Source organism: Niabella soli DSM 19437 (assembly GCF_000243115.2).
Taxonomy (GTDB): domain Bacteria; phylum Bacteroidota; class Bacteroidia; order Chitinophagales; family Chitinophagaceae; genus Niabella; species Niabella soli.
In genome coordinates, this window is the sequence record NZ_CP007035.1 from 288,358 (window position 1) to 519,043 (window position 230,686).

Annotated in this window: 175 protein-coding genes, 1 tRNA gene, 1 CRISPR repeat array and 2 riboswitches (1 of these 179 cut by a window edge); of the genes, 101 read left to right on the plus strand and 75 right to left on the minus strand. The window is 45.0% G+C overall.

The genetic code is table 11. The features are described 5' to 3' along the window. On the plus strand, positions 1-184 hold the 3' portion of the coding sequence (locus tag NIASO_RS01140; protein ID WP_025298595.1) for a hypothetical protein. 107 nt of this gene lie to the left of the window's left edge; only the last 184 of its 291 coding nucleotides appear in the window; the start codon falls outside the window, past its left edge; the stop codon is at positions 182-184. On the opposite strand, the gene NIASO_RS01145 is transcribed toward NIASO_RS01140, so the two are convergent. Continuing rightward, on the minus strand, positions 185-2,062 hold the full coding sequence (locus NIASO_RS01145) for an ABC-F family ATP-binding cassette domain-containing protein (RefSeq protein ID WP_008582123.1): 1,878 nt from the start codon (positions 2,060-2,062) through the stop codon (positions 185-187). Positions 2,063-2,781: 719 nt separating this feature from the next. On the opposite strand from NIASO_RS01145, the gene NIASO_RS01155 reads away from it, so the two are divergent. Continuing rightward, on the plus strand, positions 2,782-4,878 hold the full coding sequence (locus NIASO_RS01155; RefSeq protein WP_008582119.1) for an arylsulfatase: 2,097 nt from the start codon (positions 2,782-2,784) through the stop codon (positions 4,876-4,878). Between the two features lie 206 nt (positions 4,879-5,084). On the opposite strand, the gene NIASO_RS01160 is transcribed toward NIASO_RS01155, so the two are convergent. The 3 genes from NIASO_RS01160 to NIASO_RS20115 all read right to left on the minus strand — a co-directional run bounded on the left by NIASO_RS01160 (position 5,085) and on the right by NIASO_RS20115 (position 7,645). Beyond that, entirely contained in the window at positions 5,085-5,750 is a 666-nt protein-coding gene (locus NIASO_RS01160; protein WP_008582117.1) for a response regulator, read from the minus strand. Between the two features lie 6 nt (positions 5,751-5,756). After that, positions 5,757-7,271, minus strand: coding sequence for a tetratricopeptide repeat-containing sensor histidine kinase (locus tag NIASO_RS01165; RefSeq protein ID WP_245605210.1), 1,515 nt, complete (start codon positions 7,269-7,271; stop codon positions 5,757-5,759). 206 nt (positions 7,272-7,477) lie between these two features. Next, positions 7,478-7,645: a hypothetical protein gene (locus tag NIASO_RS20115; RefSeq protein ID WP_008582113.1), complete on the minus strand. Its 168-nt coding sequence runs from the start codon at positions 7,643-7,645 to the stop codon at positions 7,478-7,480. Between the two features lie 362 nt (positions 7,646-8,007). Here NIASO_RS20115 and NIASO_RS01175 point away from each other — a divergent pair, with 362 nt between their 5' ends. From NIASO_RS01175 to NIASO_RS19540, 10 genes are all read left to right on the plus strand, one after another. Further along, complete coding sequence (locus NIASO_RS01175; protein WP_008582111.1) at positions 8,008-8,955, plus strand: hypothetical protein; 948 nt, start codon at positions 8,008-8,010, stop codon at positions 8,953-8,955. Between the two features lie 284 nt (positions 8,956-9,239). Continuing rightward, complete coding sequence (locus tag NIASO_RS01180; RefSeq protein WP_008582108.1) at positions 9,240-9,770, plus strand: thermonuclease family protein; 531 nt, start codon at positions 9,240-9,242, stop codon at positions 9,768-9,770. 146 nt (positions 9,771-9,916) lie between these two features. Further along, positions 9,917-11,029, plus strand: a complete 1,113-nt coding sequence (locus NIASO_RS01185; protein WP_008582106.1) for a type I restriction endonuclease — start codon at positions 9,917-9,919, stop codon at positions 11,027-11,029. A 290-nt stretch (positions 11,030-11,319) separates the two neighbouring features. Beyond that, complete coding sequence (locus tag NIASO_RS01195; RefSeq protein WP_008582104.1) at positions 11,320-11,895, plus strand: hypothetical protein; 576 nt, start codon at positions 11,320-11,322, stop codon at positions 11,893-11,895. Further along, positions 11,892-12,854, plus strand: a complete 963-nt coding sequence (locus NIASO_RS01200) for a DUF4407 domain-containing protein (protein WP_008582102.1) — start codon at positions 11,892-11,894, stop codon at positions 12,852-12,854. The genes NIASO_RS01195 and NIASO_RS01200 overlap by 4 nt, the downstream gene beginning before the upstream one ends. Positions 12,855-13,593: 739 nt before the next feature. Beyond that, a complete protein-coding gene (cas9, locus tag NIASO_RS01210) occupies positions 13,594-17,874 on the plus strand; it encodes a type II CRISPR RNA-guided endonuclease Cas9 (protein WP_008582100.1) in 4,281 nt (1,426 codons plus the stop codon). Positions 17,875-17,883: 9 nt separating this feature from the next. After that, positions 17,884-18,489 carry a transposase gene (locus NIASO_RS01215; protein WP_008582098.1) on the plus strand — a complete coding sequence of 202 codons (606 nt, stop codon included), beginning with the start codon at positions 17,884-17,886 and terminating at the stop codon, positions 18,487-18,489. Further along, positions 18,486-19,391 carry a type II CRISPR-associated endonuclease Cas1 gene (gene cas1 / locus NIASO_RS01220; RefSeq protein ID WP_008582096.1) on the plus strand — a complete coding sequence of 302 codons (906 nt, stop codon included), beginning with the start codon at positions 18,486-18,488 and terminating at the stop codon, positions 19,389-19,391. The genes NIASO_RS01215 and cas1 overlap by 4 nt, the downstream gene beginning before the upstream one ends. 37 nt (positions 19,392-19,428) lie before the next feature. After that, positions 19,429-19,734: a CRISPR-associated endonuclease Cas2 gene (gene cas2, locus NIASO_RS01225; protein ID WP_008582093.1), complete on the plus strand. Its 306-nt coding sequence runs from the start codon at positions 19,429-19,431 to the stop codon at positions 19,732-19,734. A gap of 1 nt (position 19,735) precedes the next feature. Then, a complete protein-coding gene (locus NIASO_RS19540; protein ID WP_008582092.1) occupies positions 19,736-20,590 on the plus strand; it encodes an HIRAN domain-containing protein in 855 nt (284 codons plus the stop codon). Positions 20,591-20,689: 99 nt separating this feature from the next. Beyond that, positions 20,690-23,577: direct repeats of the CRISPR family, unit length 47 nt; unit sequence GTTGTCAAAGACCAAAGTTAATTCGAAAATTGAAAGCAATTCACAAC. A 606-nt stretch (positions 23,578-24,183) separates the two neighbouring features. Here the strand turns inward: NIASO_RS19540 and NIASO_RS01235 are convergent. From NIASO_RS01235 to NIASO_RS01250, 4 genes are all read right to left on the minus strand, one after another. Beyond that, positions 24,184-24,969 carry an SDR family oxidoreductase gene (locus tag NIASO_RS01235; protein WP_008582090.1) on the minus strand — a complete coding sequence of 262 codons (786 nt, stop codon included), beginning with the start codon at positions 24,967-24,969 and terminating at the stop codon, positions 24,184-24,186. Positions 24,970-24,977: 8 nt separating this feature from the next. Then, positions 24,978-26,543: a M1 family metallopeptidase gene (locus NIASO_RS01240; RefSeq protein WP_008582089.1), complete on the minus strand. Its 1,566-nt coding sequence runs from the start codon at positions 26,541-26,543 to the stop codon at positions 24,978-24,980. 171 nt (positions 26,544-26,714) lie between these two features. Next, a complete protein-coding gene (locus NIASO_RS01245) occupies positions 26,715-27,407 on the minus strand; it encodes a rhomboid family intramembrane serine protease (RefSeq protein ID WP_008582087.1) in 693 nt (230 codons plus the stop codon). A gap of 15 nt (positions 27,408-27,422) precedes the next feature. After that, entirely contained in the window at positions 27,423-28,061 is a 639-nt protein-coding gene (locus NIASO_RS01250; protein ID WP_008582085.1) for a J domain-containing protein, read from the minus strand. A 243-nt stretch (positions 28,062-28,304) separates the two neighbouring features. Here NIASO_RS01250 and NIASO_RS20470 point away from each other — a divergent pair, with 243 nt between their 5' ends. Next, entirely contained in the window at positions 28,305-29,900 is a 1,596-nt protein-coding gene (locus NIASO_RS20470; protein ID WP_008582083.1) for a DUF6600 domain-containing protein, read from the plus strand. Between the two features lie 409 nt (positions 29,901-30,309). On the opposite strand, the gene NIASO_RS01260 is transcribed toward NIASO_RS20470, so the two are convergent. Continuing rightward, positions 30,310-32,703, minus strand: coding sequence for a hypothetical protein (locus tag NIASO_RS01260; RefSeq protein ID WP_008582081.1), 2,394 nt, complete (start codon positions 32,701-32,703; stop codon positions 30,310-30,312). 250 nt (positions 32,704-32,953) lie between these two features. Between NIASO_RS01260 and rpmI the strand changes: the two genes are divergently transcribed. Both rpmI and rplT read left to right on the plus strand, forming a co-directional pair. Then, on the plus strand, positions 32,954-33,151 hold the full coding sequence (gene rpmI, locus NIASO_RS01265; protein ID WP_008582079.1) for a 50S ribosomal protein L35: 198 nt from the start codon (positions 32,954-32,956) through the stop codon (positions 33,149-33,151). 43 nt (positions 33,152-33,194) lie between these two features. Further along, positions 33,195-33,539 (plus strand): 50S ribosomal protein L20, encoded by a 345-nt coding sequence (gene rplT, locus NIASO_RS01270; RefSeq protein ID WP_008582077.1) that lies wholly within the window; start codon positions 33,195-33,197, stop codon positions 33,537-33,539. Between the two features lie 71 nt (positions 33,540-33,610). On the opposite strand, the gene NIASO_RS01275 is transcribed toward rplT, so the two are convergent. Next, a complete protein-coding gene (locus NIASO_RS01275) occupies positions 33,611-34,465 on the minus strand; it encodes a hypothetical protein (protein WP_008582076.1) in 855 nt (284 codons plus the stop codon). A gap of 231 nt (positions 34,466-34,696) precedes the next feature. On the opposite strand from NIASO_RS01275, the gene NIASO_RS01280 reads away from it, so the two are divergent. The 6 genes from NIASO_RS01280 to NIASO_RS01305 all read left to right on the plus strand — a co-directional run bounded on the left by NIASO_RS01280 (position 34,697) and on the right by NIASO_RS01305 (position 41,189). Then, on the plus strand, positions 34,697-36,169 hold the full coding sequence (locus tag NIASO_RS01280; protein ID WP_008582074.1) for a type III PLP-dependent enzyme domain-containing protein: 1,473 nt from the start codon (positions 34,697-34,699) through the stop codon (positions 36,167-36,169). A 282-nt stretch (positions 36,170-36,451) separates the two neighbouring features. Then, positions 36,452-36,877 carry an META domain-containing protein gene (locus NIASO_RS01285; protein ID WP_008582073.1) on the plus strand — a complete coding sequence of 142 codons (426 nt, stop codon included), beginning with the start codon at positions 36,452-36,454 and terminating at the stop codon, positions 36,875-36,877. Between the two features lie 253 nt (positions 36,878-37,130). Then, positions 37,131-39,278: an elongation factor G gene (gene fusA / locus NIASO_RS01290; protein ID WP_025298603.1), complete on the plus strand. Its 2,148-nt coding sequence runs from the start codon at positions 37,131-37,133 to the stop codon at positions 39,276-39,278. Positions 39,279-39,778: 500 nt separating this feature from the next. After that, entirely contained in the window at positions 39,779-40,006 is a 228-nt protein-coding gene (locus NIASO_RS01295) for a (4Fe-4S)-binding protein (protein ID WP_008582068.1), read from the plus strand. Between the two features lie 15 nt (positions 40,007-40,021). Further along, positions 40,022-40,303, plus strand: coding sequence for a GNAT family N-acetyltransferase (locus NIASO_RS01300; RefSeq protein ID WP_008582066.1), 282 nt, complete (start codon positions 40,022-40,024; stop codon positions 40,301-40,303). 133 nt (positions 40,304-40,436) lie between these two features. Beyond that, on the plus strand, positions 40,437-41,189 hold the full coding sequence (locus NIASO_RS01305) for a lysophospholipid acyltransferase family protein (RefSeq protein ID WP_008582064.1): 753 nt from the start codon (positions 40,437-40,439) through the stop codon (positions 41,187-41,189). A gap of 394 nt (positions 41,190-41,583) precedes the next feature. Here the strand turns inward: NIASO_RS01305 and NIASO_RS01315 are convergent, their stop codons facing one another. Next, on the minus strand, positions 41,584-41,946 hold the full coding sequence (locus NIASO_RS01315; protein WP_044046252.1) for a DUF2200 domain-containing protein: 363 nt from the start codon (positions 41,944-41,946) through the stop codon (positions 41,584-41,586). Positions 41,947-42,083: 137 nt separating this feature from the next. Between NIASO_RS01315 and NIASO_RS20130 the strand changes: the two genes are divergently transcribed. Next, the gene (locus NIASO_RS20130; RefSeq protein ID WP_008582061.1) at positions 42,084-42,359 is read left to right on the plus strand and encodes a hypothetical protein; all 276 of its coding nucleotides are present in this window, start codon (positions 42,084-42,086) and stop codon (positions 42,357-42,359) included. A 618-nt stretch (positions 42,360-42,977) separates the two neighbouring features. Here NIASO_RS20130 and NIASO_RS20135 read toward each other — a convergent pair. The 19 genes from NIASO_RS20135 to NIASO_RS01410 form a co-directional block, all read right to left on the minus strand. After that, positions 42,978-43,154, minus strand: a complete 177-nt coding sequence (locus NIASO_RS20135) for a hypothetical protein (RefSeq protein ID WP_157547164.1) — start codon at positions 43,152-43,154, stop codon at positions 42,978-42,980. Positions 43,155-43,460: 306 nt separating this feature from the next. After that, positions 43,461-45,434, minus strand: a complete 1,974-nt coding sequence (locus tag NIASO_RS01325) for a right-handed parallel beta-helix repeat-containing protein (protein ID WP_008582058.1) — start codon at positions 45,432-45,434, stop codon at positions 43,461-43,463. Beyond that, entirely contained in the window at positions 45,406-46,530 is a 1,125-nt protein-coding gene (locus NIASO_RS01330) for a DUF1972 domain-containing protein (protein WP_008582056.1), read from the minus strand. Before NIASO_RS01330 ends, NIASO_RS01325 begins: the two co-directional genes overlap by 29 nt. Further along, on the minus strand, positions 46,527-47,630 hold the full coding sequence (locus NIASO_RS01335; protein ID WP_008582055.1) for a glycosyltransferase family 4 protein: 1,104 nt from the start codon (positions 47,628-47,630) through the stop codon (positions 46,527-46,529). Before NIASO_RS01335 ends, NIASO_RS01330 begins: the two co-directional genes overlap by 4 nt. Further along, positions 47,627-48,859, minus strand: a complete 1,233-nt coding sequence (locus NIASO_RS01340) for an O-antigen ligase family protein (protein WP_008582053.1) — start codon at positions 48,857-48,859, stop codon at positions 47,627-47,629. The genes NIASO_RS01335 and NIASO_RS01340 overlap by 4 nt, the downstream gene beginning before the upstream one ends. 9 nt (positions 48,860-48,868) lie before the next feature. Continuing rightward, the gene (locus NIASO_RS01345) at positions 48,869-50,068 is read right to left on the minus strand and encodes a glycosyltransferase (RefSeq protein WP_157547168.1); all 1,200 of its coding nucleotides are present in this window, start codon (positions 50,066-50,068) and stop codon (positions 48,869-48,871) included. Positions 50,069-50,262: 194 nt separating this feature from the next. Then, complete coding sequence (locus NIASO_RS01350; RefSeq protein ID WP_008582050.1) at positions 50,263-51,375, minus strand: N-acetyl sugar amidotransferase; 1,113 nt, start codon at positions 51,373-51,375, stop codon at positions 50,263-50,265. An 8-nt stretch (positions 51,376-51,383) separates the two neighbouring features. Next, the gene (locus NIASO_RS01355) at positions 51,384-52,139 is read right to left on the minus strand and encodes an AglZ/HisF2 family acetamidino modification protein (RefSeq protein WP_008582048.1); all 756 of its coding nucleotides are present in this window, start codon (positions 52,137-52,139) and stop codon (positions 51,384-51,386) included. Between the two features lie 5 nt (positions 52,140-52,144). Then, on the minus strand, positions 52,145-52,759 hold the full coding sequence (hisH, locus tag NIASO_RS01360) for an imidazole glycerol phosphate synthase subunit HisH (protein WP_008582047.1): 615 nt from the start codon (positions 52,757-52,759) through the stop codon (positions 52,145-52,147). 7 nt (positions 52,760-52,766) lie between these two features. After that, a complete protein-coding gene (locus NIASO_RS01365; RefSeq protein ID WP_008582045.1) occupies positions 52,767-54,155 on the minus strand; it encodes a lipopolysaccharide biosynthesis protein in 1,389 nt (462 codons plus the stop codon). Beyond that, positions 54,152-55,303 carry a glycosyltransferase family 4 protein gene (locus tag NIASO_RS01370; RefSeq protein ID WP_008582043.1) on the minus strand — a complete coding sequence of 384 codons (1,152 nt, stop codon included), beginning with the start codon at positions 55,301-55,303 and terminating at the stop codon, positions 54,152-54,154. The genes NIASO_RS01365 and NIASO_RS01370 overlap by 4 nt, the downstream gene beginning before the upstream one ends. Beyond that, entirely contained in the window at positions 55,293-56,432 is a 1,140-nt protein-coding gene (gene wecB / locus NIASO_RS01375; protein ID WP_008582041.1) for a non-hydrolyzing UDP-N-acetylglucosamine 2-epimerase, read from the minus strand. Before wecB ends, NIASO_RS01370 begins: the two co-directional genes overlap by 11 nt. An 8-nt stretch (positions 56,433-56,440) precedes the next feature. After that, the gene (locus tag NIASO_RS01380) at positions 56,441-57,094 is read right to left on the minus strand and encodes a methyltransferase domain-containing protein (RefSeq protein WP_084568261.1); all 654 of its coding nucleotides are present in this window, start codon (positions 57,092-57,094) and stop codon (positions 56,441-56,443) included. Between the two features lie 32 nt (positions 57,095-57,126). Beyond that, a complete protein-coding gene (locus NIASO_RS01385) occupies positions 57,127-58,164 on the minus strand; it encodes a Gfo/Idh/MocA family protein (protein WP_008582038.1) in 1,038 nt (345 codons plus the stop codon). After that, on the minus strand, positions 58,164-58,733 hold the full coding sequence (locus NIASO_RS01390) for an acyltransferase (protein WP_008582037.1): 570 nt from the start codon (positions 58,731-58,733) through the stop codon (positions 58,164-58,166). Before NIASO_RS01390 ends, NIASO_RS01385 begins: the two co-directional genes overlap by 1 nt. Then, on the minus strand, positions 58,730-59,857 hold the full coding sequence (locus tag NIASO_RS01395; protein WP_008582036.1) for a DegT/DnrJ/EryC1/StrS family aminotransferase: 1,128 nt from the start codon (positions 59,855-59,857) through the stop codon (positions 58,730-58,732). The genes NIASO_RS01390 and NIASO_RS01395 overlap by 4 nt, the downstream gene beginning before the upstream one ends. A gap of 10 nt (positions 59,858-59,867) precedes the next feature. Then, the gene (locus NIASO_RS01400; protein ID WP_008582035.1) at positions 59,868-61,154 is read right to left on the minus strand and encodes a nucleotide sugar dehydrogenase; all 1,287 of its coding nucleotides are present in this window, start codon (positions 61,152-61,154) and stop codon (positions 59,868-59,870) included. Positions 61,155-61,266: 112 nt separating this feature from the next. After that, entirely contained in the window at positions 61,267-62,355 is a 1,089-nt protein-coding gene (locus NIASO_RS01405) for a Wzz/FepE/Etk N-terminal domain-containing protein (protein ID WP_008582034.1), read from the minus strand. Positions 62,356-62,369: 14 nt separating this feature from the next. After that, a complete protein-coding gene (locus NIASO_RS01410; protein WP_008582033.1) occupies positions 62,370-64,856 on the minus strand; it encodes an SLBB domain-containing protein in 2,487 nt (828 codons plus the stop codon). A 421-nt stretch (positions 64,857-65,277) separates the two neighbouring features. Between NIASO_RS01410 and NIASO_RS01415 the strand changes: the two genes are divergently transcribed. Further along, the gene (locus tag NIASO_RS01415; RefSeq protein ID WP_008582032.1) at positions 65,278-66,252 is read left to right on the plus strand and encodes an acetyl-CoA carboxylase carboxyltransferase subunit alpha; all 975 of its coding nucleotides are present in this window, start codon (positions 65,278-65,280) and stop codon (positions 66,250-66,252) included. Positions 66,253-66,364: 112 nt separating this feature from the next. After that, positions 66,365-67,258 (plus strand): 4-hydroxy-tetrahydrodipicolinate synthase, encoded by an 894-nt coding sequence (gene dapA / locus NIASO_RS01420; protein WP_008582031.1) that lies wholly within the window; start codon positions 66,365-66,367, stop codon positions 67,256-67,258. A 168-nt stretch (positions 67,259-67,426) separates the two neighbouring features. Here dapA and NIASO_RS19550 read toward each other — a convergent pair whose 3' ends face one another. After that, positions 67,427-68,233, minus strand: a complete 807-nt coding sequence (locus NIASO_RS19550) for a hypothetical protein (protein WP_008582030.1) — start codon at positions 68,231-68,233, stop codon at positions 67,427-67,429. A 217-nt stretch (positions 68,234-68,450) separates the two neighbouring features. Here NIASO_RS19550 and NIASO_RS01430 point away from each other — a divergent pair, with 217 nt between their 5' ends. Beyond that, complete coding sequence (locus NIASO_RS01430) at positions 68,451-68,705, plus strand: GIY-YIG nuclease family protein (protein WP_008582029.1); 255 nt, start codon at positions 68,451-68,453, stop codon at positions 68,703-68,705. A gap of 138 nt (positions 68,706-68,843) precedes the next feature. On the opposite strand, the gene argS is transcribed toward NIASO_RS01430, so the two are convergent. Then, positions 68,844-70,619: an arginine--tRNA ligase gene (gene argS, locus NIASO_RS01435; RefSeq protein ID WP_008582028.1), complete on the minus strand. Its 1,776-nt coding sequence runs from the start codon at positions 70,617-70,619 to the stop codon at positions 68,844-68,846. A gap of 74 nt (positions 70,620-70,693) precedes the next feature. On the opposite strand from argS, the gene NIASO_RS01440 reads away from it, so the two are divergent. Beyond that, positions 70,694-71,212 (plus strand): GtrA family protein, encoded by a 519-nt coding sequence (locus tag NIASO_RS01440; protein WP_008582027.1) that lies wholly within the window; start codon positions 70,694-70,696, stop codon positions 71,210-71,212. Between the two features lie 88 nt (positions 71,213-71,300). On the opposite strand, the gene NIASO_RS01445 is transcribed toward NIASO_RS01440, so the two are convergent. Further along, positions 71,301-72,659 (minus strand): Gfo/Idh/MocA family protein, encoded by a 1,359-nt coding sequence (locus tag NIASO_RS01445; RefSeq protein WP_025298606.1) that lies wholly within the window; start codon positions 72,657-72,659, stop codon positions 71,301-71,303. A 305-nt stretch (positions 72,660-72,964) separates the two neighbouring features. On the opposite strand from NIASO_RS01445, the gene dnaK reads away from it, so the two are divergent. Beyond that, entirely contained in the window at positions 72,965-74,884 is a 1,920-nt protein-coding gene (dnaK, locus tag NIASO_RS01450; RefSeq protein WP_008582025.1) for a molecular chaperone DnaK, read from the plus strand. Positions 74,885-75,603: 719 nt separating this feature from the next. On the opposite strand, the gene nagB is transcribed toward dnaK, so the two are convergent. Together nagB and NIASO_RS01460 are read right to left on the minus strand one after the other, a co-directional pair. Further along, entirely contained in the window at positions 75,604-77,535 is a 1,932-nt protein-coding gene (gene nagB, locus NIASO_RS01455; RefSeq protein ID WP_008582024.1) for a glucosamine-6-phosphate deaminase, read from the minus strand. Between the two features lie 24 nt (positions 77,536-77,559). Then, complete coding sequence (locus tag NIASO_RS01460) at positions 77,560-79,200, minus strand: beta-N-acetylhexosaminidase (RefSeq protein WP_008582023.1); 1,641 nt, start codon at positions 79,198-79,200, stop codon at positions 77,560-77,562. A gap of 136 nt (positions 79,201-79,336) precedes the next feature. Here NIASO_RS01460 and NIASO_RS01465 point away from each other — a divergent pair, with 136 nt between their 5' ends. The 5 genes from NIASO_RS01465 (at position 79,337) to NIASO_RS01485 (ending at position 83,439) form a co-directional block, all read left to right on the plus strand. Then, a complete protein-coding gene (locus tag NIASO_RS01465) occupies positions 79,337-79,858 on the plus strand; it encodes a nuclear transport factor 2 family protein (RefSeq protein WP_008582022.1) in 522 nt (173 codons plus the stop codon). A 284-nt stretch (positions 79,859-80,142) separates the two neighbouring features. After that, positions 80,143-81,162: an isoaspartyl peptidase/L-asparaginase family protein gene (locus tag NIASO_RS01470; protein ID WP_008582021.1), complete on the plus strand. Its 1,020-nt coding sequence runs from the start codon at positions 80,143-80,145 to the stop codon at positions 81,160-81,162. 31 nt (positions 81,163-81,193) lie between these two features. Further along, positions 81,194-81,934: a copper homeostasis protein CutC gene (locus tag NIASO_RS01475; RefSeq protein WP_008582020.1), complete on the plus strand. Its 741-nt coding sequence runs from the start codon at positions 81,194-81,196 to the stop codon at positions 81,932-81,934. Between the two features lie 17 nt (positions 81,935-81,951). After that, entirely contained in the window at positions 81,952-82,293 is a 342-nt protein-coding gene (locus NIASO_RS01480) for a DMT family protein (RefSeq protein WP_008582019.1), read from the plus strand. 147 nt (positions 82,294-82,440) lie between these two features. Then, positions 82,441-83,439, plus strand: coding sequence for a beta-propeller fold lactonase family protein (locus NIASO_RS01485; protein WP_008582018.1), 999 nt, complete (start codon positions 82,441-82,443; stop codon positions 83,437-83,439). Between the two features lie 60 nt (positions 83,440-83,499). On the opposite strand, the gene NIASO_RS01490 is transcribed toward NIASO_RS01485, so the two are convergent. After that, the gene (locus tag NIASO_RS01490) at positions 83,500-85,128 is read right to left on the minus strand and encodes a sodium/sugar symporter (protein ID WP_008582016.1); all 1,629 of its coding nucleotides are present in this window, start codon (positions 85,126-85,128) and stop codon (positions 83,500-83,502) included. A 135-nt stretch (positions 85,129-85,263) separates the two neighbouring features. Next, positions 85,264-86,139: an inositol oxygenase family protein gene (locus NIASO_RS01495; RefSeq protein ID WP_008582013.1), complete on the minus strand. Its 876-nt coding sequence runs from the start codon at positions 86,137-86,139 to the stop codon at positions 85,264-85,266. Between the two features lie 328 nt (positions 86,140-86,467). Between NIASO_RS01495 and lepA the strand changes: the two genes are divergently transcribed. From lepA to NIASO_RS01510, 3 genes are all read left to right on the plus strand, one after another. Beyond that, entirely contained in the window at positions 86,468-88,261 is a 1,794-nt protein-coding gene (gene lepA / locus NIASO_RS01500) for a translation elongation factor 4 (RefSeq protein WP_008582010.1), read from the plus strand. 103 nt (positions 88,262-88,364) lie between these two features. Then, entirely contained in the window at positions 88,365-89,033 is a 669-nt protein-coding gene (locus NIASO_RS01505; RefSeq protein WP_025298607.1) for a 2-C-methyl-D-erythritol 4-phosphate cytidylyltransferase, read from the plus strand. Positions 89,034-89,221: 188 nt separating this feature from the next. Then, complete coding sequence (locus tag NIASO_RS01510; protein ID WP_008582003.1) at positions 89,222-90,226, plus strand: phosphotransferase enzyme family protein; 1,005 nt, start codon at positions 89,222-89,224, stop codon at positions 90,224-90,226. A gap of 7 nt (positions 90,227-90,233) precedes the next feature. Here NIASO_RS01510 and NIASO_RS01515 read toward each other — a convergent pair whose 3' ends face one another. The 10 genes from NIASO_RS01515 to NIASO_RS01565 form a co-directional block, all read right to left on the minus strand. After that, positions 90,234-90,665, minus strand: coding sequence for an EthD family reductase (locus NIASO_RS01515; protein WP_008582001.1), 432 nt, complete (start codon positions 90,663-90,665; stop codon positions 90,234-90,236). Positions 90,666-90,905: 240 nt separating this feature from the next. Next, positions 90,906-91,763, minus strand: a complete 858-nt coding sequence (rfbA, locus tag NIASO_RS01520; RefSeq protein WP_008582000.1) for a glucose-1-phosphate thymidylyltransferase RfbA — start codon at positions 91,761-91,763, stop codon at positions 90,906-90,908. Between the two features lie 6 nt (positions 91,764-91,769). Continuing rightward, on the minus strand, positions 91,770-92,315 hold the full coding sequence (gene rfbC / locus NIASO_RS01525) for a dTDP-4-dehydrorhamnose 3,5-epimerase (protein WP_008581998.1): 546 nt from the start codon (positions 92,313-92,315) through the stop codon (positions 91,770-91,772). Continuing rightward, entirely contained in the window at positions 92,316-93,377 is a 1,062-nt protein-coding gene (gene rfbB / locus NIASO_RS01530; RefSeq protein WP_008581997.1) for a dTDP-glucose 4,6-dehydratase, read from the minus strand. Positions 93,378-93,636: 259 nt separating this feature from the next. Next, the gene (gene dnaG / locus NIASO_RS01535; RefSeq protein ID WP_008581995.1) at positions 93,637-95,661 is read right to left on the minus strand and encodes a DNA primase; all 2,025 of its coding nucleotides are present in this window, start codon (positions 95,659-95,661) and stop codon (positions 93,637-93,639) included. 129 nt (positions 95,662-95,790) lie between these two features. Beyond that, a complete protein-coding gene (gene arr / locus NIASO_RS01540; RefSeq protein WP_008581993.1) occupies positions 95,791-96,189 on the minus strand; it encodes an NAD(+)--rifampin ADP-ribosyltransferase in 399 nt (132 codons plus the stop codon). A gap of 100 nt (positions 96,190-96,289) precedes the next feature. Beyond that, positions 96,290-96,436 carry a hypothetical protein gene (locus NIASO_RS01545; protein ID WP_157547172.1) on the minus strand — a complete coding sequence of 49 codons (147 nt, stop codon included), beginning with the start codon at positions 96,434-96,436 and terminating at the stop codon, positions 96,290-96,292. 455 nt (positions 96,437-96,891) lie between these two features. Next, on the minus strand, positions 96,892-98,058 hold the full coding sequence (locus NIASO_RS01555) for a toxin-antitoxin system YwqK family antitoxin (RefSeq protein WP_084568262.1): 1,167 nt from the start codon (positions 98,056-98,058) through the stop codon (positions 96,892-96,894). A gap of 126 nt (positions 98,059-98,184) precedes the next feature. Then, a complete protein-coding gene (locus NIASO_RS01560) occupies positions 98,185-98,856 on the minus strand; it encodes a gluconate 2-dehydrogenase subunit 3 family protein (protein ID WP_008581989.1) in 672 nt (223 codons plus the stop codon). Between the two features lie 79 nt (positions 98,857-98,935). After that, the gene (locus tag NIASO_RS01565) at positions 98,936-100,678 is read right to left on the minus strand and encodes a GMC oxidoreductase (RefSeq protein WP_008581987.1); all 1,743 of its coding nucleotides are present in this window, start codon (positions 100,676-100,678) and stop codon (positions 98,936-98,938) included. A gap of 158 nt (positions 100,679-100,836) precedes the next feature. Between NIASO_RS01565 and NIASO_RS01570 the strand changes: the two genes are divergently transcribed. The 3 genes from NIASO_RS01570 to NIASO_RS01580 all read left to right on the plus strand — a co-directional run bounded on the left by NIASO_RS01570 (position 100,837) and on the right by NIASO_RS01580 (position 104,526). Continuing rightward, positions 100,837-101,466 (plus strand): DUF4230 domain-containing protein, encoded by a 630-nt coding sequence (locus tag NIASO_RS01570; RefSeq protein ID WP_008581986.1) that lies wholly within the window; start codon positions 100,837-100,839, stop codon positions 101,464-101,466. A gap of 111 nt (positions 101,467-101,577) precedes the next feature. After that, a complete protein-coding gene (locus NIASO_RS01575) occupies positions 101,578-103,023 on the plus strand; it encodes a Gfo/Idh/MocA family protein (RefSeq protein ID WP_008581984.1) in 1,446 nt (481 codons plus the stop codon). Between the two features lie 57 nt (positions 103,024-103,080). After that, positions 103,081-104,526: a Gfo/Idh/MocA family protein gene (locus NIASO_RS01580; RefSeq protein WP_008581982.1), complete on the plus strand. Its 1,446-nt coding sequence runs from the start codon at positions 103,081-103,083 to the stop codon at positions 104,524-104,526. Between the two features lie 186 nt (positions 104,527-104,712). Here the strand turns inward: NIASO_RS01580 and NIASO_RS01585 are convergent, their stop codons facing one another. Then, positions 104,713-106,953: a TonB-dependent receptor gene (locus NIASO_RS01585; RefSeq protein WP_008581980.1), complete on the minus strand. Its 2,241-nt coding sequence runs from the start codon at positions 106,951-106,953 to the stop codon at positions 104,713-104,715. Between the two features lie 73 nt (positions 106,954-107,026). Beyond that, positions 107,027-107,134: riboswitch (TPP riboswitch) on the minus strand. Between the two features lie 333 nt (positions 107,135-107,467). Here NIASO_RS01585 and NIASO_RS01595 point away from each other — a divergent pair. Further along, positions 107,468-107,539, plus strand: a tRNA-Met gene (locus NIASO_RS01595). Between the two features lie 100 nt (positions 107,540-107,639). Here the strand turns inward: NIASO_RS01595 and NIASO_RS20140 are convergent. The 9 genes from NIASO_RS20140 to NIASO_RS01635 form a co-directional block, all read right to left on the minus strand. Beyond that, positions 107,640-107,828, minus strand: a complete 189-nt coding sequence (locus tag NIASO_RS20140) for a hypothetical protein (RefSeq protein WP_157547174.1) — start codon at positions 107,826-107,828, stop codon at positions 107,640-107,642. An 83-nt stretch (positions 107,829-107,911) separates the two neighbouring features. Continuing rightward, entirely contained in the window at positions 107,912-108,919 is a 1,008-nt protein-coding gene (locus NIASO_RS01600; protein ID WP_008581978.1) for a YncE family protein, read from the minus strand. Between the two features lie 313 nt (positions 108,920-109,232). Beyond that, positions 109,233-110,630 (minus strand): signal peptidase I, encoded by a 1,398-nt coding sequence (gene lepB / locus NIASO_RS01605; RefSeq protein WP_245605211.1) that lies wholly within the window; start codon positions 110,628-110,630, stop codon positions 109,233-109,235. A gap of 206 nt (positions 110,631-110,836) precedes the next feature. Then, positions 110,837-112,516 carry a S8 family serine peptidase gene (locus NIASO_RS01610; RefSeq protein WP_008581974.1) on the minus strand — a complete coding sequence of 560 codons (1,680 nt, stop codon included), beginning with the start codon at positions 112,514-112,516 and terminating at the stop codon, positions 110,837-110,839. A 143-nt stretch (positions 112,517-112,659) separates the two neighbouring features. Next, entirely contained in the window at positions 112,660-114,183 is a 1,524-nt protein-coding gene (gene amaB, locus NIASO_RS01615) for an L-piperidine-6-carboxylate dehydrogenase (RefSeq protein ID WP_008581973.1), read from the minus strand. 382 nt (positions 114,184-114,565) lie between these two features. Then, positions 114,566-115,399, minus strand: coding sequence for a hypothetical protein (locus tag NIASO_RS01620; protein WP_008581971.1), 834 nt, complete (start codon positions 115,397-115,399; stop codon positions 114,566-114,568). A 3-nt stretch (positions 115,400-115,402) separates the two neighbouring features. Next, on the minus strand, positions 115,403-115,777 hold the full coding sequence (locus tag NIASO_RS01625; RefSeq protein WP_008581969.1) for a GntR family transcriptional regulator: 375 nt from the start codon (positions 115,775-115,777) through the stop codon (positions 115,403-115,405). Positions 115,778-115,786: 9 nt separating this feature from the next. Continuing rightward, entirely contained in the window at positions 115,787-116,581 is a 795-nt protein-coding gene (locus NIASO_RS01630) for a hypothetical protein (protein ID WP_008581966.1), read from the minus strand. Between the two features lie 6 nt (positions 116,582-116,587). Next, complete coding sequence (locus NIASO_RS01635) at positions 116,588-117,427, minus strand: ABC transporter ATP-binding protein (protein ID WP_008581964.1); 840 nt, start codon at positions 117,425-117,427, stop codon at positions 116,588-116,590. Positions 117,428-117,701: 274 nt separating this feature from the next. Between NIASO_RS01635 and xylA the strand changes: the two genes are divergently transcribed. The 4 genes from xylA (at position 117,702) to NIASO_RS01655 (ending at position 124,064) form a co-directional block, all read left to right on the plus strand. After that, the gene (gene xylA, locus NIASO_RS01640) at positions 117,702-119,030 is read left to right on the plus strand and encodes a xylose isomerase (protein ID WP_008581962.1); all 1,329 of its coding nucleotides are present in this window, start codon (positions 117,702-117,704) and stop codon (positions 119,028-119,030) included. A 112-nt stretch (positions 119,031-119,142) separates the two neighbouring features. Then, a complete protein-coding gene (locus NIASO_RS01645; RefSeq protein ID WP_008581961.1) occupies positions 119,143-120,636 on the plus strand; it encodes a xylulokinase in 1,494 nt (497 codons plus the stop codon). Positions 120,637-120,648: 12 nt separating this feature from the next. Beyond that, the gene (locus NIASO_RS01650; protein ID WP_008581959.1) at positions 120,649-121,683 is read left to right on the plus strand and encodes a LacI family DNA-binding transcriptional regulator; all 1,035 of its coding nucleotides are present in this window, start codon (positions 120,649-120,651) and stop codon (positions 121,681-121,683) included. A 176-nt stretch (positions 121,684-121,859) separates the two neighbouring features. Continuing rightward, positions 121,860-124,064, plus strand: a complete 2,205-nt coding sequence (locus tag NIASO_RS01655; protein WP_008581958.1) for a glycoside hydrolase family 3 C-terminal domain-containing protein — start codon at positions 121,860-121,862, stop codon at positions 124,062-124,064. Positions 124,065-124,127: 63 nt separating this feature from the next. Here the strand turns inward: NIASO_RS01655 and galB are convergent, their stop codons facing one another. From galB to NIASO_RS01670, 3 genes are read right to left on the minus strand one after another with little or no spacing between them, the layout of a single operon-like run. Beyond that, the gene (gene galB, locus NIASO_RS01660; RefSeq protein ID WP_157547176.1) at positions 124,128-126,866 is read right to left on the minus strand and encodes a beta-galactosidase GalB; all 2,739 of its coding nucleotides are present in this window, start codon (positions 126,864-126,866) and stop codon (positions 124,128-124,130) included. Between the two features lie 51 nt (positions 126,867-126,917). Next, entirely contained in the window at positions 126,918-128,912 is a 1,995-nt protein-coding gene (locus NIASO_RS01665; RefSeq protein ID WP_008581953.1) for a RagB/SusD family nutrient uptake outer membrane protein, read from the minus strand. An 11-nt stretch (positions 128,913-128,923) separates the two neighbouring features. Next, positions 128,924-132,055, minus strand: coding sequence for a SusC/RagA family TonB-linked outer membrane protein (locus tag NIASO_RS01670; RefSeq protein ID WP_008581951.1), 3,132 nt, complete (start codon positions 132,053-132,055; stop codon positions 128,924-128,926). Between the two features lie 320 nt (positions 132,056-132,375). Here NIASO_RS01670 and NIASO_RS01675 point away from each other — a divergent pair, with 320 nt between their 5' ends. The 5 genes from NIASO_RS01675 to NIASO_RS01695 are packed head-to-tail and all read left to right on the plus strand — an operon-like array spanning position 132,376 to position 140,255. After that, positions 132,376-134,640: an alpha-glucuronidase family glycosyl hydrolase gene (locus NIASO_RS01675; protein ID WP_008581949.1), complete on the plus strand. Its 2,265-nt coding sequence runs from the start codon at positions 132,376-132,378 to the stop codon at positions 134,638-134,640. 25 nt (positions 134,641-134,665) lie between these two features. Continuing rightward, positions 134,666-135,781, plus strand: coding sequence for an endo-1,4-beta-xylanase (locus NIASO_RS01680; protein ID WP_008581948.1), 1,116 nt, complete (start codon positions 134,666-134,668; stop codon positions 135,779-135,781). Positions 135,782-135,818: 37 nt separating this feature from the next. Next, positions 135,819-137,270 (plus strand): MFS transporter, encoded by a 1,452-nt coding sequence (locus NIASO_RS01685; protein WP_008581946.1) that lies wholly within the window; start codon positions 135,819-135,821, stop codon positions 137,268-137,270. Positions 137,271-137,289: 19 nt separating this feature from the next. Beyond that, entirely contained in the window at positions 137,290-138,345 is a 1,056-nt protein-coding gene (locus NIASO_RS01690) for a glycoside hydrolase family 43 protein (protein WP_008581944.1), read from the plus strand. Continuing rightward, on the plus strand, positions 138,342-140,255 hold the full coding sequence (locus NIASO_RS01695) for a sialate O-acetylesterase (RefSeq protein ID WP_008581942.1): 1,914 nt from the start codon (positions 138,342-138,344) through the stop codon (positions 140,253-140,255). The genes NIASO_RS01690 and NIASO_RS01695 overlap by 4 nt, the downstream gene beginning before the upstream one ends. Before the next feature lie 62 nt (positions 140,256-140,317). On the opposite strand, the gene NIASO_RS01700 is transcribed toward NIASO_RS01695, so the two are convergent. The 5 genes from NIASO_RS01700 to NIASO_RS01720 form a co-directional block, all read right to left on the minus strand. Then, a complete protein-coding gene (locus NIASO_RS01700; RefSeq protein WP_008581940.1) occupies positions 140,318-140,671 on the minus strand; it encodes a nuclear transport factor 2 family protein in 354 nt (117 codons plus the stop codon). A gap of 114 nt (positions 140,672-140,785) precedes the next feature. Next, positions 140,786-142,876 (minus strand): alpha-galactosidase, encoded by a 2,091-nt coding sequence (locus NIASO_RS01705; RefSeq protein ID WP_211139876.1) that lies wholly within the window; start codon positions 142,874-142,876, stop codon positions 140,786-140,788. 318 nt (positions 142,877-143,194) lie between these two features. Then, complete coding sequence (locus NIASO_RS01710; protein ID WP_008581936.1) at positions 143,195-143,632, minus strand: cold-shock protein; 438 nt, start codon at positions 143,630-143,632, stop codon at positions 143,195-143,197. A gap of 59 nt (positions 143,633-143,691) precedes the next feature. Then, positions 143,692-143,949 (minus strand): hypothetical protein, encoded by a 258-nt coding sequence (locus NIASO_RS01715; RefSeq protein WP_008581934.1) that lies wholly within the window; start codon positions 143,947-143,949, stop codon positions 143,692-143,694. 49 nt (positions 143,950-143,998) lie between these two features. Further along, the gene (locus NIASO_RS01720) at positions 143,999-144,271 is read right to left on the minus strand and encodes an RNA recognition motif domain-containing protein (RefSeq protein WP_008581932.1); all 273 of its coding nucleotides are present in this window, start codon (positions 144,269-144,271) and stop codon (positions 143,999-144,001) included. 254 nt (positions 144,272-144,525) lie between these two features. On the opposite strand from NIASO_RS01720, the gene NIASO_RS01730 reads away from it, so the two are divergent. Further along, positions 144,526-146,202: a Na+/H+ antiporter gene (locus NIASO_RS01730; protein WP_008581931.1), complete on the plus strand. Its 1,677-nt coding sequence runs from the start codon at positions 144,526-144,528 to the stop codon at positions 146,200-146,202. 225 nt (positions 146,203-146,427) lie between these two features. Here the strand turns inward: NIASO_RS01730 and NIASO_RS01735 are convergent, their stop codons facing one another. Beyond that, positions 146,428-147,465 carry an Atu2307/SP_0267 family LLM class monooxygenase gene (locus NIASO_RS01735; protein ID WP_008581928.1) on the minus strand — a complete coding sequence of 346 codons (1,038 nt, stop codon included), beginning with the start codon at positions 147,463-147,465 and terminating at the stop codon, positions 146,428-146,430. 227 nt (positions 147,466-147,692) lie between these two features. Here NIASO_RS01735 and NIASO_RS01740 point away from each other — a divergent pair, with 227 nt between their 5' ends. Further along, complete coding sequence (locus NIASO_RS01740; protein ID WP_008581926.1) at positions 147,693-148,316, plus strand: dihydrofolate reductase family protein; 624 nt, start codon at positions 147,693-147,695, stop codon at positions 148,314-148,316. A 27-nt stretch (positions 148,317-148,343) separates the two neighbouring features. After that, a complete protein-coding gene (locus NIASO_RS01745) occupies positions 148,344-148,859 on the plus strand; it encodes a GNAT family N-acetyltransferase (protein WP_008581924.1) in 516 nt (171 codons plus the stop codon). On the opposite strand, the gene NIASO_RS01750 is transcribed toward NIASO_RS01745, so the two are convergent. After that, complete coding sequence (locus tag NIASO_RS01750; protein WP_008581923.1) at positions 148,846-149,184, minus strand: winged helix-turn-helix transcriptional regulator; 339 nt, start codon at positions 149,182-149,184, stop codon at positions 148,846-148,848. The two genes, NIASO_RS01745 and NIASO_RS01750, sit on opposite strands and share 14 nt — an antisense overlap. 97 nt (positions 149,185-149,281) lie before the next feature. Here NIASO_RS01750 and NIASO_RS01755 point away from each other — a divergent pair, with 97 nt between their 5' ends. From NIASO_RS01755 to NIASO_RS01900, 29 genes are all read left to right on the plus strand, one after another. Beyond that, positions 149,282-149,656, plus strand: a complete 375-nt coding sequence (locus NIASO_RS01755; protein WP_008581921.1) for a DoxX family protein — start codon at positions 149,282-149,284, stop codon at positions 149,654-149,656. A gap of 1,550 nt (positions 149,657-151,206) precedes the next feature. Further along, positions 151,207-152,226 carry a LacI family DNA-binding transcriptional regulator gene (locus NIASO_RS01765; protein WP_025298620.1) on the plus strand — a complete coding sequence of 340 codons (1,020 nt, stop codon included), beginning with the start codon at positions 151,207-151,209 and terminating at the stop codon, positions 152,224-152,226. Positions 152,227-152,241: 15 nt separating this feature from the next. Next, positions 152,242-153,681, plus strand: a complete 1,440-nt coding sequence (locus tag NIASO_RS01770) for a sialate O-acetylesterase (protein WP_008581916.1) — start codon at positions 152,242-152,244, stop codon at positions 153,679-153,681. A gap of 4 nt (positions 153,682-153,685) precedes the next feature. Continuing rightward, on the plus strand, positions 153,686-154,702 hold the full coding sequence (locus NIASO_RS01775; protein WP_008581914.1) for a substrate-binding domain-containing protein: 1,017 nt from the start codon (positions 153,686-153,688) through the stop codon (positions 154,700-154,702). 3 nt (positions 154,703-154,705) lie between these two features. Then, positions 154,706-156,196 carry a sugar ABC transporter ATP-binding protein gene (locus NIASO_RS01780; RefSeq protein WP_008581913.1) on the plus strand — a complete coding sequence of 497 codons (1,491 nt, stop codon included), beginning with the start codon at positions 154,706-154,708 and terminating at the stop codon, positions 156,194-156,196. A 17-nt stretch (positions 156,197-156,213) separates the two neighbouring features. Next, entirely contained in the window at positions 156,214-157,137 is a 924-nt protein-coding gene (locus NIASO_RS01785; RefSeq protein WP_044046393.1) for an ABC transporter permease, read from the plus strand. A gap of 7 nt (positions 157,138-157,144) precedes the next feature. Next, the gene (locus NIASO_RS01790; protein ID WP_008581908.1) at positions 157,145-158,620 is read left to right on the plus strand and encodes a mannitol dehydrogenase family protein; all 1,476 of its coding nucleotides are present in this window, start codon (positions 157,145-157,147) and stop codon (positions 158,618-158,620) included. Next, positions 158,620-159,525, plus strand: coding sequence for a PfkB family carbohydrate kinase (locus NIASO_RS01795; protein ID WP_008581907.1), 906 nt, complete (start codon positions 158,620-158,622; stop codon positions 159,523-159,525). The genes NIASO_RS01790 and NIASO_RS01795 overlap by 1 nt, the downstream gene beginning before the upstream one ends. Further along, positions 159,509-160,396: a glycerophosphodiester phosphodiesterase family protein gene (locus NIASO_RS01800; RefSeq protein ID WP_008581904.1), complete on the plus strand. Its 888-nt coding sequence runs from the start codon at positions 159,509-159,511 to the stop codon at positions 160,394-160,396. Before NIASO_RS01795 ends, NIASO_RS01800 begins: the two co-directional genes overlap by 17 nt. A 390-nt stretch (positions 160,397-160,786) precedes the next feature. Beyond that, a complete protein-coding gene (locus tag NIASO_RS01805; RefSeq protein ID WP_008584010.1) occupies positions 160,787-163,906 on the plus strand; it encodes a SusC/RagA family TonB-linked outer membrane protein in 3,120 nt (1,039 codons plus the stop codon). A 17-nt stretch (positions 163,907-163,923) separates the two neighbouring features. Further along, the gene (locus tag NIASO_RS01810; protein ID WP_008584008.1) at positions 163,924-165,456 is read left to right on the plus strand and encodes a RagB/SusD family nutrient uptake outer membrane protein; all 1,533 of its coding nucleotides are present in this window, start codon (positions 163,924-163,926) and stop codon (positions 165,454-165,456) included. Between the two features lie 88 nt (positions 165,457-165,544). Continuing rightward, entirely contained in the window at positions 165,545-168,562 is a 3,018-nt protein-coding gene (locus NIASO_RS01815) for a glycosyl hydrolase (RefSeq protein WP_008584006.1), read from the plus strand. A 234-nt stretch (positions 168,563-168,796) separates the two neighbouring features. Then, the gene (locus NIASO_RS01820; RefSeq protein WP_008584003.1) at positions 168,797-170,680 is read left to right on the plus strand and encodes an FG-GAP-like repeat-containing protein; all 1,884 of its coding nucleotides are present in this window, start codon (positions 168,797-168,799) and stop codon (positions 170,678-170,680) included. Between the two features lie 28 nt (positions 170,681-170,708). Beyond that, positions 170,709-173,543, plus strand: coding sequence for a glycosyl hydrolase (locus NIASO_RS01825; RefSeq protein WP_008584002.1), 2,835 nt, complete (start codon positions 170,709-170,711; stop codon positions 173,541-173,543). Between the two features lie 137 nt (positions 173,544-173,680). Next, positions 173,681-174,313: a TetR/AcrR family transcriptional regulator gene (locus NIASO_RS01830; protein ID WP_025298624.1), complete on the plus strand. Its 633-nt coding sequence runs from the start codon at positions 173,681-173,683 to the stop codon at positions 174,311-174,313. Between the two features lie 34 nt (positions 174,314-174,347). Then, a complete protein-coding gene (locus tag NIASO_RS01835; RefSeq protein ID WP_245605212.1) occupies positions 174,348-175,646 on the plus strand; it encodes a TolC family protein in 1,299 nt (432 codons plus the stop codon). A 22-nt stretch (positions 175,647-175,668) separates the two neighbouring features. Beyond that, positions 175,669-176,571: an HlyD family secretion protein gene (locus NIASO_RS01840; RefSeq protein ID WP_008583996.1), complete on the plus strand. Its 903-nt coding sequence runs from the start codon at positions 175,669-175,671 to the stop codon at positions 176,569-176,571. Positions 176,572-176,573: 2 nt separating this feature from the next. Beyond that, positions 176,574-177,554, plus strand: a complete 981-nt coding sequence (locus NIASO_RS01845; RefSeq protein ID WP_008583995.1) for an ABC transporter ATP-binding protein — start codon at positions 176,574-176,576, stop codon at positions 177,552-177,554. 1 nt (position 177,555) lies between these two features. Beyond that, the gene (locus NIASO_RS01850) at positions 177,556-178,302 is read left to right on the plus strand and encodes an ABC transporter ATP-binding protein (protein WP_008583992.1); all 747 of its coding nucleotides are present in this window, start codon (positions 177,556-177,558) and stop codon (positions 178,300-178,302) included. Between the two features lie 2 nt (positions 178,303-178,304). Then, a complete protein-coding gene (locus tag NIASO_RS01855; protein ID WP_008583990.1) occupies positions 178,305-179,411 on the plus strand; it encodes an ABC transporter permease in 1,107 nt (368 codons plus the stop codon). Next, the gene (locus tag NIASO_RS01860; protein ID WP_008583987.1) at positions 179,408-180,529 is read left to right on the plus strand and encodes an ABC transporter permease; all 1,122 of its coding nucleotides are present in this window, start codon (positions 179,408-179,410) and stop codon (positions 180,527-180,529) included. The genes NIASO_RS01855 and NIASO_RS01860 overlap by 4 nt, the downstream gene beginning before the upstream one ends. 308 nt (positions 180,530-180,837) lie before the next feature. After that, positions 180,838-181,422 (plus strand): RNA polymerase sigma factor, encoded by a 585-nt coding sequence (locus NIASO_RS01865; RefSeq protein ID WP_008583985.1) that lies wholly within the window; start codon positions 180,838-180,840, stop codon positions 181,420-181,422. 177 nt (positions 181,423-181,599) lie between these two features. After that, positions 181,600-182,643: a FecR family protein gene (locus tag NIASO_RS01870; protein ID WP_008583983.1), complete on the plus strand. Its 1,044-nt coding sequence runs from the start codon at positions 181,600-181,602 to the stop codon at positions 182,641-182,643. Positions 182,644-182,776: 133 nt separating this feature from the next. After that, on the plus strand, positions 182,777-186,094 hold the full coding sequence (locus tag NIASO_RS01875; RefSeq protein WP_008583981.1) for a SusC/RagA family TonB-linked outer membrane protein: 3,318 nt from the start codon (positions 182,777-182,779) through the stop codon (positions 186,092-186,094). 78 nt (positions 186,095-186,172) lie between these two features. Beyond that, positions 186,173-187,618 carry a RagB/SusD family nutrient uptake outer membrane protein gene (locus NIASO_RS01880; RefSeq protein ID WP_008583980.1) on the plus strand — a complete coding sequence of 482 codons (1,446 nt, stop codon included), beginning with the start codon at positions 186,173-186,175 and terminating at the stop codon, positions 187,616-187,618. Positions 187,619-187,677: 59 nt separating this feature from the next. After that, complete coding sequence (locus tag NIASO_RS01885; RefSeq protein WP_008583978.1) at positions 187,678-189,300, plus strand: FAD-dependent oxidoreductase; 1,623 nt, start codon at positions 187,678-187,680, stop codon at positions 189,298-189,300. Positions 189,301-189,381: 81 nt separating this feature from the next. After that, positions 189,382-191,052 carry an FAD-dependent oxidoreductase gene (locus NIASO_RS01890; RefSeq protein WP_008583977.1) on the plus strand — a complete coding sequence of 557 codons (1,671 nt, stop codon included), beginning with the start codon at positions 189,382-189,384 and terminating at the stop codon, positions 191,050-191,052. A 22-nt stretch (positions 191,053-191,074) separates the two neighbouring features. After that, positions 191,075-192,799 (plus strand): FAD-dependent oxidoreductase, encoded by a 1,725-nt coding sequence (locus NIASO_RS01895; protein ID WP_008583975.1) that lies wholly within the window; start codon positions 191,075-191,077, stop codon positions 192,797-192,799. A 56-nt stretch (positions 192,800-192,855) separates the two neighbouring features. Continuing rightward, positions 192,856-194,697 (plus strand): carbon starvation CstA family protein, encoded by a 1,842-nt coding sequence (locus NIASO_RS01900; protein ID WP_008583974.1) that lies wholly within the window; start codon positions 192,856-192,858, stop codon positions 194,695-194,697. Here the strand turns inward: NIASO_RS01900 and NIASO_RS01905 are convergent. Then, positions 194,661-196,649 (minus strand): cytochrome-c peroxidase, encoded by a 1,989-nt coding sequence (locus tag NIASO_RS01905; RefSeq protein WP_008583971.1) that lies wholly within the window; start codon positions 196,647-196,649, stop codon positions 194,661-194,663. The two genes, NIASO_RS01900 and NIASO_RS01905, sit on opposite strands and share 37 nt — an antisense overlap. Positions 196,650-196,674: 25 nt before the next feature. Beyond that, complete coding sequence (locus NIASO_RS01910) at positions 196,675-198,021, minus strand: alkaline phosphatase family protein (protein WP_008583969.1); 1,347 nt, start codon at positions 198,019-198,021, stop codon at positions 196,675-196,677. A gap of 621 nt (positions 198,022-198,642) precedes the next feature. Here NIASO_RS01910 and NIASO_RS01915 point away from each other — a divergent pair. The 5 genes from NIASO_RS01915 to NIASO_RS01935 all read left to right on the plus strand — a co-directional run bounded on the left by NIASO_RS01915 (position 198,643) and on the right by NIASO_RS01935 (position 205,741). After that, positions 198,643-201,477: a glycosyl hydrolase gene (locus NIASO_RS01915; RefSeq protein WP_008583967.1), complete on the plus strand. Its 2,835-nt coding sequence runs from the start codon at positions 198,643-198,645 to the stop codon at positions 201,475-201,477. A 451-nt stretch (positions 201,478-201,928) separates the two neighbouring features. Continuing rightward, a complete protein-coding gene (locus NIASO_RS01920; protein WP_008583965.1) occupies positions 201,929-202,828 on the plus strand; it encodes an alpha/beta fold hydrolase in 900 nt (299 codons plus the stop codon). A 39-nt stretch (positions 202,829-202,867) separates the two neighbouring features. Continuing rightward, positions 202,868-203,980 (plus strand): class I SAM-dependent methyltransferase, encoded by a 1,113-nt coding sequence (locus NIASO_RS01925; protein ID WP_008583963.1) that lies wholly within the window; start codon positions 202,868-202,870, stop codon positions 203,978-203,980. 150 nt (positions 203,981-204,130) lie between these two features. Then, positions 204,131-204,235: riboswitch (TPP riboswitch) on the plus strand. Between the two features lie 43 nt (positions 204,236-204,278). After that, positions 204,279-204,626, plus strand: coding sequence for a hypothetical protein (locus NIASO_RS01930; RefSeq protein ID WP_008583962.1), 348 nt, complete (start codon positions 204,279-204,281; stop codon positions 204,624-204,626). A gap of 341 nt (positions 204,627-204,967) precedes the next feature. Beyond that, positions 204,968-205,741 carry a mechanosensitive ion channel family protein gene (locus NIASO_RS01935; RefSeq protein ID WP_008583961.1) on the plus strand — a complete coding sequence of 258 codons (774 nt, stop codon included), beginning with the start codon at positions 204,968-204,970 and terminating at the stop codon, positions 205,739-205,741. A gap of 24 nt (positions 205,742-205,765) precedes the next feature. Here NIASO_RS01935 and NIASO_RS01940 read toward each other — a convergent pair whose 3' ends face one another. Beyond that, the gene (locus NIASO_RS01940; protein ID WP_008583960.1) at positions 205,766-207,640 is read right to left on the minus strand and encodes a chloride channel protein; all 1,875 of its coding nucleotides are present in this window, start codon (positions 207,638-207,640) and stop codon (positions 205,766-205,768) included. Between the two features lie 623 nt (positions 207,641-208,263). On the opposite strand from NIASO_RS01940, the gene NIASO_RS01945 reads away from it, so the two are divergent. Then, positions 208,264-208,500 (plus strand): hypothetical protein, encoded by a 237-nt coding sequence (locus tag NIASO_RS01945; protein ID WP_008583959.1) that lies wholly within the window; start codon positions 208,264-208,266, stop codon positions 208,498-208,500. 104 nt (positions 208,501-208,604) lie between these two features. On the opposite strand, the gene NIASO_RS01950 is transcribed toward NIASO_RS01945, so the two are convergent. Then, positions 208,605-209,171 carry a DapH/DapD/GlmU-related protein gene (locus NIASO_RS01950; RefSeq protein WP_008583958.1) on the minus strand — a complete coding sequence of 189 codons (567 nt, stop codon included), beginning with the start codon at positions 209,169-209,171 and terminating at the stop codon, positions 208,605-208,607. Between the two features lie 55 nt (positions 209,172-209,226). Then, positions 209,227-209,970, minus strand: a complete 744-nt coding sequence (locus tag NIASO_RS01955) for an SDR family NAD(P)-dependent oxidoreductase (RefSeq protein ID WP_211139878.1) — start codon at positions 209,968-209,970, stop codon at positions 209,227-209,229. A gap of 215 nt (positions 209,971-210,185) precedes the next feature. On the opposite strand from NIASO_RS01955, the gene NIASO_RS01960 reads away from it, so the two are divergent. The 4 genes from NIASO_RS01960 (at position 210,186) to infC (ending at position 214,326) form a co-directional block, all read left to right on the plus strand. Then, the gene (locus NIASO_RS01960; RefSeq protein WP_008583956.1) at positions 210,186-211,082 is read left to right on the plus strand and encodes a helix-turn-helix domain-containing protein; all 897 of its coding nucleotides are present in this window, start codon (positions 210,186-210,188) and stop codon (positions 211,080-211,082) included. Between the two features lie 715 nt (positions 211,083-211,797). Next, positions 211,798-212,214 (plus strand): DoxX family protein, encoded by a 417-nt coding sequence (locus NIASO_RS01965; protein WP_008583955.1) that lies wholly within the window; start codon positions 211,798-211,800, stop codon positions 212,212-212,214. Positions 212,215-212,561: 347 nt separating this feature from the next. Further along, on the plus strand, positions 212,562-213,434 hold the full coding sequence (gene era / locus NIASO_RS01970) for a GTPase Era (RefSeq protein WP_008583954.1): 873 nt from the start codon (positions 212,562-212,564) through the stop codon (positions 213,432-213,434). Between the two features lie 274 nt (positions 213,435-213,708). Beyond that, positions 213,709-214,326 (plus strand): translation initiation factor IF-3, encoded by a 618-nt coding sequence (infC, locus tag NIASO_RS01975; RefSeq protein ID WP_008583953.1) that lies wholly within the window; start codon positions 213,709-213,711, stop codon positions 214,324-214,326. Between the two features lie 133 nt (positions 214,327-214,459). Here the strand turns inward: infC and NIASO_RS01980 are convergent, their stop codons facing one another. Both NIASO_RS01980 and gcvP read right to left on the minus strand, forming a co-directional pair. Further along, a complete protein-coding gene (locus tag NIASO_RS01980; protein ID WP_008583952.1) occupies positions 214,460-215,293 on the minus strand; it encodes a DUF4382 domain-containing protein in 834 nt (277 codons plus the stop codon). 486 nt (positions 215,294-215,779) lie between these two features. Beyond that, the gene (gene gcvP / locus NIASO_RS01985) at positions 215,780-218,692 is read right to left on the minus strand and encodes an aminomethyl-transferring glycine dehydrogenase (RefSeq protein ID WP_008583951.1); all 2,913 of its coding nucleotides are present in this window, start codon (positions 218,690-218,692) and stop codon (positions 215,780-215,782) included. A 212-nt stretch (positions 218,693-218,904) separates the two neighbouring features. Between gcvP and NIASO_RS01990 the strand changes: the two genes are divergently transcribed. The 3 genes from NIASO_RS01990 to NIASO_RS02000 all read left to right on the plus strand — a co-directional run bounded on the left by NIASO_RS01990 (position 218,905) and on the right by NIASO_RS02000 (position 221,970). Continuing rightward, the gene (locus NIASO_RS01990) at positions 218,905-219,393 is read left to right on the plus strand and encodes a YkgJ family cysteine cluster protein (RefSeq protein ID WP_008583950.1); all 489 of its coding nucleotides are present in this window, start codon (positions 218,905-218,907) and stop codon (positions 219,391-219,393) included. 729 nt (positions 219,394-220,122) lie between these two features. Further along, a complete protein-coding gene (locus NIASO_RS19555; RefSeq protein ID WP_025298626.1) occupies positions 220,123-220,710 on the plus strand; it encodes a TetR/AcrR family transcriptional regulator in 588 nt (195 codons plus the stop codon). Positions 220,711-220,737: 27 nt separating this feature from the next. After that, complete coding sequence (locus NIASO_RS02000; protein WP_008583948.1) at positions 220,738-221,970, plus strand: MFS transporter; 1,233 nt, start codon at positions 220,738-220,740, stop codon at positions 221,968-221,970. Positions 221,971-222,179: 209 nt separating this feature from the next. Here NIASO_RS02000 and NIASO_RS02005 read toward each other — a convergent pair whose 3' ends face one another. After that, on the minus strand, positions 222,180-222,761 hold the full coding sequence (locus NIASO_RS02005) for a UbiX family flavin prenyltransferase (RefSeq protein WP_008583947.1): 582 nt from the start codon (positions 222,759-222,761) through the stop codon (positions 222,180-222,182). Positions 222,762-223,061: 300 nt separating this feature from the next. Here NIASO_RS02005 and NIASO_RS02010 point away from each other — a divergent pair, with 300 nt between their 5' ends. From NIASO_RS02010 to NIASO_RS02045, 8 genes are all read left to right on the plus strand, one after another. Continuing rightward, complete coding sequence (locus NIASO_RS02010; RefSeq protein ID WP_008583946.1) at positions 223,062-223,697, plus strand: DUF488 domain-containing protein; 636 nt, start codon at positions 223,062-223,064, stop codon at positions 223,695-223,697. A gap of 11 nt (positions 223,698-223,708) precedes the next feature. Next, positions 223,709-223,927, plus strand: coding sequence for a hypervirulence associated TUDOR domain-containing protein (locus tag NIASO_RS02015; protein ID WP_008583945.1), 219 nt, complete (start codon positions 223,709-223,711; stop codon positions 223,925-223,927). Positions 223,928-224,106: 179 nt separating this feature from the next. Continuing rightward, positions 224,107-225,264 (plus strand): iron-containing alcohol dehydrogenase, encoded by a 1,158-nt coding sequence (locus NIASO_RS02020; RefSeq protein WP_008583944.1) that lies wholly within the window; start codon positions 224,107-224,109, stop codon positions 225,262-225,264. A gap of 29 nt (positions 225,265-225,293) precedes the next feature. Next, positions 225,294-226,202, plus strand: a complete 909-nt coding sequence (locus NIASO_RS02025; protein WP_008583943.1) for a dihydrodipicolinate synthase family protein — start codon at positions 225,294-225,296, stop codon at positions 226,200-226,202. Continuing rightward, complete coding sequence (gene pdxA / locus NIASO_RS02030) at positions 226,199-227,233, plus strand: 4-hydroxythreonine-4-phosphate dehydrogenase PdxA (RefSeq protein WP_008583941.1); 1,035 nt, start codon at positions 226,199-226,201, stop codon at positions 227,231-227,233. The genes NIASO_RS02025 and pdxA overlap by 4 nt, the downstream gene beginning before the upstream one ends. Then, positions 227,233-228,354, plus strand: a complete 1,122-nt coding sequence (locus NIASO_RS02035; RefSeq protein WP_008583938.1) for a four-carbon acid sugar kinase family protein — start codon at positions 227,233-227,235, stop codon at positions 228,352-228,354. The genes pdxA and NIASO_RS02035 overlap by 1 nt, the downstream gene beginning before the upstream one ends. 45 nt (positions 228,355-228,399) lie before the next feature. Continuing rightward, positions 228,400-229,953, plus strand: a complete 1,554-nt coding sequence (locus NIASO_RS02040) for a sodium:solute symporter (protein WP_008583937.1) — start codon at positions 228,400-228,402, stop codon at positions 229,951-229,953. A gap of 62 nt (positions 229,954-230,015) precedes the next feature. Further along, entirely contained in the window at positions 230,016-230,624 is a 609-nt protein-coding gene (locus NIASO_RS02045; protein ID WP_008583935.1) for a Pr6Pr family membrane protein, read from the plus strand. Positions 230,625-230,686: the final 62 nt, after the last annotated feature.

A 230,686-nucleotide genomic window follows, 5' to 3' on the forward strand; every position in this document is an offset into this window, starting at 1 on the left:
GTATGCTGTGCTGAAAACAGCAGCCGAAAAAGGTGTAGAAAAGGGCGCGGAGCAGAAAAGTCATGAGGTAGTTAAGAATCTCATCAGCAAGCATGATTTTACTGACGAGCAAGCTGCGAGTGCCGCCGGGGTTTCTGTTGATTTTGTAAAAAGAATCCGGATTTCCTTAAAGAAGAAAAAATAATTATTCCATCATTTCGCTTAGCTCCAGCCAGCGCATTTCTTTTTCGTCCAACAGTGCCGTTATTTCACCGATGCGGCGCGATAGTTGTTCCAGCTCTTCAAAACCCAGCGTTCCCTCCCCCAGTTGCAGGGTGACCGCCTCCTTTTCTTTGGTGAGCGCCTCAATTTCTTTTTCTAATAATTCATATTCCCTTTTCTCTTTAAAAGATACTTTTTTAGAAATGGCTTTGGGAGCCGGAGTAGCTGCCCCGGCGCTTATATTTTCTTTTGGAGCAGCAGCGGTGTTACTCGTTTTTTCCTGCAGGCGATACTGGGTATAGTTCCCGGGAAAATCTTTTATAACACCATCGCCTTCAAAAACAAATAAGTGATCCACGAGGCGGTCCATAAAATAGCGATCGTGCGATACAATTAGTAAACAGCCGGGGTATTCGCTTAAGAAGTTTTCCAGCACAGAAAGCGTAGGCAGATCCAGGTCGTTGGTGGGCTCATCCAGGATCAGGAAATTGGGGTTGCGGAATAATATGGAAAGCAAATGGAGCCGCCTTTTTTCACCGCCGCTCAGTTTGCTGATGTAGGTATATTGTTTATCGGGATCAAAAAGGAATAGCTGTAAAAATTGTGCGGCGCTTAGCGTACCGCCCTTTGCCAGCGGAAAATTTTCGGCAATATTTTTTACAAATTCGATCACGCGCATGTCTTCTTTTACCACCAGCCCCTGCTGGGAGTAATTGCCAAATACGATGGTGTCGCCCACATTGATCTTGCCGCTATCGGCCTGTTCCATGCCCTGTAAAATATTGATAAAGGTCGATTTGCCCGCGCCGTTCTTGCCAATAACGCCTACACGTTCTCCTTTCTTAAACGTATAGTCGAATCCGTCCAGTATTTTTTTTGCCCCAAATGATTTGTATACCTTTTTTAGCTCCACCACCTTGCCGCCCAGCCGGTTCATCTTCATTTGCAACTGCACCTGGTCGTCCGTCACCTGTTGCTTGGCCACTTTTTCAATATTGTAAAAATTATCTTCCCGGCTTTTGGACTTGGTGGTGCGTGCCTTGGGTTGTTTGCGCATCCACTCCAGCTCCCTGCGGTAAAGATTCCGCGCCTTGTCAATAGTGGCATTCATGTTTTCCATGCGCTGCGCTTTTTGCTCCAGGTAGTTTTCATAATCACCTTTATGCACATACAGTTCGCCGCCTTCTATTTCCCAAATTTCATCGCATACGGCGTCTAAAAAATACCGGTCGTGCGTAACCAGCACCAGCGTTACATTTTCTTTTCCCAAAAAATGTTCCAGCCATTCCACCATACCCACGTCCAGGTGGTTGGTGGGCTCATCCATGATCAGTAGCACGTGTTTGTGCTCAAAGCCAATATCGATCAACGTGCGGGCCAGCGCCACCCGTTTTTTCTGGCCGCCGCTAAGGGTGTTTACTTTTTGATCCAGGTGGTGAATATTCAGTTTGCCAAAGATCTGTTTTACCTTGGCATCAAAATCCCAGGCATTCAGCTCGTCCAGTTTTACCAGCGCCGCACTGATGCGATCGGCATTTTCGCTTTCGCTTGCCAGTTCGTATTCCCGGATCGCCTGCACGGTTGGGTTATTATGAAAGAAAATGTTTTCAGAAACGGAAAGGGCTTCATTAAGATCCGGTTCCTGTTCAAAAAGAATGGTTTCCACATCTTTATGGATCCAGAGTTTGCCCTCGTCGGGCGTTTCCTTTCCTGCAAGGATCTTTAGCAGCGTGGATTTTCCCGTACCGTTGCGCGCCACAATGGCTACTTTATCGCCTTCCTCAATATGAAACGAAATGCCCGAAAACAAGGGTTGTATCCCGTAACTCTTTCCTAATCCTTCTGCTGAAACGTAATGCATTTAATAAATGTGAAAATGTGCAAATATGAAAATGTGATAATGTTTGTCCGGCTGAACGCCTTTCGGACGGGTGCAAAGGTAGGCAGAATGGAGAAATGTGGTAATTTGAAAATTGGGGAATGTGGAAATGCAGAATAGGCAGTGAGAAGAGGGAGGTGCCCCTGGCCATGGTAAAGTTAAAAACCACATTAAATAATAAATGTAGGGGGGCGTTTGAAAAGAGCCGGCAAGTCTTTTACATTTACGTATTGTTTTATGAAAAGATTTCTTATAGTAACTATTTTAGTTCCCGTGATTTTAAAAACATTCGGACAAGAACCGGACACTGCACAATACAGTTCAGCAAAAGAGGTTTTTGGGTTTTACACTAAACTGGTATCGCTTAAATTCAGGAAAGCCAAAATAGTTTGTAACCTGCCATATTTAATTGCTCTTATTGCATTCGCAGTGATTTTTATTTGTATGATCTGATCTCTTTACTAAGCCAAATAAGGGGATATTTTTGCATATGCACCTTCTCCACGACAACATATCGGGGTTGGTATGCTTTGGATTTAAAGGAACGGCTACAATTTTAAAATTACGGTCAGATGCTATGCAGTATAACGCACAAAAAAGTAAATTCGAAAAATTTTAAGCGGCGCTGACATTGCCCGAATTACTCTATATTCGCCTATTGTTTTAGTAGACAAATATTTTGTTATTATAGTATCAAAAACATGAGGTCTGTTAACACGCGTAAAAATAGCTCCTTAATAAAAAGTGTGCCGCTTGCCATTTTTTTTATGTTGAGCCTTGTGCTGCCCTGTATGGCGGATAAAAAACCCAATATTATTTTAATAGTAGCCGATGATATGGGGTATTCGGATCTTGGAAGTTATGGCGGTGAAATAAAAACACCCCATATTGACCGGCTGGCAAAGGAGGGCATCCGCTACCAGCAATTTTACAATGCTTCCCGTTGTTGCCCTTCCCGGGCAGCGCTAATGACCGGCCTGTACCCGCATGAAACCGGTATGGGATGGATGGCGGCTGCCGACCTGGGTACCTATGCTTACCATGGTAATCTTAATAATGATTGCGTTACTATAGCCGAAGTATTAAAAAACGGCGGTTATCATACGTATATGAGTGGGAAGTGGCATTTAACAAACGAACGAAAAATTGATGGCGCCGTAACAGATAACTGGCCACACCAGCGGGGTTTTGACCGGTATTTTGGCATTATACCCGGCGGGGCTAATTATTATACCCCGTTTGTTTATAGCAATAACACCCGCTATAAGGCGCCCAAAGGTTTTTATTTAACTAATGCCATCAGCGATACATCCGTTAAGTTTCTGAAGGAGCATTTTACAAAAGCAAAGGGCGAGCCTTTTTTTATGTATGTGGCCTATACGGCGCCCCATTGGCCCCTGCATGCACCGGATAGTGTAATCAACAGATACAAAAATGCCTATAAGGCCGGGTGGGACAGTATCCGCGCCAGGAGGTTTGCAAAGCAGGTAGCATTGGGGCTAATTCCTGCAAACACGGTGTTGTCTCCACGCGATAGTACTGTTCCTGCCTGGAATACGCTGTCCGCCGGCGAGCAGCAGGAGATGGCAATGCGTATGGCAATCTATGCCGCCCAGGTTGATATTATGGACCAGGGCATCGGACGCATTGTACAAACACTAAAGGCTAATAATGAACTGGACAATACGCTTATCATGTTTTTAAGCGATAATGGCGCCTGCGCAGAATTTATCAGCAGCGGTAAAAGCAAAGAAGTAAACGGGCAGGAAAACACATTTGAAAGCTACCGGATCAACTGGGCCAATGTGAGCAGCACCCCTTTCAGGGAATACAAACATTTTACCCATGAAGGAGGAATTGCTACACCGCTGATTGTGCATTGGCCAAAGGGAATAGCCCCTAACCTTAACAATACTTTTATAAGAGACTATGGGCATATTACCGATATTATGGCCACCTGTACTGATGTTACCGGGGCAATATACCCCACAATATATAAGGGCCATAAAATACACCCGCTGGAGGGAAAAAGCCTGGTGCCTAATTTCAAAGGCAAACCCAATCATCGTGGCCTTGTTTTCTGGGAGCACGAAGCCAATATAGCAGTGAGGGACGGAAAGTGGAAGCTGGTGGCAAAAACGGAGCAGGATCATATATTTGATCCGGCTGCGCTGGAGTTATATAACCTGCAGGAAGACCCTTCAGAAATGTATGACCTTAGTAAAAAAGACCCCGGCCGGCTTCAAAAGATGTATGCCCTCTGGAAAGCCTGGGCGAACAGGGTAGGTGTATTCCCCTTTGATACCAGGGAGTATGGCGCCCGGATGCAGGCCTACCGCAAACAGGTTAACGGCGAGTTTGAGGATAATCTGGGGGGATGGAATGTAAAAATAACAGCGCCGGTAACCGGTTCGATCGATATTGATACGACGGGCCGGCTGTCGGGCAAAAAATCAGCCCGTATCGCTGTTGAAAAACCGGGAAGCCGTCCTGCTGATATGGCACTCTTCTGGCCCTTTCGGGCCCTCCCCGGCGAGCAATATAAAATTACAGTGACCGCCGCGGCGAACCATCCTGTTTCGTTTTATGCAAGGCTGGAAAACGTGAAGGAGCCGGGAAAGAAATTGATGGACGAGGTGGTGCGGGCAAATAAAGCCAAACAAACAATTGAATGGGTTGCGCAACCGGTATTGTCCGAAGGTACCTACAGGGTAGCATTTTATTTTGGTACGGTGGCACCGGGCACCAAGCTATGGCTGGATGGCATTCGGCTGAGCCCTGTAGCCCAGGCACATTAATCGCAGCAGGGGCTTCTTATGAATTCATGAACGGCGTTTAGTGGGAACACCCGGTTTGGGAGGGCTTCCTGATCCTTCTGCTGAAACGTAATGCATTTAGTAAATGTGAAAATGTGCAAATGTGATAATGTGATAATGTTCGTCCGGCTGAACGCCCTTCAGGCGGGTATGGTAATTTGAAAATTTGAGAATGTGGAAAAAGGAAATTACACAATACCCATTTTTACACAATGGGCGATCAGTTGTTCGTTGGTGGAAAAATTGAGAGCTTCTTTTATGTAGTTAAGGCGTTTTTCAATGCTGCTTAAGCCGGCTGGCTGAATATTATTTTTTCTTAGGTGATCCGATATTTCCTGTTGCCGTTTCCCTTCAATCATTAAAGACAGAATCGTTAGATCAAATTCAGAAAACTCATGGGCATTTTTTTGTTTGGTTTGCTGAACAAATGCTCTGGGAAAATAACGCTGATTGCCGATGATATAATTAATAGCCGTTTTAAGCTCTTTTGCGTCACCCCGGGCTTTGCGTACATAGCCGTCAATATGTAGCTTATGAAACAAGTCGTCAATAATCGCTGGTTTGCTTTCGGCAGAAAACACAAGTATTTTTAGTTCCGGCTGCACAACCCGTGCTGCTGCAATAAGCGCTTTCCCATTAAGAAGGTGTTGCTCCCGGTGATCTTTTTCAAAATAAAGGTCGGTAATAAGCAGGTCATAAGAAGCTGCTGCCTGTTTGGCTTTTTGTATCTTAAGCAGTGCGTCATCACAATAGTATACATAATCAGGGGGCGCGATTCGGAGCTCTTCCAACGTTTTTTGTACAGAAATATTGGCACTTTCGTGGTCTTCGGCTATGAGTACTTTGTTGATCATTTTGATTTAAACGATTGGAATATATAATTGAATTTTCAATCCTTCTGTCGTTGTCTTGTCAAAAATAATCCTGCCTTTGATCACTTTCATACGGTTTTCCGTACTGTTGAGACCATTTCCATAATGGAAATCAGGAGGAAGGCCTGCACCGTCATCGGAGTAGTTGATCTTTATCAGATTGGTTGACCGCTCAAATTTTACTACTACATTTTCGGCAGCACTATGTCTTTTCATATTGATCATTAATTCCTGAAAAATATGTTCTAATTCTGTTTTTGTTTTTGGTGGCAAGCCGTTCCATATTTCTTTAGCGTTACCTACTATCAGGACGCGGGTGGTTTCACTGGCGAATGATTCCAGCAATTCGGTAATGGATTGCTGAAAATCCGGGTGAATGTTTTCAGAAGGCTCATAAGATATATTACGTGAGCGCTCATATACAACGTCCAGCTTATCAAGCAACGGCTCTTTTTGTAAAAATTCAGTGTGCTCTATTTCCGACATGATCCGGTAAATACCATTAGCTACTTCATCGTGCACTTTCTGGGATGTTTTTAATTGTTGATTGCGGATCATGCGTTGTTTCCGTCTCCTGTACCAAAAGAAAATAAGAATAGTAAAGACGATAGTGCCCGAAAGCACCCCTCTTTGAACCAGGATCTGGATCTTTTTTTCGGTATTGTCTTTTTGCAGGGCAAGGTTATCCGCTTTGGTTTTAGCAGCTTCATAACGAATAAGCGCAAATTGATTTTTGGCATTATTCCGGCTGGTTTGTAAGCTGTCGTTTAAATGCCAATAACGGATAAAGTATTTTTTTATGGCTTCTGGAGGACTTAAGGTAATCAGTTTTTGCAACGCTTCCAATTCGTCATCCGGGCTGCTACGCTGTTGGGCCAGCGCATACATCTTACCTGCGTAGATCAGTGCTGAATCACTGTGGGTGTGGGTATAATAATTGGACAGGTGTGCATAGCTTGCATTTAGACCCCGGCCGTCTTTTTCATTTTCTCGAATCTGCAAAGCCATTAATAACTCGGCAGTTGCATTGTAATTAGTGTCTTTCAGCCATTTAGTATTAGCGATATTTGATAAGATTCGCGCATATTCTTTTTTATAGTGTGTGCTTTTATCAATAGCGGAACGAAAGATCATTAGTGCCTGATCATATTGTTTTTTTTTCTGGTAGGCCAGTGCTTTATTATTTAAGATAACTACTTTAAAACTATCGTCCCTGGCAAACTTTAAAGCCAGGTCATAATAACCAATTGCGGCGCTCTGGTTATTCAGATCAGCGCTGGTATATCCTAATTCATTGTAATTGGATACAAGAAGTCCTTGATCCCTTTCTCTTTTTTCATTCAGGAGCTTCAATGACTGCAACAGGCTTTCCTGGCTGCCAAAATGATCTCCTGCATCCGATTGGATAATTGCCATATAAGTATAAGCCTTTGCTACCTGCAGACTGTCTCTGGATCCGGCAAGAACCTTGTTAAAATAATAAAATGCAGAATCGTTATTCACATTAAATAAAGAAACGCCTTTTATATAATCTGGTGATGTTACAGCCGGAGCAACTTTGCGCGGCTGTTTACATCCGAAAAAGCATCCTATACTAAAGAGCAGTAAAAAGGAGTAGTGAAATTGTGTCAAAACAGTTATTTCACCTAAAATTAAAAAAAATAAGGCAAGTAGAATGCTTGCCTTATCTGTTTTGCCAACATCAGTTATCAGGGCAGGGGTGGTGGAGGAATATGTCCTTTTTCTCCACCCGTATCAGTTGTATCGCTCAGGACGCCCTGTGTGCTTATATATATACCACTGTTTGCAGTTGTCCGTACCGGGTTCGGTTGATGCGATAATAATGACAACAGGAATGCTAATATGAACTCCGTCATAATTTTAATTTTTAAAATTTTAGAAATGCTGCAGCCGGTTGAAAACCTTCCGGCGCAGGGATTTAAGTGCGGTAAGAAGCGCTTCTTACGCGTTTGGGAAAGGGTTGGGTATTGGTTGTGAAAGCCGGTAAACGTTTCCCAAAACCGGTTAACAGTAAACACTTTCAATACCCCGAGCAATCAGTTCTGTACGGTAGGGCTCTTAGCAAGGGAGCACTTCAACCGATTGCGAAAACGAAAATAGCTCATGATAAGCCGCTGGTTAACAATCGATTCCGGTAATTCCGGTCTTTCCTTTTTAATTCCGGTAATGCTTACGGGATTCCGTAAATTCCGTAGCTTTATTGCACAAACTTTGTAATATGTTTGATGATTATACAAAGCTGGTACTGCAAGATTATGAGACAAAAAAGGCCGCGGGTCTGCTGCCATTAAATCTTAGTAAGCCCACTCCTGCACGGCTAAGGGATGAATGTTTAATTGCATATAAAGGAAGACCTCAACGCAAAGACGAAAATATGTTGAGAGACTTTTTTGGGAAGGCAGACAATGATATCGGTTATTGGCGCATTGTAAAGAAATGTGCTATCGACCGTTTTAGGCCCCTGATCAATTTTCTAAAAAAGCCAACCATTAGAACTGATGAAAAAAATGTGGAGCTCCTGGCCTGGTTGATCGATTTTGAGCCAAGACCTTTTCAACTTTCGAGTAGATATGATCTTAATGATGAGGAGAAAGACATGATTGATGAAAAAACCGGGCAACCGGAAAACGACCGGATAGCCGAAGCGCAAAAAGGAGTGCTATCACCTGATGAACCGATAGATGAAAAAGATGAAGAAGGCGAAATGCCGGTATTTTTAAATCCACAGCCCGTTTTAAATGAACATAAGTATCCTTTTAAACTTTCAACGGCATTGATAATTATTGTAGTGCTGGCCTTGTCCGGACTATTTATTTATCAGAATATCAGGAAAGGAGAACTCCTTAATGCAATGGGTACCACTTTAAATAGGAGGGATGCCTGCATGTATTGGACGGGTGACCATTACCAGCAAATACCCTGCGGCCAAAAAGTATACGGTACTATGGTGATTGCGCTGGATTCGGAAAAGCTGGTCCATTTTAAGAAAATAACTAAACCAGATACCCTAAGCGAAGCGGATATTCGCCGGGTGTTTTATATAAAGTATGGCGGGAAAATTGAATTTTACACAGGAGGGGGACCCCATCCGGTTTACACAGACCGTAGCCTGAAACCCCTTACAGCATATATTTATGAAAAATATATTCTTCCCTTAAAACACTAATACGGTTTTCCGTAAGGTTTCAATTGCATGTGAAAATACATTCGCGGAAATAATAAAAAATGAAGTGGATTCATTCCTTTAAATATTGGAGCTGTGCCTTTTTAGTGCTGACTTCCTGCAGTGCGGCTCGTAACGAGAGCCCGTATTTTTTAAAAGCTGATTACGCAAATGAAAGGGCTACCTGTACAGGCAGCAAGTCTTGTAGCGCATGTAAAAACTGCAAGTACTGCAAGCACTGCGCAAAGAATGGCGGCACCTGTGGCGTATGCAAATAAATATGAAGAATGCCCCTGCTAATTAATTATTTATTGGTATTTACCCTTCTTACTATCGGCCGTTGCAACCCTGTACCTAATGAAATTTTCCGAAATAGCGTTAAACCAATGGCCGTCAGCTATAAGGTAATTGGCATTAAAGATGGAGACACTTTTGTATTGTTGATGGGTGGTAAAGAACAGGTAGTGCGACTGGCGCATATCGACTGCCCCGAAAAGAAACAGCCTTTTGGCAATAACGCAAAGCAATTTGCTTCTGGCGTATGTTTTGGGAAAAAAGTGATGCTCCTGCATCATAATAAATATGACCGAAATAAACGGTTGATAGCGGAAGTGCTTTTGGAAGATGGACAAAATATCAACAAGGAGCTGGTGCGGAACGGCCTGGCCTGGTATTTTAAAAAGTATTCTGACAGCCGGGAATATGCAGCGCTGGAAGCGGAAGCAAGGCTCCGGAAAAAAGGCCTTTGGGCAGATAAAGCGCCGATAGCACCCTGGAACTGGCGGCATCGGAAAAAAACCGGTATAAAAAATGTATAACCCCGGGCAGCCAAAATGTATATAAACCATTAGCCTTTTCGAAAAAACACTTTTTTTTAATTCGCACAATTTTGTTGTTTTACGGGTTTCCGTATTTTATTAGCCCGGCCGTCTGTTATTTTAGCGATAGAAATAACTGTAGCAACATGGAGAATGACTTAAAACTAAAGCTGGAGCAACTGCATCAAAGAGTAGCTGCGTTGAAGGACCAGATCCATACAGAAGAAGCCACTAAAAATGCTTTTGTGATGCCCTTTATCCAGATCCTCGGGTACGATATTTTTAATCCTACCGAAGTGATCCCGGAATATATTTGCGATATCGGAACGAAAAAAGGGGAGAAGATCGATTACGTGATTAAAAAGGAGGGAGAGCCCATCCTGATCATTGAATGTAAACACTGGAAGGAAAATGCAGATGCACATAACTCCCAATTGCACCGGTATTATCACGTTTCCAAATCCCGTTTTGGAGTACTGACAAATGGCATGGTGTACAATTTTTATGCAGATCTGGAGCGCCCGAACATCATGGATGATAAACCCTTTTTTACTTTGGAGCTTTCCAATCTCAAAGACGCAGGTGTTAAGATCCTCGAAAAGTTTACCCGGAATGGCTATAATCTCGAAGGTATCCTGGATTCGGCGGAGGACTTAAAATATATAAAAGCCATTCGCAACGAGTTTGAAAAAGAGCTGAAAGACCCGTCAGATGAGCTGGTGAAACTTTTGGTAAACCGTTTTTTCGAAAAACCGTTAACGGCATCACGGCTCACCAGTTTTAAGGAATATGCTAGAAGGGCTATCTCCAATTCTATTAATGAGTCTATCAATTTCCGGTTAAAGAATGCATTAAACATCAATGAAAAAACACCTTCCAAACAGGAGCAGCGGGAAGTAGTTCCGGTTGATGAAAACCCCGATGGCACCAGGGTGGTTACTACGGAGGAGGAAATAGAAGGTTCGCAGATCATCAAGGCCATTCTTAGAGAAGTCATTCCGGCAGCGCGGATCGCTTTCCGGGACACGCAATCCTATTTCGGCATTTTACTGGACGATAATAACCGGAAGCCACTGGCAAGACTGCATTTCAACTTTTCAAAAAAATACCTGGAATTATTTCATAAGGGGAAAGATAATGGCGAGAGAAAGCTGTTAGCGTCGCTGGATGATATTTACCAGTATAAGAAAGAGCTTTTGGGTACGGTTGATAATTATCTGGGAAAAAATGATACAGAGGGGGCTTCAAATGAAAGATAAAGTGTATTATGGAGAAAAGCTGTTTGATCCCCGATGGATAGAAAAGCGAAAACGAATTTTGCGCCGAGACAATAATAAATGCGCCATTTGTGGTAAAGCAGAAGGAAGGCTGCATGTCCATCATAAACAATACCACTTTATTAAACGCTTACAAAAGCATGTTGACCCCTGGGAGTATCAGGATAGTTTATTAACCACTTTGTGTGAAAGTTGTCATTGCCGTGGGCACTATCGATATGAAATACCGATAAAATACATTTAATAATAGTACACCTAAACTAATTTAAGAAATGGGATTTTTTGACTTGTTTAAAAAGAAAGAACCCGCTCCGGTCGAAATACCTGTAGAAGTTAAGAGTAGTTCACTTCCTGAGATCAGGGAGGAAGACTTCATTGATAATACAAATCCAACAGAAGAAAATACGACAACCTATTCTGTGGAATTTGGTTCAAAATTGCCAATAGACATTATTTATAGTTTTTTAAAAGAAGACTATGAGCATAAAGCGTACAATGATGCTTTGACAAACCCTGATAAGTCATATAAAGACGCAAATCTGGCGATTATTCACAGTAATCTGGAAATAAAGTTTAAACAGGTTTTTTTGAAATATGAAGATATGTTAAGAGAGATCCATTTTCATATACATTCCCGGGGGCAGGCTGGCTTAACGGATATTGTTGAACTGCTTAAATCGAGGCAGAGTACATATGAAAAACATTTGGAAGAGTTAAAAAAGATGAAAGAAGATCTTGATAAGGAAGAGTTGTATATGGTGGGAATCTTCAAGTCTTATGAGGTGGGATTTACGCGGGGGCTGGCATCCCTTTCTTTACATAACTTAAAAATAGACAGTGTGCTATGATGAAAGATTGGTGGGCGAAATTCGGGTGTTTTCTTACAGGCTGGAACTACCAGATATTGGGTGGCTGTACCGAAGCCAGCAGGAAACAGTTAAAAAAATATTCTTCTGCAATTTTAATACTGGTCATACTTTGGTCATTCATAGGGTACTCTTTTGCTGAACGGTACGTAGGAGCACCCATCTGGGGCCGTATCCTAACCGCCTTTATTTTTGTGGTGATCATTGTTCAGATTGAGCGCCAGATCATTCTTACCGTAGGTCGTAGTAAATGGCTTAGCTGGTTTCGTGTAGCCATTGCTTTTATTATGGCTATTCTCGGATCCTCTATTCTGGACCAGATTATTTTCAAAGATGATATTCAAAAAAAGATGATCCAGATCGTAGACCGGCAGGTAAATGAACAATTGTCTGGCCGGTTAACGATTATTGATAAAAAGCTTGGGGAACTGCAGGTTGAAATAGATTCACTGGATAAGAAAAATCTGATTTTATACGAAGAAATATCAAAGCAACCAACCATAAAAACGGTTTCTCAAACAATAACCAAGATACAATTCAGGCAAGGCGATGGCAGCTTTACTACTAGGCCTCAGACAACCATATCAACCACGCCGATTCCCAATCCCAAAGTGAAGGAAACCGAAATAAACGAACAAAACCTGGAGGTATTCCGGAAGCAAAAAGAAGATTACACGCAAAAGAAAATAAAAGCCGAAGCATCATTGAGGCAGGAATTAAAATCAAAACAAGGCTTCCTGGAAGAATTAAATGCAATTATCGAAATATTAAGAGAGCGGTCTGTGGCCTTATTCTTTTATTCAATTCTTTTTTTCTTTTTAATGTTCCTTGAATTATTTGTTGTGGCCAGCAAAACTAAGGACACAAAATCTGATTATGATCTTGTTGTGGAACATCAATTAAGCCAGAAGGTAAAAACATTGAATCAATTGGTAAAATAGCTGGTGCTTATTTCTGATCAATATTCTGTCAATTCCAAACAGTTTAAAAATCGGCTACTCAGCGCGACTGATGAGCATGCGATAATCACCGATCTTTTAATTGAGCAACAGAGGGAGTAAAAAAATGCTACAGTATATTGAGGGTCTTAAGGCCTCCAGGGATATGATGGACCGTTTGGCGCAGAAATAGTGTGACCTTTTATGTTAGAATGATTCCTGGTGCTATTTCACAATTGACGCTTCATTTCCTTGGTGATTCGCTTTTTATTGAGGATGAAAATAACCACTTGGAAGCGCTTTCTGTTTTGTTCATTTTGTTACTAAAACAAAAATGCCCCGCAGATAGGCGAGGCGCTAAATGTTTTCACAACGGAATAATCCTTATTGTGAATTGCTTTCAGGGCAAATATAGCATAATTCGTATTTGATCAAATACGGGAAACCGTAAACATTGAAATATATAATATATTATTTTAGAAAATGAATTAAAGAAATTTAGGAAACGAGTTCAGCAAATTGGAAAGTTATAAACTTGCTGCAGGGGAGTTGTAGTATTTTTTAATTTTCCAATTCGCTAAAAACGGGGTTGGTAATGAAGCAATTCACAACACACCACTCACAAAATGACGAAGGAATGGTATCTACCAACCCCAAAGCAAAGATAAGTTTTTTACAAAGATTGAGTGGTGTGAGTTCTTATAAATAATTTTTCGTATATTTATTTGAAAAATAACGAATTATGCCGCGAAAAAATATACTAGGCCTAGATCTTGGCACCACTTCCATCGGCTTTGCCAAAATAATTGAGGATGATGATTATCAGTGCTCTTCTGTTGAGTTGATCGGTGTACGTGTAAATCCCTTGACCACGGATGAACAAACTAATTTTGAGAAAGGGAAACCGGTATCTGTAAATGCTGATAGAACACTCAAAAGAGGAATGCGCCGCAATCTGGACCGTTACCAGCTGCGGAGGGATTATTTAATTGAGATACTGAGAACGCACCATATTATTACTGCGGATACAAAACTTGCTGAGGACGGCAAAAATACCACACATACTACTTATGCTTTAAGAGCATTGGCTGCTACCGCGGAAATTCCATTGGAGGCTTTTGTCCGGGTCCTTTTGGCTATTAATAAAAAACGAGGCTACAAAAGCAGCCGGAAAGCTAAGAATGAAGATGAGGGTCAACTGATTGACGGGATGGCGATAGCCAGAAGGCTGTATGAAGAAAGCCTGACTCCTGGACAATTTTCTTATCAGTTATTGAAAGAGGGCAAAAAATACCTGCCCGATTTTTACCGGTCCGATTTAAATACAGAATTGAATAAGGTATGGAATTTTCAAAAACAATTTTACCCGGAGATATTGACCGATGAATTTAAAAGGCACCTGGAGGGAAAAGGCCAGCGGGCTACAGCAGTGGCATTTTGGGGGCAACATGGATTTAGCATGGCGGAAAATAAAGGGAGCAGGGAGGAGAAGAAACTGCATGCCTATAAATGGCGCAGCGAAGCGGCACATAAACAACTAACAAAAGAGGAAGTGGCGTTTGTGATTACTGAGATCAATAACGATCTTAATAAATCCAGCGGCTACTTAGGTGCCATTTCTGACAGAAGCAAGGAATTGTTTTTTAATAAGCAAACGGTTGGCCAGTATTTACACCAACAGCTGAAAGAAAACCCGCACACACGTTTGAAAGGACAGGTTTTTTACCGTCAGGATTACCTGGATGAGTTTGAAACAATTTGGGAAATGCAGGCAAAATTCTATTCGGCGTTAACCCTTGAACTGAAAGAAGAAGTTCGAGATGTCGTTATTTTTTATCAGCGAAAACTGAAATCACAAATGGGATTGATCAGCCTCTGTGAATTTGAGAGTAAGGAAATTGAGATTGAAAAGAACGGGGAAAAGGCAAAGAAGCGGATAGGCTTACGGGTTGCTCCTAAATCATCGCCGTTGTTCCAGGAGTTTAAAATATGGCAGGTATTGAATAATCTGGAGTTTCGTAATAAAAAGACCAAAGAAGTGTTTGTTCCGGAGATGGCCGCTAAACAGCAATTGTTTGATGAGCTTAATATTAAAGGGAATCTGTTGGCGAGTGAAGCTATAAAAATTCTGGGTTATAAAACAAAGGATTGGGAAGCTAATTATCATACATTGGAAGGGAATCGAACCAATAAATCTTTATATGATGCCTGGCTTAAAATTTTAGAGTTAGAGGGTTATGATGAAAATTTGTTGAAGCTAAGCGGTAGCGATGATATTGATGTCTCCAAAATTGAGAAGCCCGCGTTGGAAATCAGACAAATGGTGCTTGCTGTTTTTGAGGTTTTGGGTATTAGTGGCGCAATTTTGGATTTTGATGCAGAAGCAGATGGAAAAGCATTTGAACAACAGCCTGCATATCAGTTGTGGCATTTGCTGTATTCTGCGGAAGATGATGGTAAAAAATATTCACAGGAAGATATATTTACATATGGGCACGACAATATTGGATTAAAGAAGAAGCTGTGTGAAAAATTTGGTTTCAGGCCGGAGCATACGAAGATTTTAGTGAATGTTGTTTTCAGCGATGATTATGGTAACCTGAGCAGCAAAGCTATGCGAAGAATTTATCCGTTTATCAAAGAGCTTACTTATGACAAAGCCTGTGCAGAAGCAGGGTACAGGCATTCGGCGGCTTCGCTCACGAAAGAAGAGATAGCGGCCCGGCCTTTACAAAATCGGTTGGATTTGTTAAAGAAGAATGAATTGCGCAGCCCTGTGGTAGAAAAAATCCTTAACCAAATGGTTAATGTTGTCAATACCCTGGTTGACGATGAAAACCAAAATCGAAAAGCCCGGGGATTATCTGAAGATTTTCATTTTGATGAAATAAGGATTGAACTGGCTCGTGAATTGAAAAAAAATGCTAAGGAACGTGCGGAGATGACAACAAATATCAACACTGCAAAACAATCACATGAAAAAATAATCAGAATCCTGCAAACGGAATTTGGTGTGCCCAATCCTTCCCGGAACGATATTGTCCGCTACAAACTATATGAAGAGCTGAAGAATAACGGCTACAAAGATTTATATACCAATACCTATATTTCTCGTGACATCTTGTTCAGCAAGCAGATAGATGTTGATCATATTATTCCACAAATGAGCTTGTTTGATGATAGTTTCTCTAATAAAACGGTGGTGTTCAGGAAAGATAACCAGGATAAGGGAAATAAAACCGCCTATGATTATATTCTTGGTAAATATGGAGAACAAGCATTGGAAGAATATATTTCCCGGATAACCAGCCTTTTTGAATTGGGAAAGAAAAATAAGGAAGAGGGCATTGGTAAGGCAAAGTTCCAAAAATTGCAGAAGCGCCTTGTTGATATTGGTGACGGCTTTATAGAAAGAGATCTTCGGGAGAGCCAATACATAGCAAAAAAAGCAAATAATATGCTTTATGCTATATGTCGCAGTGTGGTTTCCACCAGCGGCGAAATTACGGCAAGGTTGCGGGAGGACTGGGATTTGGTAAACGTAATGCAGGAAATTAACCTGCCAAAATTCAGGGCATTGGGTCTCACGGAAATGGTTGAGAAAAAAGATGGCGCTCAAAAAGAGCGTATCACTGACTGGACCAAGCGTAATGATCATCGTCATCACGCGATGGATGCTTTGGCCATAGCGTTTACTCGCCATAGCCACATTCAATATCTGAATCACCTGAACGCTCGTAAAGATGAGGCAAACAAGTGGCACCCTGTCGTTAGCAAGATTGAGGAAAAAGAAACGGTTCTTATTTATGATGATCTCGGCAATCGGAAAAGGAAATTCAAAGCTCCTATGCCCAACTTTCGCGAAGTGGTAAAAGAGCACCTGGAAAATGTGCTGATTTCTCATAAAGCCAAGAATAAGGTCGTTACAAAGAATAAAAATAAAATAAAGACAGTCAGAGGTGAAAAGGTAAAAACAGAGCTTACGCCGCGCGGACAACTGCATAAAGAAACGATTTATGGTAGGTATCGTTATTATGAAAGCAAAGAGGAAAAAATAGGGCCGAAATTTGATGCGGAAATGATAGGAATGGTTACGAATCCCCAATATAAAAAACTTCTGTTGGAGCGACTTGCAGCAAATGGAAACGATCCTAAAAAGGCTTTCTGGGGTAAAAATGCGTTGAACAAGAATCCTCTTTACGTTGATGAGGCCAGGCAAGAGCTTTTGCCTGAAAAAATTTTATTGCGCTGGCTAAACGATGATTATTCCATTCGCAAAGACGTAACGCCTGAAAATCTGAAAGATATAAAAACCATTGAAAAAATTTTAGATAAGGGAGTAAAGAAAATATTGTTGAAGCGCCTCGCCGACTTTGGCAATGACCCCAAGAAAGCTTTTTCCGATTTGGATAAAAATCCTATCTGGCAGAATGAGGCTAAACGAATTGCAATAAAACGGGTTACTATCAGTGGTATTAAAAATGCGGCGCCATTACATCATAAGAAAGATCATCTTGGTAATGATATTTTAGACGAAAAAGGAAAGCAGATACCGAGCTCTTTTGTAAGTACCGGTAATAATCATCATGTAGCTATTTACCGTGATGCAGAAGGAAATCTACAGGAAAGAGTCGTTTCCTTGTTTGATGCCGTGCAATTAGTAAATGGTGGTGAACCGGTAATTGATAAGGAGTATAACAAAGGAATAGGTTGGCAGTTTCTGTTCACAATGAAGCAGAATGAGATGTTCGTTTTTCCTGATGAAAAAACAGGATTTAATCCCCGGGAGGTTGATTTGTTAAGTTCTGGGAATAGAAAGTTGATTAGTCCTAACTTATTCAGAGTACAGAAGTTGGCTAGTAAAAATTATTTTTTTCGGCATCATTTGGAAACTAGTGTTGAAGAAAAGAAAGAGCTAAAGAATATCGCATATAAACCTCAATTGGGGCTTAATGCTCTAAGTAATATTGTTAAAGTTCGAATTAATCATATAGGTGAAATAGTAAGCGTAGGTGAATATTAAAAGCAAAAGGTGCTCAATTTTAAAACATATTATCATATTTATAACCACGCCAATGGCGATGATAACCTGTTTCGGGAGAAGGAGAATTATAATTTCTTTTTAAAGAAATATCATCAGCATATCGATCCCATCGCCGAAACCATCGCCTGGTGCCTGCTGCCGAACCATTTTCATTTGCTTGTAAAGATAAAAAGCGAGGAAGCGATAGCCGAAACTCATCCAAAGTTTCAAACTTTGGATGAGTTTGAAGCCCGGACCGCTTTTTTAAGTAAACAATTCGCTAATTTCTTCAGTAGCTATACGCAGGCGTTTAATAAAGTTTACAAACGACGGGGTTCTTTATTTATAAAGAATTTTAAAAGAAAAGAGGTGTTGGATGACGATTATTTACGTAATCTGATATTATATATCCATCTCAATCCTGCTAAGCATGGATTTAAAAAAGAGATTGACGAATGGCCCTGGACATCCTGGAACATGTTTCCAAACGAATACTCTCAATTGGCAAAAGAGCTGTTTGGTGACCTGGAACAATATAACCGGGCACATAAAAATAAACAAACAGATTTTGAAGAATATGTGAAATTGGAGAATGATTTAATACAGAGTACATGATCAAACGCACTCTATATTTCGGTAACCCCGCCTATCTTAAAACCAAAAATGAACAATTGCTGGTGGAGTTGGCGGATACTGGCGAGGTCAAAACCGCCGCTATTGAAGATATAGGCGTGCTGATCCTCGATCATCAGCAGATCACCATAACGCATTCGGTTATTGCCAAACTGCTGGCCAACAACGTGGCGCTGATCACCTGCGATGATATTCACCTGCCCACCGGCCTCATGCTGAACCTGGACGGGCATACGCTACAAAGTCAGCGCTTTCAGAGCCAGTTGGATGCGTCGATCCCTTTAAAAAAGCAGCTCTGGCAGCAGACGGTAATTGCCAAGATAACTAACCAGGCTAATTTGCTGCAGTTGTACCGCATACCCAATAAACTATTGCTCAACCTGGCTACTAAAGTAAAAAGCGGGGATAGCGATAACTGCGAAGCGCAGGCCGCCAGCCATTACTGGAAAAATATATTTCCTTTGTTTCCTGGTTTTAAAAGATTCAGAGAAGGGGAGCCTCCCAATAACCTGCTTAATTACGGGTACGCTATTCTGCGGGCGATCGTAGCCCGCAACCTGGTGGGTAGCGGGTTGTTGCCCACGTTGGGAATTTTTCACCGTAATCAATACAATGCTTATTGTTTGGCAGACGATATTATGGAGCCCTACCGGCCTTATGTGGATCGGATTGTGCATGAAATTGTCCGCATGAATGGGAAATTCCTGGATATGACTCCTTCCATGAAGCAACAACTGCTCGGGATTCCGGCAATGGACGTGATTATTGATGATGAAAAGAGTCCTTTGATGAACGCGGTACAGCGTACTACGGCTAGTTTGGCCAAATGTTTTGAAGGCGCGAGTCGTAAGCTGCTCTATCCTGTTTTGTCGCCTTCATTCTGAAACGATGAATTTTGAACGGTTAAATGCTTACCGGATTATGTGGGTGATTGTTATGTTCGACATGCCTACGGAAACCAGGGTTGACCGGAAGCGCTATGCGAAATTCCGGAAGCAGATCCTGGACGATGGGTTTAATATGTTCCAGTTCAGCATGTACATTCGTCATTGCATGAGCCGGGAGAACGCGGAGGTGCATGTGCAACGGGTAAAAAAGATCCTGCCGCAAAAAGGACATATCGGCATTATGTGCATTACGGACAAACAATTTGGCCAGATGGAGATATTTAACGGGAAGGATGCTGCCGAATCGCCGGTGCCAGCGCAGCAATTAGAATTATTTTAAAATGAAAAGATCCGATTTTATCAGAGGAGTGGTTGGCTTTTTAGGCATTTCAGTATTGCCACCGGGTGTAGTAAAACAATACCACCGGATCTATTTACTGCAGACTTTTGTGCGGGGTTTCAGGTTTTATAAAGGGGTGGAGTTATTGGATCAGATGAATGAAGGGGATCTGTTGGAGCTGGTAAGAGAGCCGGATAATCAACACGATGAACGGGCGATTGCATTGCATTTTAACAAGCATAAGATCGGCTATGTTCCGCGGGAGGATAATGATATACTCAGTAAATTGATGGATGCTGAAATTATACCGTTACAGGCGGAGGTGACACACCTGAATAAAGAAGCCAGGGCCTGGGAAAATGTATATATTGCCGTATACGTGTTAAAAGAAACAGAGGGAAGTCTTCCGGGATCAGCAATGTATTTAACGCAACTGGAAACGCCGTATTATCGTAGTTTGAAATTGTCGGCAGATAAAGTGGCCAATGTTTATTTTAGAGAAGACGAGGATGTTATGGATGCCGATGCGTTTTATGATGCTATGGTTACTAATTCGAAGGACGATAGTGTTTATACAATCCTTCATGATGATTTTGAGTCCGGACAAAACTTGCAGGAGATAATCAGTCAGGGGCGGATTTTGGTAAATATCAACAGGCTTCCTGAGGATTTGAAGAGGGATGCCGTAATCCGGGCATTAAAAGATGGAGTAATAGCCCTGGATGATGTTTTTGACGACGGCGGTTATCTGGTGGCTAATATTAACCGGGTGGCGGGTCTTTCCGGCCGGATCGAAAGGGTAGTAGGCGCATTTGATAAGTCGGGAAGGCTGTTTTATGAGGTTCTGTTTGTGTAAAAATGGAAGAATTAGGATAAAAAAACGGGCAATATCGCCCGTTTTTTTATCCTGTTGACAACTTGAAATCCTTTGCTGTTGTGGGTTTTGACAAAACGTGTTGTCAAAGACCAAAGTTAATTCGAAAATTGAAAGCAATTCACAACATCAAATACCTGGTCAACTACTTTTCTTAGTTGTCAAAGACCAAAGTTAATTCGAAAATTGAAAGCAATTCACAACAAAGCCTAAAGGCATAAAAATCCAGCGGAAGTTGTCAAAGACCAAAGTTAATTCGAAAATTGAAAGCAATTCACAACAATAAGACATAGCGGCCAAAAAGCGCCATGAGTTGTCAAAGACCAAAGTTAATTCGAAAATTGAAAGCAATTCACAACGCACCTGTTGCACCCGATGCGTTGTACCGCGTTGTCAAAGACCAAAGTTAATTCGAAAATTGAAAGCAATTCACAACGGTAGGATTCTCTTTGCCCCATGTTCTTAGTTGTCAAAGACCAAAGTTAATTCGAAAATTGAAAGCAATTCACAACTATTTTTGATGTAAATATTTACAGAAACAAGTTGTCAAAGACCAAAGTTAATTCGAAAATTGAAAGCAATTCACAACTTCCACCATCGATTAATCCCACCTGCCTATGTTGTCAAAGACCAAAGTTAATTCGAAAATTGAAAGCAATTCACAACAGCCAGTAGTGTTTTGCCACTCGGTATAGTGTTGTCAAAGACCAAAGTTAATTCGAAAATTGAAAGCAATTCACAACTCAGGACCCGGCGGTCAGCCCGCGATGGCAGTTGTCAAAGACCAAAGTTAATTCGAAAATTGAAAGCAATTCACAACGCCCCGAATGCGGGTCCATTGAGGAGGCTGGTTGTCAAAGACCAAAGTTAATTCGAAAATTGAAAGCAATTCACAACCCCAACAGCATGGAACCGATGGATTAAACGTTGTCAAAGACCAAAGTTAATTCGAAAATTGAAAGCAATTCACAACCCGGAGACCGAAGGTATGGCCTTTCCTTGGTTGTCAAAGACCAAAGTTAATTCGAAAATTGAAAGCAATTCACAACCGGTGGTGCCGGTCTTATTGGTGGTACCATGTTGTCAAAGACCAAAGTTAATTCGAAAATTGAAAGCAATTCACAACTTCTCAGCCTTGGCTTCCCGGATTTCCTTTGTTGTCAAAGACCAAAGTTAATTCGAAAATTGAAAGCAATTCACAACGGTTGACATGGCTAAGTGTTTGACTCCTTTGTTGTCAAAGACCAAAGTTAATTCGAAAATTGAAAGCAATTCACAACCACAGAGTATAAATCTGTTCCTTCGAGTACGTTGTCAAAGACCAAAGTTAATTCGAAAATTGAAAGCAATTCACAACTTTATTAGTTCGTTATCGTCAATTTTGTTGTTGTCAAAGACCAAAGTTAATTCGAAAATTGAAAGCAATTCACAACTACTGAGTATAAGTCTGTTCCTTCAAGTACGTTGTCAAAGACCAAAGTTAATTCGAAAATTGAAAGCAATTCACAACGTGCTGCATAGCTGGCCGGGTTACCCATCGTTGTCAAAGACCAAAGTTAATTCGAAAATTGAAAGCAATTCACAACGCAGCCTTCGGAATCATGAACGGGTTAACGTTGTCAAAGACCAAAGTTAATTCGAAAATTGAAAGCAATTCACAACGCCGCCGCCCGCCGGACCACTTCATTCGGTGTTGTCAAAGACCAAAGTTAATTCGAAAATTGAAAGCAATTCACAACAGAGTCAACGAAGGTGCCGTCATCGATGTAGTTGTCAAAGACCAAAGTTAATTCGAAAATTGAAAGCAATTCACAACAAGCGGCTTTAAATTTTGCAAGAGATTTTTGTTGTCAAAGACCAAAGTTAATTCGAAAATTGAAAGCAATTCACAACTGTCTGTATGTAATGCAACCACTTTTTCTGTTGTCAAAGACCAAAGTTAATTCGAAAATTGAAAGCAATTCACAACTGAAGGCTCTTTATGTTCAGCACGGCAGCGGTTGTCAAAGACCAAAGTTAATTCGAAAATTGAAAGCAATTCACAACAAAGTTGATGCGGCTCCTGTGGCTCACTCTGTTGTCAAAGACCAAAGTTAATTCGAAAATTGAAAGCAATTCACAACAGGCAGACAAAAGGGATAATATACGGCAACGTTGTCAAAGACCAAAGTTAATTCGAAAATTGAAAGCAATTCACAACAGAGAAGGATAAGGTTACTCGTGCCACGGTTGTCAAAGACCAAAGTTAATTCGAAAATTGAAAGCAATTCACAACCGCCCCGGCCGATATGGCATCAAAGGTTGTGTTGTCAAAGACCAAAGTTAATTCGAAAATTGAAAGCAATTCACAACTCTTATGTTAACATCTATTCTATTCCTCCAGTTGTCAAAGACCAAAGTTAATTCGAAAATTGAAAGCAATTCACAACTGAAATGATTCAATAGCATCCGCTTCGGCTGTTGTCAAAGACCAAAGTTAATTCGAAAATTGAAAGCAATTCACAACGGATACGAGTAATATAGTTCCTGGTACGCTGTTGTCAAAGACCAAAGTTAATTCGAAAATTGAAAGCAATTCACAACTGAATTGCAGGAGTTGTTGGACAAGCGTGCGTTGTCAAAGACCAAAGTTAATTCGAAAATTGAAAGCAATTCACAACATACCGTTTTACTTCCTTGTTTTCGGTAAGGTTGTCAAAGACCAAAGTTAATTCGAAAATTGAAAGCAATTCACAACCTAAATGATCCAGACACTACATAAGAACTAGTTGTCAAAGACCAAAGTTAATTCGAAAATTGAAAGCAATTCACAACCTAAATGATCCAGACACTACATAAGAACTAGTTGTCAAAGACCAAAGTTAATTCGAAAATTGAAAGCAATTCACAACTAGCTGTCGTGAGCATGGTGTTATTATGGGTGTTGTCAAAGACCAAAGTTAATTCGAAAATTGAAAGCAATTCAGATGCCCGATTCGTATTTCTCAGGGAAAGTAAAAAATTCGATGTTGTAGTTTTTACGGAACGTAACGCCTATTACCAGACCGAACGTTGGTCTATGGAACTAAACAGACTTCTGTCGTAGTGGCTGATTTTGAAAACGGGATTCCATTTGGTACAATTTCCGACACCCTCAATATGTTTTCGCGAGTCGCTGACTTATACCACATAAATGGTATCCATAAAAAAACGAAAACGTACGGATAGAATGCTTTAGTCTCTTGTCGATTCGTTACTACGATTTCATAAAATAAGGGTGCAGACCCAGCCACACCCTTTAAGCCTTTGGGATTGGGGAGGCCTAACCTCGCCGCTCCTGCCGCAAAGATAATGGATTTTAAAAAGTGAAGGCGCAAACTATGTTGCGCCCTCTAAACATTTGCGATCGGGGAGGATAATTCTCGCCTGTCGTAACGCAAAGCTGCTTTTTTTTATTTTTAGAAATATCTATTAAATGCATCGGATGATCCCGGAGGTAGACATATCCCATATTTGCCGCATTGCTGATGTTTTGATTAGGAAATCATAAATCTACTATAAGTATCCCGGAAATTGAAATTTATAATTTTGATCCGTTATACCGCTTTTATCAGCCCGCCGTCTATCGCCATATTGGTTCCCGTAATATACGATGCCTTATCAGAAGCCAGGAAGGTTATCAGGTCTGCCATCTCTTTTGGCCGGCCCAGGCGTCTCATAGGGATGGTGTCCAGCGCCAGCTTTTTATATTCCTCAAAAGGGATGTTTTTTGCGGCGGCTTCCCGTTCGTATAGTTCAAGGATACGGTCGGTTTCAAAATTGCCGGTAAGGATATTGTTTACCGTAATATTATTTTTTGCTACCTGCGTGGCTAATGTTTTACCCCAGGTCATCACTGCGGCACGAATGGTATTGGATAGGGCCAACGCCTCAATGGGCTCTTTTACCGAGCGGGAAGTGAGGTTGATAATGCGACCGGAATTATTGGCCAACATACCGGGAAGCGCTTTTTCAGTGGTGTATTGCACGGTACGGAAAAGAAGATTGAACGCCGCAACATAATCGGCATCTTTCTTATCCAGCGCCGTGCCGGGGGCTGGCCCGCTTGTATTGTTTACCAGTATATCGACCGTATTTGTTAAAAAATAAGCGTCAATGTTTTTCTTATAAGTATCGATGTCTGAAAAATCAGCTAAAATATATTGATGCTGCTGCTGACCAGCCGCCGGCAATTCCGCCAGCACCTGTTTTAACGCTGCTTCATTGCGCGCCAGCAAGGTAACGCTGGCGCCGCTGGCCGCCAACTGCAGGGCTATTGCTTTGCCCAGCCCGTTGCTGCTGGCGCCTACTAATGCTTTTTGGTTGTTTAAAGAGATATGCATTACAAAGTTTATTGAGTGATTGCGCCCGGTTTATTTAAAAGATTAAAGAAACGGTCCAGGTTGGTGCCCAAGCTTTTTTCAAAACTGGCTTTCATATCGGCCGGTTGCGGATGTTTGTTTTTCCAGGTGGCAAAATAATCCTGGAAGGCTTTGTCCACTTTTGCCTGGCCTACCTGGCGTTCCAGTAAATACATCCATAGCGCCGGTTTTATATAGGAGCTCAGCGCATAGTCTTCAGAAGTTTTAAAGTCCGCGGAGGGTGTTTCCATTGGGGTGGGCATGGGTATCTGGGTCATGGCGCCGTAAATGCGTTCCTGGAACTGATCCGCAGGCAACTTTTTAACGGTCTCTGGAATATCGCCCAGCATCGAATTGGAGCGGTATTTTTCCGCTTCGTACCGGAACTGGAAATAAGAGTTCATCCCTTCATCCTGCCAGGTATGCATACGCTCATTGCTACCCAGCATGCTCATAAACCAGTTGTGCCCCACCTCGTGCGTAATAACCCCGTCCAGCGTTTCTTTTTTTGCATCGGGGCTGGTGATAAGCGTAATGGTTGGATATTCCATGCCTCCGCTGGCATTATTTTTTGGACCTTCAAAGGCCTGCACTACCGGGTATTCATATTCGCCAATCCAGTTGCTGTAATGATGCACCGCATCCTTTATATAATCAATACTGTTGTTCCATAGAGTGCCTTTGGTATTATGATAATAGGAGAAAGCATCCACTGTTTTTCCTTTCAATTGAATGGTGTCGTATTCAATGATCAATCCTTTTTCTGCAAACCAGGCAAAGTCCGGAACATCTTTTGCAATATACTGGAGTGTTTTTACGCCTCCTTTGCCCGGTTGATAGATGACCTGTTGTTGCCGGTTAGCTGTGTTTTTTTTGCCGATTGATTTATACAATTCCAATTCCTCCTTGTTCTGTAACACCCCCGTGGCGCCTACAACATATTGTGCCGGCAGGGTTAGTTTTACATTATAATCGGCATACTCGCTGTAAAATTCCCCCATATCCAAATAAGGAAATTCATGCCAGCCTTTTTTATCATAAACCGCCGGCTTGGGGTACCACTGGCAGATCATAAATTCGCCGTCTGCAAAACCGGAACGGGAAAAATAGGAAGGCAGCTTTACTTTAAAATCAGTTGCAACAGTGGCGGTGGCGCCGGGCTTCAATGGCTCGGGCAACAATACCTTTATAATATCTATGTATTTGGGGTGTGCTTCAGTTTTGGCCGTTTTGCCATCTACTTTAAAGTCCAGCCCGTCAATAAAGCCGTAGGTGACCTTGCCTAATTTTTCTTTGCGCGAGGCATCGCTCCTTATTTGTTTAAAAAGCGCTGTAGAATCATTTTTATAACCATTCGGCCATAGATGAAACCATATAAAGTTCAATGTTTCGGGCGAATTATTTTTGTAAGAGATCGTTTCTTTGGCCGTAACGGTGTTGTCTTTGTCGTTAAGCGTTGCCTCCATATTGTATTGCAGTTGTTGTTGCCAGTAACCCTCCTGGGCAAATCCTGCAAGGGCAGAGAAAACGAAAAGGGTAAGAAAGAATTTTTTCATGTATTTTTTTTATCGCCGGGGGCGGATTTATAATGCACCCTTCAGGGCAGGTTTTTAAAGATAGGGTAAAAAATGAAACCGGGTAGTATTTCCGGCAAACCGCATTGGTTGTAAAAGGGTGCTTATTTACGAATGTAGCGACTGATTTTTACGGTGTTGAAGGGAATGGTCTTACACTGCCGGAACGGTCTTTCTTACAAAAGATTTAACAAGAAGCATACCCGCTACGAAGCCGCCGATATGTGCGGCATAGGCCACCCCGGCTTCCGCCTGCGCGTGCAGGGAATTATACTGGCTTACCACCTGCATCAGGATCCAGATGCCCAGGGTTATTATGGCCGGTACGCGGAAGGTGAAAGCAATAAGCAGTATCCGTATCCTGTTTCTGGGGAATAAAATAATGTAGCCCCCGAGCACGCCGGATATAGCCCCCGATGCACCCAGGCTGGGAACATACAACCCATCATTTAATAAAGCAGACATAAACACATGACTGAGCGAAGCCAGCATCCCGCAGATCAAATAGAAGGCAAGATAGCGGGCGTGCCCCATTACATTCTCCAGGTTGTCTCCAAAAATGGAGAGGTAAAGCATATTGCCAAGGATATGCGCAATGCTGCCATGCATAAACATGGAGCTGAGTATTGTTGCATAAACCGGTATCGGCGTAGGGGCAAGGCCATTTCCCGCAATATCATGCCCGCTTAAAATTTCCGCCGGAACGGTGGAGAGGCTCGCTATCATGTATTGGTTGGTGCCCAGGGCCTGGTAATAAACAAAAACGAAAATGTTTAGTGCAATGAGCAGATAATTGATATAGGGAGTAAGGGTGCGTCCGGTATTATCGTCTCCGATCGGGAACATAGTTCAATAGTTTTATTACATGGAATAGGCGATTACCACACAAAGTAGGATAATTATTAACACCATCAAAACGGGTTGAAAGCGGGCCCACAAAATGGCCGCGCGCACTTCTTTTTCTTTTTGTTGAATCAATATTTCAGCCTTTGAGCCGGCGTGGATCTTTTTTAATTGTGCCAGCAGCACCTGGCGGTCTGCATAAGTAATAAGGTGCATACTATCGATGATCCATCGCACCACCTCATAATTAATATCTTGCTGATCCGCATCGTTAAGGAGCATTATTTTTTCATCATCGATCAGCGCGCCCAGTTCCCGGAACAATCCTTTTTTATCAACCCGGTAGGCATCTGCTGCAGCCAATGCCTGGTTGGCTTTTAATACGGCATTGAGCAGTTGTGCGGGTGTGATTTTCGTTGATTCCGCCGGGGTGCCCATGGCTTGGTGCAACCATCGCTTTTGTAAATAGGCTTCTTTAAGTTGCGGAGTGGTAAGGGTTTGGTAGGCTTCTGTTATTAACTGAAACCGGGAGGCTGCCACACTGTTCAGCGGGTTTTTGTCGGGGTGATACTGCAGCGCTAAAGTGCGGTAAGCACTTTTGAGCTCCCTTAAGGTGGCCGATGGTTTCACGCCCAGTATTGCATAGTAGTCTTTCAAAATAATCGGCGATGAAGTTAGGGATAAAAGGTTTGATTATGCTACGTGGAAAGCAGGGTTTCTTCAGTGTCATATAAATGTTAAAAATTTTTACTTAATTTTTTCATAACTATTGTTAGTTTGCGAAAAGGTTGACAACCCGGAAAACAATTCTCCGTCTAATAAGCAAGAGGCGCAAAAAATGTAATTAATTTGCCTGCCTGGAAAACAATTTTAACTCAAATAAAATAAAAGTATTAAAACATGAAACGACTTATTACCACAATCAGCTTTGGCTTATTCCTGGCGCTGGCTTTGTCAGTTTCTCCAAAAACGAATGCACAGCCGGGCATTGGGGTAAGCATTAACTTTCAGACCTTTTATGATCAATTGAGCCCTTATGGCGATTGGGTCGATTACCCGGACTACGGGTATGCCTGGCGCCCGCGGGTGGGGGGAGATTTTCGACCCTATGCCACTAACGGCCGCTGGGTGTATTCTGATGAATACGACTGGATGTGGGCTTCTGATTACAATTGGGGCTGGGCTCCTTTCCACTATGGTCGTTGGTTCTATGATCCCTATTACGGGTGGATGTGGGTTCCCGGTTATGACTGGTCTCCCGCCTGGGTAGCCTGGCGCGGCGGCGGCGATTATTATGGATGGGCTCCCTTACGCCCGGGCATCAGCATCAGTATTGGCATCGGGAATTATAACCCTCCCTATGACTACTGGACCTTTGCCCCCGGCAGGTATATGAACTCTCCTTATATAAGCCGCTATTATTATCCTTACCGCAACAACACCACTATTATTAATCGCACTACCATTATTAATAATTATTATGGTGGCAGGGGCGGTAGAGGCGGCCGTGACGGATATTATACCAATGGCCCGCGCCGGGGCGATGTGGAACGGTATACCGGCCGTATCCAAAGCGTGCAGGTACGCAATGTGAATACTCCGGGACGTGCAACGGTGGGCCGCAATAGTGTTTCGATGTACCGGCCGGCAGTGCAACGCGGGGGCGACAATACCCGGTTCTCCCCAAGATCGGTGCAGCAATATGATCGTTCCAATGCAGGAGTGGGACGGGGTAATAGCGGCAGGGGCGCCGGCAACCCGGCAACAAGTAATAACGGGTTTGGCAGAGGCAACGTGAACAACGGAAGAGACCAGCGGAACCAGCAAATGCAATCACAGCGCCAGCAACAAATGGATACGCGCAACCAGCAAATGCAACGGAACCAGCAGGCGCAACGCGGTCAGCAAATGCAATCACAACGCCAGCAACAAATGGATATGCGCAACCAGCAAATGCAGCGGAACCAACAGGCGCAACGCGATCAGCAAATGCAATCGCAACGGCAGCAACAGATGGAGATGCGCAACCAGCAAATGCAGCGGAACCAACAGGCGCAACGCGATCAGCAAATGCAATCGCAACGGCAGCAACAGATGGAGATGCGCAACCAGCAAATGCAGCGGAACCAACAGGCGCAACGTGATCAGCAAATGCAATCACAACGCCAGCAACAGATGGACGTGCGCAACCAGCAAATGCAGCGGAACCAACAGGTACAACGCGACCAGCAAATGCAGGCACAGCGGCAACAACAGATGGAGATGCGCAACCAGCAAATGCAGCGGAACCAACAAGCGCAACGCGATCAGCAAATGCAGGCCCAACGGCAGCAGCAAATGCAACAACGCCAGCAACAGGCACAACAACGCCAGGAGGTGCAGCGTCAGCAACCACAGGTAGAAAGAAGTGCACCAGCGAGGTCAGACGCAGGCAGATCCGGTGGCAATGGCGGCCGGGGTGATGGACGCGGGGGCCGGAACGACGGAGGAAGATAAAAGGCAGTAGTTTTTCATAATTTAAAGTGTGAGCAACCGGTTCCGTTTTCGGAGCCGGTTCTTTTTTGAGCCGTGGGTAAAGTAGTTTTTGGGCCGGTAAGGCAGGTTGGCGACAAGTAAGCGATTTTACCCCAGTAAACAGTTGTGATCGTTTTCTGAAAATGCACCAGTGCCAGTATCAAAGGATACGATTATCAAATGATAAGTTACTAACAATAGCTTTTTGAACCGTTAAGGATTAAGAGTATTAAGGGATTTCTTAATAAACTCAACTTCTTAATGTTTTGTCATTGGCCACTTTGCGGAATAAAAAATACTTTTTGGTCTGCTCCCTGCATTGCAAACGGATCTTTGTTTTGCGCCCTTTTACATTCAATATTTCTTATTCCTTATTTTACATTTTCCTCAATTATTCCATATTTTCCTCATGATGGATCAATTTTCCATCCACCGTCATCCCTTCAATTACGACATGAAAAGCATCCGTAACATCATTGTTATAAAAAGAGAGGGTGATTTGTTTTTTCTTGGGGTCAATGGTTACGTTGGGGTTCCAGTAAATAGTTGTTCTGAGGTCCTTATCTGCATCGGGTGCGGTAAACTGGCTGTAATACTTGGGCATATAAAATTCCTTAATGGAAGTGTAGCCCTCGATCCGGCTTGCATCCAGGCCTTTGCCGGGCTCCTGTTTAATATCGCCTCCTTTCCGGGTATAAATGGCTACAGCGCCGTTGGCGCCACCCCCGGCGCCACCCATAAAGGGGGGAGGAAATGCCTTAATATAGGCAACATCATTCATATTGAGGCTGGAGGCAAAGCTTACATCTGCCGGCATTTCGTCAATATAGATTTGCGGCGCGCCCCCCCGCCAGCTTAAAGAAGCATTGGAACCGGAGCCTGAAACCTGTAAGCCCGCAAATTTTCCCTGCAGGTAGGTAAATACATCAATGGCACTTTTGGCAAAAGGGTCGTTCATTACATCCAGTTCCCGGGCGTTCATATCGCCCTTGAACAATCCGGATGCATATTTTTCATCCAACAATTCGGTGGGCGATTTTGTCTTGGCCTTTACAACCACCGTTTCCAGTTCCTTATACCTGTTTTTTTCGAGAATAGCGTTAGCCGCTGCCGCCATCTTCATATGATAGGCATTCCCGGCTGTATCAGCCTTAAAGGGGGAGGCCCAGTAATTGCCCGGCGGCGGCGTGCGAAGCCGGTCCGACATAAATTGTACCATCGATCCGTCCAGCGATTTATCCTGTATTTTGTAAAATACGCGCGCCGTGTCAAACAGTATTGAGGACGCATCGCTGAAGCGTCCGTCTTTGTTGATCGGCATCATTAGCACTTTTCCTTCGGCCCCGTCTTTCGGTTTCATCATTACTACAATAGTAGAAAGAGGGGTGATCTGCGAAGGCATAATACCCGCCAGCTTACCCGAAACGGTAATATAGGAGGTATCCCTGGGGTACTTGATCTGCGGTATATCGCCGGCAATGAGTTTATTCCAGTTAAAGCGCCGCCAGCCATTGGTAAGCATTACCAGGTCCAGTTGCTGCTGCACTTTTAATGAACTGTCCTTAAAATAATAGGCCGGGTTATATACTTTCCCTTTTAATTCTCCGGTGAGCATCAGGCTGGAAAGGATGTTTTCACTACTGTCCGCCCCGATGGCCAGATCGGTTACGGCTACGGAAAGAGAGGAGGGCGTTGCTTCGGGCAGCGAAAGCACCAGTTCATTTCTTGCCCGGTGGCTCAGTCCCCAATGCTCCACATCCATTGCTGCGTTTAAAATATAGGAGTTGTTATTTACATAGGTGATCCGCTCTGCCAGGGGCTTCCAGCCTTTATCAAAAACCGTAATGGTAAGCACGCCGTAAGGCAGATTTTGCAGCGGTATGGAACCTGTTATCGGCGCTCCCTGCACCGGCCGGGAGAAATTAAAGACCACATGCTGATACATGGTACCCACAATATGCAGGCTATCGCCATTGGCTGCACTGCCGGGGGAGGTAATGATCTCGAAAGTTCTTTTGTCCGGCAAAACGGTAACATGCATGGCTACTCCTTCGCTTTTGATGGCGGGCAGGGGCGTGGTATACTCTGTTTTTTTATCATCTTTCCATTTAGCGGTGTATTTCCCATTTGCCTTTGGCTTTATGAGCAGGAAGCCCATACCATCGTGCATGTTTCTTAAACTATCCACAAACTTGCCGCTTTCATCCACCACTGTACCGGATATTTTAACCGGGTCGCCAAAAGCATTTACTGCTTTAAAAGCGATCTTATTAGAAATACCGGCTATGGCATCGCCCCCTTCCGGGAAGAAGGTCAGGGAAGGCGGAGCCGGGGGAGCCGCTTTACCAGCCGCGCCGGGGTTAATAACGGGTATCTTTTTATTATAAAGAAAGGAGGAATCAAAATTGAGCATCCAACTGGTATAGGCTTTTACGGTAATGGACCGGCCGCTATAGGTTGCCGGGAGCTCAAACTGGCCGTTGGTCATGCCGGTTACCAGCGGGCTGATGGTATGCTGCAGGAGCTTGCCTTTATCATCGATCCAGTCCACATATAAATTTTTACTGGCCTCGGCAGGAGCAATTTCCGATAAGGCATAGGCTTTGAACCAGATCGTTTCGCCGGGGGAATAGCTGCTTTTATCATAGTGCAGATAGGTTCGTTCCACCGGCAGCCGGGTGGCAAATTTTTCAATTTTAGCGGTAATGTCCTGGCTCTGCGCCAGGGTGGCTATATTTAGAAGCGCCATGAATAAAACGGGCGACTTAAATTTCTGCTTGCTCATATAATAAAAGCGAAAATTAACATTTGTACTGCAAATGCAGCGATCCGGTGGGGCAATTTTTACTTTTTTTTAGCGGTTAACCGCTTGCTAATCATCAGAATGGTGGTTTTTTAACCCAAAGAGCACATTAAACCTGATTTTTTCGTACTTTTGCAATCCGTTTTAAAGCGGAACAGTACTGAAGAGGTTCAATAAGGGGGGCGCCCGGGCGGCCACACCTCAAAGGTGAAACATAAAATTAATAGGTACCATGCCTAAAGTAAAAACAAATTCGAGTGCGAAAAAGCGCTTTAAAGTAACTGCGACTGGCAAGATCACGCACCAAAAGAGTTTCAAACGTCACATTCTGACAAAAAAATCAAAAAAACGTAAACGTGCAATGCGCATTGATGGAACGGTTGATAAAACCAATGTGTTCTTTGTAAAACGTTTATTGCGTTTAAAGTAATTCTTTACTTGATTTTATTTATTACTCTTAAAATTATTCAGATATGCCACGTTCAGTAAATTCCGCCGCTTCAAAAGCACGCAGAAAAAAAATATTAAAACAAGCCAAAGGCTTTTATGGCAAACGTAAAAATGTATTTACCGTTGCCAAAAACGTTGTTGAAAAAGGGATGACCTACATGTATGTGGGCCGTAAATTAAAGAAAAGAGATTATCGTTCTTTGTGGATTGCCCGTATTAACGCGGCCGTTCGGGAAGAAGGATTGACCTATTCTGTTTTCATGAACAAATTAAAAGCAAAGCAAATTGAGCTGGACCGTAAGGTGCTGGCCGATTTAGCGATGAACAACCCCGAAGCGTTCAAAGCGCTGGTTGCTTCAGTTAAATAAGTTTGTTTTTACAATATTGCGAAGGCTGTTTTCAAATTTTGAAAACAGCCTTTTTTATTTGGCTGGTCTGCTTAGTTAACGTAGTAAGTCAGCCCCAGTGAAACGTATTGCATTTTGGGTTTTCTGCCGGGTACATCATTAGGCTGCTCTTTATAAATATTTGAAAAATGATGAGTAAAGGATGCCTGTAGGGCAAACCGGGCATTTAATGTTTGTTCCACCTTCGCCTGCCCGGCCAGCCCAATTGTTTGATAATCATCTTTGGCGCTGCTTTTTGTTTGTAGTAGCAGGATGGTGCCTCCCGGTTGCGCTGCACCCTCTTTATAGGTGTGGGTGGTGCTTTTTGCTAAGAGATAAGGTACCGCGCTCAGACCGATTGCTGTTTTCCTTAGCAGGTTGTATTTAGCTCCCAGGTTTAACTGTGCGTACACATGGTTTACTTTTCCTTGTTTAAAATTCTTTTCTGTGGTTTCCGCGGAAATGGGATGCGAGTTGCCCGGATCAGGGACTCTGTCGGTGAAACCACCTGCATAACCATAGAACTCGAGGTATGTACTTCCGGAGATGGGCCATCCACCCAACGTGGGCATCCCACCACCATTGTATATTGAACTGAGGGCAGTATGCGCCCGGTAGCCGGTTAATACCATACCCGCAGTTACCTCCAGTGAAAGCTTTTTAACAGCAAGCGGAAGCGTAAAACCTCCGGAAAGCCCTGCACCGGATTGATGGTCGAAATGCGATCGTGCAGTAATAGTGGCCAGGGTTGTCATATCGTTGATCGTTATTGGGTAAGATCCGGTATTGTTGGTTTTTCGCACCAGTGAAAAATTTCCTTCAGGCCGGATGAACCAACGCACCTGACCATAGCTGTTCAGCACAAACAAAAGAGATAAAAGGGAAAGCAATGTTTTGGGGTAACTCATAGACAATTTTGATATTAAATAGTTTTGATAGCTGCAAAGATAAGGAGCTATGCTATTTTCATAATGCTGCATCCCGGCGCTCTGGCGGTTAAACCAGGGCCCTATGATAGGCGCTGGCTGAACCGGGCCAATCTGAATTTGATTTTTGCAGAAGTATTTAGGGAATTTCCTAATTTAGCGGGCAATTTTTAAAACTTAAAGCTGCCGGCATTCACCGGAAATTTTTGAGTAATGAATAATTCATACTTAGGCCTGGTTGATCAAACGTTTAACTTTCCGCAGGAAGGAATTGAAGTGGAAGACAGCTATCTCAAATTTAATGGTATTGATCTGAAAGCCCTGATCAAAAAACATGGTACGCCTTTAAAAATAAGTTACCTGCCCAAGATCGGGATCAACATCAATAAGGCAAAACAATATTTTGCTACCGCCATGAAGCGGCATAAATATGAGGGCAAATATTTTTATTGTTATTGCACTAAAAGCTCTCATTTTTCTTTTGTAGTGGAAGAGGCGCTGAAGCATGATATTCACCTGGAAACATCCTTCGCTTATGATATTGATATCATCAATCAATTATATAAACGAAGAAAGATAACAAAGGATATCAATATTGTTTGTAACGGCTTTAAACAAAAAGCGTACACGTCACGTATTGCCAAACTCATCAACAGCGGATTTAAAAATGTGATCCCGGTACTGGATAACAAAGAAGAACTGCAACTCTATAAAAGAAGCATAAAAAGCAAAGAGCCGTTTAAACTGGGCATACGCATTGCCGCTGAGGAAGAGCCTACTTTCCCCTTTTACACGTCGCGCCTGGGCATCCGCGCAAAGGATGTACTGGAGTTTTACGTGGATGAGATTGAAGGCTACGAGGATAAGTTCCAGTTGAAAATGCTCCATATCTTTTTGAATAAGGGGATAAAAGATGATATTTATTACTGGAGTGAACTGCGCAAAAGCATTAACCTGTATTGCCAGTTGAAAAAGATCTGTCCCGAACTGGATTCGTTAAACATCGGCGGCGGATTCCCTATTAAGCACAGCCTGGCTTTTGAGTATGATTACCAGTTTATGATCAACGAGATCATCAGCAATATCAAATCGGCCTGTAAAAAAGCCAAGGTGCCGGTGCCCAATATATACACCGAATTCGGAAGTTATACCGTGGGAGAAAGCATGGCGCATATTTACAGCGTGATTGGTGAGAAGACACAAAACGACCGCGAGACCTGGTATATGATCGATTCTTCCTTTATTACCACCCTGCCCGATACCTGGGGTATTGGTGAAAAATTCCTGATGCTGCCGGTAAACAAATGGAACAACGAATACCAGCGCGTGGTGCTGGGAGGCATTACCTGCGACGGGCATGATTATTATGATTCGGAAGAGCATATCAATGAAGTGTTCCTGCCCAAACTAAAAAATGATAACGGGGTGGGGGGGCTCGGTGTTCCGGCCATTGAGCACACGCCTAAAAACGCAGAAAGTGATGCCGAACCTTTATATGTAGGCTTTTTTCATACCGGGGCCTACCAGGACCAGATCAGCGGGTATGGTGGAATCAAGCACTGCCTCATCCCATCGCCCAAGCATATTATCCTGGAGTATGATAAAAACGGCAAACTGATTGAATGGGTATATGCCAAACAACAGACCGCACAAAGTATGCTGAAGATACTGGGCTATTTGAGGTAGAGGGGAAAGATTCTATGGCTCACGGATGACACGGATTGGCACAGATTTGTTCTGTTCTGCCATGATCAGCGTGGAAATTTACGGGATATTTATTATTGACACACGGTGTTATGATACAGATATTTCTGCGTAAATCTGTGGCCTTTGTTGGTGTTGCGCCCGGCGGCTGGGGCCGGTAATTCACCAACAAATCAATCATCCTTCTGATCCTGCCGTTGGTGTTTTCCCCCTGCACCAGCTTTGCTCAACACCAACAGCGGCATAACACATAAAAATTATCAAATGAAAACCCTGTTTATTTATCTCTCCTTGTGGCTATTAGCTTCCTGCGCGCCCAAAGCTCAGCAAGGCCCCTTTAACCCCCGGGCATTAAGCCGCCAATGGATGCTTACAAAAATGGAAGGCTTTACAAAAGAGGAGCTGGCCAAAGCCGGCGCCTTTATTGACCTGACAGATTTGAAAAAAACAAATGGGAAAGCAGGCTGTAACCGCATCGGGTTTAGCACTAAGGCGGAGGCTAACGGTCATATTCAATTTTCCGGCGTATTATCTACCCGCATGTATTGCGCACCGTTTATGAAGCTGGAAGGCGCTTTTATAGAGCTGCTGAAACATATTTCAATTTATAAAGTGGAAGGCCATCGCATCCGGTTCTATAATGCAAAAAATAAACTGCTGGCGGAAGCCGTCGCGGCGGACTGGGATTGAGATGTCAGAAATCAGTATTCAGTATTCAGACATCTGAGAACTAACCACTGAGAACTGAAGACTGAGCACTGACAACTATCTCCAAACATTTAATACACATTTAAACGGTTTCTGGGCTTATTTTGCCAGAATTACCTACCTTTGCAGCCTTAAATTCCATTCATTGCGGTTATTCAGCAGCTTATTTTTACAAAATGTTGATAATGAATAGGATGGGGTTTTGAAAACTAATCAATCAACTTTAGAAAAAATCATGGCAGATTTAAAATTTCAACGAAACTTTGGTATTGCCGCTCACATTGATGCTGGTAAAACCACTACAACGGAGCGTATTTTACGTTACACCGGTATGATTCACAGAATTGGTGAAGTGCACGAAGGTGCGGCTACCACCGACTGGATGGAACAGGAAAAAGAACGCGGTATCACTATTACTTCTGCTGCTGTAAGCTGTCAGTGGAACTTCCCCACAGATAAAGGAAAAGTTTCTCCTGATACAAAAAAATATTCTTTTAACATTATCGATACTCCGGGCCACGTGGACTTTACCGTTGAGGTAGAGCGTTCCATGCGCGTACTGGATGGTCTGATCGCCCTGTTTTCAGCGGTTGATGGTGTGGAGCCTCAGTCTGAAACCGTATGGCGCCAGGCAAACCGTTACCGCGTACCGCGTATCGGTTTTGTAAATAAAATGGACCGCCAGGGTGCCGACTTCCTGAACGTGGTAAAACAGGTTAAGGAAATGCTGGGCGCGAAAGCGGTTCCCCTGCAATTACCTATCGGCGCTGAAGATAATTTCAAGGGCGTGGTAGACCTGATCAAGAACACCGGTATTATCTGGGATGACGCTACTGAAGGTATGACGTATACTGAAGTGCCGATCCCTGAGGATATGAAAGCGGAAGTAGAAGAATGGAGAGCGCACCTGATCGAGGCCGTAGCTGAATACGACGATCAGTTAATGGAGAAATTCTTTGACGATCCGAATACTATTTCTGAAGACGAAATTCATGAAGCGATCCGTAAAGCGGCGATCGACCTGAGCATTGTGCCGATGATGTGCGGTTCTTCTTTCAAAAATAAAGGGGTACAAACAGCATTGGATGCGGTTTGTCGCTACCTGCCTTCTCCGGTAGATGTGGAAGCCATCGAAGGGCACGATCCTAATGATCCTGAAAAAGTATTAACCAGAAAACCTGATGCAAAAGAACCTTTTGCGGCATTGGCGTTCAAGATCATGACCGATCCTTTCGTAGGTCGTTTGGCGTTCTTCCGTTGTTACAGCGGTCACCTGGATGCAGGTTCTTATGTATTGAATGTAAGAAGCGGTAAAAAAGAGCGGATCAGCCGTATCATGAAGATGTTTGCCAACAAACAAAACCCGATCGATTTTATCGAGGCAGGCGATATTGGCGCGGCAGTTGGTTTTAAAGAAATTAAAACAGGGGATACCCTTTGCGATGAAGATCATCCGATCGTTCTGGAAAACATGTTCATCCCTGAGCCGGTGATCTCTGTTGCGGTAGAACCTAAAACCCAGGCCGACGTTGATAAAATGGGTATGGCCATCGCGAAGCTGGTAGAGGAAGATCCGACACTGCGTGTAAAGACAGACGAAGATACGGGTCAGACGATCCTGAGCGGGATGGGTGAACTGCACCTGGAGATCATCGTGGACCGTATGCGTCGCGAATTTAAAGTAGAAGTAAACCAGGGTGCGCCCCAGGTTGCCTATAAAGAAGCATTCAATGCTACTATTGAGCACAGGGAAACATTAAAGAAACAAACCGGTGGTCGTGGTAAATTTGCCGACATCCAGTTTAGCCTGGGCCCTGTTGATGAAGAGTGGAAAAAAGAAAACCCTGATAAGAACTACCAGTTCGTTAACGACATTTTCGGAGGTTCTATTCCAAGGGAATTTGTTCCGGCTATTCAGAAAGGTTTTGAAACCTCTATGACCAGCGGTGTGCTGGCCAACTATCCGGTAGACAATATGAAGATCCGTGTATTTGACGGAAGCTTCCACGCGGTGGATTCTGATTCTATGTCTTTTGAATTGTGTGCGAAACAAGGCTTCCGTGAAGCAGCCCGCAAAGCGAAGCCCATCCTGCTGGAGCCGATCATGAAAGTAGAAGTGATCACTCCCGAGCAATACATGGGTGATGTAACGGGTGACCTGAACCGTCGCCGCGGTATGATGGAAGGTATGGATACCCGTGCAGGGGCGCAGGTGATCAAAGCCCAGGTGCCTTTGAGCGAAATGTTTGGTTATGTAACCCAACTGCGTTCGTTGAGCTCCGGCCGTGCTTCCAGCACTATGGAATTCTCGCATTATGCTCCGGCGCCTAATAACATCGCCGAAGAGGTGATCGCAAAAGTAAAAGGAAAAGTTACTGCATAATTTAAGGTAACCTTCGATAAAACTAAGCCCTGGCCAAAAGCCGGGGCTTTTTGTGTGTATTGATTAGGCAAATAATTCGATTGTGTTGATTGTTTCAGTTGCTTTAAACCATAATTGCCAATACCCAACAGATCGACAAAAAAGTCTTTGGGGCTGGCAAAGCGTGGCCCGCAGAATGCGCATCCCGATAAATCGGGAGCCGTTGGCGAGGCGCAGATGAACTCAGCTCTTATTCTGCGATAGTCTGCGAGATCCGCGGGAAACCTATTGAAAATGGAAGTAGAAGCAGAAGATTCCTCCATGCCGGATTTCCTGTTGCTGGCTTTTGGGTTAACCCCGCAGACGAGTTTTATTCATCTGCGAAAGTCTGCTCAGTCAGCGGGAAACAAGGCCCGGCGGCTGGGATTTTATAGATTAATAATTGAGTGAACATCGATAGTTTGAGCGGTTGTTGAATGAAATACAGCCGTTTTTTGGTATATTGAGGATAAATCATTCCGATGGCAATAAAAGAATATTCGAACGGTGAGATCGTGATCATATGGAAATCGGATCTCTGTATCCATTCCGGCATTTGTGTAAAAACCCTGCCGGATGTTTATCATCCTAAAGATTCTCCCTGGATCACGCCCCAAAATGCGACCACCGAAGCGTTAAAAGCGCAGATTGCCCAATGTCCTTCCGGCGCCCTCTCCTGGCGTGAAGCAACTCCCAAAGACGATCAATAAATTAAAAAAACAAGCGTGGAGATCATTCAGGAAGACGATGGACGAAAGGGCGCTTTTAAGGCGATAACAGATGGGATACCTGCAGGAGAGATGACTTATGTGTGGGCTGGCGACACCCGGTTTATCATCGATCATACGGAAGTGGATGCCCGCTTTAATGGAAGAGGAGTAGGAAAACAATTGCTAATGAAAGCCGTTGCATTTGCCAGGGACAGGCAACTTAAAATATTGCCGCTCTGTCCGTTTGCAAAAGCAATGTTTGCGAAGATCAAAGAGATTGGCGATGTGCTGTCTTGAACCGGCATGAGTTTTCGTTTATCATTTCACTTCTCCCGATGTACTGCTTTAGGATTAATCTGACGACAGTAGTTTTTAAGAGTTGCTTTGCTGAAAATTTTAATTTGTTTATTTTGACCACCAAAAATATAATATGAGCAAACGGAAGGGGCGCCTGCGGAATGTCAATATTGTAAGGAAGTTTGTTCATTTTACAGTGGGGATGTTTACCTATCCCGGTATTGCCCTGTTCAATAAATTAAGAATACAGGGCATAGAAAATCTGAAAGACCTTCCTTCACACAACGTTTTATTTGTAAGCAATCATCAGACTTACTTCGTGGATGTGATCACTTTTTTTCACATCCTTTCCGCCCGTAAATGGGGGAAGAAGGAACGGTTGGGTCTGCCGTATTACCTGTTAAACCCTTATACCCGCGTGAACTATGTAGCAGCCGAACAAACGATGAAAAGCAGTTGGCTGAGCCGCCTGTTTTTATTGGCGGGCGGGCTAACGGTGAAACGCACCTGGAATGAAAACAGCAGTGAAAAGCGGACCGGGCTGGATCCTTCTGATACCCGTAAAATACAACGCGCTTTAGACAGCAATTGGGTGATCACTTTTCCCCAGGGAACCACAACGCCCTATGCGCCCGCGCGGAAGGGAACTGCTTTAATCGTAAAACATCACAAGCCCATTGTTATACCTGTGATCATTAACGGGTTTTCCAGGGCATTCAATAAAACGGGGGTGGGAATGAAACGCAGGGGGAGCCTGCTAACCGTTACCTTTAAAGCACCTTTGAAAATTGACTACGAGGCATCCACCAACGACATCACGGATCAGTTGATGAATGCTATTGAGCAAAGCAAAAAGTTTATGCCGGAAGTGTTGAAAGGTGAATAGTCAATAGTCAATAGTCAATGGTGCATCAACGTCATTTCCCTAAGCGGGGATTCCCGGGAAGGTAGAATAAGGAATATTGAATTAGAAATGCAAAAGGGTGTAATTTCAATAACATTCAATGTTCGTTCCTTTTGATGCTTGTATTAACTTCCCCGCAAAACGAAAAATCAGAGACAAGAAATAAAGAGCAGGAAAAGGGAGCGTGGTCGCGGCAAATTTTCTCATCGTCCAGATAGATTATCCCGTCGCCCTGACCGGAGCGGAAGGGAACTCCCTCGTCAAACAAAGGTCTGAAAATTTCGTTGTGAGAGCGGATCTTCGTAGAGATGTCTCCCTCCCGGTCGACATGACGAAAGTCGTTCCCCGGGATCGACGCAACGGAGCTTTCTAAATGCTAGCTTCTTAAAATTTTATCCATTTTTCGTCCTTTGGCTAATTCGTCCACCAGCTTATCTAAGTATCTTACTTTTTGCGTCAATGGATCTTCGATTGCTTCGACCCGGTAGCCGCAGATAACGCCGGTGATCAAATGCGCATTGGGGTTCAGTGTCGCTTTCTCGAAAAAGGTTTCAAAAGACGCCTTTTCGTCAATCAGTTCCTGCAATTTCTTTTCATCAAAACCCGTCAGCCATTCTATAACCTGGTGCAGCTCTTGTTTGGTCCGGGCCTTTCCTTCCACCTTTTTTACATAATGGGGATATACTGATGCGAAGCTCATCTTAGCGATTCGTTCATTGTGCTCATTAGTTATTTTCATGCGTTTATTTTTTAGCATTGCCAACCGATTGTTGTCAGCCTGTAAAGATGTGATCCATTGCCACAAATTTAGTGAATTGAAGGGTGTCTTTGTACCCTACAATGTTTTGTATAAGTAGGGCTAAGCCTGCAATACTAATGTTTTCAGAAATCGATATCCTGAAGTGTCCGTTTGGGGAGGTTTTTAAAAACCTTATGCGGAAGTTTGGTTTGAGGGTTGATAATAGACCAGATGGTCAAAAAAACAATCCAAAAATCGACCTTGTTGTGCATGTTATATACCTGTTGCAGGGAGCCCTTAATAATCAAGGCAAATCCGGCAAAGAGCAGCAGGAGCATTACTACTATTATGGCTGCGATAGTAAGAAGGGGGCTTGGGCGGTATCCATACAACAGCAATTAAATGAATTATGATCACAATAAAATTAATAACCGAGAAAAAAAGCTCTAAGAAACGAAGTGCTGGTAGCTGCAGCCAGCAACTCTGTAATGCCGTTGTATAGGAACAAGATCAGCCAGCCCGAACAAATGAGCACGAGAGCATCTTTGTGCACGCCAAGGGTTAGATAAGGGATTCGGTAGCAAAGCAGGTAAAAACAACACACAGAAAGGAGTGTGTCTCATATGATAAGGAAAACGGTGAACTCATCATCAGCATATCCCTGCAGATTCCAAGCAAATAACCATAATCCGGTCAGCAAGAAAAGGATGAGATACAATAACCGCGTAAACCGCTTATTGGGCGACCGGCGGACAGGCTGCTAGATGATGAGCAGTAAGTAAAGAAAAGCATAAATAGTATACCACGCAGCATTAAAACCACTGGGACTCACCGACAGAAAACTAACCAACTCTGCAATAAAGTTGGTCGATAAAATAATGATGAACGGGTGAAACAAGGAACGGGTCTTCCGCCATCGACTCCATCCAGCAAGGGCGGGGATCAAACTGGAAAACCCGCTGAAAACCGTTATTGCATACCAAATGTTCAAACCAATTTGTTTCTTGATCCCTGGTTTATTTTAATTGCAGTTACGGCTGGTTTAGAGGGCTGGGCTGCGGAGAGGTCGGTGAACAGCGGATCGATTGCTCTTCGATATCACCATCATCCTCGGGCAATCCGGAACCAGCAGCGGCCGAAGGTAAAATATCGTTGTTGCCGGCATCGGAACATACAAATACCGCATGCACGTAAAGTTCAATATCCATGCTATAGTAAATCCGCAGCGCCGCACAGCCAGGCTTTGCAAGCAGGTTTTCAATGGCGGCCCCTATCGAAGGTTTCGCTTAATGACAATAGGTTTTTGTTTCGAAAGGCAGGCGCCAGAATTAACTCTTTGTCCTGACAGTAACGCAGCGTCATCTCCGCCGCAGTGGCTAGAGGGATGTTGTATATATAGTGATCGTTTTCGATTACTATCTTTGGTATTAGTTAGCCTTTTGCCACCGAATGCCGTACATCTGAATTTATATGAATACTCCCTCCGGAAACCGGCTTAGCCTGAATTTTAGCTACTAATTGGTTAAAAGATCGAAGGTTTTTTCAGTGAGAAATGTTTTTCTAACATCCCCGGCCAGAACTACTTTTATTCTTGAGTTTAGTTTTTCGAAAGGATAGGTGATTTGTAATATCTCAACTATTTGTGAATTACTGGTTCGTATGAATTTTGCCCTGGACAAATCAACAGGTTGAGAAATCTCTCCGACCAGAAAAGTATTGGTTGCCTGGAGTCCCAGTCTTATAAAACGAACCGAAGTTATTTTTCGATATTGCGTGTTATTCACATTGTTTGTTGATAGGAGGCTGGAATTCGACAGAATACTTTTCGATGTAACAAACTTTTCGGGGATTCCTTTTAAATCTGCAGCAGTGTTTGGCATCCCTTTTAGCTTGTTGTCCGTGATTTTTAGCTGCACTTCGGACGAGTAGCTTCTTTCATCGTTATAATGCCTCACTTTAATTGGTGTGCGGCCTTCAATGACATTATTTTGAATAGCAATATTGCCGCCCCCATAAAAATTCATGGTGGAGTCTGACGCGCCGGAAAATCTTGATTGATTTATAGCGATATTACTTCTGCCTGCTGCATATATATATTGATTTCCTCCTGTAAATTCGCAGTTGTCGAATTTTAGTTGTTGGGATTTCATATAGCCCGCGCTGATGATCGCTGAAGCTTTATTATACAGTGGCTGCGAAGTAGATGATGCCCACACACTGGTTCGGTTTTGACCAAATTTAGAATTATTAATAGTAATCAAACCACCCCCGGAGGATGCCGAGGCTATATACAGTCCACAGAATTTATTGCTTTGAAACGAACAATTGGTAATGGTTACATTCACTTTGTTCTTTACTTCAGTTCTGGTGAACAATCTAAGCCCGACAAAATTGTTTATACCTTTGACCCCTTTTGCGTAAAGATTCGTGTTCTCAGCTGAAATAGCAGCCCCGAGACTTTTGTTGTTTTCTCCTGTATAACAATTTTCAAACACTCCACCATCTATTGTACAGTTTAGAATGCGGTCAGGATCTCCTTCCATAACAATGCCTCCTTTTGCTGCGTACTGGCCAAACTTAGATTGTTCCGAACTTACTTTACAGTTAACAAATGAGTATCTTCTTTTGGGAAGAAAAGTAGCGTTTGTGTTCGCAAAATTATCTATAGCAAACCCCGCGTATCCTAATGATGCAGCATTTGCAAAACAATTTGTGAAACGTACCAGGTCACAAGAGCTGGCATAAAATACACCAGTGGATCCACAGAAACGGCCAATTACAGCATTGACAGATATATTTGTGCTGCGTGTTATTAACAGGGCATGGCCTCCTTTGTTGATGAGCCATGCCGTTTTTTGATCAGGAAGAGAAAATTTTGAAGCGGCATCGGCGTCACCCCAGTTTTCGCCCTTACTTTCAATACAAAGGTTTTCAATAGTGAGTTTATTACACTCATCAATACTAAGCGTTGAAAAAAAAGTGGTTTTTGAAGTTCCCGTCAATTGGCCTTTGACAAACAACCTGCTTGTTGCTCCATCACCTTTTATGATCAGGTTATTTTTATTTTTAATGATAACCGGTCCATCGATCAGATAGTTTCCTTTAGGAAAATACACTGTTTGCCCGGGTTGCAGATTGTTGAAAATTTTATTCAGTACTTTCTGGTTATCCGTATTGCCATCTCCCTTTGCGCCAAGCAGCGCAACGTTTATCACAGCCTGTGAAATCGGATTGACTTCTGGACTATTTAAAGGAGCGGGGATCTCCATTGCACATCCTGGATATCCGGTTCCGCTGCAGATGAAAGAATGAAAATGACCTGTCATGCTATTCTCCGGTTTCGGAGTATCCCTATTATGCGCAAAGGCTTCAAAAGTGCCGGCGCTTAAAAGATGAACAAAGGCCGAAACAATAAAAAATCTCTGGCAGGCAGTTGATATTACCGACCAGGTAGAGAGTTTATTTCTGATTTTGACGACTATTTGCATAATATATTTTATTAAACAGATCGATGTATTGCTGGATGATATGCTCCCACGAATATTTGTTACTGATGATATCAAGGTTTGACCTGCTGAATGAAGCAAAACTTTCATTCCTGAGACGCTCCACCTCGTTAATAATGGTGGTTACCTGATCGCTATCACTAAAATATAACGCATTGGCCTCCAACACCCCTCTATTGAAGTCATTGTTGTGCGCGGCAATAAAGGAACCTGCAGCCATGGCTTCGAGCAGGGAAGGGTTGGTTCCCCCCACTGAATGACCATGAAAATATGCCAGCGCGTTCTTTCTAAGAGCGTCGAGCACCTCTTTTTTATAGATCCCTCCAACGAAATGCACCATTTTCTCATTCCCAATTTTCTGATTAAGATACTTAAAGTGTTTCGTCTGCATTCCTCCTACACAAATAAGGGGCCATTTTTTATCCGACCTGAGGTAGCCGTCAATAATCATTTCAACATTATTTTCGGGTTCGAGCCGTGCGATGAGCAAAAAATAGCCGGCTGGCTGGAGCGAATACTGGTTGATCAGTGAGTCGTCTACCTTTTCCGGTATTTCAGCACCATAAGGAATCATATGCGAGTTGGCCTGATACTGTTCAAACAGGTATTTCTGAATACCAGTGTTATCTGCTATCAGGTTGTGTGAGGTTTTTACCGCCAGTTTTTCAAAATACTTAGTAAGCCAACGGGTCATTGGGCCCCATTTTGCGCGCTTCCATTCCAAGCCGTCCATATTAGTGACTATAGCCGAACTGCCAAAATTCAGAAAGAGATGACTAATGCTGTTAGTGCCGTAACCGGCTTCATAAATGATATCAAACTTCTTCCGAATAGCGTCTTTAAGACAGAGATAATCGTAAATAAAGTTAGCGCTTGCTCCGATTTGTTTTTCAGGGCTCCATTTGCGAACAATTTTTACACCTTCGAAAAAGTGCTCTCGAAACGAATGGAATTCGGGATTATATACCGTTACCTCGAATCCTTTTTGCTGGAGGCCTGTTGCCAGGTATTCAGCGAATTGTTCAAAACCTCCGTATTGATTAGGGATCCCTCGGGTTCCTATAATTGCTATTCTCATTTAATAATTTGTTTGTAGGCCGCAAGTGTTGTCAATGCAGTTTTTTCCCAGGTAAAATGAGTCCGGATGTGGGACTGTAAACTTGAGGAGCGTGGAGCACTATATGCCATATCGATGGCGTTTCTCACGGAAGCAATATTCCCGGGTTTGCAATAAAAGGCATGATCACCAAAATAGTCGTATGTGTCCCCGTTGGGGGTAATAACCAGATTGGCTCCCATAATTCCAGCTTCGAGCGAAGAAAGACCTGGTGTTTCCATCCAGCTCACCAAAGCGTGCACCCGGGCCAATTTGTAAAATTGAGGTAATTTATCGTGCTCCAGATGGTTGATGAACGTTACATTGCTGCCAGCAGCATTCTTTACGGCCTCGTAGTAGCCCAGGGCATTTTTCCCAGGTTTGCCCACAAGTACAAGGTGATACGGGGAATTTCGGACCGCCTCTACCAGATCTGCCTGGCATTTTCTTCCTTCGATCCTAGCTACACAAAGTATGCAGCCTTCATATTTTTTGTATTGCTCTTCCACCACAGTCTTTTCAGGATCAAATAGTGACGTGTCAACAGCATTGGGGATCACTTCGAATTTTGGATCCTTAAGTTTAAAATCACGAATGACGCGTTCCATTTCCGATAGAGAATTAGGGAGGAAAACGTCCGTGTTGTCAACAATTTTCTTCAGTGTGCTGTAATAGCCGGTAACCAAAATTTTCAGACTACCAACATGAAACTCTCCACCCAGAAGTGCCCGCGCTGCAATTTTACAGTACTCGATTTGAAAAGGAGATAACAACCTGAATAGGAACCGGGCTTTACTTTTCCTACCCTTACGCTCAAAATCAGTATAGAGGCCATAGATAGTTGAAAGGGCTACCGGCTTATTTTGTTTTTTAGCGTTCATTATTTGCATCAATGACTCCTGCCCCCGCATCAGGTTAAATACATGTACCATATCATAACCTGTCAGGTCGGGTTGCAGTTCAGTGGATACGTCGATTTTTACATCAAGGCGTTCAAGGTATTCCTTGGTTTTAAGTAACTGTATTGTATCACCGCCGGGTGCATCAAATAAAGTTTTTCGGGATTGAAACAGAACTTTCATAAATATGTTGTTTGAGAAGTCTTTTGAGTAGGAGCTCCTCCTTGTTTAATCAGTAGAAGAATAAAAACCAGTGCTGTGGCAGACAGACCATTGAACAGTGTGTGCCCCGCAAACATCGAGTGGGCGAAGAGGGTCACCGTACACCAGCCCAATATTCGACTTTTTTTAAAGGATTTGCGTATACAGTAGATCATAAATGTAAAATACAGACATACGCCAATGATACCATAGATAAAAAAAGTATCAAATATGTCCATCTCAAGCATTTTATAGTTGAGTGTATACTGCGTAGGCAATTCATAGGAAAGAAAAGAGCCTGCGCCAAATAATATCCGGAGCGGCAGAAAGGGTGATTGCTTAAAAGCAGTGAACGCCGTATCCAGATAGGATTCACGTCCACTCATTAAAAAGCCCAGCCAGGAAGTCTTGTTCTCAAACCGGAATATGAGCAGTTCAAATGCAATGTTTAGCGAAGCAAGGATTTTGTCGGCATAAATAAAGATCAGGACAAGGAAAGCAATGATTAAAAAGGAACGGTACAATGAAGGGATGCTCCATAGCATAAAAATAAAATTTAGTACCAGAAATATTACAGATGCTTTTGTAGCAATGAGCATCAGACAGACCAGGGTCAGACTATACAGGGCTTTTGGACCAATTCCTTTGAGATAACGTTGCTTAAAACCAAAACGAAGAATAAAAGATAACGCCCCCAGCAACAATCCCAGTCCGTTCCCCGATGAGAATAGTCCCTGCGACCTGAAGAATGAGTTTGAGATGCCTAGCCTGATCGCCAAAACATCTCCTATGATAAACGTGAAGCACAAAATGGCTGTGAATTTATACATCAGGCGAACCAATGCTTTTTCGTCAAAATGTTCTTTTTGGATGATCTTTTCAAGCGCGAAGTATATAAAGGCTGCGTAGATAAATTTGTAGGAAAATACCAATCCGATTGCGAGTCCCTGAAAGCTCTGATGGGCAACGAAAGCGACGGCCTCAATCAATAACATGTAAAGGCACATAATCGCTAATATCCGGTATCGTTGTTTTGACTGAATGATTAATAGCGATAGGCCAATAAGGAGAAAACGGATTATCTGAGACGGCGTACCAAGGCCTCCGGCAGAGAGGGTATCTCCCCTCACCAATAATCCCGTCATGCTATCGAATAGTGGAACCAGCAGCAGGATAAAAATAAATGTTCTGTTGAGTGAGTGATTTTCCATAACAATTTTTTAGTTGGTATCTTCTGCAAGATACTGGTGAAGCAAGGCGACATGTTCGTTAATGGAAAAACTCATGGCATAGGATCTGGCATTATCTGCCATTGGATAATATTGCTGAAAGTTATCAACAATCTGTGAAAAATATCTCGCCAGCTCATTGTCGTCGTTTTCTTTGACATAGATCATGAAGTCCTGACGTGGAAACTGGCGAAAAATGATATTGTCAAAAGCAAGAATAAGTCTACCAGCAGCCATTAATTCCAGCAGATTGTTAGAAACACCACTTCCCCCGCCTCCGGTATCATCCCCTGATTTGGTTAATGCTACACCACAATGGATAGTGGCAAGATATGTATGCATTTTGTAATTGGGAATCCGGCCCACAAACTCACAATTAGGAGTAGTTCTCGCGAAATCCTCTATCGATTCCTCACCCCAGCCGACAAAAGAGAAAGTTACCCTGTCAACCAGGCCGGGGTAGTGAGAATTAAATATTTTTATTGCGGAGACGAAGTTATGAGCCCCTTTTGCCTCAAAAAACCTGCCAATATATGCTATCTTAATCTTGTTTGCCGGCAACTGGCGAACATCTTCGAAATTTGTGTAGGTAGACAGATTGATTGCATTGGGAACAACAACAGACGGTACATTATATTCCCTGATATAGTTATCCCGGGTATCCCAACCATTTGAGATTACTAAATCTGCATCCTTCAACGCTTTTTTTTCAAAAAAGAAAATATATTTTGAAAAGATCCGGGAGGTATGGGTGCCAATATGTTTGCTTAATGTTGTACGGAGCCAAATATAGTGCCTGGTGTTTCGCCTGATACCGTAGAGGTTAAGAAAAAAAGCCAAAAAAATGCCGGTAGGATAGGAGCCTAAAGACAAGGCGCTTACAGCATGCGTTTTTTTTAAAGCTTTGGCTACATTACTATGGAATTTCAGAAGTTTAATAAAATTATTAAATAACCCCTTTTTTTCTGAAAGCTGTATGGGAATATAGCGAATGATGTTGCTATTATCGTCGGCCGGTAAAGGAATTTGTTTTGAAGGAGTTGTGTAATAGTATATGTTTATTTTATGAAAATATTGTCTCCCACGTAGTACTTCATGCAGAAACAAGCGAAGCCAGGTTTCTACACCTCCATTGCTGGAGTCCAGATTTGAAAAAAATATTAAGTTAATCTCCATGGTGGCTTTGTTCACGCTTGCTGATTAATTATGCGGACAGGCTTTTCTGCTATCGCACCCTGGAAATAGACCAGCACCTTTCTCCGGATTGAGGCATTGATTCTACTTGCGAAATAGTTGCCAAACCAGATTTTATACCCAAGCTGGCCCCTTTTTTTTAATAACAGCAGGTTGGAGCTATTCTGAAAATCCGCATTGTTGGAATTTTTTTAGCTCATTTTTTTCTTTCTCATTATTTTCAACCAAAGCAAAACCAGCCATTCGTCACTTTTAAAATCCAGATGTGATTTTGGGGGCTCTGTCATCATTTTATCAAATTCCTGTTCAGTAAACCCTAATTTTTTCAATACATATTGCTTGTCTTTTTTCAGCTCAGCAGGGTCGTAAAGCGGTTGGGCGAGTTGTTCCATTGCTTGTTCGCGTGTAATTTCTCCGTTCCGGATTAATGAGGACAAATGAACTTTTCTTTTATCTACCTTGAACTTATAGGGTAGAATGAATGCCTGATAAAATTTGGTAAAGACTGATTCATAATGCTTCCCGCCGTAGTATTCCCACCCAAATTCTTTTTTCAACGTTTCCATTGCTTCATTTTTGTTATAATTGATCATATTAAGAAGCTCCACATATGTTCCGCCTGTGTTCAGCATCTTGATCAGTTTGAAACGAACGGAGCTCATTGTTGGAAACTCTTTAATGGGAAGCGTGCCAAATTTGCGCTGAATGTCTTTGATATTAACCAGATCCTGTTTTCGCCAAAGCCATGCATTGGGCATACCGTTTTCGGTACGAATATTTACGCCGGAAAGCACGTAGCGAATGTTGTGCTTTTTCCGAATCTTAAACATCGTGGCCATGATGGCATGATCGGTGAGCATTTCAATATCAACTACACCGGCTTTAAAAAAAGACCGTTGTAAATCCCGGAATTCGGGCCAGTTTATCACATAAGTTTCTAAATCAAACCCACATTTATCAACAATTTTCTTTATGTTGGAGACAGCCGTTTGCGAGTTCCACCCATTGTCAAAGTGAACACATAAAGGGTTGAGACCAAATTTGTGGGCGAGATAGGCTGTATAGGAACTATCCACCCCTCCGCTCAAGCCGATTATAGAATCGTATTGCCCTTTCTTGTTGTTTTTTATCTCTTTGGTTATGCGCAGGATATTTGCTTCCGCCTGTTCAGGTGTAAAATTATATGCGGGCATCACTTTTTCCAGATGGCGGCAATAATTGCAGACTCCTTCATCATCAAAAATAATTTCAGGGTCTGTGGTATCCATTACACACCTGGTGCATACTTGAATAGTATTATTCATATAAATATTTATAATATTTCTTTTAATTCTTTTTGAGTGGGGTAAGAGATTAAAACTGCTCTATGAGGCCCCTGATAAACAAAAATGCTGCCGATTGCTACTGCTGACGCCCCTGCGTTAGCGGCAAGCTTAATATCTGAAAGCCTGGATGCTCCGCCGCAAATTGTTACTGGGACTCCAACATTTTTAGTGATCATCTCTGTAAGTTTGACATCAAATCCCTGGTAGGTTCCCTCCCGGTCTACATTATTAATAAATATTTCCCCGCAGCCCAGGCTTTCAAGCCTTTTTGCATATTCGACAGGCTGCAAATCTAAAGATTTCTTTTTTACATGATCATATACCGTGTAGTTGCCCCAGAGGTTCTTTTTAACATCCATAGCAGCAACAATAGTGGATTGGGCAAACCGGTCTGCGGCCTCGGTGATAAATTCGGGGTGATACAGCGCATGTTGATTAACAACAATTTTTTCGACGCCGATTTTTAAAATCTGTTCGATTTGCTGGAGTGAACTAATGCCGCCGCCATAGGTAAGAGGCATAAAGCACTCTGAAGCAAGGTCGTGTATAATTTCGAGACGTGGCTGCGTCTTGTGGGCAGAGCTTTGAATGTCTATAAAAATCAGCTCGTCTACTTCTTTATCGTTAAAAATTTTAACAGCATTGATCGGATCTCCAAGATACTTACTATTCTTAAATTTCTCCGTTTTAACTAGCCCTCCGTTTTCAAGCAACAAGCAGGGGATTACTCTTATTTTCAGCATGTGTGTTAGAGTGATGCAAAGTTGTTTAATAATTTAAGGCCAAATTTGTGGCTTTTTTCGGGGTGGAATTGAACTCCCATTACATTTCCTGCTTGAAAAGCCGCACAAAAATCCTGTCCGTAGTGGCAGGAATAGATAGTGTTGGAAGAGTCTTCCGGCAAAACAAAATAGGAATGGACAAAGTAGAATTTGATCTCATCGAGTTTATCCAGCTCCTGTTGCAGGGGAGAGGGGGATTGGATGCGTACCAGATTCCATCCCATGTGAGGGACCTTCAACGTAGTGTCGGCAAAATTGAATTTCTTCGTCCGGGCGTTTATCCATCCAAGGCCCTTTCCGGTGCCTTCCTCACTTTGCAGAGTCATTAGCTGCATGCCGAGACAAATGCCGAGAATCGGAATTTTATCCTTAAGAACCTTCTTATGAAGGGGAGCAATCCACCCACCGTTTTGAAGTGAATTCATTCCCACATCAAACGCGCCCACTCCTGGAAGAATGAGCTTAGAGGCCTGGTCTATCTCAGCCGGGTCAGAAATGATTGCATTGTCGAATCCAAGCCTGTCTAACATGTTCTTTATTGAGCCCAGATTTCCTGTGTTATAATCAATAATGCCGATCATTTATGTATTATAATTTTTTTATATTAATTAGGTCACTTTTGTACATAAAAATATTTACAAAAATGCCTGCAATACAAACAAAGTAAAGAAAAATAGACGACAGAAGAGTTAATATTATAGCAACAAGAACAAAAGCTGCTGATATCAAAAATTTTCTAAAGTTTATTTTAAAATGGTAGCTGGCCAAACCGAGGTAAGTTCTACATCCGAAGAAAAATAAATATCCAATTGCCATTGCTGCCGCCGCCCCAACGGCACCGTTTTTTGGAATTAGAAACCATCCAGAGATCGAATTTGCACAAAGTGCAATAATTATGATGTATAAATGTTGGATTGTTTTTTTTTTGAAATTTATTCCCACCATGGTTACCTCTGAAATAGTATAGAACATTGGGATTAATAATAACATCGGAAATATTGGAATCACTCCACTATAGCTTTTGGGCAGTAAGATCAGCAATATTTTCTGGGACATTATAATAATCAGGATCAATAAGCTGAAGACACAGGTTAATACGTTAAATACTGTGCTGAAAGGTGCAGTATTTTCTGGATCCTGTTTATAACGTTCGAGAGAATAGGGGAACCAAAATGTTGTAAAACCTGTTTGAACGACGTTTAAACTATAAGCAATTTTTGATGCGGTGGCATAAAGCCCGATTTGTGTAAAATTGCTGAATATTCTTAGAAAGGTGCGGTCGACTCCCTGAAAAAGCCAATCCAAAAGGAATGTTGGAACGAAAGGAAGGCTGTACAATAATACAGTTTTCATAAGCGGCTTATTGATTTTCAGCCCTTTAAATACTCCTGCCCAAATTTGCCAATAGAGCAAGACAGCTACTATAGCGGCAATAATTTGGGATACGATCAAGCCGAAAATCAGTGCGATGAAACTTGCCTCGACAAATAAGGCATAGGCCACGGTGGCTGCAAAGTTTGCAACAGCCTGTAAAATTTGCACCGCGGAGTAGCGCATGGCCATTCCCTTCATTCTTAGGGCCACGTTTGAAAGCCTCAGCATTATTCCCCCCGCGAGCGCAAGTGTAATCAGGTGCACGACATGCTCGTTGGAAGAATTAAAAAGAAACTCGTTAATAGGCTTCTTAGCCAGTTCGATTACGATCGCACAGATGGCAAAGGTGGCAATAAGTGGGGGAAGGCAGGACTTTAGCAGTGTCTCTTTTGAGACCGTCTCGTTGTAAAATCGGGCAAAACCCTGGTCAATGGCTAAAAGGGCCACATTTAAGGTAAGGTTATAGGCGAGGATAAACATTGCTGATTTACCAAACTCTTCAGGGGCTACAAGCCAGGCTATGACCGGTGTAGAAACCAATGATAAAAGAGCCTGAACCCAAGTGCCTACTGAAAATTTTGCCAGTGTTTTGAGTAAATTCATGTCTGTTGGTATCCTTCCTTTAACAGTTTAAGCTCCGTAGCGATTACCACGTTGTGTCCCGCTTTGGATTGAATGGAATCGGCAGCTTGCCTGGATAATCTTGCAAAAAGCACAGGATCACTGGCCAACTGTTCAATTGCATTTGCAAGTTCTAAAGCATTTCTGGTAAGAAAACCACTTACGCCATGCTCACAAAATTCGGGGATGGCAGTATTATCTGAAGTGACAGGAACAAGGCCGCTTGACATAGCCTCACACATAGACACGCCCTGGGCATCCTGGCGTGTAGGACAAAGAAAGATGCCAAAGTCCTTGTGTACTGATGGAATTTGATGATTTTCTATAAAGTAATTATGTAATATAACATTGTCGTCGTTTTTAACAGAAGCCGTAATTTTATCGAAGAATTTACCTTTTCCATATAAATGAAAGGTCATTTTCTTAAATATCGGCCTTGAGCGGAGCAGGTTAATCGCTGCAACAGCCTTGTCATTTGCATATTTATGAGTCTCGAAGGAGCGGATAAGCAGCACCCGCAGGGCCTGTTCGGGTGTTTTTAAATGGTATTGAAACAGATTACTGTCAATAGGGTTGGGTATTATGCTGAAATGTTTTATCCTGGTAAGCGTGTCGGTCTCGGTGATACGCTTCATCCAATTAGAGACAAAAATAAACCGAATATTGCCGAACTTATTGGAAAAACGAATAATCCTTCTTACATAATACAATTGCACCCAATTTTTCAATGCGAAAATAGCAAACTTATGGGCTGTTTTCCATTTGAAGTAATATAGCCGCCGATACCATCCCAGCGCCTCCTCTCCATGAACCCAGATAAACACCGGAATTTTCAGGTGCTTAAGAAATGAATCGAAATACCAGCCGCTGACAAAATGAATGCCCATCAAATCCGGATTTTGCTCTGTAATGCATTTTACGAAAGAGGGTTTGTCCGAAAAATTCATTACATCTATCCCTTCATAATTATACTTTTTGCTTTTTTCTAATGGGCGGTACCCGATAACTACAACTTCAAAATCGTTTAGGTAATATTTCAACCTGGAGTGCACAAACACATCTCCGTAAAGATTTTCCTTGCTTGGATAATTATTGTTGAGTATTACAAGTCTTGGCTTTTTAAATGACATCGCTAAGAATATTGGTCTTTTGCTTTATAAACGCTGCTACCCGTTGAGAGGCTTTTCCGTCGCCATATGGATTTCTGAGCCTGCTCATGTGCTGATAATGGGCATCATCCTCAAGTAACTTTTTGCAATTAAAAAATATTTTTTCACGGTCGGTCCCAACTAAAATGACCGTGCCTGCATCCAGCGCTTCCGGTCTTTCTGTGGTATCCCTCATAACAAGGACTGGCTTCCCAAGGCTGGGTGCCTCCTCCTGAATTCCCCCACTGTCTGTTAGAATGATTTTTGATTGGTTCATTAGCCATATGAAACTGGGGTAGGACAGGGGCGAAACGAGGCTGATGTTTTCCTGAGCGGAAAGTCTTGCGTAAACGACATCCTTTACGTTTGGGTTCAGGTGGACTGGGTAAATGATCTGAACATCAGGTAAATTGCTGACATCGAGCAATGCCTCGCAAATATTTTGGAAGCCCTGTCCATGATTTTCCCGCCTGTGGCCAGTTACTAACACAATATTTTTCCCGGGAATTATTTTCTTCTTTAATTCTTCAATTTCCGGATTGCTGAACCCCTCATCGATTTTGGATACGCTTTCAAGAAGAGCATCTATTACAGTATTGCCGGTTACGCAAATATGCTCAGGGGCTATCCCTTCATTTAAGAGATTTTGTTGTGAGGTTGTTGTTGGTGCAAAATGAAAATTTCCGAGCATACCCGTGATACGCCTGTTCGCCTCTTCAGGAAATGGAGAATATATATTGTGTGTTCTTAAACCGGCTTCTATATGACAGATTGGAACACCTGAATAGAATGCCGCCAGGCTTGTTGCCATACTTGTAGTAGTGTCCCCGTGAACAAAAACGCTATCGGGCTTGAAGTCATCGAATACAGGCTTTATGAATTCGAGCAACCGCGCGGTGAGCTGATGCAGCGTTTGCCCGGATTGCATAATATTCAGATCGTAGTCAGGCGTTATTTTGAAAAAATCAAGCACTTGATCGAGCATTTCCCTGTGTTGCGCTGTAACACAAACTCGAACATCAAAAAAATTATCCGCTTTCATTTTCAACACAAGAGGTGCCATTTTTATTGCCTCGGGCCTCGTTCCAAATACAATGAGTGCTTTATACATTTTTTATTTTACTTTTTCTTAAAGACATAAAAATTCGCGAGAGATTCCTGTTCGCCCACTCCCGGATAGGGGTTTAAAATCTCTGAGATCAATTCCCAATCTAGCCGGTGGCTTGCAACCCAGTCCGTGAATTTTCTATGAATCACATGCGCTGCTTCCTTTTTGTCAAAATCCGTGGAATAAATAATAACGAATTTATCCGATAATGTAAACAGGTTTTTAAGATAGGTTTCAAATACTTCAAATTCAACCAAATGATATATTACATCGATTGAAAGAGCAAGGTCGAACTGCTCCGTTCTGATTAATTGTTCTACCACTTCCTCGCTATTAATCATGAACCGTTTGCTCTTGTCTTGAGAAAAAATCTTATTACACCTCGCTATTACACTTTCTGAAATGTCGAGCCCAATGTATGAGGGATAAAGAAGCTGTTTTAACTGATTCCCATCTCCGCAACCTAATTCAATAGCAGATTTGATTGAATACTCATTTATCGCATTATTAATAATTTCCGCCTTAAAGGTTGCTAAACGGCCGTATGAACCATCCCCAGAATTTCCCCCGCTTTTATACCTTTCCTCCCAGTAATGTTTAGAAGTATCAAAAGGAATGTCCTTCTTGCTAAATGCCCGAAACATTCGTTTAATTATTTTTATCATTTTAATAACTGTATTTTAGTTTTATTCCGTTTTTATTGACCCTTGATACCTCCGTTATAGATTCGTTCAATTATCTCCACTACTTTTAAACCCTCCAGTGCATTAGTAGTAATGGTTCCAAGGTTATGAACCACATCCACTACGTTTTCAATGATGTAATGATGATTGGCAGCGCTTCCTTTGTAGGCGCCATAATCATTGCCTGGATTTGTAGGCGCCAGCTCAGGCATGACATAATCTTTTATATGGCAATATTCGACCTCGTTCATGTATTGTCCACCAACTTTTAAAGAGCCGTTCTCTGCAATAACCGTAATACTGCTCTCTAAGTTCTTATCCCACACCGAGGTACTATAATTCAGGCAGCCAATACCGCCGTTCAGGAATTCGAAGCTTACAACACCAGTGTCTTCAAAATCGGTCAGGTGCTCATGATTAAAGTCGTTGAACCGGGCCTGTATATTGGTAATATCTCCAAAATACCAGTACATCAGATCTATGAAATGACTGAATTGGGTAAATAAAGTACCTCCATCCAGTTCCTTATTACCATGCCAGCTGCCCTTTTTATAATATCGGTCATCCCGGTTCCAATAACAGTTGATCTGTACTAAGAATATTTTACCCAGTTTTCCACTTTCCAGCAATTCTTTTAACCACACACTTGGTGGGCTATAGCGATTTTGCATTACGGCAAATACCTGTTTATGTACCTGCAATGCTTTGAAAATAACTTTCTCAGCATCTGCTTTGCTAAGCGCCATTGGCTTTTCCAGCACAATATGCTTTTTGGCTTCCAGGCATTGCATAGCCTGCGCGGCATGGAAGCCATTGGGAGAAGCTATATTTATCACATCAACATCAGTAGCTACAGGCGATTGCAAAAAGGCTTCAAGGCTATTAAAAAAGAGTGCATCGTAATGGTCAATTCTCAATTGGTCTTTAGGTTTAACATCGATTAATGCAACCAATTCGCAATCTTCGTTCCTGGTAATCATCTCTGCATGACGTTTGCCAATATGCCCGCACCCCACAACGGCAAATTTTACCTTCTGATTTGTTGTAGTCATTATTTAATTCTAGTTACAGTTTGATTTTGCAAAATATATTCCTGCCCGCTTTCCGGACAGACAGCTCTATCTTCTTTAAATTCAAGGCGATGCCCAAATTCACTCATCCAGCCGATTTGTTTCGCAGGATTACCAACGACAAGAGCGTAAGAGGGGACGTGTTTGGTAATTACAGCACCCGCACCGATGAAGGCATATTCGCCGATATCATGCCCGCATACAATTGTTGCATTCGCCCCAATGGTCGCTCCTTTTGCTACTTTTGTTTTTGCGTATTGCCCTCGCCGGTTCACCGCGCTTCTGGGATTAATAACATTGGTAAAAACGCAGGACGGTCCCAGGAATACATCGTCTTCACAGATTACCCCGGTATAAATGGACACATTGTTTTGCACTTTTACATTCTCACCTAATATGACTCTCGGGGAAATCACAACATTCTGCCCTATGTTACAATTTTTCCCTAATACTGTATCTTTCATTATATGTGAAAAGTGCCAGACCTTAGTGCCGTCGCCGATCAGAGCGCCCTCATCAACAACGGCGGTGGTGTGAATATATATACTCATTTTGAGAAAAAACTTTTAATATTGGAGGCAATAAATTCTTGTTGTTCAAAAGAAAGCTCTGTATGCATGGGTAATGATAAGACAGAAGAACACAACTCGCTCGTAACAGAAAGATTCCCGCTAATGAGGCCCAGGGATCGATATGCTTCCTGCTCCTGCAAAGGGATGGGATAATAGATCATTGACGGGATACCTGTTTGCTGCAGAAAAGCTTTTAATTCATCTCTTTTATTGCCGCTTATTTTTATAGTATACTGGTGAAATACATGTGAAGACATTGGGCTTCGCTCAGGCAGGGCAATTTCTGCTACATCTTTCAGCAATTCATCATAAATAATTGCAGCCTTATTCCTGGCGGCCGAATATTCATCCAGATAGTTAAGTTTTATATTGAGCACTGCCGCCTGAAGCGTATCAAGACGCGAATTAACACCAATACATGAATGTTGATATTTTACTCGTTGGCCATGATTGCATATCATTGATATTTTTTCTGCCAATTTAGTATCCTGCGTATAAATTGCTCCGCCATCCCCATAACATCCGAGGTTTTTAGAAGGGAAAAATGAAGTGCATCCTATATGCCCAATCGTTCCGGCCATCTTTTTTGAGCCGTCAGGAAAAGTATATAGCGCCCCAATGGCCTGAGCTGTATCCTCAACCACATATAGCTGGTGTTTGGCAGCCAGGGACATAATAGGCTGCATATCGGCACACTGACCGAACAAATGAACAGGAACTATTGCCCGGGTTTTAGGGGTTATGGCTTTTTCTATAAGATTAGCAGTTATGTTGAAGGTGCTCGAATCTACATCTACCATAACGGGCGTTAACCTCAATAAGCCAATTACTTCTGCTGTGGCAGCGTAAGTAAAAGCAGGAAGGATCACTTCATCTCCCGGCTGAAGATCAAGCGCCATAAGCGCAACCTGGAGGGCATCGGTTCCATTTGCACAGGGAATCACATTTGATACTGACAAATATTTAGCAAGAGCCGTAGAAAATTGCTTTACAGAAGGACCGTTAATAAAGGTAGTTGAATCAAGGCAGGATTCAATTGCTTCCATTATTTCCGGCTTTATTTTTGCAAACTGACCTTTCAGGTCAACCATAGCTATACTCATTCTTTTAAATTTATAATCTTGCATCTACAATGTCCCTGTCCAGGTACGCCTTTGTATCAAAAATAACTGTATTGTTGCCGTTTTTTAAGTGTGCATAGTCAAAGGCAAGAAATTCATTGTGAGCAACAGCCAGAATAATGGCATCGTAATGTTCATTGACTTGTTCTATCATTTTAATATTATATTCTTTTTCTACATGCTGATGGTCCGCATGTGGATCATATACGTCAACTTGTACACCGAATTGACATAGCTCATTATAAATATCGATAACACGCGAATTGCGGATATCCGGACAATTCTCCTTAAATGTAATACCAAGGATCAAGGCCCGAGAACCTTCAATTTTATGCCCCTTTCGAATCATTAGTTTAATGACCTTATTCGCCACAAACATTCCCATATTATCATTTACCCTTCTGCCGGAAAGTATTACCTGTGGATGATAACCTAATGACTCTGCCTTATGTGCAAGATAATAGGGGTCAACACCAATACAATGCCCTCCCACGAGTCCGGGTTTGTACTTAAGAAAATTCCATTTAGTACCGGCCGCTTCAATTACATCGTTGGTATCTATGCCAACCCGATCAAAAATCAACGCCAATTCATTTACGAAGCTAATATTAATATCCCGTTGTGCATTTTCAATGGCCTTGGACGCTTCGGCCACTTTAATGCTGGGCGCCTTATGAGTTCCGGCTTCTATAATAGTGTTGTAAAGTTGATCGATTGTTTCCGCGATGGCCGGAGTTGAACCGGAAGTTACTTTTTTGATTTTTGTTAATGTATTTACTTTATCCCCTGGGTTAATGCGTTCAGGAGAATATCCGCAAAAGAAATCCTGATTAAATGTCAAACCTGACACCCGCTCCAAAATCGGTACACAATTTTCTTCAGTACACCCAGGATAAACAGTTGATTCATAGATTACAATATCTCCTTTTTTAAGAATGCTCCCAAGCATTTCAGATGCCTTAAGCAACGGCCGAAGATCGGGGGATTTAAATTCATTAATAGGAGTAGGAACGGTGACAATAAAAATATTATAGCGCTTGAGATCATTTATATTGCTCGAAAACCATAACCCAATATCGCCCGAAGCTCTTTTGTCTGTAGCTGATTGCATAGCCTCAAGGTCAGCCTCCCTGGTATGATCATTTCCCTGCGATAATTCTGCAACTCTTTGTTGGTTAATGTCGAACCCAATGACATCAAATTTCTTCCCAAATTCGATGGCTAATGGCAAGCCAACATAGCCTAACCCAATGATTGCGATTTTATAAGATGCATTCATTGTCTGTGATTTATTTATATCAAACTTTTCCATAACTCGTGATGAAGAAAATAGTATATTAATTAGCGGTGCGATTTGAAAGGAAAAATATGAAGAGTAACCTGGATTTTAATCATCCTTGCTCCAACACATTTTTGTATATCCTGTTAAACATTAACATTATGATACTTAACAAGCCTAAAATCGATCCGCCTAATATTCCTCCTTTTATTTTACTGAACCGTGTTTTTTCCAGCGGTAATACCGGAGCATCCACAATCTGAATTAAAGGTGTTTCTTTCTGAAGTGAAATTTTACTTAATTCCAGGTTTTTTACCAATTCTTCTAATATGCTTTTATTGATTTCGGCACTCGCCTGCGCATTTTGAATCGGAGCTACTCTTTGAGCCATCCGGGTAGGGTTTTGATTTGGTGTAGCATCAGCTATACTTGCTGCTCTGTATATAGAACCGGTCATTATATCTTTTATAGAATCCGTTTTTTGCTGCAGGATAACTACATTTTCTAACGACTTTTTTGTTTTTGTTTGCAGATAGAAATCATTTACCGTTTTTACTAGATGTTCGTTAAAAGCTTTTGCAAATAATTCATCCGGAGCCTTAACCGATACTTCAATAATATTTAATTTTTTATCGGGTTTGTCTACTTCAAGAAAACCGTTGTTGATCTCTTTTACGATTGCAGAAAGTAAGCTATCATGTAATATCTGCTGCCGGGGATCCGGATAGTTGTCGGAGGGATTAAATTGAATATTATTAAGCCCTGCCTTTGTCTTCCACTGTTCTTTTAGTTTTCTAAACTCAACCAGCCGGTCAATAAGCATTTGCTGCTTGCCGTTAAAAATGGCTGTTGAAAGCAGGGCCCGGCTAATCATAGCACGCGATTTATACAGCTCAAGTATATTTTCTCCCTGGAATATTCCGCCAGCCCCACCCATATCAATTCCAAAAGCAGATGCCAATCCGGCGTAAGCGCTTAATCCCGGGCTTTTTTCCCCTGTATCCAATACAAATGTAGTAGACGCTTTATAAATTGGTTTTTGGCGGATAGCGTAAAATATTCCTATCACAGCACCCAATATTCCAAAAGACAAGATCAACCACCATTTTGAACATAAATAGCGCATCCAATCACGGGCTCTGAGGATTAAGTTCTTTAACGAAATTTCGTCAGCTTCCGGTGTATTTATTTCATCCGCCATATTTACTCTTCTTTCTATTTAAATAAGATCACAATAATAGCGGCCAGCGATGCTATGGCTGAACCCAGTCCCACCCATCCCTGGGCGGACATCCGTTCTTTTTCTGATTTTTTGGGAACCGCTATTTCCGCACCGGGTTTTATTTTGGGGTAGGCATTGGCAAAAAGCCCTTTCCGGGCGCCCTGCACGGATCCGTTGGCGTAGCTTACAAAAGAGCCGCTTTTATATGCGGTCTTTGTAAAGCCGCCGGCCTTCCGCACATAATACTTCATGGGTTTTCCAGGGTTGTAAATGATGCTAATGGGACGTAACACTTCGCCGGTTACTTTAACCGTTTGCAACAAGCTGGGCACGGTAATAACATCTTCTCCCTGTAAAATAAGATCGTAATCGGAGTGCGGTTTTTTCAGGATCCGGTCCAGTTGGATGCCCACCAGGTCCGAGAAGGTGTTTACGTTCATTAAACTGTCTACAGAGGAAGAATCTTTGGAACCGCGTTGCTTCAACCGGTTTAAGTTCAACGCTTTGAGGCGTGCCTCTTTGTCAAGGTCTTCTTTGCTCTTATTTTTTGACTCGGCAGACTGTGGCCGTTTTAACGAAGCGCCAGGGGCATAGGCATAGGCCGTCAATCCACCTGCTCTTTTAATAACGTCTGAGATTCGTTCGTTTTTGGATTGTATGGTATAGATGCCGGGGCGTAATACTTCACCGGCAAGCCTTACCTGCTGCTGCGCCGTATAGCCCTCAGTGGCCCGTACGGCAACGATGTCAAAGGGCTGCAGTATGAAGGGGCTGTTTTTAATATCTAAATTACTGTTTACATTAATGGTAAACACTTTTGCGGTGGCCACCTGTTGCTGGGTCATATCGGCGCCTTTTACCCTGCGGGATACCTCAATGTTCATCGGGCTGCCGCCCTCTTTAAAACCGCCGGCCATCTGGATCAGGTCTTCCACGCTCATGTTGCTGGAATAATTAAAGGTGCCCGGGGTGCGCACCTCCCCGCCAATGCTTACGGTATATTCATCGCGCAGGTCAAAAATAGAAGAGATCTGGACGATGTCTTCCCTTTTCAATGGAATATCCGCTGCTGCCCCCTGCATGATTTGTGAAACTGAAAAGGGGAGCACTGAAGTCGTATTATCCTCGTTGAGGCGAATGATATAGCCCCGCTCCATAAAGGCGTCTTCCTTCAACCCGTCGGCATTTTTTATTAAGTTCTTTAGTGTTAAACCCTGGGTAAGTTCATACATGCCGGGGCGAAAAACAGCGCCTACAATTTGTATTTTATTCTCAAATCGGTCCAGGATGGGATCTACAAAAACCTTGTCGCCGTTTTTGGGTTTGTAATCCGGGAATTCAAGAATACTTTTAGTAATGATTTTTCGCTCAGTGGCGGTATTCTGGAAGATCCGCACTTTTGCCTTATAGGCCATCGAAGAAAATCCACCGGCATATTTCATTACATCCAGCAGGGATTCATCGGGCTTCATTTCATAAATGGCGGACCGTTTTACTTCTCCCAGCACATCTACCCGCAACAAATAAACCGGAACATGAATGACGTCCTGGTCCTGCAGGGTGATATTGCCGGTCTGGATACCATTGATCAGGAAGTCGTAGACATCCACCGTAGCAATTACGTTGTTGTTCCGGATCACCTGTATATTACGGAAAGAACCGTTCTCGTTGGGGCCGCCGGAAGCATATAATGCGTTAAATACAGTAGCCAGGGAGGGCAGGGTATAGGTGCCCGGTTTGGTAACTTCACCATTAATTGTAACCCGTATGCTTTTAATATTGCCTATGTTTATCGCTAATTGCGTACCGCCGCTGCGTAAAGCGGGATAGGTCCGGCTCATCAGGGACCGGATCTTATCGGTGGCTGCTTCTATGGTTAATCCGCCCACGGCAATGCGCCCCACATACTGGAGGCTGATATAACCCTCCGGTGAGACTTTCGTTCTGTAGCTGGCCTCATTATTACCGGTGAGGTCCACCAGCAATTCATCATCGGGGCCAATTACGTAATTTTTAGGGGTGGCCATGCGCATATTGGGCTCAAAGGTCAATTTTCCGGAACTGAATAATTCCGATCCGAAAATCCTGGATTTGGGCCTGGTTTGCAGCGAATCCGGGCGTTTCCGGTAGTTGGAATCAGTGGAATCGACGGTTCTTCTTCCCGGTTCTATTTCATCTGTAATATCTTTATTATTTTGAGGAGCCGACCCCTGTTGCCGGATCTGTTCCACCCGGGCTTTCAATTTTTGAATTTCAGTGGCGCTCATGCCGCCGGCGGCCGCCCGTTGTTCCAGGTCTGCCTCGGAATAGCCCATATCCTGCCCGCGCTTCATCATTTCCTTGATCTGGGCATCGGTCAACTGGTCTACTTTCATTTTGCTGTAGTCTACCTGGGCGTTAGCGCTTGAGGATATAAGAACTAATACAATGGTAAGTGCGCTTATCAAAAACCGGATCTTAATCAATGGTATTCTAGTCATTTAGTGGACGATGCTTAAAGGAAAAACTGCCTGTTAAAAATTCGTGCAAATATAAAGGATATCGCTTTATGACATAATTTTTTGTTCAACCGCCGCGTCTTTGCGTGTGGGAATTCGCTCTTTAATAACTGGATTTCTCATCCTCCTGACGTCGGATTCGAAATGACGGGTCAAACAAAGATTGGTCTGCGCAAATCTGTGCTTTCTGTGAGAGCTCTCTCCGCGCCGCTGCTCCTTAGCCCGATGGCTATCGGGACCGCGTGCAACCTTGCGTCTTTGCCCCTTAGCGTGGTTGCGTGATCCTGTGTCTTAGCCCCACTACGTGCAATTCCCTTGTATCTCAAACATCAAACTTTACACCTTAAACCTCGAACATGTCTAATAATTGCGTATTTTCGATGCCGATTAAGCAGAAAAAATTATGCCACAAGATACCGTACGACAATTTTTGGATTTTGAAAAACCCATCAAGGATCTTATTGAAGAAATTGAACTGACGAAGGAACGCTCAGAAAAAACAAAGATTGATCTGTCGGACCAGGTGCAACAACTGGAGCAAAAAGTGACCGAAACCCGCAAAGACATTACCCGTCATCTTACGGACTGGCAGCGGGTACAGTTGAGCCGCCACCCGGACCGCCCCTATACCCATAAGTATATTGAGCTGATGACGGATAATTACGTGGAGCTCTACGGCGACCGGAACGTGAAGGATGATAAGGCGATGGTGGGTGGTTTTGCTACGCTGGGCGGGCAAACCGTGATGATGATCGGCCAGCAAAAGGGCTCTAATACCAAAAAACGCCAGTTGCGGAATTTTGGGATGGCGAACCCCGAAGGATACCGTAAGGCCCTGCGCCTGATGAAATTAGCAGAGAAGTTTAACAAGCCGATCATTACATTAATTGATACCCCGGGCGCTTTTCCCGGGCTGGAAGCAGAGGAAAGAGGACAGGGGGAAGCCATCGCCCGCAATATTTATGAAATGATCCGCCTTAAAGTGCCGGTGATCTGCGTGATCATTGGAGAAGGGGCCAGCGGCGGGGCATTGGGCATTGGCGTGGGCGACCGGGTGTTTATGATGGAAAATACCTGGTATACCGTTATTTCCCCTGAAAATTGTTCTACAATCCTTTGGCGCAGTTGGGATTATAAAGTGAAAGCCGCCGAGCAGTTGAAACTGACCTCCTCCAAAATGAATGAATTTGGCCTGATCGACGGGATTATACCGGAACCGGATGGCGGGGCGCACTGGGATTACAAAGTGGCGGCTGAAAATCTTAAAAAACAATTGATCCAGTCAATAAAAGAACTGAAAACCCTGGATCCGCAACAACGCATTAACGGCCGGATCGAGAAATTCTCTAAAATGGGATTCTGGGAAGAATATAAATAGGGAAAAGTGAATAGGCAATAGTGAATGGTGAATAGGGAGGCCTAAATACTAAGAACTGATAACTGAATACTGATCCCGATAGCCATCGGGACTGAAAACTAAGAACTTATACATGTCTTTACAACAAAAACTTACAGGAACGGGAATTGCAATTATAACGCCCTTTAACGAGGATCGCTCTATCGACTGGGCGGCTTTTGAAAACCTGATCAATTTCTGGATTGAAAATAAGGTGGAATACCTGGTAGCTATTGGTACCACGGGGGAAAGTGCTACGCAAACCCGTGAAGAGGAACAGGAAGTGTTTGATTTTGTAAAAAAAGTTACCGGCAAACGGGTGCCCCTGGTGGCGGGCGTTGGCGGTAATGACACCCATGAAGTACTGGATGCCTTTAAAAAAATGAAGCTGGATGGCTTTGATGCTATTCTTTCGGTATCACCTTATTATAATAAACCCCGGCAGGAGGGCATCTACCAGCATTATAAGGCATTGAACGATGCGGCGCCCTTGCCCATTATTATGTATAATGTGCCGGGACGTACCGGGATGAGCGTTTCGGTTGAAACCACCTTGCGTATTGCGCACGACTGCAACAATATTTTTGCTACCAAAGAGGCATCGGGCAGCTTTGAGCAGATCAACCAGATCATGAAAAACAAACCGTCCGATTTTATGCTGATCAGCGGTGATGATGCCATTACCCTGCCCATGATCGCCTGTGGCGCTAAAGGGCTGATCTCTGTGATCGCCAATGCGTATCCAAAAGAATACTCAGATATGGTGCGCCTTTGCCTGGCGGGGAAATTTGAAGAAGCCCTGCCGCTGCATTTAAAATACCTGGACATGGTGGATGCCCTGTTTAAAGAGGGTAGCCCTTCGGGTGTTAAATATGTGCTGAATAAAATGGGGTATTGTAAAAATACGATGCGACTGCCGGTGGTGCCGGTGAGCCAGGCCCATGAAGCAAAGCTGGATGGGTTGATGGCGGCTGTTGCCAATCGATAAACGATAGACCATAAATGTGAAACTGCTTTGGCCGGTAAATCTGCGTTTTTGCGTACAAGTAGTTTTGTCTCACAGATTCCTCGGATTTTCAAAGATTCAATCAAACCATCCGCCGCGTCCGCTGCTCCGCCGCATCGCTGCGTGAAACCTTTGTGTGCAAGTAGTTGCTTATTGCGCCAGCGCTACCTTATACCACCAGTCCACTTTTCCGCTGGCATCGGTGCCGCCGTTTCTTGCGCCGGTATCCGATGAATCATTCCTGTGCATGCCGCCACCCCGACCGCCGCCGCCACGCATTCCCCGGCCACCGCCATGCATACCGCCGCCCCCAGTGCTCACATGGGTTTGAGCCGTTCCATGCGCGCCATAAGATCCGCCGCCCCGCTTCATTTCGGCAATACTGATACCAATGACGGTATTGTTTTTAGTTGTCGTCAATGCATTTTTGGGAATAATAGCTACATACCGGAAAAAACCATTTGCGTTGGTAGTGGTTGTAAATTGAAAGGCGCTGCTGTTATTCATGTCGAGCACCTTTATTTTGCCATTTTCATTTAAGGCCGCCTGGCGGTGGAACGAAATGTCGTTATGGTCGCTGTTTTTTAGTTCTCCGGAAGCGGGATGATTAGCAGAAGCCGCCTGTTGCGATGGCGGGCGGCTGCCGTTATTATAAGGGTACTGTATATATCTTGCCCCGTCTTTTGAACCGGACGGGCTAAAATAAATTTTTACCCCTTCCCGCAGCATCCGCATTTTGGAAGCGGCGTTGTCGGTTTCCAGGATCACATAAAAATTTTTATCATCATTCCGGAAGTCGTACCGGATATGCGTTTGGTCGTCATAAAACCGGGAAGGGTAGGCTTGTGTGGTAGCCTCGTCCATGTGGAGCGCTTCGGCAGGCAGTAGTTTTTTGCTGCCGGAGCAGGCCATGCATAAAACGGCTATAAAAGTAGCCGGGATCAGTAAGGAACGCATAGGGATCGTTTATTTTTCAGTGGGACTCCTTTTGTGAAAAATAATTGCATTTGAGAATTGTTAATTATTTAAAAAATGATCATTGTACTTGACAAATGTCATGATGTTCGCCGCGGCGGATCAGCATCTATTCAGGAATGAATCGTTAAATTTGTTGTGCTAACAGATACTCCAATATGAAAAGTCACATTTTTACGGTTTACATCCTTTCCAATTTTTGCGCACCGTTTTATATACTGGTGTTACCAACGATATCGTTCGCAGAGTGCAGGAGCATCGAAGTAAAGAAAATAAAGGATTCACTTCCCGGTACAATTGTTATTATTTGATGTATTACGAGGAGTACTCGGATGTTCGTAACGCGATTGCACGTGAGAAGCAATTGAAGCGCTGGCACAGGGAATGGAAGTTAAATCTGATCAGGGGACAGAATCCGGAGATGAAAGACCTGGCTGAGGAATGGCTCAGTTGATGATTGATTCCTGATCAAGAATTAGACCCTGAAACAAGTTCAGGGTGGCATTTCGTTTATTAAACGATCATTGTTCCTTGACGCATGTCATGCTGTCCGCCGCGGCAGATCAGCATCTAATCTTCTCAGCAGTGCGCACTACATCCGTTCCGGCACATTAATACCCAATAACGCCATTGAGGCTTTGATCGTCCCGGCGGTTAAGGCGCAGATTTTCAAGCGTAATGCTTTCTTTTCCGCAGATCCGGCATTGCGCACGGAATGCGCCGTATAAAAACTATTGAATAATTTGGCAACGCTGAAAGCATAAATGGCCAGCAGGGAAGGATTGTGCTCGGCAGCAGCCTGTTTTACAATGGTAGTAAACTGTTCCAGCAGCACTAATAGTTCCTTTTCCAATGGAAGTAATGGCGTTGCTGCATCCGCTGTTTCAGCCAAAGGCTCATTGCGTAAAATGGATTTGATACGCGCATGGGTATATTGTATAAACGGACCAGTAAAGCCCTGGAAATCGATGCTTTCGTCAGGATTAAAGACCATGCGCTTTTTAGGATCTACCCGCAACAGGAAAAATTTCAGCGCTCCCAAAGCAATGGTGTCGTATAATGCGGTCAATTCTGTTGGGGAGAAATCTTTAACCTTGCCCAGTTCCTCCGTTTTTGCGGCGGCCACTTTTACTAATTCATCCAGCAGGTCGTCTGCATCCACTACGGTGCCTTCGCGGGTCTTCATGCGGCCACTGGGCAATTCCACCATACCATAACTGAGGTGGTAGATGCCGTCAGCGTAAGGCTTATGTAATTTTTGCAGGATCAGCTTTAATACTTTCATGTGATAGTTCTGCTCATCCGCAATCACATAAATACTTTGGTCATAGGGGAAGTCCTTATACTTTTCATCGGCCAACCCCAGGTCCTGCGTGATGTATACGGCTGTGCCGTCTTTTCGTAATACCAATTTTTCATCCAGCCCCTCATCGGTTAAATCGATCCATACGCTGCCATCTTCTTTTTTGAAGAACACGCCATCGCTCAGGCCCTGTTCTACAAACTGCTTTCCTAAAATATAGGTATCACTCTCGTAATAAATTTTATCAAAATCAGTACCGATGCGTTTATAGGTTGCATCAAAGCCGCTGTATACCCACTGGTTCATTTTTTTCCACAGGGCCATGACCTCCGGCTTGCCGGCTTCCCAGTCTACCAGCATTTGCTGAGCGGCCTTCATTACAGGTGCTTCTTTCTCGGCATCCTCTTTGCTCAGTCCCTGGTTTACTAACTCCACAATCTGTTCCTTATGTTTCTGTCCGAACAGCACATAATAATCACCTACGAGGTGATCGCCTTTGATTCCCGTTGATTCCGGCGTAGCGTCATTCCCATAGAGCTGCCAGGATACCATCGATTTTGAAATATGGATGCCCCGGTCGTTAGAAATACAGCATTTCTGCACTTCACACCCGGTTGATTTCAGGATCTCCGCAATGGACCAGCCCAGGAAATTATTTCTTAAATGACCTAAATGCAGCGGCTTGTTTGTATTGGGGGAGGAATACTCCACCATCACTTTGGCGGGGTTATCCGTTTCCCTGCCCAATGAACTGCTGTTGAAATTTTTATCAAGATAACTGGTCCAGATCGTTTCTGCGATAGTAAGATTTAGAAAACCTTTGATGACATTAAATGCGGTAATTAATGTGGGTTGATCGGTGGTAAGCTTTTCGCCTATTTCCTGTCCGAGGTCTTCCGGCTTTTTCTTTAACTCTTTTACTAATGAAAATAATACAACCGTATAATCCCCTTCAAACTCCGGTTTGGTCGTATTGATGGCAATAGCCGCGGGGGCAAAATCCTTCTGATATAAATCTTTTAATGCACCTGCAACAACGGGCCTCAATATATCCACAATGCTCATTCCTTTCAAATTTGTTGCAAATTTAAGGAACGCCGGGGCAGAAATCATTTTAATAAGGAATATCTTCGCGCCGGATGAGGAAGCACTTACATAAGACCCGGGATTTTATCCTTCCTGTTATTGATTTTTTTTACCCGCCCTTTAAGGCGCTGATGCCATTGCAAACGTTCCGTTATGCCGTTTCCGGCGCGGGAAATACCTTGCTGGGCCTGGTGGCCTATTATATAACGTATAAATTTATCCTGGAAGGCCGCGATTTTCATTTTAGCTTCTATGCATTTAAATCGCACGTGGCGGCACTGGTAGTTTCATTTGTTGTAACCTTTGTGGTTGGCTTTTTCCTGATGAAATATGTGGTCTTTGATGATAGCCGGATCAGGGGGCGGGTGCAACTGTTCCGCTATCTCCTGGTTTGTGTATTCAACCTGACGCTGAATTATATTCTTTTAAAAATTGCGGTTGAAAGCTGGCATATTTACCCGGTATTTGCGCAAATAGGCACTACGGTGGTGGTGGTGCTCTTTAGCTACCTGGCCCAGCGGCATTTCAGTTTTAAAAAGGAAACAGAACCCAGCTATCTCGAAGAGGACTGAAGAATATTAAAGCACTGCAGATTGTTTGTTTTTACAAAACTTAAGTCCCCGTGTTTGGAGAAAAAGATGGGAAGTTGCCTTATTCCACCTAAAACTTAAACGCTTTTCCACCCACCATCACTTCCTGGGTCTTTTCATCAAACGTTGCTTTCATTCCTGTATGGGAAGCCGCAGTGGTCATAATATTGGCTATTGAGTGCATATATCCAGCCTCCACCGGGGCATTGGTTTGCTTACGGCTGCGCACACATTCCATCCAGTTCAGCATATGATTGCTGGTTAAAGGATCGCCACCGGTATTAGCGCCTGCGGCTACTTTTTCGACCTTTTCCGTTAATGCGAAATCGGGCAGTAAATTTTCTTTCATCCCCATGTCTTTGGCGGCCGATTCTTTCAGTCCGCCTTTAGGAGAAACCCTGTTAGTGATCAGGTTCAGCTCACCTCCATTGGAATAGTATACTTCTGATGGCTGATCACTTCCATTGCCCATGCGGGATTGAAATACCACCTGGAAGCCTTTGGTCAGATCGTCTTCCGGGCCATATTCAAATGCGGCGGAGAGGGTGTCCCAGTTCCGGCGTCCATCCTTCCATTGGTAAATACCGCCGTTTGCGGTAACGCTGCGCGGATGCTTCAAACCGCTGAACCAATGTACTGTATCGATCTGGTGGCTCATCCATTGTCCCGGCAATCCGGAAGAGTAGGGCCAGAACAACCGGTATTCCAGGTATTTCCGCGGATCCCATTCCTCATGCGGCCGGTTGGCCAGGTAGCGGTTCCAGTCCGTGTCTTCTTTTCTTAGTTTCGCCACCAGTTCCGGCCTGCGCCAGCGCCCCGGCTGGTTCACATTCCAGGTAAGTTCTACCATATAGATATCGCCAAATTTACCCGATTTGATAAATTCATTTGCCGCCTGGTAATTGGCCCCGCTTCTGCGTTGCGACCCGATCTGTATAATTTGTTTGGACGCTTTGATGGCTTTAAGCGCCGCCCGGGCATCCTCCATGGTTTCGGCAAAAGGCTTTTCCACATAAGCGTCGCACCGGGCGCTTACGGCTTCAATCGCGTGCAGGGCATGTAAAAAATCCGCCGTGCTGATGATAACGGCGTCTACATCTTTTGCTGCATATAATTCATCATTATTGCGATAGCCCTTCACCGGATGGCCCAGTTTTTCAGAAAGAAAAGCAGTGCCCAGGTCCCGGCGATAACTCCACAGATCTGAAACCCCCGTAATATCAAAGTTTAATTTTTTGTAATGATTGAAAAAGGCCGGAAAAAGGGAAGACCGGAAACGGTCGGAAAATCCTACGATATTTACCCGCACCCGTTCGTTGGCGCCCAGGATATTTGCATAACTTTTGGCGCTCATACCCATGGTGGCCAGGTAAGTGCCTGCGGAGGCCAATGTAAACTGTTTAATGAATTTTCTTCTTGAATCAGACATATGACAATAGATTAAAGGGTTCAAAAATGTGCCAATCGTGCTGCTATAAATATAGGGAAGAATTGGCATAAATCCACAGATTCTTGCTACAACGTTTTCGAGGAATGGATTGATAAGCAATTGATTCATATATAGATAATAGGGGTTGCAGGAAAAGAGGGCTGATTTTTTAAAACGCAGGTTCCAAGTGCTGTTTACAACGGCATGACATTTTTGCATATTCTTATGAAACGGCATAATCATTGAAAGCTAGAAGGTACTGCAATCGCGGTACTATTTAATAAAAGGAGAAAATCTTAAATACTATGGCAAAAATTATTGGTATTGACTTAGGAACCACAAATAGCTGTGTATCAGTTATGGAAGGTAATGAACCAGTGGTGATCGCCAACGATGAGGGACGCCGTACCACCCCATCCGTTGTAGCATTTTTAAAAAACGGCGAACGTAAAGTAGGAGATCCTGCAAAACGGCAGGCGATAACCAACCCTCAGAACACTATTATGTCCGTAAAACGTTTTATGGGACGTAAGTATGATGAAGTTAAAGACGAACTTTCCCATATCAGTTACAAGGTAGTTCGCGGAGATAATGATACTATCCGTATAGATATCGACGGCCGTTTATACACCCCGCAGGAAATTTCAGCAATGATCCTGCAGAAAATGAAAAAAACAGCGGAAGATTACCTGGGACAGGAGGTAAACGAAGCGGTTATTACCGTACCTGCTTATTTCAATGACGCCCAGCGTCAGGCTACCAAAGAAGCCGGGGAAATTGCCGGTTTAAATGTACGCCGGATCATCAACGAGCCTACAGCCGCTGCGCTGGCGTATGGTTTGGATAAGGGAGGCAAGGATCATAATATCGCCGTATTTGATTTAGGCGGTGGTACGTTTGATATCTCGGTGCTGGAACTGGGCGATGGCGTATTTGAAGTAAAATCGACCAATGGTGATACCCACCTGGGCGGGGATGATTTTGATAAAGTGATCATGGACTGGCTGGCAGAAGAATTTAAGAACGATGAAGCGATCGACCTGCGTAAAGACCCTATGGCATTACAGCGCTTGAAAGAAGCTGCTGAAAAGGCAAAGATCGAATTATCTTCTTCTACAGAAACGGAGATCAATCTTCCTTATGTAACGGCGGTTGACGGAGTACCCAAGCACCTGGTTAAGAAATTAACCCGTGCCAAATTTGAGCAACTGGCCGATAGCCTGTTTGCCCGTTGTCTGAAGCCTTGTGAAGCGGCGTTAAAAGACGCTGGTATGAATGCTTCCCAGATTGACGAAGTGATCCTGGTGGGCGGTAGCACCCGTATTCCTAAAGTACAGGAAATTGTAGAAAAATTCTTTGGTAAAAAACCCAATAAAGGAGTGAATCCTGATGAAGTGGTAGCTGTAGGCGCTGCGATTCAGGGAGCTGTATTAACCGGTGAAGTAAAAGATGTATTGTTATTGGATGTTACCCCGCTTTCCCTGGGTATTGAAACAATGGGTGGTGTAATGACTACGCTGATCCCTTCCAATACCACTATTCCTACAAAGAAATCGGAAGTGTTCTCTACTGCCAGCGATAACCAGCCGGGTGTACAGATCCATGTATTACAGGGCGAACGCTCTATGGCAAAAGACAATAAGAGCCTGGGTATTTTTAACCTGGATGGCATTCCACCGGCTCCGAGAGGGGTTCCCCAAATTGAAGTGATCTTTGATATTGATGCCAATGGTATCATGCACGTTACGGCGAAAGATAAAGGCACTGGCAAAGAACAAAAGATCCATATTGAGGCCGGTAGCGGCTTAAGCAAAGAAGAAGTGGAAAAAATGAAGGCTGAAGCTAAAGCCAACGAAGCTTCTGATAAAGCGGAAAAAGAAAAGATCGACAAATTGAACAGCGCGGACAGCCTGGTATTTCAAACAGAAAAACAACTGAAAGAATACGGCGACAAGATCCCCGCTGATAAAAAATCAGTTATCGAGGGTGCGGTTGGTAAATTAAAAGAAGCGCATAAGGTACAGGATGTTGCGGCTATTGATAAAGCAATGGAAGAACTGAATGCCGCATGGACGGCTGCCAGCGAGGATATCTATAAATCCGGACAAGGTGCCGATGGTGGTGCCCAGGCAAATGCCGGACAGCCGGGTGGCGATGGTCAGCAGAGCAACGCTGCCGGTGGCGCCGAAGACGTAACCGACGTTCCCTTTGAGGAAGTGAAATAGATTATCATTATAGCAAAAAGTAAGGCTGTCTGAAAGGACGGCCTTTTTTAATGGAAAAGCAAATGTGAGAATTTGAACCCCGATAGCTATCGGGAGAGAGAATATTAAACTAACAAAACGCGTCATCCAGACGCCTGCGCAGCCGGGGAGGGAGCTCGTGCAGGCGGGATGAATGAATTTGAAGATTTGAAAATGGTGATAATGAACCGGTATCAAAATTATCATTATGGGCTTAGCTATCCCTCTGATTGCGATCGATGTGAACCTGATGGAAGGCAATTAAGAAAAATGGTAGATCCCAGCGCAGGGCGTTGCTTTCAAGTTCAAATGGGTCGTGCCGACGGCACTCATTTTTCTACCCGGCACATCACTTCTGAATAAATTCCGAAGTTGCCTGACGAGCGCAAGCCTCTGGCTTTCTATAATATAAAGAATAGTGTTGTGCCGGCAGATCCTTCCCGCCGGTTAAGATTGAAGAGGCGTAGCCCCGGTTTAATAGGTTAACAAGGGACTTTAGTTCCTTGTTAACCTGTGTGGAAATGAAATCAGAGAGCCCGCGGCTCGGCCTATGTCGGCTCAATAATAGTATCCTTTCTAATCAATAGGGTCATGGATATTTTAATAAGATTGCTACCGGCTTATTATGAGTGATCAAAACAACATAAAAAAAAGAGTGCGGCAGTTATGCAGCACTCTTTTGTAAAAAATTCTATATACTATTAATAATGCCAACGCACGAAGGCTTCCATGGCCGCGTAATGCGTTAAACCCAGGTCTGCATAAATGGCAGCGGTATTGGCATTGCGCTCTTCGGCTCTTTGCCAGAACTCCCGGTTATCTGATCCCTGGAAGGGCACCATATCTTTTTGGGACTGGTGAATAAAAATACCAAAACGTTTTTTCAATACCTGTTCGGGGCTCATGGGCACGGCCATTTCAATTTCCTCGATATTCCATTCCTGCCAGGCGCCTTTATACAGCCACAGCCAGCAGTCATTCACCCAGGCATCACCGGCCTCCCGGATGCGTTGAAGGGCCGCCAACACGGCATTAAAACAAACGAGGTGCGTACCATGCGGGTCGGCAAAATCGCCGGCGCAGAATACCTGCTGGGGCTTTATTTTGCGGAGCAGCTCCATGGTGATCTTGATATCTTTTTCCCCCAGCGGTTTTTTGTCAATGGTTCCGGTTTCATAGAACGGCAGGTTCATAAAGTGAATATTGCTGTCCGGGATGCCCACATAGCGACAGGTAGCGCTGGCCTCGCCACGGCGGATCAATCCTTTTATCTGGCGGATGATCGGCGTATCGATCTGATCCGGTTTTTTACCCGCCACGTATTTACGTGTCTGGCTCAGGATCTTCCCCGGTTTGTCGGAATCGATCTTGGCAATGTCGTTAAAGCCTACAGCAAAATCAAGGAAACGCGTTACAAATTCGTCCGTTACAGCAATGTTTCCTGAGGTCTGGTATCCTACATGCACATCGTGACCCTGGTCGTGCAGGCGCTGAAAAGTGCCGCCCATGCTGATAATATCATCATCAGGGTGGGGCGAAAAGATCAGTACGCGCTTGGGGTAGGGCTCCGAGCGCTCGGGGTGTGAAGGGATCACGGCGTTAGGCTTTCCGCCCGGCCAGCCGGTGATGCTGTCCCGCAGCATATAGTACACTTCCAGATTGATCTCATACGCATTTCCTTTTTCCACCAGAAGATCACTGAGGCCATATTGATTGTAGTCCTCGTTGGTTAAAGAAAGCACAGGTTTTTTAAGATCCAGGGCCATATTCACCACTGCTTTTTTTACGAGTTTGGGTGCCCATTCCACCTCGCCTGATAACCAGGGCGATTTTAAGCGGGTAAGTTCGGATGCGGCCATTTCATCAACGATAAACTGTACATCCGGGTGGCTTTGCAGTAACGATGCCGGTACGCGCTCCGTTTCCACTTCTTCCACTGCCGCTTTTACCGCTTTGGCTTTGGCCACACCCCAGGCCATCAGTATAATTTGCTTCGATTTTAATATGGTGCTGATGCCCATAGTTATGGCCATCCGGGGTACATCGGAAATAGTAGCGAATTCAAAAGAATTGGCCAGACGCGTAGAATTTTCAAGGTTGATCAGCCTTGTTTTGCTATGAATGCCGGAGCCCGGTTCGTTGAAGCCGATATGCCCGTTATTACCGATCCCCAGTATCTGCAGGTCAATACCGCCGGCCTTTTCAATAAGCTGTTCGTATGCTGCACAAGCGGCTTTTACGTCTTCTTTTTTCACTTCGCCGTTAGGGATGTGGATGTTCTTTGGGTTGATATCCACATGCGAAAAAAGGTGGGTATGCATGAAACGGTAATAGCTCTGGATGGCTTCCCGGCTGATGGGGTAGTACTCATCCAGGTTAAAAGTAACCACATTTTTAAAGCTGAGTTTTTCTTCCTTGTGCAGGCGCACCAGCTCGGCATATAATGTTTTCGGACTGGAACCCGTAGCAAGCCCCAAAACACATTTTTGATTCAGCTTTTGTTTGGCACGAATCAGCTCCGCAATTGTTTTTGCAATAGCAAGAGACCCTTCTTTGGAGCCCGGATAGATCTTTACATCTATCTTCTCCAGTGCATCGGAATGGTTGGGTGTTATTGTTTGTGCTTTAGTCATCCTCTTAATTTTTTGAATTGATTTTTATTTTGATTGCTTGCCGTAATAGTTAATGTTCCAGAGATCGTATCGTTTTTTCTGTGTGGCTAACCGCCGGCTAAAGTCGTCATAATTCTTCTGAGACTGCGGCGTCCACAATGTTTCGCATACAGCGGCCGCGCGCGGAAACAGCATATATTCAACTTTTCTGGGGTTGGTGATATATTCCGTCCACAGGTTGGCCTGGCCGCCTTTTATATATCGGGCTTCATCGCTGGTCAGGGCATCAGGGAAGAGGTGCCAGCTATATACCTTCTCAATAGACAGATAGCCTTTGTTGTTCGAGATGGTTACGGAATCTTCTTTTGGCGCCTGCTGATAATCGAGGTAGGCGTATGTGGTAGGAGACATAATTACATTGTGGTGCTGTTTAGCGGCTTCTATTCCGCCCTTTTCACCCCGCCAGCTCATCACCCAGGCATTGGGTGCCAGGCCGCCTTCCAGTATTTCATCCCAGCCCAGTATAACTTTGCCTTTAGCGTTAATGTATTTTTCTATGCGCTGTATAAAATAGCTCTGCAGCTCATGTTCGTCTTTCAGATGGTTTTCTTTCATTCTCTTTTGGCACAGCGGGCAGGTATGCCAGTTGTTCTTAGGGGCCTCATCGCCGCCTATGTGTACAAATTTAGAAGGGAAGAGGGGGAGCACTTCGTCTAACACATCCTGTAAGAATTTAAAGGTATGTTCTTTGCCGGCGCAGAAAATGTCGTCATATACGCCCCAGCTTTGCATTACGTGCTTGCCTGTTTTGCTGCCGGCCCAGTAGTCCGCCTTATTACCGGCTTTTACAAAATAATCATACGTCGGTTTGTCAGGAAAACAGCTTAATTCAGGATAAGCTGCAATGGCGGCGCTCCCATGACCGGGCATTTCAATTTCGGGTATAACCGTAATGTATCTTTTAGCAGCATAGGCCACAATTTCCTTTACCTGGGCCTGGGTATAAAAACCTCCGTAACGCTGATAAGTATTACCGGTACCCGGGAAGCGGCCGATAATGGTCCCGTCGCGCCAGGCGCCAACAGATGTTAACCGGGGATATTTTTTTATTTCAATCCGCCAGCCCTGGTCTTCGGTAAGATGCCAGTGGAAGTAGTTTATTTTATGCAGTGCCAGAAAATCGATATATTTTTTTACATATTCAACCGGGAAAAAATGACGCCCCACGTCCAGCATCATCCCCCTGTAAGATACCACCGGCGCATCTGTTATGGAAACAGACGGGATGGCAAGGGTTGTTGCTTTCCGGGTTGGTAATAATTGGATTAAAGTTTGCACGCCATAAAAAGTGCCGGCTTCAGAATTTCCATTAATTTTAACGCCATTATTGTTTGCTTCAAGGTTGTACCCTTCATTGGAAGCAGTCTTTGTATTAAGAATAATTCCTTTACTTCCTTTTGAAACGATTGGTAAAGTGAAGCCATAGAAGCTTTTGAGGTAACCGTTAAAAAGTGCAGCAATGTTTCTCTCGCCCTGGGTAGCAGCAACAATAGGCGTAGCACGCGTTAAGGTAAAGGTGCCGCTTTTTTGTACCAGGGTCTGGGGTTTGGGGATAATGTCTATTTCCTGTGCGGAAACACTTCGGGTTGTAAAACAAAAAAGTAAGAATAAAACAGCAATACGCATAACAAGAATTTATAATTTAGTGCTCCAAGTTAAGGATTTTTTAAGTTACAATACGGTATTAATCAATGCAAACGATTGTCTTATATTCGCGCCACAATTTTCGCAGGCAGGGAGCCCTGATTACATATAAAACAGGATGAATAATATTGAAGTTATAACGGCATTTTTTTCGGCCTTTAAAAAGTTGGATTACGAACGGATGAACGAATATTACACCGATGATATTCTCTTTTCTGATCCGTTATCTGGATTGCTGCAGGGGCAGCAGGTAAGGGATCGCTTGAAGATGATTTGCAGGGCGGTTAAGGATTTTCATCTTACCATTATTAAAACAGAAGTGATAGATCAGGAATATGTAACCTGCCAGTGGCGGGCAGATTATTATTCCATCCGGTTAAGAAAACAAATCACTTTTCCTATAAAAACTTTTATGAAGATTGTGGACGGGCAAATAACCGAACAGAGCGAAGGATATAATCTTACGCAGTGGATTGGTAAAGCCTATGGTGTTAAAGGGCGGTTGTTTGGTTGGACGAACTTTATGAAAAGAAAAGTGCAAAAAGAATATCAGCGGGAGCTGGAACGTTTTGCCGGATCGAAGGGCCTGTTTCCACCGGATAAAAGACGCCGCCATATTTCTGATTCGTTTGACCAGTAAAGAGCTGCATTTCAGCATGATCACATTCTTTTGCTTGTATATATCCAATAGCCCAAATACTATATCGCGGTATAGGTCCAAATCTTCTTATGATGGCAAACACCGGCTTCAGGGCTGATCAAAAACCATGAACTAATGATTAGCCGGGAATCCGGAAAGACGGGAAGGCTTTGTTTTTAAATCGCCTGAGATTTACCGCCTTGCCGCCTTGCCGGTCAAAAAAACTTTTTGGTCGGCCCCCTATAAAGTGTGGCGGAATAATTAATTTCGAAAAAAATAAATCTATGGTCAGCAGAAAACGGTTTCTCCAATTGGGGATGTTGGGCGGGGTATCTTCCTTTTTTTTAAAGAATGCAGCCGGGCAATCACTCAATCAGAAAAAGCCGATTGTAATATCTACCTGGGATGCGGGGTTGGCAGCAAACAAAGGCGCCTGGGAGGTGCTGTCCAAAGGAGGAACCGCGCTGGATGCCGTTGAAAATGGAGTGAAAATTACGGAAGCTTCGCAAAATTGCTGTGTAGGCTTAGGAGCCAATCCGGATCGGGATGGCTATGTAACCCTTGATGCCAGTATTATGGATCACCAGTTCAATTGCGGCGCAGTGGGCGCTTTGGAGCGTATTAAGCACCCGATCTCCGTTGCCCGGAGGGTAATGGAAAAAACACCCCACGTTATGTTGGTGGGTGTAGGGGCACAGCAGTTCGCTGTTGAAGAAGGGTTCCCGCTGGAGCCCGAAACACTTTCGGAAGATGCGCGCAAGGCTTACCAGCGATGGCTGAAAAATTCGAAGTATGAACCGGCCATTAACCGCGAAAATAAAGGTCATGGTCCGGCCGCGCCGCTGCGGTTTGACAATGGTGAATGGAATCATGATACGATCGGGATGCTGGCAATGGATATAAACGGAAATTTAAGCGGCAGTTGTACTACCAGTGGAATGGGATTTAAGATGCGCGGCCGGTTGGGTGACTCGCCGATCATTGGCGCGGGGCTTTTTGTAGATAATGAAGTGGGCGCCTGCGTGGCCACCGGGCAGGGTGAAGACGTGATCCGGGTGGCAGGTTCACACAGCGTGGTAGAAATGATGCGGCAGGGATTTGCTCCTGCTATGGCCTGTAAAAAAGTAATTGAGCGTATTGTGAAAATTAAGAAGGCGGATGCCAAAAAGATCCAGGTGGCTTTTATTGCATTAGACCGGAACGGGGTAGCCGGCGCTTATTCGATACATCCGGGTTTTAATTACGCAATAAAAACCGGCAGCCGGGAGCAGCTTTTGAACCCGGGGAGCTATTTTTCAGTTTAATTTGGGAATTTGAAAATGTGAAAATGTGGAAATGGAGTATAATGATTTTATTGTTGAGATAGCGACTACAGATTTTGAGTCTGTAAAAGCTGCTGTGGCCGGCGGGGCCGACCGGATAGAGCTTTGCGCCAACCTGGGAGAGGGTGGCACTACGCAGTCCTACGGTGTGATCCAAAAAGTGCGGGAGCATTTTGATGTTCCGATATACCCCATCATCCGTGTAAGGGGGGGCGATTTTTTATATACCGAAGCCGAATTCGACTGTATGCTGGCTGATGCTATTAATTGCAAGAACCTGGATTGCGATGGGGTCGTGACAGGTTTTTTAAAGGCCAACGGAACGATCGATACGGAGCGTACCGCCCGGGTCGTGGAGGCCGTATATCCGTTAGGCGTTACTTTTCACCGGGCTTTCGACCGGTGCAGGGAGCCGCTGGAAGCATTGGAACAGATCATTAAAACCGGTTGCGAACGTATATTGACCAGCGGACAGCAGGCTACGGCTATGGAAGGAAGCCAACTGATCCGGCAATTGCGGCAGCAGGCGGATGGCCGTATCCGTATTATGCCCGGAAGCGGCGTACGCGCCAATAATGTAAAACAGTTGGTGGAAATAACGGGCTGTCATGAATTTCATAGCTCCCTGCGGGAAATGATTCCTTCGAAGATGCACTATACAGTCCCGGCCTTTGAAAACGATAGGGAAACGGTTCAACATTCAGGGATCAATCCCGCGGCAGTGGCAGCATTCAAAAAGGCACTGCATTATTGAATTTAATCCGCTTTGCAATGTTTTACAGAACCGTATTGTTATTAGTTTGCTCTAATGTTTTTATGACGTTGGCCTGGTATCATCATTTAAAAAATGAAAACTGGCCCCTATGGAAGGCAATTATATTGAGCTGGCTGATCGCTTTTTTTGAATACAGCCTTGCTGTGCCGGCAAACCGCCTGGGGCAACAAACAGGAGCCAACCTGTTCCAGCTAAAAATTACGCAGGAAGTGATAACGCTGGGTGTCTTTACTATTTATGCCGTTGCATTTGCGAATAATGCCTTTCACTGGAAATACCTGGTCAGTTTTGCACTGTTGCTGGGCGCGGTTTATTTTGTTTTTGCTGATATTAAGTAACGGAAATTTTATGCCCGGTAGTCGTTAGGATAGTAGCCATTAGCAGAATGGTCCCTTTATGCGAATATATTGGAGAATAATAAATGAAATTCAGGATTTCTTCAGAGTTGGCCCGCAGCTTGCTTTTTTAATAATTAATTATCCTTTATGCGCATTTCAAAAAACCTGGTGGCTGCGGCACTGTTTCTTAGTGCCGGCACTGTTGCCCTTGCTCAAGAGCACCAGTTTAAATTGGTAAAACAATTTCCGGTTGCAACAGACGGCGGCTGGGATTACCTGGCGGTGCATGGCAATGACCTGTATATTTCACATGGTACTCATGTTAATGTCATCAACAAAACAACCGGCGCTCCCGTAACGGTAATTGAAAATACGCCCGGGGTACATGGCATTGCCTTTGTGGATGGAGTGCATAAAGGCTATATCACCAATGGCAAAGGAAACAATGTTACGGTCTTTGATCTGGACAATAATAAAACGGTGGGGCAGATAGCAACCGGTGAGAACCCCGACGCCGTTATGTTTGATCCCTTCTCTAAGAGAATAATCGTATGTAACGGACGTAGCAAAAGTTTATCGGTTATTGATCCGGGGGCAGACAAAGTTGTCAATACAATTCCCTTATCCGGAAAACCGGAAACGGCTGTAAGCGATCATTCCGGAAAGATCTTTGTAAATATTGAAGACAAAAGCAGCATTGCAGTAGTGGATATCCATAAAAATGCCGTTATAGCCGAATGGCCGATCGCTCCGGGAGAGGAGCCTTCAGGATTGGCTATTGACCGCAGCACAAAAAGGCTCTTTGCCGGCTGCGACGGTAAATTGGTGGTGGTGAATGCGGAAAACGGTAAAGTGGTGCAGGCCGTACCGATTGACGACGGCTCAGACGGTATTGCATTTGATCCCCAATCGCGGCTGATATTTTCTTCGAACGGAACGGGCACCTTAAGCATCATTAAAGAAGTTGCTGCGGACAATTACAAAGTAGCGCAGGTATTACCTACTGTAAAATATGCACGTACCCTTACCATTGATGAGGCCAGTAAAACGATTTATGAATCTGTTGCGGAAATGGGCGCGCCCACTGGTGAGAATAAACGCGGCACTGTAAAAGCAGGAAGCTTTAAAATTCTTGTAATAAAATAGAGGGAGTAAATCTCCCGCAACCTTAATTGTTATTCTGCATTGATCTGCGGGATCTGGCTTTTACCAGAAAACCGTATATAATGCCGCCAGGATACCGCAAATAACAATCGATCCCATCAGGAAGCCGGGCGCTACGCGGAAATCCTGTTTTTCAACAATGATTGGCGAATCCGTTTTGGAGGCCGGAGTTAAAAGGCTGATAAAGATCATCACCCCTGCCACTACAAAAAAAGTAATGGTCATCCGGTCCAGGAACGGGTAATCCGGAAAAGCCCCGCTGGTCCATTTGGGGAGGAATTTTAATACCGTTGAAACCGGAACAGTAAGTACCGCCCCGGCCAATGCAGCAGCGGACGTGGTCCGTTTCCAGAACATGCCCAGTAAAAAAATGGCCAGCACGCCCGGTGAAAAAAAGCCCACATATTCCTGGATGAACTGATAGGCCTGGTCCAGCGATTTTAATGCCGGCGTTACGATTGCTGCCAGGAGCATGGCAATGATCACCGCCCAGCGACCGGTGCGTACCAGCTTTTTTTCGGAGGCTTCTTTATTAAAAAACTTTTTGTAAATATCCAGCGAAAAGATGGTGGAAATGCTATTGGCTTTCCCTGCAAGCGAGGCCACAATAGCAGCGGTAAGCGCCGCAAAGGCAACGCCTTTTAATCCCTGCGGCAGCAGGTTCATCAGGGTAGGATAGGCGTGGTCTGGTTTCAGGGTACCCGATGCATCTGTCATTTCCTGCTGAAATAATCCGTTCTTGTGCAATACAAACATGGTTATCCCGGGCAGTACTGCAATAAGCGGGATGAGCAGTTTTAAGAAAGCAGCAAACAGGATACCTTTGCGCGCGGTCTTTAAATCGGCGCCCAGCGCCCGTTGTACAATATACTGGTTGCATCCCCAATACGCCAGGTTGTTGATGAGCATGCCGCCGATCAATACCGACATGCCGGGCAATTCGTAATAATAAGGATCTCCTTTTTTAAAGATCATGTGAAAATGTTCGGGCGCTTCTTTTCTTAATATGCCAAGGGCTTTCCAGATATTACCGTCAAACCCGAATTTATCGGCCAGTAATGACAAAGCAAGATAGGCTGTAATCAACCCACCGATAATTAATACCAGCACCTGCACGACATCGGTGTAACCAATTACTTTCATTCCGCCCAGGGTAACAATTACAGAAAACACGCAAAGCCCAATGATACAGGCTTCAAAACTTAAGCTGCTGATAGAAGAAATAGCAAGGGCGCCGAGGTAAATAATCGAAGTAAGGTTTACGAAAACATACACCAATAACCAGAAGACGGCCATTATGGTGCTTACTTTATCGTTGTAACGTACCGATAAGAACTGCGGCATGGTGAAGATCCTGTTCTTCAGGTACACCGGTATCAGAAACACCGCCACGATCAGCAAGGTGGCCGCGGCCATCCATTCGTAGGAGGAGATGGCCAGCCCTAGTGCAAAGCCCGATCCGCTCATGCCGATAAAATGTTCGGCGGAGATGTTGGACGCAATTAAGGAGGCGCCGATGGCCCACCAGGTCAGCGACCCTTCGGCAAGAAAGAAATCTTTTGAATCGGTGGTTTCAGATTTTTTCCGGCGATACACATAATACCCGTAGGCGGATACAGCTATGAAATAGATAAAGAAAACAATATAGTCGAGTGGGTGGAGTTGATGCACGGGAATTTGGGAATGTGAAAATTTGAGAATTTGAAAATGGGTTCGCCGGAAGCAAGTGAAATAATAATTAATGGCTCATGGTTTATCTACTATGATCTATGAACTATCGACTATAAACTATTTGCCATGAACCACCTAAAACTTAAGCGTTTTGGGAAGGTATTTGTTTACCAGCTTTTCATAATAGGGCTGTAGTTTATTCCAGTCCGGTGGTTCCGGGTTTTTGGAATACAGGTCATAGGGATTGAATAGCTGTACCCATTTCAGCATTTTCTTATCATGGTCATCCGTAAGATACTGATAAGCCCCTTCGCGGTGCCAGGCATAAAAAGAATGGTAACGCAGCATATACAGTCCTTCTTCAGGAAGATAATCCTTCAGGATCTGGTAAATATATTCATCGTGCCCCCAGGACATGTTTACATTACGCAACCCGCAGCCGCATTCATATACGCCCAGTTTGGTATTATATTCAGGGTTGTCATGATCAGGATTGTTTTTAAAGAATTCCGGGTACACGATCTTGTCGGAATAGGCGCATCCCACCGGGAAGGTATCGCCCACAACAGCCCACTGCGGTTCGCCAAAAAGACACAGAACTTTCCCCATATCATGCATCAGGCCGGTGAGCACCATCCAATCGGGGTGACCGTCGCGGCGAATCGCTTCTGAAGTTTGCAGCAGGTGCTGAAACTGGTCCAGGTCGGTATCAGGGTCCGAGTCGTCCACCAGCTCGTTCAGGAAAGCAAAGGCATCCCAAACCGTCATTTCTTTGCGGTCAAATTTTAAAAAATCTTTTCTTTTACCGGCAACAAAATCGCTGGTTTGATACGTATGGTTCAACCGGTAAAATTCCTTTACCGTATCCCGCCGGGGATCTTCATAATTCCGGTATTCCTCTGTTGATTTGGAGGTAGCAATAGTCTCCGGATCAGGGTATCTTTTCAAAAGATCGTCCTCCCATTCATCGAGGCTGGCCAGGGGGGCGTTGTTTACGTTGTTTGTGCTCATGATGGCGATTTATACGTGTAAGAATTGAATCGTTTTCAATAACTCCTGTAATCTAATCAAAATCCGGGTAAAAATGCAAAAACGATTTAGTTTTAACATTATGGAGAAAATGTGGGAATGTGAAAATGTGGAAATGTGAAAATGGGTTCATACGGATGATAATTTTTAATAAGGTGAAACGTCAAACATCAAAAAATCAGACATCAGCTATCTTCGGGTTTTTCAACACTTCAGTGACAAAAAACCAGCTTAGCGGCCTGGGAACAAAATCCAACCCCGATTGCCCTTAAAATCGTACCTTTGCAGCCCCTAAAACAAGGGTTTACGCATGAAGCATATACGGAATTTTTGCATTATCGCACATATTGACCACGGCAAGAGCACGCTGGCAGACCGGTTGCTGCAAACAACCAATACGATCAGCGACCGGGAGATGATGGACCAGGTGCTGGATGATATGGACCTGGAACGCGAAAAAGGGATCACTATTAAGAGTCACGCGATCCAGATCAACTATAAGGCCCGGAACGGAGAGCAATTTGTGCTGAACCTGATCGACACGCCGGGGCACGTAGATTTCAGCTATGAAGTAAGCCGCGCGCTGGCTGCCTGCGAAGGCGCGCTGCTGCTTGTGGATGCCACACAGGGTATCCAGGCGCAAACCATCAGCAATCTTTACCTGGCTATTGATAACGATCTGGAGATCATCCCGGTGATCAACAAGATCGATATGGATGGGGCGATGATTGATGAAGTAAAAGATCAGATAATTGACCTCATCGGTTGTAAACCAGAAGATATTTTGCTGGCAAGTGGTCGCACCGGATTAGGGGTTGACGAAGTGCTGGAAGCTATTGTTGAGAAAATTCCGCCCCCCAAGGGAGATCCGCAAGCCCCCTTGCAGGCATTGATCTTCGACAGTGTTTTTAATAGCTTTCGTGGGATTATTGTGTATTACCGGGTCTTAAACGGAACCCTTCGTAAAGGCGACAAAGTAAAATTTGTAAGCACCAACCAGGAATATGAGGCGGATGAAATTGGCGTGCTGAAACTGAAAATGACGGAAAAGAATGAAGTGGGTACCGGCGATGTGGGCTATATTATTACCGGTATAAAAAATGCAAAAGAAGTTAAGGTAGGCGATACTATCACATTGGCATCCAATCAAAAGCCGATGATGATTAAGGGATTTGAAGAGGTAAAACCGATGGTATTTGCGGGGATTTACCCGGTAAATACAGATGAGTTTGAGGAACTACGGGATTGCATGGAAAAACTCCAGTTGAACGATGCTTCCCTGACTTTTGAACTGGAGACCTCGCAGGCGCTGGGTTTTGGTTTCCGCTGCGGTTTCCTGGGGATGCTGCACATGGAAATCATCCAAGAGCGACTGGAACGGGAGTTTAACCAAACGGTTATTACCACGGTCCCCAACGTTAGCTTCATTGCCCATACCACCAAGGGAGAGAAAATAATTGTCAACAACCCTACAGAATTTCCTGACCCTGTAAAAACGGAACGTATTGAAGAGCCTTATATTAAGGCGCAGATCATTACCAAGCCGGAATATATCGGCAATATTATGACGCTCTGCCTGGGGAAACGGGGGATCCTGATCAACCAGAGTTACCTGACCACCTCGCGTGTGGAGCTGATCTTTGAGATGCCACTGACCGAGATCGTGTTTGATTTTTATGATAAGTTAAAATCGCAGACCCGGGGCTATGCTTCGTTTGATTATCATCCTGCCGGTTACCGCGACAGTGATATCGTTAAAATGGATATCCTGCTGAACAACGATAAAGTGGACGCGCTAAGCGCCCTGATCCACCGCAGCCGGGCGCATGATTTCGGAAGAAAACTATGCGAAAAATTAAAAGAATTATTACCGCGCCAGCAGTTCCAGATCGCCATACAGGCGGCCATCGGTGCCAAGATCGTAGCAAGGGAGAATATTTCTGCTATGCGGAAGGATGTAACGGCCAAATGTTATGGAGGGGATATCAGCCGTAAACGCAAACTGCTGGAAAAACAAAAAGAAGGTAAAAAACGCATGCGCCAGATCGGTAACGTGGAAGTGCCGCAGGAGGCGTTCCTGGCGGTGTTGAAGCTGGATGAATAATTAGTGAAAAGTGAAAGGTGAATAGTGAGACGCCAGAAGTCAGAAATCAGTCCCGATGGCTATCGGGATTAGAAATTTCAAATCGGAAATTAGAAATAAGAAATTGAAAAAGATTGCGGTAATTGTGGCGGGCGGTACGGGAACGCGAATGGGCAGCGAGCTTCCAAAGCAGTTTCTATTGTTAAAGAACCGGCCTTTGCTCTACTATACGATTGATACTTTTTTAAAGGCCTATGACGACCTGGAGCTGGTGTTGGTGTTACCTGATGTTTACACCGATATGGGGCAGGAGATCATCGATGCCTATTTTGATAAAGACCGTATCCGCATTACGGTTGGTGGCAGCAGTCGCTTTGAATCGGTAAAGAACGGGTTGCAACTGATCACGGAAGACGCGATCATCTTTGTGCACGATGCCGTTCGATGTTTGGTTACTACAGATCTGATAAGGCGGTGTTATGAACAGGCATTGGAAACCGGAAGCGCCATTCCCGTGGTGCCCAGCAACGACAGTGTGCGCCTGCTAACCGAAGATGGCAGCGATGCCCTGGAGCGCGAAAAAATAGTACTGGTGCAAACGCCGCAGGTTTTCCACAGTAAAATACTAATTCCTGCCTTTTCTATTGAGCAAAAAGGAAAATTCACCGACGAAGCTTCTGTTGTAGAAGCCTTCGGAATGAAAGTGTCGCTGGTAGAAGGCGATAAAAACAATATCAAAATAACACATCCCATCGATTTAATTGTTGCTGAGCAGTTGTTGAATCAAATGTGAAAATTTGAAAATTTGAGAATGTGGGAATTGGGCTGCTGTCCGAAACTTGCAGTTGCATATCCCGATTTTCTTGCCTTTGAAACAGCTCCAATCGACAAGGGAGATAGAATAGAACTGCGAAGCAACGAGCTTCAACAGGGCGGAAGTATATAGCTATTGCGATAAATTCCATCACGATATTTTTAACTATGAAGCCTGTTTTTCCCGCAACTTATTCAACTCTTTGCCCGGCAGCTTTATCCGGGGTGATTACTGGAAAATACAACGCCGGAGCGGTGCAATGCAAATTCCTATCCAGGGGCGTTGGCGATACGTATCTGGTTGAGTTCTCTGATGCGCAATTTGTATTACGCGTTTATCGTTCTTCTCATCGAAGTCTTCCCCAAATAAAAGAAGAGATGGCATTATTACTGGCTTTGAAAGAGGCTGGTGTTTCTGTATCTTATCCGGTTCCTACTACTTCAGGAGAAATTGTCTTAAGCTTTGATGCTGTGGAAGGGGAAAGGCATGCGGTGTTGTTCAGCTATGCGCCGGGTGAGGTGATTAAGGTATTGGCCAATAGTCAACTTCGTGCGCTTGGGCGGGAGATGGCTCGTTTTCATAATGTAGCATCCGTAATTTCACTGGGAGACGCACGATGGGAATTTGATGCTGAAACAACGCTCTTCCGACCTTTGGAACTATTGAAGCCGGGTTTTTCTAAAGACCCCGAAGCATATGTTTGGCTAAAGCAGATAGCAATGAAAGCGGCGGAAAAGCTATCGCTTTCGGACACATCGGGATTTTCAAAAGGCTATTGCCATTTTGATTTCCTTCCGAAGAACTTTCATTTTAGGGATGATTCGGTGACTTTTTTCGACTTTGATTTTATGGGCTATGGTTGGCTGGCGAATGATATAATGTCCTTTTGGCAACATCTGATTTTGGAGACCTATACCGGGCGAATGACCCGGGAAGCAGCCAATGACGCCTATAAGATTTTTTTGGAAGGGTACCGGGAGGATCGTATGGTTAGCGGACAGGAGCTGGCGGCGGTGCCGTATCTTTCAATTGGATTCTGGCTTTTCTATATGGGTTTTCATACGACTCACGACCAGTTTTATGTGTTTAGTCAACCAACGCAGGTGAAATCTTACACCGGCTTATTAAGATTTATTGTAGAAAATTTTTGGGATAAGGAATGCATTCTGTGAATGGGTTCTATTTTACGTTATTGTGCTCCAATTGTTTGATCTCACTTATTTGTACAATAGGTTGAATATTCGTGTACTTCTTTATGTCCGTGAAAATGGCATCCATATGCGGCGCTAGTGCTTTGCTATATTCAGCAACATCGGCAACATAAAAAGTACCTACCGCTGCAAAAGGTACTTTGTCACCTGTCCTGCCCGCAATGCCCTTGTCAATTTCATAAAATTTTAGATTTTTCCCTAAAAACCCCGCTACCATCGGCATGTGCTTTTTTTCATAATAATCCATGTCGAAGGTTTTATTTTCACCGTTTGGATAAAGTATCGCGACTTTAAACATTCCGGTTTCGGGCATGGGAGCCTGTTTCAGTTGACTTGTTTTACAGCTTGCTAAACTGGCAAAAACGAAGATCAGCAGGAAAAGATAAATTCTGGCGATCATAAAATTGGTTTGAATGTTTTTTTAGGGGTGCATCAGGTGGCGAACAACGTTAAGGGATCTGTGCCTTAAAATACGATCCCGCCTGCGATAGATGCCTGATAAAATTACGAATAATTATTTCTGCTATTCGAAATTTATAGTTTCGGATTTAAATTCTGTTTGCATTGACAGTATCAATATCGCTAAAGGCGACAGAATGGAACTGCGAAGCTACAAGCTTTGTAGGGAACGGATCAGCCATTATTTCACCTTCTTCAGGTAGCTGCCGTAGCCGCTTTTGATGAGCTCATCGGCCAGTACGTTTAATTGCTCTTTGTTGATAAAGCCGTTCCGGAAGGCGATCTCCTCAATGCAGCCGATCTTCATGCCCTGGCGCTTTTCAATTACGCGCACAAATTCAGAAGCGTCCGTCAGCGAATCGAAGGTGCCGGTGTCCAGCCAGGCAGTGCCTCTGTCCAGGATGGCTACATGCAACTGTTTACGATTCAGGTATTCCTTGTTGACATCGGTGATTTCATATTCGCCTCTTGGAGAGGGTTTCAGGTTTTTAGCAATCTCCAGCACAGAGTTGTCATAAAAATACAGACCCGGAACCGCGTAATTCGATTTGGGCTCCGTTGGCTTCTCTTCGATGGATTTTGCCATTTTATTTTCATCAAATTCCACCACGCCATACCGCTCGGGGTCTGATACCTGGTACGCAAAAACATAACCCCCTTCCACATCGGTGAGCTTTTTCAACTGGCTGCCCAGTCCGGCACCATAAAAGATATTATCGCCCAGCACCAATGCTACTTTATCGTTGCCCACAAATTCAGCTCCGATAACAAAGGCTTGCGCCAGCCCATTAGGCACTTCCTGCACGGCATATTCAAACCGGCAGCCGATCTTTTGCCCGTCGCCCAGCAGGCGTTTAAAACCCGGTTGATCTTCCGGGGTGGTGATGATCAATACTTCATTAATACCTGCCATCATTAAAACTGATAAAGGGTAATAGATCATCGGCTTGTCGTAAATCGGCATCAGTTGTTTGCTGATGGCCTTGGTAATAGGGTAAAGGCGGGTGCCGGATCCGCCGGCGAGGATAATTCCTTTCATTATAGTTTATTTAAACACATCATTAAAGAACGGCAGTTCGGCGTCTTTGGGAGAAATGCCCGCCTTATCAGCGTCAACCTGCCAATTGATATTGAGCCCGGGGTCGTTATACACCACACCGGTTTCGGAGGCCTTGTTGTAATAGTTGTCGCACTTGTAAAAGAATACGGCCGTGTTGGAAAGTACAGAAAATCCGTGCAAAAATCCCCTGGGAATAAAGAACTGCAACTGGTTTGCGGCGCTTAAGGTAACCGCCACATGCTGACCAAAAGTAGGCGAGCCCGGACGCGCATCCACTGCCACATCCAGCACTTCACCCTGCAGCACCCGTACCAGTTTAGCCTGGGCAAAATCGCCTGTCTGGGCATGCAAACCCCTGATCACCCCCCGGGTGGAAAACGATTGATTATCCTGCACAAAATGGGTGGAAATGCCCATACGCTCGTTAAACCGCGCTTCATTAAAACTCTCAAAAAAGTAGCCTCTTTCGTCCTTAAACAATTGCGGCTCTATAATAAAACACCCCCTAAGCCGGGTTTCGGTTACCTTCATTTATTCTGCGTTGTATTGTTTTTCGTAATAATGCTGGTAATCTCCGGAGGTCACGTGTTCCAGCCATTCGGTATTTTCCAGGAACCAGTCGATCGTTTTAGATAACCCTTCTTCAAAAGTAACGGATGGGCTCCATCCCAACTCTTTATTGATCTTGGTGGCATCGATGGCATAGCGCAGATCGTGACCCGGACGGTCTTTTACAAAAGTGATCAGTTGGGCACTGGTACCGGCTATACGCCCCAGTTTTTCATCCATCTGCTGGCATAAGAGGTTTACCAGGTCGATGTTTTGCCACTCATTAAAACCGCCCACATTGTACTTTTCGCCGCTTTTCCCTTCGTGAAAAACCAGGTCAATAGCCCGCGCATGATCGATCACATACAGCCAGTCGCGGGTATATTTTCCATCCCCATAAACCGGCAATGGCTTGTTGTTAATGATATTATGGATCATCAGGGGGATCAGTTTTTCAGGGAAATGATTCGGCCCGTAATTGTTAGAGCAGTTGGTAAGCACTACCGGCAGCCCGTAGGTATCTGCATAGGCATATACAAAGTGATCGGAAGATGCTTTTGATGCGGAATACGGGGAATGCGGATCATAAGCCGTATCCTCGGTAAACAGGCCTTCAGCTCCCAGGGCGCCATATACTTCGTCTGTGGAAACATGGTGAAACCGCTTGCCTTCGTAATTGCCTTTCCAAAGCTCCTTCGCTGCATTCAATAAATTTACAGTACCGATCACATTGGTGTACACGAAATCGAGAGGAGAAGTAATAGAGCGGTCTACATGGCTTTCGGCTGCCAGGTGAATGACCCCATCCGGCCGGTATTTTTGAAACAAAGCGGTCACTTCGTTTGCATTTACGATATTGGCTTTTTCGAAAATATAATTGGGCTGGTCCTGGATATCTTTTAAATTTTCAAGGTTGCCTGCGTAGGTAAGCGCGTCCAGGTTAATGATCTTATAATCCGGGTACCGGGTTGCAAATAAACGGATTACATGCGAACCGATAAAGCCCGCGCCGCCGGTAATAATAATGGTTTTGGATTCAGGCATATTTCCTGTTGTTTTTAATATTGCTGATTTGGTTGCGAAAGTACGGATTTATGCAATGAAAGTCAATGAATACGAAAGAACTATAGAAGGGAGGGATTGCAATCGCATTCCTGATGGGCCGGGTATTTGCCAGGCGTCATTTGCAAAATTGCACTGTGTATAAAAAGCTTAGGTAAAACCCTGTAAGGGTGATGGGAAGAAATGAATAGTCAATAGTCGCTGATTCGCAGATGTGGCGGAACATTGAACCTGTAACTGTCTACTGAATAATCACCGTTCCCAGGATATTAGTGATCTCCCGTTCCATATCTTTTAACGATTTGTGAATAAAGTGCAGTTCGCGGAATTTGGAGTCGTTTAGTGCTGAGGCCATATCCTCCTGGTTCTGCAATAACATCCGCTTGATCTTTTTTAGTTTGAGATATTGAATGGCCGATTCCACCTTTTGATTGGTGCGGTCTTCCGAAATTAATTTGTATTTGTTCAGGTCGTTTTCATTACCCTTGCTGATCACTTTTGAAAAGGCTTCAAACGATTGGCTGAAGAGGTCGCGTTGGTACCCGGTATTATCGCTAAAATCCGAGGCCCACCGGTCGCTTTCTTCGTAAGGGTGATTGAGTAAGGAAACAGCGAAAGCACTAAGCTTCTTATCGTCATTGTAAATGAAATATTTGTCGTTGAGCAAACCCGGATTGTTGTGCAGGAGTTTTTTTACAGAGGTTATTAATTGATTTACATCGGTGTCGTCAATTTCAAGTTCATCAATCTCGTCAAAGACATGCTGCGCCACCAGGGTTTGTTCATCCCAGGGGCGGTTACCATATTCCAGTAATATCCTGGCCAGCTCTTTTTCCTGCAGTTGATCTTTAAACAACAGGTCAAAAGTGGCGTCATCAAAACCGGATGTTTCGGCCGCTGCACTGTTTTTTTCTTTTTCAGTATTGCTTTGGGCCTTACGTTCGAGGCTGGCTACCCGGTCGCGGATATATTTATTTACCAGGGCGTGCAGTCCGGCCTCATCAATAGCCAGTATGGCTGCTGATTCCTTTATATAATCCTGCTGTTTGGTAAAGTCCTCCGCTTTATTAATTCGACTGATAGACTCAGCGATCTTGTTGACCAGTTCTGATTTTTTTACCGGGTCATCGCCAATGGATGCCAGGGAAGATTCCAGTTGGAAAAGAATAAAATCTTTTTTATTCTTTTTAATAAACTCAGTAAAGGCACCGGCGCCTATTTTATTTACAAAACTATCCGGGTCTTCCTTATCAGGGATCAATACCAGCTTCACATTCAGACTTTCTTCCAAAGCCAGGTCCAGCCCGCGCAACGCTGCTTTTACACCAGCCGCATCGCCGTCATAAATGATCGTAAGATTGTTGGTGTATTTTTTTATGAGGCGCAATTGGTCCACCGTTAACGAAGTTCCCCCAGAGGCGACCACGTTTTCAATGCCTGCCTGATGAAGGGAGACCACGTCAGTGTAGCCCTCAACGAGTAAACATTCATCCGCCTTTTCAATGGCGGTGCGCGCAAAATACGAGCCATAAAGTATCTTACTTTTAACGTAGATCTCGTTTTCGGGCGTGTTAATATATTTGGGCGCTTTATCCGTCGTTTTCAAAATGCGCGCACCAAAGCCCAGCACTTTCCCGCTATGATTGTGAATCGGAAAAATAACCCGCCCGCGATAGTTATCCGCGAGGGCGCCATTGCGTTCCGCGACCAACCCACTTTTTAATAAGAGTTCCTTGTTATACTGTTTCGACAACGCCTCCCGCGTGAAAGCATCCCTGTCGTTGGGAGCATACCCCAGCCGGAATTTTTCTATGATCCCCTCACGAAACCCCCGCTCTTTAAAATAGCTGAGGCCGATCAGCCTGCCTTCTTCAGATTCCGTTAATGCTTTTGTGAAAAATTGCTCAGCAAAATTATTAATGATGAAGAGACTGTCTGCGGTTTGATATTGCTCGCGTTGTTCGTCGCTGGCAAAGGTTTCTTCTACTTCGATTCCGTAGCGGTTGGCCAACCATTTCAGGGCTTCCACATAACTGTATTTCTCATGCTCCATGATGAAGCTGATGGTGTTGCCGCTTTTGCCGCAACCGAAACATTTGTATATTTCTTTAGAGGGAGAAACAGTGAAGGAAGGCGTTTTTTCGTTATGAAAAGGGCAGAGGCCCAGGTAGTTGGCCCCCCTTTTTTTCAATTTTACAAATTCACCTACCACGTCCAGTACGTCGATGCGGGAAAGAATATCCTGTATGGTATTTTGGGAGATCACGGGCCGAAATTACGATTTTAAGACGTAATGTTTCAGGCGTTCATTTAACCCAACGAAGCCAGAGGTTATTCCGCTGAATAATTTCGCAGATCCCGCTGGATCAAATTTCACCCTACAGCATTTAGGGAATTAATTAATAATTTCCCCTTTAATATTCGCCAGTTTTTCGTTCCATTGTTGACGTTCCCCGGGCGTTAATCTTACCCAATCGGTTAGCTCACCAATGACCTTCAACGGCGCCTGGCTACGATAGGAGCGGGTGGGGTTGCCCGGGAATTTTTTGTCCGTAACGTTGGGGTCGTTTTCAAAGCTTCCTGTTGGCTCAACGATATAAATGCGCTCATCCCCGTCCCCTTTGGCCAGTGCAGCGGCCAGTCCCGCCCCATTGGCAAGAGCGGTAAAATAAATGTGGTTCATGATGATCTCCGGCTGGTAATTCGACCGGAATCCTGCGGTCAGTAAATCACCCACCTGCAGATCTGCCTTCGTTCCATGGTAAAAGGGTCCATTGTCTAAAATATCCGTCATTCAGGTTTGTTTTTATGAATTTGTTCCAATGCCATTCTTTTTAAGTTAAACAAAACCCACCACTATAATGTGATGGGTTTGGCTTATAGTGCAGTAGTATTTATTTCCTGCAACAGGAGCTTCCCGGGTAACAGCAAGCTTTCCCCGGAGCACAACAATCTGCTTTTTTGGGCGCATTGTTGTTGGCATATAAAGCAGCACTCATGAGCATTAACGCTAAAGAAATGCCGGCAACTAATTTTTTCATTTTATTCAATTTAAATGGTGAAATATCTTTTTCTTTTGAACTTAAACCGTTTCCGGCGGGTGCCAAAAGTCCTGGATATAAAAAGATACAACGCTGTCATTTGATAACCCGGTTTTTTTTGATGAAGTAAAAAGGGGGATCAGCGAAAATATTGGTTCGTTTGAATTGAGAAAGTAACTATTGGAGCAGACTAAAAACGGGTTATCGCAGTGCCCGTTTTTGCAAGGGTAATTGCTTTTTTCCTGGGCCGGGGATGACCTTTTGCACATTCCGGTACAGCAGTCATGTGCAGGTTGCTCCTTTGCGGTTACAATGAAATTGCCCAATACAGGCTGAACTGCTAAAAACAGCACTACTACCGCAAGTATGGCCGATATGATTTTCATTGTATTCCTAAAGGTAGCACTTTAATTAAAATGTTGCGTGCTGCATATTGGGATATTATGACGAGGGGCTCAGTTAGTGGCTGTTCTTCCCTGGCAGTAGTCGGATAAAGCTTCAATTATCATTTTTGTTTTGTTGCCAAGGAACACAGCTTTTTGAAGATCAGCACAAATCTTTTCTTGTTCACCTGCGGGAACAGGAACTTTGTCGGCAGCAGCTAAAACGGTCACGTCCCGATTCTTTGACAATGTTCTGCTATTGGCAAATTGATATTTTCTGATTCTTGCAAACGCCCGGTTGGCTAAAGCCGTCGCCATGTAGGGCTCGTAGAATAGCGCTTTATCCAGATCTGCGATGGCATCATCAAATTGAAAATCATTTAATTTAATTGTGCCTCTTGAAAAATAGGCATCGGCAAAACTGCTATCCAATTCGAGGGCTTTTGAACAATATTTGATCGCGGCTTTTATATCTCCTTCTTTGTTGCTTTCATTGCTTTTTTTCATCAATTGGTTTATTCTTACAAGATTTGGGTCAGGTTCAACTTTACCTTTTTTAATAAAGACTTTTTCTTTTATTCTTCCCGTAGAATAATACCTGGTTGCAGTGTCAAAGAGTTCGCCCTTGAAATAATTGCTAAGTAGTTTAACTTTTCCGTTTGGGAAATAACTTTCCCAAATCCCTTCTTCTTTACCATCTGCAAATATTCCTTTTTGACGTAAGGTGCCATCCTCATAATATTCTTTAGCCAACCCATTTTCAATCCCGTCTTTGTAATATTTTTCTGCTTCTATTTTGCCGTTTTGATAATACATGGTGCGACGGCCATTTACTAAACCGTTTATAAATGCGCCATCACCTTGTTTTTTCCCGCTGTAGTAGTAGTCGATAAAGGGGCCGGAGTAGGGATTGTTATGGAAAAGCCACACGCCATTTTTCCTTTCCATTTGTTTTGTCGAAGGTATTTGCCTTAAGCTGTCAGCTCTGTTTCTATATTCTTTTGTAAATACAAATGTTACACCATCAAACTGCGCGTAACCTAAACGATTCAGTGTGTCTTTATTTTTTATAATCGTAATATCGGCAACATCGGTTTGCTGAATTTCATCCCCCTGTTGCGGATCGTCTATGACAGGAATCGAGTCAACAACAAACATTATTTTATCAGCGATAGTCTGGCCGGATGTATTAAGTAATGATAAAAAGAGCACTGAAAGAAGCAATATCGTTTTAAGCATAGTTGAAGGTCTCAGGTAGTTTGGTTAATAAGTCGAAAATATGCCAAAGTTCCCGGCGTAAAATTAGTATAATATAAAAAGCCACGAATAATTCATGGCTTTACTTTTATCTGGTAGTTTACGTTATCACGGAAAGCTAACGCATTCTTTCAGCTCTCTATCGGTATACGCCAGTCCGTACTGTTTTAACACATCATCCGGAACGCCATTCCACTGATTGGGCTGATTGCCGGCATACCCCAGGTCTTTTACACCTATGGCGGTGGAATAGAAGCCGGTGGCCGTGAGGTCCCGTATCTGGCTAAAAAAAGCAACGCCCTGGCTCAGCTCAGGTTTGCCCTTGGCCCGCTCAGGGTAAGCGATCAGATCTACCATTGCTATACGTTGCTGCTCTGTGCAGTCTTTGAAGGGTTTGCCATATCTGTTCAGACACTGCAGATCCAACCAGCGTAACCCACCTCTGAGGGGCGTTTGCAATTTGGGTTGATCCTTTACTGTAAACTGGATAAACTCAGGAACTTTAGCGTCGGTGGCACTGCCGCTTACGGCGTCTTTTGGAATGATGATGTCTGTCAGGATGGTGATGGTTGCCATTTCATGGGCATCAAAAAAATCGGGGAGGGCATCCACTTCTTTTTCATGAATTTTTTCATCTTCATAACGATGCACTGCTCCTTCTTTTTCCGCACCGGCAGTTGTTGCCGCTTCTTTTTTTTCATTGGTGTTACAACCAATGGCCAATGCGCCGGAAGCCAAAGCCCCCGCAGCTATGTATTTGAGCGAATCACGTCTTTTCATATTGATATGTTTGAGGTTAGAAGTTTAAAGTTTGATGTTGGTGCTAACGTCAGATATCAAACCTTAAACATCAAACCTGTTAAAGATTTTGTTTTTTCATTTCATCAATAATATACTCGCTGGCCCGCATGCTTAAGGCCAGGATGGTCCAGGTGATATTCTTATTGGCCTGTGAAGTGAACTGGCTGCCATCTACACAAAACAATGTTTTACAATCATGCGCCTGGCTCCATTTATTTAATGCCGAACTTTTGGGATCATCGCCCATGCGTGCCGTACCGGCCTCATGAATAATATAACCCGGTTTATCAATACCGTAATTTTTCTCGGGCCCGTCATCTCCCCAGGTAATTACAGCGCCCATATTGTGCATGATCTCTTTGAAGGTTTCTTTCATATGCTTGGCCTGCTTTACCTCATAATCGCTCAATGTTACATTAAACTTCAAAACGGGGATCCCGTATTTGTCCACCACCTTGGGATCGATCTCGCAGCGGTTATGCTCAAAAGCAATGGCTTCACCGCGACCGGCCATGCCTACTGACGCACCATAGAAATAACGCTGATCTTCTTTAAAAGACGCTCCATAACCCCCGGCTTCTTTCTTCTTGCCGTTTACCGGGTATTTGCCGTTTAAATTTTCCAGGCCCATTCCAAATCCATAGGAGGGCTGACCGCCAAAGCCTCCCCAGTATTCGATATGATATCCCCGGGGGAAATCCAGCTTTTTATCATCGCCCCACCAGGGGGAGTATACGTGCATACCGCCTACACCATCTTCATTGTAGCGTTTTCTGCCAAACAATTCGGGGAGGTAACCGCCCATGGCAGCACCGGTACTATCCTGCAGGTATTTGCCCACCACATTACTGCTGTTGGCCAGCCCGTTCGGATGACGCTGTGATTTTGAGTTCAGTAAAAGCCGTGCCGTTTCGCAGGCGCTTGCTGCCAGTATTACCACGCGGCCATCCACCTGGTATTCCAGCATATCGGCTTTGTTGATATAGGAAACGCCGGTAGCCAGTCCTTCCGCATTGGTCAGTACCTCGCGCGCCATGGCGTCGGCGATCACATCCAGCTTGCCGGTTTTCAGCGCGGGGTAGATCAATACGTTTGAGGAAGAAAAATCGGCCTTGGCCATACTACAGTTTCTGCCGCATTGGGCGCAGAAAAAGCAGGAGCCGCGGTCGTCGTTTAATTTTTTTGTCAGGATCGACAGGCGGGAGGGGATCACCGGCACATTGGCTTTTTGAGCCCCTTTCTTAATAAACAATTCATGCAGCCGGGGTTTGGGCGCCGGCAAAAAAATGCCGTCCGGTTCGTTGGGCAGGTTCTCCACACTTCCGAATACGCCAATCAACTGATCTACTTTATCATAATAAGGTTTTATATCGTCGTATCCAATGGGCCAGTCGGCGCCAACGCCGTCATGACTATACCCTTTAAAATCCCTGGGCCCAAAACGCAGGGAAATGCGTCCCCAGTGGTTGGTTCTTCCCCCCAGCATCCGTGCGCGGAACCATTCCCATTCGGTGCCGGTTTCCTTGGTGTAAGGTTCGCCTTCAATATCCCAGCCCCCATAGCAGGCGTCCAAATCCCCGAAAGGGCGGTATTTTGTAGCGCGTCCCCGGCGTTTGGAGTCCCAGGTGTTTTTGAGCTGGTATACTTCTTTTTGCGGATTATACATGGTGCCGGCCTCGATCAAACACACGCTCAAACCAGACTTCGACAAGGTATAAGCAGCCATACCCCCGCCCGCACCGGAGCCCACGATCACTACATCATATTTCTTTGCTTGTTTCTTGATTTGCAACTCTTTCATTCAAATGGCCATTTAATTTTATTGAATAATGCGAGACAAGATACAACGAAATGTTTGAAATTAAACGGGCATTTTTGAAAGTAATTTATAAGAATGGTTGTTTCGCTGATAAAAGGTTATTTTTAAATCGGATTTTAATTTTAGTGAAATAAAAAGTAATGCAAAAAGGCTGTTTACCTATAATTATTTTTCTCTGCGCTATCGCCATTGGGGTGCTTGCCTACCTGCTGGGGAAAAAGAACGGAACGAAGACCACGCAGCAGGTTGCCCTGAACGTGGCATTAGTACAGGAAATTGCGGAGCTGGCATCACTTGAAGTGCAGGGGACGGCTACCATCAAGACCACTAACATCGCTAACGACGGAACGGTAACAGATGCATTTAAAAAAATGTTTGCGGAACGTACGGCTACTATTTCAATTCCTTATACTGCCAAATATGGGGTGGCGCTGAAAGGGCAGCAGATCACTATTGAAGCAAAAAATAAACAGGTACAAATTGTACTACCCACACCGCAGCTATTGAGTTATGAACTGCGTATGGACCGGGCGGATGCTTTAACAAAGCGGGGGATGCTGCAATCGCCGGATGAAGATTATTTTGCGTCTGTTGAAAAGCAGTTATACACTTCATCAAGGGCGCAACTGGAATCAAATACCGTTTATGCAGCACAATCAAAGGATAAGATCCGGAAAATCCTGGAACAATATTATGCGCCTATGCAATTTAAAGTGATAGTCACCTTTAAAGATGAGCTGAAAAGTAAAGTCATTGATCAGCGATATTGACCATTATTCAATAAAAACTGCGAAAAACAAATAAAATGTTAATTGTTTTCAGAGAAAAAGACTATTTTTCTACTCCTAAAACCATTTAGCCAAAAAAAATTTTAAGCCATTATGAAAGGAAAAAAGAACGATTCAAGAAGGAAATTTATTAAAAATGCCGGTATGGCGGGGACGGCTTTCTTCATTGTGCCGCGTCATGTGCTGGGTCAGGGTTTTATTGCCCCCAGCGATAAACTGAACATTGCGGGGATTGGCGTTGGGGGAAAAGGCCAGGGCGATATTGCTGAGTTTGCAAAAAGCCCTAAAGTGAACATCGTTGCATTGTGCGACGTGGATGACCGGGCGGCAGCTACTTCCAGAAAAAACTTCCCCAAGGCAAATTATTATAAAGATTTCAGGGAGATGCTGCAAAAGGAGGCCAAAAATTTCGATGCCTGCAATATCAGTACACCGGATCATACCCACGCGGTAGCTACTTTAGCCGCCATGCAAATGGGCAAGCACGTTTATACACAGAAGCCTTTAACGCATGATATTTTTGAAGCACGTACCCTGGCGCAGGCAGCAAAAAAATATAAGGTAGTAACGCAAATGGGCAACCAGGGTGGCTCCGGGGATGGAGTACGCCGGATGAAAGAATTATATGATGCAGGCCTGATCGGGGATATTGTGGAGGCGCAGGCATGGACCAACCGCCCGATATGGCCGCAGGGCGTACCGAAGCCTACCGGAAAATTTGAAGTGCCAAAAGAGCTGGATTGGAATCTTTGGCTGGGTACAGCTCCTAAAGATGACTACAACCCCGGGCTGGTTCCTTTTAACTGGCGGGGTTGGTGGAATTATGGTACCGGCGCACTGGGAGATATGGCCTGCCATATTATGGACCCTATTTACCGGATCCTTCCTATTGATTATCCCTCTTCCGCTGAATGCAGCATTGCCAACCAGTGGACAGGGATGAACCAGGAAGCCAATAATATTGACAGTTGCCCGGTAGCGTCTATTATTCACCTGGAATACCCGAGAAAAGATAAAAAGGGAACCCTTAAAGTATCCTGGTACGACGGCGGATTAATGCCCAAGCGCCCCGACGAGCTGCAACCAGAAGAAGCCTTTGGTAACTGGGATGGTGGAGTTTTATTTATTGGCACGAAGGGCAAACTGCTGGCGGATTGTTATGGCGCCAACCCAAGATTATTACCGCTTTCTAAAAATGATAGCGCCCAGGCAGTAAAACAAACGATTGCCCGCGTACCGGGCAGCGAGGGCGGCCACTACCTGCAATGGGTGAATGCCTGTATTGCCGGGTATGGTAAGGGAGTAACCAGCTCACCGTTTGAATATGCCGGACCGTTTACAGAAAGTATTTTGATGGGGAACCTTGCCATAAGAAGTGCGCTGTATATGGATCCCAGCGTATCCGGTTGGGGCAAGAGCAAATTTACCGGCCGCAAGAAATTGCTGTGGGATGCAAAAGCAATGAAGATTACCAACTTTGATGAGGCCAACCGGTTTGTAAAAAGAACCTACCGGGAGGGGTGGAGCCTTACTTTGTAAACAGAAAGTGTTTATAACTGATTTTTCAATACTGTTTTATTAAATCTTTTATTCATCATGAGTCAAAAAAAGGAGAATTCAAGAAGGAAATTCATCAGAAATTCGGCACTCGCCGGAGGCGCATTTTTTATAGTGCCGCGTCATGTTTTAGGAAGGGGATTTGTAGCGCCCAGCGATAAATTATTAGTAGCGGGCGTGGGTGTGGGCGGAAAAGGCGCCGGAGACATCAGCATGTTTGCCAAAAGTGGCAATGCCGAAATTGCATTTTTGTGCGATGTGGACGATCGCCCGGGAGCAAAGGCCCGGCAAAAATACCCTAAGGCAAAATTTTACCAGGACTGGAGAGAACTGCTGGAAAAAGAAAGCAAGAATTTTGATGCCGTTAGCGTAAGTACGCCGGATCATACCCATGCCATTGTGGCCTTTCATGCCATGCAATTAAAGAAGCACGTGTATGTGCAGAAACCATTAACCCATGATATCTGGGAATCGCACATGCTGGGCGAAGCGGCAAAACGTTATAAAGTAGTAACCCAGATGGGCGACCAGGGCTCTTCTAATGATGGGGTACGCGACCTGAAAGAATGGTATGAAGCCGGACTGATCGGTGAAATTGAATCCGTTCATTGCTGGACCAACCGTCCGGTTTGGCCCCAGGGGCTGGCCTGGCCCGATAAAAAACCGCCCGTTCCCCAGGAACTGAACTGGGACCTGTGGCTGGGTACCGCACCTAAAAGGGACTATGAAGATAATGTAGTGCCCTTCAACTGGCGTGGCTGGTGGGATTATGGTACCGGAGCGCTGGGTGATATGGCCTGTCATATCGTTGGGCCGGTATTTAAGGTGTTGGGACTTGGCTTCCCTACCGAAGTAACCTGTAGTACCAGTACGATTTATACGGGCAATTTTAAACAGGGGTATTATCCCGATAGCCCGCCGGTTTCTACTGCTGCCCACTTCAAGTACAAGGGTAAAAATGGAAAAGACATTAAGCTGCATTGGATGGACGGAGGTATACAGCCGGAGCGCCCGGAAGAGTTAGGCCCAAATGATATTATGGGTAGCCATGACGACCGGGGCAACGGGGTGATCTTCGTGGGCACCAAGGGCAAAATGATGTGCGGGGTTTACGGATTGAACCCAACATTACTGCCGGCTTCGAAAATGCAGGGGTTGAATGTTGCTAAAAAATATGCCCGGGTTCCGGGCGGTGCCGAGGGGCACTATAAGCAATGGGTGGACGCCTGTATCGCCGGTTATGAGAAGGGACATAAAATGGTGGATTCTCCCTTCATCGGCTATGCCGTTCCGCTTACCGAAAGCATCCTGATGGGGAACCTGGCCATCCGCAGCTTTAATTATAAAGATGCTGAAGGGAAATTCCCGGGCCGCGGTATTACCCTCAAATGGGATGGTGATAATATGAAAGTAACCAATTTTGACGCCGCCAATCAATACGTAAAACGTACGTATCGTGAGGGCTGGCCGGAATTGAAGTTTTAGAATAAGAAAACGCAATTAGAAAAGCCGTCATTTCGATGCGCCCGACGCAGAAGGGAGAAGAGAAATCTAATTATCGCTAAAAGAGATTTCTCCGCTCGCTTCACTGCGTTTCGCTCGGTCGAAATGACGGCTTCTTTGTTTGTGTCTGGTATCGTATAACACAAACTGATTAGTGCCGCAGCGTACTTACAGCGTAAAACTCAACCCCAGGTTCCAGTTGGTGCCGGCCTGCGGAAAATAATAATTCTCTGTTGTAAGCGCGCCACCTGTTACATAACTATAAGTATAACCGTTGTTTTCATATTTTTTATTGAGCAGGTTGTTTACCATTACGACCACACTAATATTTTTGAATGTCTTTGTGCCTAGTTCGTACCGCAGCCGCAGATCTGTTAACGCATAAGGATTAATACTTTTCATTTTATCTGAAGCATTGTCCAGGTATTGCCGGCTGATGTATTTCTCCAGCAGGTCCAGGTATAAATGCTGGTCGCCGGTTAATTTGTAAAAAGGTTCCAGCGTCAGGCTTCCGCCTACGATGGTATTAGGAGAAAGGGAGATATCGGTGTTCTTATATTGCTGCGACACTTGTCCTCCCGCATCATAATCATCGGCATATTGGGTAATGCTGCTGATCTTATTCCTGCTGAAAGTGGTGTTGGCATTGAACTGTAGCCATTGATTGGGTCTGATGCCGGTAGTTATTTCCAGTCCGGCGCGATAGCTTTTATCTACATTGGTACGTGCGTAGGCGCCCACATCATTGATCTTCCCGGTCAGGATCAGTTGGTTTTTATATTGCATATAATACCCGGTTACACCCGCCTGGAAAACAGCAGAACGGTATTCATATCCGGCCTCAAAATCCTGCAAATGTTCGGGTTTGGGCTGTTCCTGCAAACCCGCTTCAAAATCATCACGGCTGGGTTCCTTATTGGCAATGGCATAGGATGCGTAAATTTTGCCCTTGTTGTTGATGAAATAACTTAGCCCGACCTTGGGATTGAAAAATTGATACCGGTTGCTTATATCCATGGTTGGCGCTTCCCGGAACCCGTTAATCGTATAGATTACATTACGGTATTGGAGATCCGCAAAGCCATAGAAGTTGGGCGCTATTTGTTGCTGCAGTTTGGCATAGATATTAAAATCGCCTTTGAATGAAGGCAGGTTATACCAGCGGTAATCCAATGGAACACCATAATCGGCCCAGGTTACATAGCCATAATTTTTACCATCGTAACGCGTATAAGCTCCGCCCAAAATAAAGTTAGTTTTAGCAGTAACATAACTGGTTGAGAAAACGGTACCGTAGTAATAATTATCCAGCCAAAGCTGCCGCGTAAGGTTGGTGGTGCTAAGGGTATCGCCCGGCGCCGCAACAAAATTGGGCAGGTTGTAAGTGGCAAATGATTCCCCGTTTTTATATTCATTATAATAGCCTTTGCCACGCGTAAGAAAAGTGGCAAGGTTCAGCGACCAGTTGCTGTTTATTTTCTGATTCAGGAACAACTGGTAGTAGTCCTGCCAGTAATTATCGGTTTGGTTATTATAATAGTGCGTGCTGTCGATCTGTCCTAAAGTATTGGTTCTTCTGCCTTGCTGATCAAGGGCGGTTTCATAATTAAAAGTGGAAGGATTGTCCTTGTCCGTAAAGGCCACGCCCAATCCGTTCCAGGCCTGCCCGGTACGTTCTTTTCCGGTCAGGTAGTTAAACTTGATATTGGTTGCCTGGTTTTTTGAGGTCCAGGAACCGATCAGTTGTGCCGATGAAAGATCCGAGGAAGAGCGATCAACATACCCGCTGGAGCTCATTTTGGACAGGCGCACATCAAATTGAAATCCGCCTTTTAACAGGCCCGTGCCCGCACGCAGCGTGTGTTTCCAGGTATTATAAGAACCATAAGCGTTGCTGACGGCAGCGCCAGCCTCCTTGCGCTGCTCCAGGTTGGAAATATTAATGGACCCGCCAAATGCGCCTGCGCCATTGGTAGAGGAGCCAACGCCCCGCTGGATCTGGATGGTGGAGGTAGAGGAGGCCAGGTCGGGCAGATCCACAAAAAAAGTACCCTGCGATTCGGGATCATTCACCGGGATGCCGTTTAGGGTTACGTTAATGCGGGTCATGTCTGTGCCACGGATCCGCAGCGATGAATAACCCACGCCCAAACCATCATCTGCATTTACGATCAGCGACGGTGTCTGATTTAAGAGATAAGGCATGTTTTGCCCCAGGTTTTGTTTGGACAGCTCCTTGGCCGTTACGTTGGAGGTTGCAAACGGTGCACGGGTGCTCAGGCGCAGTGATCGCACCTCAACCGGCGATAGAAGATAGAAACTGTCTGACGTTGCACGGGATGTATCCGTTTGTGCAAACAATGTTGGTGCTGCCAGTAGCAGGCAGCCGGAAATGAAAATCCTCTTCATTTGTTTTTTTCATTTTGAAATTTCCGCCAGTGGCGGAAGGGTTAAAAAAAATAATGAGAGGGAAATGCTGAAAAAGAAAGGAGGCATCCTTCCCTGCGCAGGCATTACCCTGATCAGGTTTACGGGTATTATCTCAGCCGTCATTCGCCTGTGGCGAAATCCAGCACCCCGGGAACACTGAAAACTTAATTTGCTTGTAATTATTTCTAAACAAGCACGCTTTCATTTTTTTGAAAGAGCGGATGCGAAGCTATAAAAAAAATGAATACAAAAGAGATTTGTGTTTTTTATTGTTATTTTAACTCTTGGTTACAAAAAGGCCTCCCGCAGATAAACGCTGATTTTTTCGTAGATAAAAAATAAAAATCGATCCGCGAAGGTCAGCGCTGCATTTAGATCTGAGCTCCCGATGGCTATCGGGATCAGCGGGAAATAAAAGCAGTTAGCCAACAACAAATTCTAAATAAAATTTATGAAGCTTTTGTAATGTCGTTTTTTTATCCTATCTTTGCATCGCGAGGTAGAGCAGCGGTAGCTCGTCGGGCTCATAACCCGAAGGTCCCAGGTTCGATCCCTGGCTTCGCAACTAAACAGATCCCGTCTTCAGGACGGGATTTTTGTTTTTGTGCCTGATCCATAGCGAGGTTATTTCCGGCAAAGAATTGTTGCACATTGACTTTAACCTGCTAAACCTTCTGCTGAAAAGATTGCGCCACCTGCAAGCCTGATGACCCGGTGACCGTTGTTCCCTGAGCGGGGCCTCTTACATAAAAGAAATAATCACCGGCATTAACCGAATGAAGCCAATATTCATCCTGCCCATCCGTAGACACTTTACTATCATATTGCGAGAGTGGTAGATTTGGATCCGTCAATATTCCTTTTTTTACATAAATATCAGGGCTGATCACATTTCGCCCCTGGTAATTAACGTAAAAATGAATGATATGCCGGCCTGTTATTCTTTATAAACAATCAACGAGGCTGGTTTGCTGCTCCCGGCAGGTGCGGCTACTACCAACAGTTGCTGCTGTGGTATAAACAGTGAGGTGCGTGCCCCTTTACGGGTAAGCATATTGGCTACCTGTTTATAAGTGCCCTGCCCCTGTTGCTGATATACGCTTAAATAACCATCGCCACCGCTTGCGTATATTTCAGACGTTTTACTGTTATAATACAGGTCGTCTGCATCCCCAGCCATAGCCATAGTGCTGATATCCTTTCCGGTACGCCCATCCAGCACAACCAGCCTGGCAGGATGCCGATACCCCACAAAAACCCGGTGTAATTGCGGGTCTACGGCCATCGGGAAATTAGCGGTAAGGTTACTCTTCGTCCACCGGGCAACAAAGGATGCCGTTTTTAGATCTATTACGCCCACCATTTTTGCATCAGGAATATTTACATACAGCCGGTTCAGTTTTTTATCAACCTGGAAAGATTCCGGGTGCCCCGGCAATTTAATATTGCTGATTAGTTTATGCGTTTTAGCATCGATGATCGCCATTCCGCCTTGCCCATATCCAACATAGACCCTGTTTTCGACGGAATCATACCGCACATCATCCGCATCGGATCCTAAATGGATGCTACCTGTTTTTGTGAAACGGTGCGCGTCATAAAAATACCCGTCGCCATTTCCGCCATTGGCGACAAATATTTCCTGTTGCTGTGAGATATAGCCCACGCCCTGCGGTTCATCCAGCCCCGTAAGGCTTCGAATAATTTTACCGCTGTTGAGATCCGCAACTTCCAGTGTATTATTGCCTAAAGCCGCTACATATACTACCTGGTCCTTCAGGTTAACATCCATATGATCGATACGTCCTTTTACGCCAGGCAGCGGTAGCTCCTTTATTTTTTGCAACAGATCTGTTCCAAAGGCAGGCTGCCCGTTACAACTTGTAAAACAGTAACAATTAACCCCCAGCAGGCATAAAAACAGTATGTATTTTTTTACTACCATTTTCAAACACTAACGATTTTGCAAAAAACTAAACTACCACAAAGCTACAGGCAAATTTTGGAGAAATATTGCCAGATAATAGCCTGCCGTTTTATAATTGTTCATAAAAATATATTCAATTTTATTATCGGCTACAAGGCTGAAAAGATGGGATCCCATTTTTTGATCATTATGACTGCTAATCGTAATCAGGCCTGCAAGAATATCAAAAATACAGAAATAAAAAAACAGACCCGGAGGTAAATCCGGGTCTGTTTAGTTGATAAAGGCTTTAAGGATCAGGCATCACTAAGCCCTTTGCTGATCCAGATAGCTAATGAATGATTTTGAAGAAACGTTTCCATCTGGGGCCGTTCTCATAACTGAACCAGATCATGGCCGCTTTACCTACCACATGATCTTCCGGTACAAAGCCCCAATAACGGCTGTCCTGGGATTTATGACGATTGTCGCCCATCATCCAGTAATAGTCCATTTTAAATGTGTATTTGTTGGTTGGTATGCCATTGATAACGTAGGTGCCATTTGGATTTTCGACCAGTGTATTTTTTTCATACACCTGGATAGCACGGCGATACAAGGCGATGTTTTGAGGCGATAAGGTCACTGTTGCGCCTTTTTTGGGTACCCATAGCGGGCCAAAATTATCCCGGTTCCATCTATAGTTCAACGTATCAAAAGGGAAGGTGGTTCCTTCCACATAGCTTGCGGGGAACGACTCCTTAATAATGCTATTGGGGTCAACAACGGGAAGCTTTTTTAAAATATCCAGTTCCGGAAGCGTCAGGTTTATTTTGTATTCGCCGTTAACTATTGAGAAGTCTGGATTATCGCTTTCCATATTCAGCCGGATCTTGGCCTCTCTCAGGAAATCTACGTCAACGGCCACATTATTTCTTGTTTTAAAGAAATAAAATGTGGAGGACGTAGGAGAAATAAAGCCCGGCTGGTTGTTGATATAAACGATGCCGTCAACAATCTTCAATGAATCGCCGGCAACGCCGATACATCTTTTGATATAGTTATCGGTTTTATCAACAGGATGCACCGCCAGTGGCTGATATTCAGGGTCGCTCAATACGCGGTCCCTGCCCAGGGCGCGCTCGAACATATAATAGGGCAGTGCAGATTGATACCCGTCTTTATTGATCACGGTATCCCCTTCGGGGAAATTAAACACCACACAATCATTTCTTTTTACCGGGGAGGCAAACCAACGGATATAGGGCAGTTCTATCAGCGTAGTATATGATTTCATGGTGCTGCCCGGCAAATAGTTGTGCACAAACGGAACAGAAAGGGGCGTATTGGGAATGCGCGGTCCGTAGCTGAACTTGCTTACAAACAAATAATCATTAATTAACAGGGTCTTTTCCATGGAGCTGGAAGGGATCACATAAGCTTCAAAAATGAACACGCGGATCAGTGTTGCCGCCACCACGGCAAAAACAGCCGCATCTACCCATTCGCGCCAGCCGGGTTTCTGATGTTTTTTTACGCCCTCGGGGCCAATAAACCGTGCATCTTTATTATTGGCGAGCCAGGGAAAATAAAAGGGCGCAAAAATAGAAGCGCATAAATGATCTAAAAAAGAAAACCGGCAGAAGACCTTGCTGAATTCGATAAAGATCCCCGGTGTTATAAACCATCCCACCACAGGGATAAATTGCCAGAACACCCAATGCTTCGGCCGTTGGGCTATGTCCTGCATTACCCAGGTGTTATAAAATGGGATATAGGCTTTCCAGGATTCCCTGCCGGCGATTTTAAACAGTTTTGCTAATCCAAAGGAAGGTAGCAATACTAAAAGGGTACTAATTAAATAAACTACAAGTAAATGGTGCAGTGGCATCTATTCAAACTATTTTAATCAGCAAATTTATTGTAAACGAATAACAATGTGCGGTTTACTTTTACTTAATGCTTTTTGGGCGCCTGTTTTTTAACGGGTGAGGGCGATGGAGCCGGTCGGGCGCTTCCTCCCTTTGCTTTATAGGTATCGGCCAGTTTTACTGCCTCATAAGCATTTACGATGCCACCGGTAACGCACAGGTCAGACAAATGTACTTTGGCGCCGGTACCCGGATTAGTAACAAGAACGGTTGGTTTTACTACCGACTTTTCGATAATTTCTTTCACCTGAGCGGCGGAAAGGTCAGGGTAATAACTCATAACCAACGCAGCAATACCTGCCACTACGGGGGAAGCCATACTGGTGCCTTGCTCATTTCCATAGCGGTTACCTAATGGAAGTGTTGAGTAAATGCGCACACCGGGGGCGAAAACATCTACTTCCTTTTTACCATAATTGGAAAAACTTGCAGCAATACCGCTTTGCTCATTGGGACCACTTGCACCAACGGTGATCCAGGTGGCGGGTCGTGTTTTATCCAAATAATAAGCCGACGGAAAGTTATAGGTAGAATCATTGTTCTGGTTATCATTACCGGCCGCATGTACTAGTAAAACGCCTTTCTTAACGGCATATTTAACAGCGTCGTCCACCCATTTTTTTTCAGGAGAATAGGCTTTACCAAAACTCATATTAATAACGCGCGCGCCATGATCCACTGCAAAACGGATCCCTTCAGCAATATCTTTGTCGTGCTCATCTCCGTCCGGAACGGCACGCACGCTCATGATCCGGACGTTGTCTGCAACACCATCCATTCCCACACCGTTATTGCGTGCAGCGCCGATGATCCCCGCCACATGGGTTCCGTGCAGCGGCGCATTTTCGTCTACGGTAAGATTATTGTTGCCATAGTTTTTATCGTTGATATCATTGTAGTTGTCTTTTACCACGGGATCGCGGTAATCTTTTGGCGGTTGCTTCCGGTTGTTTATTTTCTGCACATCGTTATCCATCTGGTCGAACAACTCCTTATTCGTGATATCGTTATTGTCATTTGCCTGGCACACATTCAGGAGAAAACTCTTCATTTGTGCAGCGTTGGGTGTTGTAGGATTGTAGCCAGACAGGTCTTTGCCGCTGTATACTTCTTTTTTCATATCAAAACGGATGGTGCCGTCTCCTTTACGCAGCAGGTCCATCGACCTTAGAATAAATTCATCCTGTGAACCATCGTCTTTAAAAACCTCTCCTTTGGCCCGCACCCACATATCATATTGGTCTTTTTCGGCAGCGGGCACCTGTGAGGCGGTTTTGTTTTCGTATTTGCTTTTTAATCCCCAATACACCCGGGCGGCTTCATAGGAATCTTTGGTTACGTTCTCTTTCCCATCCCGGCTTCCCAAAAAATTCCAGCCATGCACGTCATCAATATAGCCATCGTGGTCATCATCGATCCCGTTTCCGGGGGTTTCGCCTGCGTTTACCCATAAAACGGATTTCAGGTCCTCATGGGTGGTATCGATCCCCGAGTCTACAATACCTACCGTAACCGGTGTGCTTTTCCTGTTTTTTGATTTCAGGAAATCATAGGCTTTATCCAGACTGATACCGTAATAACCATCTGTTTTAAGGTCTTTCAGATGCCATCCTTCGGGAACAGTGCTGGAGGATTGTGCCCAACCCGCCAAGGCGATTAATGCAGCGGTGGCCGACAACCCGGTCTTTTTCATTAATTTATTCATGTATTAATTCTGTTTAATATAAATGGTAAAAGGAAACAAAAGTAAAGCATCCGGCCTTAAGAATATCTTAAAGCCCCTTTTTACCAGGAATAGGAGGGGTTGCGCCCTCCGGGAAGTTGCAACGTTTATTTTTTTAGCTTTTTTTAAACAGTAAACTGAATGCCTTGTGCCAGGGGCAGGGTAGTGCTGTAGTTAATGGTGTTGGTTTGCCGGCGCATATAATTTTTCCAGGCATCGCTTCCGCTTTCGCGGCCACCGCCGGTTTGTTTTTCACCTCCAAAAGCGCCTCCGATCTCTGCTCCGGAAGTGCCGATATTTACATTGGCAATGCCGCAGTCGCTGCCGGCGCTCGACAGGAACCATTCCGCTTCGCGCAAATTAAGTGTCATAATAGCGGAAGAAAGCCCCTGTGGCACCGCATTCTGGATCCTGATGGCTTCCTCCAGGTTTTTGTATTTTAATAAATAAAGTATGGGAGCAAAGGTTTCCTCCTGTACAATTTTAAAAGAAGATTGAACTTCTGCAACACAGGGTTGCACATAACAGCCGCCCTTATATGCGTTTCCTTGCAACTGCCCGCCTTCCACCAGAAACCGGCCGCCCTCTTTTTTGCAGGCGGCAATCGCATTTAAATACAATTGTACGGCTGCCTTGTCAATAAGCGGCCCTACATGGTTGGCGGGATCCAAGGGATCGCCGATCTTTAACTGGGCATAGGCCTGTTTCAGTTTCTTTTTCACTTTATCATAAACCGATTCATGAATGATCAGGCGGCGGGTGGTGGTACAACGCTGACCGGCGGTGCCCACCGCTCCGAATAAAGCGCCCAAAACGGCTATATCCAGGTCGGCATCCCCCGAAATGATAATGGCGTTATTGCCGCCCAGCTCCAGGAGCGACCGTCCCAGCCGGGATGCTACCGCCGCGGCCACCGCTTTTCCCATGCGGGTAGATCCGGTGGCCGAAACCAATGCTATTCGTTCATCCTGCGCCAGCCATTCACCGGCTTCCCGCCCACCGGTTATTAAATTACAAACGCCTTCGGGCACGTTATTTTCCTTGAAAACGCCTGCAATAAGCTGCTGGCAGGCCACCGCGCAGAGGGGTGTTTTTTCGGAGGGTTTCCAGATGCAGGTATTGCCGCAAACCCAGGCCAGCATACTGTTCCAGCTCCATACGGCCACGGGAAAGTTAAAGGCCGATATAATGCCCACCACGCCCAGCGGATGGTACTGCTCGTACATCCGGTGGCCGGCCCGTTCGCTGTGCATCGTTAAACCGTATAATTGACGACTAAGGCCCACCGCAAAATCGCAGATATCGATCATCTCCTGCACTTCGCCCCAGCCTTCCTGCAGGCTTTTACCCATTTCATAAGAAACCAGCCGGCCCAGGGGCTCCTTGTTTTTTCGCAGGGTTTCGCCAATCTGCCGTACGATTTCGCCACGGCGGGGCGCCGGCCATTGCCGCCATGCCAAAAAGGCGGCCTGCGCTTTTTCCACAACTGCCTGGTATTCCTTTTCAGTGGTAACCGCCACCGTGCCGATGAGGCTTCCATCTACAGGAGTATAAGAGTCAATTGTTTTTTTCGAATACGGCTGCCATTCAGCGCCCGTGCTGGTTCCGGGGTTTTCCTTTTTCAGCCGCAGCTTTTTTAAAAAGTCCATAGTTGACCAATTTTGAATATGAAAATTACGAAAATTATTTTTCGGGTAACAGGGCTGTCACAAATTCCAGCGCCCCTTGCCGGGATGACCCAATTACAACCAGGCGTTGCTGGTACTGTTATTTTATTTGGACCTAAGGCGCTAATAAATTAAAATCCCCGCGGCCTCGCCTTTGTGCTGCTACCTGTTGCACAGAATGCACGAATGCGATTCAACACATGAGCCCGGCGCAGTCCGCCCCCGGGGATGAGCGGTCGGACAGGGAAGAGCAATTTCGTTATTAAAGAACGGGATCCCTCCCTCCGGTCGGGATGACGGTGGGGAAAAGGGGATCCCTTCCCCGGGGCTGGACGGTGGAAAATGGGTTGGATTTTTTGCAGCGCTATTGTGCCGTTGTTTTCGGGATTATTTTTCTTAACGCATTTCCCGATAAGATAACAGCGGCACTATCCGCCAGTTGTAATTGCAGGTTTTGCACCTGTGCATGGCCTACATCCAACAATGAATGTCCTGCAATAGCGGCAGTTACCGATCGGATGCTTATCGTTTCATCGAATTTTTTTTGTTCGGGCGCAGGCGGTCGGAAGTAAAATGTATTTCCGTTTTTCCCCTTAATTGTAATGCGTTGTTGGGTTGTATTTGATCCGGCCACTCTGTTGATGTCAGGCGATAGCTCAATTACTACATTGGAGGAATCGCTCTGGCGGATGTTAATAGAATCCATATCGCGCAAAAGGGTTTCTACCTCGAATTTAGACTTGCCGGTAATGGTTGCGGTGATCGTTTTTTGTTTCAGTTTCTGTATTTCAAAATTGATATTGTTTCCCGTAACAGACAACAATTCAGGGGAGAAAAGCCGCACCGGCGCTGCATTTGCCAGCCAGAATTTTTCATAAGGATTGGCGGGGACAGTATTAAAATTAAGATACAGCGTATCATTTTTTATATGGACATTTATCTTTCCTCCGTGTTCATTTATCCATTCCTGTAAAAGGCGTACCGATGATTTGTTGCTTGGTTCGTAGAAAATATGGGTATCGTTTCCGCCATTTATGACCAGGTGTTTGAAGGGCTGTTCCAGCACCTTGTTGTAAGTCCAGTACAGATCCGTTTTGTCCACTGCATCGTATTGTTTTTTCAGGATCATATTGGAGGACAGCAGGCCGGCGATCAGCACAAGGAAAATAAATAATAGTATTCGGGTTGTTGTCTTCATGATTTATTTTTTAAAATGTTCCTGTACAAATTTGTCGAACATTGGTTTCAATTCTTTGAGATCTATTTTTAGCAAAAAGAGGTTCCGGAAAAAAACGGGAAGCTCGTTCTCAATAAATTGTTCCCGTTTGAAGTCGAGGATCCGTTCCATGGCATCGGCTTCAATGAAATAGCCAATCCCTCTTTTGTTGCTGATAATGTTTTGCTGCTGCAGCAAATCGTAAGACCGCTGCACCGTATTGGGATTTACCTGTATTTGCGCTGCGAGCTCCCGGATGCTGATGAGCCGGTCGCCCAGGGCCCATTTTTTTAAAAGGATCTGTTCGCAAACGTATTCCGCTATCTGTATATATATCGCCGGATTTTCTTTAAACTCCATGTAGTCAATTTAAAATTCTTTTTCCCGCAACCGGATCAAAGGTAATAGCCACAAGATACCCGGAATTACATATTTTAACCCCATGCTAACAATGTTGCCAGCGCGCGTGGGCAGTATCAATGTGCCGGTTTCTTTTCCGATCGAAAGCACTACGTGATTATATGGGGCGGCGTCTACTACATTGCGGAATATTGAGAAGGCCATAAGCCAGTTTACACCGATGACGGTTAAGACAAGCAGCGTGATTGCAACGCTTGTTTTGATCAGCGCCGCTTTATTAAAATAAAGCCCTCCTGTGAGCATGAAACCTGTCGCCATCAAGAACATACTGTACACTTTCCAGGCATAGTATCCATTGAGGTCCAGCGTATAGATGCGCTCATATTGTTGTTTATAAAATAAGGAGGCGGGGTCCAAGCTGTTATGATACGCCTGTACAAAAATTACATCGGTTATATGAAAACAGCATAAGAAAAGCAAGGGGTAGCAGATGCCCGGGATGAGAAATGCGCATAACCATTTTTCAAGGAAGGAAGCCGGTAAGGTAAGATAAGAGCATCCGCTTGCGTTGGTGTTAAAATAGCCAAAAACAAAAGAAGTAAGCAAAAAGCTTCCGCCTGCCAGTCCCCAGACGAGTGTCATATTCTGCGCAGCATTAAATCCCACAAAACGCTTCAAAATGGCATACAATATTACTGAAAGCACCAGCAATAATGCCATAACTCCCCCGGAGAGTATCGGGCGCTCTGCGATTGTTTTTCTAAAAAGCAGCACAAATCTTTTCGCGTTGAATAGATCGCTCATAATAATTTATTTGGTGTTAAAAATTGATTTTGCTTTTTGCGGATTTCCTGTAATGGCATTAAACAGGTATTCCAGGTTTACCTGGGTGGTTTCGCTGGTCTTGTTTTCGCTTACAACGGCATAGCCCCGCAGTCCGGGTTCCGCATACAGCAGATCGTTTTCTGAGGGCAATGCATCTACTACTTTAAAGCTTAATTTGTTCTCAATTTCAGTGAGCGATGCCTGTAACAGCAATTCTCCATTGTCTACAATGATCACATTGTCGATCAGGTTATCCAGGTCGCGGATCTGGTGGGTGGAGATAAAGATCATTTTGTCCTCTGTAAAAACGGAGGCGATCAGTTTTCTGAACCGTATTTTGGAAGGGATATCCAGCCCGTTGGTGGGCTCGTCCAACAACAGGATCTTTGTATTACAAGCCAGCGCAAAGGCGATGATGAACTTCTTTTGTTGCCCGAACGAAAAGGTGTTTAGCTTGCCGGCGTCCTGAACTTCCAGTTGCTCCAGATACGCGTGAAACTGTTCTTCATTGAATAGGGGGTAAAAAGGCGCAAACAATTTTTGGTAGCCGTTTATCGTTAACGACGGCACATACACTTCCTCCGGAATAAAATAAATCGTTTGCAGAAAAGAGGGCAGTCTTTTTGCCGGTGTAAACCCGTTTACCAAAAGAGCGCCGCTGGTAGGAAATAACAAACCTGTAAAATTTTTAAGCAAGGTCGATTTTCCTGCGCCATTCTTTCCCAGCAATCCGTAAATACTTCCTACCGGAAGGTCCAGGTTCAGGTTTTTATACAACGGCTTTCTTTTTTTATACCCGAAGGATAGGTTTTTGACTTCAATCATTAGTGTACTAGTTAAGTAGTGCACTAAAATAGAGAAAATTTTCTATTTCAAAAAAAAAAGTGGAGTTTGCCTGCGACGATCTCCTTTTTACGCTGAATATTCATCAATACGCCCTTTTTGTGAGGGGAAATTAAATGACCGAAAAAATAGATAAAAATATTATGTAATCGATTACATTTTTATTAATATTGCGGGGTGATTTCATTTATGGGGATTTTTTCTAACGATGGTACCAGCGTATTCTCTATCTTAATATATTAAAAATAACACAATTATGGCTGTCCTTTTAGGTAACAAAGAGTATTTTAAAAATATACCGCAAATAAAATATGAAGGCCGGGAAAGCGATAACCCGTTGGCTTTTCACTGGTATGATGAAAACAGAGTAGTAGCCGGCAAAACGCTTAAAGAACATTTTCGCTTTGCCTGCGCCTACTGGCACTCGTTCTGTAACGAAGGCAGCGATCCTTTTGGCCCGGGTACACATCTATTTGAATGGAACCGGCAAACGGATGTAGTGGCGCGTGCTAAAGATAAAATGGACGCCGCTTTTGAGTTCATCACCAAAATGAACCTGCCCTTTTATTGTTTTCATGATGTGGACCTGGTAGATTATGGTACGAATATCATCGAAAACGAGCAGCGTTTGCAGGCTTTGGTAGACTACGCCCGGCAAAAACAAAAAGACAGCGGCGTTAAATTATTGTGGGGCACCGCCAACGTATTTTCTAATCCGCGTTATATGAACGGGGCTTCCACGAACCCGGATTTTCATGTGCTGTCGCATGCTGCTGCACAGGTGAAAGCAGCAATTGAGGCCACCATAACGCTTGGGGGTGAGGGCTATGTATTCTGGGGCGGACGTGAGGGGTACATGACCCTGTTGAATACCAACATGAAGCGGGAAAAAGAGCACCTGGCCCGTTTCTTACATACCGCAAAAGATTATGCCCGCAAGAATGGTTTTAAAGGCACTTTTTTGATAGAGCCCAAACCCATGGAACCGACCAAGCACCAATATGATTATGATTGTGAAACAGTGATCGGCTTTTTGCGCCAGTGGGACCTGCTGGATGATTTCAAAATTAATATTGAGGTGAACCACGCTACTTTGGCCGGTCATACTTTCCAGCATGAAATGCAGGTGGCAGCAGATGCCGGCGTGCTGGGCTCGCTGGATGCGAATCGCGGGGACTATCAGAACGGCTGGGACACGGATCAGTTTCCCAATAACCTGAACGAACTGACCGAAGCGATGCTGGTATTCCTGGAAGCAGGGGGCCTGCAAGGGGGCGGTATTAATTTTGATGCCAAGATCCGCCGCAGTTCTACGGATGCCGCGGATATCTTCTATGCGCATATCAGTGGCATGGACGCCTTTGCAAGAGCATTGATCACAGCAGATGCCATTCTGAATAAATCGGGTTATAAACAATTGCGTGCCGGCAGGTATGCTTCTTTTGACAATGGTAAAGGAAAGGCGTATGAAGAAGGTAAATTATCCCTGGAGGATTTGCGCGCCTACGCCATTGAAGCAGGCGAGCCGGCCCTTACAAGCGGCAGACAGGAATATCTGGAACAGATGATTAACCGGTATATTTAAGGAACGTTTATAGTTCATAGTTTATAGTTCATGGTTTATAGTTCATGGTTCATAGCACGCCATGAACTATTGACTATTGACCAGAACCATTGCTCGTTTAAAAATAAAAATTATGTTATTACTGGGGATCGATGTAGGAACCTCTTCCATCAAGGTTTCCGTGGTAGATGGCGCTACACAACAAACCATCGCGGCGGCCCAATACCCCGAAACGGAGCGGGAAATTATAGCATTGCAGTCAGGATGGGCAGAACAAGCGCCCGAGCGCTGGTGGGAGGATGTAAAGGCTGCCATAAAGAAGGTGCACCAGTCGGGCGCCTATGATACAAAAGATATCGGGGCCATTGGCATTTCCTACCAGATGCATGGCCTGGTATTGATAGATAAGAACGGCGCTGTTTTGCGTAACAGTATCATCTGGTGCGACAGCCGGGCTGTGCCTTACGGGGATAAGGCGTTTGCAGCGATCGGCGAACAGGAATGCTTACGCCATTTGCTCAATTCCCCCGGGAATTTTACAGCCGCCAAACTGGCGTGGGTGAAGGAAAACGAACCGGGTATTTTTGAACAGATCGACAAAGTACTGTTGCCCGGCGATTTTATTGCACAGCGGTTTACCGGCACGGCTACTACCACGCCCTCTGCATTATCCGAAGGCATTTTTTGGGATTTTAAAAAAAATGAATTGTCGGGAGCGGTTATGGATTATTTCGGGTTTGATAAAAATAATATTCCCGAAATAAGAAATGTTTTTGCGGAGCACGGAACACTCTATAAAAATGTTGCGGAAGAATTGTCGTTGAAAGAAGGGATCCCCGTTGCTTATAAGGCGGGCGATCAGCCTAACAATGCGCTTTCTTTAAATGTACTGGAACCGGGTGATGTAGCTGCAACTGCAGGAACGTCGGGCGTTATTTATGGAGTGAGTGATGCACTCACTTATGATCTCCAAAGCCGGGTAAACAGTTTTGCGCATGTTAATCATAATAGTAACCATACGAGGGTAGGCGTGCTGCTTTGTATTAACGGCACGGGCATTTTAAACCGTTGGGTAAAGCACCTGGGGGGAGCGCTTTCTTATGCTGCGCTCAATGAACAGGCGGCTTCAGTGCCACCGGGCAGCGACGGGTTACTGGTGCTGCCATTTGGCAATGGAGCCGAACGGATCTTAAAGAACCAGATCGTTGGCGCGCATATAAGTAATATCGATCTAAATAAACATTCCAATGCGCATATTGCAAGGGCCGCGCAGGAGGGTATTGCCTTTGCCTTCCGTTATGGACTCGATATTATGCGTGAAAATGGCATGCAGCCGTCCGTAATAAAAGCGGGCAAAGCCAATATGTTTTTGAGCCCCGTGTTTACCGAAGCATTTGTAAGCGCTACCGGTGTACCGGTGGAGTTGTACGATTGTGATGGCAGCGTTGGTGCGGCTATCGGCGCAGGTGTGGGCGCCGGTTATTTTAAAACCCCGGCTGAAGCCTTCAGGAAAAGAGCCGCAATTGCTATAATACAACCTAAACAACGTAATTTGTACGATCCGTTATACGATCAATGGCGGACATTGCTGGAAAAACAATTGAATGCTTCCGCCGCATTACTTTAAACCAGAAACGCGATGTCAAAAGAAAAAGAGGTTACAATATATGATCTTGCCAGTGAACTGAACATTTCCGTAGCTACTGTGAGCAGGGCCTTAAAGGATGACCCTGTGGTAAGTAAAAAGACAAAGAAAAAGATCTTTGATCTGGCGGAGAAAATGGGCTACCGGACTAACGTATTCGCAAGAAATTTAAGAAAGGGCGAAACCCGGACGATCGGGTTCATGGTGCATGAACTGAATAGTAATTTTATTACTTCCGTACTTTCCGGGGTTGAAAAAGTTGCTACCGAAGCCGGTTATGACATCATCATTGCCCACTCGTCTGAAAGCTATATAAAAGAAGCAGCGAATGCCCGGAATCTTTTCGATAAAAGAGTAGATGGCTTGCTGGCATCGCTTTCCTTTGATACTAAGGACACCAAACATTTTGATCCTTTTATAACCAAAGGAGTGCCGGTCATTTTTTTTGACAGGGTCGAAAAGATAAAAGATACCACAATGGTGGTGATCGATAATTATAAATGCGGCTACGAGGCCACAAAACACCTTATCGATCAGGGCTGCAAAAAAATACTGCATGTTACCTCCAATCTTAACCGTAACGTATATGCCGACCGCTACAGGGGTTACCGGGATGCATTGTCTGATAACGGGATCGGGCTGGATGAAAAGCTGGTGATTGTAAATGACCTAAGCGAGAAAGCCGGCATAGCATCTGCAAATGCAATGATGAAATTAAAGCCGTTGCCGGACGGCGCCTTCATTACCAATGATTTTGTTGCGGCCGCCTTTATTAAAACCCTTAAAGAACGTGGTATTGCTGTGCCGGATGATGTGGCCGTTGTGGGTTTTAATAATGATGCCATCGGGCATTTGATCGAACCCTCCCTTTCCACGGTGAACTATCCCGGCAATGAAATGGGAGAAATAGCGGCCAGAACGCTGATCAGCCATTTAAAAGGAGAAACCAGTATCCACCAGATCAATACGGTAATTATTAATGCAGGACTTATTATAAGGAAATCGTCTTTAAAAACGAAAACAGGGTAACGATCTGTGCGGGAGGCGGAAGGCTCTATGCAGAACGCGAATAAACATCAGACACCAAGCGTCGGCGATTGTACGTATCCTCACGAAATGGTTTAAAATCTGTATAAGTCTGAGCAATCTGCGAGAGCAAATAACTATAGCTACAGCCAATAATATTTACTACTAAAATAAAAGTCATGTTGAAGAAAGTGTTTTTTGCTGCCGGTTTGTTTTTTTCGCTTGCGGTGCAGGCCCAGGCGGATAAAAGCCAACTGCCTTTTTGGAATTACAAACTCAGTTTTGAAGCGCGCGTCAACGACCTGGTTAGCCGTTTAACGTTGGAAGAAAAAGTGAAGCAGATGCTGAACCATGCTCCGGCCATTCCCCGGCTGGGCATCCCGGCTTACGACTGGTGGAGCGAAGTGCTGCACGGTGTGGCCCGGACACCGTATCACACCACAGTGTATCCACAGGCCATTGCTATGGCGGCAACCTGGGATACGGTGGCCTTATACACTATGGCGGATCAAAGCGCCCGGGAAGGGCGCGCGATTCATAATAAGGCAACTGAAGAAGGTAAAAATGGTGATCGTTATGTGGGGCTGACCTACTGGACGCCTAATATCAATATTTTCCGCGACCCGCGCTGGGGCCGGGGGCAGGAAACCTATGGCGAAGATCCGTTCCTGACGGCCATGCTGGGACGGGCTTTTGTAAGAGGGTTGCAGGGGGAGGATCCAAAATACCTGAAAGCAGCGGCCTGCGCCAAACATTATGCTATCCATAGTGGCCCGGAAGCGGTACGGCATTCTTTTGATGTGGATGTAAGCGACTACGATCTTTGGAACACCTACCTGCCGGCTTTTAAGGAATTGGTGACCCATGCAAAAGTTGCCGGTGTAATGTGCGCCTATAATGCGTTCAGGAAAAAGCCCTGTTGCGGCAGTGACCTGCTGATGACGGATATCCTGCGCAGGCAATGGGGTTTTACCGGTTATGTGACTTCCGACTGCGGGGCGATCGATGATTTTTTCAATTACCATAAAACGCATCCTAACGCCGAGGCCGCTGCAATTGATGCGGTCACCAATGGCACAGATGTGGAATGCGGTAACCGCGCCTACCTGACGCTTACAGATGCGGTAAAGACGGGCCGGATCGCGGAAAAGGAAATTGACCGTTCAGTGAAACGCTTGTTTATGATCCGCATGCGGCTGGGTATGTTCGATCCTGTTTCGATGGTGTCCTATGCGCAAACATCCCCTGCTGTTTTAGAAAGCGCCCCGCATAAAGCACAGGCGCTGAAAATGGCGCAGGAGTCGATCGTGTTGCTGAAGAATGAAAATCATCTGTTGCCGTTAAGCAAATCTATAAAGAAGATCGCCGTGGTGGGACCGAATGCAGACAACAGCATTGCCGTTTTAGGGAATTATAATGGAACGCCTTCAAAAATTGTAACGGCACTGGACGGGATTAAAGCCAAGCTGGGTACAAATGGAAGCGTGGTTTATGAAAAGGCAGTCAATTTTACCAACGCGATGCTGCCGGAAGGTAAAACTGATTTTGCAGCACTGACCAGCCGGGTTAAAGACGCAGATGCGATCATTTTTGTTGGAGGCATCTCGCCACAACTGGAAGGGGAAGAAATGAAAGTGAATGAGCCTGGCTTTAATAGTGGCGACCGTACCACTATTTTACTTCCTACCGTTCAAACGGAAGCGATGAAAGCATTAAAGGCAACCGGAAAGCCGGTTGTATTTGTTATGATGACGGGGAGTGCACTGGCGATACCCTGGGAGCAGGAAAATATACCGGCTATTGTAAACGCATGGTACGGAGGCCAGGCTGCAGGAACCGCTATTGCCGACGTGTTATTTGGTGACTATAATCCTTCAGGGAGGCTGCCGGTAACCTTTTATAAAAGCGATGCCGACCTTCCTGCGTTTGACGACTATCGTATGGAAAACCGTACCTACCGTTATTTTAGCGGGCAGGCATTGTATCCTTTTGGTTATGGCTTAAGTTACACAACTTTCCGGTATGAAGGATTGAAGGTTCCAACTACGGTGAAAAATAAAGTGAGGATTCCCGTAAGTATACAGTTAACCAATACCGGCGCAAAAGGCGGCGAAGAAGTGGTGCAATTGTATATCAGTTACCAGGGGCAACCCATCAAAAAGCCCTTGAAAGCCCTGAAGGGATTTCAGCGGGTATGGCTCAACCGCGGGCAAACCAAAACAATTAAATTCCTGTTGACGCCTGACGCTTTAGCTATTGCGGGAGAAAATGGAAAGCTACTGAATCCTAAAGGCAAGCTGCGCATCAGCGTGGGCGGCGGGCAACCGGATGTAAATACGCCGGCAACCAGTAATGTTGTAAGCCGGGTGCTTACGATCAATTAAGTAAATTTAAAAGACCTGTGAGGCTTCAAAAACCTCACAGGTCTGGCGCTTACGGAAACCGGCTTATTGAGCCAGTATTTTTATTTCAGATGTTGTTAATCCATCTGCTGAAGCCTTTATCGTTATGGTTCCCTTCCGGTTTCCTTTTACGATCGCCAGGGCCTGCCCGCTCAACGCCTTTCTTACTTTTGAAGGAAAGGCTTCCAGGTCCGCAGGGTTACCATTGTCGGTCGCGACGATTGCTCCGGGCCCGGAAATTTCAAAATGTATTTTGTTCTGCGCATCAGCAACAAGGTCCCCATTTTTGTCTAATATGGTAACGGTTATGAAACAAAGATCGTTGTCATCAGCATGGATCCGCACCCGGTCGGCTTTTAATGTTAGTTTTGCTGCGGCGCCGGCGGTGCGGATGGTTTCTGTTGCCCATTGTTTTCCGTTTTTGTAGGCAATTACTTTTAAGGTGCCCGGCTGGTAGGTTACATTGTCCCACCGGAGGCGGTATTCAAACGGCCCTTTCTTTTTTCTGCCCAGTGATCTTCCGTTTAAAAATAACTCAGCTTCATCGCCGGAGGTAAATACATGCACAGGTATTGTTTGCCCCTCATGCCCGGACCATGTCCAGTGCGGCAGCAGGTGCACCATTGGCAGCTCCGGCCGCCAGCGCGCCTGGTAAAGGTAGAACCCGTCTTTCTTAAACCCGGCTAAATCGATAATGCCGGAATAGGAACTGCGCGCCGAATAGTAGGGGGTGGGTTCGCCAAGATAATCCCAACCACTCCATACAAACTCGCCGGCTACATAGGGGTTGTGATCCTGTGCGGCAAATACTTTATCAGGAGAAGCTCCGAATTGCGCGGTATACAGGTCGTATGCACTCACAAATCCATTTTCAGGGTCGCCGCCAGCGCTATCGCTAACCGGGGCGCTTATGGCATTTGTAACGGGAAAAATATAGGTCCCTCTTGTACTCAGGGCAGAAGCTGTTTCGCTGCTGAAGATCATTTTTTCCGGGAATTTTTTATGAAAGGCCGGATAGAGGGGTGATGTTTTGATGCCTTTCAGATGAGCGTAAGCGGGTGCATCCCGTATGCCTTCCCCCTGGTAATTTAAACTCAGCAGATCCATAACTTCAGGAAAAGGCATATCCGGTTTGGCATAGTTCATAGAGGCGGTCGCCGGTCTTGTACTGTCCTCGTCTTTTACAATCGAATAAAGTTTTTTTGCAACAGCGGCCCCGGCTGCTCCGGTATATTGTTCACCCACTTCGTTGCCAAAGCTCCAGGCAATAACAGAAGGATGATTGCGGTCGCGCCTGATAAACGAGCGGATATCGGCTTCATGCCAGTCTTTAAAGATCAAATGAAAGTCAAGCGGCGTCTTGCCTTTTTCCCAGCAGTCAAATACTTCATCAATAACCAGGAAGCCCATGCGGTCAGTGAGGGCAAGCAGCTCTGGCGCCGGTGGGTTATGGGCGAACCGGATGGCATTGCAGCCCATGTCTTTCAATAATTCTAATTGTCTTTCTGCAGCCCTGGTATTAAACGCGGCTCCCAGTGCGCCAAGATCATGATGCTGATTCACTCCCTGGATGCGTATAGCTTTGCCGTTTACGATAAGCCCTTTTTCCGGGTCAAAATTTACGGAACGGATGCCAAAGGGTGTTTCATAAGTGTCGATCAGTTTCCCTTTTTGAAATAAGCGCGTAACAGCCACATACATGCTGTTTTTTTGTTTAGGCAACGGTTCCCACAAAGAAGGGTTCTTTATACTGACTTCGTTGTGGGTAACAACATTTGCCCGGGCGTTTACGGTAACAACGGATATGGGAAACGAAACAATTTTGGAGCCTGCTGGCCGGAATAGATCGTTTTGCAAAAAGACATCGGTTCGTACTTCAATCTGCTCCGGTTTTGTTGATTTGTTTGCTATGTTAAGTGCTAGGTCAACAGTAGCCGCCGCTGCTGTACTATTTTTTGTTTTGATAAAACTACCCCAATGTGCCAGGTGAACGGGATTAATTTTTACCAGCCATACGTTCCGGTAAATACCCGCGCCGGGGTACCAGCGGGAAGAATTGGGCGGATTGTCCAGCCGGATGGCCAGTTGGTTATTGCCACCGGGCCGGACATAGGGGGTGAGGTCTATCCGGAAAGAGTTATATCCGTAAGGCCAGCCTCCGGCCAGCTTTCCGTTGATCCAGACCATGGCATAGCTCATGGCGCCATCGATATCGAGATAAATTGATTTGCCCTTATCTGCTGCCGGAATGTTTATTTTCCTTCGGTACCAGGCAACCCCCTGAACCGGAAGTCGCCCCATGCCCCCTCCAACGACGGCATCTGCCTCTTTATAAAAAGGGCCTTTTATGGCCCAGTCATGCGGCAGTGTAACGGGTTCCCAGTTGGTATCATTAAAATCATTTTGAACAAAAGGAAAGTTTTCTCCCGGGTTACCCTTTGGCCGCAGATGGCGCGCTGCCGGGTCTTTTATAAAATCATTAGCCGTGGGAAGGATCCATTTCTTTAATGATCTTGCGGATGATACAGTGACGCCCGATTCCGAAGCCTTTGTGTCTGCTACTTTATTGTCATTTCGGTCAGCGATCGCGGGCCATTCGTCATAGATCAGGGTGTCCGGATCTCCCTGGTAACGCATAAAGCGCCAGTTGTCATTGATCGAAATACGTTCTCGCCCAACAACTGACGGCTTTTGCGCCAGAAGCAGCACCGGGAAGATACAACCGGTTGTTATACAAATCCACTTAAAATAATTAGTTTTTATCACTTTACCGGATAGTATCATTGTCACTAACGATATCAAATTATAAGATGGTTTTGATAAGTTCATCATTAATTAATATCCCGGGTTTTGATAGGCTTTCTTATCCTCAGCGCTCATGTCCATCCCATCGAGCTGGGATTGTGGAATGGGGCGAAGATAGTAGGCGGGTGTAATGGTGCGGGCAAATGTTCCCACGGTATGATCCTTCCAGTCGTTGGGGTTGGTTTTGCCGGCTATTACAAAACTACTGCTGAGCTCGATCCATTTTTGTGTACGAACCAGGTCCAGCCAGCGATAACCTTCACCAAAATACTCGCGCGATCTTTCGGCCAGTATATAATTTATATCTATGACTGTCGGTGTTGCTGTCATCATTGCAACGCTGTTATCCTGCACTTTGGCACTATTCCCGCCATTATCCCAACGCCATTTGCCTGCGCGTGCGCGTACTACATTGATTAACCCCCGGGCCGTTCCGTCATTGGCGTACGAGCCGGTTACCGCTTTTGTCGCAGCGCCTTTAACAGCGGCCTCTGCAGCAATCAGGAACAGCTCTGAAAATTTTGCCACGGGGAAGGGGCGTGTAATACTCCCGTTCGGTTGTCCCAGGCCACCATTGTTATCAGTGCGGTAGGGGCCAAGTTTCCAGGTAGCGGGATAACAGATCCTGCTGATGGCGCTGGGCTCAATAACGAAATCGGCTCTTCCGGGCAACACACCTGCTCCCACATTACTGTTGAACGTTGTATTCGAATAGTTTACACCACCAACGTCCGTTTTTAGAAAAGTAAGGATTGGATCTCCGTTCGATACCGGGAGGTAATTGGCATTGTACAAATGATCAGGAATAGCGTTGTTCACTTTAAGTGCAGCTTCCACCCAATTGCTGCGGTAGCTTGTTACAAAAGTGCCGTCGAAGCGTGCATCATTTGTTTTGTCCGCGAAAGTATTTTTAAATATACCCTGGGGAGGGGCCAGCATGGTCCAGGGCCGGCCTAAGGATTGCACTGCTGCCCGTTGTACGGAGCTTACGGGCGCCCATGCCGTAGCGGAACTGCTGCTCCTGATGTTGGTATAGTTGAACTGTTCAAACCACTGGGCGAAATTGTCGGTACCAAACCCGCCGCCGCTGTAGCTCAGATCTCCGCCATTATAAATACTGCTGCTTTGTGTATGATCTGCATAAAGCAGGATCTCATTGTTCCGGTCGTTTGTGCCCAGGTTCACATCATAAAACGTAGGCTGCAAGCCAAAGGATGCAGGATTGGCAATAGCCGTAGTTGCGATGTCATAGGCTTGCTGAAAATACCATGCGGCGTCATGTCCGCCGGGATCCGTGCGTGGCGCTTCGGGATAAGTGGGGATGCTGTTGGGATTTTGCAGCCACCATCCATAAGTAAGGTATGCTTTTGCAAGATAGAGGCGGGCAACGGTTTTAGTAACCCCGCCGGTAACACGTCCGGCATCAGGCAATTGCTGAATGGCGGTAAGCAGGTCCGGGAATATCGCTTTGGTGTACACCTCCGGCACGGTATTGCGCTTTGAAGTTCTGATAGTGGAAGTATTGAATTTTAATTCTCCGGCACCAAGGTCCAGGGGAACGCCGCCAAAAGTCTGCACTAGTAAAAAATAGTCAAAAGCCCTGAAGAACCGGGCTTCGGCTACCAGTGCATCAGCAACACCAACAGCGGCTCCGTTTTCAATAACGCCACTGGCCGTATTGATATTAGGGAATGCCGCGCCCCAGAGTACACTGGTATTGCTGGTGGCGGGATCAATATTTCCCACGCCTGAAAAGTCGAGGTTCTTAACGTTTCCGTCAGAGTTTTGCCCCCAGGTGGATTCATCTGTGCTGATCTGGTTCGAGTTGATAAAATACCCGTTACCATACAGTAGCCGCAAGTGCGCATACAAAGAAGTAATGCCCCCTTTAACCCCCGCATCGGTTTTAAAATAGTCCGGGGTAAATATGGCCCGCGGATTTTCGTCAAGGATTTTGGAACAGCCGGTCAGGCATAAGGCAGTGGCGGCTACAGCAATATATATGTTTAAATAGAATCGTTTCATAGTTATTTGTTTTAGAATGTTACATTGATGCCTATTAAATAGTTCCGTGTTGTAGGCGTGTTATAGCCTACCGTCAGCAGCCTTCTTTGTCCGTAGCCATAAGCCACCGCCATGTTAGCGCCATCATTGGCATAGGAGTTGGTCTCAGGGTCCATTCGGGATTCTTTATGATAAGGGGAGAAGAATACAAACGGGTTCTGGGCGGTGGCATAAACGCGCAACCTTGCTATGCCCAATGATTTCATCCATGGTTGCGTGAAATTATAGCCCAATGAGATGGTACGTATCTTCATATAAGATCCATCAAAATAACCAAGGGTAGATCCGTATTTAGGGTTGTTGCTGTTTTTAGGTCCATTGGGGTCGGGGTAAGTGCCGCCCGGGTTTGTTTCTGTCCAGTAGTTGATCTTTATCTGCCCCCTGCGTCCGTCCTCCAGGTTTAAATAGCCATTTGATCCGTATAAGGTACTGTTGAGAATGCCACCTTTCTGAAACGCGCCTACAATGGTAAGATCAATATTCTTGTAGGCTACTCTTGTGTTAAAACCTCCCATCCAATAAGGGTCTGCATTCATGATCTGCCGGTCATCAGAACCGATAACCCTGGTGGGAGAGCCATCGGCATTATAGGTTCCGGTATATAATACTTTGATCATACCTACCTGGCCGCCGCTTCCTTCATATTGCTTTACAGCGGTTGCTTCATTGGCCTGCCAGATCCCTATCTTTTTGAAATCGAACAATACATTTAACGGATGTCCTACAAACAGCCAGTTCGATTCGTCGCGTTGCTGCCCTGATGCAAGACTTAAGATCGTATTTACATTCCGGTAAACATTCACACCGGCTTCCCAGGTCCAGCCATTGCGGTTATCTAGGATGACGCCATTCAGCGAAAGTTCCCATCCTTTGTTTTGTGTGGAGCCAACATTGCCGGTATAACTGCTTACCCCGGAGGTGGCCGGCAAGCCTACGCTTAGCAGCAGGTCTTCCGTTTTAGTGATATAGTATTCTGCGGTTCCCGATAAGCGGTTGTTAAACAGCGCAAAATCCAAACCAAGGTTTTGTGTTTTAGAATATTCCCATCCCAGGGCAGGATTCGGCAATTGTGTTACGTAATAGCCATTAGCGTTGTTGGCGCCAAAGTTGTAAGGCCTGGTGCTTAATGCGCCCAGGGTAGCATAAGGCGCTACAGACTGGTTGGAAGTTTGCCCGTAGCCGGCTCTTAATTTCAGGGAATTGATCCAGGTTATATTTTGCATAAACGACTCCCTGTTGATATTCCATCCGGCAGATACCGCAGGGTAGCTATGCCATTTGTGCCCCGGGGCCAGTCGTGAAGAAGCGTCTGCACGCACAGTGGCGCTGATCATATAACGGTCATCATAGGAATACATTACGCGACCCATATAAGACATTAACCCGCTTTGCCAATAGTTTTGGTTCGCCGGGTCTATTGTAATATCATCATTACTTCCGGTGGAGGTTTGTCCTAAATTAAAATACTGGAAATTATCACCGGCCAGGTTTTTCCGGCTTACAGATGAGCTGTTATAAGTGATCTGTTCGGCAGAGTATAATGCTACTGCGTTTATCTTGTGTTTCTGGGCAAAGGTTCTGTCATAAGTAAGCAGGTTCTCTATCGTCCATTGCGTGGTAAGGGCATTGCTGACAGAAGCCGTATTGGGATTAGCCGGATCCGAACTGAAAACGCCTATGCCCGTATAACTGCCGGTATTGCTGGTGCGGTAGTTGCCTCCTAAATTTACACGCGCCTTCAAACCCTGTACACCCGGTATCTTCATTTCCCCGTATACTGAATTGTAAGAACCAAAAGCCTTGGTCCGGTTAATGTATTTATCTCCTAAAGCCCCCATAGTTTCCCTTGTGTACACCCATTGAACGTCCTGAGGCATTGCAACTACTCTTTTAAATGTGCCGTCGCTGTTGTATGGATCCGCCAATGGCGACATGCTTAAAACACCATACATGCCCAGGTTGGCGCCATCGGTTATATTGTAATTATTGTTCGTGGTAAAACCAACACGGAACAGTTTCCCGATTTCCTGATCCAGCGATGCGCGTATGGAAAAGCGCGAATATTCAGATCCGGGTATCGGCGCTTCGTCATGATAATAACCCACACCTACCTTGTACTGACTTTTTGCAGTACCTCCGGCAACGCTGAGGTCATGGTTTTGTACGATGGCGGTCCTGTAAAACAGGTCTTGCCAATCCGTGTTCACTGCCCCGGAAGTATCCTCGTCGCTTCCCGGGTTTTTATTCAACCCTGCTCTTTTCCGGAGCGCCAGGTATTCCGGCGTATCCATCATGGGGTATTTAAGCACTTTTTTAAGACCATAGTAACCGCTGTAGGCGAACTGTGCTTTTTGTCCCCGGTTGCCTTTATTTGTTGTAATCAACAGTACGCCGTTGGCCCCGCGGGAGCCATAGATAGCAGTTGCGGATGCATCCTTAAGGATGTCGAGGCTTTTGATATCCTCCGGGCTGATATCGGCGATGGTTCCCGCAAACGGGATGCCGTCCAGCACAATTAACGGATCATTTTCTGCATTGATAGAACGCGTGCCGCGGATGCGTATCTGCATGGTCGTTCCGGGTTTGGTGGAGGTTTGTGATAGCTGTACCCCTGCCACGCGGCCCTGCAATGCCTGTGAAATATTAGCCGACGGCACTTCATTCAATTTTGCACCGCTTATAGAAGCTACGGAACCAGTCACTGCTTCCTTGCGTTGGTTGCCGTATCCTATAACCACTACCGTGTTTTCATCTGCTGCGGCCCTGATCAACACAACCGCAACCGGCCCTTGATGCGTGCCTTTTATTTCCTGGGGCAGATAACCTACAGAAGATACCACCAGGGTACCGTTGGCAGGCGCTGTAATTGAAAAATTTCCGGAATTGTCGGCGATCACCCCATTGGCGGTGCCCTTTACCTGCACGGAAGCACCCGCAACTGGCTCGCCCGACTCATTACTGACCTGCCCTGATATTTTGTTTCCCTGTGCAGAAGCTCCTGCGCACAGTAACAGAAATAATACGGCAAAACCGAGCCGGCAAACGAACCGGGGCAGCCGTGGTTTGTAGGTTGCTCTTTGTAATGTAACAAGCAATGTTTGCATAAATTATAGATTTAAAGATATAAGATCAAATTTCAAACGATTACATATTTATTGTGCTATAAAAGCCAATTTTAAAAGGAAAGCAGCTTAACGCGCCGCTATCACCTTCTGGTAAACAATTAGCCCCCTCCTGTTTATAAGTATCGAAAATGTCGCAAATGAGCCGTAATAGCAATCATATCTCGTATTCAGTCAACCTCTAAAGCAATCTTTCAATTGTGATTCCGACAATTATCCCGCTAAAATAATAATCTTTTTTAAAAATGCAATCGATTACATAATTTTTTTTATTTTTACCCTACTTTTTAAAGATCAGCCATATGAGGAAAGAAAAACGACGTTTGCTTTACCCGACCGGCGGGCCGCATATACTCAAATACACGCTAAGTGTTTTTTTTGCATTACTATGTTTTTGGGGCAAAGCGGAAGATGGCTACCGGCTCTGGCTCCGGTATGATAAGGTGCAGGATGCCGCCCTGTTGCAACGCTATCAGTCGGCACTGACCGCCCTGTCATTTTATACCTCATCCGCTACTTTGGATATTGCAAAAAAAGAGCTCATAAAGGGTATATCCGGATTAACCGGTAACAGGCTCAGGCCCCGGGAAGGAGTAACCAATAATTGTATCATCGCAGGCACACCCGCCAGTTCTGTTTTTGTCAAAAAATTTTTTCAAAAAAATAAACTCAATACCGGTAACGAGGGGTACGTTATCAGTACCGGGAATGTTGGTGGCAAAAAAGTATTATTTATTGCAGCAACAAAGGATATAGGCGTATTATATGGCGTTTTTGCTTTTTTAAGATTACTGCAAACCAATCAGCCTTTAGAAAATCTTTTTATGGTCAGCGCACCCAAAATTCAAAACAGGATACTGGACCACTGGGATAACCTGAACCGTACCGTGGAGCGTGGCTATGCAGGAGCTTCTATCTGGAACTGGCATACGCTTCCTGATTATATTGATCAACGTTATATTGATTATGCACGGGCTAATGCATCTGTTGGCATTAATGGAACCGTTTTAACCAACGTAAACGCCAATGCGCGGGTACTTACCAAAACCTACCTGATAAAAGTAAAGGCCCTGGCGGACGTTTTTCGCCCCTATGGGCTTAAAGTGTATCTGACCGCCAAATTCAGCGCCCCTGTGGAAATCGGCGGCCTTAAAACCGCCGATCCGCTGGATCCCGGCGTTCGGAACTGGTGGAAGGAAAAATGCGACGAGATCTACTCGATGATCCCCGATTTTGGCGGCTTCCTGGTAAAAGCCAATTCCGAAGGGCAACCCGGCCCGCAAAGCTATGGCCGTACGCATGCCGATGGTGCCAATATGTTTGCCGATGCGTTGGCGCCGCACGGAGGCATTGTAATGTGGCGTGCCTTTGTTTATGACCTGCGGGTACAAAAAGAACAGGAGCGCTTTGAAGAAGGCAATAAAGGAGGCCATGGTAACCCGATTGCAGCAGAAGACCGGTTTAAACAGGCGTACAATGAATTTGCACCGCTTGATGGAAAATTTAAAAAGAATGTATTGCTGCAGGTAAAGAACGGTCCGATCGATTTTCAGCCCCGCGAGCCGTTCTCACCCTTATTTGGCGCTATGCCCGAAACCCAGCTTATGATGGAGTTTCAGTTAACACAGGAATACCTGGGGCAGGGCACTCATTTGGTTTTTGAAGCTCCTTTGTTTAAAGAAGTACTGGATGCAGATACTTATGCCCGGGGGATGGGATCTGTTGTTGCAAAAGTGATCGATGGGTCGCTCTATCATCACCCGTTAACCGCTATTGCAGGTGTGGCAAACATTGGCAACGATATTAACTGGACGGGGCATCCCTTTGGACAGGCCAACTGGTATGCGTTTGGCCGGCTGGCATGGGATCATGAATTGTCATCCGCGCGGATCGCCAATGAATGGGTAAGACAAACGTTTTCCAACAACCGGGATTTTGTGACTACTACAACTTCGATGATGCTGGCATCTCGGGAGATCCTTGTAGATTATATGACCCCGTTAGGGCTGAACCATATCATGGGAACCGGCCACCACTATGGCCCCGCGCCCTGGGTGGATAATGCCGGCAGGGCCGACTGGAACCCGGTTTATTATCATAGAGCGGATAGTGAGGGCCTTGGCTTCAACAGAACAGCTAACGGCAGCAATGCGCTGGCGCAATACCGGCCCGAAGTACAAAAACAGTGGGATAATAGCCGCACCTGCGATGAGAAATATCTTCTTTGGTTTCATCATGTTCCTTGGAATTTTAAAATGCACAGTGGCCGGAGTTTGTGGGAAGCGCTTTGTTATAAATACAATATTGGTTGCGACTCTGTAAAATGGATGCAGCGGGAGTGGAATGCTGTAAAGCCGTTTATTGATGAAGAGCGGTTTAAGCAGGTGCAGCAATTATTAGTAATACAGGAAAAGGAGGCCGTGTGGTGGCGCGACGCCTGTTTGCTGTATTTTCAAACCTTTTCCAAAATGCCGGTTCCTGCGCAATATGAAAAGCCCCAACATACGTTGGAATATTATAAATCGCTGAAATTTTCCTATGCGCCGGGAATAGGAGGCAATCTCTGAACTGGTTTAAATAATTAAGTAAAAAATGAAAAAAACATACCCCATATGCATAGCGTTTTGCAGCCTGTTATTGCTTGGAAGTGTTACTGCGCAAAAAAATAAAGCGCAGCAAATACCTTCTTTAAAAGAAGTTTTTAAAAGTGATTTTTTAATTGGCGCTGCTTTAAACTGGCCGCAGATAACGGGTAAGGACAGGGCGGCGGCTGTTTTAATCCCGCAGCAATTTAATACGGTTACACCGGAAGATGTTATGAAAGCAGAAAGGCTGCATCCGGTCTGGGGCACCTACGATTTTTCAAAAGGAGACCAGCTCATAGCTTATGCAAAGCGTCATAAGCTGCAGGTGAATGGTCATACCCTGGTCTGGCACAGTCAACTGCCACCGTTTGTACATCGCATTCAAAATATAGACTCGTTCCGTACTTTTTTTACGGATCATATTAAAACCGTTGCAGAGCATTTTTCCGGCAAGGTTCAATCCTGGGATGTGGTTAACGAAGCGTTGAATGAGGATGGCACCCTGCGGAAGTCAATATTTTTGACCAAACTGGGGGATCAGTATATTGTTGATGCGTTTAAGTTAGCAGCGGCGGCGGCGCCCAATACCGCTCTGTATTATAACGATTATAACAATGAGCAGCCCGCCAAAAGGGCCGGGTGCATACGGGTTATTCAGGAGCTTAAAAAGGCAGGTGCGCGCATTGACGGCGTGGGCATACAGGGGCACTGGCACCTGGGAAAAGTTCCTTTTAAAGCCATTGAAGAGAGTATTGAGCAATATGCAGCGCAGGGCGTTAAAGTAGCGATCACGGAGCTGGATATAAATGTACTGCCTACAAAAGTGACCGGCGCCGAAGTGGGGCAGCATTTTAAAGGGGATGCCGCTTCAAACCCCTATGTAAACGGGCTGCCGGACAGCATACGACAACAACTGGCGGCTGATTACGCAACGCTTTTCCGGATATTTTTAAAACATAAGGATAAAATTGCAAGAGTAACCTTTTGGGGCGTGCATGATGCACAAAGCTGGTTGAATGACTGGCCGATACCGGGCCGCCGCAATTACCCGCTTTTATTTGACCGGCAGGGAAAACCCAAGTCCGCATTTTATGCTGTTATTGACGCTAAACTTAAAAAATGAAGTTCGAACAACTTCGACCAGAAAAATATAAAATACAATGAGTGAAAAGATTGGCAATAGCCAGAAACTTTCAGTGGCGGAAAAACTTGGATACAGCCTGGGTGACCTGGCGGCGAACCTGGTGTTTCAAACCCTGCTGACCTACCTTGCTTTTTTTTATACTGATATTTATGGATTAAAACCGGAACATGCTTCGGTGATAATGCTTATTGTAGGTTTGATTGCAGCTTTTGGCTTTAACCCCGTGATCGGTGCGCTGGCCGACAGAACAGCGACCCGCTGGGGAAAATTCAGGCCCTGGATCTTATGGACGGCTGTTCCGCTGGGGATCGTAGCGATCCTGGCGTTCAGCACGCCGGCTTTTTCTTATAAGGGGAAAGTGATCTACGCGGCTGCAACGTATTCCTTGCTGCTGTTGTTCTATGCCTCTAACAATCTTCCTTACGCTGCGCTGAGCGGTGTCATCACCGGGGATAGGAAAGAGCGCAACAGCCTGTCGTCTTATCGCTTTGTTGCCGTGATGCTTGCCCAGTTTTTTGTGCAGGTATTTATGTTGTCTATTATCGAAGCTGCCGGCCACGGAAATAAGTCGGCAGGTATTGAAAAAGTAATGACCTGGCTTGCAGTAATTGGAACAGTCCTTTTGCTTATTACCTTCTTTACTACCCGGGAACGTATTGTGCCGTCGGCCGAACAGCGCTCGGGGGTAAAGGAAGATCTTGGAGATCTGCTGAAGAACAGGCCCTGGATCATTATGCTGGTCCTTACCACGCTGGTATTTGTTACCCTGGCGATGAAAGGCGGTTCCTATGTTTATTACTTTAAGAACTATGTGAATAAGGAGCGGCTTGCTGCTTTTGTTCACCCCGTTATCGGTTTTCTTTCAGGAGCCGGGCTGAATTTTTTTGGCGAAGATCCCGTCTCTGCCGGGTTTGGCTTGTTTAATGCCGGTGGAATTATTTTTATGATCGTTGGTATTATACTGTCGAAAAAGTTTGCAGATAAATATGGCAAACGTGATGTTTTTGGCATTTGCCTGTTTCTCTCAACCCTCTTTATCCTGGCATTTGTATTTTATCCTCCACAGGCGGTAGGCCTTATGTTTGCATCCCAGATCCTGCATGGCTTCTTTTATGGGTTAACCATTCCCCTGTTGTGGGCAATGATTGCAGATGTTGCCGATTACAGCGAATGGAAAAATAACCGCCGGGCCACGGCCATTATTTTCTCTGCAATGATGGTTGGGCTAAAAGTGGGACTAAGCCTGGGAAGCGCATTGCTTACCTGGATACTGGGGCTTTATGCCTATATTCCCGATAGCAATGTGGAACCGGCAAGCGCCATACAGGGAACAAAACTGCTGGTAAGTATTTTTCCCGCTATCCCGTTCCTGGCAGGTTGTATATTGTTGTTTTTTTATCCGATTGATAAAAAAATGGAGGTAGCGATTGAAGCAGACCTGAAGCAGGTAAGGAGTATGAAATTATAATATAAACCCGGTTCGTATTATGCCCGAAGAAAGTGTACAACATATCAATTTTGAAGACCTGGATCAGAAGGCGCTGTCCCGGCCACTGATTGAACATATTTATACAGCCGATCCCTCGGCGCATGTGTTCAATGGCAAAATATATATTTATCCATCGCACGATATTGATGCCGGCGATGCGTTTGACGACCTGGGCAGTCATTTTGCTATGGAAGATTATCATGTTATTGCTATGGACAGCCCTTCCGGCACGGCAACGGACTGTGGCATGGCGCTGCATGTAAACGAAGTGCCCTGGGCCGAAAAACAGCTATGGGCGCCCGATGCCAATGAAAAAGATGGCAGGTATTATCTTTTCTTTCCTGCAAAAGATTATGAAGGTATTTTCCGGATCGGCGTAGCCGTGGGCAATGCGCCGGAGGGCCCGTTCGTTCCCCGGCCTGAAGCGATCAGGAATAGTTTTTCAATTGATCCTGCAGTATTTAAAGATGATGACGGCAGTTGTTATATGTACTTTGGCGGCATCTGGGGCGGCCAGCTACAACGCTGGCGCACCGGGGTGTTTGAGGGCTCGGAGCCCGAAAGTCCTTTTGCTCATTTACCAAAAGAAGATGAGCCGGCGCTATGCCCGAAAGTAGCCCTGCTTACCGCCGATTGGCTGGAGTTTGCCGAAGCGCCGAAAGATGTGGTCATTACTGACAAAAAGGGCGCGCCCCTTTTGCAGGGAGACGGGAACAGAAGATTTTTTGAAGCCAGTTGGATGCATAAGTATAACGGGAAATATTATTTCTCTTATTCAACCGGCGACACACATTTTATTTGTTATGCCATAGGAGAACATCCGTGCGGACCGTTTACCTATGCCGGTACAATTTTGAATCCTGTGGCGGGCTGGACAACACATCATTCCATTGTGGAATGTAACGGCGAATGGTATTTGTTTTATCATGACAGCAGCCTGAGCAAAGGAGTAACCCATCTGCGCAGTATCAAAGTAACCCGGCTGCAATACGATGAAAACGGGTTTATAAAAACGATCGACCCCTACGGGGATTTAAAAGTTATTGAAAGATGAAAAAAGTTAGCTGCGTCCTGCTTTTTATATTAAAATCATGGTGGGGTGTTGCACAGGTGCAACTGCCCCGGATCATACGTGATAGTATGGTTTTACAGAGAGATACTAAGATCAAAATATGGGGCTGGGCTACTGCCGGTGAAAACGTTACTGTTTTGTTTAAGGGCAAAAAATATAAAACAACAACCGCTCCTGGCGGGAACTGGGCTGTGCTCCTGGCGCCGGAAAAAGCAGGCGGCCCTTATGAAATGCAGATAACCGGGAAGAATACTATTCTGCTCCGCAATATCCTGATCGGCGAGGTATGGCTTTGCTCCGGTCAGTCGAATATGGAACATCAGTTGGCGCTGCACAGCGTCGTTTATGCCCGGGAAATAGAAAACGCACATTACCCGGAGATCCGCCAGTTTAAGGTGCCCGGCGTTACGAATTTACAGGAGCCGCAAAAAGAGCTGCCTGCAGGTTCCTGGAAGGCTGCTGATCCGGAAGACGTAAAGCAGTTTTCGGCAGTGGCTTATTTTTTTGCAAAAGCGTTGTATGAAAAATACCATGTGCCCATAGGGCTGATCAATGCCACCTGGGGTGGTTCTCCTATTGAAGCATGGATGAGTGAAGAAAGCCTGAAACCGTTCCCTGAAATTTACAACAGCGTTTTAAAAAATAAGGATACGGCATATGTCAATAGTTTCGCTTCAGGAAATACTAACAGCAAACCGCCCGCAATTGCCGATAAAGGGCTGCTGGAAAAATGGTTTAGCCCGGATTATACACCCGTAGGCTGGCGTTCCATTGCCGTTCCGGGTTATTGGGAAGACCAGGGTATCCGGGACCTGGATGGTGCGGTATGGTACCGCAGGGAGGTGGAAGTGCCGGCGGCAATGACGAAGCAACAGGCGAAAGTTTTCCTGGGCAGGATCGTGGATGCTGATGACCTGTACATCAACGGGGTGAAAGTGGGCACCACCTCTTACCTGTACCCGCAGCGCCGCTACCCCGTTCCTGAAGGTGTATTAAAAGCCGGGAAAAATCTTTTTGTGGTGCGCGTTACTAATAATAGCGGCAAAGGAGGTTTTGTGCCGGATAAGCCCTACCAGCTAATTGCGGGTGGGGATACAGTTGCATTAACGGGTTACTGGCGCTATAAAGTTGGGCAGGTGTATCTGCCGCGGCAAACTGGGATTACGAATAGTTTTATAAAACAATACCAGCCGGCTGCTTTATACAATGCCATGCTGTCGCCGGTTACCGGTTATACCATCAGGGGTTTTGCCTGGTACCAGGGCGAGAGTAATACCGGGAAACCCCATGCCTACAGCCAGTTACAGCCTGCGATGATCACCGACTGGCGTTCCAGGTGGCACCAGGGAAACCTTCCTTTTTTATTTGTTCAATTGCCGGGATATATGGAGTATAATTACCTGCCATCCGAAAGCACATGGGCGCTGTTCAGAGAAGCCCAGGCAAAATCCCTGTCTCTGCCCAATACAGGAATGGCCGTGGCGATTGACCTGGGCGAATGGAATGATATACATCCCGACCGGAAAAAAGAAGTGGGAGACCGGCTGGCGCTGGCTGCCGAGAAGGTTGCTTATAAGGAAAATATTGTTTACAGTGGCCCGGTTTATCAATCTTCCGCTGTTGAGGGAAATAAAATTATCGTCACATTTAATACTACAGCCAGCGGCCTGGCCACCAGTGATGGCGCCCCTCCGGCTGAATTTGCGATCGCGGGCGCCGACAAAAAATTTGTGTGGGCCGATGCCCGGATCGAAGGCCCGCGCATTATTCTGTCGAATGATAAAATAGCGGCCCCAAAATTTGTACGCTATGCCTGGGCAGACAACCCGGTGAACCCTAATCTGATCAATAAAGCAGGGCTGCCGGCTGCTCCGTTCAGAACAGACCGGTAAGCAGCCCTGCTCGTTTTATTAAAGAAACAAATTTTTCAAGGTATCAGTATCGCCTCACGCCTTTAATAAAAGAATTGCTCGGAGATGATCTTTCCGTCCTTTACTTCGTATACGGCGATCTCATCCGTTTTGCTGCGGCCCTGTCCTTTGAAAGTAGCTTCGAAACCCATGGCACAGGCAAAGAAGTTGCCGGCAACAATAGGAGGGTTGGTATAGCCACCGTGTATTTCTTCAATAAGTTCATTGAACTGTTTTCCTTTTTCATGGATGGCTTCCATGCCCTGAACCGTGCCCCAATGGCTGTGTGCGGGCTCAATGCTTTTGGCATCGGGCGCATATAATTCTGAGTAAATAGTCTGGAAATCATGCTTTGTGTCCAGCTCGTAAAAACGATCGGCTACCTGTTGTGTTGTCATTGTAATAATTTTTAAATGTTTAAGAACTTAAAATTATTTCGGCGTTATGACAACTGTATGTCAGGAGTGTTAATTTTTTGCGGTTGCTCCCGCAGATTTTCGCTGAACAAGGAATCATTCCACTACCCACCACGAATAACTATTCGGTAATAAAGTAACCGGAAGTACTACCTCGTAATTCCTGTTAAGGGAATAAGTTCTGGCGGTTCCTTCCTTTTCCCGGATCTTAGCGGTAGTACTAAGGCCGGTATAATATAACGGTATTGTTATTTGCCGCTTTATTATTTCGTTGGTGGGATTAAACAGCATGATGAAGCCTTTTTCTTTCAAAGAAGGGTTAGTGTGCAGCCAGCCGTCCCAGTCCCGGCCATCGGCCCGGCGCAGGTGGATGATGTCGGAGTTAAGAATGTTCCGGTACTTTTTATACCACTGAATTACTTTTGAAACCAGCTTTCTCGTAGTATCGGTGTCGTAAAGCCGGGGGCCTCTGTAACAGGCCTGTATGCCGGCGCCATAATATTGCATCATAAGCTGCTCATAATCGCTGAGATGTTCTGAAAGCGGCTCCAGCACTGCTTCCGGACCGCCACCCTGGTAGCGGGTAAGCGGTACAAATCCCCAACCCATAGAAGGGGTTTTGTCCCAGGTGCCATCAAAAATATTTTGCCGGTTCAATATTTTTTGCTGCGCGCGCGATAACGAAAAATTGACCTCACGATAACCCAATGCAATTTTATTGGTTCCATCCAGGAAATACCAGTCGGGGGCATTGATATAAATACCACGGTTATTCAGCCAGTGATACAATTCTTTTTGAATTTCCATTTGCCGCCATTGACTATCGTCCACATCCCTATGCCCGGGATGAGTAGTTGACGCACAAAGATCACCAGGATAGGGGCCATCGTTCTCCCAGATATCAAACCCGGTACTCGTAAAAAATTGTTTTATTTTATCGCGGTAAGCCAGGCCCCATTTGCTGCCAAAGCAGGGCGCATTTCCAAAAAAGGCGCCCCCGGTTTTGCCGGTCTTTGGATTGATGACATCATCAGCTTCGCTGATCTTCCTGGAGCTGAACAAAGAATAGGCGCCGACCTTGATGCCCTTCGTATGCGCGTAATCCGCTATTTTTTTGCAACGGTTCAGGTTTTCGGGAGCGACATTTTCCATATTGATATGACTGCCAAAACTCAGGATCAGGGCTTCATAACCGGTGGCGGCACACTGATCGATGGCCTTGTATACCTCATCATCATTTTTACTAACGAGGTGCATGAAAATGGGATTGGCTGTTGTCCAGGGGGCAATGGTACGGTATAGTTGCTGTACTGCCATACCTCTTCGCTGACGGTCATAGCTATCCATAGCCAGCTCGTAGGTGCGGATGGAAATAAATTGTCCGCCGGGTTGCAGATCAATGCCGGGGCCATGATCGGGGTATACTTCCAGCAGGCAGGGCGTTTGATAATTATAATTCACCTGTGAAGTATAGCCCGGATCCGGTTTCCAGTGAGTCGTCTGGTCGCTCAGGTTATAACGCATGGCATTATTAAAAGCGTAATTGGATTCGATATATAATCCTGAAGGCTTTTCCATTTGTTCCGGGCTTCCTACAACGGCGCTTTGTTCTTCCACCATACCCAGGATCTCATTAACCAGTTGATTGATGCGAACTGCTTTGGGAGACCGGTTATCGATGCTCAGCCATTTAGCAATTAAGGGCAGTCCATCGTAAAGCTCATAATGCACAGTGATCTCCAGGCCGCGGAGCGCGGCTAACGGCGATTGGTAAATAAAATTCAATAGTTTGCCGGTGGCGGATTTCCGGTTCGTTGCCCAGCATTTTGTTTGGGGGCTAAGGTAGGGCGGCAGGTCCAAAACCTCATGGCGTACATAAACAAAATCACTGTCCCGTTTTTTAAAAGAATCGATCCATTTGGGTAACAGGTAGGCTTGTTCTGTCTGACCATAGAGGCCGCCTATGTTATATGAAATCCCGTCAAGGGTAACACGCGCCTCGGGTTTTACAGCGCGCAATAATTGTTGACCGGTGCTGCTGTTTTTATAATCGATACAGGCTACATTGGGTTGCATCCGAAAACGGCGCTGCACCAACCCGTTGTTCAAAAGGAGCTCTTTTTTATCAGCGCTTTCCGTAACAACTGCCCTGCTTTTAACCGGCGTAACCAGCCAATCGGATGGCATGGACTGTGCTTGGGTAAATAAAAAATTACAGCAAAAAATGAATGCCAAAAAAAATCCGGACAGCCTCATAGTTTATTAAATTATAAAGCTAAGATAAGCTACGGGCCGTTATGGCTGAAAACAAGGCCAATCTTATTTTTTATTATGAAGAATGATGGGGGCCGAGCAAACGAATCGGGCTCCCGGTAAAGGGCCGACCGGAATAATCCAGATTACACCTCATAAAATGAAACGCTGGTGCCAGAAAGTAAAGGATCCTCTATCCGTTTTTTCATGAATAATGGCCATGAATCTGCGGAATCAATTGGAAACGGAAAATCAAACGGCGGCTTTTACATTTACAGCTATCAGGCCTTTGGGGCCGCGCTCTATTTCAAAAGCAACTTTCAGGTTTTCTTTTAATTCAACAGCCGATGCGTTCACGTGTACGAAAATGCTTTCGCCTGTATGGGTGTCCTTAATAAATCCGAATCCTTTGTTGCTGTCGTAAAAAGTAACAACGCCTGTATGGGTGTTATCGACTGGATTTAAGGCCCGGCTATTGGCTACAACGGGTGGGATGTCAGTAATGGGTTTGTGGGTTCTGTCGGGTGGTGTGGCAGACAGGTTGCCGTATTCATCTACATAGGCAAGCATATCATCAAAGCTTTTGCCTTTATCGGCATGCTCTTTACGTTCCTGTTTTTTTTCTTCTTTTTTCTTTTTAGCGTTCTTCTTTTTTAATTCTCTTTCCCGTTTATTCCAGCTTTCTGCCATTCTGTTTTTTTAAGTTAAATAATTAAGTAATGCGATGTCTCGCAGTAATCAGCAAATGCCTATTGAGCGGCAGCGCTTAAGCGGGTAAATCCCGATCCGCTGAATAAGCGCGACAGGTTAATGTCCTTCGTTTGTTTCCACCGTTCCAGGTTTTTAGTGTGCACCACACGCCAGAAGTTTTTTGCTTTCAGCTCATCATAATCACGGGTGTTTATAAAAATGCCGGTCACAGTTGCCCGATCTTTGAAATGAATGTTTATAGTCCCCGCTTTTTTAGTATTGGTTGCTAAAAATTTTTCTATAGATGCTGCATCCATGTGATCTTCTTTTTAAGGTCTTTAAATAACTGAATAACCGGCATTTCTTTTACCAGCGGTTAGAATAGCTGGGCTTTTCTTCTTTGGGACGTGCCTCGGATACTTTAATAGAGCGGCCGTCCTGCATGGTGCCGTTCAGATCCCGGATCGCCTTAATAGCGGCATTTTCATCCGGCATTTCAACAAATCCAAAACCCCTGCTTTGCCGGGTGATTTTGTCTGTGATGACGCGGGCGCTATCCACAGCACCGTATGATGAAAATAATTCAGAAAGGTCTTCAGAGGTAAAGCTGTACCCAAGATTGGACACGAAAATGTTCATTTTGAAAAAATTTAATAATTGATAAATGATTCGAGAAAGGCAAATAATATAAAGCGGAAATGCTGAAAAGCGCGTGCTTATAATAGAGCGGTAACTCAAATTAACGGTGCAAAGATACGTTTTTTTCCTTAAAAACCGCTCTTTTCTTTGATAGCACATACAGAAACCGGCAGATGGCCGTCTGCACAACTCCATGGGATATAAAATTTCCGGGCTCTTCGCTTCCGGAAAGCCGCCCATATATTCCCTTGTAGATGGCGTCGTTTGGTAGTGTCCGGAACAGCATTTTGCTCAGCGCAGCTATTATAAAAGGGTTTCTTATTAATGCCGGTATTGTATTTTTTAGTAGATTCAATATTATGTTGCATCACCTTCCCTTTTATCTCCTGCTGATCGTGTTTATTATGCTGTTGGTTATGCTGGCGAAGCGTATTAATGTTGCCTACCCGATCATACTGGTATTGGGTGGGCTGGCAATCAGCCTGATACCGGCGATGCCGGTAGTGGAAATCAATCACGAACTTATTTTCTTTGTTTTTTTGCCGCCTCTTTTATATGAGGCTGCCTGGCAAACTTCCTGGAAAGAGTTTTGGCGGTTCCGGCGTATCATTAGCAGTTTTGCATTTTTGATCGTAATCCTCACCTCCCTGGTGGTGGCCTGGGTAGCCAGCAGTTTTATCCCCGGGTTTAGCCTGGCATTGGGTTTTCTGTTGGGCGGCATTGTATCGCCCCCCGATGCCGTAAGCGCTTCTGCTATTATGAAATCGGTAAAAGTGCCCAAGGCGCTGGAGGCCATTATAGAAGGAGAGAGCTTATTGAACGACGCATCGAGCCTGATCGTGTTTCGCTTTGCATTGGTAGCGGTGGAAACGGGGAGCTTTGTGTTCCGGGATGCCGCCTTTAGTTTTTTCTGGGTGATACTGGCAGGTATTGCTATTGGGCTGGCGGTAGGCTTTTTGTTCTATTTATTGCACCGGTGGCTGCCTACTGATGTAAATATCGACCTGGTGTTTACGCTGGTGGCGCCTTATGCAATGTACCTGGCTGCAGAATCGCTCCACGTTTCGGGGGTGCTGGCGGTTGTGAGCGGGGGGCTGTTCCTGTCTACCCATCAGCACCGGATCATGAACAGCAGCAGCCGGCTCCGGGTCACCAGCGTTTGGTCTGCGCTGGGCTTTGTGCTCAACGGGCTGGTCTTTATGCTGATCGGGTTGGCGCTGCCATCGATTGCAAACGGGTTGGGAGATGTAAGCATGAACGAGGCGATCGGCTACGGCGTACTGATAACAGGGGTGCTCATCGTGGGGCGCCTGCTGTCGGCCTATGGAGCTATTGGTTTTACCCTTTTTATCAGCAGGTATATCCGGACGGCCGGAGCCCCCCGCAACTGGAAAGCTCCTTTTATATTTGGCTGGTCGGGTATGCGGGGCGTTGTGTCACTGGCTGCGGCTTTATCGATACCCGCGGTTCTTACGGGAACAACGATTCCTTTTCCGCAGCGTAACCTGATCCTTTTTATCACTTTTATTGTTATCCTTCTTACGCTGATCGTTCAGGGGCTCACGATGCCCTGGTTTATAAAAGTACTGCGGCTGGAAGATCCTGATCATCATCCTGCTTATGAAGAAGAACGCAAAATGATCAGTCAACGATTGGCCAGCAATAGTCTGAGTTATATGCGGGAGCACTATGCGGACGAATTAACTGCACAGCCGGCGCTTCAAAAGATCTCACAGATCTGGGAAAGTAAAAAGGAGTTTACGGGAAATGAACAGCTAAACGTGGTTTGCCGCAATGTGTACCTGGAAGTGATCAATAAACAACGGGACTGGTTGCATGAATGGAATAAAGATCTGAAGACCAATGAAGAGATCATACGCGGGCAACTGATGCAGTTGGATCTGGAAGAAGAAAAACTGAAGCTCTCCTGAGTATCCTGTGGTTCGGTAAGAACGACATTTTTATCCGGGCGTAGCGTGCTTTTGAATTGGTTGTACTATTTAGTTCAGCAGGCAGGCGAGGGGCTTCAATATTACCCCCAAAGCGGTTGCAACCTTTATTTGGCAGGATCAAAACAATAAAACAGATGGAAAAATATTTATTTCCGGTTGGCTGCGTTATTTAGGCGCATGTCTGCGTTCAAAAAATAAACATATTTATTGACCTTGTGGCCCGTTAACCAATGGGATCACTTTTGTACCGATCAGTTCTATTGATCGGTACACCTGTTCATGGGTAAGCCCGGGATTATCCATCTGGAAGGTGAACCTGGAAATGCCCCCTAATGCTTCGCTGTGGCGCAGGATCTTTGTTGCTACCTCTCCGGGATCGCCTACGACATAGGCCCCGGTTGGCCCGGCCTGCGCTTCAAATTGCGCGCGTGTGGGTACCGCCCAGCCCCGTTCCTTGCCGATCTTTCCCATCATTTGCTGGTATCCCGGGAAATACGCGTCCTTTGCCTGCTGCGTGGTTTCAGCTACATAGCCCAGGAAGTGCAATCCTACTTTTAGCTTTTCACGCGGGTGGCCGGCTTTTTTACCTGCCTCATAATACAGGTCGATCAAAGGACGGAAATTACGCGTCTCCCCGCCGATAACCGCTACCATCAGCGGCAGGCCCAGCATGCCGGCCCGCACAAAAGATTGCGGTGTTCCGCCAACGCCGATCCACACAGGAAGAGATCCCTGGTAGGGCCGCGGGTAGATAGGCTGCTCCTGCAGTGCAGGGCGGAACCGGCCTTTCCAGGTTACTGTTTCCTGATCCCGGATGGCCAGCAGCAATTCGATCTTTTCGGCGAAGAGCGCATCATAATCGTCCAGATTCAACCCGAATAAAGGGTATGCATCTACAAAAGATCCCCTGCCGGCTACGATCTCCGCACGGCCTTTGGAGATCAGATCCAACGTGGCGTATTCCTGGAACACCCGCACCGGATCCGCCGCACTTAATACCGTGACGGCGCTCGTCAGGCGTATGTTTTTAGTACGGGCAGCGGCGGCGGCCAGGATCACCGCAGGCGCTTCATCCAAAAACTCTTTGCGATGATGTTCGCCCAGTCCAAAGACATGCAATCCAGACCGGTCGGCAAACTCGATCTTTGCCAATAATGCCTCCATGGCCTGCAGGCTCTCCCCGGGGCGCAGCGGACCATCATAGGCCCCGGTTGCAATAAAACTATCTATTCCTATTTCCATGATTTTTTAAATTGTAAAAACGCCGGATCCGGTTTGTTCCCCTCCCGTTACTGCGTCTTTGTCTTGTCAATTTAAATCATAATGATCATTTTAAAAAGAATAATATGCAAAACGGTAGATTGTGGTAGCCTACCTTTAGTCTATCGCATTCGCAGCGTTCGTTGTATTCAATACTTGCATAATTTAGCCTTGAAATAAGATCTGCTAAACAATAAAGAATAAAAATTATGAGCAAAATTATTTTCGACAGCGCTATATCACTTGATGGTTTCTTTGCGGGGGACAACAGGGGCCCCGACAACCCAATGGGGGGCGTTTCCGGGAAAATTCATAGTTGGATGTTTAAACAAAAAGCATTTTGGAAAAATATCAATAGGGAAGGGGGCGAAGAATACGGCGCAGACAGCAAGTTAATTGATGAGGTGTTTGCAAGAACGGGTGCTTACATTATGGGAAAACGAATGTTTGAAGAAGGCGAAGTGCATTGGGCGGAAGATTTATACAAAACAGATGTGTATGTGCTGACGCACGAGCGACGGGAGCCCTGGGTTCAAAAGGGAACCACAACTTTCTATTTCATCAACGACGGCATACAAAGTGCTTTGGAAAAGGCAAGACGATCCGCCGGCGGCAAAGACATAAGAATACAGGGCGGTGCTGATACGATCCGGCAATTTCTCAATGCAGGACTCGTGGAAGAATTTTTCATTCATATTGCTCCTGTTTTTTTAGAGAGCGGTATCCGGTTGTTTGATGGTATTGATAAAGACAAATATGAAATTCAAATTATTGAAGTAATACCCTCCGACCAGACAACGCACCTGAGATACCGGTTAACGAAGAAGGTATAGGAATAATAACAATCAGAAGATAGTGCAATGAAAATACAGAACAGCAACCATAAAGATATTGATGAGATTTTCAGGCTGTACCAGATTGCCACCGATTTTCAAAAGACCAAATTTAGCGTTCACTGGCCAGCATTTGAAAGAAGCCTCGTTGCCACCGAAATTGCCGAAAACCGGCAATGGAAAATGATCCTGGATGATACCATTGCCTGTGTTTGGGCTACAACCTTTGATGACCCTCAGATCTGGGAAGAACGCAATGCGGATCCTGCCGTATATATTCACCGGATAGCGACCCACCCTGATTTCAGGGGCAACAATTTTGTAGGATCTATTGTAGAATGGGCAAAACAATACGCTTTGGAAAATAAGAAAAAATTTATCCGGTTGGATACTGTGGGCGATAACCCAGGGCTTATCGCATACTATACCAGATCCGGCTTTGAGTTTTTAGGATTGTCAAAACTCAAAAACACAAAAGGGCTTCCCGCTCACTATGATAATGCAACCGTAAGCTTGTTTCAAATGGAAATTACTTTTGCTTAAGGATCTTAAGCCGGTGATTTTGTCCCCATTTGTTCATGGCTTCCAATACTTCTTTTAATGTTTCACTGTAAGGCGTCATGGCATAGCGCACCGTAACCGGTTTGGTGTCGCAAACCGTGCGGCTTACCAGCCCGTTCATTTCCAGCTCCTGCAGTTCTTTTGACAGGATGCGGGGCGAGATCCCGGCTTCTTTTGCCAGCGTGTTAAACGTGCGCGGACCATCTATTAAAATGGAGGTGAGCACCAGTTTCCATTTGCCGCCCACCACATCCAGGGTATCCCGGATGGCCAGCTTTGAAATTTTACAGGCTTCTGTTTTCTGCATACAATATTCTTTTTGTAACTACTATCCTTTTTGTAATAAGTAACAAAGGTATAGTAATTAGTTGGACTTTTGTGGCTGATTAAAAAAAACAAAGATCATGTCACAAAAAGCAATTAACATCACCGGATGGGTACTCACCATCATTTTAGGACTTTTATTCGCGATGAGCGCATCAATGAAACTCACACAAAACGCTTCAGCATTACAGCAGGCGGGCGCTATGGGGTTTTCACCCGAAACCTACCTGGCAATCGGGATTGTTGAGATCCTTTCGCTTATTCTTTTTATCATACCAAGAACCGCTATTATCGGGGCGTTGTTATTGGTGGCCTATATGGGCGGCGCTATTGCCACCCATGTACAACATCAACTACCCGCGGCAATGCCGGTTGCCATAGAAGCGCTGTTGTGGATTACGATCGCCATCCGCTTTCCGCGGGTAAGACAGCAACTGCTGTTACAATCGAAGTAAATGCTATTCCGTCTCCTTTCGTATTTGAGTGGTAGCTGGTTGTGGTTCCCGGATGGGCTGCACTATTTTTTGGGCGATCCGGGATACGTTGTATATAAGAAAGATGGTTACCCTGGCTGCGGCGAATTTTAATTAAATTAAACAGCGGTTTTAAATGAGGCCGTATCAAAAGCCGTCATTTCGAGCGAAACGTAGAGGAGTCGAGTAATCTTATCATATGTTTGGTATTGACCCTGAAATATCTCCGTTCCCTCAAATGCATTCGCGTGTGCGTCAAGATAAGGAACATGATTCAGGCGCTGTAAGCGCTGCGTGTTTATAGTATTCATGATTATCTACGCAACGTATCGGCTCTCCCGCCGCAGCCTATCGTGTGGACACAAAATATTGCTTTTTATATTTTTCTACTTTTTCCCCGATCAATCGGGGCCAAAAAGTAGCGCAAAAAGGGCAGGGTCAAACGAACGCCTCTGGCCGTTTGACCGCCCACGCCCACGAACCTACATTACGAAAAGTGGCAGCAAGGCCTTTTTGAAGGGGTTGGTCGAAGCCCCCGCTGGTTGATTGTTGTTCAGCCTTCTCTGCGCTGATCTTTTCCCTGCATAATTTGTCTGGATACAAAACATCTGTTGGGTAAAAAATAGGCGCCCCGGATCCGTTGATTTCCGAAGTTGCAATTACGTAAAAGAAATACCCCCAATGAAAAACAGTTGTTTGTTCCGAACGGATGCGGCTTAGAAGGGGGTTCCGCCGGACAGTGAAAGGACAAATCAAGCGGAATGGCGGTTTTGACGCCGCAAGCGACTTTTCAAAAATAGAACTGCAGGAAGGTGTCATAACCAGGCCTGTAGCGCAGATTGGTTCGGTTCCGCCGCAGCCCGGCCACGAAACAGGCGGCGGAATTCACCTTCCGGCGGAAAAAGATTTTTTGCTCCACTTTTTTATCGATTGATAAAAAGTGGAAAATATGCAATTAGACAACACTCTATTCATCTGTTTCGATGATTATTGGAAAGTGCGCACATCTAAATATCTCACCCACGGTTTTACTCTATTTATAAACTATTTGAAATGTGTCCACACGATAGGCCGCAGCGGGACCGCGTAAACACGGGGCGTCCTATGGAGCCTGAACAAATACCATTGCGATTGCTATAAACACAGCTCCTAATGGAGCGGAAATGGCCCAAATACTAGTGTAGTTCCCTTTCCGGCAGATTGAATGTCGCACTTAGCTTGATGCGCATGCGATGGCTTTCGGGGCTCAGTCGATATGACGGCTCCTTTCTTTTGAGACAGCCTCATCTTCTTTTTAAAAATCAGAAAAATAGGGGAAAGTTTTCCCTGAATGATGGGTGCGTTTCCGGATGTTCCAGGTTGAAGCCAGTGTCTTTAAAATAAAAAAGGAGAAAATTTTTTTTATCAGAAATAAAATATTATGTTGTGCCTCGAAAGATTTAATCGATTAAATCGACTGCTTTTAACGAATCGCTCTTGCCGGTTATCCGGGTTAAGTATGTTTATTTTTGGCGGGTCTAAAATTATGTAGTGTGAGTAGTAAAAAAGTTTCAATGAAGGATATTGCCAACAGGCTGGGGGTCTCCGTGGCGTTGGTATCTTATGTATTGAACGGGAAAAAAACCGATAAGATTAATGACCGGACTGCTGCAAAAATCAAAGCACTTGCGGCAACAATGAATTATTCTCCCAACCAGATCGCCAAAAGTCTGAAAACAAACCGGACGCTCACTTTAGGACTGATTGTCGCAGACATCTCTAACCTGTTTTATTCATCAATAGCAAAGTATATTGAAGAAGAGGCCAACCGGCACGGGTACCAGGTGATCTATGGAAATGCATACGAAAGCCCCGATCGGTTTAATTCCATCCTTAACCTGTTATTGTCACGCCAGGTAGATGGTTTTATTTTAGCCATTCCGGAGAAAGCAGAACATTGTATCCGGTTGCTTACCGATTTGAATCAACCCTTTGTGATCATCGATAGAAAGTTTAATGAATTTCCTGATGCGCCATCAATAATATTAAATAATCAGGAGGCATCGGGAGCTATTGTTGCACACCTGGTTCAAAATGGTTTTAAACGACCGGGATTGGTGACCATCAACAGGAACCTCGTTCATTTGCAGGAGCGGAAAACGGGCTATATGAATGCCTGTGCCCGGTTGCTCAACCGGAAAGCGTTTGTGTATGAACTGGAGGAAGAACATTTAGAACGGCAAATAAAAGCTGTAATTAAAAAAAGCGTATTCAAGGATAAGGTTGACAGTCTTTGCTTTTTTACGAACAAGGTTGCCATGGCAGGCCTCTCTGAAATTGCCTCTATGGATCTCCCTGTGCCCGGCGCGCTGGGGATTGTGTGTTTTGATGAAGCAGAAGCCTATAAACTATTCAGGACCCCGGTAACCTATTTCAAACAGCCGTTGCAGGAAATGAGCAGGGCAGCGGTAGACTATTTGCTAAGTCAGATGGAACCCGGTGATAATAATGAAAAAGAACGATTGGAAGAATTTAACGGAACGCTCGTTGTTCATCAATCTTCTATGCGATAATATTAACTATTGATTATGGATATAAGAATCACTCAATCACTAAAAAGAAGCGTACTCTTGTTGGTTGTTGCAGCAGTTTCCGGAACGAGCATGGCGCAGCTCACTATGCCGCATTTTTTTTCCGATCATATGGTGTTGAAAAGCGATTCCTCAACCGTGTTTTGGGGCTGGAGCAAACCGGGCCGCACGGTTCAAATAAAAGCCAGTTGGCTGCCAGATACATTAACAACCGTGGCGGCAGGTACTTCTAAATGGAAAACAGTGCTGCCTACAGCCAAAGCCGGCGGCCCGTATCATATTGTAATTATTTCCGAAAAAGACACTTTGAAAATCGATGATGTGTTGATGGGCGAGGTCTGGATCTGCTCCGGTCAATCCAATATGCAGCGCAGTGCCAAAGAAAAATTGCCACAGATGCTCGATGCACTGCACGGGCCCTTCAATAACAATATCCGGATATTGAACGTAAGGGATATTGCTGCCCCGTGGCCACAGGAAAATATTTATGATCAGTGGTCGCTTTGTGATTCCCAGTCTTTACGGCCCTTTACGGCCATCGGCTATTTTTTTGCTCAAAAGCTGAATCAAAAACTAAATGTTCCGGTAGGTATTATCAATGCCAGTTGGGGCGGCACTTGTGCCGAAGTATGGTTGCCTGCCGGCGAGGTACTGTCGGATTCCCTGCTGGCACAAAAAGCACGGTTGCAAACCATTGCCCCGCGTAAGCCCAACCTTCCGGGCCAGGCGTGGAATGCTATGGTCTATCCCTTTGTGGGTTATGGCATTTCCGGGGCCTTATGGTACCAGGGTGAGAATAATACGGTCTCCTGGGATGGATATGCCGCCCTCTTCAGTAAACTGATTCAATCCTGGCGGAGCAACTGGAAGGCCGATTTTCCTTTTTTCTTTGCACAGATAGCGCCTTACAATTATAAGAATAAAGGCATTCAGAAGGGGGCGCTGGTGCGCGAAGCGCAGGGCCAGGTGGCGCTTTCCGTTAAAAAAACAGGAATGGTATTGACCTCGGACCTGGTAAATGATATCAATGATATTCACCCGTTGATGAAAAAAGAAGTGGCGCTGCGTATGGCGGATCTGGCCCTGGCTGATGTGTATCATCAAACGGCAAAAAATGTGCAGTCGCCGGTGTATAAAGATTATACCATTGAGAAGGATAAAGTGATCATCTCGTTCCATCATATGGAGCAGGAGCGGTTACTGGTAAAAGGTGGCCGCATTAATGACCTGTATATAGCGGGGGCCGATCAAAAATTCCTGCCAGCAGATTACAAGATAAAAGGGAACCGGCTGGTGGTATTTAATTCCCGGATTAAAAAACCCGTTTCGGTGCGCTATGCTTTTTCGGATACCGCCCTAACCAACCTGTACTCAACCAACGGACTGCCCGTATCATTGTTCCGGTTGGATAAATGGGAGGTGCCCACAAATAATTAGAAACATGAGGATTATTTATTGTTTTTTATTTTGCCAGTTATTTTTTTCCTGTATTCCCAAGGATCAGCGTACCCTTGCAACAGCTTCCGTTAAGGACAGCGCGCAAGCCTATGTTTCAAGGAAAGACCTTTCAAAAATAACGGTGGGCTATTGTACCCCCTCCCTGAATGCGCCTTTTTATGTTGCGTTAGAGCAGGCCGTAAGAACGAATGTTTTGCATTATGGAATGGGATACCTTTCCACAGATGGGCAGGGCGACATTAACAAACAGGTACTGGCGGTGGAAGACCTGCTGGCGAAGGGAATAAAGGTGCTCATCCTTAATCCCCTCGATCCCAAGGCATTGGTGCCCGTGGTTAAAAAAGCCAAACAGCAGGGGGTGCTGGTATTTATTGTGGATAGTTTTATTGATCCGGATGCGCCTTACATTTCCAGTGTTGTGGCCAACAACGAATTAAACGGAGAGCTGCTGGGCGAATGGGTGATAAATAATAGTAAGAAACCACATTTGAATATAGCCCTCATCAGCGGCAACCAGGGAAACCCGGTGGGCCGGGAAAAACGATTAGGGTTTGTAAGGGGATTGGCGGATGCCCAGTTGCACAATGAAAACAGGGTGGACTTTACCATTCTGACCCAGGGTTGGGGCGGGTGGACCAATAACGGTGGCCTTAAGGCAATGGAAGATATTTTGGTGGCACATAAAGAGGTAAATATTCTTTTTGCTGAAAACGATGCAATGGCCATTGGAGCGCTGAAAACCATTAAGGAAATGGGGTTGCAGCAACAGATTGCTGTGGTGGGTGTGGACGGACAAAAAGAAGCGTATCAACTGATCAAACAGGGGGCATACAGCGTTACGGCGCAGAATAGCCCCGATATACTGGGTGGAGATATGGTGAGGGTTGTAGCCCGCTATTTAAATGGGGAACAAGGCATCAAACAGGTAAACTACACCAGGTCTGTTGTTATTGACCGGCAGAATGTGGATCAATTCTATAACCCCAACTCTTTATTCTGAGCAATGATTGAGCTTAAAAATATCTCCAAATCATATGGCGGCGCCCGGGCGCTGGATGATGTTAGCCTGACCGTGGAATTTGGGAAAATACACGCTTTGCTGGGAGAGAACGGGGCCGGTAAATCTACCTTGATGAAGGTTCTTTCCGGCGCTATTCAAAAAGATTCGGGTTCCATTTATATAAACGGCGTGGAACGGGAGATCAGTACGCCTAAAGCTGCGCAGGACGAGGGAATAGGGATCATTTACCAGGAATTTTCATTGGTGCCGGAACTGACCGCTTCCGAAAATATATTCTTAAATCAGTTGGGCCAATCCTTTTGGATCAATTGGAACCATTTGCATAAAAAGGCGGATGAACTGGTAAAAAGTTTGGGCTTCAGTCTGGACGTGAAAAAGAAAGTGGCAGCATTAAGTGTGGCCGAACAGCAGGTTGTAGAAATCGCCAAAGCGCTTACTACGGATAGTAAGCTGATCATACTGGACGAACCTTCAGATGTACTGGGCCCACACGAGGTAACGATATTGTACAAGGTATTGGAACAACTGAAAAAGAAGAATATTGCTATTATTTATATCTCTCATCATCTTCATGAGATTTTACAGATCTCAGACAGTATAACGGTTTTAAGGGATGGAAAGACGATTGCAACGGTGGAGAACCGGGAGCTGAATAGCGACAAACTGATTTCGATGATGCTGGGTAAAGAGCTGCTGCGCACTGTTCGCAAGCCCGGAGATATTCCCGTTAATGGTTCGGTATTCAAAGTATCTGGCATAAAACTACCAATGGCCGCCGCAGCAATCGAGCTCACCGCCCGGTCCGGCGAAATACTGGGTATTGCCGGGTTAGTAGGCTCAGGCAGAACAGAATTATTACGGGCCATTTTTGGAGCAGATGCGGCCGAGGGAAAGAGGATCTATATGAATGAGGATCGGACTACGGCAACTTCGCCCAGGATCAGTGTGGCTAACGGTATCGGAATGGTGCCGGAAGACCGTAAAAAAGAAGGCGGGATACTCGATCAAAGTATCCGGAATAACATATCTGTTACCAACTATAAAAGTATAAACAAAGGTTGGGGATTTATCAGGAGCAATGCCGAAGCGAAAAATGTACAAACGCTGATTGACCGGCTTAAAATAAAATGCACTTCTGCAGCGGCTGCGGTTAATTCCCTTAGCGGCGGGAACCAGCAAAAAGTGATCCTGGCAAAATGGATCAATAGCGGTGCTGATATCCTTTTGATAGACGAACCTACCCGCGGGGTTGATGTGGGCGCGCGCGCGCAGATCTATGATATTTTATTTGAGCTGGCCAATAAGGGAAAAACATTGATTGTTGTTTCTTCTGATCTGGAAGAACTGATGACACTATGCGACCGGATTGTAGTGATGAAAAAAGGCGCACTGACCGGCGAGGTATTAAAAAAGGATTTTTCTGAAGAAAAACTACTCAGACTAGCGATAGAAGGAAGGAACCCTAATTTATAAACGATTGAATGATGAAAATGGAACGCATAAAAGGCGGCTTATCCCAATATAATACGGTGCTCATTTTTGTATTAATGCTGATCGTATCGGGGCTGATAACGGAAAACTTTTTTACAGCAAATAATATTTCCAACCTCATCCGGCAATCGGCTCCTATCGGGCTGGTTAGCATGGGCATGTTGTTGGTGATCCTTACAGGAGGGATCGATCTTTCGGTGGGTTCTGTTGTGGCAATGATCGGAGTCACTTTTTCGCTTTTAAGCTATGTGGTTTATTTTCCCGCTGCGTTCCTTTTATCTCTTTTAATTGGCTGTGGCATAGGTTGCCTCTCGGGCTATCTGGTGGCCTACCGGAAGATTGCATCCTTTATTGTAACGCTTGCCCTGATGTCGATGGTCAGGGGGGGCGGGTACCTGCTTTCGAAAGGAGCACCCATCAGCGTTGGGCCCTATTCTGCAAAGATCCTGACGCTGGGCACCGGCAGCCTTTTGGGCGTTCCCGTGGCGGCTATTGTATTAATGGGCGTATTTATGGTGCTGTTTGTTTTATTGAGGTATAATATTTTTGGAAGGCTCATACTGGCAATCGGATCTAATGAAGAGGCGGTGCGGTTATCCGGCGTAGCCGTAAAAAGAACAAAGTTTGCCGTGTATGTTATCTGTGCGGCATTAACAGCGTTAGCGGCCCTGTTAATGGTTGGACGAACAGGTGTGGGCACGCCTAATATAGGGGTGGGGCTGGAGCTGGATGCCATAGCCGCGGTCGTAATAGGAGGCGCTGCGCTGGCAGGTGGAAAGGGATCGGTGCTGAACACACTGTTGGGGGTATTCATATTAAGCATGATCGGTAATGTGATGAACCTGCTGGATATTACTTCTTATCTCCAGCAGATCATTAAAGGCGTTATCATTATTGCCGCTGTATTGTTTCAAAGAAATTAAAAAAAGAATGGAACTGAATTATAAAAACGCAGCGTTGCAGGAACCGTCGTTGCAGGCAGTTTTTGAAAAAACGACGCCCCCTTATCCCATATTACATTTTGGGGTGGGCGGGTTCCACCGGGCGCACCAGGCATGGGCCTTGCAAGGTTTGTTAAACGACCGGCGGCCGGAATTGGAACATTGGGGAATTACAGGAGTGGGCGTGTTGCCGCAGGATGCTGCTTTTGCAAAAACATTCCGCAACCAGGATTGCCTGTATTTTCTGCAACGCTTCGCCCCGGAAGGCTTGCGTGATACGCAATTGATCTCATCAATCAAGGAAATGCTGCATGTTTCCGAAGATTATGAAACGATCTTAGCCCGCATAGCAGCGCCGGAAACCCGCATTATCAGTTTTACCATAACCGAGGGCGGCTATAATGTGGATTATACTACCAACACTTTTATATGGGATACCCCGGTTGTTCAGGAAGATCTATTACGAAGAGATGTTCCCAAAACGGTTTTTCGTGTTTTGGCAGAAGGGCTGAAAAAACGCAGCATGGCAGACGGCGGGGCGATTGTGCTAATGTCCTGCGATAATGTGCAGCATAACGGAGACATACTCCGGTTGGCATTGATAGAATTTTTAAAACGCTTTGATCCTTCCCTAATAGATTGGGTGGCGCAGCACGTTACTTTCGTTAAAACAATGGTAGACCGGATCACGCCGGCAACCACCCGGGCGCAAAAGGAGGCATTTGAAAAAACCGGCGGCTTTCATGACCAGTGCCTGGTAGTTTGTGAAGAATATTTTCAATGGATTATCGAAGAACATCCTGGCCTTGCCGGCCTCCCCTTGCGGGATATGGGAGCCACAGTGGTGAAAGAAGTAGCGCCTTATGAAAAGATGAAGCTGCGCCTGTTAAATGGCGGCCATTCACTGACCGGGCTTTTAGGAGAGGCATTAGGATATGACCGGATCCATACAGCTATAAAAGATGATAACATCAACGCTGTTTTTCAGCGCTATTGTTCCGAGGAGGTTATACCAACGCTTGATCCCATTGCCGCAGTTCATTACCCGGATTATGTGCAGCAACTGGTATACCGGTTCGGTAACCCTATGATCAACGACAGCACCGCCCGCATCATCTCCGGCTCTACAGATAAATTGCCAAAGTTTGTATTGCCCGTTATCAGCGAGCAGTTGAAAAGGCAAACCCCCAAAATTAAATGCGGTGTGCTGATATTGGCTGCCTGGTATTATTATTTAGAGGAAGCGTTCAAAAAAGATCAGATGGAAGAAGTGCAGGACCTGAACAGGGAACTGTTGCTGGCTCTTTTTTCGGAACCCGACTGGGATGCCTGCCAGTTTATAACCCGGCTGCCTGTGCTGCATACGCTGCAGCGCGAGCCGGTAGTACAAACCCTGTTTCTTGAGTATGTACAGGCTTTGAGGGTGGGGGAGATACATTTATTAATAAACCAATTGCTACATTGATGAAAAATAAGGTCATTTGTTTTGGAGAGGTGTTGTGGGATGATTTTGGCACCACAAAAACGATTGGCGGGGCTCCGCTGAATGTAGGCTATCATCTTTCCAAATTAGCCATTGAGCCCGTCATTGTTTCACAGGTAGGAAAGGATGAACCCGGCCGGGGCCTCCTGCAGCAATTAGATCAATGGCAATTAGTCGCTGATTATTGTGTGGTGTCTGATGTGCATCCCACCTCAACCGTGAACGTGCAGCTCCTGGAAAACGGGGAAGTAACTTATACGATTACTGAAAATGTTGCATGGGATTTTGTTGAGTATGATAATGAACTGGCGGGTAAAATAAAAGAAGCGGATGCGTTCATTTATGGCACGCTTGCCGCCAGGACCCCGTATACACGGGCTACGCTGCTCCGGTACCTGGAACATGCAAAATGGCGGGTGCTGGATCTGAACCTGAGACCTCCTTATACAGATAGGGAAACATTGTTATTGCTCATCCGGTCCTGTCATAGTTTAAAACTGAATCGGGGCGAATTAGATTTTATTGGATCATTTTTAGGGAAAGGAATAGAAACAGAGGCGGAGGGGGCGGCCCTTATTTTTGCTGCCTTTGACAATATAGAAGAGATCATTCTTACAAAAGGAGAAAAGGGGGCGGCTTATTATAACAGGAAAGAACAATGGAGCATTGAGGGGCTTACCGTTCCGGTAATGGATACGGTTGGCAGCGGAGATGCTTTTCTTGCGGCGTTTGTAGGAGGAAAACTGAAGGGGCGTACCCATCGCCGGCAAATGGAAGATGCGGTTGTATTAAGTGCCTTCATCGCCACCCGGCAGGGAGCCTGCCCCTCCTACACGCCTGCAACGGTACAAAAATTTAAAGAAAAGTATTATGAGGCAAATGTTTAAACAGATCACAACTACGGTAGCAATGATAGCATTGCTCGTAACCGGACTTGCAGCGCAGAGCGGTCTTCATACAACGCCCATTAAAAGTATGGCAGCGTTGCAGCAATATTTTCATTATGAGCCTGACAAGCCGGTGCTGATCTCCGGCCACCGGGGCGGGTTGTTGCCTGGTTTCCCTGAAAACAGTATTGAGGCTATGGAAAAGACCTTAAGCCTGATGCCTTCGTTTTTTGAAATTGATCCCCGGTACACCAAGGACAGCGTAATGGTACTGATGCATGATGACGCAATGGAGCGCGTCACCAATATGAAGGGAAAAGTTAGCGAACTTACCTATGCGCAGTTGTCGAAAGCAAGGTTAAAAGACCGGCAGGGAAATATAACTTCTTATAAAATTCCGACACTCCGGGAGGCGTTGGATTGGGGAAAGGATAAAACCATTTTTAACCTGGATAATAAGAATATTCCGTGGTCAAAATATGTGGAGTTATTTAAAGGCGGCGCTTATCCGAATATTATCCTCAGCGTTCGCTCCATGAAGGAAGCGTTCTATTATTATAAGAACCTGGATAATGTTTTATTATGCGTGGCGATAAAAAATCAGGAAGATCTGGAGGCCTTCAAAAAAACGGGGATACCGTATAACCGGATCATTGCCTATGTGGGGGATTCTGTTTCGCGTAATACGGATGAGATCTGCCGGTGGCTGCACCAGAAGGGGGTGATGTGCTTTTATTCTTTTCCACCCAGCTTTGATAAACTTAAAACAGAGGCGGAACGGTTGAAAGCCTATTGCGCAGAATTGATAAAACGACCGGATATTATAGAGACCGACTATCCTGCCTTATTTTCCGGGGCAGGCGATAAATAGCTGCTGTGAATTTTTCATCCGGCTCCTGGTGACCAGCTTCTGGCAGGGTACAATCGGGCTGTTGATTGACTAAAAATGTTTAATTGTCTTTAAATATTTTATTATTTATTATTTTTTGTAACAATTTTTTCATAATTTGGTAATAATTTCTTTAAAATAGTTTTCTTTTTTTGTGACCGGTTTAAGATGGCGGTCACAAAAGGTTGCCGCTGCTTCAATATTTTAGAGGATTAAATCGTGCAGTTCGTTTTTATTAAAAAATTTAATCGATTAAATTTTTTAATAAAATTCCGCGATGGAATATTTTAAAAAAAGATTTGAGGTTGCCATTAGATAAGATTATTTAACAATAAAATCCCAAAACAATTCATCATTCAAAAAAGACATATTATGGAAAGACCGACAAAAAGAGTAAATAAACCAGGGCGCTGCCTGTTGCTGTTCGTTTTGCTGCTTCAGTGTTTTAATTTGATGGCGCAAAAAGGATCCGGAACCATCCATGGGCGGGTCCTGGCAAACAAAGTGCCGCTTCAGGGAGCCACGGTAGCGGTTAAAGGCACTACTATCGCTGTAGTAACGGACCAGAATGGTGACTTTAGTTTAACAAGCAGGGAGGGAACTTATACACTGGTGGTTTCTTATGTAGGGCACACTACCGAGACGCGCGAGGTGCACGTTAAAAAAGGAGTATCACAGCCCCTTCAATTTGACCTGGTGTCTTCCGGGCAATTGGAGGAAGTGGTGGTAAGTTACGGTAAGCAAAGGGCGCGGGATGTAACCGGATCCATAGCCACCGTGGATGCTGCCAAATTGCAGGATCAACCGGTGAGCCAGTTTGCACAACAATTACAAGGCCGCGTACCAGGCGTACAGATCTCCCAGTATAGCGGTCAGCCGGGAAGGGGCATTGGATTTATTGTGCGGGGGGCAGCCTCTTTTTATTCAAGTAATCAACCGCTGTTTGTTGTGGACGGCGCTCCGGTTACGGGAAGTATCAATAATATCAATCCTGCCGAAATAGAAAGTTTTAGTTTCCTCAAAGATGCATCGGCTACGTCCCTGTACGGGTCAAGGGCTGCAAATGGGGTGGTGCTGATAACGACCAAACATGCAAAGAACGGCGACGCTAAAGTGGAGTTCACCGCCAACTACGGCGTGCAAAAAATTCCGACGGGCCGGTTGCCCAAAATGATGAACGCCCGGCAATTTGCAGAATTTATGAAAGAGCGCGCAGACGACGGGCTGAAATATGAGCCGGGATATAAAGTATCTGCCGATTATCAACAAGCATACGGTAACCCGGAAAAATATGGGGAAGGTACCAACTGGTTTGATCTGTTAACAAGGCCGGCGCCTATTCAAAGCTACGATCTTACCGTGCAGTCGGCACGCGAACGGTCCTCTTCTACCATTATGGTAGGTTATCAGGACCAAAAAGGGGTGATCATTAATAACGGTACCAAACTATTCTCACTACGGTTTAATCAGGATTTCACCTCGCTCAACAAAAGGCTGAAGGTGGGATTTAATGTAGCGCCCAGCTACCGGGTAGATCATAACAATCGCTTTTCTACCGATGGAGTAAACGGATATTTTGAACGGTTTTTTGAAGCCAGCCCGCTGATTGCTCCTTATGACAGCGCCGGGAATTTTATATTGAATGTAACTTCTCCGGGCATGGTATCCTATGTGAACCCGCTGGCTATTTATACATTGACCAATGATGATTATTATACCACCCGTATTCTTGGTAACGGATATGTTGAGCTGGAATTGCTGAAAGGATTGTGGTCCAAAACCAATGTAGCGGTGGATAAAGGGGCTGAAACCCGTAAGTTCTTTCAGTCGGGATTTGTAACCTCCGCCGCTGCACAAGCACAGTCTAAAGGGATCAGTTCTGCCGTCGACAATGGCTCATGGACGGCGGAGTCAAACCTGGTATACAATAAAACCTTTGGCGGTGATCACCATCTGGAAGCTTTAGCCGGGTATTCTGCTCAAAAATTCAGCACCTATAGCAATACATTAACGGGCATGGGATTTGCGAGCGATGATATTCCCTATTTAAAGGCTGCAACCAGCCTGACGGACGGAAGCAGCAGTGCAGGCGCTTATTCTATGCTTTCTGTCATCGGCCGTGTCAACTATAATTACAAAGGAAAATATTTGTTGTCCGGAGCCTTTCGCCGGGATGGGTCGTCCAAATTTGGTATTGACCGCCAATGGGGAACTTTCCCTTCTGTGTCTGCCGGATGGGTAGTCAGCGATGAGAAGTTCTGGGATAATATTAAAGCAATCAACTTTTTTAAAATACGGGGCAGTTATGGTATTACCGGAAACAATTTTTTTGCGGGCAACTATGATCCGCAGGCGACCCTGGGCACCTATTATTATGATTTTAACAACGTAATTACACAGGGCCAGACTATTAACCGGTTGGCCAATAGTGATCTGGCGTGGGAACGTAATAAACAGCTTGATATTGGGGTGGACCTGGCATTTTTTAATAACCGCCTGAACTTTACCTACGATTATTATCATAAAACAACCGACGGTCTTATTCAGCAAAGATCCATCCCGCGTTCATCCGGATTCTCACAGATTATATTCAACGTTGGGGAATTACAGATGTGGGGGCACGAGTTTAGCATCACCTCAAAAAATCTGGTAGACCGCCCGCTTACCTGGAGCACTACTTTAAATATGTCGTTCGACAGAAATATCATCACCAAGCTGGTAGATCCGGGTTTTATAAGAAGAAATACAGGTGTGTCATCCGACTATTATCGTCAGCAGGTAGGGCATCATTTGGGTGAGTTTTATGGGTTTGTTTTCGAGGGATTATACAAGGATGCAGCGGATCTGGCAAACTCACCAAAATACAAGGCTACGTCCGCCAACCCCAACGGGGTTTCGGATGTGGGCACTATAAAAGTTAAAGACGTGAACGGGGATGGCGTCATTGACGACGTTAACGACCGTACTTTTATCGGGGATCCGACACCCACTTTTAGCGGGGGGCTGTTTAATAGTTTCCAGTATAAAAATTTTGATCTGAATCTTAATATGACCTATTCCGTTGGAGGAAAGATCCTGAATGCGGCTAAATGGGCTTACCAAACCAATATGGATGGTTCCCGGAATCTTTTGGCTGCGGCGTTAGACCATTGGCGTTCTCCGGAAAACCCCGGCTCTGGCGAGTTTCCGAGGACGAAGACCAATACTACCGCAATGGGGCGGCAGGTAAATTCACAATGGATCGAAGATGGTTCGTATTTAACATTGAAAAATGTTTCATTGGGTTATACGTTGCCTCTGAAAAAATCTATGCTGAGTAATTTAAGGGTATTTGCATCCGTTCAGCAGGCATTTGTATTAACCGGCTATACCGGAATGAACCCTGAAACAAATGTAGGCGCATCTGACCCTACTGCCGGTGTGGGAATTGATGAAAATGCATACCCCATACCCAGAACCTTCTCCATTGGATTTACAACAACGTTTAAATAAAATCAAATAAGTTAAAAATGAAAAAGTTTTTTATATTATATATTGCGATTTGCCTCACGCAGCTATCATGCAAAAAAGATTTTATTATACTTACGCCCCCCGATTCTTATACGGCCAATAACTATTATAAAACTGAGCCGCAGTTCAGATCGGCCCTGGTAGCGGCCTATGCGCCCCTGAGAGATGTTTTGGTTAATGATTATCTCACTTCAGAAATGCACTCGGATAATACGGTTTACCAGCCCCTGCCCAGTAACAGGGGAACGGCAATAGTGGAGCGCGAAAACATATCCGATTTTCTCAGCACCTCTGTGAACGCTTATGTTGCCGCTACCTGGCAGCATTCGTACACCGGTATCTCCCGCAGCAATATCGTAATTGAACGGCTGCTGGATGCGAACATTCCGGATGCCGCAAAAAAGAATATCGACGGACAGGCGAAGTTTCTAAGGGCCCTAAATTATTTTAAACTGGTGCGGTTATTTGGCGGAGTTCCGCTGTTCTTAAAAGAAGTAAATAAGGCGGAGGACGCGTTTAAACCCAGGGCATCGGTTGATGAAGTGTATAATCAGATTATTGCTGATGCAAAAGACGCCATTGGAGAGCTGGGCGTACCGGCAAAATTTCCTCAAACCGGGGAAGCTACAAAAGGCGCGGCTTCGCTGCTTTTGGCTGAAGTGTATATGGTTCAGAAAAAATGGACGGATGCTGAAACCCTGCTCCGGTCGGTTACGCAAATGGGCTATGACCTGCTGCCCGATTACGCAAGTGTTTTTAACCCGGCCAATAAAAACAGCAAGGAGTCGATTTTTGAGATTCAGTTTCTTGGCGGCACTATATTGGGGGCCACCCCCAACCCCTTGTGCTTTCATTTTCTGCCTCGAAGCACTGATACCAAATTGCTTACCGGCGTGGTCATCAATAATACCGCTACCGGCGGCTGGAATACGCCTACTACAGACCTCATTGGCAGCTATGAATCCGGCGATAAAAGACTGGATGCCTCTATCGGAATAGTAGAGGGGGTGTATAATGGCAGCAATTATTTTGTATACTCTGCCGCAAAAAGCGTCCTGAACTATACGCCCGCTGCGGGCAAAATGGGTGTGCCTTACATTAAGAAGTATTTGCATACAGTGGAAGATGCAACGGGTTCCAGTGATGATTTTCCTATCTACCGCTATTCTGATGTATTGCTTTTGTTAGCAGAAGCATTGAATGAACAGGGTAAATCAAGCGATGCGCTTATTCCTTTAAACAAAGTGCGGACCCGGGCCGGATTGGTCGCCACTACCAGCACCGATCAAAGTGCGCTGCGGCAGATTATCTATCACGAACGCCGGGTGGAACTTGCTTTTGAAAACCACCGGTGGACCGACCTGCTCCGGACCGGCACCGCTTTAAGTGTGATAAATGCATTTGGAGTGGCGATTAAAAAAGAGCTCCCTTTCCTGTCTTCGGATGCTTACGTTTTAAACGATAATAGTTTATTATATCCTATTCCGCAGACCGATATTGATTTGAATCCGGATATTAAACAGAACCCGTAATGCCGTCAACAGGCTTTCAACGTTTTGCGTTTTGGCACTAGCCAAAAGCATTGAAGTGAATAGCATTTTAAACTAAGCGTTTTATTTTATGAAGCATTTACAACGCAGGGACTTTATCAGGATCAGCGGCCTGGTAGGTTTACAGCTTGCGGCGTTCAACGGTTATGGCGCTTTCGGGAGTAAGGCTGAAACCGCACTGGTCAATAATTTTATTAAACCACCGGAAACATCCCGGTCGGGCTGTTATTGGTGGTGGTTTAACGGTTTACTAAACAAAGAAGGTATTACCCGCGATCTGGAAGCATTTAAGGATAAGGGAATTGGAACGGTTTTGATTATTAATACCAAGGGCGGGTTAGGCGGCGCGCAGTTTCCCGAGGGCGCCAAACTGTTTTCTCCGGAATGGCGGGAGCTTTTCAGGTATGCACTTAAGGAAGCCGCGCGCTTAAATATCGAAGTGGGAATGAATTTAAGTTCCGGCTGGTGTATGGGCGGCCCCTGGATACCTCCGCAGCATGCCGGGCGCTGGATGTTACAATCGAAAATAGCAATAAACGGTCCCAAAAAGTTTTCGGAGGCGCTGCCCCTGCCTGGTGGGCGGGAAGGATATGATAATGTGTTTAATCCGCCCGGGTATAAGGAATACTTAAACCTGCCCATTGAAAAATTGGATTACAGAGACACGATTGTTGTAGCGGTTCCGGATAAGTATGGTTACCAGTCGCGCCTCCGCGATGAAAGAGGCGGTGAATCGCTCTCCGCAAAAACCAACCGGAAAGATATAAGCAACCAGGCCAAGGCAAGAGAAGTAATAGCCCCGGTAATAGTGGAATGGAAAGAGCACCCCGATGACATCGCGATTAAACAACAGGATGTAATCGATCTTACAGATAAAGTAACGGCGGAAGGCATTTTGAATTGGGACGTGCCGCCGGGGCATTGGGCGGTTATCCGCACCGGGCATCGGATGACGGGCTCCAGGTTATTAATTGCCCAGCCCGAAGCGGATGGCCTTTCAGTAGACTGGTTTGCACCAGAAGGAGTGGACCTGCAGTTTGAAAACTTTGCTAAAATTATTTTAGAGGATGCAAAGACGGTGCCGGGGAATACGTTGAAATATTTTCATGATGACAGCTTTGAAGATGGCTTCCCCAACTGGACGGAAAAAATACTGGAACGTTTTGAACACTACCGGGGATACGATCCGCGGCCCTATATACCCGTTTTCGCCGGGTTTATCATTGGCAGCGCCTCCCTGTCAGACCGGTTTTTAAATGACTATAGAAAAACCATTGCAGATTGCATGGCTGATTTGCACTATGGGCGGTTTGCCACGCTTACCCATCAGCATAATTTAAAAATGCAGAATGAGGCGGCCGGTCCCAGCCGGTCGGGCAGCATTAGCATGAATGGCTTACAAAACCTCGGCTATTCAGATTATCCGATGGGTGAGTTCTGGCTCGGCACCGATCCTGAAGATCAAAGTACGCTGGCAGATAATGTGCCGTATGGTATATCCCGGTTAGACAATGGGCAGAATAAGGTTACAAAAATGACCGCTTCGGCAGCGCACATCTATGGCAGAAACACCGCATCGGCAGAAGCCTTTACCAGTTTCAGGCATTGGAAAGACTGTCCCCGCACTATTAAGCAGGCATTGGACCGGGCGCTTTGCGAAGGCATCAACCGCATCTTTATTCATACCTGTACCGCAACAAGACCTCAGGATGGTAAACCAGGATATGAGTATGGTGCCGGTACCCATTTTAACCCCAATGTAACCTGGTGGGAGTTGTCTGGTGCTTTTCTGACCTATGTGGCCAGGTGCCAATATCTGTTGCGCCTGGGAAAATTTGTGGCCGATGTTTTATACTACAACGGAGATGTTACGCCAAACCTGGTAGATCAAAAAACGATTTATCCGGATCTGGGCCCCGGGTATGATTACGACGTATGTAATGAAGAAGTGTTACTAACAAGATTGTCTGTAAAAAATGGTTGGATTGTTCTTCCGGATGGCATGCGGTACAGGGCGCTGGTTTTGCCGGACTATGATCGGATGCCCGTGCCGGTTCTGAAGAAAATTCAGGAACTGGTGAAAAACGGCGCCACTGTAGTGGGCAAGCCACCGGTTGCAGATTCAGGTTTGAAAAATTATCCTGACTGCGATAAAGAAATATCGGTTATTGCCGGAGCAGTATGGGGCGATATAGCCGGGAAAACCGGGAAAAGAACTTATGGAAAGGGCCGGATCATAAATGGTATACCGGTAAGAGAAGTCTTACTGGGGGATGCTGTTTTACCGGATTTTGAGTATAAAAGCAGAACGGGCGCTAAGGTTTGGATCGATTTTATACATAGAACTACATCCGGTAGTGAAATTTATTTTATTACCAACCGGCTGAAAGAAAAAGCCGTTACACAATGCACCTTCAGAGTAAAAAACCGTCAGCCGCAATTGTGGGACGCCGTAACGGGGGCGATGCTGACACCCCGATTTAAAACCGTGGACAGCCGCATAGTAATTGATATTGACTTGGATGTTTTTCAATCGGTATTCGTTGTTTTCCCTGTTAAAAAAGAACGCCTTAAAAGCGCCGATTATTGGTTTCAAAAAACGGAAAATATAACTCCGAAAGGGGAGATCGCCGGCCCATGGAAAGTACGTTTTGATACGCAGTGGGGTGGACCGGAGCAGGTTACCTTTAATAAACTGGAAGATTGGAGCACGAGCACCGATGAACGGATCCGGTATTTTTCAGGCAAAGCCGTTTATGAAAAAACATTTGATATGCCGGGTAAGATACTACCTGAGGGCCCTTCGTTTATTGACCTGGGAACGGTAAGAGATATTTGCCGCGTATGGTTGAACGGTCAGGATCTGGGTATCGTGTGGACGAGCCCCTGGCGGGTTGATATTTCAAAGTTTGCTAAAAAGGAAAATAATCTATTAAAAATTGAGGTGATCAATATGTGGCCCAACCGGCTGATAGGAGATGCAGCGCTTCCCGAAGAAAAACGGCTGACGCATACAAATATTGTATTTAAGGCTTCAGATAAATTGCTTCCGTCTGGTTTATTAGGACCGGTCGTTATATGTAGATAATGAATTTATTTAAACTTTCAACATATATCGCCCGCCGCGGCGGGCTCAAAAAGATAAATCGAACCGTCTACTACTGATATGTCGCCCCCATAGGGACGTAATATGGGTAGTAGTTAAATATAAATTTAGAATGAAGCTCCATAGGAGCGCCACATATACGCTGTTGCCAAAAGTCTAAATAAGTTCAATAGTAATACCAGAATCTTTTTTCCAAAAAAAATTAAAATTGTCATCATGAAAAAGAACTCTTCCCTTTTACGTATATTTAAGGGTACAGCCCTCTTTGCAGGACTGATAGTAATTGGCTTCAGCGCCTGTAGAAAACCAGATATTCAATTAAGGAACGATAGCGGAATAGCATTAGCCGATAGTAATGCACCTAAGCTGATGGCGATTGCTGCTTCTCATACTTTTAAAGTAATGTCATTTAACATCCGGCATAATGATGCGAATGATCCGCAGTCGCTTACACAGCGGCGTGACAATATCCGCCAGATCATAATTGACAACAGCCCGGATGTGTTTGGGCTACAGGAGGCATCTGACGCGGCTTTCAGAGATTGGTTTATATCCCAGATGCAACCGCTTGGCTACGCCTACACTTCTATGGGTGCAGTAGCTTCTCCAAAGATCATCTTTTATAAAAGCGCTAGGTTTACAGCGCAAAGCCAGGGGTTGTTTCAGTTGGGCGCAGGGATGACCGGTTATAGCGGTACCTGGGTAGTGCTTACGGATGCAAATACTGCTGATAAATATCTGTTTTGTAACAGCCATTGGTACCCCGGAAGTTCGGCTACTGCCCAACAGAGCCGGTTGATCAATGCCCAGGCGGTGGTGGATAAGATAAATGAGGTGAATAGCGCCACCCAATATCCTGTGATTGTTTTTGGCGATTTTAATGCCGAACCGGGTACTGCAGAAATAAATCTTCTAAAACAAAATCTGGACCTTATTGATGCCCTGGGTGATACAACCGGTGACCCCACCTTCCACGGATGGGACGCCACCGGTGATGCAAAGATCGATTGGATGATGAGCAACCGGAAAATGGGTTTTACCTCATGGAAAGTAGTTACTACAAGCTACGGCGGCTATTGGCCTTCGGATCACTGGCCGGTTATGGCCACCTATGTGCCCGCAATTTTTGGGGAGCCTAATGTAGACATTCATGGTACCAGTGAAAGCGAAGCCACGCATTTTTATTTTGCAGATGTGAATGGAGATAATAAAGCGGATAAGGTTTACTGGAATACAGGTGTGGATGGAGGAACCCCAAAAGTATGGCTGTCAAACGGAGACGGAACTTACACCTATGCGGCGGCACACACAGCAGGCCAGTCTGCATCGGGCGATACTCATTATTATTATGCCGACGTGAACGGGGATGGTAAAGCAGACGAAATTGTATGGAATGCCGCGGAATATAGTGGCCATACGAGAGTTTTTCTTGCTACCAGCGGCGGCAGTTTTAGCTCCACCGCTATAGAAAATAACGAAAATGGAAGTGCAACCACCAGTACGATTTATGGGTTTGCAGATGTAAATGGTGATGGCAAAGCCGATAAGATCAGGTGGACATCAGGCTTTGACGGGGGAAATACAAGAGTGAACCTGGCTACCAGCGGCGGCAATTTTAGTGCTGCAACAATTTCTGATCCCACGGGGGCTATTCAATTGTTGGGTACGGATATGTATTTTACTGACATGAATGCCGATGGAAAAGCCGATAAGATCGTTTGGAATAAAACCGTTAATTCAGGAATTCCGATGGTGTATTTGTCTGATGGCGACGGCACCTTTACTTACTCCTCTTCATTCAGCACAACCGGTGCAGGGGGAACAGCCGCTACTACCCGGTTTTATTTTGCCGACCTTGATGGTGATAACCGCGCGGAAAAAATTTACTGGAACCCCGAAAACTTTTTGGGCAAGATCAAAGTGTATTATGCGCAGTCAAATAATACTTTTTCTGGTCCTGTTTATTCATTGCGCGGAACATCGGAAAGTGTAAATACGATTTTTTATTTTGAAGATGTGAACGGTGACGGAAAGAAAGACCAGATAAGATGGAACCGCACCTTATCTGAAGGAAGGCTCTCGAATTATTTTTCAAAGTGAGCCGGTTATTTGATAAAAGTAAAAAGTTATGAAAAGGAGAAATTTCGTTAAAATATCAGGCACTGGCATCATGGGTTTACCCTTGCTGAGCTCCCTGCCAAAACAAGCATTGGATTTCATTGATGCGGATACATTGTTTCGTGCCTTTCAGCATCCGGATACACAGGCAAAACCTTTTGTGCGTTGGTGGTGGAACGGATTGAGAATAACAAAAAAAGAAATAGCCCGTGAGCTCGGCCTGCTGAAGCAGATCGGGGTTGGGGGAGTGGAGATCAATTCTATACGCTTCCCTGAAACTGCGGATCCGCTAAACTACGAGCCGGTACAATGGCTGAGCAGGGAGTGGCTGGATATTGTTTCGTTTACGGCAGATCAGGCAAAGAAGCTGGGGCTTATCTGCGATATAATCGTTGGATCAGGATGGCCGTTTGGAGGAAAATTTGTAAAAAGGGAAGACCAGACGATGATCATGGCATTGGGAACAAGAGAACTGAAAGGCCCGCTTACCGTAACCTTGTCGAAGCAGGAGCTGGAGAAAAGCGTTGATCCGCCGATCGGATTTAAGTATGACGATCCGCAAAAAAAACTGATGTCCCTGCGGCTGGTTCCTTCGCAACTCAGGGAGCTAAAAGAAGTCGTTGATATGGATGGCGCCGCTCAAAAGGAGCAGATCACCATTAAAGTGCCTGAAGGAAATCATGTGCTATATTATTTGGTACAGATCACCGGATTTATGGCGGTAATACATGGAGCGCCGGGGGCGGATGGACCGGTGCTGAACCACTTTAACAAAAGCGCGGTAAGCAGCTATCTGAACCGGATGTCGGATGCTTTTGATGTATCTATGGGGAAAATTGGTACCCGTTTCCGGTCGGTTTTTGTGGATAGTCTTGAACTGGAAGGTGCCAATTGGGTGGATGATTTTTATTCAGAATTTGAAAAAAGGCGGCAGTATTCTCTAAAACCGTATCTCCCTTTTATTCTTTTTAAAACAGGGAAGATGGGCAAAATACTGGACGAAAGATATGGATCGGAAATCGATGCAAAATTTAAGGAAGACCTGGACCGTGTGCGGTATGATTTTGAGCTTACGAAAATGGAATTGTTTCACGAGCGTTTCCTGGAAACCTATCTGGAATGGTGCAAACGTAATAAAGTGCGATCCAGGATGCAGGCATACGGACAGGAAATGCATCCGCTGGACTCCGCCCTGCAATTGGATATACCAGAGTGTGAAACCTGGATCAGCCCCTCCATTGGACAGGATACTAAAGCATTCAATTTTACCTATGCCACTGCACCCTGTATGGTGAACCGTTTTGTTTCTTCTGCAGCCCGGCTGATGGGTAAAAAGCTGGTAAGTTGTGAAGAAATAACCAATACCTCTTTTGTTTTTAATGCCTCGCTCGAGCATATTAAAATAACCGGCGATCAAAGTAATCTGTCCGGCGTAACACATAGCATCCTTCATGGATTTAATTACAGTCCGCCTGAAGCCCCTTTTCCCGGTTGGATCCGGTACGGCACTTTTTTTAACGAAAGAAATCCCTGGTGGCCGTATTTAAATAAGTGGATTCATTACAAATCGAGGCTTTCCGCCGTTTTTCAGCGCGCAACGCTTATGTCGGACGTAACGGTGTATCACCCGCTGGCTGATCTATGGAGCCGGCGGGGGCTGCAGCGCGATCCCTGGCCCGACCTGGCTTATCCGGATTATATATATAATATTTGGGAGGCAGTTCACCAATGCGGCAACGGCTGCGATTATATAAGTGACCGGATTATTCAGCAGGCTGACTTGTCTGATGGAATGATCCGGTACAATAACAGAAGTTATTCTTTATTGTTGGTGGTTGAAACGGAAAGCATGCCGGAAGCCACAGCCAATGCGTTGAAGCAATACGCCCGCTCCGGAGGTCGCCTGGTTTTTATCGGAAAGGAGCCGGACAAAGCCCCCGGTTTTTATCAGTATGAGCAACGCAATGCAGCGGTAAGAAGCGCTGTCGGGGAGATAAAGAAGGGCGCAAAGGTAAGAGTGGTGCAACCGCCGGAAAAACAAGTTGGTTTGATCGAATGGTTTCGCAGCATACAAAAATTATACAACTTGCCGGTGTATGTACAATTTAGCAACCCCTCTTCTTTAGTCAGCCAGGTTTATTATCGGTATAATGACCTGGATCTGTTTTTCATCACCAACAGCAGTCTTACTTCCACAAAAGTTTTTTATTCAGAATTTAGTGTAGCCCCCGGTAAAACCGCCTGGCTCTGGGATCCCGAAACAGGGCAGCGGTTTATTTATAAGACGGAAGGCCCGTACAACCGGTTAAAAATAAGATTAGCCCCGGCCCAGTCTGTGCTGATCGTTTTTGACAAGCACAGGACGGGCGACACCTTTGCCGTGAAGGAACAAGCTGGAAAACTACGACAGGTGGTGGAAGGGCCCTGGAAACTTAGCCTGAACTTTATAGATGGCAGTAAAAAAACAATTCCGGATTTTCAGTTAAAAGATTTTAAAGACGATGGCAGTCTGAAAGATTTTGGAGGTGTCGCTTTGTATGAAACTGCTTTCACTTTAGATGGTATTGCCGGATATGAATACCTTAACCTGGGAAGCGTAATGGGCATTAGTGAAGTGTCACTGAATGGTCGTACGCTGGGTGTTCGCTGGTATGGAGACCATACCTATGAAGTAAAAGGCGCATTAAAGCAGGGACTGAATCAATTGTCAATAAAGCTCACTACCACATTGGGCAACTATATGCATTCGATCCCCAATAATAAAGATGCCAAAAAATGGGTACTCGACAGGAAACAACCGTTGCAGTCAATAGGCGTCATGGGCCCCGTTTGTATGGGTGGTTGACAGGGGACCGTAAGGAAAGCTGATTTTAGGGGCGCTTCTTTTCAAAAAGAATATGATATTTTAATCATTTGATTAAAATATTTGGTTAAATCAAAAAACAGGTGTTACTTTTGTTCTCAAAAGATACCTCCGGTAAAATGACGAAGAATAAAGAAATAAAAAAATTAGACACCACTACAGAGGAAAAAATAAAAGCGGCAGCCCGGGCAGTATTTCACAAAAAGGGTTATGCCGCTACCAGAACGAGGGATATCGCCAAAGAAGCGGACATTAACCTTGCCCTGCTCAATTATTATTTTCGTAGTAAAGAAAAACTGTTTGAGCTCATAATGTTTGAAACGCTTTTAGGCTTTATGCAGCATATGTCAACGGTGCTGAATAATGAAAAAACCACCCTCGAACAAAAAGTTGAGCTTATTGCTTCAAGTTACATCGATCTTCTTATCAAAGATCCGAATGTTCCGATCTTTATGCTGAGCGAAATCCGCAACAACGCAGAGGGGCTGTTGGAAAAATTGCCCATCAGGCAATTGATAATCAATTCCGCTTTTTTTCGGCAACATCAAAAAGCGGTGGTCAATGGAAGAATTACCGAACCGAATCCCCTGCATTTTTTTATGAATCTATTGGGCTTGGTTGTTTTTCCTTTTATTGGAAAACCGTTGTTGCAGGGAATTGGCGGCCTGAGTGAAGCACAGTTTGATAAACTGATGCAGGAGCGAAAAAAAGGCATCCCCGTCTGGATAAAAGCAATGATGAAAGCGAAATAATTTTTTGCCCCGTTATTAATCAAACGATTAAAATATGAAATTAAATGAAATGATTAAAGTGGTTTGCAAACGGAAATTAAAATGGTTGGTAGGTCTGTTGCTTGTATATACTTCATATGCTACAGCACAAACGAAGACCTCATTAAGCCTTGATCATTGCTTTGAAATGGCGAAGCAGAACTATCCCCTGATAAAGCAAAATGCACTAATCGATAAAACAAAAGAGTATTCCATCGCCAATGCGCAGAAAGGCTATTTGCCCCAATTCAATATAGGCGGGCAGGCAACCTATCAATCGGATGTTACGCAAGTGCCCATCTCCCTGCCCAATGTGAAGATGCCCGTGATCAGTAAGGATCAGTACCGGCTCTATGGCGAAGTGACACAGCCGCTTACGGATCTTTTCACGGTGAAAGACCAAAAGGAATATATTACTACCAATTCGGAAATAGAAACACAAAAAACAGCCGTAGCATTATACGAATTAAGAGCACGCATTAATAACCTCTATTTCGGAATACTGTTGATGGACGCTCAGATTAGACAGACGGAGTTAGTTGGAAAAGATATTCAAACCGGCATCGACAAAACCAGTGTGGCCATTTCTAACGGAGTAGCCTTAAAAAGTGCCGCAGATAACCTGAAGGCCGAACTGCTGAAAGCCAGCCAGCGGACCATTGAACTGAACGCCACCCGAAAAGGTTATGCTGATATGCTGGCTTTGTTCATCGGCGAGCCGGTTGATCAAAGCACCATCCTCGAAAAGCCGCTGCAGCAGATGCTTCCCGGTACTATTAACCGCCCTGAGCTTCGATTATTCGACCTGCAGCAAAGATCTTTTGATGTGCAAAGCAAGCTGCTTACAGCTAAAAACCGCCCACATGTCAGTGCGTTTTTTCAGGGAGGCCTGGGCCGGCCGGGTTTAAATATGCTGAACAACGATTTTCAGGGGTATTACATGGGCGGGCTTCGCCTGAACTGGAGCTTCACAGGTTTTTACACCTATAAAAATGAAAAGAAGATACTTACACTCAGCCAAAGCGCCATAGGGATACAGCGGGAAACTTTTTTGTTCAACACCAACCTTACCTTAAAAAGGGAGCATGCTGACATAGCCAAAATGCAGGAACTGATTGAAACAGACAAGAACATTATACTGCTTCGTGAAAGCGTAAAAAATACTACCCAAAATCAGCTTACCTATGGTACGGCAACCACCAACGATTATCTGATTGCTGTGAATGCCGAAGATCAGGCAAAACAAAACCTGGCCCTGCACGAAATACAACTTTTACTGACGGAGTACAACGCCCGGACAACTGCAGGAAATTAATAACGATTAAAAGAAAAAGAATATGTATAAAATAACAATAGCAGCATTGATCGCCGGCTTGGCAATAGGGCTTGCGGCCTGCAATAACAGCATGGTTTCATTTGATGCATCGGGCGCCTTTGAAGCGGTGGAAACCATTATTTCATCCGAAGCAGCGGGAACCATCACCCAGTTGAATATCGAAGAAGGGCAAACCTTAAAAGCAGGGCAGGTTATTGGCTATATAGACAGCGTGCAGCTATATTTAAAGAAAAAGCAACTGGAAGCACAGGCCGTTGCTGTTTTGGGAAAAAGACCCAATATTCCTGTTCAATTATCTGCCCTGCAGGAGCAGCTTAGTACAAATGAAAGGGAGAAAATACGAATAACCAATTTGGTAAAAGGCAATGCGGCAACCCCAAAGCAATTGGACGATATCAACGCACAGATTGAAGTGCTGAAAAAACAGATCGGGGCACAGCGATCCACTTTGTATATTTCAAGCGAGGGATTGGGTAAAGACGCGGTACCATTGCAGGTACAAATTGAGCAATTGAACGACCAGCTTGCAAAATGCAAAATCATAAATACGGTAAACGGAACCGTGCTTACTAAATATGCCGAAGCCAACGAAATGACTGCAACGGGGAAACCGCTTTACAAAATTGCCGATTTATCAAACATCATTTTGAGGGTGTACATTACCGGAGACCAATTGCCGCAGGTGCAACTGAACCAGCAGGTAAAAGTGCTTACGGACGACGGCAAAAATGGTTACAAAACAACTACTGGTACCATAACCTGGATAAGCGACGAGGCGGAATTTACACCCAAAACCATTCAGACCAGGAATGAACGGGCGGATAAGGTGTACGCCGTTAAGATAAAAGTTAAAAATGACGGATCATACAAGATTGGTATGTATGGCGAAATAAAATTCCGGTAGCGATGGCAGACGTTATTGTACATAACATCGTAAAGACCTACAACAAGGGTAAAGTAAAGGCGGTAAACGATGTTTCCTTTGAAGTAAATAAAGGGGAGTTGTTTGGCTTAATAGGGCCTGATGGCGCGGGAAAAACAAGCCTGTTCCGGGTGCTCACCACCTTGCTGTTACCGGATAGCGGTGCCGCTTCTGTAAGCGGTTGTGATGTGGTAAAAGACTATAAGCGCATCCGGGAAACGGTAGGTTATATGCCAGGTAAATTCTCCTTATATCAGGATCTGTCTGTAGAAGAGAATCTCAACTTCTTTGCAACAGTATTTAAAACAACTGTAAAAGAAAATTACGATCTGGTCCGGGATATTTATGTACAGTTGGAGCCTTTTAAAAATCGAAGGGCCGGGAAATTATCGGGAGGGATGAAACAGAAACTGGCCTTGTGCTGTGCTTTAATTCACCGCCCAACGGTTTTGTTTTTAGATGAACCTACCACGGGGGTAGATGTGGTTTCCAGGAAAGAATTTTGGGAAATGCTGAAAGGCCTGAGGCAACAGGGGATTACCATCCTGATGTCCACCCCTTATATGGATGAGGCTACACTTTGCGAACGCATAGCCCTGATGCAGAACGGTAACATTATGACGATTGACAGGCCTGATACGATCATAAAGCAATTTCCTGAAAAACTTTTTGCAATAAAAGCAAATGACATGGGCGGCTTGTTAAATGCTTTGCGGAGTAACAGCCAGGTAAAAAGCTGTTTTTCATTTGGTGCATTTCATCATATCACTTTTAAAGACAGCTACGGGTCGTTGAAAAACGAAATAATAACAGGGGGGCAAGGTCCCGGGCCGTTTGAAAATGCAGCCCGCTATCCGCAGGCGGCAGCATTGTTGCACGCATTGCAGGGGGCTGGTTTTAAAAATGTTGAAATCAAACTTATTACACCGGGTATTGAAGATTGTTTTATAGATCTGATGAATTAATATGACAAACGAAGTTGTAATAAAAACAGATAAGCTCACAAAGCGTTTTGGAGATTTCACCGCTGTGGACGAAGTAACGTTTGAAGTATACGCTGGTGAAATTTTTGGCTTTCTGGGAGCGAACGGTGCCGGAAAAACAACCGCAATGAAAATGCTTTGCGGCCTTTCGATGCCCACATCGGGTACGGCCACTATTGCAGGTTATGACATTTACATGCAGACCGAAGCAATAAAGAAGAATATCGGTTATATGAGCCAGAAATTCTCATTGTATGAAGATCTGACGGTAATGGAAAATATCAACTTTTTTGGCGGAATCTATGGCCTGTCAGATAAACAGCTTAAAATAAAGAGTCAGGAGTTGATTGAAATGCTGGGGTTAAAAAGCCAAGCAAAAAAAGTAGTGGCTTCATTGCCTTTGGGGTGGAAACAAAAATTAGCTTTTTCAGTAGCGGTGCTACACGAACCTAAAATTGTTTTTCTGGACGAGCCCACAGGGGGCGTTGACCCCGTTACGAGGCGACAATTCTGGGACCTCATTTATTCGGCTGCAGGCAGGGGTATTACCATTTTTGTAACAACGCACTATATGGACGAAGCCGAATACTGCAACCGTATTTCGATGATGGTCGACGGGGTAATAAAAGCATTGGATACGCCTGCAAACTTACAACAACACTATTCCGCAACCTCAATGGATGATGTGTTTTATGCATTGGCAAGAGGGGCAAAGCGAAAATCAGATTAAAGATGAAACAGTTTTTATCATTTGTAAGAAAAGAATTCTATCATGTTTTTCGTGATAGTAAAACCTTATTAATGCTATTTGGTCTGCCGGTTGTATTGATCGTGCTGTTCGGTTTTGCCGTTACCAACGAGGTCAGGAATGCCAAAATTGTTGTTTGCGATTATGCCAAAGACCCTGCAACACAGGACATTATCAATAAGCTATCCGCCAATGAAACGTTTCATCTCACCAGGGCCTTACTTAGCCATTCGCAGATTGAGGACGCATTTAAAAAGGAGAATAGTAAACTGGCTATCATTTTTCCCGCCAATTTCAGCAAGGACCTGTTGCACCTGAACCATGCACAGGTACAAATTATTGCCGATGCTTCGGACCCCAATACTGCTAACACGCTGGTCAATTACGCAACGGCAATTATTATGGAATATCAGCAGCAATTGATACAAGGCAATAATATTCCTTACACTATTTCACCCCAGGTAAGAATGTTGTACAACCCGGAGCTGAAGGGGGCCACTAATTTTGTACCAGGTATCATGGCGCTGGTGTTGATGCTGGTTTGTGTGCTGATGACTTCCGTTTCCATCGTCAGGGAAAAAGAAATGGGCACCATGGAAGTCTTGCTGGTTTCGCCTTTCAGCCCCGTTATGGTGATTATTGCCAAGGCAATTCCTTATTTGTTTCTTTCCATTATAAATCTTTCGATAATTCTTATTTTAAGCGTAACGCTTTTGGATATGCCGGTTAACGGTAGTATTTTATTGCTCTTTGCAGAAAGTATACTGCTGATTATTACCGCCCTTTCCCTGGGTTTGCTTATTTCAAATGTAGCTGCGTCTCAACAGTCGGCAATGCTCATTTCAATGATGGGTATGTTAGTGCCTACGATGTTGTTTACCGGCTTTATGTTCCCTATCGAAAATATGCCGCTTCCGTTACAGATAATCTGCAACATCATTCCGTCTAAATGGTATTATACCATTGTAAAATCGATAATGATAAAGGGATTGGGTTTTAGCGCTATTTGGAAAGAAACACTGGTGCTTTTCGGAATGACCTGCTTTTTATTGGCCGTGAGTTTCAAAAAATTTAAAACCCGATTGGTATGAGAGTACTGAAATTTTTATTGCAGAAAGAGTTTAAGCAGATCTTTCGAAACAAAGCACTACTGCCGCTGATCTTCATTGTTCCGGTCATCCAACTGCTCATACTCCCGTTGGCTGCCGACTACGAAATAAAGAACATTAACCTATCCATAGTGGATCACGATCATTCTACGTATGCCCGTCAGTTGATTTCAAAAATCACTGCTTCGGGATATTTTCATCTGGCGGACTATGGTAATTCATTCAGAAGTGCATTTAACCAGGTTGAAAAAGAAAAAGCTGATCTGATCCTGGAAATACCACAAGGTTTTGAGAAAAACCTGGTACGTGAAAAAAAGGAAAAACTGTTTATAGCCGTTAATGCCATCAATGGTGTAAAAGCCGGGTTGGGCGGTGCCTATCTCAACCAGATCATATCGGCATACAACAACGACATTCGCTTAAAATGGATGCCCCGGCAAAAATACAATGCAGCACTCCAAATTGAAGTAACGGCATCCAACTGGTTCAATCCTCATTTGAACTATCGGCTTTTTATGGTTCCGGGTATATTGGTGGTGTTGGTAACAATGGTTGGCGCGTATATGTGTGCATTGAATATTGTAAAGGAAAAAGAAACAGGAACGATAGAGCAGATCAATGTTACGCCTATCAAAAAGTACCAGTTTGTATTAGGTAAGCTGCTCCCGTTTTGGATTATCGGGATATTTATTTTTAGTATCGGCTTATTTGTTGTAGCGCGTTGGATTTACGGTATTGTTCCCGTGGGAAGTTTGCTTTTGTTGTACGGCTATCTGTTAATTTACTTAGTGGCGCTATTGGGGCTGGGCCTGCTCATTTCAACATTTGCCAATACACAACAGCAGGCCATGTCCATAACCTTCTTTTTTATTATGATTTTTATGCTGATGAGTGGTTTATTTACCGCTATTGACAGCATGCCCCGCTGGGCGTATCTTATAGCAAGGTGCAGCCCCGTAACCTATTTTATTGAAGTGGTGCGAATGATCGTATTGAAAGGAAGCGGTTTTTCCGATCTCAAAAATCATTTTTTGATTATGGCCGGGTTTGCAGTATTGCTGAATGGCTGGGCTATTATAAATTATAAAAAAACGAGTTGATTAAAAGTCATAGGCGGTGAGCCTGCTTATTTTTAATTTATCTCTTTTTAAAAGTATAAAATGTACTAAGCGCTCAATGGAGATGTTAAATATAGGTAGTTATTTTGATACCAGTATAGATAACAGGGGGCGTGGGTTACGAACCGGAAGCAAATAGAACGCGCTTATAAAGCAGGATTTAGTCCAGGTTTATAAGACCGCGGAAATAAAATTTCAATGTTGAGTAGCAAAAACAATGTAAATTCGGTTTTTGGACTTTTTGGAAGTTTAGAATCTTCATTTTTTTGACTGACAAAATACCTGCGAATTTGAAAACGATTGAGAAGCTGGTTGTCCTGATTGCAGAGAAGGATGACCAGACGGCCTTTAATGAATTGTTCAGACATTTTTTCCCGGGTCTTCTGCCTTTTGCATTTGCAATAGTTAAGGACCGGCAAAAGGCGGAGGAAGTGATACATGATGTGTTCCTGAAACTTTGGGAAAACAGGAAAATGCTGACAGCCATAGAAAATATTTCGAGTTATATTTTTATTGCGTCAAAAAATGCCTGCATCAATTTTATGCGGAAAAAAAAGCGGGTGTTTACAAATGTGCCGGAGGATGAACTTGTTTATACAGTTGTTACGCCGGAGACGCACCTTGTTTCAGCGGAAAATGTGTTGCTGATACAGGAGGCCATCCGCTCACTTCCGCCTAAATGCCTGCTGATATTCAGATTGATTAAAGAAGAGCAGTTGAAATACAGTGAAGTAGCCAAATTACTGGACATTTCAGTAAAAACAGTAGAAACACAAATGACGATCGCCAATAAAAGAGTGGCGGAAGCGCTTCTCAAATTTCTGCCGGAATACGATTCTCTCATCCCATTAAAAGCCAGAACGGGGTATAAATAATAACAGTTGAGCCGTTTTACCGGTAGGGGCTAATACACAAATGTTTTCGGCGCTTCGTCTGCGCAGGACGATGCCTGTTCATACATTGGGGCTATTTTTTTCAAATAATAAAAAAAACGGATTTGCTTTCAGGGTATCGGCAACCGGGAAGCGTCTTTATTACAGAACGGTATTCAAATGGAACAAACCAGATTGTTCGAGTTATTGTTAAAAAAGAAAGAAAGGATCATTAACCTGGATGAACAACTAGAGTTAAAAAGATTGGTAGGCACATATGCACCTACGGAAGATGTAGAAGCATACCTGGATGTTCTCTTTGACTATCGTTTGATAGCGGAAGGCTTCACCGACAGGGAGGCTGTTGAACAATCACTTGAAGCGCTCAACAGAAAGCTGGAGGGGGCCAATAAAGTAAAGAAACTAAACCGATGGCGCTTAACGGGGATTGCTGCTTCTGTAATTTTTCTTATAGGTATTGGATTATTAGGAATGCATTATTACAAGGGCAGCCCGGGGGCGATGCAGGTGGTAGCTACAACGGGCAAATCAAAAACGGCTCTTGTGTTGCCGGATGGAAGTAAAGTGTGGCTGAATGAACAAACAGAACTGCGGTTCAGCAACGAGCTGGGAAGGGAGCAGCGGGAAGTATACCTGGACGGAGAGGCTTTTTTTGATATAGTAAAAGATAAGCACCGCCCCTTTTTGGTACATACAAAGGATATGGATGTGCGGGTGCTGGGTACAGCGTTTAATGTAAGAGCGTATAAAACAGAACATAGCTCAGAAACAACGTTGATAAGAGGCCGGGTGGAAGTGTTGTTCAGGCAGAAAGACAGGGAAAAAGTGATACTGCATCCGAGTGAGAAACTGGTAATCAAAAATAACGATAAACAAAGCGGAGCCGTGGTTGCGAAAAATGAAAAAGAAGAAATGCCCGATATTGTAGTAAGCAAGGTACTTCCCAATGTGATTGATTCGGGGCTGTTGGAAACGCAATGGTTAAAAACGCTTATACATTTTGAGCATCAGCCGCTGAAAATAATTGTTCCCATGCTGGAAAAATGGTACGGGGTAAAAATACTCCTGGCATCCCCTTCGCTGGGGGCCATGCGGTTCAGCGGAAAAATAGACAAAGAGCCACTGGAGGAAGTGCTGGAGTCTTTTAAACTATCAGGAGGAATACAATACCGGGTAACCGGCGATTCGGTCACTATTAAATAATCACTAAAAAAAAGATGCGTATGTAGGTATAAAAAAAAGTGGAAATGCGGGAACATCTCCACTCAAATTAAACAATTGAAAAATTGCAAAAATGCAATTTGCTGGTATCAATTATTAATTCAAACTCAAATGTATGAAAAAAAATGATTGCCCTGCTAAAGGTGGGTTAGGGTTGTTATGTGCGAAATTTTTTCTGATAATGAATGGCTCCATTTTATTAATTCTGCTCAGTTCGTTGCAGGTATTTGCGCTGGAAGGACGCTCCCAGCAAAAAATAGATCTTGATCTGAAGGGGAAGACAATCGTTTCCGTAATAAAGTATATTGAAAACCGCTATCAATATCGTTTTTTTTATAACGATAATGAAGAATTAAACAGCCGGAAAGTAGATATTTATGCCCGGAAGGCTACGATTGATGATGTAATGGATAACCTGCTTCAGCATTCCACCCTTTCTTATAAGAAGATGAACAGTGGAATGGTGGTTATTGTAGGCCATCCGAGCGAGCTGGTTTCTTTAAGCGTAATGGGAATGGTGACGGATGAAACGGGCATGCCTTTGTCCGGGGTGAATATTGTGGAGAAAGGCACTACCAACGGAACAACAACAGGAGAGGACGGTTCCTTTTCAATTAAGGTAGCCAATGATGATGCCATCCTTATTGTTTCAATTGTGGGCTATACAAGCCGCGAAATTTCTGTTAAAGACAAAGATATAAAAAGCATTGCGCTGCAGAAGGAAGTGAACAAGCTGGAGGAGGTAGTGGTAGTGGGCTATGGCACACAGCGTAAAAAAGATCTTACCGGTTCTGTGGCGCAGGTTTCCAATAAAGACCTGCAGGCGGTTCCTGTTTATAATGTGGGAGAGGCGCTCCAGGGAAGGGCCAGCGGTGTGTCTGTAGCGCATAATTCCGGAGCGCCGGGCTCCAGGGTACAGGTAAGGGTGCGCGGAGGAAACTCTATGATCGGGAGCAATGATCCTTTGTATGTGGTAGACGGGTTTCCTATTGCCGGGGGAATTAATTTCCTGAACCCTGCGGATATTGAATCCATCGACATCTTAAAAGACGCTTCTGCAACGGCAATCTACGGAGCCCGGGGGGCAAACGGAGTGGTAATGGTAAGTACCAAACGCGGCAAAGGCGGCGCACGCAATGAGATCGGCGTTAACAGCTATTATGGGGTTCAGCAAACGGCAAAGCGGTTTGATATGCTGGACGCCACGCACTATGCGATTGTGGTAAATGAATTTCTGAAAAACGACGGCAAGGCACCTTACTTTAATTTAGGCGATATACAGGGACCGGGAACCAATTGGCAGGATGCCATTTTCAGGGATGCCCCGGTACAGAATCATACACTGAGTTTCTCTGGTTTGAATGACCGGACCAACTATTCCATGTCGGGCAACTATTATCAGCAGGACGGGATCATTATTAATTCAGGAGTGAAGAAGGGCTCCTTCCGGTTGAACCTTGATCATGAAATTAAGAGCTGGTTAAAAATAGCGGTGAACCTTAATTTATCCCGGCGCGAGCAGTTTACTGTACCGGTGGATAACGGCAGAAGAGGAAATAATATGTTTTCGGGAGCCCTGTCGGCCCCGCCAACCAGCCCTGTTTATGATGACAACGGACTTCCGGTTCGCATCGGCGAAGCCTATCCGTTTACGGACCCGGGTGATATGAGAAACCCGATGCTGTGGGCAAAACCCTACAAGAACCGGACGCTTGCCAATACTATATTGCTGAACAATGCCTTTACTTTTAAATTAACAAAAGAGCTTTCCTTTGTATCCAGGATCGGACTGGAATATGAAAATTCCATCAACGACCAGTTTTCGCCCATTATATATCCTAATGACCGTGGAGGCGCTTCTAACAGTAATACCTATTGGAACTCTGTTTTGAATGAAGAGGTGCTGACGTATGAAAAATTATTTTCCGGCGGGCATAAATTAACGGCCACCGGCGGGTTTACCTATCAAACCTATATGACCCGGAACGCAGGGATCTCGGTTTCCGGTTTTACCAATAATAACACGGAGAATTATAACCTGGGGTCAGCAGAAACGATCAACCCGCCTTCTTCCGATATCTCTCAATGGAGCCTGGTTTCGGGTTTGGGAAGAGTGAATTATTCCTTTTTAGACCGTTATTTTTTAACAGCGAGTATTCGCTCCGATGGATCTTCCCGGTTTGGGAAAGATAATAAATGGGGCGTGTTCCCTTCCGGTGCATTGGCGTGGAGAATCTCGGAAGAACGGTTCATAAAGGATCAGCTCCCCTTTATAAATAACTTGAAGTTAAGGGCCAGCTATGGTGTTACCGGTAACACCGCGCTTTCTCCCTACCAGTCGCTGGACCGGCTGTCCCCTGTAAAATATATTTATAGCGGCAATACAGAAAGTGTGGGGTATGCACCATCCGGTATCTCTAACAGCCAGTTGAAATGGGAAACCAGTAATGAGCTGGATCTGGGGCTGGACCTGGGAGTATTCAATAACCGACTGGGTGTTACCTTCGACTATTATAAGAAAAATACCAAAGACCTTTTAGCGTCGGTGCCGCTCCCTCCGTCTTCGGGTTTTGGCTTCATCCTTCAGAATTTGGGTGAGATCGAGAACCAGGGGCTTGAGTTCAGCGTAAATGCCGATGTGCTTACCGGTGGATTCAAGTGGAACGCAGCCGCGCAGGTATCAACAAACCGGAACAAAGTACTGAAGATCGCGGGAGGAAGTGATATTGTTACAGCAGGACAAACCTCAGGATTGCCCGGTTATAACTTAGCAAGGGTAGGACAGCCACTCGGCGTATTTTATGGCTATCTCGAAGATGGCCTGGATGATAAGGGAATGATCAAGTTTGTAGATGTAAATAAGGATAATGCCATTACCCCGCTGGATCGCGTGATCCTGGGAACGCCCTATCCAAAATTTGAGTACGGATTTAATTCCAATTTTTCCTATAAAGATGTTAGCCTCACCGTGTTTTTACAAGGGGTAAAGGGGAATGACATCTTCTTTGCTACTGCGTTTACAAACCTGAACTCATTTCAGCGTACCCAGAATCAATTTGCCGACCTGTTTGGTAATTACTGGACGGCTGATAATCCTAACCCGAACGCGAAATATCCTAAGCTGAGCTCGTTAACCCAAATGCGCCCGTCGAACCGGTTTATTGAGGATGGCAGTTATCTGCGGGTGAAATCGGTACAGTTATCCTATAGCCTGCCCGTTAAAAGGATGAAGTTGGGTTGGTTAAATTATGCCAGCATTTATGTAAAGGCAACCAACCTGTTTACGTTTACCAAATATCCGGGTCTTGATCCGGAGGTAAACACCAGGGGCAGCGACTCTCAATCAATAGAAGACCGCTTGTTCATAGGTACGGACGAAAGCGGGTATCCTAATGCCCGTGTTTTTGGAGCAGGGATCGAACTTCGGTTTTAACGAAGCATGGTATTGTTGTTAGGGTGCAGATGATCATTGCAAAATTCCATGTGGCTGAAATCAATAAAAAATACTCACATGAAAAAATTATTTATATATATTGGATTTATTGCTTTATTGGCTGGTTGTCAAAAGCAATTAACGGAAGTTCCCAAAAGTTTTATTTCAAAGGCAAACTATTATAAAAATGCCTCTGACGCGCAAACCGCCATTACAGGTGCTTACGCCGCCCTGGCAGATAATTATGGGATTAATTACTGGTTGTTTTTGGTGAATCATGCTGATTACGAAGAGGGGCGCGGTTCCCAGGCGCCCATATCGGTGTTCAGCCAGATCCTGGATGTTGCCAACATCGGTCGTGCCGGCGATGTGTGGTCTACTTTTTATCGTACCATCAACCGGGCCAATTCTATTCTGGAAAATGTTCCCGGTATTACTATGGACGACGCCGTAAAAAACAGGATCCTGGCGGAGGCGCATTTTTTAAGAGCGCAAGCCTATTTTAACCTGGTGCGGGGATTTGGCCCCGTTCCTTTAAAAATAAAGGAAAGCGTGGATGTGAGCCAGATCAATGCGCCGCGGTCATCTGAGAATGATGTATACGCGCTTATCATTGACGATGCAACGGCTGCCGTAAACGGACTGCCGGCCGCTGTAGGTGCAGAAACAGGCAAGGCGTCAAAATGGGCGGCAAAAATGCTGCTGGCCAATGTATACCTTACCAGGGAAAAATGGGCGGAGGCTGCAAAAGAAGCGGATGATATTATCAAGAGCGGCGTTTATACCCTGGTAGGGGTGCAAAAGCCTGATGATTTCTATAAGATCTTTGCGGCAGTAACCAGTTCGGAGGATGTGTTATCCATTCATCATTCAGACTCTCGGCAATCCACGCTGCCCAGTTACCTGCACCGCCCCAATACCCCGCCTTATAATTACAGCAGCGGGGGTGTTTATGCCTGGCTCCCGAACATGAAATCCTTTCTTGCTACCTGGGATGATAAGGATCTCCGGAAAAACTTTAACCTGTACCGGAAGTATCTTGGCCCAACAGGCGACTCTGTTGCGCTTCCTTCGGCAACGCCGGTGCTGTTCAAAAAATTTATTACCGGTACTTCCGGCCTGGCCACATTCAGTGATCCCATTTATCGTTATGCAGAAGCCTTCCTGATTTTTGCGGAAGCGGATTGTATGGCTAATGGCGGACCTACCCCGTTGGGATTGGAACGCCTGAACTGGATCCGCAGAAGAGGCTATGGATACACGCCATCGGCTCCATCGCCTATTGATTTTACCGCCGGCATGAACCAGGAACAGTTCCGGGATACGGTTTTAAAAGAGCGGGCACTGGAATTTATTGTTGAGGGAAAACGCTGGCACGATCTGAAGAGAACCGGAACGGTAAAGAAAGCAATGGGCTTAGTGGGGCGTACGGTTATTGATGCCCGGTTGTTGTGGCCAATTCCCCAGGAGGAAATTGAAAATAACGACGCTATTTCCCAGGCGGACCAGAACCCCGGATATTAATCCCGTGCAACCGGCTGCGTGCTTCTACGTGAATTATTCAATAATAAAATGCTTAAGCAATGAAGAATAAAACGATCGGACTTTTGATTTTAATGATGGGGTATTTTTTTACAGGGTATGCCCATAACGGCCAGGAGGGAGATCCCCCGCCGTATACGGTAGATATATGTGTATATGGGGGAACGGCGGCAGGTGTGATTGCGGCGTATACTGCCGCCCGCTGCGGCAATACTGTTCTGTTGATTGAACCCGGGAACTGGATTGGCGGATTAACGACCGGCGGACTTGGGCAAACCGATGCCGGTATAAAAGATGCGATCACCGGATTCTCCCGGCAATTTTACCAGAGGGTGGGTAAACAATACGGGCAAACGGGGGAGCAATGGACATTTGAGCCCAGCGTTGCCTCAGGTATAATGAGTGATTTTTTAAGAGAAGGAAATATTAAAGTATTGATGCAAACACAGGTGACGGCGCTTACAAAACAAGGCGCTTCCATAACAGAAGCCCGGTTTTTACAGCCGGGGAAGTCGAAGAGCCAGCAGGTGGTGGTGCGGTCGAAACAATTTATCGATTGTACGTATGAGGGCGATCTGATGGCTAAAGCCGGTGTTTCTTACTTCATTGGCCGGGAGGACAATTCGGTATACAAGGAAACGCTGAATGGGTTTCAGTTGCCGGAATATCATAAACAATCCGGCTATCACCAGTTTCCTGATGGGATCAGTCCTTACAAAACGCCCGGTGCACCTCAAAGCGGGCTGCTCTGGGGCATCTCCGGCAACAAGGGTGTTCCGGCAGGAACGGGTGATAAAAAAGTACAGGCCTATAATTTCCGGATCTGCCTTACAGACAGTGCGGCCAACCGTATTCCCATTACACGCCCCGCCGGTTATGATCCATCAAAATATGAATTGTTGATCCGTCTTATTGAAGCACAACCTGAAATGAGAGGCATCAATCAATATTTTATCTGGAGCAAAATGCCCAACCGCAAAACGGATATCAACAACCGCGGAGGCTTTTCTACAGATATGATCGGGATGAACCAGCACTGGGCAGAAGCAAGTTATGCAGAGCGGCAGGCCATGATCCGCCAAAGCATCGCTTATACCAAGGGATTGCTGTACTTTATATCTACCGATAAAAGAGTTCCGGATACCTTAAGAAATTTTATCCGCAATTGGGGATACCCAAAAGATGAATATAAAAATACGGACCATTTTACGCCGCAGCTTTATGTAAGAGAAGCCCGGCGGATGATTGGCGCTTACGTAATGACCGAGCATAATTGTACCGGTGCAACAACAGTGGATGATGGTATTGGCCTGGCTTCGTATGGAATGGATAGTCATAACTGCGACCGGATTGTGGTAAATGGAATGGTAAAGAATGAGGGTAATGTGGAAGTGCATGTGAAGCAGCCCTACGCCATTGCGTATCGTTCCATTACGCCAAAAGCAGCAGAATGCACCAACTTGCTGGTACCCGTTTGCTTATCTTCCAGCCATATAGCCTATGGTTCCATACGCATGGAACCTGTGTTTATGGTACTGGGGCAATCGGCTGCAATGGCCGCGTCTATGGCCATCCGGCAGAAAAAGCCGGTTCAGGAAATTGATGTGCCGGGCCTGAAAAAATGGCTGCAGGACGATCCCTTCCTGGAAAAAGGAAAAAAGTAAAATAGATTAAAACCCGTCCGTGGGTTTACCAACTGGTATCTGGAGTCCGGATATTAGTATTCCTCTTCAAAAACGATATTCATGCAAAGAAGAAAATTCATCCAATCATTGGCAATAGGTAGTGGTGCCGTTGTTTCCGGAAGCATTCCCGGTTTAAAAGTGTCAGGTAAATCCAGGGGAGAACGGACGGCCGATGTCATTATCTATGGTGGTACGGCGGCCGCGGTTACGGCTGCGGTAAAAGCAAAACAGCTAGGAAAAACGGTGCTGATCGTATGCCCCGAAATGCATTTGGGAGGTATGACTTCCGGAGGGCTGGGGTTTACGGATACCGGGAACAAATCGGTGATTGGCGGGTTGGCGCGGGAGTTCTACCACCGGGTATGGTTGCACTATGAAGATCCCCGGTCCTGGCGATGGCAAAAAAAAGAGGCATACGGAAATAAAGGCCAGGGCACGCCTGCAATAGACGGTGCCAACAGAACCATGTGGATCTTTGAACCTCATGCTGCCGAACAGATTTTTGAAGCGTTTATTAAGGAGCATCATATCACGGTGTACCGGGATGAATGGCTTGATCGTTCTGCCGGAGTACAGCGGAAAGATAACCAGATCGTTTCTATCAATACATTGAAGGGAAACCGGTATGCCGGTAAAATGTTTATCGATGCCACTTATGAGGGGGATCTGATGGCGGCGGCCGGTGTCAGCTTTACCGTGGGGAGGGAAGCCGCTGCTGCTTACGGTGAAAAATGGGCGGGGGTGCTTACCGGTGTGTTTCATCACGGCCATTATTTTAAGTCACTGGTTGATCCGTATAAAATTCCCGGTAAGCCTTCAAGCGGGCTGCTGGCGGGCATTTCCGGCGAACCGCCCGGGGCCTATAATGCAGGCGATAAAAAGGTGCAGGCCTATTGTTACCGGATGTGTTTTTCATCGCACCCCGAAAACAGGGTTGCATTTCCGAAACCTCCAGGATATGATCCGGCACAATATGAACTGCTGATAAGGGTTTTTAACAGTGGCTGGCGCGAGTTGTTTCATAAATTTGATCCAATCCCCAATTTTAAAACGGATACCAACAATCACGGACCTTTTAGTACGGATTATATCGGGATGAATTATCAATATCCGGAAGCCTCCTATGCGCTGCGTCAACAAATTATCAACAATCATAAAAGGTATCAGCAAGGACTGTTTTATTTTATTGCCACAGACCCGCGTATACCCCGTGAGGTGCAGCAGGAATTTAATAAATGGGGATTGGCCAGGGATGAGTTTAAAGACAATGGCAACTGGCCATCTCAGTTGTATATAAGAGAGGCCCGGAGGATGGTGAGTGATTTTGTGATGACGGAGCATGAAATCCTTGGGGAGCGGGGCATTCCGGATGCTGTTGGGATGGGTTCCTATACCCTGGATTCTCATAACGTTCAGCGCTATGTAACCAGCGAAGGTTTTGTTCAGAATGAGGGCGATTTTGGAGTGTCTGTTCCAAAGCCTTATCATATTTCTTATAAATCGATCGTCCCGAAAGAAAAGGAATGCCGGAATTTACTGGTGCCGGTTTGTTTATCCAGTTCGCATGTGGCCTATGGCTCCATACGTATGGAACCGGTGTTTATGATCCTGGGAGAATCGGCTGCCACAGCTGCAGTTATGGCTATAGATCATAAAGTAAGCGTACAAAAAATAGATTATGCGGAATTAAAAAACAATCTGCAGAAACAGGAGCAAAAAATAGATTCGTAAACGGGAACAGATTGCGTGAAATATGAAGAGAAAGCATTTTATAAGATCGTTAGGCGCAGGGGCCGGAGCATTGGTGAGTTTCGGAAGTGGGGCTTCAGGTACTGCTGCTTCAAAATCGTTAACGGCTCCTGTGGGCGGAGAAATAAGATCAGACCTGGTGATCATTGGCGGCGGAATGGGGGGCTGCGCCGCTGCGCTGGCGGCATTGAGGAACGGATGCTCGGTTACCATGACGGAGGAAACAGACTGGATTGGCGGGCAATTGACGCAACAGGGCGTGAGCTGCCCGGATGAAAACCCCTGGATTGAATTATTTGGCGCCACCCGGTCGTACCTGGATCTGCGGGTGCAGATCCGCTCATTTTATACCCGTTTTTATCCGTTAAGCGCACAGGCAAAAGCAGCTCTGTTTTTTAATCCGGGCAATGGCTCGGTTTCAAAATTGTGTCATGAGCCGCGTGTGGCGCTGATGGTGCTGAACAGTCTCTTATTACCCTATGTGCAGGCAGGAAAGCTTACGATCCTGTTACAAACTAAAGCAGTGGCGGCGGACCCTGGCGCCGATAAGGTGCATTTTGTAAAATGCAGGAACCGGCAAACGGGCAAAGAGTGCGTGCTGAAGGGAACCTACTTTGTGGATGCAACAGAGTTGGGCGATTTACTGCCATTGGCCGGTGTTGAATATGTTACCGGCGCTGAATCGAAAAAACAAACAAAAGAGCTACATGCGGCCGAGGTTGCCAATCCCAAAAATAACCAGGCGTTCACCAGCTGTTTTGTGCTGGAGTACCGGGAGGGGGAGGATCACCGTATCCGCAAACCGGATAACTACAACTTCTGGAGGGATTTTGTTCCGCCGTTAACCCCCGCCTGGTCGGGGCAGTTGTTATCGCTCTATTATTCCACCCCGTCCACGTTAAAACCCAAAAAGCTGGGTTTTGATCCAACCGGTAAAGCAACGGCTGGTGCATTAAATCTCTGGAACTACCGGCGCATTATTGATCATAACAATTTCAGTGAAGGACTTTATAAAGGCAACCTGAGCCTGATCAACTGGCCCCAGAATGATTATTTTTTGGGAAATATTATTGATGTGGATGCTGCGGTATTTAACCGGCATGTTGCAAAAGCAAAAGAGCTTAGTCTATCCCTGCTTTACTGGCTGCAAACAGCCGTAGAGCGGCCTGATGGCGGGCAGGGTTGGCCGGGACTGCTGCTGCGTCCCGATATGCTGGGCACGGCGGATGGATTGGCGCAATACCCTTATATACGCGAGTCGCGCAGGATCAAACCTGTATTCAGAATACTGGAAGAACATGTAGGAAAGGAGAACCGGAAGCTGGTTGCTTCGGGACCAGCAGCGGAGAAAGCGGCTCCTTTTTCCGATAGCGTGGGTATTGGCTATTATCATATTGATCTGCATCCCGGTACCGGCGGTAATAATTACATCGACTTTGATTCCCTGCCGTTCCAGATTCCTTTGGGGGCGCTGTTACCGCAGCGGGTCCGGAATTTGTTACCGGCCAATAAAAATATAGGCACCACGCATATTACCAATGGCTGTTACCGTGAGCATCCGGTGGAGTGGGGTATTGGTGAGGCCGCTGGCATGGCGGTTGCTTTTTCACTTCAAAAAAAGACAGAGCCACATGCCATTCGTGAAAATAAAAAATTGCTGGCGGAATTTCAGGAACTCCTTCAGGCGCAGGGTATGGCGCTGCAATGGCCTGCGGAGCTATATAAATAACAGCGCCTTCTATTCAATAATAAAAGTGGTGAAAGCTTTTTAAACTATCAAGCGATATGGAATTTCTGAATGGAGTAAATGCGCTCACCTTAATTTTTGCGGGGTTGCTGCTGTTTGCGATAGCGTACCGGTTCTATGGTATTTTTATTGCGCAAAAAGTGCTGCACATCAATGCAAAAAATACCACACCCGCTTATGAGTTCTCCAATGGTAAAGACTATGTGCCAACAAACAAAAATGTACTTTTCGGACACCATTTTGCAGCCATTGCGGCGGCAGGGCCGCTGGTAGGGCCGGTGTTGGCAGCCCAGTTCGGATACCTGCCCGGAACGCTTTGGATCCTGATCGGCTGCGTGCTGGCGGGCGGGGTGCATGATATGGTGGTGCTTTTTGCTTCGGTGAGACATAAAGGCGAGAGCCTGGCCTCCATTGCAGGTAAAGAGATTGGCAAAACCACCGGCCTGATCGCAGGTATTGCCATTTTGTTTATCCTGATTCTGACATTAGCGGGTCTTTCCCTTGCCTGTATCAGCGCCATGTATGAGGCGCCCTGGTCTTTGTTTACGGTGATTTCCACATTGCCCATTGCCGTCATTATGGGGCTTATTATGCGGTATAAAAAAAACAGCATCACAATGGCCAGTATTTTGGGCGGGGTATTGCTGATTGCGGCAATCGTGGGCGGGCACCGACTGATGGAATTTAAAGAAATAGGAGAGCTGTTTCACTGGAAGATGGGAACGATTGTAGTAGCCATCACCATCTATGGGTTCCTGGCATCTGTGCTGCCGGTATGGCTGTTGCTGGTGCCGAGGGATTATTTATCAACCTATTTGAAAATAGGGACGATCATTATGCTCACCGTTGGGGTGGTGATCATTCATCCGGATCTGCAAATGCCGGCGCTCACGAAGTTTATACATGGCGGCGGACCTATTATAGGTGGTCCTGTATTGCCCTTTATATTTATTGTAATTGCCTGTGGAGCCATTTCGGGTTTTCATGCGGTGATTGCCACGGGAACCACACCAAAGATGCTGGGTAATGAAAAAGAGATCCTTTTTGTAGGATATGGGGCAATGCTGGTGGAGGGTTTTGTGGCACTGATGGCGCTGATAGCAGCATGTACCCTAATGCCCGGCGACTACTTTGGCATCAATACACCAAAGGAATTGTACCAGGATTTTATCCTGCAAAACCCAGGGCTTGTTACCGTAGACCTAAATCATATCGGTGCTAAAATAGGTGTAGACCTGATGGGAAGAACGGGCGGCGCGGTGTCGCTGGCGGTGGGAATGGCCCATATTTTTGACAAGATCCCATTTATGGATGATGTAATGGCCTATTGGTACAATTTCGCCATCATGTTTGAGGCGGTATTTATTTTAACGGCTATTGATGCGGGAACAAGAGTCGGCCGTTTTTTTCTGCAGGAGATGATGGGTACTGTTTTTCCAAGGTTCAGGGATAAAGACTGGCTGCCGGGGATCATCATCACCAGTTTTATTTTTACGCTGTCCTGGGGCTACCTGGTTTACACCGGGAACATCAGTTCGATCTGGCCGCTGTTTGGGATCAGCAACCAACTGCTGGCCGCCTGCGGACTGATTGTTTGTACTACTATGCTGATCCGTCTGGACCGGAAGAAGTATGCGTTGTGTGCGGCCATTCCGGGGCTCTTTATGGCGGTTATTACTTTCTGGGCGGGTTATGAACAGATTGTATCAATCTATTTGCCCAAGGGACAATATTTGCTGGCTGTTCTGGCACTTACTGCCATGCTGCTGATGCTGATTGTTTTTTTAAATACGTTCAGAAGATGGCGGGTGTTATTGAGCCGCCAGACATTGGAGCTGGATTACTATGGCGATTGTGTAAAGGAAGTGATTGAAAGATAATAGCTGTTTCTTCTTTTGTTGTCACTACCTAAATAAAAAGAGATATTGAATGGTATGCTTAAAGAGTAATGGGTTTCAGCGGGAGGTGCTCCTGTTGCCGTTTGGGTTTTGCTTTCCAAACTCTTAACAAAAGCAATAATGTCTTCTTTTTCTTTTTCGGTCAGGTTCAGTTTCTCCTCAGGCAGTGTCTGGTTCGGAAGATTCATTCGCAGGCCCACGGCCCCGGCATTATTATAAAATTCCATTACCTGGTCTAAGGTCTGATATACGCCATTGTGCATATAGGGCGCTGTTCTTTGGATATTGCGGATGGTAGGGATTTTGAAGGCGTATTTGTAAGATTCAACGCCAATTACATCGTAATAACCTGCGTCCGGGTCCAGCGTGGAGTCTGTCAATGACCGGGGAACGCCCTGTACCTCTGTTTCGCTTGCGACATACTTAGGAGGCGTAACTCCGTTAAACAAGGGGATAAAATGACAGGTGCCACATTTGGCCTTTCCGGCGAACAAATTGAATCCGTTCAATTCTTGTTTTGTCAGCGCGTTGTCATTGCCGCGCATGTATGCATCAAACCTGCTGTTGAGCCGGGCAAGACTGCGCACATAAGAAGCAAGCGCATTGGTTACCTCGTCCGGCCGGATGCTGTTTCCTGTTTTAGCGGGAAATGCCTTTGCAAATAACGACTTGTATATTTTATTTGCGGAAACATACTGTACGACCCGCTCCATCGAACCGTCCATCTCCGCTTTGTTGGTGATGACATCGCGGGTCTGATCCTCCAGTGTCAACGCCCGCATATCGTAGAAATAATTTGACTGAAAGGCAGCGTTGAGTAGGGTGGGTACGTTTCTTTTTAGCAGTTTTGTGCCATCGTGAATATCCGTATTTTTAACCAGGCCGTCCGTAAACGCCAGATCAGGGCGGTGACAGGAAGCGCAACTTCTCGTGCCGGTGCCGGATAAGGAAGCGTCATAAAAAAGTTTTTCCCCCAGCGCTGCTTTAGCTTCAGTAGTATGAAATTCAGGTCCGGGAATAAAAGCATCAACGTTGAAAGCATCCGTATCGAAGAGGGTCTTTGCTTCCTGGCGCAGCAATCTGTTGTATTTGATTTTCTGACCGGGCAGGTCTTGTTCCAACTGCGCTATGCCGGTACTGATCTTGTTGGCGAAACGGGTAATAAATACAGCTCTGTTGAAGGAGGCAAAATCAGGATGGTGCTGCAGATAATTAATGGCGGTATCAAGGTGCTGTAATAAGGTTGCTTTTTTATTTTTACCCGTGTAGTAGGAAAGTACTTCCTGCAGGCTTTTTAGGGATACAGCCGATTCTTCCATACTATTCAGGGAAAGTCCGTTGTCGAACCCGGTAATGCCTAAAGTGATGATCCTGAATACCTCTAACTTGGCAGCATCCAGAATGCGCCAGTCGGCAAGCTGGTGGTCTGAAAAATACGCGATCAGGTATTTTGTATTCGTTAGTAAATGCCTGACCTGGCTGATCAGTTGCTCTTTGTTGGCAGCATCATACCTGGGATAGATCAACGGTTCTATTACCTGCAAACCCATTGGATCAATAGCACGTGCCATTGAAGAGTCCAGCAGGTCTACGTTCTCGATCTCCTGCACGGGCGGCCCGTTTAACCGATCGGTCAGCTCCGCATTGAAATAGGCTGCCGCCCATTCAAATTCCTTGAACAGCAATCTTGATTTTAAGAAAGCACTGCGAACCATTAAAGTATCTGCCCGCGCTTTGCTGACTGCCAGCAAAAGACTGTCTTTTACATAGTCTCTAAAAGATACTATCTGGTTAAATACTTTTTCCCGGATTTTATGTTCACGCTGGCTATAGTGCGTTTGTACTGAATGACCGGGTATTGCATAAAAGGAGCTAAGGCCTGCAACAAATAATACGGTAAACAGTAGTACGACTATGCCCGTCTTCTTATACATACCTGTTTTACTCCGTTTTCGCGGGTTATTTGAATAGTAAGGCGTTCCGGAATGGGTTTGCATTTTTATCCCGCTCGGCTAATGGTTTTATTCCCCATCGATGCTCAATAAAGGAAAGAATGCTGACGGTTTCGTATTGCGTATGATCCACATGATTTTTTTTGGCAAACGGCCCGATCACAATTGCAGGAATACGGCTCCCGGGGCCCCATCTATCAATAACAGGAGGATTGACATGATCAAAAAAACCGCCAAATTCGTCGTAAGTCAGCACTATCAGGGCATCCTTTGCATTAGGGCCTTCTAATACGGCATTGATCAGATTCACCGCCAGTTGCTCGGAGGAGTAGACGGCAGATGCGCCCGGGTGCTCATCATTGCCGCCGCCGGGTTTCACAAAAGAGACAGAGGGGAGCGTACCCACTTTCGCAGCCGCAATAAAGTCGCTCTGATCTTTCATGTGCTTTCTGCCTTCAGTACCTTCCTGGTACCGGGTAAAATACAAAAAGGGTTCGTGGTTATAGGCAAAGTTATTTTTTCTCCCGGCTACTGCATCATCCCATCCTTCAGAATACCAGGCCCAGGATATATTCTTTTCACTAAGGCGGTCGCCGATAGTTATCATAGTCTGCGATGGCAATAGTTCGGAGGTATCTGACTTTGCAGGATAAGGTTTGTTCCTGGAAAGCACATGATTGACCGCATAGCCATCGGGAGTAACAATACCATCTTTTACCATTTTGCCATCGGCACCCATCTTCGCTATTAATTTTTCAGGGGCGTTCGGCCATACCGGCACGGCGGCTGAGATCAGGTAAACATGGTTAAAGTAGGAGCCGCCAAAGACGCTCTGAAAAAAGTTGTCGCACAAGGTATATTGTTTAGCCAGTGGATACAAAGGAAGTTTCTCCGTTGTATAATAACCCATTGCCAATCCTTTAGAGTCATTATATGCTGCAAATTTGTCCATCTTTCCACCGTCAATCTGTAGCTGATTGTGAAAAAAGCGGTGTGTTACATCGGGTGTTTTCTTGTCAGACGTAACGTACTGGTCAATGTTGAAGAGTTTGTTAGGCAGGTTAGTAGGGAAGGAGTTGTTTCTCGGAATTGCAGGGAGGTATTCATAAGGAATACCCTTTTCGTTAACTTGTATAAAATTTCCTTTCCGGGCATTCTTTAAGCCATTTGCTCCTTTGAACTCACCATACAGGTTATCAAAGCTGCGGTTTTCCATATAGACCACCACCAGGTGCTTGATCTTGCCAATGCCTTCATCAAAGGAAACTTCCTGTCGTTGGGCTTTTTTGCTGGTCCCACAACTACTGATCCCAAAAATGATTAAGAAGATTAAAAAAAAGCGTTGAGCAGACATTTAGTAATGTTTTTTAAAGATTTACTGATGTATTAAATGTATGGACGCCAATCGAAAGCGTTTATACGGGTTAAATATAAAATCATTCTCTCACTAAACCACAAATTTTAAAGAAAATTAAAGGGCCCACGAAAATAACTGGTGCTCTATTTTTTGCAGACGCCGGCTATACGGGTATAATACCGCTCATACAGGACTTGCAAATAGCTTGTACTTGACAACCATCGGCCGGGGTGCTTATTACCCGGGCGATGTACGGAAAGGAACTAAGCTTTGAGCGGGATGACGAGCATGCCTTTCGGGTATTGAGTGGGTTCCAGATAATTTCTCAACTTGTCATTTTTTTTGAATGTACATCTTTAATAGTATTAATTTTTGTTATTTTATTTTTTTAAAAATAACTTATATTCACTTTATTATTATTTAAAAAAAATTAAAAAATAGTACAGATACGGGACGGTGCGGAATAGTTATGTGGCCGGGCTGGATCAATTTCAGGCAGTATTAATGAGAAAACGATCCCCGCATTTGCAAGCCATGTCATTCGGTTGTAATTACAAATTTAGTGAAGAAGGTAACGGAGGGCTACCAGGATTTATTATGTACTTTAAATGATTATATATGAAACTTTCCAGAAAACAATTTGTTCGATTAAGCGCTCTTGCCCCCCTGGCATATACTTTTCCTTTTGATAAAACACCCGCTCAAACACGTAAGAATAATGAATTCGCAGATTTGTTCCGATTATTTCAGAACCCGCCACCACAGGCACGACCCTTTGTGCGCTGGTGGTGGAACGGCTGTCGTGTAACGGAGCCGGAAATCCTGCGGGAACTGGATGTGCTGAAGGCGATGGGCATCTCTGGTGTGGAAATCAATTCGATCGCTTTCCCTGAGGATAATGATGCCATGGGGTATAAACCGCTTACCTGGCTAAGTGATGAATGGTTGCAGGTACTGAAAGCTACCGTCACAGGCGCCCGGGAAAGAGGGCTCCTCTGCGATATCATTGTGGGGTCGGGCTGGCCTTTCGGAGGAGAGTTCCTGGAAAGACCGGAGCAAATAAAAATGGTGGCACTAGGAACAAGGAAACTGGCGGGCGGGCAGCGCTATACCCTTAAAAAAGAAGATCTGTTGGAAGAGTTGGCATTCATAAAAACATATGAGCAGGGAACTGCCGAGTTGTATGAAATACGGCTGGCCCCCGCTCATATGGCGGATTTCGATGCCGGCCGGTCGATAAAAATGGACGGAGAAAGTACAGTACTGGAAGTGCCGGAAGGAGATCATATCCTGTATTTCCTGGTAAAATTCACGGGGTATACGGCAGTAACCCACGGGGCGCCTGGTGCAGCGGGGCCGCTGCTGGATCACTATAACGGGCCTGCAGTAGAAAAATACCTGAACCGCATGTCCGATGCCATTAATGCGAAAGTGGGCGCTATGGGGGATTATTTCCGCGCGGTATTTATCGACAGCCTGGAACTGCGCGGATCGAACTGGTGCGATGATTTGCCGGCAGCATTCAAAAAGCGCCGCGGGTACGACCTGGCTCCTTACCTGCCTTACATATTATTTAAGATCAATAAAAAAAGCACGTATAATGGGGGGCAGGTTATCGGCGGGGATGACCTGGTGCAGTTTTCCACGGCCGTTCAGGAGGAAATAGATCGCGTACGGTATGATTTTGAAATAACCCGCCTGGAATTATTTGATGAGCGGTTTTTAAAAACCTTTACTGCCTGGTGCCGTAAGAATAAAGTGAAATCAAGAGTACAGGCCTATGGCCGCGAATATTATACGATAGAGTCGGCCATGCAGCTCGATATTCCCGAATGTGAAACCTGGCTGCGACCCGATGTGGGAACAGACTTTGAAGAGAATACCTTTAAAACAGGACGAGCTTACCGGCCCGTAAATAAGTTTGTGGCATCAGCCGCACACCTTACCGGTAAAAAAATAGTGAGCTGTGAGGAAATTACCAATACTTCAATGGTCTTTAATGCCACGCTGGAACGCATCAAGATCACCGGCGATCAAAGCAACCTTTCCGGTGTTACGCATTCCATTCTTCATGGCTTCAATTTCAGTCCAAAGGATATTCCGTTTCCCGGCTGGGTGCGCTATGGTACTTTTTTTAACGAAAGAAATACGTGGTGGCCTTATTTGAAACGTTGGGTCGATTACAAAGCCCGGCTGTCGGCTCTGTTTCAGGCAGCCGATATGCAGGCGGATATAGCAATACTATTTCCCGAAGCAGATATGTGGTCCCGTGTGGGGCTGCAGTATCAGCAGTATCCGCAAACAGTACAACCTGTCTATGCCAATAATGTTTGGGAAGCCATTCACCAAAATGGAGGCGGTTGTGATTATATTACCGAGTCCGTCTTAAACCGAAGTCACTTTAATAACCCGGGCTTACAATTTGGAAGCAGAAAGTACAAGCTGCTGCTGCTGTTGGAGGTAGCCTCAATTGCGCCTGCAACCGCTGCCTCCCTGGAACAATTTGTGAAAGCCGGCGGCCGTGTGATCTTTGTGGGTAAAGACCCTCATCAAACATATGGAAAGCTGCGGCACCAGCCAAAGGATGAAGCCGTGGCAACGGCCATTCAAAAACTTAAAAGGGATTATCCCCGGCAGGTAATTTCATACCCTGCACCTACTGCTGTTATTGGCCGTTGGTTTGAGAAAATGAAAAGAGACCTGTTGATCGATACGTTTGTAACATTTGACGGGCCTGTGGAACATGTAAGCCAGGTGTATTATAAATCAGGAGCGACCGATATCTTTTTTATCAGCAATTATCATCTTACCAAATCCTATACGGGTACCGCGGTTTTTCATGTCCCCGGCAAAACGGCCTGGTTATGGGATCCCGAAACGGGCAGGAAGTACAGGTATCCTACCAATGGCGCCGCAAACAGGTTATACTTACAGATGGATCCTGCGGCCTCCCTGCTGATTATTTTTACGGATGAAAAAGGTGGTGATTTGTTTGCTTTGAGAAAGCCATTTGGTATACAGCCACAGGAAATTACAGGCCCCTGGAGTTTAAAGCTCGAAAAAGTGTATGAAAGCCCTGCAACGCTGCAGTTGCCCCGATTGATCGATTTTAAAGAGGATGCGCAGCTCAAAAATTTCGCGGGCGTTATTCATTACGAGACCCGTTTTAAAGTTGTGGACCCAAAAGCCTTTCATTCGCTGGACCTGGGCGTTGTGCAGGGCATATCGGAAGTGACGCTCAATGGCAGTCCTATCGGTGTGCGTTGGTATGGCCGTCATATTTACACACTTGACGGTACGCTCAAAAAAGGAGAAAACCAGCTAAACGTAAAAATCACCACGGTTTTGGGCAACTATGCCCGGTCGCTGCAGAAAAATAAAGTAACAGAAAAATGGATGAAAGGGCAGCCGTTGTATTCCATGGGTATGTTGGGACCGGTGCGTTTGGGGTAAAAAGGAAATGGTATGAGGCTTTTATTATAGAGCGCTCCTGCGGTTTAGATCGAATAAAAATGATTTATTAAATATTCAGGTCAGATATCGCCCGCGCCTTTGTAACTTTTTTATTTGCGGGCCCCTGATCCGTTTTGCCGGTATGCCCCGGTTATTAAAAAAACACTGAATTTTAAAGAAGAAGATCCGGCGTTTACGGAAATGATCACCGCCTTTTTCCGGGATTTCTTTATGCTTACCTGCCGGTTCATATAACTGGAATGACAAAAACCCAGCCATTTTGCTACTGTTTTTTTAAAACACCATTGGGCAGCTTGTGTTGATCGTTTTCTTCAGTTGCGAAAAGAAATCCACACATTTATTATAAAGCAGTGCGATTGAACGAATAGGCGCGCTTATTGAGTATAAATATAGTATCAATTGGCCTTATACTTCTTTTAAAACTTTTTTTATGAGTTCAATTTTATATAAAGACGCTGTATTGAACGAGGATATATCCATCGCCTACAGTGATTATGGACACGGTCAGCCGGTGCTTCTTATTCATGGCTGGCCGTTGAGTAAGGAAATGTGGGAATATCAATTGCCGGATATCATCAGTAATGGTAACCGTGTTATTGCCTATGATCGCCGCGGTTTTGGCGACAGTAGTAAGCCGTGGGAAGGATATGGTTATGATTTACTGGCAGCGGATCTGAATCAGTTGATCGGGCAGTTGGATCTGAGAGATGTAATATTGGTCGGCTTTTCTATGGGAGGGGGAGAAATTGCGCGATACCTGAAAAAATATGGCCGAAGCCGGATTGCACGTGTGGTCTTGATCAGTTCCATCCTTCCGTTTCTCCAGAAAACTGCTGAAAATTCCTCTGGGGTTGAAGCGGATGTTTTTAAGGAGATGGTGTTAAAAATAAAAACAGACCGTATGTTGTTCCTGGAAGAATTTTTAAAGCAGTTTTTTGATGTATCTGTTCTTAACAGGCCCGTGAGCCACCCCATGCTCAATTACTATCTGGGCCTTGCATCAAAGGCGGCCATGCATGCCACGATCAGTTGTATTACCAGCTTTTCAGCAACAGACTTTAGCAATGATCTTGATGCCCTGGAGGAACTGCCACTCCTCCTGATACACGGTGATGAAGACCGGATTGTACCAAAGGAAGCGAGCACGGATCTGCTTGCAGGCACGGTTGCGCAGGCACAATATAGCGTGTATGCCGATGCCCCACATGGATTGTTTTATACGCATCGCGGACGACTGAACCGGGACCTGATTAATTTTATTAAAGGGATGCCCTACCAGAAGATGGATGAGGAATTGATGCCCCCTGTCATCCCGCCGTTTCTTTTCTAGATTAAACAACGAAAAAGATTCTTTGCCTTTACATCTGATATGGAACTTGCTGAGCTGATCATACAAAAAATCAAAAGTACAGGGCCTGTTAATTTTGAAGAATTTATGGAAATGTGCCTGTATTATCCGGGTCTTGGATATTACACGGCTGCACAGGACCGGATCGGGACTAATGGCGATTTTTATACCAGTGTTACCCTTACGCCTGCTTTTGGCATCTCTATAGCTAAGCAAATTGAGGAGATGTGGCACCATTTAGGTGAAGGGGTTTTTACCATAGTAGAGTATGGAGGCGGTGGTGGTGACCTGTGCCGGGCTATATTATCAGCGCTAAAAAACAACAAAGAGTTGTATGAACAACTACAATACCGCATCATTGAAAAATGCGGCATAAAGGACCGGGATAATAACAGGCGGCTGCATGAAAAAGTGACCTGGCATCATTGCATAGATGAATTTACAATGACAAAGGGCTGTATTTTATCCAATGAATTACTGGATAATTTTCCGGTTCACCAGGTGGTCATGGAAGATGAATTAATGGAAGTCTTCGTCGATTTTCAAAATGGCTTTGTTGAAACGACGCGTCCGGCCGGGCAACCACTTATAGATTATTTCCTGGAATTAAACATTGAACTTCCAAAGGGCTTTCGCGCAGAGATCAGCCTTCGGGTTATTTCCTGGATACAGGAACTGGCGAATGCAATGAAGCAGGGATACCTGATCACTATAGATTACGGATATACTTTAGCGGAATTTTATAAACCCCACAGAAGTCGGGGTACGCTGCTGGCGTATTACCAGCATTCCGTTTCCGATGATCTGTATAACCATATCGGGCAACAGGATATTACCGCGCACGTTAATTTTTCGGCCTTAAGCCATTGGGGCCGTAAAAATGGTTTAACCGATTGTGGTTTTACTGATCAATGTCATTTTCTTTTATCGCTGGGTGCTCCGGATATTATTAAAAGGATTATGGAGGAGAAAGCAGATGTAGTTACTGCTGCAAGAAAAGCTGCATTGTTGAACTATACGTTGTTGATGGATATGGGGTACAAATTTAAAGTATTGATCCAGGAAAAGGGCGGGTGCAATAAAGATCTTTGTGGGCTAAGCGTTTTACGGCCGGATACGAAAAAGCAGGGATGAGTTTTTTCAAAATATTTATAGTCGCAAATAATAAGCTTTGAATAAGGGAACAGGATTACACATTTCGTACAATAAAGTCCACAAAAAATAATAAGAAATAAGAGGGTGCCCTGCTTTTTATTTGGCATAATTATTTGAACTCTTTTTATAGATTTTCTACCGGGGTGTTAAAATGTATCGAAAGATATATACTGAGAAAAACCCGCTGAACCTGAACTGGATAATGCCAGCGCAGGAAGAAAAGAAATTTATTGTCCCCCGCAACGCGGGGGGCTTTTAGTTAAAAAACCTTGATAATATGAAAGAACAACCTTTTGAACGAGCAGCCCATGACCTGGTCGGTTATGCGGCGTTAGATCTAAAATACGGTATGAACGCATTCCTGGTGGCCGAATTTTTAACGTATAGTCCCGACCGGTTTACGCCGGTAAGTATTAAGATTTCATTTGGAAAAGAAGGCTTTGTTTTAACACTATATGCGCATGAAAAAGACAAGCCTGCCGTTGCAGATAAAAAGGAATTGCCGGTCAAAAAGTTTAAGAAAGTAATACAACCCGGAACATTTGCTGCCTATGTGGCCCATTTTGCAGTGGCGCTGCCCTGCAATGGGTTTAACCTGGAAGCAATGCGGGTAACAAACAAATAAAACGGACATATGATTAAACAGTGTAGTGTATGAAAGATAAACGTATCCGGATATTGGTTCCCGGCACTTTGATATTTCTGATGGTGTTTTATATACTGTTGTTTATTTTTTATCGCTGACTGTAATTTATCGCCTTTGAGGTACCTTTTCTACAGTTTGTGTTGCAATATTTACCTTTTTATAAAATAAACGGTCGGCTTCACCGATAAATACCGTTGTTTGCTCCGTCCGGCTTGCGGGAGAAAAAGATTGGCTTGTTGGTTGTTTTCTTTACAAAAGTGCTAGCATGAATTATACTGTTGATTATAAACCAGCTTAAATAGTTGCTAAAACAGACAATAATGAAAACGGAAGAATGGTTGCATCGGATGTATTCATGGATGATCACCCACCGGCCGGCAATATTGCTGGCGCTGGTGGTGTTGTTTGCGGGATTATGGCTGATACGGCTCTTTTCCGGCTATCTGGGCCGCATGATGCAGAAGAAGCAGATCGATCCTTCCCTGAAACCCTTTCTTCAAAGTATGGTGGTAATCCTGCTCCGGGTGCTGCTGCTGCTGGCGGTTATGCAAATTGCGGGTATTGCCATGACACTGTTTGCTGCACTGGTAGCGTCCTTTGGTGTGGCGGCGGGGTTGGCGCTTTCCGGTACCTTACAGAATTTTGCCAGCGGGGTGCTTATTCTTTTTTTAAAGCCGTTCCGGTCAGGTGACTCCATCGTTGCGCAGGGGCAGGAGGGTATAGTGACCGAGATCCGGATTTTTTATACTGTCGTTACTACTTTTGATAATCGCATCGTGGTGATCCCCAACAGCAAGCTATCAAACGAAGTGATCATCAATGTTAGTGCTTCGGGTAACCGCCGGCTGGACATTGAAATGAAGTTCCCTGATGGTATTGATTATGAACAGGTGAAACGGATTGTCGGCCAGGCAATTGAAGATTCCGGAGCTATTCTTCATGACCCGCCCAAACGGATGGGGATATCGTCCCTGGAACCCGATGGCTATAAGGTGATGCTGAACCTTTGGATCAATGCACATGGGTTTATTGATACCAAGTTTCAATTCCAGGAAAAGCTGCTCCAGCAACTGAAACAATCGGGGTTGCTGTAGCCAGCGGTTTGGCATACTGCGCCATCAGGCAGAGTATTCTTTTAATAGCTGACGGTAGCTGGTAAGGATAGTGGACTTGGAAATAAATCCAATAAATTCATCGTTGTCATTTACCACCGGCAGATGCCAGACGCCGGTATCGTCAAATAGTTTAATTACCTCGGGTAATGCCTGCGTAGGATGTACAATAGCTATGGGCGGTTTCATAAGTTGCTGCACCGTGCCGGTACCTCCCATATCCGTATTAAAAAGCAATGGCCGTATATCATCAAGGGTAAGTATGCCTTTCAAATGCCTGCGGGCGTCTAATACGGCGAAAATATTTTTTTTACCATGCTTTATCATCTCCTGCAGGTCGGTAACAGTGCTTTCACTATTTATTATTTGCGAATCCCTGTCAATAAGATCTTTCGTATGCAGGGTCGATAACAGGTTCCGGTCGTGTTCGTGGGTAAATATCTTTCCTTCCGCTGCCAGTGTTCTGAAATCGGGCGGAACAACTGAAAACCACCGGGCAATAAGATAAGACATGACCGACACGATCATTAGCGGAATAAACAGGTCAAATCCCATACTTGATTCTGCTATCAGGAAAATAGCAGTAAGCGGTGCATACATAACGCCGCTCATTACGCCCGCCATGCCTACTAAAACAAGATTTGAAACCGGTACTTCTGTAAAACCGATCTGCTTGCAGATAATTGCAAATAAAAAACCAAGCGTACCTCCGGCAAACAGCGAGGGGGCGAAATTACCCCCATTACCACCACTGTAAATGGTTATGGACGTGGCAAAAACCTTTAGCAGGCAGATCAATGCCAAAAAAAGAATAAGACTCCACTCGTCAATTTTAAAGTATCTGAAAAAACTGTTATGAATAATAACCTGGGCATTGCCATCTGCAAAGGCCTTTATAACATTGTATCCCTCGCCAAATAAAGGAGGCAGTAACAGGCATAATATTGAAAGAGCCGCGCCTCCCAGCATTGCTATTCTCATTCGGGACAGGTGCAGCCTTTTAATAAAGTGCTCCACCTTTTGGGAAATAAGCACGAAATAGCGCGCGTACAGGCCCGCAATAAGACCCAACACCAGGTAGTAAGGAATATTATGATAGTTAAATGATTCCCGGGCATAAAACCGGAACAGCACCTCTTCTTGCAACAGGATCCGGGAAAGTAAACTGCCGCAAACGGCGGCAACCACTAAGGGTATAAAATCAGAGAAAACCACTCCGGTAAGCAGTATCTCAAATGCAAACATAATACCGGCTACCGGCGCATTAAATGCAGAGGCAATACCGGCCGTGGCGCCGGCGGCAAGCAACAGCGTGCGCTCCTTATAGTCCAGTTTATAAGTTTGTGCATAATTAGATCCGATGGCCGCTCCTGAAACGGCTATGGGGCTTTCCAAACCGGCAGAGCCGCCCAGCCCCACCGTTATAGCGCTTTGAATGATCTGTGAATACATTTTTACGCCGGAAACGATACTGGAGTTTTGGGCGATTTCATATAAGATAGCGCCAATGCCTTTACGGTCCTGCCCCTTGAATACGGTCAAAACGATTAAAGTAGTAAGGACAATACCCAAAAAAGGAAAAACAATATAAAATAGGATCTGGTATTCAAAATGCACCTTGGTTACAATAAAATAATGAATATAGTGAACCAATGCTTTTAATAATACACCGGCCAGGCCTGCCGTACATCCTACTAAAATGCCTGAGAGGATGAGGAACTGGTTACGGTTGAGCCGGTTCTTGAGCCAGTGTAGAACAAGCTCATAACTGCGCACTTTTCCCAGTCCGTACTTTTGAAAATTTCTTTTGAACTTTAAAAAACTAAGGTATTTTCTTTTATTATGAATTTCCACTAAATCTCTTGTACTTGTAAAGCGCAAAATTCTACTTAATTTATATAATGGCCTACTTTTTTTCCGGTTTTTCCTGTTGGCTTTTTTCTGCTAATAGTTTTTTTCAGATTTTATATAAAAGAAGGCCGTTTAATTTGATTGAAAAAACAACAAATGCCTTTTGATCGAAGGCTGCATCAATGCGGGAAAAATAAATGCTCAGCTTTTGCGGCTTTTCAGGGCGATTAAGATCCGGATGCCGCTGGGCAATAATTCCTCATCATGAGGAAACGCCTTAGGTAGGGGTGCATAGATTCCCCCAGATCTTACGCAATAAACAGCCGGTTTCAGATAAATATTGATCAAAAAGTAACCACCAATGCTTTTAGCAGGGGATATCAGGCAATTTTAAGTTTTAACCCAGCCGGGTATAACAGGGTTGTAGTTGTACCTATTATTTTCTGGCTTAATAATGGTGTTCCCAGGTTGTTGCAAAAAATCTAAAAGATTGTCCCCTGTGAAAACAGGGGACTCAACCAAAACTAACTGCTTATGAGAAATTTGCCTATTCTATTTGATATTCTTCTTAATTCAAACATTGTGCCATTAAATTCATTCTTTAAATAGGTTATGATAAGGAAACTCCTGAAATTTGCGGCCGATTATCTTATATGGAGCATTTTTTTGACTTACCGGTATTATATAAAGGGGAGGAGTTGTTGTTAAAAGGCCGTTTAGTGACCTTTGCCTATTCTTACAAGTTTTTTGTAGTAGTAAATGGAAAGGAGCTAACCTTTGAGCGCGATGATGAGCGTGTCTTTCGGGTATTGAGTGGGGCAGGAGAAGACGTGTCAACGATTGACAGGGAGCTGGTACAACAGATCATATCGGCGCTTAATAAAATATAGTTGATATAGGGTTTACAATTTCGGGGCACCTATAAATTCAAAAATCACTCTTATCGACAAATCAACTGGCAGCAGCGGGAAATCTGCTATTTGTTTCATTTGTCTTAAATTGATTTAATAAATTTTGCGGGTACTCCACCTACGATTGTATTATCGGGAACGTCTTTTGAAACCACAGCTCCGGCAGCCACAACCGCATTTTCGCCAATGGTTACTCCCGGCAGGATAGTCGCATTTGCGCCGATCCACGCATTTTTTTTGATATGAATGCGTCCCGGAACAAGTGATTGCCTGTTCTCGGGTGCGATGGGATGCCCCTCTGACAGCAAACTGACTTTTGGAGCAATCAGCACATTATCTTCTATGGTTATACCACCCAAATCCAAAAAAGTGCAATCAAAATTGATAAATACATTTTTGCCTATTTGGGTATGCTTACCGTAATTAATATAAAACGGCGTAAATACGGCAACACTTTCATCAATTTCGCTGTCCGTTATTTTACTTAACAGACTTCTTATTTCCGCTGGGTCAGTGGAGTTATTCATTTGAACAAGCAGTTCCTTTGTGGCGTAGGAAGCCTCCCGCAGTTTATAGGCTTGCGGGTCATGGGAAGATAGGATTTCTCCGTTTCGTAGCCGTTCAAAAATAGCTGTTGCATTTGTTTCCATTATTATTGAGAGCGATTTTAGTTTTTTAATTCAAAGCCATAACAACAGGCTTTTTTTATTTTACGGTGTAGCCGCCATCTACAGCAATTGCCTGACCAACAACCAAACTTGCCAAAGGACTGCAAAGCCATAACACCACATGGGCAACTTCCTCCGGCCGGCCTAATCTTTTGTTCGGCAATTCATTGATAAGTTCGTTCATCGCCTGGGGTTCGCGCTCTAACATTTCTTCCACCATAGGTGTGGAAATAATACCCGGACATACGGCGTTAATGTTAATTCCGCGCGCAGCATATTCAAGCGCAGCACTTTTTGTTAGTCCGATTACACCGTGTTTGGATGCATGATAAACGCCCCTTTCGGCAATACCTATCAATCCGCCAATAGAGGAGCAATTGACAATAGCCCCGTTGCCTTGTTTCCGCATTTGCTGCAGCTCATATTTCATACAGTTCCATACACCCCGTAAATTAATGGCCATCACCCGATCGAATTCTTCGCCGCTTGCATCTGCCGTTTCTGCTACCGGGCTATTGATGCCTGCATTATTAAAAGCGGCATCCAAACGTCCAAAAGAAGATACGATGTATGCTATCATTTCTTTCACTGCTTTTTCGTTTGTTACGTCACAACGCAGTGCCGTAACGCTATAGCCCTCATTTTTCAATTGTTGGGTTTGTTCTTTTGGCTCCCTAATATCTGTTAAAATGACATGCGCCCCTGCTTGGGCAAAAGCTCGTGCCGAAGCCAGACCAATTCCTTGTGCTGCACCTGTAACCAATGCAACTTTTTCTTTCATTGAAATCATAGTTTCTATTTTTAAAAATGCTTAAAAGAAGGTGCCACTACAATAAGTGACATCTGATTTCCAAAAGGATGGTACAAATTTCATCTCTTAATCAGGTTGACTTTTTATGCAGGATACAGATTTATTTACCAGTTTTACGGATTTTGCTTTAACAGTGTAAATAGGGCATTTAGGTTTAGTAAATTTGTAGCATAATTTTTTGGATTATGGAACAGGTAGAAAGAATAGATACGGTTAAACAGTATAACAATAACATGGGAGTTGATACGCTGCACCCCCTGGTAAGTGTAATTAATTTTAACGAGGTTCCTGCTGTTCAGTATTTCAGGCGGTATATGGGTATTTATGCGGTATTTCTGAAAAATATAAAATGCGGTGATATGCTGTATGGCTGCCAGCCCTACGACTATGAGGATGGAACGCTGGTCTTTGTTTCGCCCGGTCAGGTATATGGCGTTGACAGCAAAGGGGTGGCTATGAAACCTTCGGGCTACGCGTTGGTGTTTCATCCCGATTTGATTAAAGGAACAAATTTGGGAAAGACGATCAAGGAGTACACTTTTTTTTCTTATGAAGTGAACGAAGCGCTGCATTTATCCAAAAAAGAGCGAAAAACAATTATAGCCTGCTTTGAAAAAATAGAAGAAGAAATAGAGCAGAATATTGACAAACACAGCAAAACACTGATAGTGTCTAACATAGAATTATTTTTAAATTACTGCCAGCGGTTTTATGACCGCCAGTTTATTACACGCAGCAATGTTAATAGCAATATCCTGGTGAGGTTTGAGAAGCTGTTGAACGACTATTTTAAATCTGACAACGCCTTTATGCTGGGGCTTCCATCCGTGGCGTATTGCGCTAAGGAACTGCATCTTTCTGCAAATTACTTCGGCGACCTGATCAAAAAGGAAACGGGCAATACCGCGCTGGATTATATACAATCGAAATTGATTGATGAAGCAAAGGGACGTATTTTCGATCACTCCAAAACTATCAATGAAATAGCTGCGGAGCTGGGCTTTAAGTATCAGCAACATTTTACCCGGCTATTTAAACAAAAAACGGGAATAACGCCTAACGAATATCGTAATTTAAATTAGTTAAACCCGTCCTGGTAAATTGCTCGGAATTTAAAGGCATCCTCAATTTGTGTATCTGTTTGTGAGAAGATTATTAATTCAAATGAACGGGGATGACGTTATCCGGTTCGCAAATAGTAAAACCGTCTAAATAAAATCAGTTCGTTTTCATGCACGGTACGCATGTCATTTATTTTTGATATTCTAAGCTGTAGGCATGGATATTGCGTAGATAGAGTAAAAACTAAAGATATGAACGTTAAACGCATTTTTGGAGCGGTACTTTCTATTTTTAGGTATCCTTGGATTAATATATACCGGATATGAGATAATTAATAAGAGTGCCAGTTATAGATCGCTTATTGTCATAGGCGTTATTGGATTAATCTTTTTTTTCTCTGGAATAAGCCTGGTGAGAAATACAAAGGACGAGGCCTGAAAAGGTTATCAATAATAGCTTTAAGACGTTGCTCATCAATATAAAAGTCGAACTACCCATTGCATTCGAAAATCGGTTGTTGAACTTATTATCCATTATTTTTTTGTTGTTATATACAGGTCTTCCCCTTCATCTTGCGAAATAAAGGAAGAAACCAAATTGATCCCAAAATTTAAGAAAAGAAGGTTGATAATGCCCCGGTTTATCAAAAAAAAGCAATCATGCCGCAATGTTTTCAAATGTATAATAGTGGTCTGCCGCATTATATTTACCTTTCAGTAGTGCAACCGATGCGTTATGAATGCAAAAGCTCAAAATTCAGTGTGGGTCGTTCGCCTTATACCGGGCCTTGTTTTCTTTCTTGAAGGGATACAGAAGTTTTTATATGCAGATACATTAGGCGTTGGAAGATTTATTAAGATCGGGATTCCTTATGCCGGTTTTTGGGCGCCATTCGTTGGCGCAACAGAAATTGTATGTGGATTACTCCTCATTATCGGCCTTTTCACCCGTCTGGCAGCTATCCCATTGTTAATCGTTATGATGGTTGCTTTTGCATATACAAAGTGGCCGCTGCTATTAAGTAAAGGATTCCTGCCTATGTTTCATGAATACAGGACCGATTTTGCAATGACGCTGAGTTTGATTTTTTTGTTAATATCCGGCGGTGGCCGCTATTCAATTGACTGGATCCGGTTCAATAAAAGAATATAATAATATCAAAGATATACCTGGCTTCATCCAAGACAATTTTAGGCAGCCGGAAAAAAATAAACTATTCTCCGGTCTGAGAAGCAACTCTTTCTTGTTAGCTTTAACGAGTTTGTTCGCTGATATCTCTTCTGAAGGTACTTTTGTGTTGCTGTTTTCTGTACAAGAGGTTAAGGCGAGACCTTGTCCATAAACTTGTCAACTTTTTCAATTAAGGGTTTATTTTCCATTCCATCATCTCTATAGAGGGCCCATCCCTTGTATTGGCGTTACTAATATCAACCGAGGTGGAAAATGCATTTCCGGCGCTGGTTCTTTACATCTAAAAAATTAGGTTTATTTTTGCGCCAATGAAATCTGGTTTTGTAAATATTTTTGGAAAGCCCAATGCAGGGAAAAGCACTTTGCTGAATGCACTGATGGGAGAGAAGCTGGCCATTGTATCGTCCAAAGTACAAACGACCCGTCATCGTATTAAAGCAATCCTGACGGAAAAGGATTACCAGATCATTTTTTCGGATACGCCGGGTATTATTGAACCCCGGTATAAGCTGCACGAAAAAATGATGCAGTCGGTAAAAAGCGCGCTGGAAGATGCGGATGTGGCACTCCTGCTAATGGATGTGAACGATAACTGGGAAGAGAACGACCAGCTCTTTTCCGGTTTGAAATTGCGGGTGCCGGGCGTGCTGGTGCTCAACAAAATTGATAAGGCCCCCCCCACTAAAATTGAAGAGGCCATCGCTTATTTTACCAATAAGCCCTATGCAAAAAAGATCGTGGCGATATCGGCAATAGCCGGCGTTAATTATACTGATTTTTTAAAACCCATCGTAGCGCTGCTGCCGGAAGGGGCGCCTTTTTATGATACAGACGAGATCAGTGATTTACCCACTAAATTTTTTGTGAGTGAGCTGATCAGGGAAAAGATCTATGAACTGGCGCAGGATGAGATCCCGTATCATACCGCGGTGCTGATTAGGGAGTTTAAAGAAAAACAGACCCTGGTGAAGATCATTGCGGATATTATTGTGCACCGGGAAACGCAAAAAATGATCCTGATCGGGGAGAAGGGAAGTATGGTAAAGAAGATAGGAACGGCGGCGCGAAAAGATATTGAAGCCTTTCTGGAACAAAAAGTGTTCCTGGAGCTTTTTATAAAAGTGAAACCCAAATGGCGGGATAATGATCTTTATCTGAAAGAATATGGGTATGGCACCTGATGTGCCGGTTAAAAGCCGGGAGCAAATCAATGCCACGAAGCCGGAAATGCGGGAAGATTTTTTTTTCAATGGTCTTTAGCTTACCGGTTCACCGTCTTGCCAGTCAACTATTTTGGAGTGCGGAGCACCCGCTCTGGAAAATAAAATTGCCGGACTGGTGATATTTCACCATTTTTGCTAAAATTATTATTTTGCCTTGCCCGAAAGGCGTATAAAAAAGAAATTTACATTGGTTTCCCCGGGCAGAAACAATGAGGAGAATTTATAAAATTAAATGGCAGTACCACAAAAACCAGCTTACAAACCACAGGGCGCCTTTAAACCCGGTGGCAACAGACCAAAAGGAAATTTTCGGGGAAGATTTCAACCACAAAAAGAAGCAGAACACCGCATTAATCAATTTATCCGCGTTCCACAGGTGCGCCTGGTCGGCGATAATGTAGAACAAGGCATTTATACTACCCAGGAAGCGCTTAAAATGGCGCAGGACCAGGAGTTAGACCTGGTGGAGATCTCACCAAAGGTGGACCCGCCCGTATGCCGTATTATCGATTACAATAAGTTTTTATACGATAAAAAGAAAAAGGAGAAGGAGTTAAAAGCCAAAAGCAAAACTACGGAGATCAAAGAGATCCGTTTTACACCGAACACCGATGATCACGATTTTGATTTTAAATCCAAACACGCGGAAGGATTCCTTAAAGAGGGCAATAAAGTAAAAGCTTATGTGCAATTTAAGGGAAGGGCGATCCAGTTTCAGGACCGCGGGCAGTTATTATTGCTGAAATTTGCAGAGCGCCTGGCCGATTTTGGTACGCTGGAAAGCATGCCGAAACTGGAAGGACGCCGGATGCTGGCGATGATCGCTCCAAAAGCGGCGAAAAAGAAATAAACGTTTTTAATTGTTTTAGAAAAAAGGGCCGTCTCAAAAAGACGGTCCTTTTTTATTGACAGATATACCGGTCAGCAAAAAGGCTGCCTCAAAAAATTGAGACAGCCTTTTTTATATCTGCAAGTTGCTTATTTTACTGATGCAGCGTAACGGTAGTTACATTAGTAACCGTGCCGCTGGTAACAGCTATATTGTTTACGGTAGAATCCATGTATTTGGTACTGTCTGTAGCATTGAAAGAAAGGCTGTACGTGCCGGGAGCAAGGTTAATGAATTTATAGTATCCTTCACCAAAAGTAGAACCTGCTTTTTCAGGTAAAGTACTTCCGATGGTATCTGCCCCGTTCAACAGGTAAACAGTAGTGCCTGCCACAGAAGGCAAAACAGTACCTCGGATCGCGCCAAAGGTAGCGGCTTCTGTATTGGCTCTGATAACGGGTTTCAGCAAGTATTTTCCACTGTTACCGGCTTTCACGATTGACCGGGCTACATCAAAATCCAGCCATATCTTATAAATACCATTTGGTTCCAGGGTTTGATGAAAGTTGATCTTGAGACCACTTTCCTGTGCTGACGGTGTAGTTAGGTCATGTGTAACGCCGCCTGTTACAATCGTATTGCCATCTCCCAACACCAATCGTATCTGTGAGATGGATCCGGCAGGCAGGGAAAACGGATCGCCCATGTACATAGAACCTCCGTTTTTCAGGGTGAGCAGGTTTACCGGACCGGTCAACTGGGGAGCCAGCGGATAGTTAACCACGCTGTCGCCGCTTTTACCATTCATAATGATATTTATTTCTTTGATGTTGATATTCACCGCGTCATAAGGGGCCGGGGCGTCTGTAAGAACAAACTGCACTTTGGAGGCTCCATTAGGATTGCCGTCGGAATTGCTGCTGTTTTTCGAACAAGAAGCAAACAATAACGCAGTAACCGTAGTAAGGATAATAAAAGTCCGTTTCATCGTTTAATTTTTTTAAAGGTTTAGTAGAAGGTTTATATAAGATTATATATGCTTCTTTCAGCAAACATAGGGGCAGAACATGAAGGAAACATGAAGGGATATTTTAATAAGTGCCTCGTTAAAAGAGGAGAGCATTTTTGTCAGGAATAGCGAATTTTTGCGCTTCACGGGAACATCGTGTTTGTAGCGTTTATATCATTTTCCACCGGGATTCCTGCAGCGTCCTGTGTTCATTTGATTGCCAGGCAGCCTTTTTTACGCGGCTCCTATCCGGAGCCTCATATCGTAAAACCACATTTTTTATAAACACGCAGCACCTTCGGCGCTAATTACCCTGCAAAAAGGGCATTGTTTATTGCACCGGAAGAATCAATAAAAAAAATGTTATACAGCCCCGTTACATTCAGCGTGTCAATCAATACAATATCTGTAAAACAAAAGGCTGCCTGAAATTGGCAGCCTTAAAAACAGGGGCTGATTTTTTTACTACACTTCCATATAGGCCTCGGTTGGCTCACAGGTACAGATCAGGTTGCGGTCTCCCAATGTATTGTTTACCCTTGCCACAGACGGCCAGAATTTGTTATGTGCTATATAGGGCAGAGGAAAGGCGGCTTCTTCCCTGGTATAACGATGCTCCCATGCGCTGGTAATTACCGATTGTTGCGTATGAGGTGCATTTTTTAACGGGTTGTCTTTCCCATCCCATGTAGCGGTTTCTATTTTCTGAATTTCCTTACGGATGCTTTGTAAGGCATCGCAAAAACGATCCAGTTCACCTTTGTCTTCACTTTCCGTTGGTTCGATCATGATCGTTCCCGGAACGGGGAAGCTCATGGTGGGGGCGTGGAACCCATAATCCATCAGCCTTTTGGCGATGTCTTCCGCTTCCACCTGCGCGGTCTTTTTAAACGGACGAAGGTCTACAATAAATTCATGCGCGCATAAATTATTGCTGTTGGTGTACAGGATATCAAAATCTTCTTCCAGGCGTGCCCGCATATAATTGGCGTTAAGGATGGCATATTGTGTGGCTGCCTTTAACCCTTCGGCGCCCAGCATGCGTATATAAGCGTAGGAGATCAGGAGAATAGATGCCGATCCATAAGGGGCTGCTGATACGGCCCCTTCGTGATTTTGATGATTCCCGGTTCCGTTACCGTTGATCGATATTGTTTTTGCTTTATGCAGGAAAACGTGGCCGGGCAAATGTTGGGCCAGATGCTCTTTCACGCAAATGGGTCCCATGCCGGGACCGCCGCCGCCGTGCGGGATAGCAAAGGTCTTGTGCAGGTTCAGGTGACAAACATCGGCGCCAATCAACCCGGGTGCAGTAAGTCCTACCTGCGCGTTCATATTGGCGCCGTCCATGTATACCTGGCCGCCATTGTCGTGGATGATCTGGTTGATCTCTTTTACCGTTTCCTCGTAAATTCCGTATGTGCTCGGGTAGGTGATCATAATGCCGGCCAGTACATCTTTATATTGTGCTGCCTTTGCTTTCAGATCCTCCATATCAATGTATCCATTCTCCAGAGCTTTCACCACAACCACTTTCATGCCCGCCATTACCGCAGAAGCCGGATTGGTACCATGCGCTGAGATGGGGATCAGCATCACATTACGTTGGGGGTTTCCCTGGGCTTCATGATAGGCTTTGATCGTAAGTAAGCCCGCATATTCTCCCTGTGCACCGCTGTTGGGTTGCAGGCTGCAGGCATCAAACGCCGTGATGGCGCACAGATATTGGCTGAGCTCTTCAACGATTTGTTTATAGCCGCCTGCCTGGTTTACCGGGGCAAAGGGATGAATATTCGCCCAATGCGCCCAGCTCAGCGGGATCATTTCCGTGGCGGCATTCAGCTTCATCGTACAGCTCCCCAAAGAGATCATGGAAGTGTTCAGAGAGAGATCCTTATTCTCCAGGTATTTGATGTAGCGCATCATCTTGCTTTCGCTATGATAGGTATTAAACACCTGTTGGGTAAGAAATGCAGATTGGCGCACCAGTGATTCAGGGATATGACGCAATTCCTCTTCCGTACTTAACTCAAATGAAACGGGATTCACATCATTTTCAAAACAATTGATCAGGTCATAAAGGTCTTCAACGATCACGGTTTCATCAAGGGAAACGCCAATATGCTGATGATCGATCTGCCGCAGGTTTATTTTTTGTTGCGCTGCTTTTCCAATAATCCCGGCGGCATTGTTTGTTTTGATAACAAGGGTATCAAAATAATGATCGCTCACCAGCTCAAACCCACGCGCTTCAATAGCTTCCCCTACGATCTGGGTGAAAACTGCAATCCGTTCTGCAATTTTTTTCAGTCCATCGGGCCCGTGATACACGGCATACATTGCGGCCATATTAGCAAGCAATGCCTGCGCTGTGCAAATATTTGAAGTGGCTTTTTCCCGTTTGATATGTTGCTCCCGGGTCTGCAAGGCCATGCGGAGCGCGCGGTTCCCGTTGGCGTCTTCACTGATGCCGATGATCCGGCCCGGTATGGTGCGTTTGAATTCATCGGTAGCCGTCATGAAGGCGGCATGAGGACCGCCATAACCCAAAGGTACCCCAAAACGTTGCGCAGATCCGATCGCCACATCGGCGCCCAGTTCACCCGGAGGGGTTAAAATGGCTAAAGCCAGCAGGTCGGTTGCCATGGCTACATAGGCTTCGTTGCGGTGTACGGTTTCAATAAAAGAACGGTAGTCTTCAATACTTCCCTTGTTATTAGGGTACTGTATCAGTGCGCCAAAGTATTCTTTGGTGATGCCGGCTGTTTTATAGTCGCCTTCCACCAGTTCAATCCCGAAGGGCTTTGCGCGGGTGTACAGAACGTCTTTTGTTTGGGGGAAGAGCTCAGCGTCAATAAAAAATCTGGGCTTTTCCGCAACGGTGGCCTTGTTCTTTGAATGGTAAAACATGATCATGGCTTCTGCGGCGGCCGTTGCTTCATCCAGTAAGGAGGCATTGGCCAAAGGCAGACTCGTAAGGTCGCAGATCACCGTCTGGAAATTCAGCAGGCTTTCCAGGCGTCCCTGGGATATTTCGGCCTGGTAAGGCGTATATTGGGTATACCAACCCGGATTTTCAAAAATATTGCGCAGGATGACTGACGGCGTAAGGGTGCCGTAATACCCCTGACCGATATAATTATGAAAAATTTTATTTTTGAGCGATACATTTTTGATATGGCGGAGGTATTCGTTCTCGCTCATAGGTTTGGGAATATCAAGGGCTTCCGCCATGCGGATCGCCGATGGAACGGTTTGCTCCATTAAGGCGTCCAGGTTGTTGAACCCCACTTTATCCAGCATTTTTCCGGTTTCGGTTGCATCGGGCCCAATATGCCGTTGTAAAAATTCTTTTGATTGCGCTTCTAAAATATTCATATAACTATTGAAGTGTTGAGTATAAATAAGGTGTGCAAAGTTACGTTCAATTTACGAGAAAAAGTAAGGATCGCCCGTCTGGGGAAAACCAGTGAATATAAGCGCTTAGGCCCGTTTTTAAATTTCAGGGAACTGCATAATTCTTGTAAGTGATTTAAGCGGATGAATCATTATTTTTGATTTTTAAATGGAATCGTTGAATTTATTAGAGAATGTCGAAAGAACTTTTGCATAACTGGGAGAAGAAATCAAAAGAGCACCGGAAAAATTATCAGCAGTTTTTGAAACGGGCCGATAAAAATAAGGTCCTGCGCCAGCTTCCGGAGTTGCATGAAGCCGCTTTTGAAGCGGTGGATTGCCTTTCCTGTGCCAATTGCTGTAAAAATTATTCTCCCCGGTTTAAAACGCCGGATATAAAACGCATCGCCAAAGGATTGGGAATGAAAGAGAGTGTTTTTATAGACACCTACCTGCGGGTGGATGAAGACGGGGATTTTGTGGTACAACAGTCGCCCTGTCCTTTTTTAAATACTGATAACACCTGCAATATCTATGAGATTCGGCCGTCTGATTGCGCGCGCTTTCCCTACACTGATGAAGATGTGCTTATAAAACGCCCTGCATTAACGCTCAAGAATAGTGAGTTTTGCCCGATCACCTATTATGTGCTGGAGCGGCTGGTAAACGCGACAACAAAATAACGGGCTTGCTCCTTTGCGATTTAACCGCAAAGACGCCAGGACGCTATGATTTCTACTGTGTCTATGTTGTTAAAAATCAGTTCGAACGGCTTCGTTATACAGAATGCTACAGCTTTTAAGTACTCACTGCAACACCCGCGTAGTTCTTGAGCCTCATTAATTCTTTTGAAAATAATTCGCTGGGTCTTTGCTCCCCTGGGTCGCTGTGTAAAATTTATAATAAACCGGTATCCATTTTATTAAAATACCTGTGATGCTGATTGACGGATGGGGTATCGCTGCAGGATCAACTTATAGGCCGAGCCGATGGCTCTCTATTTTTAGTTGCGCGCTTTTAACAAGAAACTAAAGTTCCTTGTTAACCCATTAAACCGAGGCTACGCCTCTTCAACGTTCACTGTCTGGAGGTTTCAACAAGTTTAATCATATGCTCAATGTGACAGAAAGCCAGAGGCTTGCGTTCTTCAGGTAACTTCGGAATTTATTCCGAAGTAATGAGCCAAATATAGGGGATTGAGTGCCATCGGCACGATCCATTTCGAAAGCAACGCCAGGCCTGCTATTGCTCTTAGCTAACGAGCACCCCGCCTGCTTTGATCACAATGAAGGAGAATCCATAAGTCCATTATGATAATTTTGATACGGGTTCATTATTAGCCGCATTATTCTTTAGACTAAATTTTGTTTTTGGTCGAATATTCGTATTTTTGCATAACGAATAACGTATCATTGGATAAACGGACAAAAATAGTAGTAGCGGCGCAAAAGCTTTTTCAGGAGCAGGGGCTGGGATTTTCTACGATGGAAGATGTGGCAAAAGCGGTGGGAATGGGCAAGAGCTCCCTGTACTATTATTTTAAAAGCAAGGAGGAGATCTTTGATGCGGTACTGGATGCCGAAATAAACGAAGTGATCCTGGAAACAACCCGGCAGCTAAGCCGGCAGCAAGGCCTGGTGGAAAAACTGGTTGCTTTTGCTTCAGTAAAACTTGCCATGGCCCGGAAGCGGAAGTCCTTGTTTCGGGCCATGGAGGCCGGTATGGATGCGGAGCTGTTTTCTAAGTACACAGAGCAGAAAAAGGCGCTGCACCGGCGTTACCTCGAAAAGGAAACCTTGTTATTGCAGCAATTATTGCTGGAAGGAGCCAACCGCCACGAAATCAATCTCTCCAATAATAAGCAATTGGGAGAGGCAATATTTATTTTCCTTTCTGCGCTCCGGGGAATGAACAGGGAATTTATTGTTCATGATTCGGATGCAGATCCTTACAAGATGCTATCCGCTTTTTGCTCAGTATTTTGTAAAGGTCTTGAATAATTTTTTTGAAGATAATTCGACTAAAATATGAAATTGGTCCAAAGTGTGGCATTGGGTAATGCGTTCAGGGTTTTTCATTCGCGTAATTACAGTTTGTTTTTCACCGGTCAGTTAATTTCCCGGATAGGTACCTGGATGCAGCGTACGGCAGTGATCTGGGTAATGTATACAATGACCCATTCTGTTGTTTGGGTAGGATTGACAACATTTGCGGAGCAGTTCCCTTCTTTTATACTATCGCCATGGGGCGGTATTGTTGCAGACCGGTACGACCGGTATAAAATATTACTGTGCACCCAGGTAACAGCGGCCGTCCAGGCAGTTGCGCTGACCCTGCTGTATATTTTTGGCGCGCATTGGTGGGGAATTCTTTTACTTAGCGGGTTACTGGGGGTGGCTAATGCCTTTGATGTACCTGCCCGGCAGGCGATGGTAAATGATATTATCGATGATAAGGACGACCTGCCCAGTGCCATTGCAATGAATTCTTCCCTGAATAATCTTACGCGCTTAGCTGGTCCGGCCCTGTCGGGGATTATATTGGCTGCATATAGCGCTACAGCTTGTTTTGCTACAAATGCGGTGAGCTTTATAGCGGTGATTATTTGTTTAAACCTGATGCAGTTTCCCGTGAGACAGGCCCCGGGAAACAAAAGCAACGCCTGGGGCGCTTTTCGTGATGGGTTGCAGTATACGCGTTCTCAAAAAGAGATCAGCAAAACCTTATTGCTGCTGGCGTCCGTATGTTTACTGGTTGCCACTTATAACACGTTACAGCCTTATTTCGCAAGGGATATCTTCGGCGGCAACTCGGCTACTTATGGTTATATTAATGCAGCTACGGGTTTGGGAGCGTTGGTGAGCACTTTATACCTGGCGGCACAAAAATATAGCGGCCGGTTAAAGCAGATACTTTTTTTTAACCTTGTAGTATTAGGAGTGGGGCTTATTGTAATGGCGTATACGCCTGTGTTCTCCCTGTTCCTCTTGCTTTCATTTGTTTGCGGCTTCGGAACCATGTCGGTATTGCCTGTTTGCAATACGATCGTACAAACGGTTTCCATACCACAGATGCGGGGCCGTGTGGTTGGTTTTTTTGCCATGGCGGCTTTTGGCACGCTACCCCTGGGTGCTGTATTGATCGGTTGGGTGGCAAAAGTGGTACAACCGCAACATTGCCTGATCGGGCAAGGGGTGATCTGTTTGGTTATAGCCACAGTATTTTATCGTTTTTTACACACAAAACCCCGTATGAGCTGATCTGTATTTATCATTAAGTTGTTTAGACTTTCAGATTCCTTTGCATTGCCGGCATTCCTATAAACCGGAAGCATATTTTTCGCGCAGATCCCGGATAGCTATCGGGATCGCCGAAAATCAATCTGCGGATGGAAAAAGTATTTCGCCGCGCTGCGGAAGTACGCTGTTGCGAAGCATGGGTCAGTTAATACAACTAAAGAAGCAGGGCATTATTTTTTTAATGAGTTCCGGTAGGCATGGTCCCATCGTTTTACATCAATATCAATCCCAAACAGATCCAGAGCCCTGGCTACGGAATGTGTGATCATTTCGTCTACAGATTCGGGTTTTAAATACAAAGCCGGTACGGGAGGCATCAGGACGCCGCCCATTTCCGTAATGGCCGTCATGCTTCTTAAGTGCCCAAGGTGCAAAGGCGTTTCGCGCAGCAGCAATACCAGTCTTCTTCTTTCTTTCAAAACCACATCTGCTGCTCTCGACATCAGTGTGCTTGTAACGCCGGTGGCGATCTCAGACATGGTTTTAATACTGCAGGGGGCTATTAGCATTCCCGCAGTCTTAAAAGAGCCACTTGCCAGCACGGAGCCAATATCCTGTGCCAGGTGGATCTCGTGCGCCAGGGAAACAAGTTGTTCATGAGTGATCGTCGTTTCGTAACTCCTCACCATTTCGGCGGGCTTACTTACAATAAGGTGTGTTTCGTAATGCTGTTCTTTTAATAATTCCAACGCCCGGATACCATACTGAATGCCCGTTGCGCCGCTGATACCCACAATGATCCGTTTGTTCATGTTGTTCTTTTATCGCGGATAAAGATAGCTCTTTATTCCGAGCTACAAGTGAACGATGGGCAGCTCAGCAACGCAAACGCATCTGATTTTTTCAGAGCCTTTTGCTCGTTTTGGATACATAAAGCTGTGCTTTAGCGCGGCCTTATATGCAATGCGGTGGGTGGAGTGCCATTGGCAAGGTACATTATAAGCCGAACCTGCAGTTCTTTATCTATTTTGCCAGCTCTTCAAACGGGTTGAAATCCATTTTTGAAATGTTTTTCGAGGCTATGTCTCCTTGTCTATGCCTTTATAATTTAGATGCGTTTGCCCGCTGCCATATCCCGATCCTGTAAACAAGAAAAAAATAAAGATGTATTTTTAAAAAATGGTCCTGCTATTTATCATATGAATCATCCGGGCAATAAAATCATCTATACTATCGGGCATTCCACCCATAGCTTCGCGGAATTGCTGGAGATGCTGCAATCCTTTGAGGTGAGGGTTTTGGCTGATATCCGGCGTTTCCCGGGCTCCCGAAAGTATCCTCAATTTAATAAAGACAATCTGGCTCCCGCCCTGGAAAAGAATGGAATAAGTTATATACACCTGGAGGAACTGGGTGGCAGAAGAAAAGTACAAACGGATTCCCCCAACAACCGTTGGAAAAATGCATCGTTCAGGGGGTATGCCGATTATATGGAGACAAAAGAGTTTGCAACTGCGATAGCAAGACTGGAAGCCATAGCGCTGAAACAACGAACAGCCTGTATGTGCTCGGAAGCCGTGTGGTGGCGCTGTCACCGGTCGATGGTGTCCGACTATTTGAAAGCAAAAGGATGGATGGTACTGCACATCATGGCAACAGGGAAAACTACGGAGCATCCCTACACTTCACCGGCAAGGGTTGTAGGGGATTGTGTTTTTTATTCAGATAAAAATTTATTTGATCAGTAAAATAGTATTTTATGTCAGCAAAATTCAAAGTGGGAGATACTGTCAGTTGGAACTCAGAAGCCGGAAGGGTTTCCGGTACTATTATTAAAGTGCATACAACCGATTTTGATTATAAAGGGTATACCCATCATGCAACGGAAGATGATCCGCAGTATGAAATTAAAAGCAGTAAATCCGATCATATTGCCGCACATAAAGGGGCGGCGCTCACTAAGATGCCTAATGGGTAAATTGTTTAAAGTAATGGAGAAAATTACTTTTTGAACAGGAGAACTGTTGAAAAAACTAATTTTAAAAACGTGAATGCTGAATCCCTGAACTATTTAGGTCTTACGATTGATCTGATTGTCCGGCTTAGAAAATATTTAGTGTTGGAGACAGAAATGGACCCGGATTTAAAATTGAAAATGTGAGTACTATCCAGAATAATCTTACTGTTTTTTTCCCTGGCAAGCTCGTTTTTGCAAACGGATGCATGGAACAATTGCCTGATGAAATAAAAGCGTTGCAGCCGGCAAAAGTGTTTATTGTTACTATAAAACCGCTGGAGCCTGCCGTCAGCCGCCTGAAGACCCAATTAAACAAAAACGGGATCGGGGTACAGACCGATACCACAATTGTACAGGAGCCTTCTTTTAGTGATTTTGAACAACTGATGGTGCAGGTGAGCGCTTTTGATCCGGACCTGGTGATCGGTATTGGGGGCGGTAGTGTGCTGGATGTGGCAAAACTGGCGGCAGCACAGTTGGGGAACGAACAACAATTAAGTGATTATGTAGGTATTGGTTTACTGAAGGGAAGAGAACGGAAACTGATATGTGTGCCCGCTACTTCCGGCACGGGTAGCGAAGCTTCACCTAATGCCATATTGGTAGATGGCGCCGGTCAGAAAAAAGGGATCATTAGCCCGTACCTGGTGCCCGATATTGTATATGTGGATCCCCTGCTTACAATATCGGTGCCACCGGCGATAACCGCAGCAACCGGTATTGATGCATTGACGCATTGTATGGAAGCCTATACCAACAAATTTGCCCAGCCTTTTATTGATATGATGGCGTTTGAAGGAATGCGCCTGATAGCCCAGTATATTGAAACCGCGGTAAAAGACGGAAGTAATGCGGAAGCGCGGGAAAAAGTGGCCATGGGGAGCCTGCTGGGCGGGATCTGCCTTGGACCGGTGAACACAGCAGGGGTACATGCCTTATCTTATCCTTTGGGTAGCTTGTTTCACCTGGCACATGGTTTGTCCAATGCTTTATTGCTGCCCTATATAATGGAATATAATATTCCCGCAGCCACGAAGAAATACGCGGAAGTGGCCATAGCGCTTGGATGTGAGCGGCAAAGTACGGATGCAGCCACCGCGGCCCGGGGCGTAAAAAAAATACGGGAGTTGATCAGTGCCTGCGGTATCCCTCAAACATTAAAGGAAGTAAACGTGCCCGAAGAAGCTATTGCCGGGATGGCGGCGGATGCTATGAAAGTACAACGGTTGCTGAAGAATAACCCGAGAGAAATAACAGAACAGGACGCTATTGCTATTTACAAAGCGGCAATGGGCTGATTCATTAAGAATTATATCCTTTAAGTAAGATGAAACTGGATAAAACCAAAAAAAAAATAATAATACCGGCGGTCACGCCACTTACCCCTTCTTATCAAATAGATAGTACAGCGGTGGAAAAGATCCTCGCTTATTTTTATGCACACGATGCAGTCCCCTTTATTCTGGGCACCACAGGTGAGGCGCCTTCGCTGCCGTTGCAGCAAAAAAGGGATTATGTAGCCGCTGCCTCCAAATATAAAAAAACAGTTACCGCATTGTATGCGGGTATATCGTCAAATATTATTGATGAGTCTGTCGAATTGGCCAAATTTTGTGCGGATCATGGGGTAGATGCCGTAGCGGCCACTTTGCCTGCTTATTATAGGCTTACCGAAGACCAAATGAAGCGGTATTTTGAGCAGTTGGCAGACGCTATACCACTGCCCCTGATCATTTATAATATACCGGCTACCACCCATATGAGTATACCGCTGCCCGTTATTGATGCCTTAAGCCATCATCCCAACATCATTGCTACTAAAGATTCTGAACGTAGCGATGAGCGGCTACAGGAATCTTTACAGTTGTGGAAGAACCGCGATGATTTTGCGCATTACCTGGGCTGGGCTGCCCGGTCGGCTGCTGCATTAACAGGAGGAAGCGATGGATTGATACCAAGCACAGGGAATATTTTCCCGGGGATTTATCAAAAAATGGTTCAGGCAATTGAAGCCGGCGATGAGGCGCTTGTTTACGCAATGCAGCAGCATAGTGATACTGGCGGGGCGCTTTACCAGTCGGGCAGAACATTGGGGGAAAGTCTGTGGGCGCTGAAGGTGCTGATGCACGAAAAAGGGCTGTGCCAGCCGGTAGTGATGCCGCCATTGCTGCCACAGGATGAAAACCAGGCGAAGGAATTAAAAGAAACGTTGAGCAAAATACCATTTACAGAATGACGCATTTACCCATAATAGCCATTACCATGGGCGATCCGGCGAGTATCGGACCGGAGATAGCCGTGAAAGCTTTAAAAGATAAAAAAATATATGAAATATGCCGGCCATTGATTGCCGGCGATGCCCGTGTATTTGAAAAGATCATCAGTGAGCTGGGCCTTGGGGTTACCATAAACCGGATACAGGAGCCAGCAGAAGCAGCATTTAAATATGGGGCCATTGATGTAATAGACCTTGCGAATGTGGATATTTCAAAATTAGCCTATGGAAAGATCGACGCTCTATGCGGCGAAGCAAGTTTCCGTTCGGTCGAAAAGGTGATTCAGTTGGCCCTTGCGGGAACCGTTAATGCTACCGTAACGGGACCGATTAATAAAAAATCGATCAACGATGCAGGGCATCATTTTGCAGGACATACCGAGATCTATGCAGAGCTTACAGGTACAAAAAAATATGCCATGCTCCTGGTAGAAGATAAGATCAATGTGATCCATGTAAGCACGCACGTCTCTTTACGCCAGGCCTGCGACCTGGTAAAAAAAGACCGGATACTGGAAGTGATTGCGTTACTGCGTAACGGGCTCATAAGCCTGGGTAAAACCAATCTGAAGATCGGGGTTGCCGGCCTCAATCCTCATGCAGGAGATAATGGATTATTTGGTACGGAAGAAGCGTTGGAGATTTTGCCCGCTATAGAAGCCGCACGCAGCCAGGGCTACGACGTGGAAGGCCCGGTTCCGCCGGATACCCTGTTTGCTAAAGCTGCCACGGGCGCTTACGGCGGCGTGGTGGCCATGTATCACGACCAGGGGCACATACCTTTTAAACTGGCAGGTTTTAAATGGAATGCCGAAAAACAGCAAATGGAAAGTGTTAAAGGCGTAAATATTACCATGGGACTTCCGATTATACGGACTTCGGTTGACCACGGCACGGCTTTTGAAATTGCCGGTAAAGGCATCGCCAGTCCTGATGCGATGGTATTAGCTATTGAGAGCGCGGTGCAGTTAAGTAATAATAAAAAAGTTTGATGATTTTAGTAATAGCGGATGATTTTACGGGTGCGGCGGAAATGGCAGGGATCTGCCTCGGGTATGGCCTGAGGGTTATGATTTGTACGGAGGATTGGATACCGGCAGACACCGATGTATTAATTATTTCGACAGACAGCAGGTCGATGGATAGAACGGCGGCGTTGGAACGGGTAAGCCAGGTAACACGCGAAGCCGTTAAAATGCAGCCGGGTTGTGTATATAAAAAAATCGATTCCGTATTGCGGGGATTTGTGGCGGATGAGTTGTTGGTGCAATTGGAGCTATTGGGGCTGCATAAAGCTGTGATTGCCCCCGCTAATCCTTCCCTGGGGCGCATTATAAGCGGGGGGAAATATTTTATAAATGGAATTGAAATCGCAGCGAGTGATTTTGCCAAAGATCCCGAGTTTGCAATAGGGTCGTCGGATGTAAAAGAGATGCTCGGGGGAGCAAAAATCAATCTCCTGCAAAAAGGAAGCCCTGTAGTAGAGGGATTAAATATTGCGGAATCAGAAACGGTTGCCGATGCCGGATATTGGGCGTCACAAGTGGACCGGGATTGTTTGCCCGCCGGTTCGGGAGATTTTTTTGATGCCTTGTTGCAGCGCAAGTATATAAAAGTGAACCAGCAGAACCAGCCAGCCCTGCATACACCACATTTGTATGTGAGCGGAACTTCGTTCACTGTCAGTAAAAACAGGATCCGGGAACAGGGCGGTGCCTGTGTTGCCTATATTGCTGCCGGATTGATCACCGGTGCTTTGCCGGATGAAGACTGGCTTACTAAAGCAGGTATTGTTTTACAGCAATATCAAAGACTGATTATCGCCTTCGATGATTCAATAGATACCCGCAATTTTGACGCAGTAGTATTGCGGAATAAAATGGCGGAATATGTAAAAGCAGTCGTGGATCGGTTCGGGATTCAGGAGCTGCTGATTGAAGGAGGCGCGACTGCCGCCGCTGTTTTCCAGGCACTGGGCGCCCGCTGTTTTGAGCCGCTGTATGAATGGGAGCGTGGAATTGTACAAATGAAAACAGGCCACCTTACCTGTATCGTAAAGCCCGGAAGTTATGAGTTGCCTCCTGTTGTAAAAGAGTTGTATGGAATGCTGTAACGGCGCCGCAACAGGTCCTTCTTATTAGTAATCAAAAATAGTATAATGGCGCGCTTGCATTTTATTGATTTTGCCATAATTGTTCTGGTTTTAGGTGTGACGGTATTTCTGGGATTCCGGTTTTCCAGGAAACAAAATTCAACACAGAACTTTTTTTTATCAAAAGGAAATATTCCCTCCTGGGCACTGGGCTTGTCCCTGCTGGCAACCCTTATCAGCAGCGTTACGTTTTTGGGTTACCCGGCCCAGGGGTATACGGGCAACTGGATCCTGTTGGTACAGGGGTTAATGGTACCTGTGGTCTTACTGGGTTGTATATGGTTTATTGTACCCCTGTTCAGGAAGTCGATTGGATTAAGCACTTATGAGTATTTTGAGAAACGATTTGGAAGTTTTGCGCGCTATTACAGCTCTTTATCTTTTGTAGTGCGGCAGTTTGCGGGAATGGGAACCGTATTGTTTTTAATTGCCGTTGCCATCAGGGAAATGATACATGTTAATCCCTTTATGGTGCTGGCGGTGGTAGCATTGCTCCTGATCATCGTTAACCTTAAGGGAGGCATACAGGCCGTTATCTGGCTGGATGTATTTCAGGGCTTCATGCTGTTCTTTAGCGGTATTGTTTGCCTGGTAGTATTGTTAAATTCCATAAAGGGCGGTGTTCCGGAGGCAATCAGGATCGCAACGGAAAATCAGCGTGCCGGCTTTGGTCCTTATGATTTCAGTTTTAAGCACCTGACGTTTATTGTTATGGTCGTGAACGGCGCCTTTTATGCCGTTCAGAAATATGCGACCGATCAAACGGTAGTGCAGCGGTATTTAACGGCAAAATCCGACAGGGATGCGATCAGGGCATCCTTTCTTGGTATATCACTTACCGTTCCTATATGGACGCTTTTCATGCTTATTGGTACTGCGCTCTTTGTTTATTATAAACAACAGGGAGCGCCGGAAGGAATGAAAGCTGAAGGAATATTCCCGCATTTTATTATGACGCAGTTGCCACCGGGCATTATTGGTTTTATTATTGCTGCGCTTTTATCTGCCGCGATCTGTAGTTTAAGCGCCGACCTGAACTCGCTGGCGGCCGTAGGGGTGGAGGATTATTATAAAAAGATAGTACCGGGTAAGGGAGATCAACATTACCTGCAGGTAAGTAAATTATTGGTGATGTGCTCCGGCCTTCTGGCCGCCGGTATCGGCGCCTTATACATACTATCGGGCGATGAGGGAGTGCTCGGGATTATTTTTACGGTATACGCTATTTTTTCAGGAGGTATTGTGGGGGTCTTTTTATTGGGCTTGTTCAGCTCCCGGGCCAACAGGCAGGGCGTTAACATCGCTATTGTGGTATGCATTATTTTTACAGCTTATGCCTTTCTTACTTCCACACCGGTAGGGCTTAAAAACCCAAAGCTGCTTCTTGACCTGGGACCGTTTAATTTTACACATAACAAACTTATGCTGGGGGTCTACAGCCACCTGGTAGTGATTATCGTAGGGTATATTGCCAGCTTGTTTTTCCCAAAGCCCGCTATTGAGCCCAATCTTTTGTATTCCAATTGGAAGAAGAACCGGAAAACGGTGAATCGGGTATAAGAAAGTGCCGGCAGTTTGTTTTTTTGATATAATTTCAATGTTCAAAAACAAATCGCCTTTCTATGAAACCGGAGCAAAAAACACTCGCTTTAATTTTTGCCTTATTGGGATGGTTCGCTATCATAGCACAGTTTGTGCTCATGCTCCAAAACAGGGTCACTTTTTTGCCGGAAACCATTACTCGTTTTTTTAGTTTTTTTACGATCCTTACCAATATTATGACGGCTGTTTTTTTCACCACACAGGCCCTGGGAAAAAGAAAATACAAAGCCGGCGCCCTTACTGCTATAACTGTTTACATTACGATAGTGGGGCTGGTGTACCAGGTATTGCTCAGGCATTTATGGGCGCCCACAGGCCTGCAAAAAATGGTGGATGAACTACTACACTCGGTAATACCGGTTTTGGCCATATTTTATTGGTACCGGTATGAAGACCGGCATCATGTCTTATACCGGCAGATTGCCGGATGGCTGCTATACCCGCTTGCTTACCTTGTCTACATTTTAATCCGCGGCCATTTTTCCGGATTTTATCCTTACCCGTTTGTTGATGTTGTGCAATTGGGGCTGGGCCAGGTATTGATCAACGCTTTCTTTTTATTTATACTTTTCGGCGTTATAGCCGTCCTTTTTATTTTTATTGGAAAACGCGTAAAAAAAATTGATTAAGCTTCTTAGACAGAGGTTGCTTAAACTAATTTTACCCCCCTCCGTACCGGCGCATACATTCC

Excerpts from the sequence above, each read along its gene's own strand:
- NIASO_RS01145 (WP_008582123.1), bottom strand. The coding sequence starts at position 2,062 with ATGCATTACGTTTCAGCAGAAGGATTAGGAAAGAGTTACGGGATACAA.
- NIASO_RS01155 (WP_008582119.1), top strand. The coding sequence starts at position 2,782 with ATGAGGTCTGTTAACACGCGTAAAAATAGCTCCTTAATAAAAAGTGTG.
- NIASO_RS01160 (WP_008582117.1), bottom strand. The coding sequence starts at position 5,750 with ATGATCAACAAAGTACTCATAGCCGAAGACCACGAAAGTGCCAATATT.
- NIASO_RS20115 (WP_008582113.1), bottom strand. The coding sequence starts at position 7,645 with ATGACGGAGTTCATATTAGCATTCCTGTTGTCATTATTATCGCATCAA.
- NIASO_RS01175 (WP_008582111.1), top strand. The coding sequence starts at position 8,008 with ATGTTTGATGATTATACAAAGCTGGTACTGCAAGATTATGAGACAAAA.
- NIASO_RS01180 (WP_008582108.1), top strand. The coding sequence starts at position 9,240 with ATGCCCCTGCTAATTAATTATTTATTGGTATTTACCCTTCTTACTATC.
- NIASO_RS01185 (WP_008582106.1), top strand. The coding sequence starts at position 9,917 with ATGGAGAATGACTTAAAACTAAAGCTGGAGCAACTGCATCAAAGAGTA.
- NIASO_RS01195 (WP_008582104.1), top strand. The coding sequence starts at position 11,320 with ATGGGATTTTTTGACTTGTTTAAAAAGAAAGAACCCGCTCCGGTCGAA.
- NIASO_RS01200 (WP_008582102.1), top strand. The coding sequence starts at position 11,892 with ATGATGAAAGATTGGTGGGCGAAATTCGGGTGTTTTCTTACAGGCTGG.
- cas9 (WP_008582100.1), top strand. The coding sequence starts at position 13,594 with ATGCCGCGAAAAAATATACTAGGCCTAGATCTTGGCACCACTTCCATC.
- cas1 (WP_008582096.1), top strand. The coding sequence starts at position 18,486 with ATGATCAAACGCACTCTATATTTCGGTAACCCCGCCTATCTTAAAACC.
- cas2 (WP_008582093.1), top strand. The coding sequence starts at position 19,429 with ATGTGGGTGATTGTTATGTTCGACATGCCTACGGAAACCAGGGTTGAC.
- NIASO_RS19540 (WP_008582092.1), top strand. The coding sequence starts at position 19,736 with ATGAAAAGATCCGATTTTATCAGAGGAGTGGTTGGCTTTTTAGGCATT.
- NIASO_RS01235 (WP_008582090.1), bottom strand. The coding sequence starts at position 24,969 with ATGCATATCTCTTTAAACAACCAAAAAGCATTAGTAGGCGCCAGCAGC.
- NIASO_RS01240 (WP_008582089.1), bottom strand. The coding sequence starts at position 26,543 with ATGAAAAAATTCTTTCTTACCCTTTTCGTTTTCTCTGCCCTTGCAGGA.
- NIASO_RS01245 (WP_008582087.1), bottom strand. The coding sequence starts at position 27,407 with ATGTTCCCGATCGGAGACGATAATACCGGACGCACCCTTACTCCCTAT.
- NIASO_RS20470 (WP_008582083.1), top strand. The coding sequence starts at position 28,305 with ATGAAACGACTTATTACCACAATCAGCTTTGGCTTATTCCTGGCGCTG.
- NIASO_RS01260 (WP_008582081.1), bottom strand. The coding sequence starts at position 32,703 with ATGAGCAAGCAGAAATTTAAGTCGCCCGTTTTATTCATGGCGCTTCTA.
- rpmI (WP_008582079.1), top strand. The coding sequence starts at position 32,954 with ATGCCTAAAGTAAAAACAAATTCGAGTGCGAAAAAGCGCTTTAAAGTA.
- rplT (WP_008582077.1), top strand. The coding sequence starts at position 33,195 with ATGCCACGTTCAGTAAATTCCGCCGCTTCAAAAGCACGCAGAAAAAAA.
- NIASO_RS01275 (WP_008582076.1), bottom strand. The coding sequence starts at position 34,465 with ATGAGTTACCCCAAAACATTGCTTTCCCTTTTATCTCTTTTGTTTGTG.
- NIASO_RS01280 (WP_008582074.1), top strand. The coding sequence starts at position 34,697 with ATGAATAATTCATACTTAGGCCTGGTTGATCAAACGTTTAACTTTCCG.
- NIASO_RS01285 (WP_008582073.1), top strand. The coding sequence starts at position 36,452 with ATGAAAACCCTGTTTATTTATCTCTCCTTGTGGCTATTAGCTTCCTGC.
- fusA (WP_025298603.1), top strand. The coding sequence starts at position 37,131 with ATGGCAGATTTAAAATTTCAACGAAACTTTGGTATTGCCGCTCACATT.
- NIASO_RS01295 (WP_008582068.1), top strand. The coding sequence starts at position 39,779 with ATGGCAATAAAAGAATATTCGAACGGTGAGATCGTGATCATATGGAAA.
- NIASO_RS01305 (WP_008582064.1), top strand. The coding sequence starts at position 40,437 with ATGAGCAAACGGAAGGGGCGCCTGCGGAATGTCAATATTGTAAGGAAG.
- NIASO_RS01315 (WP_044046252.1), bottom strand. The coding sequence starts at position 41,946 with ATGAAAATAACTAATGAGCACAATGAACGAATCGCTAAGATGAGCTTC.
- NIASO_RS20130 (WP_008582061.1), top strand. The coding sequence starts at position 42,084 with ATGTTTTCAGAAATCGATATCCTGAAGTGTCCGTTTGGGGAGGTTTTT.
- NIASO_RS20135 (WP_157547164.1), bottom strand. The coding sequence starts at position 43,154 with ATGGATATTGAACTTTACGTGCATGCGGTATTTGTATGTTCCGATGCC.
- NIASO_RS01325 (WP_008582058.1), bottom strand. The coding sequence starts at position 45,434 with ATGCAAATAGTCGTCAAAATCAGAAATAAACTCTCTACCTGGTCGGTA.
- NIASO_RS01330 (WP_008582056.1), bottom strand. The coding sequence starts at position 46,530 with ATGAGAATAGCAATTATAGGAACCCGAGGGATCCCTAATCAATACGGA.
- NIASO_RS01335 (WP_008582055.1), bottom strand. The coding sequence starts at position 47,630 with ATGAAAGTTCTGTTTCAATCCCGAAAAACTTTATTTGATGCACCCGGC.
- NIASO_RS01340 (WP_008582053.1), bottom strand. The coding sequence starts at position 48,859 with ATGGAAAATCACTCACTCAACAGAACATTTATTTTTATCCTGCTGCTG.
- NIASO_RS01350 (WP_008582050.1), bottom strand. The coding sequence starts at position 51,375 with ATGAATAATACTATTCAAGTATGCACCAGGTGTGTAATGGATACCACA.
- NIASO_RS01355 (WP_008582048.1), bottom strand. The coding sequence starts at position 52,139 with ATGCTGAAAATAAGAGTAATCCCCTGCTTGTTGCTTGAAAACGGAGGG.
- hisH (WP_008582047.1), bottom strand. The coding sequence starts at position 52,759 with ATGATCGGCATTATTGATTATAACACAGGAAATCTGGGCTCAATAAAG.
- NIASO_RS01365 (WP_008582045.1), bottom strand. The coding sequence starts at position 54,155 with ATGAATTTACTCAAAACACTGGCAAAATTTTCAGTAGGCACTTGGGTT.
- NIASO_RS01370 (WP_008582043.1), bottom strand. The coding sequence starts at position 55,303 with ATGTCATTTAAAAAGCCAAGACTTGTAATACTCAACAATAATTATCCA.
- wecB (WP_008582041.1), bottom strand. The coding sequence starts at position 56,432 with ATGTATAAAGCACTCATTGTATTTGGAACGAGGCCCGAGGCAATAAAA.
- NIASO_RS01380 (WP_084568261.1), bottom strand. The coding sequence starts at position 57,094 with ATGATAAAAATAATTAAACGAATGTTTCGGGCATTTAGCAAGAAGGAC.
- NIASO_RS01385 (WP_008582038.1), bottom strand. The coding sequence starts at position 58,164 with ATGACTACAACAAATCAGAAGGTAAAATTTGCCGTTGTGGGGTGCGGG.
- NIASO_RS01390 (WP_008582037.1), bottom strand. The coding sequence starts at position 58,733 with ATGAGTATATATATTCACACCACCGCCGTTGTTGATGAGGGCGCTCTG.
- NIASO_RS01395 (WP_008582036.1), bottom strand. The coding sequence starts at position 59,857 with ATGAGTATAGCTATGGTTGACCTGAAAGGTCAGTTTGCAAAAATAAAG.
- NIASO_RS01400 (WP_008582035.1), bottom strand. The coding sequence starts at position 61,154 with ATGAATGCATCTTATAAAATCGCAATCATTGGGTTAGGCTATGTTGGC.
- NIASO_RS01405 (WP_008582034.1), bottom strand. The coding sequence starts at position 62,355 with ATGGCGGATGAAATAAATACACCGGAAGCTGACGAAATTTCGTTAAAG.
- NIASO_RS01410 (WP_008582033.1), bottom strand. The coding sequence starts at position 64,856 with ATGACTAGAATACCATTGATTAAGATCCGGTTTTTGATAAGCGCACTT.
- NIASO_RS01415 (WP_008582032.1), top strand. The coding sequence starts at position 65,278 with ATGCCACAAGATACCGTACGACAATTTTTGGATTTTGAAAAACCCATC.
- dapA (WP_008582031.1), top strand. The coding sequence starts at position 66,365 with ATGTCTTTACAACAAAAACTTACAGGAACGGGAATTGCAATTATAACG.
- NIASO_RS19550 (WP_008582030.1), bottom strand. The coding sequence starts at position 68,233 with ATGCGTTCCTTACTGATCCCGGCTACTTTTATAGCCGTTTTATGCATG.
- argS (WP_008582028.1), bottom strand. The coding sequence starts at position 70,619 with ATGAGCATTGTGGATATATTGAGGCCCGTTGTTGCAGGTGCATTAAAA.
- NIASO_RS01440 (WP_008582027.1), top strand. The coding sequence starts at position 70,694 with ATGAGGAAGCACTTACATAAGACCCGGGATTTTATCCTTCCTGTTATT.
- NIASO_RS01445 (WP_025298606.1), bottom strand. The coding sequence starts at position 72,659 with ATGTCTGATTCAAGAAGAAAATTCATTAAACAGTTTACATTGGCCTCC.
- dnaK (WP_008582025.1), top strand. The coding sequence starts at position 72,965 with ATGGCAAAAATTATTGGTATTGACTTAGGAACCACAAATAGCTGTGTA.
- nagB (WP_008582024.1), bottom strand. The coding sequence starts at position 77,535 with ATGACTAAAGCACAAACAATAACACCCAACCATTCCGATGCACTGGAG.
- NIASO_RS01460 (WP_008582023.1), bottom strand. The coding sequence starts at position 79,200 with ATGCGTATTGCTGTTTTATTCTTACTTTTTTGTTTTACAACCCGAAGT.
- NIASO_RS01465 (WP_008582022.1), top strand. The coding sequence starts at position 79,337 with ATGAATAATATTGAAGTTATAACGGCATTTTTTTCGGCCTTTAAAAAG.
- NIASO_RS01470 (WP_008582021.1), top strand. The coding sequence starts at position 80,143 with ATGGTCAGCAGAAAACGGTTTCTCCAATTGGGGATGTTGGGCGGGGTA.
- NIASO_RS01475 (WP_008582020.1), top strand. The coding sequence starts at position 81,194 with ATGGAGTATAATGATTTTATTGTTGAGATAGCGACTACAGATTTTGAG.
- NIASO_RS01480 (WP_008582019.1), top strand. The coding sequence starts at position 81,952 with ATGTTTTACAGAACCGTATTGTTATTAGTTTGCTCTAATGTTTTTATG.
- NIASO_RS01485 (WP_008582018.1), top strand. The coding sequence starts at position 82,441 with ATGCGCATTTCAAAAAACCTGGTGGCTGCGGCACTGTTTCTTAGTGCC.
- NIASO_RS01495 (WP_008582013.1), bottom strand. The coding sequence starts at position 86,139 with ATGAGCACAAACAACGTAAACAACGCCCCCCTGGCCAGCCTCGATGAA.
- lepA (WP_008582010.1), top strand. The coding sequence starts at position 86,468 with ATGAAGCATATACGGAATTTTTGCATTATCGCACATATTGACCACGGC.
- NIASO_RS01510 (WP_008582003.1), top strand. The coding sequence starts at position 89,222 with ATGAAGCCTGTTTTTCCCGCAACTTATTCAACTCTTTGCCCGGCAGCT.
- NIASO_RS01515 (WP_008582001.1), bottom strand. The coding sequence starts at position 90,665 with ATGATCGCCAGAATTTATCTTTTCCTGCTGATCTTCGTTTTTGCCAGT.
- rfbA (WP_008582000.1), bottom strand. The coding sequence starts at position 91,763 with ATGAAAGGAATTATCCTCGCCGGCGGATCCGGCACCCGCCTTTACCCT.
- rfbC (WP_008581998.1), bottom strand. The coding sequence starts at position 92,315 with ATGAAGGTAACCGAAACCCGGCTTAGGGGGTGTTTTATTATAGAGCCG.
- rfbB (WP_008581997.1), bottom strand. The coding sequence starts at position 93,377 with ATGCCTGAATCCAAAACCATTATTATTACCGGCGGCGCGGGCTTTATC.
- arr (WP_008581993.1), bottom strand. The coding sequence starts at position 96,189 with ATGACGGATATTTTAGACAATGGACCCTTTTACCATGGAACGAAGGCA.
- NIASO_RS01545 (WP_157547172.1), bottom strand. The coding sequence starts at position 96,436 with ATGAAAAAATTAGTTGCCGGCATTTCTTTAGCGTTAATGCTCATGAGT.
- NIASO_RS01555 (WP_084568262.1), bottom strand. The coding sequence starts at position 98,058 with ATGCTTAAAACGATATTGCTTCTTTCAGTGCTCTTTTTATCATTACTT.
- NIASO_RS01560 (WP_008581989.1), bottom strand. The coding sequence starts at position 98,856 with ATGAAAAGACGTGATTCGCTCAAATACATAGCTGCGGGGGCTTTGGCT.
- NIASO_RS01565 (WP_008581987.1), bottom strand. The coding sequence starts at position 100,678 with ATGAAAGAGTTGCAAATCAAGAAACAAGCAAAGAAATATGATGTAGTG.
- NIASO_RS01570 (WP_008581986.1), top strand. The coding sequence starts at position 100,837 with ATGCAAAAAGGCTGTTTACCTATAATTATTTTTCTCTGCGCTATCGCC.
- NIASO_RS01575 (WP_008581984.1), top strand. The coding sequence starts at position 101,578 with ATGAAAGGAAAAAAGAACGATTCAAGAAGGAAATTTATTAAAAATGCC.
- NIASO_RS01580 (WP_008581982.1), top strand. The coding sequence starts at position 103,081 with ATGAGTCAAAAAAAGGAGAATTCAAGAAGGAAATTCATCAGAAATTCG.
- NIASO_RS01585 (WP_008581980.1), bottom strand. The coding sequence starts at position 106,953 with ATGAAGAGGATTTTCATTTCCGGCTGCCTGCTACTGGCAGCACCAACA.
- NIASO_RS01600 (WP_008581978.1), bottom strand. The coding sequence starts at position 108,919 with ATGGTAGTAAAAAAATACATACTGTTTTTATGCCTGCTGGGGGTTAAT.
- lepB (WP_245605211.1), bottom strand. The coding sequence starts at position 110,630 with ATGCAGGACATAGCCCAACGGCCGAAGCATTGGGTGTTCTGGCAATTT.
- NIASO_RS01610 (WP_008581974.1), bottom strand. The coding sequence starts at position 112,516 with ATGAATAAATTAATGAAAAAGACCGGGTTGTCGGCCACCGCTGCATTA.
- amaB (WP_008581973.1), bottom strand. The coding sequence starts at position 114,183 with ATGGACTTTTTAAAAAAGCTGCGGCTGAAAAAGGAAAACCCCGGAACC.
- NIASO_RS01620 (WP_008581971.1), bottom strand. The coding sequence starts at position 115,399 with ATGAAGACAACAACCCGAATACTATTATTTATTTTCCTTGTGCTGATC.
- NIASO_RS01625 (WP_008581969.1), bottom strand. The coding sequence starts at position 115,777 with ATGGAGTTTAAAGAAAATCCGGCGATATATATACAGATAGCGGAATAC.
- NIASO_RS01630 (WP_008581966.1), bottom strand. The coding sequence starts at position 116,581 with ATGAGCGATCTATTCAACGCGAAAAGATTTGTGCTGCTTTTTAGAAAA.
- NIASO_RS01635 (WP_008581964.1), bottom strand. The coding sequence starts at position 117,427 with ATGATTGAAGTCAAAAACCTATCCTTCGGGTATAAAAAAAGAAAGCCG.
- xylA (WP_008581962.1), top strand. The coding sequence starts at position 117,702 with ATGGCTGTCCTTTTAGGTAACAAAGAGTATTTTAAAAATATACCGCAA.
- NIASO_RS01645 (WP_008581961.1), top strand. The coding sequence starts at position 119,143 with ATGTTATTACTGGGGATCGATGTAGGAACCTCTTCCATCAAGGTTTCC.
- NIASO_RS01650 (WP_008581959.1), top strand. The coding sequence starts at position 120,649 with ATGTCAAAAGAAAAAGAGGTTACAATATATGATCTTGCCAGTGAACTG.
- NIASO_RS01655 (WP_008581958.1), top strand. The coding sequence starts at position 121,860 with ATGTTGAAGAAAGTGTTTTTTGCTGCCGGTTTGTTTTTTTCGCTTGCG.
- galB (WP_157547176.1), bottom strand. The coding sequence starts at position 126,866 with ATGATACTATCCGGTAAAGTGATAAAAACTAATTATTTTAAGTGGATT.
- NIASO_RS01665 (WP_008581953.1), bottom strand. The coding sequence starts at position 128,912 with ATGAAACGATTCTATTTAAACATATATATTGCTGTAGCCGCCACTGCC.
- NIASO_RS01670 (WP_008581951.1), bottom strand. The coding sequence starts at position 132,055 with ATGCAAACATTGCTTGTTACATTACAAAGAGCAACCTACAAACCACGG.
- NIASO_RS01675 (WP_008581949.1), top strand. The coding sequence starts at position 132,376 with ATGAGGAAAGAAAAACGACGTTTGCTTTACCCGACCGGCGGGCCGCAT.
- NIASO_RS01680 (WP_008581948.1), top strand. The coding sequence starts at position 134,666 with ATGAAAAAAACATACCCCATATGCATAGCGTTTTGCAGCCTGTTATTG.
- NIASO_RS01685 (WP_008581946.1), top strand. The coding sequence starts at position 135,819 with ATGAGTGAAAAGATTGGCAATAGCCAGAAACTTTCAGTGGCGGAAAAA.
- NIASO_RS01690 (WP_008581944.1), top strand. The coding sequence starts at position 137,290 with ATGCCCGAAGAAAGTGTACAACATATCAATTTTGAAGACCTGGATCAG.
- NIASO_RS01695 (WP_008581942.1), top strand. The coding sequence starts at position 138,342 with ATGAAAAAAGTTAGCTGCGTCCTGCTTTTTATATTAAAATCATGGTGG.
- NIASO_RS01700 (WP_008581940.1), bottom strand. The coding sequence starts at position 140,671 with ATGACAACACAACAGGTAGCCGATCGTTTTTACGAGCTGGACACAAAG.
- NIASO_RS01705 (WP_211139876.1), bottom strand. The coding sequence starts at position 142,876 with ATGCCATCCGATTGGCTGGTTACGCCGGTTAAAAGCAGGGCAGTTGTT.
- NIASO_RS01710 (WP_008581936.1), bottom strand. The coding sequence starts at position 143,632 with ATGGCAGAAAGCTGGAATAAACGGGAAAGAGAATTAAAAAAGAAGAAC.
- NIASO_RS01715 (WP_008581934.1), bottom strand. The coding sequence starts at position 143,949 with ATGGATGCAGCATCTATAGAAAAATTTTTAGCAACCAATACTAAAAAA.
- NIASO_RS01720 (WP_008581932.1), bottom strand. The coding sequence starts at position 144,271 with ATGAACATTTTCGTGTCCAATCTTGGGTACAGCTTTACCTCTGAAGAC.
- NIASO_RS01730 (WP_008581931.1), top strand. The coding sequence starts at position 144,526 with ATGGCGTCGTTTGGTAGTGTCCGGAACAGCATTTTGCTCAGCGCAGCT.
- NIASO_RS01735 (WP_008581928.1), bottom strand. The coding sequence starts at position 147,465 with ATGGAAATAGGAATAGATAGTTTTATTGCAACCGGGGCCTATGATGGT.
- NIASO_RS01740 (WP_008581926.1), top strand. The coding sequence starts at position 147,693 with ATGAGCAAAATTATTTTCGACAGCGCTATATCACTTGATGGTTTCTTT.
- NIASO_RS01745 (WP_008581924.1), top strand. The coding sequence starts at position 148,344 with ATGAAAATACAGAACAGCAACCATAAAGATATTGATGAGATTTTCAGG.
- NIASO_RS01750 (WP_008581923.1), bottom strand. The coding sequence starts at position 149,184 with ATGCAGAAAACAGAAGCCTGTAAAATTTCAAAGCTGGCCATCCGGGAT.
- NIASO_RS01755 (WP_008581921.1), top strand. The coding sequence starts at position 149,282 with ATGTCACAAAAAGCAATTAACATCACCGGATGGGTACTCACCATCATT.
- NIASO_RS01770 (WP_008581916.1), top strand. The coding sequence starts at position 152,242 with ATGGATATAAGAATCACTCAATCACTAAAAAGAAGCGTACTCTTGTTG.
- NIASO_RS01775 (WP_008581914.1), top strand. The coding sequence starts at position 153,686 with ATGAGGATTATTTATTGTTTTTTATTTTGCCAGTTATTTTTTTCCTGT.
- NIASO_RS01780 (WP_008581913.1), top strand. The coding sequence starts at position 154,706 with ATGATTGAGCTTAAAAATATCTCCAAATCATATGGCGGCGCCCGGGCG.
- NIASO_RS01785 (WP_044046393.1), top strand. The coding sequence starts at position 156,214 with ATGGAACGCATAAAAGGCGGCTTATCCCAATATAATACGGTGCTCATT.
- NIASO_RS01790 (WP_008581908.1), top strand. The coding sequence starts at position 157,145 with ATGGAACTGAATTATAAAAACGCAGCGTTGCAGGAACCGTCGTTGCAG.
- NIASO_RS01795 (WP_008581907.1), top strand. The coding sequence starts at position 158,620 with ATGAAAAATAAGGTCATTTGTTTTGGAGAGGTGTTGTGGGATGATTTT.
- NIASO_RS01800 (WP_008581904.1), top strand. The coding sequence starts at position 159,509 with ATGAGGCAAATGTTTAAACAGATCACAACTACGGTAGCAATGATAGCA.
- NIASO_RS01805 (WP_008584010.1), top strand. The coding sequence starts at position 160,787 with ATGGAAAGACCGACAAAAAGAGTAAATAAACCAGGGCGCTGCCTGTTG.
- NIASO_RS01810 (WP_008584008.1), top strand. The coding sequence starts at position 163,924 with ATGAAAAAGTTTTTTATATTATATATTGCGATTTGCCTCACGCAGCTA.
- NIASO_RS01815 (WP_008584006.1), top strand. The coding sequence starts at position 165,545 with ATGAAGCATTTACAACGCAGGGACTTTATCAGGATCAGCGGCCTGGTA.
- NIASO_RS01820 (WP_008584003.1), top strand. The coding sequence starts at position 168,797 with ATGAAAAAGAACTCTTCCCTTTTACGTATATTTAAGGGTACAGCCCTC.
- NIASO_RS01825 (WP_008584002.1), top strand. The coding sequence starts at position 170,709 with ATGAAAAGGAGAAATTTCGTTAAAATATCAGGCACTGGCATCATGGGT.
- NIASO_RS01830 (WP_025298624.1), top strand. The coding sequence starts at position 173,681 with ATGACGAAGAATAAAGAAATAAAAAAATTAGACACCACTACAGAGGAA.
- NIASO_RS01835 (WP_245605212.1), top strand. The coding sequence starts at position 174,348 with ATGAAATTAAATGAAATGATTAAAGTGGTTTGCAAACGGAAATTAAAA.
- NIASO_RS01840 (WP_008583996.1), top strand. The coding sequence starts at position 175,669 with ATGTATAAAATAACAATAGCAGCATTGATCGCCGGCTTGGCAATAGGG.
- NIASO_RS01845 (WP_008583995.1), top strand. The coding sequence starts at position 176,574 with ATGGCAGACGTTATTGTACATAACATCGTAAAGACCTACAACAAGGGT.
- NIASO_RS01850 (WP_008583992.1), top strand. The coding sequence starts at position 177,556 with ATGACAAACGAAGTTGTAATAAAAACAGATAAGCTCACAAAGCGTTTT.
- NIASO_RS01855 (WP_008583990.1), top strand. The coding sequence starts at position 178,305 with ATGAAACAGTTTTTATCATTTGTAAGAAAAGAATTCTATCATGTTTTT.
- NIASO_RS01860 (WP_008583987.1), top strand. The coding sequence starts at position 179,408 with ATGAGAGTACTGAAATTTTTATTGCAGAAAGAGTTTAAGCAGATCTTT.
- NIASO_RS01870 (WP_008583983.1), top strand. The coding sequence starts at position 181,600 with ATGGAACAAACCAGATTGTTCGAGTTATTGTTAAAAAAGAAAGAAAGG.
- NIASO_RS01875 (WP_008583981.1), top strand. The coding sequence starts at position 182,777 with ATGAAAAAAAATGATTGCCCTGCTAAAGGTGGGTTAGGGTTGTTATGT.
- NIASO_RS01880 (WP_008583980.1), top strand. The coding sequence starts at position 186,173 with ATGAAAAAATTATTTATATATATTGGATTTATTGCTTTATTGGCTGGT.
- NIASO_RS01885 (WP_008583978.1), top strand. The coding sequence starts at position 187,678 with ATGAAGAATAAAACGATCGGACTTTTGATTTTAATGATGGGGTATTTT.
- NIASO_RS01890 (WP_008583977.1), top strand. The coding sequence starts at position 189,382 with ATGCAAAGAAGAAAATTCATCCAATCATTGGCAATAGGTAGTGGTGCC.
- NIASO_RS01895 (WP_008583975.1), top strand. The coding sequence starts at position 191,075 with ATGAAGAGAAAGCATTTTATAAGATCGTTAGGCGCAGGGGCCGGAGCA.
- NIASO_RS01900 (WP_008583974.1), top strand. The coding sequence starts at position 192,856 with ATGGAATTTCTGAATGGAGTAAATGCGCTCACCTTAATTTTTGCGGGG.
- NIASO_RS01905 (WP_008583971.1), bottom strand. The coding sequence starts at position 196,649 with ATGTATAAGAAGACGGGCATAGTCGTACTACTGTTTACCGTATTATTT.
- NIASO_RS01910 (WP_008583969.1), bottom strand. The coding sequence starts at position 198,021 with ATGTCTGCTCAACGCTTTTTTTTAATCTTCTTAATCATTTTTGGGATC.
- NIASO_RS01915 (WP_008583967.1), top strand. The coding sequence starts at position 198,643 with ATGAAACTTTCCAGAAAACAATTTGTTCGATTAAGCGCTCTTGCCCCC.
- NIASO_RS01920 (WP_008583965.1), top strand. The coding sequence starts at position 201,929 with ATGAGTTCAATTTTATATAAAGACGCTGTATTGAACGAGGATATATCC.
- NIASO_RS01925 (WP_008583963.1), top strand. The coding sequence starts at position 202,868 with ATGGAACTTGCTGAGCTGATCATACAAAAAATCAAAAGTACAGGGCCT.
- NIASO_RS01930 (WP_008583962.1), top strand. The coding sequence starts at position 204,279 with ATGAAAGAACAACCTTTTGAACGAGCAGCCCATGACCTGGTCGGTTAT.
- NIASO_RS01935 (WP_008583961.1), top strand. The coding sequence starts at position 204,968 with ATGAAAACGGAAGAATGGTTGCATCGGATGTATTCATGGATGATCACC.
- NIASO_RS01945 (WP_008583959.1), top strand. The coding sequence starts at position 208,264 with ATGGAGCATTTTTTTGACTTACCGGTATTATATAAAGGGGAGGAGTTG.
- NIASO_RS01950 (WP_008583958.1), bottom strand. The coding sequence starts at position 209,171 with ATGGAAACAAATGCAACAGCTATTTTTGAACGGCTACGAAACGGAGAA.
- NIASO_RS01955 (WP_211139878.1), bottom strand. The coding sequence starts at position 209,970 with ATGAAAGAAAAAGTTGCATTGGTTACAGGTGCAGCACAAGGAATTGGT.
- NIASO_RS01960 (WP_008583956.1), top strand. The coding sequence starts at position 210,186 with ATGGAACAGGTAGAAAGAATAGATACGGTTAAACAGTATAACAATAAC.
- NIASO_RS01965 (WP_008583955.1), top strand. The coding sequence starts at position 211,798 with ATGAATGCAAAAGCTCAAAATTCAGTGTGGGTCGTTCGCCTTATACCG.
- era (WP_008583954.1), top strand. The coding sequence starts at position 212,562 with ATGAAATCTGGTTTTGTAAATATTTTTGGAAAGCCCAATGCAGGGAAA.
- infC (WP_008583953.1), top strand. The coding sequence starts at position 213,709 with ATGGCAGTACCACAAAAACCAGCTTACAAACCACAGGGCGCCTTTAAA.
- NIASO_RS01980 (WP_008583952.1), bottom strand. The coding sequence starts at position 215,293 with ATGAAACGGACTTTTATTATCCTTACTACGGTTACTGCGTTATTGTTT.
- gcvP (WP_008583951.1), bottom strand. The coding sequence starts at position 218,692 with ATGAATATTTTAGAAGCGCAATCAAAAGAATTTTTACAACGGCATATT.
- NIASO_RS01990 (WP_008583950.1), top strand. The coding sequence starts at position 218,905 with ATGTCGAAAGAACTTTTGCATAACTGGGAGAAGAAATCAAAAGAGCAC.
- NIASO_RS02000 (WP_008583948.1), top strand. The coding sequence starts at position 220,738 with ATGAAATTGGTCCAAAGTGTGGCATTGGGTAATGCGTTCAGGGTTTTT.
- NIASO_RS02005 (WP_008583947.1), bottom strand. The coding sequence starts at position 222,761 with ATGAACAAACGGATCATTGTGGGTATCAGCGGCGCAACGGGCATTCAG.
- NIASO_RS02010 (WP_008583946.1), top strand. The coding sequence starts at position 223,062 with ATGCGTTTGCCCGCTGCCATATCCCGATCCTGTAAACAAGAAAAAAAT.
- NIASO_RS02015 (WP_008583945.1), top strand. The coding sequence starts at position 223,709 with ATGTCAGCAAAATTCAAAGTGGGAGATACTGTCAGTTGGAACTCAGAA.
- NIASO_RS02025 (WP_008583943.1), top strand. The coding sequence starts at position 225,294 with ATGAAACTGGATAAAACCAAAAAAAAAATAATAATACCGGCGGTCACG.
- pdxA (WP_008583941.1), top strand. The coding sequence starts at position 226,199 with ATGACGCATTTACCCATAATAGCCATTACCATGGGCGATCCGGCGAGT.
- NIASO_RS02035 (WP_008583938.1), top strand. The coding sequence starts at position 227,233 with ATGATTTTAGTAATAGCGGATGATTTTACGGGTGCGGCGGAAATGGCA.
- NIASO_RS02040 (WP_008583937.1), top strand. The coding sequence starts at position 228,400 with ATGGCGCGCTTGCATTTTATTGATTTTGCCATAATTGTTCTGGTTTTA.
- NIASO_RS02045 (WP_008583935.1), top strand. The coding sequence starts at position 230,016 with ATGAAACCGGAGCAAAAAACACTCGCTTTAATTTTTGCCTTATTGGGA.